The sequence below is a fragment of the Vibrio hepatarius genome (assembly GCF_001274785.1).
Lineage (GTDB): Bacteria > Pseudomonadota > Gammaproteobacteria > Enterobacterales > Vibrionaceae > Vibrio > Vibrio hepatarius.
This window is the reverse complement of the sequence record NZ_LHPI01000008.1, coordinates 114,071-292,816: the sequence shown is the minus strand read 5'-3', so window position 1 is coordinate 292,816 and position 178,746 is coordinate 114,071. Positions and strand designations below refer to the sequence as shown.

153 protein-coding genes, 3 tRNA genes, 1 rRNA gene, 2 other RNA genes and 1 other annotated feature are annotated in these 178,746 nt (G+C 47.2%); of the genes, 111 read left to right on the top strand and 48 right to left on the bottom strand.

Annotated elements, in window-relative coordinates; genetic code table 11:
* The first annotated feature begins 11 nt into the window (after positions 1–11).
* Both rrf and AKJ31_RS10750 read left to right on the top strand, forming a co-directional pair.
* A 5S ribosomal RNA gene (gene rrf / locus AKJ31_RS10755) occupies positions 12–127 on the top strand.
* Positions 128–159: 32 nt separating this feature from the next.
* Positions 160–236: transfer RNA gene (locus tag AKJ31_RS10750), tRNA-Asp, on the top strand.
* 302 nt (positions 237–538) lie between these two features.
* On the opposite strand, the gene AKJ31_RS10745 is transcribed toward AKJ31_RS10750, so the two are convergent.
* From AKJ31_RS10745 to AKJ31_RS10715, 7 genes are all read right to left on the bottom strand, one after another.
* The gene (locus AKJ31_RS10745) at positions 539–1,321 is read right to left on the bottom strand and encodes a DUF547 domain-containing protein (protein ID WP_053409092.1); all 783 of its coding nucleotides are present in this window, start codon (positions 1,319–1,321) and stop codon (positions 539–541) included.
* Positions 1,322–1,428: 107 nt separating this feature from the next.
* Positions 1,429–2,031 carry a 3-isopropylmalate dehydratase small subunit gene (leuD, locus tag AKJ31_RS10740; RefSeq protein ID WP_053409091.1) on the bottom strand — a complete coding sequence of 201 codons (603 nt, stop codon included), beginning with the start codon at positions 2,029–2,031 and terminating at the stop codon, positions 1,429–1,431.
* Positions 2,032–2,043: 12 nt separating this feature from the next.
* Positions 2,044–3,444 carry a 3-isopropylmalate dehydratase large subunit gene (gene leuC, locus AKJ31_RS10735; RefSeq protein ID WP_053409090.1) on the bottom strand — a complete coding sequence of 467 codons (1,401 nt, stop codon included), beginning with the start codon at positions 3,442–3,444 and terminating at the stop codon, positions 2,044–2,046.
* Between the two features lie 198 nt (positions 3,445–3,642).
* A complete protein-coding gene (leuB, locus tag AKJ31_RS10730) occupies positions 3,643–4,734 on the bottom strand; it encodes a 3-isopropylmalate dehydrogenase (RefSeq protein ID WP_053409089.1) in 1,092 nt (363 codons plus the stop codon).
* Positions 4,735–4,794: 60 nt separating this feature from the next.
* On the bottom strand, positions 4,795–6,342 hold the full coding sequence (gene leuA / locus AKJ31_RS10725; RefSeq protein WP_053409088.1) for a 2-isopropylmalate synthase: 1,548 nt from the start codon (positions 6,340–6,342) through the stop codon (positions 4,795–4,797).
* Between the two features lie 335 nt (positions 6,343–6,677).
* Positions 6,678–8,237, bottom strand: coding sequence for an ABC transporter transmembrane domain-containing protein (locus tag AKJ31_RS10720; RefSeq protein ID WP_053409087.1), 1,560 nt, complete (start codon positions 8,235–8,237; stop codon positions 6,678–6,680).
* The gene (locus AKJ31_RS10715) at positions 8,234–9,289 is read right to left on the bottom strand and encodes a P-loop NTPase family protein (protein ID WP_053409086.1); all 1,056 of its coding nucleotides are present in this window, start codon (positions 9,287–9,289) and stop codon (positions 8,234–8,236) included. The genes AKJ31_RS10720 and AKJ31_RS10715 overlap by 4 nt, the downstream gene beginning before the upstream one ends.
* A 147-nt stretch (positions 9,290–9,436) precedes the next feature.
* Here AKJ31_RS10715 and AKJ31_RS10710 point away from each other — a divergent pair, with 147 nt between their 5' ends.
* The 11 genes from AKJ31_RS10710 (at position 9,437) to ilvN (ending at position 21,535) form a co-directional block, all read left to right on the top strand.
* Positions 9,437–9,853 (top strand): hypothetical protein, encoded by a 417-nt coding sequence (locus AKJ31_RS10710; RefSeq protein WP_157052344.1) that lies wholly within the window; start codon positions 9,437–9,439, stop codon positions 9,851–9,853.
* Between the two features lie 18 nt (positions 9,854–9,871).
* The gene (locus AKJ31_RS10705) at positions 9,872–10,534 is read left to right on the top strand and encodes a response regulator transcription factor (protein ID WP_053409084.1); all 663 of its coding nucleotides are present in this window, start codon (positions 9,872–9,874) and stop codon (positions 10,532–10,534) included.
* The gene (locus AKJ31_RS10700; protein WP_053409083.1) at positions 10,521–11,897 is read left to right on the top strand and encodes an ATP-binding protein; all 1,377 of its coding nucleotides are present in this window, start codon (positions 10,521–10,523) and stop codon (positions 11,895–11,897) included. The genes AKJ31_RS10705 and AKJ31_RS10700 overlap by 14 nt, the downstream gene beginning before the upstream one ends.
* Positions 11,887–12,684, top strand: a complete 798-nt coding sequence (locus AKJ31_RS10695; RefSeq protein ID WP_053409082.1) for an SH3 domain-containing protein — start codon at positions 11,887–11,889, stop codon at positions 12,682–12,684. The genes AKJ31_RS10700 and AKJ31_RS10695 overlap by 11 nt, the downstream gene beginning before the upstream one ends.
* Before the next feature lie 105 nt (positions 12,685–12,789).
* Positions 12,790–13,830, top strand: coding sequence for a porin (locus AKJ31_RS10690; RefSeq protein ID WP_053409081.1), 1,041 nt, complete (start codon positions 12,790–12,792; stop codon positions 13,828–13,830).
* 156 nt (positions 13,831–13,986) lie between these two features.
* Entirely contained in the window at positions 13,987–14,517 is a 531-nt protein-coding gene (locus AKJ31_RS10685) for a phosphatase PAP2 family protein (RefSeq protein ID WP_053409080.1), read from the top strand.
* Between the two features lie 3 nt (positions 14,518–14,520).
* On the top strand, positions 14,521–15,567 hold the full coding sequence (locus tag AKJ31_RS10680) for an MJ1255/VC2487 family glycosyltransferase (protein ID WP_053409079.1): 1,047 nt from the start codon (positions 14,521–14,523) through the stop codon (positions 15,565–15,567).
* A gap of 382 nt (positions 15,568–15,949) precedes the next feature.
* Positions 15,950–16,909: a transcriptional regulator LeuO gene (leuO, locus tag AKJ31_RS10675; protein WP_053409078.1), complete on the top strand. Its 960-nt coding sequence runs from the start codon at positions 15,950–15,952 to the stop codon at positions 16,907–16,909.
* Positions 16,910–17,069: 160 nt separating this feature from the next.
* Positions 17,070–18,878 (top strand): AMP-dependent synthetase/ligase, encoded by a 1,809-nt coding sequence (locus tag AKJ31_RS10670; RefSeq protein WP_053409077.1) that lies wholly within the window; start codon positions 17,070–17,072, stop codon positions 18,876–18,878.
* Between the two features lie 436 nt (positions 18,879–19,314).
* Positions 19,315–21,039: an acetolactate synthase 3 large subunit gene (locus AKJ31_RS10665; RefSeq protein ID WP_053409076.1), complete on the top strand. Its 1,725-nt coding sequence runs from the start codon at positions 19,315–19,317 to the stop codon at positions 21,037–21,039.
* A gap of 1 nt (position 21,040) precedes the next feature.
* Positions 21,041–21,535, top strand: a complete 495-nt coding sequence (gene ilvN, locus AKJ31_RS10660; protein ID WP_053409075.1) for an acetolactate synthase small subunit — start codon at positions 21,041–21,043, stop codon at positions 21,533–21,535.
* A 71-nt stretch (positions 21,536–21,606) separates the two neighbouring features.
* On the opposite strand, the gene serA is transcribed toward ilvN, so the two are convergent.
* From serA to AKJ31_RS10640, 5 genes are all read right to left on the bottom strand, one after another.
* The gene (gene serA, locus AKJ31_RS10655) at positions 21,607–22,836 is read right to left on the bottom strand and encodes a phosphoglycerate dehydrogenase (RefSeq protein WP_053409074.1); all 1,230 of its coding nucleotides are present in this window, start codon (positions 22,834–22,836) and stop codon (positions 21,607–21,609) included.
* A 238-nt stretch (positions 22,837–23,074) separates the two neighbouring features.
* Complete coding sequence (gene rpiA, locus AKJ31_RS10650; RefSeq protein ID WP_053409073.1) at positions 23,075–23,731, bottom strand: ribose-5-phosphate isomerase RpiA; 657 nt, start codon at positions 23,729–23,731, stop codon at positions 23,075–23,077.
* Positions 23,732–23,793: 62 nt separating this feature from the next.
* Positions 23,794–24,381, bottom strand: coding sequence for a 5-formyltetrahydrofolate cyclo-ligase (locus AKJ31_RS10645; RefSeq protein WP_053409072.1), 588 nt, complete (start codon positions 24,379–24,381; stop codon positions 23,794–23,796).
* Positions 24,382–24,413: 32 nt separating this feature from the next.
* A non-coding RNA gene (gene ssrS / locus AKJ31_RS22580) (6S RNA) lies at positions 24,414–24,597 on the bottom strand.
* Positions 24,598–24,617: 20 nt separating this feature from the next.
* Positions 24,618–24,926 (bottom strand): cell division protein ZapA, encoded by a 309-nt coding sequence (locus AKJ31_RS10640; RefSeq protein WP_053409071.1) that lies wholly within the window; start codon positions 24,924–24,926, stop codon positions 24,618–24,620.
* Between the two features lie 226 nt (positions 24,927–25,152).
* On the opposite strand from AKJ31_RS10640, the gene AKJ31_RS10635 reads away from it, so the two are divergent.
* The 3 genes from AKJ31_RS10635 to AKJ31_RS10625 are packed head-to-tail and all read left to right on the top strand — an operon-like array spanning position 25,153 to position 28,172.
* Positions 25,153–25,728 carry a YecA/YgfB family protein gene (locus AKJ31_RS10635; protein ID WP_053409070.1) on the top strand — a complete coding sequence of 192 codons (576 nt, stop codon included), beginning with the start codon at positions 25,153–25,155 and terminating at the stop codon, positions 25,726–25,728.
* Positions 25,729–25,740: 12 nt separating this feature from the next.
* Positions 25,741–26,919 (top strand): 2-octaprenyl-6-methoxyphenyl hydroxylase, encoded by a 1,179-nt coding sequence (ubiH, locus tag AKJ31_RS10630; RefSeq protein ID WP_053409069.1) that lies wholly within the window; start codon positions 25,741–25,743, stop codon positions 26,917–26,919.
* Positions 26,920–26,945: 26 nt separating this feature from the next.
* The gene (locus tag AKJ31_RS10625; protein WP_053409068.1) at positions 26,946–28,172 is read left to right on the top strand and encodes an FAD-dependent 2-octaprenylphenol hydroxylase; all 1,227 of its coding nucleotides are present in this window, start codon (positions 26,946–26,948) and stop codon (positions 28,170–28,172) included.
* Positions 28,173–28,222: 50 nt separating this feature from the next.
* On the opposite strand, the gene AKJ31_RS10620 is transcribed toward AKJ31_RS10625, so the two are convergent.
* The 3 genes from AKJ31_RS10620 to ygfZ form a co-directional block, all read right to left on the bottom strand.
* Complete coding sequence (locus AKJ31_RS10620) at positions 28,223–28,429, bottom strand: DUF1107 domain-containing protein (RefSeq protein WP_053409067.1); 207 nt, start codon at positions 28,427–28,429, stop codon at positions 28,223–28,225.
* Between the two features lie 598 nt (positions 28,430–29,027).
* A complete protein-coding gene (locus tag AKJ31_RS10610; RefSeq protein ID WP_053409065.1) occupies positions 29,028–29,501 on the bottom strand; it encodes an aminoacyl-tRNA deacylase in 474 nt (157 codons plus the stop codon).
* Complete coding sequence (ygfZ, locus tag AKJ31_RS10605) at positions 29,494–30,459, bottom strand: tRNA-modifying protein YgfZ (protein WP_053409064.1); 966 nt, start codon at positions 30,457–30,459, stop codon at positions 29,494–29,496. The genes AKJ31_RS10610 and ygfZ overlap by 8 nt, the downstream gene beginning before the upstream one ends.
* Before the next feature lie 225 nt (positions 30,460–30,684).
* Between ygfZ and AKJ31_RS10600 the strand changes: the two genes are divergently transcribed.
* Both AKJ31_RS10600 and AKJ31_RS23600 read left to right on the top strand, forming a co-directional pair.
* Positions 30,685–30,945, top strand: a complete 261-nt coding sequence (locus AKJ31_RS10600) for an FAD assembly factor SdhE (RefSeq protein ID WP_053409063.1) — start codon at positions 30,685–30,687, stop codon at positions 30,943–30,945.
* Entirely contained in the window at positions 30,914–31,312 is a 399-nt protein-coding gene (locus AKJ31_RS23600; protein ID WP_425425087.1) for a protein YgfX, read from the top strand. The genes AKJ31_RS10600 and AKJ31_RS23600 overlap by 32 nt, the downstream gene beginning before the upstream one ends.
* A 15-nt stretch (positions 31,313–31,327) precedes the next feature.
* On the opposite strand, the gene nadB is transcribed toward AKJ31_RS23600, so the two are convergent.
* Positions 31,328–32,944 (bottom strand): L-aspartate oxidase, encoded by a 1,617-nt coding sequence (nadB, locus tag AKJ31_RS10595; RefSeq protein WP_053409062.1) that lies wholly within the window; start codon positions 32,942–32,944, stop codon positions 31,328–31,330.
* 404 nt (positions 32,945–33,348) lie between these two features.
* Between nadB and rpoE the strand changes: the two genes are divergently transcribed.
* From rpoE to AKJ31_RS10525, 14 genes are all read left to right on the top strand, one after another.
* On the top strand, positions 33,349–33,927 hold the full coding sequence (rpoE, locus tag AKJ31_RS10590) for an RNA polymerase sigma factor RpoE (protein WP_053409061.1): 579 nt from the start codon (positions 33,349–33,351) through the stop codon (positions 33,925–33,927).
* 26 nt (positions 33,928–33,953) lie between these two features.
* On the top strand, positions 33,954–34,589 hold the full coding sequence (locus tag AKJ31_RS10585; RefSeq protein WP_053409060.1) for a sigma-E factor negative regulatory protein: 636 nt from the start codon (positions 33,954–33,956) through the stop codon (positions 34,587–34,589).
* Positions 34,586–35,548 (top strand): sigma-E factor regulatory protein RseB, encoded by a 963-nt coding sequence (gene rseB / locus AKJ31_RS10580; RefSeq protein ID WP_053409059.1) that lies wholly within the window; start codon positions 34,586–34,588, stop codon positions 35,546–35,548. The genes AKJ31_RS10585 and rseB overlap by 4 nt, the downstream gene beginning before the upstream one ends.
* Positions 35,545–36,015: a SoxR reducing system RseC family protein gene (locus tag AKJ31_RS10575; RefSeq protein ID WP_053409058.1), complete on the top strand. Its 471-nt coding sequence runs from the start codon at positions 35,545–35,547 to the stop codon at positions 36,013–36,015. Before rseB ends, AKJ31_RS10575 begins: the two co-directional genes overlap by 4 nt.
* Positions 36,016–36,152: 137 nt before the next feature.
* Complete coding sequence (gene lepA / locus AKJ31_RS10570; protein WP_053409057.1) at positions 36,153–37,946, top strand: translation elongation factor 4; 1,794 nt, start codon at positions 36,153–36,155, stop codon at positions 37,944–37,946.
* A gap of 87 nt (positions 37,947–38,033) precedes the next feature.
* Positions 38,034–38,930, top strand: coding sequence for a signal peptidase I (gene lepB / locus AKJ31_RS10565; RefSeq protein ID WP_053409056.1), 897 nt, complete (start codon positions 38,034–38,036; stop codon positions 38,928–38,930).
* Positions 38,931–38,945: 15 nt separating this feature from the next.
* A complete protein-coding gene (gene rnc / locus AKJ31_RS10560) occupies positions 38,946–39,623 on the top strand; it encodes a ribonuclease III (protein WP_053409055.1) in 678 nt (225 codons plus the stop codon).
* On the top strand, positions 39,616–40,593 hold the full coding sequence (gene era / locus AKJ31_RS10555; RefSeq protein WP_053409054.1) for a GTPase Era: 978 nt from the start codon (positions 39,616–39,618) through the stop codon (positions 40,591–40,593). The genes rnc and era overlap by 8 nt, the downstream gene beginning before the upstream one ends.
* A gap of 85 nt (positions 40,594–40,678) precedes the next feature.
* Positions 40,679–41,404, top strand: coding sequence for a DNA repair protein RecO (gene recO, locus AKJ31_RS10550; protein WP_053409053.1), 726 nt, complete (start codon positions 40,679–40,681; stop codon positions 41,402–41,404).
* Complete coding sequence (gene pdxJ / locus AKJ31_RS10545) at positions 41,401–42,132, top strand: pyridoxine 5'-phosphate synthase (protein ID WP_053409052.1); 732 nt, start codon at positions 41,401–41,403, stop codon at positions 42,130–42,132. The genes recO and pdxJ overlap by 4 nt, the downstream gene beginning before the upstream one ends.
* Positions 42,133–42,134: 2 nt before the next feature.
* Complete coding sequence (gene acpS / locus AKJ31_RS10540) at positions 42,135–42,515, top strand: holo-ACP synthase (RefSeq protein ID WP_053409051.1); 381 nt, start codon at positions 42,135–42,137, stop codon at positions 42,513–42,515.
* A 139-nt stretch (positions 42,516–42,654) separates the two neighbouring features.
* Complete coding sequence (locus AKJ31_RS10535; protein ID WP_053409050.1) at positions 42,655–43,929, top strand: porin family protein; 1,275 nt, start codon at positions 42,655–42,657, stop codon at positions 43,927–43,929.
* A gap of 8 nt (positions 43,930–43,937) precedes the next feature.
* Positions 43,938–44,348 carry a type 2 periplasmic-binding domain-containing protein gene (locus tag AKJ31_RS10530; RefSeq protein ID WP_053409049.1) on the top strand — a complete coding sequence of 137 codons (411 nt, stop codon included), beginning with the start codon at positions 43,938–43,940 and terminating at the stop codon, positions 44,346–44,348.
* Positions 44,341–45,591 carry a GGDEF domain-containing protein gene (locus tag AKJ31_RS10525; protein WP_053409048.1) on the top strand — a complete coding sequence of 417 codons (1,251 nt, stop codon included), beginning with the start codon at positions 44,341–44,343 and terminating at the stop codon, positions 45,589–45,591. The genes AKJ31_RS10530 and AKJ31_RS10525 overlap by 8 nt, the downstream gene beginning before the upstream one ends.
* Before the next feature lie 40 nt (positions 45,592–45,631).
* On the opposite strand, the gene barA is transcribed toward AKJ31_RS10525, so the two are convergent.
* Positions 45,632–48,412: a two-component sensor histidine kinase BarA gene (gene barA / locus AKJ31_RS10520; RefSeq protein ID WP_053409047.1), complete on the bottom strand. Its 2,781-nt coding sequence runs from the start codon at positions 48,410–48,412 to the stop codon at positions 45,632–45,634.
* 163 nt (positions 48,413–48,575) lie between these two features.
* On the opposite strand from barA, the gene rlmD reads away from it, so the two are divergent.
* The 5 genes from rlmD (at position 48,576) to eno (ending at position 56,319) form a co-directional block, all read left to right on the top strand.
* A complete protein-coding gene (gene rlmD / locus AKJ31_RS10515) occupies positions 48,576–49,895 on the top strand; it encodes a 23S rRNA (uracil(1939)-C(5))-methyltransferase RlmD (protein ID WP_053409046.1) in 1,320 nt (439 codons plus the stop codon).
* Positions 49,896–49,966: 71 nt separating this feature from the next.
* Positions 49,967–52,186 carry a GTP diphosphokinase gene (gene relA / locus AKJ31_RS10510; RefSeq protein ID WP_053409045.1) on the top strand — a complete coding sequence of 740 codons (2,220 nt, stop codon included), beginning with the start codon at positions 49,967–49,969 and terminating at the stop codon, positions 52,184–52,186.
* Between the two features lie 105 nt (positions 52,187–52,291).
* Positions 52,292–53,083, top strand: a complete 792-nt coding sequence (gene mazG / locus AKJ31_RS10505) for a nucleoside triphosphate pyrophosphohydrolase (protein ID WP_053409044.1) — start codon at positions 52,292–52,294, stop codon at positions 53,081–53,083.
* Between the two features lie 218 nt (positions 53,084–53,301).
* Positions 53,302–54,942: a CTP synthase gene (locus AKJ31_RS10500; RefSeq protein WP_053409043.1), complete on the top strand. Its 1,641-nt coding sequence runs from the start codon at positions 53,302–53,304 to the stop codon at positions 54,940–54,942.
* Between the two features lie 78 nt (positions 54,943–55,020).
* Positions 55,021–56,319, top strand: coding sequence for a phosphopyruvate hydratase (gene eno, locus AKJ31_RS10495; RefSeq protein WP_053409042.1), 1,299 nt, complete (start codon positions 55,021–55,023; stop codon positions 56,317–56,319).
* A gap of 100 nt (positions 56,320–56,419) precedes the next feature.
* Here eno and AKJ31_RS10490 read toward each other — a convergent pair whose 3' ends face one another.
* Positions 56,420–57,634 (bottom strand): multifunctional CCA addition/repair protein, encoded by a 1,215-nt coding sequence (locus AKJ31_RS10490; RefSeq protein WP_053409041.1) that lies wholly within the window; start codon positions 57,632–57,634, stop codon positions 56,420–56,422.
* A gap of 89 nt (positions 57,635–57,723) precedes the next feature.
* Here AKJ31_RS10490 and AKJ31_RS10485 point away from each other — a divergent pair, with 89 nt between their 5' ends.
* On the top strand, positions 57,724–59,328 hold the full coding sequence (locus AKJ31_RS10485; protein ID WP_053409040.1) for an ExeA family protein: 1,605 nt from the start codon (positions 57,724–57,726) through the stop codon (positions 59,326–59,328).
* The gene (locus AKJ31_RS10480) at positions 59,328–60,065 is read left to right on the top strand and encodes a general secretion pathway protein GspB (RefSeq protein ID WP_053409039.1); all 738 of its coding nucleotides are present in this window, start codon (positions 59,328–59,330) and stop codon (positions 60,063–60,065) included. Before AKJ31_RS10485 ends, AKJ31_RS10480 begins: the two co-directional genes overlap by 1 nt.
* Positions 60,066–60,119: 54 nt before the next feature.
* Here the strand turns inward: AKJ31_RS10480 and AKJ31_RS10475 are convergent, their stop codons facing one another.
* The 3 genes from AKJ31_RS10475 to AKJ31_RS10465 form a co-directional block, all read right to left on the bottom strand.
* A complete protein-coding gene (locus AKJ31_RS10475; protein ID WP_053409038.1) occupies positions 60,120–60,731 on the bottom strand; it encodes a TIGR04211 family SH3 domain-containing protein in 612 nt (203 codons plus the stop codon).
* 155 nt (positions 60,732–60,886) lie between these two features.
* Positions 60,887–62,146, bottom strand: coding sequence for an inorganic phosphate transporter (locus AKJ31_RS10470; RefSeq protein ID WP_053409037.1), 1,260 nt, complete (start codon positions 62,144–62,146; stop codon positions 60,887–60,889).
* A 129-nt stretch (positions 62,147–62,275) separates the two neighbouring features.
* On the bottom strand, positions 62,276–62,956 hold the full coding sequence (locus AKJ31_RS10465) for a TIGR00153 family protein (RefSeq protein WP_053409036.1): 681 nt from the start codon (positions 62,954–62,956) through the stop codon (positions 62,276–62,278).
* Positions 62,957–63,161: 205 nt separating this feature from the next.
* Between AKJ31_RS10465 and AKJ31_RS10460 the strand changes: the two genes are divergently transcribed.
* The gene (locus tag AKJ31_RS10460) at positions 63,162–64,679 is read left to right on the top strand and encodes a CYTH and CHAD domain-containing protein (RefSeq protein WP_053409035.1); all 1,518 of its coding nucleotides are present in this window, start codon (positions 63,162–63,164) and stop codon (positions 64,677–64,679) included.
* Between the two features lie 34 nt (positions 64,680–64,713).
* On the opposite strand, the gene AKJ31_RS10455 is transcribed toward AKJ31_RS10460, so the two are convergent.
* Positions 64,714–65,478, bottom strand: a complete 765-nt coding sequence (locus AKJ31_RS10455; RefSeq protein ID WP_053409034.1) for a potassium channel family protein — start codon at positions 65,476–65,478, stop codon at positions 64,714–64,716.
* Between the two features lie 113 nt (positions 65,479–65,591).
* Here AKJ31_RS10455 and AKJ31_RS10450 point away from each other — a divergent pair, with 113 nt between their 5' ends.
* From AKJ31_RS10450 to hldE, 3 genes are all read left to right on the top strand, one after another.
* Positions 65,592–66,848, top strand: coding sequence for a methyl-accepting chemotaxis protein (locus AKJ31_RS10450; protein ID WP_053409033.1), 1,257 nt, complete (start codon positions 65,592–65,594; stop codon positions 66,846–66,848).
* Between the two features lie 131 nt (positions 66,849–66,979).
* On the top strand, positions 66,980–69,823 hold the full coding sequence (gene glnE, locus AKJ31_RS10445; protein ID WP_053409032.1) for a bifunctional [glutamate--ammonia ligase]-adenylyl-L-tyrosine phosphorylase/[glutamate--ammonia-ligase] adenylyltransferase: 2,844 nt from the start codon (positions 66,980–66,982) through the stop codon (positions 69,821–69,823).
* A 112-nt stretch (positions 69,824–69,935) separates the two neighbouring features.
* Positions 69,936–71,366 (top strand): bifunctional D-glycero-beta-D-manno-heptose-7-phosphate kinase/D-glycero-beta-D-manno-heptose 1-phosphate adenylyltransferase HldE, encoded by a 1,431-nt coding sequence (hldE, locus tag AKJ31_RS10440; RefSeq protein WP_053409031.1) that lies wholly within the window; start codon positions 69,936–69,938, stop codon positions 71,364–71,366.
* 113 nt (positions 71,367–71,479) lie between these two features.
* Here the strand turns inward: hldE and arcA are convergent, their stop codons facing one another.
* Positions 71,480–72,196 (bottom strand): two-component system response regulator ArcA, encoded by a 717-nt coding sequence (gene arcA / locus AKJ31_RS10435; protein ID WP_053409030.1) that lies wholly within the window; start codon positions 72,194–72,196, stop codon positions 71,480–71,482.
* A 323-nt stretch (positions 72,197–72,519) separates the two neighbouring features.
* On the opposite strand from arcA, the gene AKJ31_RS10430 reads away from it, so the two are divergent.
* Together AKJ31_RS10430 and AKJ31_RS10425 are read left to right on the top strand one after the other, a co-directional pair.
* Positions 72,520–72,909 (top strand): DUF3293 domain-containing protein, encoded by a 390-nt coding sequence (locus tag AKJ31_RS10430; protein WP_053409029.1) that lies wholly within the window; start codon positions 72,520–72,522, stop codon positions 72,907–72,909.
* Between the two features lie 30 nt (positions 72,910–72,939).
* Positions 72,940–73,425 (top strand): putative 4-hydroxy-4-methyl-2-oxoglutarate aldolase, encoded by a 486-nt coding sequence (locus AKJ31_RS10425; RefSeq protein ID WP_053409028.1) that lies wholly within the window; start codon positions 72,940–72,942, stop codon positions 73,423–73,425.
* On the opposite strand, the gene AKJ31_RS10420 is transcribed toward AKJ31_RS10425, so the two are convergent.
* Complete coding sequence (locus AKJ31_RS10420; RefSeq protein ID WP_053409027.1) at positions 73,422–73,883, bottom strand: hypothetical protein; 462 nt, start codon at positions 73,881–73,883, stop codon at positions 73,422–73,424. The genes AKJ31_RS10425 and AKJ31_RS10420 overlap by 4 nt on opposite strands.
* A 274-nt stretch (positions 73,884–74,157) precedes the next feature.
* Between AKJ31_RS10420 and thrL the strand changes: the two genes are divergently transcribed.
* The 4 genes from thrL (at position 74,158) to thrC (ending at position 79,033) form a co-directional block, all read left to right on the top strand.
* Entirely contained in the window at positions 74,158–74,235 is a 78-nt protein-coding gene (gene thrL, locus AKJ31_RS22985) for a thr operon leader peptide (RefSeq protein WP_072161303.1), read from the top strand.
* Positions 74,167–74,289, top strand: a sequence feature (Thr leader region). (Overlaps the previous gene by 69 nt.)
* 30 nt (positions 74,290–74,319) lie before the next feature.
* On the top strand, positions 74,320–76,779 hold the full coding sequence (gene thrA, locus AKJ31_RS10415; protein WP_053409026.1) for a bifunctional aspartate kinase/homoserine dehydrogenase I: 2,460 nt from the start codon (positions 74,320–74,322) through the stop codon (positions 76,777–76,779).
* A 17-nt stretch (positions 76,780–76,796) separates the two neighbouring features.
* On the top strand, positions 76,797–77,753 hold the full coding sequence (gene thrB, locus AKJ31_RS10410) for a homoserine kinase (protein ID WP_053409025.1): 957 nt from the start codon (positions 76,797–76,799) through the stop codon (positions 77,751–77,753).
* Entirely contained in the window at positions 77,750–79,033 is a 1,284-nt protein-coding gene (gene thrC, locus AKJ31_RS10405; protein ID WP_053409024.1) for a threonine synthase, read from the top strand. The genes thrB and thrC overlap by 4 nt, the downstream gene beginning before the upstream one ends.
* Positions 79,034–79,091: 58 nt before the next feature.
* Here thrC and AKJ31_RS10400 read toward each other — a convergent pair whose 3' ends face one another.
* The 4 genes from AKJ31_RS10400 to mtnN form a co-directional block, all read right to left on the bottom strand.
* Entirely contained in the window at positions 79,092–79,712 is a 621-nt protein-coding gene (locus tag AKJ31_RS10400; RefSeq protein ID WP_053409023.1) for a TRIC cation channel family protein, read from the bottom strand.
* Positions 79,713–79,778: 66 nt separating this feature from the next.
* Positions 79,779–80,603, bottom strand: a complete 825-nt coding sequence (gene btuF / locus AKJ31_RS10395) for a vitamin B12 ABC transporter substrate-binding protein BtuF (RefSeq protein WP_053409022.1) — start codon at positions 80,601–80,603, stop codon at positions 79,779–79,781.
* Positions 80,604–81,557, bottom strand: a complete 954-nt coding sequence (locus tag AKJ31_RS10390; protein WP_053409021.1) for a cobalamin biosynthesis family protein — start codon at positions 81,555–81,557, stop codon at positions 80,604–80,606.
* Between the two features lie 14 nt (positions 81,558–81,571).
* Entirely contained in the window at positions 81,572–82,267 is a 696-nt protein-coding gene (gene mtnN / locus AKJ31_RS10385; protein ID WP_053409020.1) for a 5'-methylthioadenosine/S-adenosylhomocysteine nucleosidase, read from the bottom strand.
* 185 nt (positions 82,268–82,452) lie between these two features.
* On the opposite strand from mtnN, the gene rpsO reads away from it, so the two are divergent.
* The 5 genes from rpsO (at position 82,453) to AKJ31_RS10360 (ending at position 88,082) form a co-directional block, all read left to right on the top strand.
* Complete coding sequence (gene rpsO, locus AKJ31_RS10380; RefSeq protein ID WP_005380094.1) at positions 82,453–82,722, top strand: 30S ribosomal protein S15; 270 nt, start codon at positions 82,453–82,455, stop codon at positions 82,720–82,722.
* A 295-nt stretch (positions 82,723–83,017) separates the two neighbouring features.
* Positions 83,018–85,150 (top strand): polyribonucleotide nucleotidyltransferase, encoded by a 2,133-nt coding sequence (gene pnp / locus AKJ31_RS10375; protein WP_053409019.1) that lies wholly within the window; start codon positions 83,018–83,020, stop codon positions 85,148–85,150.
* 129 nt (positions 85,151–85,279) lie between these two features.
* Positions 85,280–86,197, top strand: coding sequence for a lipoprotein NlpI (gene nlpI / locus AKJ31_RS10370; RefSeq protein ID WP_053409018.1), 918 nt, complete (start codon positions 85,280–85,282; stop codon positions 86,195–86,197).
* A gap of 94 nt (positions 86,198–86,291) precedes the next feature.
* Positions 86,292–86,705 carry a MarR family winged helix-turn-helix transcriptional regulator gene (locus AKJ31_RS10365; protein ID WP_053409017.1) on the top strand — a complete coding sequence of 138 codons (414 nt, stop codon included), beginning with the start codon at positions 86,292–86,294 and terminating at the stop codon, positions 86,703–86,705.
* A gap of 42 nt (positions 86,706–86,747) precedes the next feature.
* Complete coding sequence (locus tag AKJ31_RS10360) at positions 86,748–88,082, top strand: MATE family efflux transporter (protein ID WP_053409016.1); 1,335 nt, start codon at positions 86,748–86,750, stop codon at positions 88,080–88,082.
* Between the two features lie 42 nt (positions 88,083–88,124).
* Here the strand turns inward: AKJ31_RS10360 and AKJ31_RS10355 are convergent, their stop codons facing one another.
* From AKJ31_RS10355 to AKJ31_RS10345, 3 genes are all read right to left on the bottom strand, one after another.
* Complete coding sequence (locus AKJ31_RS10355; RefSeq protein ID WP_053409015.1) at positions 88,125–89,003, bottom strand: U32 family peptidase; 879 nt, start codon at positions 89,001–89,003, stop codon at positions 88,125–88,127.
* 20 nt (positions 89,004–89,023) lie between these two features.
* Positions 89,024–90,037 (bottom strand): ubiquinone anaerobic biosynthesis protein UbiU, encoded by a 1,014-nt coding sequence (ubiU, locus tag AKJ31_RS10350; RefSeq protein WP_053409014.1) that lies wholly within the window; start codon positions 90,035–90,037, stop codon positions 89,024–89,026.
* Positions 90,038–90,152: 115 nt separating this feature from the next.
* A complete protein-coding gene (locus tag AKJ31_RS10345) occupies positions 90,153–92,192 on the bottom strand; it encodes a putative bifunctional diguanylate cyclase/phosphodiesterase (RefSeq protein WP_053409013.1) in 2,040 nt (679 codons plus the stop codon).
* A gap of 197 nt (positions 92,193–92,389) precedes the next feature.
* On the opposite strand from AKJ31_RS10345, the gene ubiT reads away from it, so the two are divergent.
* The 10 genes from ubiT (at position 92,390) to truB (ending at position 100,614) form a co-directional block, all read left to right on the top strand.
* Positions 92,390–92,917: a ubiquinone anaerobic biosynthesis accessory factor UbiT gene (ubiT, locus tag AKJ31_RS10340; RefSeq protein WP_053409012.1), complete on the top strand. Its 528-nt coding sequence runs from the start codon at positions 92,390–92,392 to the stop codon at positions 92,915–92,917.
* The gene (locus AKJ31_RS10335) at positions 92,901–93,404 is read left to right on the top strand and encodes a GNAT family N-acetyltransferase (RefSeq protein WP_053409011.1); all 504 of its coding nucleotides are present in this window, start codon (positions 92,901–92,903) and stop codon (positions 93,402–93,404) included. Before ubiT ends, AKJ31_RS10335 begins: the two co-directional genes overlap by 17 nt.
* Before the next feature lie 273 nt (positions 93,405–93,677).
* Positions 93,678–94,010: a preprotein translocase subunit SecG gene (gene secG, locus AKJ31_RS10330; protein ID WP_053409010.1), complete on the top strand. Its 333-nt coding sequence runs from the start codon at positions 93,678–93,680 to the stop codon at positions 94,008–94,010.
* Positions 94,011–94,025: 15 nt separating this feature from the next.
* Positions 94,026–94,109, top strand: a tRNA-Leu gene (locus tag AKJ31_RS10325).
* Positions 94,110–94,167: 58 nt separating this feature from the next.
* Positions 94,168–94,244: transfer RNA gene (locus AKJ31_RS10320), tRNA-Met, on the top strand.
* A gap of 219 nt (positions 94,245–94,463) precedes the next feature.
* On the top strand, positions 94,464–94,919 hold the full coding sequence (rimP, locus tag AKJ31_RS10315) for a ribosome maturation factor RimP (RefSeq protein ID WP_053409009.1): 456 nt from the start codon (positions 94,464–94,466) through the stop codon (positions 94,917–94,919).
* Between the two features lie 24 nt (positions 94,920–94,943).
* Positions 94,944–96,431 carry a transcription termination factor NusA gene (gene nusA / locus AKJ31_RS10310; protein WP_053409008.1) on the top strand — a complete coding sequence of 496 codons (1,488 nt, stop codon included), beginning with the start codon at positions 94,944–94,946 and terminating at the stop codon, positions 96,429–96,431.
* A 23-nt stretch (positions 96,432–96,454) separates the two neighbouring features.
* Positions 96,455–99,166, top strand: a complete 2,712-nt coding sequence (infB, locus tag AKJ31_RS10305) for a translation initiation factor IF-2 (protein ID WP_053409007.1) — start codon at positions 96,455–96,457, stop codon at positions 99,164–99,166.
* A gap of 114 nt (positions 99,167–99,280) precedes the next feature.
* Positions 99,281–99,676: a 30S ribosome-binding factor RbfA gene (gene rbfA, locus AKJ31_RS10300; protein WP_053396652.1), complete on the top strand. Its 396-nt coding sequence runs from the start codon at positions 99,281–99,283 to the stop codon at positions 99,674–99,676.
* Positions 99,676–100,614 carry a tRNA pseudouridine(55) synthase TruB gene (gene truB / locus AKJ31_RS10295; RefSeq protein WP_053409006.1) on the top strand — a complete coding sequence of 313 codons (939 nt, stop codon included), beginning with the start codon at positions 99,676–99,678 and terminating at the stop codon, positions 100,612–100,614. Before rbfA ends, truB begins: the two co-directional genes overlap by 1 nt.
* A gap of 54 nt (positions 100,615–100,668) precedes the next feature.
* Here truB and AKJ31_RS10290 read toward each other — a convergent pair whose 3' ends face one another.
* The 5 genes from AKJ31_RS10290 to gltB (AKJ31_RS10270) all read right to left on the bottom strand — a co-directional run bounded on the left by AKJ31_RS10290 (position 100,669) and on the right by gltB (AKJ31_RS10270) (position 113,553).
* Positions 100,669–101,097, bottom strand: coding sequence for a DUF1499 domain-containing protein (locus AKJ31_RS10290; RefSeq protein WP_053409005.1), 429 nt, complete (start codon positions 101,095–101,097; stop codon positions 100,669–100,671).
* A 117-nt stretch (positions 101,098–101,214) separates the two neighbouring features.
* Entirely contained in the window at positions 101,215–102,627 is a 1,413-nt protein-coding gene (locus AKJ31_RS10285) for an FAD-dependent oxidoreductase (RefSeq protein WP_053409004.1), read from the bottom strand.
* Between the two features lie 20 nt (positions 102,628–102,647).
* Positions 102,648–107,111, bottom strand: coding sequence for a glutamate synthase large subunit (gltB, locus tag AKJ31_RS10280; RefSeq protein ID WP_053409003.1), 4,464 nt, complete (start codon positions 107,109–107,111; stop codon positions 102,648–102,650).
* A 431-nt stretch (positions 107,112–107,542) separates the two neighbouring features.
* Positions 107,543–109,012, bottom strand: coding sequence for a glutamate synthase subunit beta (locus AKJ31_RS10275; protein WP_053409002.1), 1,470 nt, complete (start codon positions 109,010–109,012; stop codon positions 107,543–107,545).
* Entirely contained in the window at positions 109,012–113,553 is a 4,542-nt protein-coding gene (gene gltB, locus AKJ31_RS10270) for a glutamate synthase large subunit (RefSeq protein ID WP_053409001.1), read from the bottom strand. The genes AKJ31_RS10275 and gltB (AKJ31_RS10270) overlap by 1 nt, the downstream gene beginning before the upstream one ends.
* Positions 113,554–114,085: 532 nt before the next feature.
* On the opposite strand from gltB (AKJ31_RS10270), the gene mnmL reads away from it, so the two are divergent.
* From mnmL to AKJ31_RS10255, 3 genes are all read left to right on the top strand, one after another.
* Positions 114,086–115,033, top strand: a complete 948-nt coding sequence (gene mnmL, locus AKJ31_RS10265) for a tRNA modification radical SAM protein MnmL/YtqA (RefSeq protein WP_053409000.1) — start codon at positions 114,086–114,088, stop codon at positions 115,031–115,033.
* Positions 115,034–115,328: 295 nt separating this feature from the next.
* Positions 115,329–117,671, top strand: coding sequence for an aerobic respiration two-component sensor histidine kinase ArcB (arcB, locus tag AKJ31_RS10260; RefSeq protein ID WP_053408999.1), 2,343 nt, complete (start codon positions 115,329–115,331; stop codon positions 117,669–117,671).
* Between the two features lie 5 nt (positions 117,672–117,676).
* Complete coding sequence (locus AKJ31_RS10255) at positions 117,677–118,123, top strand: hypothetical protein (RefSeq protein ID WP_053409100.1); 447 nt, start codon at positions 117,677–117,679, stop codon at positions 118,121–118,123.
* 74 nt (positions 118,124–118,197) lie between these two features.
* Here AKJ31_RS10255 and tolC read toward each other — a convergent pair whose 3' ends face one another.
* The gene (gene tolC / locus AKJ31_RS10250; protein WP_053408998.1) at positions 118,198–119,502 is read right to left on the bottom strand and encodes an outer membrane channel protein TolC; all 1,305 of its coding nucleotides are present in this window, start codon (positions 119,500–119,502) and stop codon (positions 118,198–118,200) included.
* 232 nt (positions 119,503–119,734) lie between these two features.
* Here tolC and nudF point away from each other — a divergent pair, with 232 nt between their 5' ends.
* From nudF to parC, 6 genes are all read left to right on the top strand, one after another.
* The gene (gene nudF / locus AKJ31_RS10245) at positions 119,735–120,364 is read left to right on the top strand and encodes an ADP-ribose diphosphatase (protein WP_053408997.1); all 630 of its coding nucleotides are present in this window, start codon (positions 119,735–119,737) and stop codon (positions 120,362–120,364) included.
* A complete protein-coding gene (locus tag AKJ31_RS10240; RefSeq protein ID WP_053408996.1) occupies positions 120,352–120,792 on the top strand; it encodes a DUF1249 family protein in 441 nt (146 codons plus the stop codon). The genes nudF and AKJ31_RS10240 overlap by 13 nt, the downstream gene beginning before the upstream one ends.
* A gap of 10 nt (positions 120,793–120,802) precedes the next feature.
* Positions 120,803–121,621, top strand: a complete 819-nt coding sequence (gene cpdA / locus AKJ31_RS10235; RefSeq protein WP_053408995.1) for a 3',5'-cyclic-AMP phosphodiesterase — start codon at positions 120,803–120,805, stop codon at positions 121,619–121,621.
* Positions 121,622–121,650: 29 nt separating this feature from the next.
* Positions 121,651–122,232, top strand: coding sequence for an esterase YqiA (gene yqiA / locus AKJ31_RS10230; RefSeq protein ID WP_053408994.1), 582 nt, complete (start codon positions 121,651–121,653; stop codon positions 122,230–122,232).
* A gap of 207 nt (positions 122,233–122,439) precedes the next feature.
* Complete coding sequence (parE, locus tag AKJ31_RS10225; protein ID WP_053408993.1) at positions 122,440–124,320, top strand: DNA topoisomerase IV subunit B; 1,881 nt, start codon at positions 122,440–122,442, stop codon at positions 124,318–124,320.
* A 3-nt stretch (positions 124,321–124,323) separates the two neighbouring features.
* Positions 124,324–126,597, top strand: coding sequence for a DNA topoisomerase IV subunit A (parC, locus tag AKJ31_RS10220; protein WP_053408992.1), 2,274 nt, complete (start codon positions 124,324–124,326; stop codon positions 126,595–126,597).
* A 58-nt stretch (positions 126,598–126,655) separates the two neighbouring features.
* On the opposite strand, the gene degS is transcribed toward parC, so the two are convergent.
* The 3 genes from degS to zapG form a co-directional block, all read right to left on the bottom strand.
* Positions 126,656–127,717 carry an outer membrane-stress sensor serine endopeptidase DegS gene (gene degS / locus AKJ31_RS10215; RefSeq protein ID WP_053408991.1) on the bottom strand — a complete coding sequence of 354 codons (1,062 nt, stop codon included), beginning with the start codon at positions 127,715–127,717 and terminating at the stop codon, positions 126,656–126,658.
* A 130-nt stretch (positions 127,718–127,847) separates the two neighbouring features.
* Positions 127,848–129,215: a DegQ family serine endoprotease gene (locus AKJ31_RS10210; RefSeq protein WP_053408990.1), complete on the bottom strand. Its 1,368-nt coding sequence runs from the start codon at positions 129,213–129,215 to the stop codon at positions 127,848–127,850.
* Between the two features lie 126 nt (positions 129,216–129,341).
* Positions 129,342–129,797 carry a Z-ring associated protein ZapG gene (zapG, locus tag AKJ31_RS10205; RefSeq protein ID WP_053408989.1) on the bottom strand — a complete coding sequence of 152 codons (456 nt, stop codon included), beginning with the start codon at positions 129,795–129,797 and terminating at the stop codon, positions 129,342–129,344.
* Between the two features lie 152 nt (positions 129,798–129,949).
* On the opposite strand from zapG, the gene zapE reads away from it, so the two are divergent.
* The 8 genes from zapE (at position 129,950) to sspB (ending at position 136,281) form a co-directional block, all read left to right on the top strand.
* A complete protein-coding gene (zapE, locus tag AKJ31_RS10200) occupies positions 129,950–131,062 on the top strand; it encodes a cell division protein ZapE (protein WP_053408988.1) in 1,113 nt (370 codons plus the stop codon).
* A gap of 245 nt (positions 131,063–131,307) precedes the next feature.
* The gene (rplM, locus tag AKJ31_RS10195) at positions 131,308–131,736 is read left to right on the top strand and encodes a 50S ribosomal protein L13 (protein WP_005372872.1); all 429 of its coding nucleotides are present in this window, start codon (positions 131,308–131,310) and stop codon (positions 131,734–131,736) included.
* Positions 131,737–131,751: 15 nt separating this feature from the next.
* Positions 131,752–132,144: a 30S ribosomal protein S9 gene (gene rpsI / locus AKJ31_RS10190; protein WP_005436094.1), complete on the top strand. Its 393-nt coding sequence runs from the start codon at positions 131,752–131,754 to the stop codon at positions 132,142–132,144.
* 331 nt (positions 132,145–132,475) lie between these two features.
* Positions 132,476–133,069: a ubiquinol-cytochrome c reductase iron-sulfur subunit gene (petA, locus tag AKJ31_RS10185; RefSeq protein ID WP_053408987.1), complete on the top strand. Its 594-nt coding sequence runs from the start codon at positions 132,476–132,478 to the stop codon at positions 133,067–133,069.
* Complete coding sequence (locus AKJ31_RS10180) at positions 133,069–134,334, top strand: cytochrome b (protein WP_053408986.1); 1,266 nt, start codon at positions 133,069–133,071, stop codon at positions 134,332–134,334. Before petA ends, AKJ31_RS10180 begins: the two co-directional genes overlap by 1 nt.
* Complete coding sequence (locus AKJ31_RS10175) at positions 134,331–135,068, top strand: cytochrome c1 (protein WP_053408985.1); 738 nt, start codon at positions 134,331–134,333, stop codon at positions 135,066–135,068. Before AKJ31_RS10180 ends, AKJ31_RS10175 begins: the two co-directional genes overlap by 4 nt.
* 97 nt (positions 135,069–135,165) lie before the next feature.
* Positions 135,166–135,801 carry a stringent starvation protein SspA gene (gene sspA, locus AKJ31_RS10170; RefSeq protein ID WP_053408984.1) on the top strand — a complete coding sequence of 212 codons (636 nt, stop codon included), beginning with the start codon at positions 135,166–135,168 and terminating at the stop codon, positions 135,799–135,801.
* 9 nt (positions 135,802–135,810) lie between these two features.
* Positions 135,811–136,281 carry a ClpXP protease specificity-enhancing factor gene (gene sspB, locus AKJ31_RS10165; RefSeq protein ID WP_053408983.1) on the top strand — a complete coding sequence of 157 codons (471 nt, stop codon included), beginning with the start codon at positions 135,811–135,813 and terminating at the stop codon, positions 136,279–136,281.
* Between the two features lie 45 nt (positions 136,282–136,326).
* Here sspB and AKJ31_RS10160 read toward each other — a convergent pair whose 3' ends face one another.
* From AKJ31_RS10160 to AKJ31_RS10145, 4 genes are read right to left on the bottom strand one after another with little or no spacing between them, the layout of a single operon-like run.
* Positions 136,327–136,905, bottom strand: coding sequence for a BON domain-containing protein (locus tag AKJ31_RS10160; protein ID WP_053409099.1), 579 nt, complete (start codon positions 136,903–136,905; stop codon positions 136,327–136,329).
* Positions 136,906–136,908: 3 nt separating this feature from the next.
* The gene (locus tag AKJ31_RS10155) at positions 136,909–137,499 is read right to left on the bottom strand and encodes a phosphoheptose isomerase (protein WP_053408982.1); all 591 of its coding nucleotides are present in this window, start codon (positions 137,497–137,499) and stop codon (positions 136,909–136,911) included.
* Positions 137,500–137,502: 3 nt separating this feature from the next.
* Complete coding sequence (locus AKJ31_RS10150) at positions 137,503–137,865, bottom strand: YraN family protein (RefSeq protein ID WP_053408981.1); 363 nt, start codon at positions 137,863–137,865, stop codon at positions 137,503–137,505.
* On the bottom strand, positions 137,855–139,669 hold the full coding sequence (locus AKJ31_RS10145) for a penicillin-binding protein activator (RefSeq protein WP_083439970.1): 1,815 nt from the start codon (positions 139,667–139,669) through the stop codon (positions 137,855–137,857). Before AKJ31_RS10145 ends, AKJ31_RS10150 begins: the two co-directional genes overlap by 11 nt.
* A 63-nt stretch (positions 139,670–139,732) precedes the next feature.
* Here AKJ31_RS10145 and rsmI point away from each other — a divergent pair, with 63 nt between their 5' ends.
* From rsmI to lpxC, 16 genes are all read left to right on the top strand, one after another.
* Positions 139,733–140,599 carry a 16S rRNA (cytidine(1402)-2'-O)-methyltransferase gene (gene rsmI, locus AKJ31_RS10140; RefSeq protein WP_053408979.1) on the top strand — a complete coding sequence of 289 codons (867 nt, stop codon included), beginning with the start codon at positions 139,733–139,735 and terminating at the stop codon, positions 140,597–140,599.
* Between the two features lie 121 nt (positions 140,600–140,720).
* Positions 140,721–141,150, top strand: an RNA gene (gene rnpB, locus AKJ31_RS10760) — RNase P RNA component class A.
* A gap of 180 nt (positions 141,151–141,330) precedes the next feature.
* Positions 141,331–142,281 (top strand): 16S rRNA (cytosine(1402)-N(4))-methyltransferase RsmH, encoded by a 951-nt coding sequence (gene rsmH / locus AKJ31_RS10135; protein ID WP_053408978.1) that lies wholly within the window; start codon positions 141,331–141,333, stop codon positions 142,279–142,281.
* A 6-nt stretch (positions 142,282–142,287) separates the two neighbouring features.
* Entirely contained in the window at positions 142,288–142,605 is a 318-nt protein-coding gene (gene ftsL / locus AKJ31_RS10130) for a cell division protein FtsL (RefSeq protein WP_053408977.1), read from the top strand.
* Positions 142,602–144,329, top strand: coding sequence for a penicillin-binding transpeptidase domain-containing protein (locus AKJ31_RS10125; protein ID WP_053408976.1), 1,728 nt, complete (start codon positions 142,602–142,604; stop codon positions 144,327–144,329). The genes ftsL and AKJ31_RS10125 overlap by 4 nt, the downstream gene beginning before the upstream one ends.
* A gap of 12 nt (positions 144,330–144,341) precedes the next feature.
* Positions 144,342–145,826 carry a UDP-N-acetylmuramoyl-L-alanyl-D-glutamate--2,6-diaminopimelate ligase gene (gene murE / locus AKJ31_RS10120; RefSeq protein ID WP_053408975.1) on the top strand — a complete coding sequence of 495 codons (1,485 nt, stop codon included), beginning with the start codon at positions 144,342–144,344 and terminating at the stop codon, positions 145,824–145,826.
* Positions 145,823–147,181: a UDP-N-acetylmuramoyl-tripeptide--D-alanyl-D-alanine ligase gene (locus AKJ31_RS10115; RefSeq protein WP_053408974.1), complete on the top strand. Its 1,359-nt coding sequence runs from the start codon at positions 145,823–145,825 to the stop codon at positions 147,179–147,181. The genes murE and AKJ31_RS10115 overlap by 4 nt, the downstream gene beginning before the upstream one ends.
* Entirely contained in the window at positions 147,178–148,260 is a 1,083-nt protein-coding gene (gene mraY / locus AKJ31_RS10110; protein ID WP_053408973.1) for a phospho-N-acetylmuramoyl-pentapeptide-transferase, read from the top strand. Before AKJ31_RS10115 ends, mraY begins: the two co-directional genes overlap by 4 nt.
* Before the next feature lie 21 nt (positions 148,261–148,281).
* Positions 148,282–149,601, top strand: a complete 1,320-nt coding sequence (gene murD, locus AKJ31_RS10105; protein ID WP_211263053.1) for a UDP-N-acetylmuramoyl-L-alanine--D-glutamate ligase — start codon at positions 148,282–148,284, stop codon at positions 149,599–149,601.
* 14 nt (positions 149,602–149,615) lie between these two features.
* Complete coding sequence (ftsW, locus tag AKJ31_RS10100; protein ID WP_053408971.1) at positions 149,616–150,815, top strand: cell division protein FtsW; 1,200 nt, start codon at positions 149,616–149,618, stop codon at positions 150,813–150,815.
* Positions 150,802–151,863 (top strand): undecaprenyldiphospho-muramoylpentapeptide beta-N-acetylglucosaminyltransferase, encoded by a 1,062-nt coding sequence (murG, locus tag AKJ31_RS10095; RefSeq protein ID WP_053409098.1) that lies wholly within the window; start codon positions 150,802–150,804, stop codon positions 151,861–151,863. The genes ftsW and murG overlap by 14 nt, the downstream gene beginning before the upstream one ends.
* A gap of 12 nt (positions 151,864–151,875) precedes the next feature.
* Positions 151,876–153,336 carry a UDP-N-acetylmuramate--L-alanine ligase gene (gene murC, locus AKJ31_RS10090; RefSeq protein WP_053408970.1) on the top strand — a complete coding sequence of 487 codons (1,461 nt, stop codon included), beginning with the start codon at positions 151,876–151,878 and terminating at the stop codon, positions 153,334–153,336.
* Between the two features lie 183 nt (positions 153,337–153,519).
* Entirely contained in the window at positions 153,520–154,302 is a 783-nt protein-coding gene (locus tag AKJ31_RS10085) for a cell division protein FtsQ/DivIB (RefSeq protein ID WP_053408969.1), read from the top strand.
* Positions 154,295–155,557 carry a cell division protein FtsA gene (gene ftsA, locus AKJ31_RS10080; RefSeq protein ID WP_053408968.1) on the top strand — a complete coding sequence of 421 codons (1,263 nt, stop codon included), beginning with the start codon at positions 154,295–154,297 and terminating at the stop codon, positions 155,555–155,557. Before AKJ31_RS10085 ends, ftsA begins: the two co-directional genes overlap by 8 nt.
* Positions 155,558–155,587: 30 nt before the next feature.
* On the top strand, positions 155,588–156,823 hold the full coding sequence (ftsZ, locus tag AKJ31_RS10075) for a cell division protein FtsZ (protein ID WP_053408967.1): 1,236 nt from the start codon (positions 155,588–155,590) through the stop codon (positions 156,821–156,823).
* 101 nt (positions 156,824–156,924) lie between these two features.
* Complete coding sequence (gene lpxC, locus AKJ31_RS10070) at positions 156,925–157,842, top strand: UDP-3-O-acyl-N-acetylglucosamine deacetylase (protein WP_053408966.1); 918 nt, start codon at positions 156,925–156,927, stop codon at positions 157,840–157,842.
* 64 nt (positions 157,843–157,906) lie between these two features.
* Here the strand turns inward: lpxC and AKJ31_RS10065 are convergent, their stop codons facing one another.
* A complete protein-coding gene (locus AKJ31_RS10065; protein ID WP_053408965.1) occupies positions 157,907–158,368 on the bottom strand; it encodes a DUF721 domain-containing protein in 462 nt (153 codons plus the stop codon).
* 320 nt (positions 158,369–158,688) lie between these two features.
* On the opposite strand from AKJ31_RS10065, the gene secA reads away from it, so the two are divergent.
* The 6 genes from secA (at position 158,689) to AKJ31_RS10035 (ending at position 168,733) form a co-directional block, all read left to right on the top strand.
* Positions 158,689–161,415 carry a preprotein translocase subunit SecA gene (gene secA, locus AKJ31_RS10060; protein WP_053408964.1) on the top strand — a complete coding sequence of 909 codons (2,727 nt, stop codon included), beginning with the start codon at positions 158,689–158,691 and terminating at the stop codon, positions 161,413–161,415.
* 168 nt (positions 161,416–161,583) lie between these two features.
* Positions 161,584–161,985, top strand: a complete 402-nt coding sequence (mutT, locus tag AKJ31_RS10055) for an 8-oxo-dGTP diphosphatase MutT (protein ID WP_053408963.1) — start codon at positions 161,584–161,586, stop codon at positions 161,983–161,985.
* 80 nt (positions 161,986–162,065) lie between these two features.
* Positions 162,066–162,875, top strand: a complete 810-nt coding sequence (gene dapB, locus AKJ31_RS10050; protein ID WP_053408962.1) for a 4-hydroxy-tetrahydrodipicolinate reductase — start codon at positions 162,066–162,068, stop codon at positions 162,873–162,875.
* Positions 162,876–163,358: 483 nt separating this feature from the next.
* Complete coding sequence (gene carA / locus AKJ31_RS10045; protein ID WP_053408961.1) at positions 163,359–164,498, top strand: glutamine-hydrolyzing carbamoyl-phosphate synthase small subunit; 1,140 nt, start codon at positions 163,359–163,361, stop codon at positions 164,496–164,498.
* Positions 164,499–164,514: 16 nt separating this feature from the next.
* Positions 164,515–167,745 (top strand): carbamoyl-phosphate synthase large subunit, encoded by a 3,231-nt coding sequence (gene carB, locus AKJ31_RS10040; RefSeq protein ID WP_053408960.1) that lies wholly within the window; start codon positions 164,515–164,517, stop codon positions 167,743–167,745.
* A 208-nt stretch (positions 167,746–167,953) separates the two neighbouring features.
* Positions 167,954–168,733, top strand: a complete 780-nt coding sequence (locus AKJ31_RS10035; RefSeq protein ID WP_053408959.1) for a TSUP family transporter — start codon at positions 167,954–167,956, stop codon at positions 168,731–168,733.
* Here AKJ31_RS10035 and AKJ31_RS10030 read toward each other — a convergent pair.
* Both AKJ31_RS10030 and grcA read right to left on the bottom strand, forming a co-directional pair.
* Positions 168,669–169,529 carry a LysR family transcriptional regulator gene (locus tag AKJ31_RS10030; RefSeq protein WP_053408958.1) on the bottom strand — a complete coding sequence of 287 codons (861 nt, stop codon included), beginning with the start codon at positions 169,527–169,529 and terminating at the stop codon, positions 168,669–168,671. The genes AKJ31_RS10035 and AKJ31_RS10030 overlap by 65 nt on opposite strands.
* A gap of 135 nt (positions 169,530–169,664) precedes the next feature.
* Positions 169,665–170,042 (bottom strand): autonomous glycyl radical cofactor GrcA, encoded by a 378-nt coding sequence (gene grcA, locus AKJ31_RS10025; RefSeq protein WP_053408957.1) that lies wholly within the window; start codon positions 170,040–170,042, stop codon positions 169,665–169,667.
* Positions 170,043–170,373: 331 nt separating this feature from the next.
* On the opposite strand from grcA, the gene nfo reads away from it, so the two are divergent.
* The 3 genes from nfo to AKJ31_RS10010 all read left to right on the top strand — a co-directional run bounded on the left by nfo (position 170,374) and on the right by AKJ31_RS10010 (position 172,858).
* Positions 170,374–171,258 carry a deoxyribonuclease IV gene (nfo, locus tag AKJ31_RS10020; protein ID WP_053409097.1) on the top strand — a complete coding sequence of 295 codons (885 nt, stop codon included), beginning with the start codon at positions 170,374–170,376 and terminating at the stop codon, positions 171,256–171,258.
* A gap of 267 nt (positions 171,259–171,525) precedes the next feature.
* A complete protein-coding gene (gene ung, locus AKJ31_RS10015; RefSeq protein WP_053408956.1) occupies positions 171,526–172,212 on the top strand; it encodes a uracil-DNA glycosylase in 687 nt (228 codons plus the stop codon).
* A gap of 94 nt (positions 172,213–172,306) precedes the next feature.
* On the top strand, positions 172,307–172,858 hold the full coding sequence (locus AKJ31_RS10010) for a hemerythrin domain-containing protein (protein WP_053408955.1): 552 nt from the start codon (positions 172,307–172,309) through the stop codon (positions 172,856–172,858).
* 58 nt (positions 172,859–172,916) lie between these two features.
* On the opposite strand, the gene AKJ31_RS10005 is transcribed toward AKJ31_RS10010, so the two are convergent.
* A complete protein-coding gene (locus AKJ31_RS10005; protein ID WP_053408954.1) occupies positions 172,917–173,099 on the bottom strand; it encodes a DUF3545 family protein in 183 nt (60 codons plus the stop codon).
* 710 nt (positions 173,100–173,809) lie between these two features.
* Between AKJ31_RS10005 and AKJ31_RS10000 the strand changes: the two genes are divergently transcribed.
* From AKJ31_RS10000 to AKJ31_RS09985, 5 genes are all read left to right on the top strand, one after another.
* On the top strand, positions 173,810–175,240 hold the full coding sequence (locus AKJ31_RS10000; protein WP_053408953.1) for an alanine/glycine:cation symporter family protein: 1,431 nt from the start codon (positions 173,810–173,812) through the stop codon (positions 175,238–175,240).
* Between the two features lie 100 nt (positions 175,241–175,340).
* Positions 175,341–176,114: a peroxide stress protein YaaA gene (yaaA, locus tag AKJ31_RS09995; RefSeq protein ID WP_053408952.1), complete on the top strand. Its 774-nt coding sequence runs from the start codon at positions 175,341–175,343 to the stop codon at positions 176,112–176,114.
* A gap of 15 nt (positions 176,115–176,129) precedes the next feature.
* Positions 176,130–176,270, top strand: coding sequence for a DUF5363 family protein (locus AKJ31_RS23230; protein WP_169780628.1), 141 nt, complete (start codon positions 176,130–176,132; stop codon positions 176,268–176,270).
* Positions 176,270–177,043 carry a TatD family hydrolase gene (locus tag AKJ31_RS09990; protein WP_053408951.1) on the top strand — a complete coding sequence of 258 codons (774 nt, stop codon included), beginning with the start codon at positions 176,270–176,272 and terminating at the stop codon, positions 177,041–177,043. Before AKJ31_RS23230 ends, AKJ31_RS09990 begins: the two co-directional genes overlap by 1 nt.
* A gap of 205 nt (positions 177,044–177,248) precedes the next feature.
* The gene (locus tag AKJ31_RS09985) at positions 177,249–178,511 is read left to right on the top strand and encodes a NupC/NupG family nucleoside CNT transporter (protein WP_053408950.1); all 1,263 of its coding nucleotides are present in this window, start codon (positions 177,249–177,251) and stop codon (positions 178,509–178,511) included.
* Positions 178,512–178,746 lie beyond the last annotated feature (235 nt).

Sequence of the window (178,746 nt, the reverse complement as noted above, 5' to 3'; positions counted from 1 at the left end):
AAAGAATTTTACTTGGCGACCATAGCGCTTTGGACCCACCTGATTCCATGCCGAACTCAGAAGTGAAACGAAGTAGCGCCGATGGTAGTGTGGGGCTTCCCCATGTGAGAGTAGGACATCGCCAGGCTTTAAATTTAGACTTAAATGTCTAACCAGTGCGGAGCGGTAGTTCAGTTGGTTAGAATACCGGCCTGTCACGCCGGGGGTCGCGGGTTCGAGTCCCGTCCGCTCCGCCATGTATTAGAAAGCCTAGTCGAAAGACTAGGCTTTTGTCGTTTATGGCGCGTTGTTTCTTTTTTGGGGAAATAGAGTCTCAGTTGTGTGTAACTCTAGTCTCTCTCCTCTTACACCTCTTATTCTAGACCTCAGTGGAAGCGCTGGGGTCTTTTTGTTTGTGTTGAGCATTTGGATATAGGATGGATATCTCCAAATGCTCAGTCATACCAGCTTATCGAATACATATAAAAAAGCCCAAGTCGAAAGACTTAGGCTTATGTCTGTTCTCTAGTGAGTTTCTTGGCGCTACTTTTAGGCTTGGCTATCTTTTCTCATTCAGCGTCCAATCGTAATCATACTCAAAGTCACCTTTGAGAGAACTTAGTTCAGGGCGGTATCGAGCTAGATGATTGATTAGATCGGATTGAGAACCGAAATCTGTCGCAAACCATTCGTAGATCGAAGATAAGCGAACTTGCTTACCTGTGACTTTTACGCCTTTATCACTATTGATGAATGATTTGGCGGCTTGTTCTAGTAATTGCTCGCTATTAGTAGCGGTGAAAGCCTGAGTTTGTAGATTTGGACAACCTAAACTTGCACAGTTCACTGCGTAATGGGTTCTTGGGTCTTGCCAAATCGGTCTTAAAATTCGGTGTTCAATATCGTTTAAGGTGAGCTTTTTATTGTTTATTACCACTACCTCTTCTTCCCACGGCCCAAAGCTAAATAGTCCACCAAGCTTGGTAATGGATTGGACTGGATACGCATCTAGGATCAAATCTACCGTGAGCGAGTTATATAGGTTAACCCAGTAAGCATACTGCTGAGCTTTGCTCAGTTTGAGTGGGTTGATGGAAGAGAGCTCTCGAATATAGTCCTTCAGGTTCTGTTTATCAGACGAAGATACACTGCGGTAGCGAAATAGCGTGTTTTCTCCCTCACTAACAAGGTATTTATCCAATATCGCTTGCCATTTTTGGTGATTGACCTTGATGACAGTACCCTCGTTAGAGGTATTCCAATATTGCCACAATTCGGACTTAGGGGCAGCGAATGTACTCAATGAGAATAAAGACAGGGTAAGTAGTAACAGTGCTTTCATTTTCGTAATATTCATAAGAGATAGGTGTAGATAAGACCGAATAAATCAAAGATTTGTTTCAAATAAAAAAGGCTGGCCTAAGCCAACCTTTCTCTGCATCAATTCGCTTACTGTAAGAAAGCAGGAATCTTACTTTCGAACTCTGCAATCTTGTCTTCATGCTGAAGTGTTAAGCCGATATTGTCTAAACCATTTAGCAAACAATGACGACGGAACTCATCGATTTCAAACGAGTACTCTTTCCCGTTTGCTCGCACTTTCATCGCTTCAAGGTCAACTTCAACCTGCGCACCTTCGTTTGCTTCAACAAACTGGAAGATCTCGTCAACTTCTTGCTCAGTTAAGCGTACTGGCACCATTTGGTTGTTGATTGAGTTGCCATAAAAAATGTCGGCAAAACTTGGCGCGATCATCGCTTTGATGCCGTAATCGGCCAAAGCCCATGGTGCGTGCTCGCGTGAAGAGCCACAACCAAAGTTTTCACGAGCGAGTAAAATAGACGCGCCTTTATAACGTGGGGCATTCAGGATAAAGTCTGGATTTGGTTGTTCGCCAGCATCATCTAGGAAACGCCAATCATGGAATAGGTGTTTACCAAAGCCAAGGCGAGAAACCTTTTGTAGAAATTGCTTTGGAATGATCGCATCGGTATCGACGTTTGCCGCGTCTAGAGGAACTACCAAGCCTGTGTGTTGTTTAAAACCTGACATGTTAGTTTCTCCTTAGTCCAACTCACGAATATCAACAAAGTGGCCAGCAATTGCAGCGGCGGCTGCCATCGCAGGGCTTACCAAGTGCGTACGGCCATCACGGCCTTGGCGTCCTTCAAAGTTACGGTTTGAAGTCGATGCACAGCGCTCTCCAGGACCTAAACGGTCATTGTTCATTGCCAAGCACATCGAACAGCCTGGTAGGCGCCACTCAAATCCCGCCTCTTTAAAGATAACGTCTAGGCCTTCCGCTTCCGCTTGCGCTTTAACTTGCTCAGAGCCCGGAACAATCAGAGCTTGAACATGAGCTGCTACTTTACGACCTTTAGCGACAGCTGCCGCAGCGCGCATGTCTTCAATACGCGAGTTAGTACACGAACCAACAAACACTTTGTCGACTGGGTAATCAGATAGAGATTTGCCTGCTTCTAGCCCCATGTAAGCTAGGGCTTTCTCAGCCGATGCTTTTTCGATTGGATCTGCAAAGCTCTCAGGAGAAGGGATGGGAGCATCTACTGAAATTACCTGACCCGGGTTAGTCCCCCAAGTGACTTGCGGTTTGATGTCCGCTGCGTTCAATGTCACAACCGCATCAAATTCAGCGTCATCGTCTGTTTTTAGTGTTTTCCAGTATTCAACAGCAGCATCAAAGTCCGCACCTTTTGGTGAGAACTTACGGTCTTTGATGTATTCGAATGTCGTTTCATCTGGTGCGATTAGACCAGCTTTAGCGCCTAGTTCGATCGCCATGTTACATACCGTCATACGACCTTCCATCGAAAGATCACGGATAGCTTCGCCGCAGAATTCAACCACGTAACCGGTACCGCCCGCAGCCGTAGTTTCACCGATGATGGCTAGTACGATGTCTTTTGCCGTGATTCCCGGAGCCACTTTGCCTTTGACTTCGATCTTCATGGTTTTCGCGCGAGCTTGTTTTAGCGTTTGAGTTGCCAATACGTGCTCAACTTCAGACGTACCGATACCGAAAGCTAATGAACCGAAAGCACCATGAGTCGCGGTGTGCGAATCACCACAAACGATAGTCATACCAGGAAGGGTAATTCCTAGTTCAGGACCCATAACGTGGACGATACCTTGGTATTTGTGGTTGATGTCGTAGAGAGTAACGCCAAATTCTTCACAGTTCTTAGACAGCGTCTCCATTTGGATACGCGCCATTTCACCAGAGGCATTAATATCTTTAGTGGTGGTCGATACGTTGTGGTCCATCGTGGCGAATGTCTTGCTCACCTGACGTACTTTACGGCCCTTTTCTCGCAGACCATCGAACGCCTGGGGAGAGGTCACTTCATGCACTAAGTGGCGGTCGATATATAAGATCGGGTTTTCCCCTTCGGCTGCTACGGCCACGTGTGCGTCGTAGACTTTTTCGTATAATGTTTTGCCCATTGCTCTTCCTCGTCGTCCTTGTCACTGCAGCTGCGTTTGCTTCTATCAATCAGCTTGGTCATTTAGCGCACTAAACTTCCAAGCCAGCTTGATATCGCTGCCTTGTTGCAGCACCAATGACTTAGAGGAAGTAACCTCTGTCATTGGGGTTGTATTTATAATGACGACTTTAATCTGTTGTGTTTGTGTATTCGGTAATTATGAGTTCAAGATGTACTCAGCGATCTTATCGCCCATTTCTGACGTCGATAGTGCTGGTTTGTCTCCGGCTAGATCAGCCGTCAACTCTCCAGCTGACAGCGCTTTTGATACCGCAGATTCGATATCTTGCGCAGCCGCTTCTTCGCCTAGGCTGTAACGTAGCATTAGTGCTGCCGATAGGATTTGTGCTACCGGGTTAGCGATGTTTTTACCAGCGATGTCTGGTGCACTGCCGCCTGCAGGTTCGTATAGACCGAACTTGCTTTCGTTAAGACTTGCGGAAGGTAGCATACCCATGGAGCCAGTGATCATGGCACACTCATCGGAAATGATGTCACCGAAGATGTTTGAACAAAGCATCACGTCAAACTGTGAAGGGTCTTTGATAAGCTGCATTGTCGCGTTATCGATGTACATATGAGATAGCTCGACATCTGGGTAATCTTTCGCGATCTCTTCAACCACTTCACGCCATAGAATTGAGCTTTGTAAAACGTTCGCTTTATCGATAGAGCATACTTTCTTGCTGCGAAGGCGCGCTGATTCAAAAGCGATTTTCGCGATGCGTTCGATTTCAAAACGGTGATAAACCTCAGTATCAAACGCCTTTTCGTTCGCGCCTTCGCCTTCACGACCTTTAGGTTGACCGAAGTAGATGCCACCGGTTAGTTCTCGAACCACGACGATATCGAAACCGCGCTGAGAAATATCTGCGCGTAGAGGAGAAAATGCTTCTAACCCAGTATGAATTTGAGCTGGGCGTAAGTTGCAGAACAGTTGGAAGTGTTTGCGTAATGGAAGTAGCGCACCACGTTCAGGTTGGTCATTCGGTGGTAGGTGTTCCCATTTTGGACCGCCAACTGAGCCGAATAGTACAGCGTCAGCTTCTTCACATGCTTTTACTGTACTTTCTGGCAACGGGCAACCATGGTTATCAATCGCGATACCACCGACATCGTGTTGCTCGCGCTCGAAAGAGATACCGTGTTTAGTTTGAATCGCATCCAGCACTTTATGTGCTTGTTCCATCACTTCTGGGCCAATGCCGTCACCTGGAAGAACGGCAATTTTATACGTTTTGTCTGTCATGTTTTCCTTCACTCTAATTATTTAGATTTCCAGGGACGACTCTCGTCCCTGGAGTCTGTCTTATACTGTTGCAACTTTCTTTTGTTTTATTTCTGCAATCTGGTCTGCACGATGGATGCTGTTGATTACGTGCAGTAGTGCCTGACCTGAAGCCTCGACGATATCGGTTGAAACACCGGTACCATGGTATTTGCGACCTTTGTAGTTCGCAATGATATCTGCTTGGCCAAGACCGTCTTCACCTTCACCTTTAGCGGTTAGGTCAAACTTGTCTAACACAATATCATAACCCGTTACACGATAGATACATTGGTACAACGCATCTACTGGACCATTACCGACGGCTGCTTCACATTTCTCTTCGTCACCACATTGGATCTTGATACTGGTCGTCGCCATAACGCTACCAGATTGAACGCTTAGGTAGTTCAATTTGTAGTAATCGTCTTCTTCACGAAGGTTAGAGAAGTGCATTAATGCTTCTAGGTCGTAGTCGAACACTTGTCCTTTACGGTCAGCCAGTTTCAAGAAGTCGGTGTACAGTGCATCTAAGTTGTACTCTTCTTCTTTGTAGCCCATCGAGTCCATGTGGCTCTTCACCGCTGCGCGACCCGAACGGCTCGTTAGGTTTAGCGCTTGGTTCTTTAGACCAATTGACTCAGGCGTCATGATTTCGTAAGTGCTCTTGTTCTTCAACATACCGTCTTGGTGAATACCTGAAGAGTGGCTGAATGCGTTCGCGCCGACGATCGCTTTATTGCTTTGGATCGGCATATTACATAGTTGGCTCACCAACTTACTGGTACGGTGGATCTCTTCGTGCTTTATGCCAGTATGTACGCCTAAGAACTCTTGGCGAGTCTTGATGATCATCGCGATCTCTTCTAGCGAACAGTTACCGGCGCGCTCACCGATACCGTTGATCGTGCCTTCGATCTGACGTGCACCCGCTTGAACGGCAGCGATCGAGTTGGCGACTGACATACCTAAGTCATCATGGCAGTGCACAGAAATGACCGCTTTATCGATGTTTGGTACTCGGTTAAACAGCGTTTGGATAATACCGCCAAATTCGCTTGGCACGGTGTAGCCAACGGTATCTGGAATGTTGACTGTGGTGGCACCCGCCTTAATCGCTGCTTCGACCATACGGCATAGATTGTCGATTGGCGTACGGCCAGCGTCTTCACACGAGAACTCAACATCGTCGGTATAGTTACGCGCATGTTTTACCGCGTTTACTGCCATTTCAACTACGTCGTCGTAGCTACGGCGCAGTTTATCTTTAACGTGGATAGTTGAGGTTGCTAAGAAGGTGTGAATACGGAATTGGTCAGCAACTTTTAACGCTTCAGCGGCAGCATCGATATCTTTCGCAACGGCACGCGAAAGGGCACAAACTCGGCTGTTTTTTATATTTTTAGCGATGGTTTGTACGGATTCGAAATCACCTGGAGAAGAGATAGGGAAACCTGCTTCGATAACATCAACGCCGAGCCTTTCAAGCGCATAGGCAATCTGCAGTTTCTCTTTAACTGTCAAGCTTGCTGACAACGCCTGTTCGCCATCACGCAATGTGGTGTCGAAAATAATGACCTGATCGTTCATGTGTGCTTCCTTATTTGATTTTGATGCAATCGGCATCAGTTAATCGTTTACTTCCGGTATTTAGATATAAAAAAACCCGCATCTGGATGCGGGTTTTAGCAATTCTTGTTGTGGTTATTTTTCTTCCACAGCCTACCCGCGCGATGATTTCACGATAAGGAGGAGGCTCAGCAGGATAGAAAAATTAATTGTCATTGTTATATAAACCTATCTAGGTGTTAAATAAACCACAAATTCGAGTTAACAAATTAGTACCGCACTCTCTGGGACACGTCAACCGTAAAAGTTGAAATCGGTTAATTTTTTTCCTAATAGGCAAAATGAATAAGTCACGCTTATCGCGATGAACTGCTTTCTTTTTCTTTTAAAACAATATGTTGTAATGGAACTTCTCGACTTAAACTTAAATGTCCAACCAGAAGTAGCGTAAAACCTTGCTCTCGCTGCCAGCTAAGTAGCTTGCCTACTAACTCAGGATTGGTGCAAATATCGGGATGTGACACGATTAGTAATCCGGGATCACGCAGCAGGGCTTTCACCAGTAACAGGTGCGCATAACACGATGGAGATAAGTTACGTCCCAGTTCACTTAATGTCTCGTCCAATATTCCGTCAGGCAATTCAAAGTGCATCAACAGCGTTTCTAGCTGTGAAGGGGAAGTAGAACGAGGTAAGTTAGCGCGTATCGTCCCTCGTAGCAGGCTGCTAGAACGGTCAACTGTAATCACGCTTTTATTCAGGCTGCGCTGCGAAAGCCATTCCAAGCGGCGACCGGAAATAGTGATGCGTCCGGACAGTGGCGTGTATTGCTTGGTTAAACACTCTACTAAGAGATGGGCGAGTCCATTGTCTTTAATCTTCACTATGCCGCCAGCTTCGATATGCTGCGTGAGTGGCTTCATTTCTGCATTCAGCTTTAATTGCTTAAAACTGAGTGAATGCGATAGATGGGCGACTAACCTAGTGGCTTTTTCTGCTGGCGGTGGTTGTGCGTTCTCCAATGCCAGTTCGAGCCTCGCTTTTGCAGCGTAGAAGGTGATCGCGTAGCGCCAGCTCACCGTTAGTTGAGTTAACGAGTAAAACAACAATCCCAGCGTTAAGGTTACCGCGGCGAGTTCACTTTTCTCTAAGGTTTGATTCCACAGGAAAAAGACCAACACGGTTAACGTCATCACTTGGGCAATCAGAGTACTGAACTTATTGATAGCCGCGTGATATATGGTTTGTTTGACCGAGCTAGACGCCAGTCTGTCACTGTGGCGGGCTAAGCGTCGGGTTTCTCTGTTCAGTTGATTAAATTGATTAATAGAACTGCTGGCGATGATGGTTTCACCAAGGAAACCACTTAACCGTCCTCGGTCTCGTCTGATCTCTAGTGCTATTTGGTACATCTTCGGCGTAAGCAAGCACATTGCCAGTAAGCAAAGGCTGCTCAGACCAACGGCAAACCAACCGAGTTGATGCCAGTGTACACATAAGAACACAGACAACCCCAGTGCCGAAAGCGAGTGTATCGTGAGCTTAGGGATGCCGATAGATGCCCAATTTTTGATCTGATTGCTGTCGGTGATTAGGCGGCTCATTACCACGCCAAGACGTTTTGGCGCAAGCTGAGATGGCGCGCCGACCAAACCTTGATATAACTGGCAGCGCACGGCTTTGACGTAGTTTTGTCCCAGTTTTTCGGCGCAATAACTCTCCACGACAGACAGTATAAAAACGCCCAGAGTAGTGGCAGCCAACGCGTATATCCAGATATTAAAGTCGCTGGACTGCCAGAGCGTTTTTAACAGCATGACGCTAAATACGCTGGCCAAGGCGATACTGACGCCGACGCCTATCAAGGCCATCAGCCAGTATCGACGAGTGCCAGCAAATATCGGGACTAATCTCATGCGATTGCGCTAAAAGTTTGAGTGGTCGCCAACAGTGATTTCGCTGTTTCTGGATTCGCCAAGTCTTCCAAATCAAGTACGTTGAGCTGCACTTCGTCGGCGGCTTCGCGCGCGGCAAGTGGTGAGCAACAAATGCGTCCACTGATCGCCGGTACGTGATAGCCTTCGCTCTTCAGCCACTCAGCTCCAGCCGTTGCGCCCAGAGATTCTCGAGCAGTGAATACCACGTTTTTAAACAACGCTTTGTACTCTTCATTTTGCAGCAGCGCTCGGGTTTCTTGTTGGTACACGCCATCGGCTATCTCAACCACAATCGCATTACAACCTTGGTTAACCAGAGTTTGCGATAGCTTTTTCACAATGCCCATCAATTCAAATTCTTCGACTTTGAATGAGGTTGGGAAACCTGCGTCGGTAAAGTCGACAGCGACTCTTGCGCCAGCGTCCTGCATTAACCACAGATCCCCACCTGCGCCCGTTCCTGTGACTTTCATCGCGCCGACTTGATAGCCCGCTTTGGTTAGGCCGTGAATAATGTGTGCGGCAGTGGTCGTTTTACCCGCATTCATTGAGGTGCCTACCACAGTAACATTTGGCACGTTTGGTACTGATAGTGCTGGTGGAACAGAGTAGTTAGCCAAGTTGATCACGCGGCCGTCTTTATCTGCAATTAAACCAATAGGCGTAATTTCAGTCGGAAACTCGATACGTTCGTGCCATGACAACGCGTGAGCGGCGATACCACCGGCTGCGACCATATGGCATGGCGATAGATCGCTTGGGATCACCGCTTCAAACTGATCTGGTGCGTAGCGGTTGCCGTAAGCGAGGATCACTTCGTCTCCCTCGAACAGTTGCGCTTTACGTCCATCGGTACGTTCGGTGCGAGTGTGGTGACCGAGTAGCGTGATTTTCGCCAAAATGAGGTCACCTGCTTTTGGTTGGTAGCTGAGATCTTCGATAATGCTTTCCATCGCGGTTTTAGCGACTCGACGAGTAACGAAAGATTGCTTAGCTGCCTGAAGACGTTGTTTAGAAGTAGTCATGTTCATGGTGTTTTCCTTTTTTATGTGTGGTTTGTTTGAACGATTCCATTCTATGAAGACTGTGCTGACGCAAAGCTGATACGCTTGGTAAGCTAACGGTAAGGTTTCCAATGCTATTTTTACCCTGAGTTTTTCTGCCCATAAGGTTTTCACTTGCGTCGAGTTTTATCTCTATTGTGTTTTTGTCTGTTCACTGTGCTGTCGGTTGTACCAAGCACAGCGCAGGCTAATTGCAGTGAAAAACCGTCCGCGTCTACGTTCTTTAAGTTCATGAAAGAAATAAAGAAAGAGACACACCGCCGAGGAGACACCTTGCTCAAAGCTTCTGCGATCAATAAAGAGTGCAAACCCGTGTTTGAACTCAAGATCCTCGAGGCAAGCGGCAGGGTTGCGATTCGGTATTACGACGCCCACACCTATGAAGAACTTTTCCGACCCAATCCGGTGCTTATTAGAGACGGGAGTGATCGTTCGGATTCAAGTTCAGGCAGTTCAGGTTCATCTGGCGGTCGCGGCTCGTCTGATAGAGATGATGACGACAATGACAACGACGATGATGATGACGATTAAGTAGCTGAGAGTTTAAGGATGAGAGCACTAGTAGTTGAAGATAACGTTCAAGCCGCAGAGCAAATTTCCCGTTCGCTAAGCAGCCACGGTTTTGCCGTTGACGTGACCCACGATGGAAATGACGCTTGGTTCCAAGGGGATACTGAAGATTATGATATCGCCATTTTGGATCTCGGCTTACCCGGCAAAGATGGATTAAGCGTGTTGACCGAATGGCGACGAGCAGGAAATAAAATGCCAGTCATTATTCTTACCGCTCGTGATACTTGGCGTGAAAAAGTCACCGGTTTACGTACTGGTGCGGATGACTACTTAGTCAAACCGTTTGAGATGGAAGAGTTGTTGGCGCGCGTTGAAGCCTTAGTGCGCCGCTCAAATGGGCATGCCAGTTCGGTAATTAAATGTGGCGCGCTAGAGTTGGATAGCACCGCGCAGCGGGTTGCGCTATCGGGTGTGCATTTGGATCTAACTTCACTGGAATATCGTTTGATCTCTTACCTAATGAATCATCAGGGCGAAGTGGTTTCGAAAGCAACACTCACCGAGCACCTTTACCAGATGGACTTTGAGCACAACTCGAATGTTATTGAAGTGCTGGTCAACCGCGTTCGGAAAAAAATGGGCACTCAGCATATTCAAACGCGCCGAGGACAAGGATATCAGTTGAATGAGTGCGACTAGATCGGATTCCAACAAAAAGCATTCTTTGCTCAGGCAGGTTATTCGTAGCGGTGTTGGCTGGTATTTAATCGCCATGCTCAACGTCGGTGCGCTGCTGATGTACATGTTTGAGCAGCATATTGAGCAGCGTTTTGACCAAGGGCTGAAGAACCAACTCTACGCGATGGTTGCTGCGGTAGAAGTAGATAGTGAGGGGAAGGCCACGATGGGTGCTTCTTCTGGCAACCCTGTGTTTAGCCAACCATTATCAGGTTGGTACTGGCAAGTGATTGACCATAACAATCAAGTGCTGTTCCAGTCGGACTCACTTTACAGTGAACAACCGGTGCCTTTGATTGAGCACGGGGAAGATTACCAGTTTCATCGTATTGAACTTATGGGCCCAGTACAGAAACTGCGTATGGGGATCCAAACGGTTGAATATCCGCAAGGCAACAAAGATTTGCAGTTTGTGGTGTCTGGGCCTATCGCCGACATTAATAAAGACGTGTATGCCTTCGGCCGTTTATTGTTTGCCGTCTTATCTATTTTAGCGGTGACGATCGCACTGTCGATTTGGGCGCAGATTCGTCAGGTGTTACGTCCGATCAAACAGCTCGAACAAGATATCGCCGCGATTCGTTGTGGTGAAAAGCAAGAGATCGACGCTGACTTGCCAAAAGAGATGCAAAACTTTGGTGATGAAATCAACTTGCTGCTTGCCCACAACAGCGCGATTTTAGAACGCTCACGTTTACAGGCAGCAAACTTAGCCCACGCGTTAAAAAATCCGATTTCGGTTCTCAGACATGAGTTAGAAAATATTGACCAGAACTCCGCACAGGTAATGACTGAGCAACTCAACCGCTTAACGCAAAACGCGCAGACGCATCTTGCTCGCGCCCGATTGGCGGGGTCGATGAACCAACTCGCAGCGCAAACCAACGTGTCAGAAAGCGTCAGCGACATTCTGTTTTCGATGGAGCTTCTCTATAAGCAAAAGCAGCTCGAATTGGGCTTTCGTTGTCACGCTGGGGTGTATTTCCGTGGAGATCAACACGATTTGGAAGAAGTACTCGGCAATTTGATAGATAACGCGTGTAAATGGGCGACCTCAAAAGTGCAGGTTAACGTCGCGGTAAATGGCAAGCGAATAATGATTGATGTTGAAGACGATGGTGTCGGTATCCCAGAAGAGAAACGTGACCATGTCTTTAAACCGGGACGTCGGTTAGATGAAACCACCGAGGGGTCCGGATTAGGATTAAATATCGTACAGGATATTGTTATGCTCTACGGCGGCGCCGTTGGAGTGTCGGCGTCTGAGTTAGGAGGCGCAAAAGTGTATTTGGAACTGCCGGGAGGAATGAGTGATGCAGTTTAAGAGTGGGGCTTTGCTATTAACCTGCCTTGCCTTAAGTGGATGTCAGTTGATACAAACGGGCTCTAAGTTTGAAAATCTGTCGAATGAAATCATGCTGTCTCACGCCAATAAGGTGCAGAGGATCAGCGATGATATCGATCTGTTCTTTAGCCAGACTGAGCGTGAGCGTCTGCTAAACCAGTTAACCAAAGGTCTAGAAAACGAACAAAGCATGCGTTTGTCTGGTATCGATAAACATACTTCGGCGCGATGGCAGATTGAATTACAACCAACAGAGTGGTTGGCAATTGAAATCCAAAGGCAAGCGACGGCAACGGTCGACGAGCAACAAGATTTTGAATTTATGGATGTTCCTTATCGAGCGAATACAACGCTAAACATCCGGCACCAACCGTCTTTGCAAGGCAACAAGATCGGTGTGTTGGAAAAAGGGGACGTATTTAATGTAATCGCAAAAGTCTCTGAGCAGCCTTGGTATTTGGTGACACAAAACGGGGTGATTAAAGGTTACGTGCACAAAGATTATGTCTCGTCGAATATCATTTATCGCGATGTGCTCTCTACTCAGCCAAATCCACTCACAACGCCCAATTACGTGGCTCAGCCACAACAAAGTAGCTTGCAGCCGAAAGTGAATAAAAAGATCACCGGGATATTTATTTGCCGTCAGTTCAGCTATCAGTTTTTTAAACAGGCTAACAACCAATCAGGCATGTACACCGCGTGCCGTAAGCAAAAAAACATTTGGTACATCGAGCCTGTCAACGCCCGCGCTAAGTACGGCTAAACGCTGTTCTTAAACTGACAGGAAGCTTACCGCCTCCCTCAGCTTCTTGTCAGTTAGCTTGTTTTATCTTGTGTCCACAACGTCAATAATCAGTTTGGATTCAATATGAAACGCACCTATATTCCGCTTTTACTTACTCCTTTAGTGCTTACTAGCCCGAGAGCTTTAGCTGACCTATCACTGTACCAAAATGAGCATGGTGAGCTTGAAGCCTACGGTAAGCTAAAAGCTGTCTTGCACTACCAACAGCATCGCAATCCCGCCTCTAACTTTGAAGATGATTCCAGCCGCGTCGGCTTAAAAGGCAACTATCAAATCTTAGATGACGCAGCATTATTTGGTTTGGTGGAAGTCGGCAGTCACTTCAATAAAGATAATCAAGATGATTTGTTTACACTGCGATTGGCTTACGCAGGAGTGGACAGTGATTATGGCCAGGTGGCTTGGGGTAAACAAGAAGCGCTGATACACAATCTGGATAACTACGACCTGAGTAATAAATTGGGTGGGGTTGCTCACTACACGCGTGATGAAATGAATAATAAACGCAATGAGAACACCTTGAGCTACCGTTTGGACTGGAATGAATTTCGTTTTGAAGCGCAAGCAAATGGTCGACGTGATTTAGACCGAAGTGTGCGCCTGCGTAGTGGTGGTGAGTCATTCAAAGTTAATGAAGACCAAATTGATAATGGGTTGGGCTTTGGTGTGCGCTATAAGTATCAACCGCAAGATATTCAAATTCGTGTTGCGTCACAGCTCACTCATTATCAACACGGTGCGGAAGCGTTTAGTGTCGCGGCTACCGTCGTGAAAAAAGGTCAGTTTGCCAGCGAACGCGATTGGCGAGTCGGCACGACCAGCGGTTACTACATGTTGGAGGATGAGCGAGATTCTGCATCAGCTTATACATTTGGACTTAGTGGTAAGGTTCAGCTTTGGCAGCAAGTTTCGGGCTATATGGTTGCAGAGACGATTCAAGGGCGTGGTGCGATAGACGAAGGTCGAGAAAACGCATTGACTGCTGGGGTAGAGTACAATTTAACTTCAGCCGCTAAACTCTATACCGAGGCTCAACAATCTTGGTTTGATAGCAATAAAGACGATCAACGCCAACTGGTTCTTGGTGGCATTTACAAGTTCTGATACTCGATTAAACCCTCATTAAAATGGCCTTTACTGGCCATTTTTCCGTTTTGGTGCGATGGATTCGATTGTCACGGTAATACCCATAAAGCTTAATGGATTTGTCATTGTTCTCTTATAACTTGATTGCAAAAGCGACCGAGTTGGGAGTTGGTAATGCGTACTATCGAACCTATCGCCAAATTGGATTTGGCATTTTCATTGTTCTGTTTACAGCATCGTTTTTCTTACCCGCTATCAAGATTGAGTAAAGCCATTTCACATACGGGCGATGGCCACTTATACGCGGTATTGGGCGGATTAGCGTGGTGGATGGACGGTGAACGTGGGCTAATGTTTTTGCTGGTGGGATTATTGGCATTCACGATTGAACTGCCACTCTACTGGATGGCTAAAAACGCGTTTAAACGCCGCCGACCTCAAGAATTGTCAGAACTAGTTACTTCGTTTATCACTCCTTCAGACCGCTACAGTTTACCGTCGGGACATACCGCGGCGGCATTTCTTATGGCGACGCTGCTGAGCTTTTTCTATCCGGAACTAGATACTTTTGCCTTCGTATGGGCCACGCTTATAGGAGCGTCTCGAATTTTACTCGGGGTGCACTTCTTAACAGACGTAGTACTTGGCGCCTTACTCGGTCTTGGTTGTGCGCAAATCGCCTTGACGATGTTGGCTGGAGCGTAATTGATGAAGATTTTCTACGGAGTTCAGGGTACGGGGAATGGACACATCGCACGTGCTAGAGCAATGTGCCATGCACTGAAGAGTCGCGGCATTCATGCTGACTTCCTGTTTTCAGGGCGAGATGAGAAGAAATACTTTTCAATGGAAGAGTTCGGCCAGTATCAAACACGCCGGGGATTGACGTTTGTCAGCCACAATGGACAAGTTAGCTATCTGAAAACGTGTTTGAACAATAACGTGCTCAACTTTTGGCAAGAAGTCTCCGAGTTGGACTTGAGCCAGTACGACTTGGTGCTTAATGACTTTGAACCTGTTTCTGCTTGGGCAGCGAAAAGACAAGGTATTCCGTCGATCAGCATCAGCCACCAAAATGCGTTTCGTTATTCTGTGCCACTTAAAGGTGCAAGCTGGCTGGATAAAAAAATCATCGAACACTTTGCTCCGGCGCAACATCGAATCGGTCTGCACTGGTATCACTTTGACCAACCTATCTTGCCACCGATTGTCCATACCCCGGACAAACACCTCGGCAACGAAGATTTCGTTTTGGTCTATCTGCCATTTGAAAACCTTAACGATATTTCAGAGTTGTTGTTTCGCTTTAGCAGTCAGCGCTTTGTTTGTTACCACCCAGAAATCATCGAAGATGACTTAGTGGAAAATGTACAGTTTTTACCGCTAAGCTTTGAAGGTTTCCAGTATCACCTTCACCGCTGTAGTGGGGTGATCGCCAATGGTGGTTTTGAACTGCCGTCGGAAGCGCTCACTCTAGGGAAGAAATTATTACTCAAACCGCTGTCAGGACAGTTTGAACAGTTAAGCAATGTGGCAACGCTCGAAGACCTTGGCTTAGCCACTTGTATGGATATGTTGGATGCATCGATTCTGCGTCACTGGTTGGATGAAGCGCAGGCAGAAAGCGTTAATTATCCGAATGTCGCTGAGGCGATAGTTGACTGGTTGCTACAGGGGAATTGGGGTAACCAAACCGAGCTTACAACCCGCTTGTGGGACAGAGTCGACTTCCCCAGTTATGTCACCAATATATGAGAATAAACTATCGTACTACGTCAAAATAATGATGAACAATTGACGAGACTTGTAGGTTGTCTGGAGAGTTATTTCTTACACCTATAAGAAAAGTCCTACTTATGTAAGTGGTTCGAACTATTCATAACTTCTTAATCGACTAAAAAAATCGTCTTTAGATCTTTTTATAATCTCTCTATATGGCTGATTTGTAAGATTATTCCTATAGTTCCTATAAAAAGTACTGATTATTTATCAATCGAGTTGCCTCTTATTGATTGATTCGCTGATAGTAATGGCTCGCCGTAAATCATCCGGCAAACAAATACTATCACTGCAGGTTTTCTAATCTTTGAAATTCCATGCATTTCAGCTTTGCTGAAACATTTAAGAGGCTTGATACATGAACGATAAAAAAGAGTCGATGAGCACGATTGCCAACTTTCGTATGGAAAGCATTCTGCGCGGCGTAGATTTAAATCTTTTGACTGTGTTCGATGCGGTAATGCAAGAACAAAACATTACACGTGCGGCACACAACTTAGGCATGTCTCAGCCAGCAGTAAGTAATGCCGTTGCGCGTTTAAAAGTGATGTTCAACGATGAACTCTTCATGCGCCAAGGACGTGGTATCCAACCGACTCAACGCGCTCGTCAGCTGTTTGGTCCTATTCGTCAAGCGTTGCAACTTATCCGCAATGAACTGCCGAGTTCAATCTTCTCTCCTGAATCTTCAAGCCGTCGCTTTAAGCTGGCAATTTGCAGCCCATGCGATATGCGTTTTGCTCCACAGATCATGTCGAGCATTCACGCTCAAGCGCCAAATGTTCAACTGCACTTAGACGCCGAGTTTGACCGTCAGTTGGCTGAACGTATGCGCTACCAAGAAGTGGATTTTGTTATCGATTACTCTCGCTTTGACGAGCAAGGTTTCTCTAGTACCGAAATCTTCCAAGATGAACTCGTCGTTGTAGCGGCGAAAACGCATCCTCGTATTCAAGGTGAAGTTACGCCTGAACGTCTACGTAACGAACGCCACGCGAAATTGTCTCGCGTTCACGGTCAGCGCAGTTTCTCAGAGCAAGCGTACCGCGATTTAGATGTACAGGCGTACTATGAAGGCGCAAGCCTTAGCAACTTGCTGTACGTTGTTGGTCAATCTGACTTAGTGACAATTGCACCGCGTTGGATGGTAGAAAATGCGGCAAACAAAGATCAACTTCAAGTGCTGAACTTCCCATTTGAAAACGGCAAAATCAGCGGCTATCTAAGCTGGCATGAATCGAATGAAAAAGACAAAGGTCACATCTGGTTGCGTGATTGCTTAATGGTAGTGTGTGGTGAAGTGGTTGCCACGGCATAACTAAGCTAAAAATATCGTAAAAAACCTTGAGTGACGCTACGCCATTCAAGGTTTTTTACTATTTAATTGATAAGTTTGATAAGCGTCAGTTGCCTTTTAGCATCTGAAATGTACACTTGTGCGCGCAAAAGCTTACAGGTGTAAGCTAAAGGTAGAAAAGATGACCAACTTAGATTTTCATATCGTTAAAAAAATACGTGAACAGATTGCTAAAGGCGGTGATCGTATTGCTCTTAAACATAAAGTGGGCAATATGTGGAACGGCATTACTTGGAAGCAGTTTGGTCAGCAAGTGGACGCTCTGTCACTTGCTTTACTGGCTCAAGGTCTACGAGTTCAGGATAAGATCGGGATTTTCTCAAACAATATGCCGCAGTGGACAGTAGCTGATTTTGCTGCGCTACAACTGCGTGCCGTAACGGTGCCTATCTATCCAACCAACACTGCAGCACAATCCGCCTACATCCTGCAAAACGCGGACGTTCGTGTGTTGTTTGTTGGTGAACAAGCTCAGCTTGATGCAGCCATCGCTATTTTTGACCAATGTGAACAACTTGAGTTGATCGTCGTTATGGACGCTGATGTTGACCTAGGCGATTACTCGTTTGTTGTCTCTTGGGAGCACTTCATCGCTCAGGGTGACAGCCAATACCAAACCGAACTCGAACAGCGTCTTGCTGATGCGAACTTCGATGACTTGCTGACGCTGATCTACACCTCAGGCACAACCGGTCAACCAAAAGGCGTGATGCTTGATTACACGAATATCGGCTCTCAATTAGAAGGGCATGACCAAAGACTGAGCCTGTCTCAAGACGACGTATCGTTGTGTTTCTTGCCACTTTCGCACGTATTCGAACGCGCTTGGACTTTCTACGTACTGTATAAAGGCGCAACCAACTGCTACCTACAAGACACCATGCAGGTGCGTGATGCTCTGGGCGAAGTTCGCCCGACGGTAATGTGTGCGGTGCCGCGTTTCTACGAGAAAATTTTCTCTGCCATCCATGAAAAAGTCGCCCGTGCGCCGCTGATGCGCAAAGTGATGTTTACTTGGGCGGTCAATATGGGCGCAAAAATGGCGGTATGCCATCAAGAAGGGCGTAAGCCTTCATTTGCGTTAAAAAAATCTTATCAGCTTGCGGATAAAATCGTGCTGTCTAAGCTGCGTGCGCTGCTTGGTGGTCGTATCAACTTTATGCCGTGCGGTGGGGCGAAACTCGACGAAACCATCGGTCGTTTCTTCCATGCTATCGGGATCAACGTCAAGCTGGGTTACGGCATGACAGAAACGACGGCGACGGTTTCTTGTTGGGACGATAAACGCTTTGATCCAGATTCAATTGGCATGTCAATGCCGGGCGCTCAAGTCAAAATTGGTGAGAACAACGAGATCCTAGTTCGTGGCCCGATGGTGATGCGCGGCTATTACAAAATGCCGGAAGAAACGGAAAAGACTTTCGACGAGCACGGTTTCCTAAAAACTGGTGATGCAGGCCATATCGATGAGCACGGCAACCTGTTTATTACCGACCGTATCAAAGAGCTGATGAAAACCTCGGGTGGTAAGTACATTGCACCACAAATGATCGAAGGTGCGATCGGTAAAGACCATTTCATCGAACAAATCGCGGTGATCGCCGATACGCGTAAGTTTGTCTCTGCTTTGATCGTGCCGTGTTTTGACAGCCTAGAAGAGTATGCGAAAGAGCTGAACATCAAATATCACGACCGGGTTGAGCTGATCAAACATCACCAAGTTGTCGAGATGTTGGAAAAGCGCGTGAATGACCTGCAAAAAGAGCTGGCGAAGTTTGAACAAGTGAAGCGCTTTAAATTGTTGCCAAAGGCTTTCTCGATGGATGAAGGCGAGTTAACGCCGACACAAAAACTACGCCGTAAGGTAATTAACGACAAATATCAGGACGAAATCGAAGAAATGTACACTGAGAAAGGTGATAAGAAGTAACTTTTCATTCGCTTAGATTTTCGATTGTTCAAAAATCCTCCTCTTTGTCTAATACCAAAGTTGGGGGATTTTTTTATTGTGCTAACAATACGTTACTTGGCTTAACTGACGATTAATTGAGCTGTTTTAATAAAATTATATTCTGAATTTACACTCAACTATTCCCACATGCACTAAATGTAAGTCTTTCTGTAGTCGTCATGTCTTACATTCTCGCCATACTTAGCATCTTGTTTAAATTGAGACGGAAATCTCATTAGACCGTCTGATAATAAAACGTTACATTGGTTTCGTTAACTTACTTTTTGTTACGACAAAGTAAGACATAGCCGAAAACTGGAAATATTTCGAATTAGGCTACGAATAAGCCCTAGACTATGTAAAACCAGACCAATGCGTTGACCTTACGAATTGGCACACTGGTAAGGAGAAAAATATGGCAGCAATGTTGTCCGGTGCAGAGATGGTAGTGCAATCTCTGATCGAAGAAGGCGTTGAACAGATCTTCGGATACCCAGGCGGTTCCGTTTTAGATATCTACGATGCGCTCCACGCAAAAACAGAAAACATCAAACACGTTCTCGTTCGACACGAGCAAGCTGCGACGCACATGGCAGACGGTTATGCGCGTGCAACAGGGAAGCCGGGTGTGGTGCTTGTCTGTTCTGGTCCTGGCGCGACCAATACCATCACAGGTATTGCTACTGCGTACATGGACTCCATTCCAATGATTGTTATTTCCGGCAACGTGCCTAACAACCTTATCGGTAATGATGCTTTCCAAGAGTGTGACATTGTGGGCGTATCTCGCCCTGTGGTGAAACACAGCTTCTTGGTGAAGAAAGCTGAAGATATTCCAGAAACCGTTAAAAAGGCGTTTTACATCGCGACGACTGGCCGACCAGGTCCAGTTGTGATTGACTTGCCTAAAGACGTAATGAATCCGCAGATCAAACTGCCGTACGAATACCCTGAAAGCATTTCAATGCGTTCTTACAAGCCAACCACGACAGGCCACAAAGGTCAGATCAAGAAAGGCTTGAAAGCGTTGCTTGAGGCGAAAAAGCCAGTGCTTTATGTCGGTGGTGGTGCTGTTATCTCTCAAGCGGACGAGTACTTGTTAAAGCTTGCGGAAGCACTCAATCTTCCGGTGGTGAGTACGCTGATGGGACTGGGCGCATTTCCAGGTACGCACAATAATTCACTCGGTATGCTTGGCATGCACGGTACTTATGAAGCCAATATGGCGATGCACAACGCTGATCTTATCTTTGGTGTTGGGGTACGTTTTGATGACCGTACAACCAACAACCTAGAAAAGTACTGTCCGAATGCGAAAGTGATGCATATCGACATCGATCCATCGTCGATCTCTAAGAACGTTAAAGCAGATCTGCCAATCGTAGGTTCTGCGGAAAAAGTATTAGAAAGCATGGTGACGCTGCTTGAAGAACAAGGCGCAGTCAACGACAGCGAAGCGCTAGAAAGCTGGTGGAAAGACATTCAAGTATGGCGTGACCGTCAGTGCTTGTCTTACGAAACATCACCTGAGCGCATCAAGCCTCAGCAGGTGATCGAAACGCTGCATAAACTCACTAATGGCGAAGCTTATGTTGCGTCAGATGTTGGTCAGCACCAAATGTTTGCCGCTCTATACTACCCATTCAGTAAATCTCGTCGCTGGATCAACTCTGGTGGTCTAGGCACGATGGGCTTTGGTTTACCTGCTGGGATGGGCGTTAAGTTCGCTAAACCGAATGAAGAAGTCGTGGTTGTGACCGGTGATGGTAGTATCCAGATGAATATTCAGGAGCTTTCGACTGCGATGCAGTACGATATTCCGGTGAAGATCATCAACCTAAACAACCGTTTTCTTGGCATGGTAAAACAATGGCAGGACATTATTTACCAAGGTCGCCATTCAAACTCATACATGAGTTCTGTTCCTGATTTTGCTGCAATCGCAGAAGCTTACGGACACGTCGGTATCCGCATTGAAACACCGGATCAATTAGAGTCAGGCCTTAAACAGGCATTGGACATGAAAGATCGCTTGGTGTTTGTGGATATTAACGTCGATGAAACTGAGCACGTTTACCCAATGCAAATCAAAGGCGAGGGTATGGACAAGATGTGGCTAAGCAAAACGGAGAGAACTTAATATGAGACACATTATTTCGCTACTAATGGAAAACCAGCCGGGTGCATTGTCTCGAGTTGTGGGTTTGTTCTCTCAACGTGGCTACAACATTGAATCTTTAACGGTATCCCCGACAGACGATGCAACTTTATCGCGCCTGAACCTAACGACCATTTCTGACAACATGCAGTTAGAGCAGATTCAGAAGCAGCTCAACAAGCTGATTGATATTCTGAAAGTTCAGGAAGTGACTGAGTTTGAACACATAGAGCGTGAGCTGATGATGGTGAAAGTCAAAGCGAGCGGTTTTGCCCGTGCGGAAGTGAAGCGTACCGCGGATATTTTCCGTGGTCAGATCGTTGATGTCACCGCGTCGCAGTACACGGTGCAGCTAGCGGGAACCAGTGAAAAACTCGACGCTTTCATCCAGGCGCTTTCGGAAGTGACAGAAGTCATTGAAGTGGCACGAAGCGGCGTAGTAGGTATTGCTCGTGGTGAGCGCGCGCTAAAACCTTAAGCGACTTTTCGTTATTCAGTCATAAAAAAACCACCGTCGAAACGGTGGTTTTTTTGATCTTGGCGCTGAGCTTAGTGAAGAATACGCGCACGTACCGTGCCTTCGATCTTCTTCAGTTTCTCTAATGCTTCTTCTGAACGCGCTGATTCTACGTCGATAACAACATAACCGATCTCTGCGTTGGTCTGTAGGTACTGACCAGCGATGTTGATCCCTTCTTCCGCAAAGATGGTGTTGATTTGCGTCAGGATACCAGGACGGTTTTTGTGAATGTGTAGTAGGCGAGAACAATCACGATGTTCAGGCAGTGAAACCTCTGGGAAGTTAACACTTGATAGCGTTGAACCGTTGTCTGAGTACTTAGCCAGTTTACCTGCAACTTCAACACCGATGTTTTCTTGCGCTTCCTGAGTTGAACCACCTACGTGTGGAGTAAGGATAACGTTGTCAAACTTAGTCAGCGGAGACTCAAACGGGTCGGCGTTGGTCTTAGGTTCAACTGGGAATACGTCGATTGCTGCACCTGCGATATGACCTGACTCTAGTGAGTGGCATAGTGCTTCGATGTCAACCACAGTACCACGCGCTGCGTTGATGAAGATTGAGCCCGGCTTCATGCGAGCAAACTCTTCTGCACCCATCATGTTCTTGGTTTCTGGTGTTTCTGGTACGTGAAGCGAAATTACGTCACACTTGTTCAGCAGTTCTGTCATGGTGTGCACTTGAGTTGCGTTACCTAGCGACAGCTTGTTTTCGATATCGTAGTAGTACACGCGCATACCTAAGTTTTCCGCGATGATACCAAGCTGAGTACCGATGTGACCGTAGCCGATAATACCTAGGCGTTTACCACGCGCTTCGTAAGAGTTGTCAGCACTCTTCTTCCAGATACCACGATGCGCAAGCGCATTTTTCTCAGGAATACCGCGCAGCAGCAATAGCACCTGACCAAGAACCAGCTCAGCAACACTACGCGTGTTGGAGAATGGGGCGTTAAACACTGGAATACCGCGTACCGCCGCAGCGCTAAGGTCTACCTGGTTCGTACCGATACAGAAACAACCAATAGCAACCAGCTTTTCAGCAGCATCGATCACTTCTTGGGATAGGTTTGTACGAGAACGAATACCGATAAAATGAGCGTCTTTGACGGCTTCAAGTAGCTCATCTTCAGGCAAGGAGCCTTTGTGATATTCAATATTGGTGTAACCTGCGGCCTGGAGTACTTCAACAGAAGATGGGTGAAGACCTTCTAGGAGGAGTATCTTAATTTTGTCTTTTTCCAGTGAAACTTTGGCCATTATCATCATCCTTAAAATGGGAAAGTGGGGCTTAACTGGCGCACATTGTAAATGGATAACATTTTTGTATGTATTGATGTTACGCAAACGTTTTCCTGAGCGTCTTCTGTAAACTAAGTTAACAAAAAAAAGACGTTTTGGGTAAGAAAATTACGTAATAAGCAATAATTTTTATAGCGGAAAAAGAAAATGGCACCGCGTGGTGCCATTTGTCGTCAAATAACTGGATTAGAAGCCATTAATCTTCGATTTTAGCGCCTTCCTGAGTGCCAGTAATCACTACGTCAGCTCCACGGTGAGCAAACAAACCAACCGTCACTACACCAGCAATCGCGTTGATTTTGTTTTCCATGTCTTTCGGGTTAGTGATTTGCATGTTGTGCACGTCTAGGATCACGTTGCCGTTATCTGTTACTACACCTTCACGGTATGCTGGGTCGCCGCCAAGTTTTACTAACTCACGCGCTACGTATGAGCGAGCCATAGGGATGACTTCGACAGGCAGTGGGAATGCGCCTAGTACGTCAACCGCTTTGGTGTCGTCGACGATACAGATGAATTTCTCAGAGATAGCTGCAACGATTTTCTCGCGGGTCAGTGCCGCGCCGCCGCCTTTGATCATCTCACGGTCAGCGTTGATTTCGTCAGCGCCGTCAACGTAGATGTCTAGTTTCGCCACGTCGTTACAGTCAAAAACTTCGATACCTAGACCTTTGAGTTTTTCAGTCGACGCTTCAGAGCTTGAAACCGCACCCTTAATGTCATCTTTGATAGTACCCAGTGCATCGATGAAGTGATTTACGGTAGAGCCAGTGCCAACACCTACAATGCTGTCTTTTTCTACATATTTAAGTGCTGCCCAGCCAGCTTCTTTCTTCATCTCATCTTGAGTCATGCCCATCTCCTAAAATGCGGTTAGATTAACGTTTGCGGCGCGATTATATGATCAATCACCGCTTATTCCCAATCCCAGATTCGGCTTGGTGTCACTATTTTAGGTAATGGTACATCCCAAGATTCGACCGGCAACTTTTCAACCTGTTGGCAGTCATGAGCCAGGCCAATCGGTTTCGGACCGCGACCGGTTTTAAACCATGGCTCTAAGGTTCGATCGTAGTAACCGCCACCCATACCAAGCCTGTGGCCAGTAGAATCAAAACCGACTAAAGGCGTACAAATCAGGTCGAGTTGCTGTATTGGTAGAATTTGGGTTTGGTCAAGCTTGGGCTCAGCGATGGAGTAGCGATTTAACACCATTGGCGTGTGTTGATCGTAGTGAAGAAACAGCAAGTGTCCCTTTGAAAACGGGTGAATGACCGGAAGGTAGGTGCGTTTTCCTTGACGCCATAACCACTCGATCAGAGGCGTAGTAATCAGCTCACCATCGGCGGACAAGTATAAGGCAATGTGCTGCGCGGTTTGAAACTCGCTAAGTTGTGCACATTGAGTGACAAGCTCCATACTGGCTTGAAACTGAACATCGCTGTGCAGTTGATTGCGTTTTTCACGGATGTGTTGGCGAAAATCTTGGCGAGAGAGAATCATAGAATATACCCATTGATGGTGGGGTATAGAGGGAATACCCCAGAGTGCCGTTGGAGATTATTGACCCTTGAACCAGCTGGTTCAAGGCGGATCAGCAGAGATAACCGTAGGCTTCTCGGTACGAGCCGAGCTTGCTCAATAGCTATCAAGTACTAACCCTTAGGTATTGCTTATCGGCTCAGGGACGTAATCCCCTCACGCACACTCCAGGGTAAATTCTTGTTTTGCTGTAAAAGTTATTGCTGTCCTGGCTTTACTTTACTGAGTGCATCACCTAGTGATGCGCTGAGCAGTTCCATTCGCTCAGTTAACGCGTTTTGTTGCTCTGCTTTTAAACTATCACGGCTCTCTAGCTCATGACAAAAGTTAAGTGCAACAAAAGTCAACAATTGTACTTCGTTGGTTATTTTCGTTTTTGCAGCTAAATCTTTTAAGCTCTCATCAAGGCGCTCAGCCGCACGCAACAGTGACTCTTCTTGTCCTGCTGGGCAGTTTACCCGTGTGGTTCTACCTAAAATTTCTACTTCAACCGCTTGATTACTCATATCGACTCTGTACGCGTTACTTGGGGCGACTCTGCAGTTCGTCGCCGAGGAGGAAACTATAGAAAAAGCACTGTTAAGATTCAAGCTTTTCACATTCAACTATACGGTAATAACACAGTAATTGGACAAATTGTGTAAAAGCTACCCATAATTGCCGAATCGCTCGTTTCCGCATTCCTTGGTAAGTGGTACGATTGACTTTATTTTGCAATTTTTAGGTCTCTCCATGAGCGAATCCCATCTACCTGACTACCTAACATTAGCGACAGAGCTGCAAAACGCGGGCATCGCGATGAACCCTGCTGAGCTGCATGGCTTGCTGACAGGCATGTTAAGCGGTGGCTTAAGTCTTACCGACAAGAGCTGGCAGCCGATGCTATTCGACTACACCAATGATGGTATGGGGTGGCCGATGCAATCACTCAAGCTTGCAGAAACAACATTGGATGCAACCGCGAAAGAACTCACGGGTTCAGGTATGGATGTGTCGATGTTACTACCTGATGAAGAGGCGAGTGCGAGCCTATTCGATATGGCAGATGGACTGGCTGAGTGGGTGAACCACTTTATCTCTGGTCTTGGTTTAGTTGGTGCGCAAGTGAAAGGGGCTTCAGCTGATGTAAAAGAAGCGCTTACTGACCTTGAGGAAATCTCAAAACTTGGCATTGACGAAGAGGATGACATGCAAGAGCAAGCGATCTTGCTTGAGCAAGTGATTGAACACGTTAAAGCGTGCGTGCTGACCATTCATGCAGAGTTTGGCCAAAAGCCAGTGCAAGAAAAGGCTCCGACTATCCACTAATTAGGTACTCTGATGAAGCAGTTTGATGTTGTGATTGCTGGTGGTGCGATGGCGGGAATGACGCTAGCACTGGCCATCAATAAACTGTCTGACAAGCCCCTTGCGATTGCGGTGGTGGAGCCCTTCAAGGTTGACCACAAAGCGCATCCCGGATTTGACTCGCGTTCTATCGCGCTTTCTCACGGCACGGTTAATATTCTGAAATCGTTGCAGCTATGGCAAGAGATAGCACAGGTCGCCACACCGATTAAACATATTCATGTTTCAGACCGTTCTCATGCAGGGATGACCGAAATTAGCACCGCAGAAGTCGGCGTTGACGCGCTCGGTTACGTGGTTGAGCTCGCCGATGTCGGTAATATTTATCATCACCTTGTTGAGCAAAACGACGATATCGAACTTTTGTGTCCGGCGTCGGTACAAGCGGTTGATCGCCAACAAGGGAGTGTCACCGTGACGCTTGATAGTGGCGAAACCTTACAAAGCAAACTACTGGTCGCCGCCGATGGAGCAATCTCCACCTGCTGCCAGCAAATTGGTTTGGACCTGCTTGAGCACGACTTTGAACAAGTCGCGCTCATCGCTAATATCACCACTCAACAAGCGCACCAAGGGCGAGCATTTGAACGCTTTACCGACTCTGGCCCTGTGGCTCTTTTGCCGATGAGTGAAGGGCGAATGTCGTTGGTGTGGTGTCTAAAACCGCAAGATGCTGAACACGTGATGGCGCTAGATGACGACGCGTTTCTTAATCGTCTACAAGATGCGTTTGGTTGGCGACTCGGTGCGTTAGAGAAAGTCGGGCAGCGTGCCAGTTACCCGCTGCTGCTTCGTTACCGCAAACAAAATACGTCTCACCGTTTTGCGATTGTTGGCAATGCGGCACAAACGCTCCACCCAATTGCGGGGCAGGGCTTCAACCTTGGGATTCGCGATGTCGCGACGCTGGCGGAAGAGATTGCGCAATCCACTCAAGACCCAGGTTCGTATGATGCATTAAGCCGTTTTAAACAGCGACGAGAATCCGACCGAGAAGCTACGATCGCTCTCACTTCGACTTTGGTTCACGTCTTCTCCAATGACTACCTGACGATGCGTATTGGACGTAACTTGGGTTTGGCGGCGATGGATAACTTACCGCTACTCAAAGCGCCGTTATTGGCAAGAACACTTGGTTTGGTTGCAAGATAGCAGTACATAAAAGGAAAAGAATTCAGATGATGCAAAGCGTAGACATTGCCATCGTTGGTGGCGGCATGGTTGGACTTGCTCTAGCTGCTGCGTTTAAAGACACTGACTTGCGTATCGCGGTTATCGAAAGCAATGAACCGGATAACCAACTCAATGATTTGCCCGATGTGCGAGTATCGGCGTTGAGCCGCTCAAGTGAGAACATCTTACGTAACCTTGGTGCTTGGCAAGGCATTCTGCAACGTCGTGCGGCACCATACTCTGCGATGGAAGTGTGGGAGCAAGATAGTTTCGCCCGTATTGAGTTTGATGCGGATAAGCTAGCACAGCCAGACTTAGGTCATATCGTTGAAAACCGAGTGATCCAACTTGCGTTGCTCGATCAGGTTAAGCAACAGTCCAATGTGACTTTGTTGATGCCAACCAAGTGCAACACGTTAGCCATTGGTGAAAGTGAAGCATGGTTGACTTTGGATAATGGTCAGGCGCTGACCGCCAAACTTGTCGTAGGTGCGGATGGGGCGAACTCTTGGGTTCGCAAACAGCAAGATATTCCCCTCACGCATTGGGACTACGGACACAGTGCCGTTGTGGCGAACATCAAAACGGCTGAACCGCATCAGAAAGTTGCGCGACAAGTGTTTACTCCACAAGGCCCGCTGGCGTTTCTTCCGCTTGGCGATAGCCACATGAGTTCGATTGTTTGGTCGACTGAACCGAATCGCGCAGATAAATTGGTGTCGATGTCGCCAAGCGAGTTTAATAAATCTCTAACGGCCGAGTTTGATGTCCGCCTCGGATTGTGTGAAGTGGTCGGTGAGCGCTTTGCGTTTCCACTGCGTATGCGTTACGCACGGGATTTTGCTGTTGAGCGAGTAGCTTTGGTTGGCGACGCAGCACACACCATCCACCCGTTGGCAGGGCAAGGAGTAAACCTAGGTCTGTTAGATGCAGCGAGCCTTGCGCAAGAGGTACTCTCGTTATGGCGGCTAGGGGAAGACATAGGTACTAAGCGTAACCTGCGCGGGTATGAACGCTGGCGCAAAGCGGAAGCTGCAAAAATGATCGCGGCGATGCAGGGGTTCAAAGACCTGTTTTCTGGTGATAATCCGGCGAAGAAGTTGGTTCGTGGTATCGGTATGACGTTAGTGAGCCAATTACCTGGTGCAAAAGACGAAATTATGAAACGTGCATTGGGTTTAAAAGGTGAGCTACCGGATTTAGCCAAAGGGCATAAAATTTCCGTCAGTTAAATGACAAAGGGTTGGCAATGCCAACCCTTTTTAATTCTTTCAACAGACTCTTAAGCGTACGCGCAGCGGAGTTTCATGATCTCCTGGTTCACTTCTTTTACCGCTCTGAAGTGCCTTGTCTCTGCTTTCTCAGGAAGTATCAGCTTCCCGTTATCGAATTCAAATTTACCAACGCCGTAAATATAAATTCTTCCTTTAAATAATCGACTTACATGTTTAGCAATCATACCTGGTGTATAGCGCTTAAACAGTCTCATACATCAATCCTTTTGGTTATCAAGCACTGCAGATTATATAAATATCCCTCCTGAAAATGTGTGATAGCAATGGAGGAATATGCAGTATTTTTGAATTAATTGGATATTTGTGTTGCTGTGGGCAAATATTCGGTTAAATATCCATTTTTATGTGATAACTACCTCAATTATGTTCTGAGGTTGAAACTTTGCCCGGATTCAACTCAGCGCATAGTAGGCCAGAACTATATGACAGTTTTAAGAATAGTAGACGAACTTCTGCCAGAAGGTGAAATGACAGAGAAAAGTTTAGGTAAAAAAAAGCCCGCTAATGGCGGGCGAATAGTCACAGATGCATTACACAAAAAGTGGATGTCCTGAAACAATCAGTGGATTCACTTTTATTGTTGGAGAAGGATTTGATGGGGTGTTACCCACCCAAGCAACAATGCTCTTTGCTTGAACTTTAACCAACGGGGCTAGCATAAAGTAAAAAACCACCTGTGACTATATATGCTTTTAAAATGAATAATAATTTATTTGTTATTGATGGTTTATTGTGATGAACTTCACTAAAGTATGCAAAAAAGTGATCTTTGTCGGGCGGGAAGTGGCTGTGCTATCGACATATATCAGCAAATATTGGATTGCATAGTCGAATCAAGTCGTCGCGATGTAACGCTATCCCTGCCATCACTGAGCCACTACTGATGGTGACTTCTTGCTCCAGTAGGATCTTGTGGTCAAAAATAACTGGCATGGGTGTTTTGAGTAATAGCGGGGTGACAGTGCCAATTTCATATCCGGTCAGATCGGGAACAAGACTCAAATCGACGCAGGTCATGCGTCGGCACTCCAACAGGGCGCGAACTTTCTTCGGATCGACCGATTGATCGCCCGGTGCGCAAGCAAGAGCGTATTGCTCGCCCATGTCGCGCAGTAGGATTGATTTGACCATTTGGCTGGTTCGAATACCGCGCTGTCTGGCGGCATCTTCTATCGTCGTCGCTGGTGTTTGGTGAGGCAGCAAGCGAAAGCTCACTTGCTGCTCAGTTAAATAGCGCGTGACTTTGGTGTCCAAATATTTACTCATCGTCAAGTGAGTATGGCAATGGCTCGATTTTCCATAGTGACTCAGGTGCGTCTTTTAAACGCAGTTGTGTATCGGCTTCAAGGTTGTTTGGCAGTACAACTAGGCCAATGCATTTTCCGTCACTGAATCGATAGCTGGTCAGCAATTGTCCTGCTCCACGCCAGTTTTCACCAACAGCACGCTCGAGTTCAGCGCCAGTTGCAGGTTGTTGCTCTGCGTTGCCTGAGACAATAAACATCGCACGCTTGTTCATACCTCGGTATTTTGCTCGTGCGACCGTCTCTTGGCCTGTGTAGCAACCCTTGGTAAAGCTAATTCCACCCAAAGCTTGAACGTTGAGAGCTTGTGGGATGTGTTCATTCTGCTGCTCTGCTGGTAATACTGGTAAGCCGTTTTCAATATCACAACGTGTCCACAGTGACTCGTCGATTAACTGCGCGCGAGTTTCAGTAACTAAGGTTGCTGCCGCTTGAGGGGTAAGCAGAAGTAACCAGCGAGAATCGTCGATCTTAACCGCCGTGCCGCCGTTAATCGCGCGTACGTCGCCTTGCGATTCAGAAAGTTGCTCAACCACTTGAGTTGCAGAAGAACCGATCAGACCGAGTGCAACATCGTCACTTTCGCTGATGTCTACTTTAGAAAACACCGCGTACTTTTTAATTTCAGCTAGCTCAACCGCGATCGCTGATTTCGGTTGGAACATGGCGTAGCCATCGTTGTGATGGAATAGGCGGAATACACTCCATACCTTACCTTTTGCATCGCAGTGTGCACCTAGTGTTGAACTGTCTTCAGCCAGTGATACAACATCACAGGTGACCTGTCCGCTCAGGTAAGACTTTTTATCATCGCCCACCATAGTAATCGCTCCCCATGATGTAAGGTGAGCAAGAGCAAGCTCAGGTAGAGCGTCTGTCGTTGAGAGAGAAAGGGGCGCAAACTTGTTTTGCCAATCCATGATAGTTACCTGCTAAATGTTCAATACCACTATGTTAAATCCGAACCGTGTTATGAAACAACCTTTGGAGTTGTAGGCATTTAGATTGTTTTTTCATAGCCAATTATAGGCACCAGCTCGCAACTCACTTGGTATTGCCCGGTTGTGTGACTGAGTTAGTAGTTGTATCGCGTTTTGCTTGTTACACTCGGGCGAAAACAACCGATAAGGTGAGGAAAAAATAGAATGTACACCGCGGAAGAAAAAGCGCGTATTAAATGGGCGTGTCGTCGAGGTATGCTAGAGCTCGATGTAGTGATCATGCCTTTTTTTGAAGAGTGTTTTGAATCGTTACAAGAAAATGAACAGCGTGATTTTGTCTCTTTGCTGGAATGTGATGACCCTGATTTGTTTACGTGGATCATGGGCCACGGCCGCAGCGAAAACCTAGGGCACGCTTCGATAGTCGATAAGATTGTTGCTCACAACCTCAGCAAAGTGCGTTAGGTTTTACTTAACGCCTTCGTATTTAGCAAAACAGGTCAATATTCATTGCGCAATATTGGCCTGTTTCTTCATTGTTCACTCCGACTTTCCGCTCGCGCCGTCTATTTGGCTGATTTATCTTGTCATCGATACCTTTGTTAAGCTTGGCTTGTGGGTGGTGCCGTTGGTTGGCGAATTAGAACTAAGCCAAGCGGGTCAAAGCCGTTGTAATGATGATGAATTTTCCGTTCGACGGACAATCCTATTACTCGACAAGGTTGGGATATTGTTTGTATTGAAGGATGGAAGGCGTCGTATGCTGTGGCGGGACAGCCTGAAAGAAGCAGACTACCGACATTTATTGGTGTGGTTAAAAAGGGAGCATTGAGCTCCCTTTTTTGGTCTATTTCAGTTTTTCTGGAACCAAGATGGTTGGTCCGCTGTTTTCCGCCAGTTCTGGGTAGTCGAGCGTGTAGTGCAGGCCACGGCTCTCTTTACGTTGCATCGCACAGCGCACCATCAACTCAGCGACTTGTAGCAAGTTGCGAAGCTCCAGAAGGTTGTTGGAGACGCGGAAATTGCTGTAGTACTCGTGCGTTTCTTGTTGTAGCAACTGGATACGGCGCAGCGCGCGCTCAAGGCGTTTGTCCGTGCGGACAATACCCATGTAATCCCACATAAACAGGCGCAGTTCGTGCCAGTTGTGCTGGATCACGACTTCTTCATCCGAGCAGCTTACTTGGCTTTCATCCCACGCGGGCAAGCTCGGTGGAAGCTCCGCATCGTTAAGTTTTTTGATGATGTCTTTAGACGCCGCCCAGGCGTAAACCACGCACTCTAGTAGCGAGTTTGATGCCATGCGGTTTGCACCGTGCAGACCGGTGTAACTCACTTCGCCAATCGCGTACAGCTGGGCTAAATCGGTTTGGCCTTGGAAGTCGACCATTACACCGCCACAGGTATAGTGCGCGGCAGGGACAATTGGGATCGGCTCTTTGGTCATATCGATACCAAGGTCGAGCAAACGCATGTTGATCGTCGGGAAGTGCTTTTCAATAAAGTCGGCTGGCTTGTGGCTGATATCTAGGTACATACAATCTGCACCCAAGCGTTTCATCTCAAAGTCAATCGCACGAGCAACCACATCGCGCGGTGCTAGTTCTTCGCGCTCGTCAAAGTCTGGCATAAAGCGACTGCCATCTGGGCGACGTAGATACGCGCCTTCACCACGCAGCGCTTCCGTTAATAGGAAGTTTCTTGCTTCTGGGTGGTACAAGCAGGTTGGGTGGAACTGGTTGAATTCCAAGTTTGCGACTCGGCAACCTGCGCGCCAGGCGATTGCGATACCGTCGCCAGAAGAAACATCTGGGTTTGAGGTGTACTGATAGACTTTCGACGCACCACCAGTAGCAAGGACAACGAACTTCGCGCGGACGGTTTCGACGTGCTCTTCGTTGCGGTTCCAGATGTAGGCACCGATGACTTTCTTGCTGTCACCACCGATCTTGTCTTCGGTGATTAAATCCAGTGCATTATGGCGCTCAAGTACCGTGATATTCGGGTGGTTGTGGGCGTTATCTTGCAGCGACGTTTGCATCGCCATGCCGGTTGCATCTGCGGCGTGAAGAATACGTCGGTGGCTGTGCCCGCCTTCGCGTGTTAAGTGATAACGCGGATGTTCATCGTCGTCGTCATCTTCTTCACGGTCAAATGGGACACCACCGTCAATCAGCCATTGCACGCACTTCTTGGCGTTTTTAGCGATAAATTCAACGGTCTCTTTCTCGCAGATCCCGCCGCCTGCGATTAAGGTATCTTGTACGTGCGATTCAATGCTGTCTGACTCGTCAAATACTGCTGCGATGCCGCCTTGAGCGTAATACGTCGCCCCTTCATTGCGAGGTCCTTTGCTCAATACAATGACTTTGCCGTGTTTTGCCACACGTAACGCCAACGATAGCCCTGCTGCGCCACTACCTACCACTAACACATCACATTGATGTTCACGGTTTGCGTTCATAAAACTTTTAAATTCCCGAGTTAAATTATCTCGAAGCACGGAATATACCCTTCGGACAGGGGGATTAGGTGCGTCGAACGAAGAGCGATCCCACTCTCACCAATCTACGTTTTACCACTGTCGCTACTGAAAACTTCAGAGGCAGCTCACTATAATAGCACTTGCTTATCTGCAATTCTTTGTAAATAGCATTGCTTTTGTTGACCTTCGTCCTCACAATTCGAATCAGAAGGTATTTAGCTCATCACTAACTAAAAATTAGTTTAGAGAAAGTTTGAACTATCTATATTTTGCTAGGTCACAATAGTGCTCAAGTAAGCAGTGGTGTCAATACTACATTTTGCATAATTAATGCTCATATCTGAGAAGATAGAGAGCTAAGAACGATAGGAGTACCCGCTCGAATGAACGAGCAGCTGACCGATCAAGTATTAATTGAGCGAGTTCAGAATGGAGATAAGCAAGCATTTAACTTACTGGTAATGCGATACCAAAACAAGGTTTGTAACCTTATCTCTCGCTACGTCAAAAACCCCGGCGATGTGCCAGACGTAGCACAAGAAGCATTTATTAAAGCGTATCGAGCGATTCCTGGTTTCCGAGGCGAAAGCGCCTTTTATACATGGTTATATCGTATCGCGGTTAATACTGCTAAGAACCACCTCGTGGCACAAGGTCGCAGACCACCAGGCCAAGATGTGGATACTGAAGAAGCTGAATATTACGAAACCGGTAGTGCATTAAAAGAAATTTCGAACCCTGAGAACTTAACGTTGTCCAATGAATTGAAACGAGTAGTTTTCAGTGCGATTGAAGCACTGCCTGAAGATTTGAAAACCGCAATGACGCTACGCGAACTGGATGGTTTGAGTTATGAAGAAATTGCGGCAGTAATGGATTGCCCTGTCGGAACGGTGCGTTCGCGCATCTTCCGCGCACGTGAAGCGGTTGAGAAAAAAATTCAACCTCTTTTGCAACGCTAATACCAGTGACATTTATGGTGAAAATAATGGCTGACAAAGAGAAACTTTCAGCGCTCATGGATGGAGAGTTGGTCGATAAGGTTCTGATTAACGAGTTAGAACGTGACCAAGATAGCCAGCAGATCTGGAAAAATTACCATTTAATTGGTGATGTGATGCGAGGCGAAGCACCGGAAAAACCGGAGTGGAATATCGCTGAAAGTGTAGCTTTAGCACTTGAAAATGAGCCTGCGCACTCAACATATAGCTCTCAGCGTTCTGTGATTGAGCTTGACGAGTTCAGAGGCAAAGAGTCACAACCGACTCCGGCTAAAGCTCGTCGACAGTTACCTGCGTGGTTGAATCAGTTTGGGCAAGTTGCGGTGGCAGCTTGTGTCTCGCTGGCGGTTATCCTAGGTGTGCAACAATACGGCGGCAGCGATCCAGCAGCCCCACAAGCAGACCAGCTTCCAGTTCTCCAAACGATTCCTTTTGCGGGTAGTGCGGAACCTGTAAGCCTGACGCGCGCGTCGGTTGAAGAACAGCAAAACCTGAACGCGTCTAGCATTCAAGAGCAGCGTCGTCGCATCAACGCTATGCTACAAGATTACGAATTGCAACTGCGCTTAAATAGCGAAAGCATTACTGACCATAGTGATGATTCAGAAACGGTAGTTGAATGAAAAAATTTCTGATCAGTGCGCTTACACTGTTCAGTTTGAATGCGGCACCAGCCTTTGCAGAACAACAAGCTCCTGCAGAGGCTTTGTTGCATCAAATGAATGAAGCAAGCCAGCACCTCAATTATGAGTTGTCATACATCCTTATCAAGAAAAACAGTATTGAGCCTTTGCTGTATCGCCATGCGCGAGATGGCGAACAACAGCTCGCGCATCTGGTGTATTTAAGCGGACCGATTCGTGAAGTGATTCGTCGCGGCGAAGAAGTCAGCTATATCGAACCAGGTGTTGAACCGTTTACGATTGAATCGGGCAGCATGGTTGCGCCCGTTATTCCATTTCTCAACACCAACGTGGATGACCTGAGCGAGTTCTATGACTTTATTCAGGTTGGTCGCGCTCGTGAGGCAGGTTCGGCTTGTCAGGTATTACGTGTGGTACCAAAAGATGGGCTGCGTTACTCGTACGTATTGTGGGTTGATGAAAAGAATAATCTACCGCTAAGAGCGGATCTGATTGACCGTGATGGTGAGATTCTTGAACAGTTTCGCGCGGTGTCTTACAGCGTGAGTGACCAGGTGGTGGATATTCTCAGTGCGCTTAATGAAGTCAAACTTCCAGAAGTACTCTCTTTACCGAAAGGTCAGGTCAAAGAGTCTTTTTGGCGCGTGAAATGGATTCCTGAAGGCTTTGAGCCCAAAGATTTGAACCGCTACCGAATGGCGAACACTGAGCGTATGGTCGAAAGCCAGATGTACAGCGATGGTCTATTTAGTTTCTCTGTCTATGTGGCTGACAGTGACAACTTGTCACTCAAAGGCCAATTGGTGAGACAAGGGCGACGTACGCTGCACAGCTTGGTGAACGGCAATCTCGAAGTGTCAGTAGTTGGTGATATTCCACCTGCAACCGCGAAGCGAATTGCGCAGTCAGTGGTGATTGCTCAGAGTAGTAGACCATGATGACCGCATTAGCGACCGTGTCTGCTGTAAAAGCCAATGCGACCGGTTACGAAGTCGAATTGAGCTGCGATCAACAAACCAGTTGCAGTAGCTGCTCGTCGCAAAAGAGCTGCGGTACGGGTGTCGTCTCCAAAGCTATTGGTAGAAAGTCGCTCCATTGGCATTTAGTTACCAAAAAAATCGTTAAAGAAGGTCAGGTGGTGGAAATCGGTCTGCCTGAAAAGAGCCTGCTACAGTCAGCGGCTATCGTGTACCTTATTCCACTGTTTGCGCTCATCGTTGGCGCTTTGTTTGGTCAGTGGCTATTGCTGCCGTGGCTTGGCGGCGGCGAAGGTGTGGTGATTCTTAGTTCTGCTATCTTTACCGGAGCGGGGATTTACTTAGCAAAAGCGATGGCAGCCAAACAGGAAAGTCTCTCCTCACAGCAGGTTACTTTGCTTAGGGTATTGGGAGAACCAATTAGCTAGTGCGAAGCGCCCAGAAATTGGGTAGAATCTGCCAACTTGATTGAAATGCCGTCAAACGACGGCATTTCTATACCCATATTGAATATATCTGTGGGTAGTATTGTCCCTATTAAAAATGAGTTTAGTCACCCCAAATCATGAAGCACATTCGTAACTTTTCGATTATCGCCCACATCGACCATGGTAAGTCGACCCTATCTGACCGTTTGATCCAAGTTTGCGGTGGTCTAAGCGACCGTGAAATGGCAGCGCAGGTTCTTGACTCTATGGATCTAGAGCGTGAACGTGGCATCACCATCAAATCTCAGAGTGTGACACTAAACTACACCGCAAAAGATGGTGAAACTTATCAGCTTAACTTCATCGACACCCCTGGACACGTTGACTTCGCGTACGAAGTGTCGCGTTCTCTAGCCGCTTGTGAAGGCGCGCTGCTGGTGGTTGATGCGGGTCAGGGCGTAGAAGCTCAAACACTAGCTAACTGCTATACGGCGATCGAAATGGATCTGGAAGTTGTGCCAATCCTGAACAAGATCGACTTACCTGCTGCTGACCCAGAGCGTGTCGCAGAAGAAATTGAAGAAATCGTCGGTATCGATGCGATGGAAGCAACCCGTTGTTCGGCGAAAACCGGCTTGGGTGTAGATGAAGTATTAGAAAATATCGTATCTGCGATTCCTGCACCGGAAGGTGATCCTGATGCACCACTACAGGCACTGATCATTGACTCGTGGTTTGACAACTACCTTGGCGTTGTCTCTCTGGTACGTATCAAAAACGGCGTACTGAAGAAAAACGACAAGATCAAAGTTATGAGCACAGGCCAAACTTGGGGTGTTGACCGTTTAGGTATCTTCACGCCGAAGCAAGTGGATACTGATGTGCTGCGTACTGGTGAAGTAGGTTGGGTGGTTTGTGGTATCAAAGACATCCTAGGCGCGCCAGTTGGTGATACGCTGACGCAAGCGAAAAACGGCAGTGACAAACCGCTACCGGGCTTTAAGAAAGTAAAACCTCAGGTTTACGCCGGTCTGTTCCCTGTTTCGTCTGACGACTACGAGAACTTCCGTGACGCACTAGGCAAACTGAGCTTGAACGATGCGTCGTTGTTCTACGAGCCAGAAAACTCTGCAGCCCTAGGCTTTGGTTTCCGTTGTGGTTTCCTTGGCATGCTGCACATGGAAATTATCCAAGAACGTTTAGAGCGTGAATACGACCTAGACCTAATTACCACAGCGCCAACGGTAGTTTACGAAGTTGAACAAACCGACGGAAAACTGTTGTATGTCGATAGCCCAGCGAAACTACCTGCGGTAAACGACATCGAAGAAATTCGCGAGCCGATCGCGCGTTGTAACATCCTAGTGCCGTCTGAATACCTAGGTAACGTTATCACGCTGTGTGTTGAAAAACGTGGTACTCAGGTGGATATGGTTTATCACGGTAACCAAGTTGCGGTGACTTACGATATTCCGATGGCAGAAGTGGTACTGGATTTCTTTGACCGTCTGAAGTCAACATCACGTGGTTATGCTTCTCTGGACTACAACTTCCAGCGCTTTGAAGCGTCGAACATGGTTCGCGTAGACGTGCTTCTGAACGGTGACACGGTTGACGCGCTAGCGATGATCACACACAAAGACCAGTCTCAGACTCGCGGTCGTCAGTTGGTTGAGAAGATGAAAGAGTTCATCCCTCGCCAAATGTTTGATATCGCGATTCAGGCTGCGATTGGTAACCACATCATCGCGCGTTCGACGGTAAAACAATTACGTAAGAACGTTATCGCCAAATGTTACGGTGGTGACGTGAGCCGTAAGAAGAAACTTCTGAAGAAACAGAAAGAAGGTAAGAAACGTATGAAGCAGATCGGTAACGTAGAGCTGCCTCAAGAAGCGTTCCTTGCAATTCTTCACGTAGGTAAAGATTAATTTGTTGAGTTTGGCTCAATAAGGTAACTAATTAAGTGAAAGGGTTTCGGCTCTTTCACTTTCGTATTTTTAAGATAAGGGAAGTCAATGGCGAACACATTTTCACTGATCCTCGTTATCGTAACTTTTGTTACGGGTATCGTTTGGGTTCTAGAGAAGTTGGTTTTTGCTAAGAAACGTCAGGCTCAAGTTGCCGACGTTGAAGCGCAAACCAATGGTCTTGATGTTGCCACTCTGAACAAAGTGAACAAGCAACCTTGGTGGGTAGAGAACAGCGTTTCTATTTTCCCAGTGATTGCAGCAGTGTTAGTGTTGCGCTCTTTTATCTACGAGCCGTTTCAGATCCCTTCAGGTTCTATGATGCCGACTCTATTAGTTGGGGATTTCATTCTGGTTGAAAAATACGCCTATGGCCTAAAAGATCCAGTATGGCGCACTCAACTGGTCGAAACGGGTAAACCTGAGCGTGGTGACATCGTGGTATTCAAGTACCCACCTCAGCCAAACATTGATTACATTAAACGTGTCGTAGGCCTGCCAGGCGATACGGTACGCTACAGCAGCAAGAAAGAAATCTGTATTCAGGCAGCGGGCGAGAGCAGTTGTAAGCCAGTTAAACTTTCTAATGTTGAAGAGAGCCAATTTATCCAAAATGGTATCCCACTGATTCAGTTGGACGAAAAGTTGGGTGAAGTTGGTCACCAAATCTTGGTCAACCCATTACGCCGCGACCGCGTGGAAGCTTATCAACCACGTAACGGGGTCAACGAATGGGTCGTACCTGAAGGTCAGTATTTTGTGATGGGTGATAACCGTGACAACAGTGCTGACAGCCGTTACTGGGGCTTTGTACCAGAGGCAAACTTGGTGGGTAAAGCAGTAGGAATCTGGATCAGCTTCGAATTTGAACGTGGCTCAGACAGTGCGCTACCGTCTTGGATTCCAACAGGTGTGCGCTTTAACCGCATTGGTGGTATTAACTAAACAAATCGAGAGAGCATGAATTCTCCTATCGAAAAACTAGAGAAAAAGCTCGGCTATCAGTTTAATGATGCTGAGCTTATCAACTTAGCGCTGACTCACCGCAGCGCTAACGGTAAACATAATGAGCGTCTTGAGTTTCTGGGCGATTCAATTTTAAGTTTTGTCATTGCTGACGATCTTTATCATCGTTTCCCTAAAGTGAATGAAGGGGACATGAGCCGCATGCGCGCAACATTGGTGCGTGGTAATACATTGGCGGAGCTAGGTCGAGAATTCGAACTAGGAGATCACTTAAAATTAGGTCCAGGTGAGTTGAAAAGTGGTGGTTTCCGCCGTGATTCTATTCTTGCCGACGCAGTTGAAGCGATCATTGGTGCTATCTACCTAGACAGCGACATTGAGGTTGTTCGTGGCATCATTCTTAGCTGGTATAAACAGCGTTTGGAAGCCATCAAGCCTGGCGTTTCTCAGAAAGACCCAAAAACTCGTCTTCAAGAGTTTTTGCAAGGTCGCAGAAAGCCGCTGCCTGTTTACACAGTGACTAATATTAAAGGTGAAGCACACAATCAGGAATTTACTGTAGCGTGTGAAGTTGCAGGTATTGGAGATCCTGTAATTGGTAAAGGCACCAGCCGCCGCAAGGCAGAACAAGCGGCTGCTGAATTAGCACTAGAGCAATTGACCAATGACTGATTCAACAGACAACAACGAATTTGATATCGATGCGTTCTTCTCATCGAGCAATGAGCCTGCTAGCACGCCTGAAAACCAGCACTGTGGTTTTGTGGCGATTGTTGGCCGACCAAACGTAGGTAAATCGACGCTGCTTAACCGCATCTTGGGGCAGAAGATTTCGATCACCTCACGTAAACCGCAGACCACGCGTCACCGTATCATGGGTGTTGACACCGAAGGTGATTACCAAGCGATTTACGTTGATACGCCGGGACTTCATATCGAAGAAAAGCGTGCGATTAACCGATTGATGAACCGTGCTGCGAACTCATCTCTAAGTGATGTGAACTTGGTGTTCTTCCTCGTTGACGGCACGCACTGGACCAAAGACGACGAGATGGTGCTGACGAAGCTTCAGAAGTCGAACTTCCCAGTGGTACTGTGTGTCAACAAAGTGGATAACGTCCAAGACCGTAATGAAGTCATGTTACACATGATGGATATGTCGAAGAAGATGGACTTTGTCGATGTCGTGCCTATTTCGGCGAAACACGGCAAGAACATCGACGTGCTGCGCAAGCACGTACGTGACCATTTGCCAAAAGCGACACACCACTTCCCAGAAGAGTACGTGACGGACCGCTCTCAGCGTTTCATGGCGTCAGAAATCGTACGTGAAAAACTGATGCGTTTTACGGGTGAAGAACTGCCTTACTCAGTAACGGTTGAGATCGAGCGTTTTGATTACAACCCAGAAACCGACGGTTTCCACATCAACGCATTGATCTTGGTTGAGCGCTCCGGTCAGAAGAAAATGGTGATCGGTAAAGGTGGCGAGAAGATCAAAACCATCGGTCGCGAAGCGCGTCTTGATATGGAAGAATTGTTTGGCCGTAAGGTTTACCTTGAAACTTGGGTTAAGGTGAAATCGGGCTGGGCTGACGACGAGCGTGCTCTTCGCTCTCTTGGCTACATTGACGATTTATAAGGAACGCGAGGCAGTTAGCTTCGCTCCGAATCACAACAAATAAGGAGCCGATGGGCTCCTTATTTTTTATCTATTGGCAGAGACTATGTCCTCAGAAGGCTTACAGCGCTGTTTTGTTTTACATCGTCGCCCTTATAGCGAATCGAGCTTGATCCTAGACGTTTTTAGCGAGGAGTACGGCCGGGTTACGCTGATGTCTAAAGGTGCACGAAGCAAGCGTTCCAACTTAAAAGGGGCGCTGCAGCCGTTTACGCCACTGTTGCTGAAATGGTCGGGCAACGGCTCAATGAAGACGCTACGACAAGCTGAACCTATCAGTCTTGGTTTGCCATTAAGTGGGATTAATCTCTACTCGGCGATGTATGTCAATGAATTGATTGGCCGAGTTCTGATGGCTGAAGTGCCAATGCCTGCACTGTTCCACGATTACCTGCACGCGCTAACGGAACTGGCGCAGTGTGATAATCCAGAGCCCGCTTTGCGACGCTTTGAACTCGCAATGTTGTCGGCAATGGGGTACGGCGTCGACTTTCTGCATTGTGCTGGTACTGGCGAGCCTATCGATCCAGAGATGACGTATCGTTATCGGGAACAAAAAGGCTTTATCGCGTCGGTGCGTCGAGATAACCTGACATTTGTTGGTAACGAACTGATTGCGATCAGCGAGCGTCGATTTACCACAAAAGAACAACTTAAAGCGGCAAAACGCTTTACACGCATAGCCTTAAAGCCGTATCTTGGCGGCAAACCATTAAAAAGCAGGGAACTGTTCCTATCGTTGGTTCCCCGAGCACGGAGTATTGGAAAATGAGCTCAATTTACCTAGGTGTTAACATCGACCATATTGCGACTTTACGTAACGCGCGTGGAACTAAGTACCCAGATCCGGTACACGCCGCTGAAATTGCAGAACGTGCCGGTGCAGATGGTATTACGATTCACCTACGTGAAGACCGTCGCCACATCCTAGACCGAGACGTCCGCATCCTACGTGAAACGCTACAAACGCGCATGAACCTAGAAATGGCAGTGACTGACGAGATGGTCGAGATCGCGCTGAAAACGCAGCCTGAGTACGTATGCTTGGTACCAGAGAAGCGTGAAGAACTAACAACTGAAGGTGGTTTGGACGTTGTTGGTCAGCTAGAGAAAGTAAAAGCAGCTACACAAAAACTGACTGCTGCTGGCATTAAAGTATCTCTGTTTATCGATGCAGACCGCGAGCAAATCGACGCAGCGAAAGCGTGTGGTGCGCCGTTTATCGAGCTGCACACAGGCCACTACGCCGATGCAGAAACCGAAGCGGAACAACAAAATGAGCTGAAGAAAATCTCTGCAGGCGCAAGCTACGCGGCAGATTTAGGTATCACGGTTAACGCTGGCCACGGTTTGACTTACCACAACGTAGCCGCTATCGCTGCTATCCCTGAAATTTACGAACTGAATATCGGTCACTCGATCATTGGTCGTGCGGTGTTTGATGGCCTGCACAAAGCGGTTGCTGATATGAAAGCACTGATGGTTGAAGCGCGTAAATAATTATGGCGATTGTCGGTTTAGGAACAGATATTGCTGAGATTGAGCGTGTCGAAAAAGCGCTCGCGCGAACTGGTGAGGCGTTTGCTCGTCGTATCCTGACCGAACTGGAATTTGAAAAATTTCAGAATCTGAAACAACAAGGGCGTTTCCTCGCGAAGCGCTTTGCCGCGAAAGAAGCTGCATCGAAAGCATTAGGTACGGGAATCGCGCTTGGTGTGACCTTTCATGATTTTAGTGTAACAAATGATGAACACGGTGCGCCGCAGTTGACCCTTGCCAATAGAGCGCTCGAAATTGCGCAAAGCAAGCAAATTCGGCATATGCACCTTTCGATATCCGATGAACGACATTACGCAGTAGCAACGGTAATTTTTGAAAAATAGCGACTTTTAGTCGCTTTTTTTATGCGTTGACCAATAATTTAATAACAACCACATTACACTTTTCTCATTATTGGTATACTTTGAAATAAAGCTTAAAAAACAATTAAAAAACTAATTCGTATTTGCTAAGGACCGCAGTATGTCTAAACACAATACGGTTATGCTTGCGCGCAGTGTTCTTTTTCTAGGGCTTGTAACATCCAGTAGTCATATTCACGCACTGGAGTGGTCTGCTTCCGGTTTTGGGACGCTGGGCTACACCTATGAAAACGAAGAAGATATAGCTTACCGAAGAGATATCACCCAATCCGTCGATATTGACGACAACGGCACGTTTTCTAGCGATTCCAATCTGGGATTGCAGCTTGATGGTGCTTTCAACAGGCAATGGTCGGTGACAGCTCAGCTGTTACTGGACAACAGTGTATCCCACGATCTAGATGCGTTGACCGAATTAGCTTTCGTCCGCTATGAACCCAATGAATATTGGAGCTTTCGTGCGGGTCGTATCGGCGTCAGTGCCTATGCCGCAGCAGACAGCCGCCAGATCGATTATGCCCATCTCTGGGTTCGCCCACCTCTAGAGCTATACGGCGGTATTCCGTTTAATAACCTAGACGGCCTTGGTATCAGTTACATTTCTAATAACCCAGACTTCAACTGGAGCGCGACGCTTGAGTATGGGCAAAACAGAGAAGACGGTGAACTAGCGGCATCGGACCAAGAGTACGAAACCAAGCTCGACAACATTCTGAGTCTTTCGTTGGAGCTGGACCAGGATGCTTGGCAGTGGCAGCTATCATATGCTCGAGTAGGAAACTTAACCGTTGACCACGGTGACTTCATCACTAATGTTCAGACTCAAGTGAAAGGAGTGGCCGATTTAGGTATTCCTGGGATCAGTAACGACGCACAACAAGTCTATGACTATTTTATGGTCAAAGACGAGCGGGTGAATTACTTGCAGGCAGCTATGACCTACTTTGACGGGGTTTGGAGCTTCCAGTCTGAGTTATTTAAAGTTTATGCGGACAAAGATTCTATCCCACAAGGTGAAGGTGGCTATGCGCTCTTGGGTAGAACATTTGGTTCGGTGACGCCTTACGCGATCTACGGACGAGTTAGACAATCTAATGACAGATACGAGTCCAGTAGCGATTGGAGTGCTTTGAATCCTGCATTAGGTCCCCTACAGGCTGGTGCGTTATTCGGGATTAACTCGGTTCGGATCGAACAACAAACCTACTCGCTGGGGGTTCGCTGGGATCTGCTACCCAACTTAGCGCTAAAAGCACAAGTCGATCATATCGATATTGAGCCATACGGTTACGGGTTGTGGGCGATGTCGACAGAAGGGATAGATAAAGGGCGTGATGTCCAAGTTTATACCCTAAATATGAACTTTATTTTTTAGGGGGCTGTATGAAATATTTTAGCTTCCTAATATTGTTTATCACCACGACGGCGTATGCCGACATTTATGTGGTTGTAAATGAAAAAAGCCCGATTCAGGTTTCTGCAGTGGACGAGATTGCAGACGTCTATTTAGGGCGAAGAAAGAGTGTTGGTGATACGTACATCGACCAAGTATTGGATCGTACTGGAGAAGATCGAAGACTGTTTTTCGAGAAAATCACTAATATGAGGATTAGCCAAGTCAACGCTTATTGGGCGAAACTTAAGTTTTCCGGCAGTATGCGTGCACCTGAAGAGGTGGATTCGAGACAAGAGTTGTTGGACAAACTTGCGAATAACCCACAAGCCATTGGCTATATGAGAGAAGCTCCACCAGAAGGCTCAGGACTTAGGGTTGCGTTACAAATAGATGAATAGACCGAATTCAAAGTCGCTATCAAATCGCCTGCTCAAAATCGTATCGATTCTGGCGATGATGTACTTAGTGTGCTTGCTCGTGATTATGGTTACGGTTGGTTTTGCTCAAGCTGATAAAAGTCACAAAGAACTTGAGCAAAAACTGGCGTTATCATTATCTAATACGGCAGCGATAGCGCTTTACGTCAATAACAAAGAGATTGCGGACGAAGTGATCTCTTCGTTGCTGCTACACGAAGAAATAGACGCGGTCCGTTTAGAAAGTGACGAAGGGGTATCGTTTTCATCCAATCACGTGGTCGATGCTGAAAGCAGCTTATGGGTTAATTCAAACCAGTACCGTTTATATTCTCCTACCGATGGTGAACCGTTAGGCACTTTGTATATCCATAACAACCACTCTGTGCTTCAACAGAAAGCCTTGTCTCAGGTATTTAGCCAAGTTGCGTTTGCCTTAGGGCAGTTTTTTGTCACAGTAATCGCGTTGGTATTGGTGTTTGAACGCATTATCGGTAAGCCACTGACCTCGCTATCAAACGCGCTCAACTCTGCTACGCCGGGCAGTACGGATTTGATTCCCATTGACAAGAAAAACCAGGAAAACGAGCTTGGAGTGGTGGTTAATAGTGTTAATACTTTCATTGAGAACTCACGCCATGCGATAGAACGTGAGCGTGGTTTGCGTTCGCAAATTGAACACTGGGAGCAGTACTATCGAAACCTTGCCGAGCAAGACACTTTGACTGGATTGAAAAACCGATTGGGCTGTGAGAAATACGTCGAACAAGTGGCATCTTCCAGTCGCTATATTGCGCTGTTACTGGTTGACCTTGACGGCTTTAAAGGTATCAATGATAGCTACGGTCACGCTGCGGGTGACTTTGTGCTGAAAGAGATCGCCAAGCGTTTTTCGACCTTACAGTTGGACAGTAATGTACCCGGTGTGGTTGGTCGTATCGGTGGTGATGAGTTTGTCATTTATCTCGCGCTGCAGAAAACCGATCAAGAGCTACTCGAAGACATCGCCTCTGACGCGGTGCGCTTGGCAAACCTTCCTTTTGCTTATCAATCTCATGTATTTAGCGTCGGTTGTAGTGTTGGTATTTCGGTTGGAAAAACCATCAGTATTGACGCCGAGAAATTGGTACATCAAGCCGACCAAGCAATGTACGCGGTGAAACAACTTAACAAAAACGACTACCAGTTTTATCAAGCCGAAGATAATGTCACCAATATTAAGTAGCAGAGCGTTTTAGCTCTGCCCTTATCTGGATAAGCGTTACCTACAAGTAGCGTTTGGCTGTGGCGATGACTTTGGTCATTTCATCTTGTAGCTCGAAAATCTCCGGTTCGATATCGTCGATGCTAGCGCCTGAACGCAGTGCTTGCTCTAAAGTCGCGCACAGTTGCTTCAGCGTGGGTACGCCACAGTATGAACTACTGCCGTGAAGCTTGTGGATCACTTGGATAAGGTCTTCACGAGGAAAGTCCTCTTGCTCCAGTGCTTGTTCAACGATCTCTTCTACTTCAGGGATAAAGTCGACCAACATCTGCAGCATATCTTTGGCAAGGTCGACTTTATTTGCCGACTGTTTCAGAGCCGCATCCCAGTCAATGCTGATATTTTGCGCCGTCGCTGGAGAGGAAGGCGCTGGCGTTTCTTGTTCAGGTTCGATATACGAAGGGGCGATCTTCTCAATTTTCTCTTCGTCGGTCAGTGGACTCCAGTGAACCAAAACCTGCTGCAACACGTGCTCTTCGATTGGTTTCGTTAGGTAATCGTCCATACCCGCGTTCAATAGTCGGTCGCGCTCACCGCTCATTGCGTGAGCCGTTACTGCGATGACGGGCGTCTTCGCGTTCAGTTCGGTTTTCTTGATCTCTTCACACGCGGTCACCCCGTCCATGTGTGGCATCTGGATATCCATCAAGATGATATCGAATGCCTGAACTTTGGCTTGTTTGACCGCATCGAGACCATTGGTGCTGGTAACCACTTTTTCCACCCGCTCTTGAAGTAGCGCACTGATCAGCTTCAGGTTGGCAGGGTTGTCGTCGACCGCCATAACGGTTAGTGGTAGCGTTTCACTCTGCTGCACCACGTTTGGTAGCGTCGGCAAGCTGTCTTGGTTGGCGGTTAACGTCTGCAACAAGCGCTTGCGAGAAAGTGGTTTCGTAATACAGTGAATTGGATATTTTTGAATGAGATGGTCAGAAAGCGCCAGCGTAGTACTTGGCGTACCGACCACGACATGCGGCGCGCAGCGCATGGCTTGCTCGACACGTTTTTCTACTTCTGCGGTTTCGTGTTCTTTGTTTGGAGCCAAGTTGAGCAACACGTAGTCGTAACTTTCTTCGTCATCAGGCAACGAAGAGCGATAGGTCACGATCAACCCTTCCTGAACTAAAATTTGCTGCATGACCGACGCGGCTTGCATGTTCGGCTCGACCAACAACAGGCTGCGCTGTTTCAGGCTTTCTGTATCAACTAGCTCACTGACAGGCATGTCGGTCGCGCTGAGGCGCAGTGTAAACCAGAAGGTGGAGCCTTGGTGCAGGCGGCTGGTTAGGCTGATTTCGCCGCCCATTTGACTGACCAGTTTCTGAGTAATAACCAAGCCTAGACCCGTACCACCATAGCGGCGCGAAATACTCGCATCAGCCTGACTGAATGCTTGGAACAACTGCGCTTGCTGGCGCTCAGAAATACCGATACCCGTATCACGTACCATAAATTGCAGTTCGACAGTATCTTCTTTTTGCGACCTTAGTTCGACGCTGATATCGATGTTGCCGTGCTCAGTAAATTTGATCGAGTTACCGACAAGGTTGGTCAGAACTTGCTGAATACGCAGTGAATCACCGACCAGACCTGGTGGGATCTTAGGATCGATCTTCAAGGTCAGTTCAAGGCCTTTTTCGTGAGCGCTGGTGGCCTGCAAGCTCACCACTTCTTCAAGCGACTCTTGGAAATCGAACGGAATGTTCTCTAGCGCCAGTTTACCCGCTTCCAGTTTAGAGAAATCAAGAATATCGTTGATGATGTTCAGTAAGTTCTTCGCCGATTTTTCAATGGTTTGTAGGTAATCGGTTTGGCTGTTGGTCAACTGAGTTTTGAGCATTTGACGGGTAAAGCCGATCACGCCGTTAAGTGGGGTGCGAAGCTCGTGTGACATGTTGGCAAGGAACTCTGATTTTACGCGCGCTGCTTCCTGAGCGCGTTTTTTCGCTATGTCGAGTTCCACGTTCTGGATTTCAAGCTGTTCAAGTGTCTCACGTAGATCTGATGTTGCTTGGTCGATGCTGTGCTGCATCTCGACGTGGTATTCAGACAGTGAAACCGCCATCGCGTTGATACCGTTTTTCAGCGAGTCCAGCTCTCCGTGCATTTTGCCTTCGATCCGCACATCAAGATGACCGCGGCGAATGCGGTCGACCATATTCTTCATGTGTGAAATTGGGCGTGTTACGTCGTACATTAATCGATAGGCAAACACCGCCGCCAAACCTAAGCCAACCAGTAGAACTAAAAACGCCGAGAATACTTCTTGGTATTGCTGTAAACGCAGTGATGACAGGTCAAGTTCTACCGCAACATAACCGAGTGCTGGCGTGTTTTCTTTACCGCGAGAGGTTGAAATTAGGCCTGATTCGGCCACAACAGGCGCACGCAAAATTAACGTATCGTCTTTGAGTGTTGAACTGACCAGTAGCGGAATTGGCTCGCTTTTTGGGAACGTCAACGATTCGAAATTGGGATGGAAGTTAGAGGTGACGAACAGCTCATGGTTGTAATCAAATACCGCGATACTGCGGACAAACTTGGAGTTTTTACGATGCGCGTAGCTGATGATGCGGCGCACCGATTCTCGACTATTCTTTTTAAGTCCATCTTCACTGGCGATGGCTAATGGCTCGATAATATTCAGGCCAGAATTGAATACTTGGGTTTCTAAGTCGTGGTAGCGGTTAAACGAGAAAAACGCGCTTAAAAGCAACCCGATAATTAATGTCGGCGCGAGAGTAAGAGTAATAACGCGGGCGCGTAAGCCATATCTTGTCATTATTGTCTAAACATCGTGGTGTGGATATGGGAAAATAGTCGCAATATAAGCTGAGACTGCCGAATCGATAAGCATAATCAACTCGGTCGACTCAGACAATGATTCAGGTACAAAAGGTAGAGCCTGAACCGCAATTTAGAGCATTAATAGATAGGCACAGAGCATGGCGCGTTTTTTCCAACCGAAGAAGAAAACTCAACTCAACACCAAACATCAGTCCGTACAGGTAGAAAAACTCGATCACCATGGTGCTGGTATCGCCTATCAGAACAAAAAACCGGTCTTTATCGAAGGCGCACTACCGGGAGAGCAAGTGCTGATTCAACTGACCGAATCGAAGAGTAAGTTCTCTCGCGCCAACTTAATCAAAATTCAGAAAGCAAGCACGCAACGTGTCGAGCCGTTTTGTCCGCATTATCAGCAGTGCGGTGGCTGTAATATGCAGCATTTGTCGATTGATGACCAACGTGAGTACAAACAGCATACGTTGAGCCAGTTGATGAAAAAGTTCTCTGGCCAAACTGCACAACTGGATGCGCCGATCACCGCTGATGAGCGCGGCTATCGACGTCGTGCACGCATCAGTTTGTTGCTCGACAAAAAGAGTCGCCAGTTGCAATTTGGTTTTCGTAAAAAGCACAGCAAAGAGATCGTCAACGTGACCCATTGTCCTGTGCTAGCGCCAGAGTTGGACGAGTTGTTACCGGAATTGCAGTCGTTGTTAGCTGGTTTTTCTCATCAAGACACCTTAGGGCATGTCGAACTGGTAAAGGCGGACAACACACGAATCATTGTGCTGCGTCATTCTAAAGCGCTAAAAGATGACGATAATAATGCCTTGGTTGAGTTCGCAAATCGACATCAAGCCAGCTTATATCTGATGCCACAGAATGACCAACTGAACCTTATTTGTGGTGATTCAGGCTATTACTTGGAAGCCGGGGTTGAAATTGCCTTTGAACCGAACAACTTTATTCAGGTGAACCAGCAAGTCAACGACAGCATGGTTAAGCAAGCGGTAGATTGGTTGGCGTTGTCTTCGCAGGACAGAGTACTGGATTTGTTCTGTGGTTTGGGCAACTTCAGCCTGCCGATCGCACAACAAGTCGCAAGCGTAGTAGGCGTTGAAGGTGTGGATGCGATGGTTGAGAAAGCAGCGGCAAACGCAGCGAGAAATGGCTTAAGCAATGCGCAGTTTTATCAGGCAAATCTAGAGCAGGACTTTTCTGGTCAGATTTGGGCAGGAGAGAAGTTTGATAAAGTATTGCTCGACCCGGCTAGGGCAGGGGCGAGCGGCATCGTAGATCAACTTTCTGCACTTGGGGCGGAGAGAGTCGTTTATGTTTCCTGTAATCCTGCTACTCTAGCCAGAGATTCACAAAGCTTGCTCAGCCAAGGATTTAAGCTAGAAAAATTAGGTATGTTGGATATGTTTCCGCACACCAGTCATCTTGAATCGATGGCACTTTTTGTAAAGGAGTAAACTTATTTCGCCTGTACGAGTCTTACAGGAAAATAAGTCGAAGATAAAAATAAAGAACTAGGACGAAAACGATGGTTGCGGTTAGAAGCGCACATTTGAACCAAGATGAACAGTTTGAGCTAGATAAGTGGATTGCCAGTTTAGGTCAGGATAAGCCAGTCGCGAAACGCCTGAAAGAGGTGTACGGCCACTGCGAAACCATTTTAAAAGATAACGAACAAGGTCCGCTTTTGTTATGGCGTGGCCGAGAAATGATCGAAATTCTCATCACGCTTTCGATGGACAAAGCAACCTTAGTTGCTGCAATGCTCTTCCCTTTGGTTTCTGCTGGAGCATACAAAAGAGAAGCATTAGAAGAAGATTTTGGTAAAGAGACCATCAAGTTGATTGATGGCGTTGAAGAAATGGCGGCGTTGGGGCAACTCAATGTGACCATGGAAGGCAGTGCAGCATCGGCACAGGTCGATAACGTACGCCGTATGTTGCTGGCGATGGTGGACGATTTCCGCTGCGTGATCATCAAACTTGCCGAACGCATCTCTAACCTGATTGAAGTGAAAAAAGCGCCGGACGAAGTGCGTCGTGCGGCGGCAAAAGAGTGTGCCAATATTTATGCGCCACTTGCCAACCGTTTGGGTATCGGTCAGTTGAAATGGGAAATCGAAGATTACGCTTTCCGTTATCAGCAGCCAGAGACTTACAAACAGATCGCTAAACAACTGTCTGAGCGACGCATCGTTCGCGAACAATACATCAAAGACTTTGTCGACGACTTGTCGAAAGAGATGCGCGAGTCTGGCATCAATGCAGAAGTCAGTGGTCGGCCAAAACACATCTACAGCATCTGGCGTAAGATGCAAAAGAAAGGTTTGGCGTTTGACGAACTGTTTGACGTTCGCGCGGTACGTATTATCGCCGACAAGCTGCAAGATTGTTACGCGGCGCTTGGTGCGGTGCATACCAAGTACAAACACCTCCCAAGTGAGTTCGACGATTACGTTGCGAACCCAAAACCGAACGGTTACCAATCAATTCATACTGTGATCCTTGGCCCTGAAGGCAAAACCATTGAAATCCAAATCCGTACCAAACAGATGCATGAGGATTCGGAGTTGGGTGTGGCAGCGCACTGGAAGTACAAAGAAGGTGGCGGCGGTCGCAGCGGTTACGATGAGAAAATTACCTGGCTACGTAAACTGCTTGATTGGCAGGAAGAGATGTCTGATTCAGGCGAAATGCTGGATGAAGTTCGTAGCCAAGTGTTTGATGACCGAGTTTACGCCTTTACTCCGCGTGGCGATGTTGTCGACTTGCCGATGGGCGCGACACCACTCGACTTTGCTTACCATATCCACTCAGAAGTCGGTCACCGTTGTATCGGTGCCAAAGTGGCGGGTCGTATCGTACCGTTTACCCATAAACTGCACATGGGTGACCAGGTGGAAATCATCACTTCGAAAGAACCAAACCCATCACGTGACTGGTTAAACCCATCGCTGGGCTTTGTTCATTCAGGCCGTGCACGCGCCAAGATTAACGCTTGGTTCCGTAAGCAGTCTCGAGAGAAGAACCTCGAAGCGGGGCGTGAGATTCTAGAAACCGAACTCGCCAAGATTGGTGCGACACTCAAGCACGCAGAGCAATACGCTCTGAAGCGTTTCAACGTGAACACTCCGGATGAGCTTTATGTCGGTGTTGGCAGCGGTGACTTGCGTATCAACCAGATCATTAACCACATCAACGCGCTGGTTAACAAGCCGACGGCGGAAGAAGAAGACCAGCAAGCGCTGGAAAAGCTTCAGGAAGCTGGACACAAAACACCAGCACAAAGTCGTCCGAAAAAAGACGCCGTGGTAGTGGAAGGGGTCGATAATCTGATGACTCACTTAGCGCGTTGTTGTCAGCCGATCCCAGGTGACGATATTTGTGGTTACATCACTCAAGGGCGTGGCATTTCGGTGCACCGTGCCGACTGTGAACAGCTAGACGAGCTTCGTCACCACGCACCGGAACGTATCATTGATACCGTTTGGGGCAGCGGCTTTGTGGGCTCTTACATCTTAACCGTTCGTGTTGAGGCTATGGAGCGTGGTGGTTTACTTAAAGACATCACTACCTTGTTTGCCAACGAGAAGATCAAAGTCACCAGCATGAAGAGCCGCATGGATTACCGTAAGCAGCTCTCTATCATGGACTTTGATTTAGAAGTCACCAACGTTGAAGTATTGAACCGTATCAATACGCGCGTTGAGCAGATTAAAGATGTTATTTCGGTGAAGCGTTTAGGCTAACGTCCTTGTTGCCATGTGAATATCGCAGTGACTGAGACCAAGAAACATTAAAAATACGAAAGGCGAGTGGTGATCTGCTCGCCTTTTTGCTTACAGGAAGAAAAGATGAGTCATCCAATTGAACAGTTAGAACAGATCATGGCTAAGCTGCGAGACCCACAAGGCGGATGCCCTTGGGATATCAAACAGACTTTCGACACCATTGTTCCGCATACGATTGAAGAAACCTATGAAGTGGTCGATGCGATTCAAAATCGAGACTGGCCAAATTTAAAAGAAGAATTAGGTGACTTACTGTTCCAGGTGATTTTTTATAGTCAGATGGCCAAGGAGCAAGGCTTGTTTGACTTTTCAGAGGTGGTTGAAACGGTCAACGAGAAACTCACCCGCCGTCATCCGCACGTTTTCTCTGATGTGAAGTTTGAGAGTGACGAGCAAATCAATGCCAACTGGGAAATGGAGAAAGCCAAAGAAAAGGCCGAGATAGGCAAAACAGAAGAAAGTATTCTAGACTCAATACCAAACTCTCTGCCTGCACTTTCTCGTGCCACAAAAATCCAGAAAAAGTGTGCCAAATATGGTTTTGATTGGGACTCTTTGGGGCCGGTGGTTGAAAAGGTTCAAGAAGAAGTTGAAGAAGTGATGGAAGAAGCGCTTCAGGTCAGTCCCGATGAACAAAAAGTCGAGTTGGAGTTGGGGGATTTATTGTTTGCTACTGTGAATCTGGCACGCCATCTGGGTAAAGACCCTGAGGTGGCATTAAGTAAAGCGAATATTAAGTTCTCGAATAGATTCAAACAAGTAGAGCATAAAGTTGCACAATCGGGTCGAGAGTTGACCGATTGTTCATTGCAACAACTCGATAAATATTGGGATGAAGTAAAACGCGAAGAGTAAAATTGCGGAATAAATATACAGAATGGCGTTTATGGGGCAAATGTGACCCAGAACATAAAAACACCGCCTGTTTTCTCTTTACGCACTTTGATTTGAAGCAAAAAATAAAAAAAGGCAGTGTGATAGATTTCACGTTGTGGCGGTTAGGGTCTTCTGGTATATTTATCTCCCGTCCAGAAGAATTCCATTTCCCTCATTCAACCAATTTCAGGTTAAACATGACGACAAATTACATTTTTGTTACTGGCGGGGTTGTATCCTCTCTAGGTAAAGGTATTGCAGCAGCATCTCTTGCAGCTATTCTAGAAGCTCGTGGTCTTAAAGTGACTATGATGAAGCTTGACCCTTACATCAACGTTGATCCAGGCACAATGAGCCCAACTCAGCACGGTGAAGTGTTCGTTACGGAAGATGGCGCAGAGACTGACCTAGACCTTGGTCACTATGAGCGTTTTATCCGTACCAAGATGACTAAGCGTAACAACTTTACTGCAGGTCGTGTTTACGCCGACGTACTTCGTAAAGAGCGTCGCGGTGATTACCTAGGTGCAACTATTCAGGTTATTCCTCATATTACTAACTCAATCAAAGACCGCGTAATCGCAGGCTCTGAAGGTCACGATGTGGCTATCGTTGAAGTTGGTGGTACGGTTGGTGATATCGAATCACTACCATTCATGGAAGCTATCCGTCAGCTAGCAGTGGAGCTTGGTCGTGAACGCGCAATGTTCATGCACCTAACTCTAGTTCCTTACCTAGCAGCTGCGGGTGAAGTGAAAACTAAGCCGACTCAGCACTCTGTAAAAGAGCTACTGTCTATCGGTATCCAGCCAGATATTCTAGTTTGTCGTAGCGATCGTATGATCCCAGCGAACGAGCGTAAGAAGATTGCTCTATTCTGTAACGTTCCAGAAAAAGCAGTTATCTCAATGAAGGACGTAGATTCAATCTACAAAATCCCTCAACTAGTTAAAGCTCAAGGTCTAGACGATCTTGTATGTTCACGCTTTGGTATCACAGCACCAGAAGCTGACCTGTCTGAATGGGAACAAGTTATCTACGAAGAAGCTAACCCAACAGGTGAAGTGACTATCGGTATGGTTGGTAAGTACATCGAGCTACCAGACGCATACAAGTCAGTGAACGAAGCACTTAAGCACGCAGGCCTTAAGAACCGTCTAAGCGTAAACATCAAGTACGTTGACTCTCAAGACGTAGAGTCAAAAGGTGACGAGATGTTTAAAGGTCTAGACGCAATCTTGGTTCCTGGTGGTTTCGGCGACCGTGGTATTGAAGGTAAGATTCTGGCGGCGAAATACGCACGTGAGAACAACATCCCTTACCTTGGTATCTGTCTAGGCATGCAAGTTGCCCTTATTGAATACGCGCGTAACGTTGCGGGTATGGAAGGTGCACATTCAACAGAATTTAACAAAGAGACCAAGTTCCCTGTAGTAGGCTTGATCACTGAATGGGTAGATGAGACAGGTAACGTGGAAGAGCGTACTGAGAAGTCTGACCTAGGTGGCACAATGCGTCTTGGTTCTCAGCTATGTCACCTTGAGAAAGGGACTAAAGCACGTGAACTGTACGGTAGCGCAACGATCCATGAGCGTCACCGTCACCGTTACGAAGTGAACAACGTACTTCGTCCGCAAATCGAAAAAGCAGGTCTTAAAGTGTCAGGCCTATCTGCGGACAAGAAGCTAGTGGAAATGATTGAAAACCCAGCTCACCCATGGTTTGTTGCGGCTCAGTTCCACCCTGAATTCACATCGACACCTCGCGATGGTCATCCATTGTTTGCAGGGTTCGTGAAGGCTGCGGGCCAGTACTCACGCGGCGAATTCGAGAAGTAAAAAGGATACGGGCAGTGGCGAGGGTTGTGCTGCTGCCTTTTAAATTTGACATTTATATTTGAACGAGAGGAAACATTAATGTCTAAGATCGTTAAAGTTCTAGGTCGTGAAATCATCGACTCACGTGGTAACCCAACTGTAGAAGCTGAAGTTCACCTAGAAGGCGGTTTCGTTGGTATGGCGGCAGCTCCATCTGGCGCTTCTACTGGTTCACGCGAAGCTCTTGAGCTACGTGACGGTGACAAAGCACGTTTCCTAGGTAAAGGTGTTCTTAAAGCTGTTGAAGCAGTAAATGGTCCAATCGCCGAAGCTCTAGTTGGTAAAGACGCTAAAGATCAAGCTGCAATCGACGCAGTAATGATCGAACTAGACGGCACTGAAAACAAATCTAAGTTCGGCGCTAACGCTATCCTAGCTGTTTCTCTAGCAAACGCTAAAGCTGCTGCTGCAGCGAAAGGCATGCCTCTATACGAGCACATCGCTGAGCTAAACGGCACTCCAGGTCAATTCTCTATGCCTCTACCAATGATGAACATCATCAACGGTGGTGAGCACGCAGACAACAACGTTGACATCCAAGAGTTCATGATCCAACCAGTTGGCGCTAAAACTCTTAAAGAAGGTCTACGTATCGGTGCAGAAGTATTCCACAACCTAGCTAAAGTTCTTAAAGCAAAAGGCATGAGCACTGCAGTTGGTGACGAAGGTGGTTTCGCTCCTAACCTAGAATCTAACGCTGCTGCACTAGCTGCAATCAAAGAAGCTGTAGAGCTTGCTGGTTACGAGCTAGGTAAAGACGTTACTCTAGCTATGGACTGTGCTGCATCTGAGTTCTACGACAAAGAAGCTGGTAACTACAACATGAAGGGCGAAGGCAAGATCTTCACTTCTGAAGAGTTCAACCACTACCTAGCTGGTCTAGTTGCTGAGTACCCAATCGTATCTATCGAAGACGGTCTAGACGAGTCAGACTGGGATGGCTTCAAGCACCAAACTGAACTTCTAGGCGACAAGATCCAACTTGTTGGTGACGACCTATTCGTTACAAACACTAAGATCCTAGCTGAAGGTATCGAGAAAGGCATCGCTAACTCTATCCTTATCAAGTTCAACCAAATCGGTTCTCTAACTGAGACTCTAGCTGCAATCAAGATGGCTAAAGATGCAGGTTACACAGCAGTAATCTCTCACCGTTCTGGCGAAACTGAAGATGCTACTATCGCTGACCTAGCGGTAGGTACAGCTGCAGGTCAAATCAAGACTGGTTCTATGAGCCGTTCTGACCGTGTTGCTAAGTACAACCAACTAATCCGTATCGAGGAAGCTCTAGGTGAGCGCGCTCCTTTCAACGGTCTTAAAGAAGTTAAAGGTCAATAATCTCCCTAGGTTTTAAACTTAGCGAATTATTAACTTAAGCTTTGAAAACACCTCGCTCAGGCGAGGTGTTTTTGTATGTGGGAGAAAGCACCAAGCGAGGCTATTTGGCTTCCGCTATCGCTTCTATCCGACGTTTTTCCATCTCTTCACGTATTGCCGCACCTTTGAAACCGTCTTGTATGATGGTTTGTACCTCGACCGATAACGCCGCTTGATATGCGCGCTCAAAGATCGTTTTTTGAGGGTACTCAATATCCTCATGCCCAGTACGACCACGACTATCGGCCATACAGCACAACAAGATGTCGTTTAACCGTTCTGGTTTACGCCAAACATCAAATTTGTTGAGGATCTTGAGTTTGGTTTCCGGCCGAAGTTCAGCGGCGCGGTGAATGTTAGAGTGCTGCTCACACACCATGAGTGCTAAATCACGGTACTCGTTAGGGACGCGTACACGTTCGCACAGCGCTTTAATCAGCTTCAGACCAGTATGACAATGCATCTTATGGCTTGGCCATTCGCTTTGAGGAGTGATGCCTTTGCCTAAGTCATGGACTTGAGCAGCAAAGCGAACGGTGGGTGAGTTACTTAACATCGCGGCTTGTTTGGCAACTAAAAGAGTGTGGAGGCCCGTATCGATTTCTGGATGCCATTTCTCTGGTTGAGGCACACCGAACAGTTGGTCAAGTTCAGGTAGCACGATTGCTAACGCGCCACATGCTCTGAGTACTTCAATGAATACTTGTGGGTCTGGCGTCGCGAGTGACTTATGCCACTCTTGCCAAACGCGCTGTGCGGTCAGATGCGCCAGTTCACCAGACTCAGCGATACTGCGCATCAACGCCATTGTTTCATCGGCAACGCGGAAACCAAGGTGAGAAAGTTTAGCCGCAAAGCGAGCGACACGTAGTACGCGCAGTGGATCTTCGACAAACGCCTCAGACACATGACGCAACATACGATCTTCCAGATCTTGTTGTCCGTGGTACGGATCGATGAGTGTGCCGTCAGGGTGCTGAGCGATCGCGTTGATAGTCAGGTCTCGACGTTGGAGGTCTTCTTCAAGCGTTACATCGGGAGCGAAATAACATTCAAAACCGGTGTAACCTGCGCCGACTTTGCGCTCTGTTCTTGCTAGCGCGTGTTCTTGTTTGGTTTCTGGATGGAGAAAAACCGGAAAGTCTTTACCCACCGCGACATAGCCTTGTTTGATCAGCTCGTCCGGAGTTGCGCCGACGACAACCCAATCTTTGTCATAAACTTCAATATTTAGCAGTTGATCGCGAACTGCGCCGCCAACGAGGTATCTCTGCACTTAACACGCTCTCATTTATCGCTTTAGAATTGGCTATTATTGTTGTTAATGGTACTTTCCTTATCAATAAATTCCCAGAGACGAAATGCATGTATAAGCAACATTTTGGATTCACAGAGCTGCCGTTTTCGATAGTACCTAACTCTCGTTTTCTCTATCAGAGTCCAAGACACAAAGAAGCGATCTTACGCCTTACCGCTGGGCTCGGTGAAGGTGGCGGTTTCGCGATGCTGACAGGGGAAGTCGGGACCGGGAAAACCACCGTCGCGCGCGCGATGTTGAACGCGTTGGACAACAATGTACATGCAGGGTTAATCCTCAATCCAACCTTTTCTAACTTAGAGTTGCTTGAGGCGATTTGTGATGAATTTGGCTTGGAGTATCAAGCAGACTCGTCGCTTAAACAGCTAAACCACGTCATCCATGAGTTTCTCCTGAGTAATCACGCTAATGGTATCCAGACCTTATTGGTGATTGATGAAGCGCAGCACTTGTCCGCTGAAGTGCTCGAGCAGTTAAGACTGCTGACTAATCTTGAAACTGAAAGCCAAAAGCTACTTAAGGTACTGCTGATAGGCCAACCCGAGCTGCAACACAAATTGAAAATGCCGCAACTGAGGCAGCTAGCGCAGCGAATTACAGGTCGTTATCATCTTCTGCCTCTCGAAGCCTCGGAAACGGCGAATTACATCCGATTCAGGCTCGAACTGGCTGGTGGAGATAAACAGTTGTTTAGCGCCAAAGCGTTGAAACTCATCGCTCAGCAAACTTCTGGAATCCCACGCTTAATCAACTTAGTGTGTGATGCCGCGCTCAAGCACGCTTATGGGCTGGGCGAGAATCCTCCTAACTTTTCCAGTGTTCAAGCGGCGTGTTATGAAGTGATGAGCTTTCAGGCGAACTTCCAACCCGCCAAGTCGCATAGTGCAAAGCCAGTATATCTCACATACGCCGCGGCGGCGGTCATCGGTGCGCTGCTTGCCGTGGGCAGCTATCTCTATACCCCAAGATTGATTGAACCCGCGATGGCGGAGTGGGGGGAGCTGAATTATCCTGCACAACCTGCGGAGGTTATCGAGAAAGAAGTCTTCCCTGAGTTTCTCACCCAGCAATTGTCTCTAGCCAGTGATTTCGAAGCGGGGGTTGGGGATTTGTATAAAGTTTGGGGATTTAAGCCTTCGATGCTCGATAAGCTCTGCTTACAGGAGAACGAAGGCGCATTTCGCTGTGAATCGTTGAGCGGTGATATTCAAACCTTGAGAGCTGCCAATACGCCAGTACTGCTGACTTTAGAGCATGAGGGTGTGATAAGCTTTGCGGTGTTGTACCGCCTCAACCATCAGGTTGCGCAGCTGTTGATTGGCGATAAGAATATTGAGTTGCCACTGGCGCGCCTTGACCAGCTTTGGAATGGGGAGTACCACCGAATCTGGCGCCGATACTGGCAACAGACTCTCAAAGTCGGTATGAGCGGAGAAACCATCGCTTTGTTAGACGACAGACTTTCCCAGGTTCTCGGCCAGCCTAATAGCAGCAACAACGTTTATGACCAAGCGCTGCAAGACAAAGTAAAAGCGTTTCAGCGTTGGCAAGGGTTAACGGTTGACGGGATTGCTGGGAAGAAAACCCTGCAACGCTTAGAAGAAGTAGCTCAAGTAGACGCGCCTACACTACAAATGGCGGAGGGAATCTAATGTCAAAAGTACTCAAAGCATTAGCGCACTCAGAGCAAAGCTATCAAGCCGCGTCGCTTTCTTCGCCTTACCCGGTTTCTCAGCAAGCGAATACGCAGCCTCGCGTCAGCAAATTCTCAATCATGTTGCTCATGTTTGCACCCGCAATAGTGGCGAGTGCGGTGAGCTCGTTCCAGATCTATCAATCTAAAATCGACGGTTGGAAAGCCAATCAGCAAGCGGAAACCATTACCGTTGATGTGCCCTTTGTTTACGATGTCAAAGCGTATCCGAGCTTTCGGTCGTTGCAAGCCACTTATGAGTTGGAAAGCGCTTTAAACGAAGAGCCGCCAGTGGTGGCTGCGTCAGAAACGCCAGTTACACCACAGCAACCGAACGCGCAAACTAGCAAAGAACCGTTGTTCAATGATATCGACTTGTCTCAACTCTCGCCTGAGCTCGCGTTACGTGTGGAGGCGGCGTTGGGAGTTGCAGATACGGTTGATGAAGGCAGCGCGTCAAACTTGTCTAATGATGCGGTTAAGTGGCGCGGTAAACTACCAGCGATGAACTTTGAAACCCACGTTTACTCCAGTAACCCTAATAAGCGCTGGGTGAAGGTCAACGGTAACGAATTTATTGAAGGCGATTGGATCACCGAACGTGTGCGCTTGGTGAAGATAGAGCAGCAGAGTTGCCAGATCAGTTTCAACGGCGAAACGATACAAGTTCCGGCTTTGTATGATTGGAAAGGTTAAACAGAAAATAAAAGGTCGCCAATTGGCGACCTTTTTAATATCGATGCGAGGAGTTTATGCCCAGCCGTTTGGAGAGCGGCGTCTACGCGGCACAATGTGCGGTAGGATAAGACCTAGTAGCAAGCCAATGCCTGCCACACCACCGCCGTACATGAAGTACTTCAACAGTAGGTCGTCTTTCTGCGTATCCAGTTTTGCACGTAGGTTACGAACCTCTGCTTGTGCCTCAGACAGCTTTTGGCTCATATCGCTGTAACCTTCTTCCATTTCTGAAATTTGACGGTTACGCGTCTCTAGAGAGTCGACTAGACCTGCTTTCTCTTGGTCAGAGATCGCGCGTGCATTGGCAAGTTTGTCTTTCGTTTCAGCCAGCTCTTTCTCAAGACGAGGGAAGCGCGTTGCCATGCTTTCTTGGCGTGTGACGAAGCGGCTTTCAACCCAGCCTTTACGGCCTCGCTCATCTTGAACTTGGCTGTAGCCAGTCTCTTTGTTGCTTGAAAGCAGTTTAACTTTATCACCAGCGTCAACGCTGCCGATAATACGATATTGAGCGCTAGGGCCAGAGTGCATGTAAGTAAATAACTTATCAGCGATGTAGCGGTCTTGAGCAAATGCAGCCGGGACGACAAACAATGAAGCCAAAACCAAGCAAACCAGTCTTTTCACGGTAAATCCTTTAACAGTTTTATTGTCTATATCTCGCTAACGCCAAATAGTAAGAATTTTCACGAGTCACTGCAACAAAGAAGGGAGGCAAAGCCTCCCTTTATGCGGTTTTGAGTCAATACTAACAGTGCTCTTACAAATTACTGACGTATTGATTAGGCGAATGACGCCTGAATTGCATAGAAGAATACCACCGCAAGTAGTGCACCAGCAGGTAGCGTTACTACCCAAGAGGCCACGATGTTACGTACTACGCCAAGGTTCAGTGCTGCGATACCACGTGCGAAACCAACACCTAATACAGCACCAACCAATGTTTGTGTGGTTGAAATTGGTAGACCAGTACCTGATGCCAATACCACAGTACATGCTGTTGCTAGCTGAGCGGCAAAACCACGGCTAGGCGTTAGTTCTGTAATACCAGTACCAACCGTTGCCATTACTTTATGACCAAGTGTCGCAAGACCTACCACGATACCAAAACCACCTAGCGGAAGAATCCACCACGCAATGGTACTTTTGGTTGTGATTTCACCCATATGCTCGACCGTTGATACTACCGCAGAAAGTGGACCAATCGCGTTTGCTACGTCGTTAGAGCCGTGGGCAAATGCCATCGCACACGCTGTGATAACCATCAATACGCTGAAGATACCTTCAACACCAGCAAAGCCATGGTCGTCTTCGCGGCTAGCGAATTTCTTCTGGATGTATAGGTAGCCACCCACCATTACGATGCCTGAAACCACTGCCGACCACATCCACGCTTCACCGTTACTTAGGTGAAGACCAACGTGTTTTAGGCCTTTCTTGATTGTTACTAGCGCGATAACCATAGTGGTGATGAACATGTACACAGGTACAAAACGTTTCGCGTTAATCAGTGGTTTTTCAGTATCAAAGATCAGTCGTTGTGCGCTGACAAAGATGACGTAAGCAAAGAAACCCGAGATAACTGGAGTAATGATCCAGCTACCAACGATGCCTTGAACTGAGGCCCAGTCTACCGCTTCAGTACCGACAGACACACACGCAAAACCGATGATCGCACCGATGATTGAGTGAGTCGTTGATACTGGCCAGCCCATGTAAGAGGCAAGCAATAGCCACGTACCCGCAGCAAGTAGAGCAGACATCATGCCGTAGACAAGAACGTCAGGTTGAGATGCAAATAGTGATGTTTCGATTACACCTTTACGGATAGTGTCGGTTACTTCACCGCCTGCAAGATATGCACCCGCAAATTCAAAAATCATCGCGATGATGATGGCTTGTTTTACGGTTAGCGCTTTAGAACCTACTGACGTACCCATCGCATTGGCAACGTCATTCGCGCCGATACCGATAGCCATCAAAAAGCCAAAAAGAGCTGCAACAATAATCAGGACAGTGCCGTAGTTCGCAAGGATATCCATCGTAATACCTAGTTGTTGATAACAAGCGGAGCAAATTAGGCACGAAAAAGCCCCTTCGGCGCTTGAGTTATTTATCGCCTAACAGGGGAGTGCAGTTAAAATGCTCTTCGTTATTTGGTTAACTTAAATTTATGAGCGAGACAACATTAGCTCTAGACGCGCACCAACACGTTGCGCCTGATCAGCAATGCCACCTACCCACTCTAAAATTTTGTAAAGGAACATGACATCGATAGGATTCATACCCTGTTCAATCGCCATAAGTTGTTGACGAAGTTGGATTTGCATCGCATCAGTGTCGTCCTCGATTACATCCAGTTGGTGGATCATCTCAGCCACAAGTGTTACTTCACGGCCTTTAAATCCAGTCTCCAGTAACTCATCGAGTTCATTGATAACTTTTTGCGCTTGGTTAGCGGCGTCAAGACAACGCTTAACGTAAGCGATAAAGTTTTCTTGAAGTGGTTCAGGAATGGTCAATTGACGGCCGTAGACACGACCAGCAATATCTTTTGCTAGGTTTGCCAGTTTGTCTTGCTGTGTCAGTAGCTCCAACATGTCGCTACGGTCTACAGGCATAAACAAACCGCGAGGAAGTTTAAGGCGAATTTCGCGCTTTAGAACGTCGGCTTCTTTCTCTAGATGAGAAATTTGCGCACGAATTTCAGATGCTTTTTCCCAATCACCCTTTGAACTGACTTCAAAGAAGTTGATTAAGTGAGAGCAACATTCGTTCACACACACAACGTGGCGTTGCAAAGGCTTTATAGGGGACTTTGCAAATAACCCCATAATTGTATTTACTGGCATGGTCATTCAACCTAATTAATATAACCTAAAAATAACATACACCAATCTATGGCGAAATGTTGAACGATGGCTATAAAGGCGCGCATGTTAACGCATTAAATCACTCATTAAAACTGTTTTAGATCATCATTCCAACGATATTTCTTTCTTGCCGTGTAGGAAAATTGGCAATATCCTGTTCCTATCTGCTTTGGAAGGTACAACTATGGAAACCGAGATAGAACTGAAGTTTTTTGTTTCTCCTGAATTTTCAGATATTTTAAGAGAGAAAATTGCTCAGGAAAAGGTACTTCAGCACAGTTGTCGTGAGTTAGGAAATACTTACTTCGATACTCCCGATAATTGGTTACGCCAGCACGACATTGGCTTGCGTATCCGCCGATTTGATGATGTTTACGTGCAAACAGTGAAAACAGCAGGACGTGTCGTTGCCGGACTTCATCAAAGACCAGAATACAACGCTGAGCATACTGGCAATGAGCCAGAACTCACACTTCACCCAACCGATATCTGGCCAAGTGGCAAAGATATCGAGACCCTGCAAAACGAGCTTACTCCTCTTTTCTCTACCAACTTCACCCGTGAACAATGGTTAATTGGCATGGCCGATGGCAGCCAAGTTGAAGTGGCGTTTGACCAAGGTAAGGTGATTGCCGGAGAAAAAGAAGACCCTATCTGCGAAGTGGAACTAGAACTGAAATCCGGTCAGACGGATGCTCTATTTACGCTCGCGCGCAGTTTTTCCGAGTATGGTGGTATGCGCCTTGGCAACTTGAGCAAAGCAGCCAAAGGTTATCGCCTTGCGATGGATTACCAAGGTGATGAAGTGCAAGAAATGACGCTGGTGGCCACCGATAAAAACGATACGGTGGAATCTTGCTTCATTAACTCGCTAGAGCACGCGTTGTCTCACTGGCATTACCATGAACAGATTTATGCAGAAAGAGAGTCGATTGACGCGCTGCATGAAATCAAAAACTCGGTCAGTTTTATTCGCCAAATCTTAACTGTCTACGGCTCGGTTGTGCCTCGTCGTGCAAGTGCTATCTTGCGACAAGAGCTGAAATGGCTAGAGCAAAGCTTGGAGTGGTTGAAACAATACGACTACATCGAAGATTTACTCGATGATAAAGGCCACGCGTTACGTAAACTGGATGCACGCAAATTCCTCATCGCTGAGCTGAAACAAGAGCAAGAGTCGCTACCGACACGAGAAGAACTGCTAGAGCAGATTCATTCTTCTCGCTACACCGGACTATTGTTGGATTTAAGTCGCTGGATTCTGACCCGTGGCTGGCAACCTTTCCTCGACGAAAAAGCGCGCGAGAAAATGGCGCTTAACATTGAACACTTCTCGATTGAGCAACTGGATAGAACGTGGGCGGAGCTGATGGAAGTTTTTCCACCAGAGCGCGCGTTAACTAGCCAAGATTATATCGATCAGCAATATCACCTGATGCGTAACCTGTATACCGGTGTGAGCTTTGCCAGTATCTTCGATGCGGATGAGCGAATGAGTTTCCGACTTCCTTGGAGCGACTTGCTGCATGGCATTGATGATTTGCTCAAGCTAAAAACACTGCATAAGCAAGTGGAAAAGCTACAAGGCGAAGAAAAAGAACAGCTCGAACGCTGGCTATCTCGTCAGGAGAGTTCAATCCTTCATGCGATGGAGCAAACCCGCGTGATATGTATTGAAGCTGAGCCTTATTGGCGAGACTAGAAAAAGTTAAAAAGGGAGCATCACGCTCCCTTTATTATTGCTTATTAGTTGGCTCAGATCGTTTTTCCAACTCATCCAAACGTTGCAGGATTAAGTCTTGCTTATCAAGTAGCTCACGGATCATGTGTTCTTTACGCTCAGAACGTTCATTTTGCTTCGAGGTCGGCGAGGTTAAAAAGGAAGTGACCAAACCGGAAATCATACCAAACACCCCCACACCACAGACGATCAGCGCCGCTGCCAAAATTTTACCGGCATCGGTCACTGGATAATGGTCGCCGTATCCGACAGTTGAAATCGTCACCAGTGCCCACCACAAGGCGTCAGCACCATTTTGAATATTGGCGTCGGGCGATTTGCTCTCGATAAACAACATCATGCTCGAGCCGAGGAAAAGCAGCATCACCAACAAGAAAATAATCGAAGCAAACGTCGCTTCTCGGCGGTTGTTGAGAAATTGACGATATAGATTTCGGCTCGAATGTATGCCAAACACAACACGCAATATTTGCACTAAACGGGCATAGCGCAGTGGTTCAATCATCGGGATACTGGCAATGAAGTCGATCCAATGTACTTTGAGAAATTGCACTCTGTCACCAGAACGAATGAGATCTATGCCCAGTTGTAGTATGAAAATACTACAGATTATAAAGTCCAAGCCGATAAAAACTTGACGAGTTTCTGGTCGTAATGGAAAAAACAACAAGCCTGAAATCACAAATAACGCCATAAATGACAGGATTAGTGACAGTACGCTCATCGGTTTGGTGTCGTCTTTGGTATCATCTTTTTTCATACGAGGCTCGAAATAAATAATAAATGCCGCTGAAACGGTAAGTAAGAGCGAATTCGTTGCGTATTTTTGAATCGGTTATTAACCAATATATAAGACTTAGTGGAGAACGAACAATGACCAAAATGGTATTTAAGCCATGGGAGCGCGTAATTACCGACATACGTTTGGTGCCCAAAATGGCGTTACTGATGGTGTTTAGTACCGTGCTGATCATTGCGAAACAGCTTTGGGATGCGAATACTTTTTACGACTCTCTGTTGTCAGTGACCGAAAGTGTCGAAGTGGCTCAGCAACACTACGACGCCTATTTAGTGCAAGTAGCGTGGCAGACCGGAGTTTTGATCGTCGTGTTTGTCACTTTGTTACTGTTTGCCGCACGCATCATGCTACGCCAGACCCAGTACCTGAACGACGCGATTAAACTGATGGCAGACAAAGACCTGTCGGTGCCGATCCACATGGATTGCAAAGACGAATACGGTGATGTCGCTCGTGAACTGGAAAAAACACGTAAGCAGTTGCAAGACATGATTAAGTTGCAGGTGAGTTCATCGCAAGAGCTTTCAGGCCTGACAGAAGTGATGACGTTAAGCATGTCAGAAACCAAAGAGTCTGCCCAAGAAGAGTTTAACGAAATCGACCAGCTTGCGACGGCAATGAGCGAAATGACGTCAACAGTCCAGACCGTCGCGGAACATGCGCAGCAAGCGTCTTCACTTACTGAAAACGCATCGGACCAAGCAGTGACTGGTCAGCGCTTTATTCAAGGTACGGTAACGAAAATCAGCGAGTTGTCTCAAGACATTTCTGCGTCGGCGCACGCTGTTAATCAAGTTGAAGAGAGCGTTGATTCGATCGGTAGCGTTGTTGGGACCATCCAAGGTATTTCTGAACAAACTAACTTGCTGGCATTGAATGCGGCGATTGAAGCGGCGCGTGCTGGTGAGGCAGGGCGAGGTTTTGCTGTGGTTGCAGATGAAGTTCGTAACCTCGCGCAACGTACCCAGCAAGCGACAGTCGAAATTCAAGACATGATTACGCAACTGCAATCGAGCGCTAACTCAGCGGTTGGTTTGATGGAAAAGAGTGTGGTTGAGGCTGCGGAAGGGGTAGAGCTAGTCACCAACGCAGGCAGTGAGTTGGATGGCATTGTTGAACAAGTGAAGCAAATCAACGATATGAACTTCCAGATTGCCACTGCCGCTGGTCAACAAAGCAGTGTTTCGGAAGAGATGAGCCAGAACCTCACCAACGTCCGTGAACTGGTGGAGGCGTCGGTGACGGTGGTGACAGAACTGCTTGAAACTTCAGAAATCATGCAACAGAACGCGGCTGAACTGGATAAGAAAATCACTTCGTTTAAAGTCTAATTCCAAGCGATATTCATGAATAAACGCCCACTATCATTCAGTGGGCGTTTTTTATTGCAGCAATTTTGATATAACTAGTCCATTAAAGCCTTATTGATATTGCGGCCAGTCTCTTTATACAAGGAAGATTCATGCTACTGCCAGAAAGCCTCGCCCCTATTTCTCAATCCGCTCTCGAATCCATTCGTCAATCAGCAGATGCACTCAAACATTGGCCTGAATCGCTGCTCACTCAGCTCGACTATGTCGCTGGCTTGAGTCAGTTTGTGGTCGATGTGCTTAATACCGATGAACATCTATTGCAAGTGTTACCAGAGATGTTGCAGGAAACATCGCGTCATAGCGCTTATCGAAAGCGTCTCGCCATCTTGTTGAGTGACTGCCACGATGAAATGTCGGGTCATCGCGTGCTCAGGCAGTTCCGTAATCGAGAAATGGTCTATATCGCTTGGCGTGACTTTACCGGCTCTTGGTCGCTTGAGGAGAGCCTAGAGCATCTGTCTCAACTGGCTGAAGCGATGATTTTTGAAACCTACCAGTGGCAATACAAAGCTTGTTGCGATCTATGGGGTACACCGTGTAACGATCAAGGTGATGCGCAGCCTATGCTGATCATCGGTATGGGCAAACTTGGTGGTGGTGAACTCAACTTTTCCTCTGACATCGACTTGATTTTCACCTACCCAGAAAACGGTGAGACCCAAGGTGCCAGACGCAGTATTGCTAACGCGCAGTTCTTTACCCGTTTAGGGCAAAGGATCATTAAAGCGCTCGACCAGCAGACGTATGATGGCTTCTGTTACCGCGTTGATATGCGCCTGCGCCCGTTTGGTGACAGTGGCCCACTGGTGATGAGTTACGCCGCACTGGAAGATTACTACCAAGAGCAGGGGCGTGACTGGGAGCGCTACGCAATGGTCAAAGCGCGCGTGATGGGCAGTGAAATGTACCCAGAATATCAAGAGTTGCGTCAGATGCTGCGACCATTTGTGTTCCGTCGCTACATTGACTTTAGTGCGATTCAATCACTACGCCGAATGAAATCGATGATCAGCAGCGAAGTGCGCCGTCGTGGCTTGGTCAATAACATCAAGCTTGGCGCAGGCGGTATCCGTGAAATCGAGTTTATCGCACAAGTGTTCCAGCTTATCCGCGGTGGCCGAGAGCCAGGGTTGCGTCACCGCAGTCTACTGTTGACTCTAGACGCGATTGAAGAACTCGATTTGCTTGAAGACGGCGGAACTCAACATTTGCGAGACGCTTACAAATTCTTGCGCCGCTTAGAGAATCTGCTACAAGCTATGGCTGACAAGCAAACCCAGACTCTGCCCGAGAGTAGCGTTGAACAACTGCAGTTGGCGACCGCGATGGGCTATCACGACTGGCAAGGCTTGTTAGCAGATGTACACACGCACATGGACGCGGTTCACCAAGTATTCAATGGCCTGATCGGTGATGACGAAGAAGAAAGTTCTGATGTCGCTAAGCACTTCCACGAGCTATGGGACATGGCGGAAAAACAAGATGTCATGGAGCACGTTCTAAGCGAAGATATTGGTGCCGAAGAGCCGCAAGTGATGGCCAATACGATCATTCAGTTCAAACATGATTTAGCGAAGAAAACCCTTGGTCCACGCGGACGTGAAGTATTGAATCGCCTGATGCCAAAAGTGTTTGCCGCGATTTACTCTCACCCGGATGCACAGTTTGGTCTGCCTCGAGTTCTTCATTTGCTACAAAAAATTGTTACCCGCACCACTTACTTAGAGCTGCTTGATGAGCACGCTGCGGCGTTGACCCAACTAGTCAGACTGTGTACCGCCAGTCCGATGATTTCCGAGCAGCTCGGGCGCTACCCAATCCTGCTTGATGAGCTAATTGACCCGCAGCAGCTCTACAATCCGATCCCGCTGGAAAGCTATCAAACCGAGCTGCGCGATTTCCTTGCCCGTATCCCTGAAGACGATATGGAGCAACAGATGGAAGCGCTGCGTCAGTTCAAGCAGATCTGTATCTTGCGTATTGCCGCCGCTGATATTGCGGGTGTGTTACCAGTAATGAAAGTGAGTGACCACTTAACCTATCTTGCCGAAGCGATTGTTGAATCGGTGGTCAATCAAGCTTGGCTACAGATGGCAGAAAAATACGGTGAACCTAACCATCTCAAAGACCGTGAAGGTAAAGGCTTTGCCGTGATTGGTTACGGTAAAGTTGGCGGTTGGGAGCTCGGGTATAACTCGGATCTGGATATCGTCTTTATGCACGATTGTCCGGTTAGCGCCTATACCGACGGTAAGAAAGAGATCGATGGGCGACAGTTCTATCTACGCTTGGCCCAGCGCATCATTCATATTTTCTCAACTCGCACCGCATCGGGCATCTTGTATGAAGTGGACACGCGCTTACGCCCATCCGGTGCATCAGGGTTGCTGGTGAGCCCAGCAGAAGCGTTTGATGAATATCAGCACACCGAAGCCTGGACATGGGAGCATCAAGCGCTGGTACGAGCGCGTATGATTTACGGCGACGAACCACTACAGCAGAGCTTCGCCCAAACCCGCCACAATGTCCTGACCTTAGAGCGCGATGAAAACAAGCTCAAGCAAGAGGTGGTCGATATGCGGATTAAGATGCGTGACCATTTAGGCGGCAAAAAAGCCGATCGCTTTATGCTAAAACAAGACCCTGGAGGGATCACGGATGTGGAGTTTTTAGCGCAGTATCTGGTGTTGCGATACAGCCACGAGAAGCCAAAGCTGACCCGTTGGAGTGACAATGTAAGGATCTTCGAGTCGATGATTGCACAAGGTGTGATGGACGAAGAACAAGCGATGGCGATTACGCACGCCTATACCGAAATGCGAGACCAAATACATCACAGAAACTTACTTAATCTTGATGCGGATGTCGCGCTGGATAAGTTTGTCGTCGAACGCGAACTAGTGAGTAAAATTTGGCAGCAATGGCTTGGATAAGTAAGAAATAGACATTCTGCGCGGTTTTATCACATAGCGCTGATAGTGAAGGGTTTAGGGCTCAAAAGTGCTGTGCTAAACTCAGCGCAGATTTAAATTGTGGAGATCGACGATGAAACCAATCCTACCGAACTACAAGGATTCAGGTGTATTGATCATTGGTGACGTAATGCTGGATCGTTACTGGTACGGACCAACAGGACGCATTTCACCAGAAGCGCCAGTGCCGGTAGTCAAAGTAGAAAACAACGAAGAGCGTCCGGGTGGAGCGGCAAACGTGGCGATGAACATCGCTTCTCTTGGCGGTAACGCGCATATCGTCGGTTTGACGGGCATCGATGAACCTGCGAAAGCCTTGAATGAAACGCTGACCTCTTTGAATGTAAAGTGTAATTTCGTGGGTTTGCACAACTACCCAACCATCACCAAGCTACGTGTGATGAGCCGTGGCCAGCAACTGATCCGTCTCGACTTTGAAGACAAGTTTGAGAACGTTGACCCAGACATGATCCTCGAGCGTATGGACCAGTCGCTGCCGAAAGTGAAAGCGGTGGTATTGTCAGACTACGACAAAGGCGCACTCGAGCATGTGCAATTGTTTATTAAGAGAGCGCGTGCGGCGAACGTACCTGTATTTATTGACCCGAAAGGTGCAGATTTCGAGCGCTACCGCGGCGCAACATTGTTGACGCCAAATATGGCTGAGTTTGAACTGGTGGTTGGCAAAGTAAAATCAGACCAAGAGCTGGTTGAGAAAGGCTTGAAGTTGATTGATGACTTTGACTTTGAAGCGCTGCTTGTTACGCGCAGTGAGCATGGTATGACGCTGCTTCGTCGTGGTCAGAAGCCATTCCACCTACCGACTCAAGCGAAAGAAGTTTACGACGTAACCGGTGCGGGTGACACCGTTATCTCGGTACTTGCAGCCTCTGTTGCTGCGGGCAAACCAATGGACGAAGCGTGTGCGCTGGCGAATGCTGCAGCTGGTGTCGTGGTTGGTAAACTGGGTACCTCGACTGTTTCGACAATCGAGCTGGCTGAAGCGGTACACGGCAGCCAAGACACAGACTTTGGTGTGATTGGTGAGAAAGAGCTCATCGACGCGGTGAAGAAAGCGCAAGCGAAAGGCGAGAAAGTGGTTATGACCAACGGTTGTTTCGACATTCTTCACGCAGGGCACGTGTCTTACCTCAATCATGCTGCGCAATTGGGTGACCGCCTAATCGTCGCGGTAAACACCGATGAGTCGGTGAAGCGCCTTAAAGGACCTGGTCGTCCAGTGAACCCAACCGATCGCCGTATGGCAGTGCTGGCGGGTCTTGGTGCGGTTGATTGGGTCGTACCGTTTGGTGAAGATACGCCTCAACGCTTGATTTCCGAGGTTTTGCCAGATCTATTGGTCAAAGGTGGCGATTATAAGCCGGAAGAGATTGCTGGTGGTAAAGAAGTGATTGCCAATGGCGGCGAGGTTAAAGTGCTGAACTTTGAAGACGGCTGCTCAACGACTGAAATCATTGATGCGATTAAAGGCGGTAAAGGTTAACCCTTTATTGTGTTGTAAGTAAAACGCCTGCTCGATAGCAGGCGTTTTTTATTTGAGAGCAATAAAAAAATGGAGCCTATCGGCTCCATTTTTAGAATCATCTTTAGAAGAAATTAGTCTTCTAGGTCGCCACAGAAACGGTAACCTTCACCGTGAATTGTCGCGATGATCTCAGGCGTACCAGATACTGACTCGAAGTGTTTACGAATACGACGAATCGTAACGTCAACAGTACGGTCGTGTGGCTTAAGCTCACGGCCAGTCATTTTCTTCAGTAGGTCAGCACGAGTCTGAATCTTGCCCGGGTTTTCACAGAAGTGAAGTAGAGCACGGAACTCAGAACGAGGAAGCTTGTAGCTATCACCGCTTGGGCTAACAAGAGAACGACTGTTGATATCTAGCACCCAACCGTTGAATTCGTACTTCTCAACGCTACGCTTCTCTTCCGTGACCGCACTAGCGTTCATTGAACGGCTTAGTAGGTTGCGAGCACGGATAGTCAGCTCACGAGGGTTGAATGGTTTTGTGATGTAATCATCAGCACCAATTTCAAGACCTAGGATCTTGTCAACTTCGTTATCACGGCCAGTTAAGAACATGAGCGCTACGTTTGCTTGTTCACGAAGCTCGCGAGCAAGTAGTAGGCCATTTTTACCTGGAAGGTTAATGTCCATAATGACCAAGTTAACTTGGTTATCGGACAGCACCTGGTGCATCTCTTCACCGTCACTGGCCTCAAAAACAGCGTATCCCTCTGCTTCAAAAATACTCTTAAGAGTGTTACGAGTTACTTGCTCATCTTCGACAATAAGAATGTGCGGGGTTTGCATTGGCGGTACCTAAACTTGTGAAAAAAATGTGCTAATGGAATAAATTTTAGGCAAAAACATAACACATAGGTAATGTGATGTTGATAATAAACCAAAGATCATAAAATTACACTTTCTTTGGTTGCCCGCCATCCTTGGATTTTTTGTTGCCTTTGAGGCACCCGTTCCTCAATTACTCCATCAGTCGTTGAGGCGGATTTTATAATGTTAACAGCATGCTAACAACGTAGAAGTGTTAATTCCAATCACTTTGTTGATTTATATCAAGAGTTAGAATGTAACAAATATTAATAGTAGCGGTTAAATGTAAAAGTATAGGTTATATGAAGATTGATGCGCAATTATGGGCGGCCTACGCCGATCCCTATTTTCGCTTTCAAAGCCCAGTAAAGTGTAGGTGTTTTGCCATTATTACCGCTTGGAACCCGGCGAGTGTTTGGCGGTCGAATGAAGAAAATAATCGAAATAATCGGCAGTTAAGACAAGATATCGACCATAATTACTATGTCGATGTTCTAGTGGGGGACGAGATATTTTCCTGGGCGGAAGAGAGTTTTGCCGTTGAAGTAAGCCTACAAAAGGCAGTCGAACTCGGACGCAAATTTGGTCAAAACGCGGTCTATTATGCTGAAAGTGAGGAACTGTTTTTGGTTTCTTGCGACGAAAATGAAACTAAATTAGCGCTTGGAAAATGGCAGTTGCGTTGTAGGTAAAGGATTAACTTGTTATCTCATGGAGGAAAAATGAAAGATATAACGCCAGATATTTGCGATAAGCACGAGGATAAAGTGACACTCTTGGCTTTGCCTCTGCAAAACTATGGACGTAAAAGTGCGTTTTATGGCGAGATAGTGACCATTCGTTGCTATCACGATAATTCAAAAGTACGCGAAATGCTTGGGCAAGACGGAACCGGTAAAGTTCTTGTGGTTGACGGTCATGGCTCTTGCCAAAAAGCGCTACTTGGCGACCAGTTGGCGATATTGGCTATCGATAACAATTGGGAAGGGGTAATTGTAAACGGCGCTATCCGTGATGCAGCGGCAATGGCAGAGATGGAATTAGGCGTAAAAGCGCTTGGCACCAATCCATTCAAAACACAAAAGCGTGGGGTAGGCGATGTCAACATCACTTTGACTATCCACAACCAAATGATTCAACCGGGTGATTATATCTACGCAGACTGGAACGGTGTGTTGATGTCGACAGAAAAGCTCGATTGGAATTAAAAACGAAAACCCAGTCCAAATTCCACTTCTTGTTGCCACTCTTGATAGTCGAGAGTGGCATGTAAGTCCAAATTCTCGGTTAATCTCACTCGGCTAGAGACTTCTGCCGAAATGACTTTCTCGCGTCGTTCATTGTCGGTTTCGTTGCTGTACGAATGCAAGGTACTGCTAAAGGAAATTCTCGGTGACGCTTGAAAGCTCACACCACTGAGAAAACCAGTTTCGTTTTCTTGCTCGTTGTTATTGAGTCGTGCCCCGACGTATAAATCCACATTGTGAAACAGATTATAAGAGTAGCCCCCGTCGACTTTCCAAGTATCGAAGTCGCGTTGGTCATTTTCGCTGGAAATAAATAGGCGGTGTGAAGAGTGAGTCTGTTGGGAAGGTAACGCAGGCAATTCGGCAGCACAAAGCGAACCAGTAAAAACTAGCGCGAACAGGCTTAGCATCCCTTTCATGTGCCGCTCCTTGTTATTATTTGTTTTCCCACTGCAGAACTAAGTAAAGCATAAAACTAATGTACTAGGAGTAATTTCTTAATTGAATTTAATGGGTGAATTTGTGCGGGTGCGATTCCAATACTTTGCTCAGTGTATACATGGATGTTGTTACGAAACTAAATGTGAATCACATATGGTAAGAAGGAAAAATAAAAACTTTTCGTTGACTCGTGGTCAGGAAATAAGGTAAACGTATGGGTAAGCAAACACATACACGCACATAAAGTAAATTATGAATAACCACAGCCTAGTAGTAATGACCACAACCATTATTATTACCGACATCGCATATGTTGGGGCAGGCTGCTAAGCGAAACAAATTCAAAGGAAGGCCTGTATCCAACAAGATACAGGCCTTTTTTTATGCCAATTTAAAAGACATTTGGAGGAAGGGATGCGAGTTTTAAAGTTTGGAGGATCATCATTAGCCGATGCTGATCGCTTTTTAAGAGCGGCGGATATCATTGCTAATAATGCTCAACAGGAAGAAGTGGCTGTCGTATTGTCAGCCCCAGGAAAAACAACAAATAAATTGGTGGCCGTGATCGAAGCGGCGCTAAAGACAGGTGATGCCGAACTCAAAATCGCTGAACTAGAAGATTCATTTCGCGACCTTTTTCAAGATATTAAGCAAGTCTTACCTAATATTGATGGTGCGGGCTACGACCATCAGGTGAAATCGTCACTCACTCAACTGCGTCAGTTTGTTCACGGCATCAACTTACTTGGTATGTGTCCAGATAACGTCAACGCACGTATTATCAGCAAGGGTGAACGCGTTTCTATTCAACTGATGAAAGCAGTATTGGAAGCGAAAGGTCAACCAGCGAGCTTGATTGACCCGGTGCAGTATCTATTTGCACGCGGTGACCATTTAGAAGCGATGGTCGATGTAGAAATCTCGACAGAGAACTTCCGCCAAAATCCACTTCCTCAAGACCACGTCAAGATCATGCCGGGCTTCACTGCAGGCAATGACAAAGGTGAGTTGGTTACCCTTGGACGTAACGGTTCTGATTATTCAGCCGCAGTATTAGCAGCGTGTTTACGTGCTGATTGCTGTGAAATCTGGACAGACGTAGACGGCGTTTACAACTGTGACCCTCGTTTGGTTGACGACGCACGTCTGCTGAAATCGCTTAGTTACCAAGAGGCAATGGAGCTTTCTTACTTCGGTGCTTCCGTTCTGCACCCGAAAACCATTGCTCCGATTGCCCAGTTCCACATTCCATGTCTGATCAAAAACAGCTTTAACCCACAAGGTGCGGGTACGCTGATTGGTCAGGATACGGGTGAAGACAACCTAGCGATCAAAGGCATCACTACCCTTAGCGACCTGACTATGGTGAACGTTTCTGGTCCGGGTATGAAAGGCATGGTCGGTATGGCAAGCCGCGTATTTGGCGCGATGTCATCGGCAGGCGTGTCGATTGTACTGATCACTCAGTCGTCGTCAGAGTACAGCATCAGTTTCTGTATCGAGTCTGAAGATAAAGCGCTGGCGCAAAAAGCGCTGAGCGATACGTTTGAACTTGAACTGAAAGATGGCCTGCTAGAGCCGGTCGACTTTATCGACAACGTAGCGATTGTAACGCTAGTTGGCGACGGTATGCGCACCTCTCGCGGCGTGGCGTCTCAGTTCTTCCTCTCTCTAGCAGAGGTGAATGTTAACATCGTCGCGATTGCCCAAGGTTCTTCCGAGCGCGCAATCTCAGCGGTAATCCCAGAAGATAAAATCTCTGAAGCGATCAAAGCGTGTCACGAGAACTTGTTTAACTCGAAACACTTCCTTGACGTATTCGTTGTTGGTGTCGGTGGCGTCGGCGGTGAGCTGGTGGACCAAATTGAACGTCAACAAGCGAAGCTGGCAGAGAAAGGCATCGTGCTGCGTGTGTGTGGTCTGGCGAACAGCAAAGGCCTATTGCTCGATAGCAAAGGCTTGCCGCTGGAACACTGGCGTGATCGCATGAAAGACGCCACAGAAGAGTTTAGCCTTGCGCGTCTGATCTCTTTGGTTCAGCGTAACCACATTATCAACCCAGTGCTGGTGGACTGTACTTCAAGCGAAGCGATCGCCAATCAGTACACCGATTTTCTTGCTGCGGGTTTCCACGTAGTAACGCCAAACAAGAAAGCCAACACTGCCAGCATGGCGTACTATCATCAGTTACGCGATGTTGCACGTAGCTCTCGTCGTAAACTTATGTATGAGACAACAGTAGGTGCAGGTCTTCCGGTGATCGAAAACCTACAGAACCTGATCTCAGCGGGTGATGAACTGGAACGCTTCAGCGGTATTCTTTCTGGCTCACTCTCTTACATCTTCGGCAAGCTAGACGAAGGTATGACGTTGAGTGAAGCCACCAACATCGCAAAAGAAAATGGCTTTACGGAACCTGACCCGCGTGACGACCTATCTGGTATGGACGTGGCTCGCAAGCTTCTGATTCTCGCGCGAGAAGCGGGCATGAACTTAGAGCTTGAAGACGTGATCGTTGACCAAGCATTGCCACCAGGTTTCGATGATTCTGGCAGCGTTGAAGAGTTTATGGAGCGTTTGCCACAAGCGGATGCGTACTTTAAAGAGCAATCTGCATTGGCCGCTGAAGAAGGTAAAGTACTGCGTTACGTTGGTGAGATCGCAGATGGTCAATGCCGAGTGAGCATTGCCGCTGTGGATGAAAACGATCCGATGTTTAAGATCAAGGATGGTGAGAACGCGTTGGCATTCTACAGCCGCTACTACCAGCCAATTCCACTAGTACTACGTGGTTACGGTGCGGGTACTGAAGTAACGGCGGCTGGGGTATTCTCAGATGTGATGCGTACATTAGGTTGGAAACTAGGGGTATAAACAAAATGAGTAGTGGTATGGATGTGGTGGTTTATGCCCCAGCGTCAATTGGTAATGTAAGTGTAGGTTTTGATGTATTGGGGGCGGCAGTGTCCCCAATCGACGGTACTTTATTGGGTGACCGTGTGCTGGTGAAATCTGGCAGTGAACCATTTAGCCTCAAAACCGCAGGACGCTTTGTGTCTAAATTGCCGGACAACCCAAAAGAAAACATCGTATACGATTGCTGGTTAGTGTTTGCCCGCGAGTTGGATAAAAAAGGCGTCGACTTGTTGCCGCTTGAAATGACACTAGAGAAAAACATGCCGATTGGCTCAGGTTTAGGCTCAAGTGCGTGTTCTATCGTTGCGGCTCTTGATGCTCTGAACCGTTTCCACGGTCAACCTCTCAATGAGACCGAACTGCTCGCGCTAATGGGCGAGATGGAAGGCAAAATCTCAGGGGGAGTGCACTACGATAACGTGGCACCGTGCTACTTAGGCGGTGTGCAGTTGATGTTGGAAGAACTGGGTATCATCAGCCAAGAAGTTCCGAGTTTTGACGACTGGTACTGGGTGATGGCGTATCCGGGCATTAAAGTTTCGACCGCAGAAGCGCGCGAGATCTTACCGTCTCAATACCGTCGCCAAGACATCATCGCTCATGGTCGTCACTTGGCGGGCTTTATCCACGCGTGTCACTCTGGTCAACCTGAGCTTGCAGCAAAAATGATCAAAGACGTGATCGCAGAACCATATCGTGAGAAACTGCTCCCTGGCTTCGCTGATGCACGTAAATATGCGGCAACAGCAGGCGCATTGGCAACCGGGATCTCAGGAAGTGGTCCTACGCTATTTAGCATTTGCAAAGAAAAAGATGTCGCTGAGCGAGTTGCTCGCTGGCTAGAACAAAATTACGTACAAAATGAACAAGGATTCGTCCATGTCTGTCGTTTAGACAAACAAGGCTCGATCGTGACAGGAAGTGAGCTATGAAGCTTTACAACATAAAAGAAAATGATGAACAAGTTTCCTTTGGCCAAGCCGTTCGCCAAGGGTTAGGCCGTAATCAAGGTCTATTTTTTCCATCGGAACTGCCTAAATTTGACGATATCGATGCGCTACTAGCAGAAGACTTTGTTTCTCGTAGCACCAAGATTTTATCTGCGTTGATTGGTGATGAGTTATCGCAAGACCAAGTGAACTCAATGGTTGATGCGGCGTTCCAATTCCCAGCTCCGATTAAATCAGTGAAAGATGGCGTGTACGCGCTAGAGCTGTTCCATGGTCCAACGCTTGCGTTTAAAGATTTTGGTGGCCGCTTTATGGCGCAATCGCTAGCAACGGTTTCCGATGGCGGTAAAATCACTATCCTAACAGCAACGTCAGGTGACACTGGTGCGGCCGTTGCACACGCTTTCTACGGTATGGAAGACATCAATGTGGTGATCCTATACCCGAAAGGTAAGATCAGCCCATTACAAGAAAAGCTGTTCTGTACGCTGGGTAAGAACATCCACACTGTAGCGATCAACGGTGACTTTGACGCGTGTCAGGCGCTGGTTAAACAAGCATTCGATGATGCGGCGCTGCGTGAAGAGATCGGTTTAAACTCGGCTAACTCGATCAACATCAGCCGTTTGATGGCACAAATCTGTTACTACTTTGAAGCGGCAGCGCAGATGAGTAAGCAAGAACGCGAAAACCTTGTTGTATCAGTACCAAGTGGTAACTTCGGTAACCTAACTGCGGGTCTACTTGCTAAAGCGCTTGGTCTACCCATCAAACGCTTTATCGCCGCGACTAACGCGAACGATACAGTGCCTCGCTACCTAGATACAGGTAAGTGGGAACCGAAGCCAACCGTCGCGACGACGTCTAACGCGATGGATGTGAGCCAACCAAACAACTGGCCGCGTATCGAAGAGCTGTGCCGCGTAAAAGAGTGGGGCTTGGAAACACTAGGTAAAGGTGCGGTTTCGGACCAGCAGAGCGCTGAATCAGTGAAGTCACTGTTTGACCAAGGTTACCTATGCGAACCGCACGGTGCGATCGCATACCGTGTGTTGGAAGAACAGCTTCAAGCAGGCGAGACTGGCCTGTTCCTATGTACCGCTCACCCGGCGAAATTCAAAGAAGTGGTTGACGATATCTTAGGTTCGGACATTGAACTGCCAGCACCGCTAGCGAAACATGCCGCGATGGAACTGCTGTCAGAAGATTTAGATAACGATTTCGACGCGCTAAAACAAGTGTTGCGTCGCGTACAGAAGTAATTGTTACTGATACCAAAAAAGGTCGCTTAGGCGACCTTTTTTATTGGCTTGATTTTGTTTAGCGGTTCAATGCAAAAGTAGGCAGAGATAAGTGCCAACGGATTGCGCCTAAGCGTATCAACAAGGTCGAAAATACCCCAGCCAAGAACGCCGTATCATTATCGTAACCCATCGCCAGTGCGGTCGTGTGGAAAACGCCGCCGATGATACAAGCCGTCGCGTAGACTTCGCTTCGCAGCACCATTGGCACTTCACGCGCTAAAACGTCGCGAATGATGCCACCACCACAACCAGTGATAACCCCCATGATGACCGCCACTAGCGCAGAATCTTGGAATAACATCGATTTTTCAACGCCGATACCGACAAACACTGCCAGTCCGATCGCATCGCAAACGGGTAGGATCCACCAACGTAGCCTTGTCGGGCGTCGGATGATGATCATCGTCGCAAGGCAGGTTAGTAATATGACCCATAAATAGTTGGTGTCGGTGATCCAAAATACCGGCGTTGCACCTAACGCCATGTCGCGAATGGTTCCGCCACCAATCGCAGTAACACTACCCAAAACGGCAACACCAAATGGATCCATCTTTAATCGCCCGGCCAATAACACGCCGGAAATAGCAAAAATTGCAGTACCAAAAAGGTCGATGCTATAGAGCAGCATTGAATCCATGTGGGTAAAATCTCATACAAAATAGGTAGTAGTAAAATGCCGACTGATATTCAGCTGGCAGGGTCATTAATTCACGTTTGTTCGCGCCGATTCCAGATAATCACACACCTGTTCTATCGCCTTTAGAGTGCGTGGTGTCGGGCGGTTAATCCAATCGGAGTTCAGTTGCCAAACGTGGTTGTTTTCGACCGCAGTCAACTGCGAACGCCACGCTTGCCACATGTTGCCATTTTTAATTGCATGCTCAGAGGTAAAGATAACGTCTGGGTTGTTCACGATGACCTGCTCTGAACTGACCTGCGGATAAGGCGCTGGGCTTTGCGCAAACACATTCACGCCGCCGCAAAACTCAAATACTTCGCTCGGCCACTTACCTTGCGCAACCGTAATAATTGGCTGTTCGCTCAGTTGGTAAAAATAGCGTACGGGCTGGTCAATGTGGTAGCGTTTTTTTAGCTCTTGGAGTGAATTTCGGTATTTTCTCGCCGCATTCTGACCAATTGATGGGTCGTCAGCGTATTGGCTTAGTTGCTCGATATTATGGGCAATGTCTTGCAAAGAAGACGTTTGAGAGTAGTAGATATTGAAACCGAACTGCTCAAGTTTCTCTAACTCTCGCATCGGATTTCCTGACGGCCAAGCGATGATCAGATCGGGTTGTAGCGCAATAATGCGTTCGATCTTTATGCCTTGGTAGTTGGCGACTTTTTCAATTTCCAGCGCTTCTGGCGGATAGTCGCTGCGTTCACTGACGGCGACAAGTTTATCGCCAAGACCTGCGGCAAACGCGATTTCGGTTGCGTGGGGCGCTAAGCTAACGATGCGTTCGACAGGCTTTGCACCGACAATACTTGGCATCAACAGTGCCAATAGGTAACACAGTGTTTTCATCTAGATTCCTTGATAAACCGCTGCCATGAGTGCGCTTTGGATCAGAATCCACGCCAACATGCGCCAAGCCAACAGTTTTTGTACTTGAGCCATATGCAGCGCAGACGGGGCAATGCGTCCACCAAGTTTGGCGCGTACTGATTTCTTACCGTCGTAAATCGCTGGGCCGCCCAACGATAGTTCCAGTTTTGCGCCAACCGATACCAACAGCCATGAAGGGCCAGGCAGAGGCCATGATGCTGCCTGTTGTTTAATTAGCGTCATCACAGCGCGAGATTTGTTGCCAATCGCCACCATCAAAGCCAATAGGCGTAATGGGATGAAATCGAGTAGCGCCACGATGCGAATAGCTGGAATGCCAAACGGTGAAAACTGAACCCGTGAAGGAGACCAAGCGCGAGCAAGCTCTACCGCCATTCGATAGACAAACGCGGCCACGCCACCACCAATCCCGTACCAAAACAATACGCCGAATACGTTTCGCCCGTAGGACATGATTAACGTCTCGGTTCCTGCCTTTCCTAACCCTAGTAGGGAAAGCGATTCCGTTGAGCGGTTGACCACAGGTTTCAGCAACATTTTGGCCTGCTCTTTATCTTCGCGAGCAAGCGCCGTAACAAATTGAGCACTGAATTTGTCGGTGTTACGCCAGTCGATGGCGAGGAGTAAAAACGCCAGTTCGAACAACTGTGGCTGCCAAACGAGAGGTTTAAGCGCGAAGATAACGGCTACCATTGGCACTATCATTAACAGCCAAGCTAACGAGCCGGAAAGGATGCTTTGTGAGTAGCTGTTATTAGTGTTGACTTTTTGTGCCAGTAGCTCAGCAAATTTATGCCATAAAATGGCGGGGTGTGCTTCGCGAGGGAAGGGGAGAATGAGATGGCATAATAAAGCGCTCCACATGACGAGGAGCGCTCCGTTTGAGTAGAGTAGATTGAACAAATCTTCCATGATGCACGTTCGTCTTACTTAAGTAACTCAACCATTTTGAAGACCATTTCTGACGAGCTTTTTGCTGCTAGAGGTAAGAACTCTTCAAAGCTCATTGGAGACTCTTTGTCTGCCACATCAGAGATTGCACGAACCACAACAAACGGTACGTTGAATTGGTGACACGTTTGCGCGATAGCTGATGCTTCCATTTCAACCGCGATAACTGAAGGGAAGTGAGTACGGATAAACGCTTGACGCTCAGCGGTGCAAACAAATGCATCACCGGTACAGATTAGGCCACGTACCGCGTGTTTATCTTCCATTTGCTCTAGTGCTTGCTCGGCAACGTTCATCAGTTTTTCGTCTGCTAGGAATGCGGCTGGTTGTTGCGCCATTTGACCCATTTCGTAGCCAAATGCGGTTACGTCGGCATCGTGGTGGCGAACTTCTGTTGAGATCACTACGTCGCCTAGGTTTAAGCTTGAATCGAAACCGCCTGCAGAGCCTGTGTTGATCACAACATCAGGTTGGTATTCATCAAGTAAGATAGTCGTACCAATCGCCGCTGCTACTTTACCAATACCCGATTGAAGCAGAACCACCTCTACGCCATTTAGTTGGCCAGCGAAGAAAGTACAGCCTGCTTTAGTCACGGTTTGGCAGTTTTCGATAGCTTGTTTAAGGATGGAAACTTCTTGTTCCATTGCACCAATGATGCCGATTTTCATAGTGAATCCTGTTTGTTCAATTAGGTATTTCGTTTAGGTCGCTAAGTGTACCAGAAAACACGCAAGTTCCTAGAAAATACCTATTGCTTAACCTCTGCTCATCCCATATAATCCGCGCTTCGCGTAGTGGCTGAATCAGAGATTGGCTGCTACAACTTTAAACTTACTCTTATTAGGAGAGAATTATGTCTCTGAATGCAGAAACTAAAGCAGCAATCGTTGCAGAATACGCACAAGGCGAAGGCGACACTGGTTCACCAGAAGTTCAAGTAGCTCTACTTACAGCTTCTATCAACCACCTACAAGGTCACTTCAAAGCACACAAAGGCGATCACCACAGCCGTCGTGGTCTTCTACGTATGGTTTCTCGTCGTCGTAAGCTTCTAGATTACCTAAAAGGTAAAAACCTAGCTCGCTACCAAGACCTAATCAAGCGTCTAGGCCTACGTCGCTAATAAGCGACTGCTTAGCAGTTTGTCAGAAAAGGGGCTTTGTGCCCCTTTTTTGTTGGCTAAATTTAGCCAAATGCCTTTCTTACCGTTATACTACGCACGGCTAAATCCCAAACATTGGGATTTTCATCAAAAAGCTCATTGCATTACAGTCAACCTCGTCGACCAAAAGGTCGCGGCTATTAAAAAGAAATTTCACTGAGTTTCTTTTCACTAGTCGCGATTCGTAATGCCTTGAGTGTTAATTAACACACTCTGAGTGCCGATATGTCGGTGTGCTCAGAAACAAGGAATAACAATGTTCGAAAAACCAGTTGTTAAAACGTTCCAGTACGGTAACCACACGGTTACTCTAGAAACTGGCGTTATCGCACGTCAAGCAACAGCAGCAGTTATGGTAACTATGGACGATACAGCAGTATTCGTTTCTGTAGTCGGTAAAAAAGAAGCAGTAGCGGGTCAAGATTTCTTCCCACTAACTGTAAACTACCAAGAGCGTACTTACGCTGCAGGTAAAATCCCTGGTGGCTTCTTCAAGCGTGAAGGTCGTCCATCTGAAGGTGAAACGCTAACCGCTCGCCTAATCGACCGTCCAATCCGTCCACTATTCCCGGATGCGTTTAAAAATGAAGTGCAAGTTATTGCAACGGTTGTATCTGTAAACCCTGACGTTCAACCAGATATCCCAACAATGATTGGTACATCTGCTGCGCTTGCTATCTCTGGTATCCCGTTCAACGGTCCTATCGGTGCAGCACGTGTTGGTCACATCGATGGTCAGCTAGTGCTTAACCCTAGCCAAACTGAGCTAAGCGCATCACGTCTAGACCTAGTAGTTGCAGGTACAGAATCTGCGGTACTAATGGTTGAGTCAGAAGCGGATAACCTAACTGAAGAAGAAATGCTAGCAGCAGTTGTGTTCGGTCACGATCAACAACAAGTTGTTATCAACGCAATCAACGAGTTCAAAGCTGAAGTGGCTACTCCAGCTTGGGATTGGGTTGCTCCTGAAGAGAACACTGCACTTAAAACTAAGATTGCTGACCTAGCTGAAGCTAAGCTTGTTGAGGCTTACCAAATCACTGAGAAGATGTCTCGTTACGATCGCATCCATGAGATTGCAGCAGAAGTAAACGAAGCGCTACTTGCTCAAGATCCTGAAGCGGATACGAAAGAAATCCACACTATCTTCCACGATCTAGAGAAGACAGTAGTACGTCGTAGCATCATCGCGGGTAACCCTCGTATCGATGGTCGTGAGAAAGACATGGTTCGCGCACTAGACGTACGTACTGGCGTTCTTCCACGTACTCACGGCAGCGCACTGTTCACTCGTGGTGAAACTCAGGCTCTAGTGACTGCAACTCTGGGTACTCAGCGTGATGCACAAATCATCGATGAGCTAACGGGTGAGCGTAAAGATCACTTCCTACTACACTACAACTTCCCTCCATACTGTGTGGGTGAGACTGGTTTTGTAGGTTCTCCTAAGCGTCGTGAAATCGGCCACGGTAAACTAGCGAAGCGTGGTATTGCTGCAGTAATGCCATCTCCAGAAGAATTCCCATACACAGTACGTGTTGTATCAGAAATCACTGAATCTAACGGTTCATCTTCAATGGCTTCTGTATGTGGTACGTCTCTAGCACTTATGGATGCTGGTGTGCCAATCAAGTCTTCTGTTGCGGGTATCGCAATGGGTCTTGTTAAAGAAGGCGATGATTTCGTTGTTCTTTCAGACATCCTTGGTGACGAAGACCACCTAGGCGACATGGACTTTAAAGTAGCGGGTACTAACGACGGTATCACTGCACTTCAGATGGACATCAAGATCGAAGGCATCACTAAAGAGATCATGCAAATTGCGCTTAACCAAGCTCAAGGCGCACGTAAGCACATCCTATCTGTAATGGATGAAGCAATCTCTGGCGCTCGTGATGACATTTCTGAGTTCGCTCCGCGTATTCACACCATGAAGATCAGCGCTGAGAAGATCAAAGACGTTATCGGTAAAGGTGGTGCAGTTATCCGTGCTCTAACTGAAGAGACGGGTACAACTATCGAAATCGAAGACGACGGTACAATCAAGATTGCTGCAACTGAAGGTGCAGCTGCGAAAGAAGCAATCCGTCGTATCGAAGAGATCACAGCAGAAGTTGAAGTAGGCCGTATCTACACAGGTAAAGTTGCTCGTCTAGCTGACTTTGGTGCGTTCGTTACTATTCTTCCAGGTAAAGATGGTCTGGTACACATCTCTCAAATCGCTGACAAGCGTGTAGAGAAAGTGTCTGACTACCTAGCTGAAGGTCAAGAAGTTCAAGTTAAAGTTCTTGAGATCGACCGTCAGGGCCGTGTTCGTCTAAGTATGAAAGAAGCGGTAGAGAAGACAGAAGAAGCAGCAGCTGAAGAAAAGCCTGCATCTGACGCATAATAGTTTAACCGTAAGCCCACTTTGTGGATTAGCTTATTAGGTTAAAAGCATGTATAAAGGGAGCCATAGGCTCCCTTTTTTTATATGCGGATGATGCTAAGCTAGACTTAGCAACAGGAGTATCGAACTGTGAAATGGTTTCAAACCGCGACGCTTAGTCTTGCTGTATTAGTGACCGCTGGCTGTGCCTCAAATTCTAATAACAATGCTGAATGGCTATACCCGCCGATGGCTGTGCCGTTGCAAGCGAGTGTTCAGCAAGAAGTGCAAATCGCCCGACTAGGGCAGTTATTACAACGTCCAGACCTCAAGAATGAGGTTCGTGCCAAGATGTTTTACGAACGTGGCAGCTACTATGATAGCGTTGGTCTGCGTGATTTGGCTCGTCTGGATTACAAGCAATCTTTAGCGATTAACCCACTTCAACCTGATCTCTACAACCTACTGGGTGTGCACTTTACTCAGGTAGGGGATTTCGACGCGGCGTATGATGCGTTTGGTTCCACTCTTGAGCTTGATCCGTCAAATTCCTACGCTGAACGCAACCGTGCAATTGCCTTGTACTATGGCGACCGTCTGCCTTTGGCGATGGAAGACATGCAAAAGCACTATGCGCAGGATCCCGAAGACCCATTCAGAGCACTGTGGTTGTATTTGATTGAATCAGAAGTTGATCCGATTAAAGCGCGCGAGCGTCTGGTGGCGAGCTATCAGCAACGCAATGAACAATGGGGCTGGGTATTAGTCGCGATCTCATTAGGTGAAGTGTCAGAAGCCAATGCGTTCAAAGCGATTCTACAAGGTACGCGAGATAACACCTTGTTGGCTCAAAGGTTGACGGAAGCCTACTTCTACTTGGGTAAGCGTTATCAGCGCGAAGGTGACTTTGCCAGCGCAATTTCACTCTACAAGTTAGCGATTTCTTTCAACGTTTATGAATACGTTGAACATCGATACGCATTTCTCGAACTCACGCGCATCTACAATCAAGTGCAAGAAGAGCAGCTCGCGAGAGCGAAGAGCCAACAACAGCAAGCCGCTAAGTAGCCAATTTGAAATGAACAAAGCCACCGCAACAAACGGTGGCTTTTTTAATATCTTGTCGCTAGAATAGTTAGCCTTGCTAACTAAGTTGATCATTATGAGTCTAGAAAACAGTTTGATCGAGCTAGAGCGTTTCTGCGCAAAAGCGTGGCGTGTCTATGCCAAGGAAGATCCCCTTTCGTCGTTGAGCTTCAATGAGTTCGACTATTTGCGTGTGATCCAAGATTTCTCTGATGGCATTCGCATTACCGACCTGGCGGAAGAGATGAAGGTAACCAAGCCATCGGCGTCTAACATGGTCGCTAGGCTGCAGAAGAAGGGCTTAGTTCAGCGGGTTTCATGTCCGGAAGATGGTCGCTCAAAGCGCGTTGTCCTGACAGAGAAAGTGATAAAGGATTTATCTTTAGAGCAAGAAGTTTACCGGAAGATTGCACAAGCCATGAATCGTAACTTGGGTGCGGAAGAAGCAAGGCAGCTTGTCTACTTATTGGAAAAGTCGTTAAACAACTAAAATTTATCCATTTAGTTAGCTTGGCTAACCTTTGGTGAGAGTATGCAAATATCCATATACAAGCAGTTTTGGCGTTATACCATTCCGACAGTTGCAGCGATGCTAGTCAACGGGTTGTACCAAGTCGTTGATGGTATTTTTATTGGCCGTTACGTCGGAGCGGATGGTCTGGCAGGTATCAACGTTGCGTGGCCAGTGATCGGTTCGATCCTTGGGATCGGTATGCTGGTGGGTGTCGGCACGGGCGCTTTGACGTCGATTCGTCAAGGTGAAAAAGACGCACTTGGTGCAAAACAGGTGTTGATGACAGGGTTGTTGTTACTGCTGCTAATCACACCGATTGTTGCGGTGACACTATGGCTGTTCGCCGAGAACTTCCTAATCTGGCAAGGTGCGCAGGGGCGTGTGTTTGACCTTGGCTTGCAGTACCTCGATATCCTGATTGCAGGGTGTGTGTTCACGCTGGGATCGATTGCGATGCCATTCCTACTGCGTAACGATGAAAGCCCGAAATTGGCCACTATGCTGATGATGGTCGGTGCGCTAATCAACATCGTTTTAGACTATGTGTTTATCGCGTTTCTGGATTGGGAATTGACTGGTGCTGCGATTGCGACGGCGATTGCGCAGATGACGGTGACCGCGCTTGGTATCGCGTACTTCTTCTCACCACGCGCTAATTTACGTCTTAAAATTGCTGATTTTGAGTTTCGCTTTACCGCGATTCCTCAGATCTTCACCATCGGTGTCTCAAGCTTTTTTATGTATGCTTATGGTTCGGCGATGGTGGCATTGCACAACGGCTTGTTTGCCGAATATGGCGATCAACTGATGATCGGTGCGTATGCGATCTTGGGGTATATCGTGACGGTTTATTACCTTGCGGCTGAAGGGATCGCGAATGGCATGCAGCCGTTGGCGAGCTATAACCACGGCGCGAAACACGTTGAGAATATTAAGAAGCTACTCAAAGTCGCAATGGTATCGTCAATTTCACTTGGTGTTATTTTTGTCGTGTTGCTGAACGTGTTTCCTTACCAGTTCGTCTCGGTGTTTAACTCCGAGAGCCACGAATTAGTCGACTACACAGTGACGGGGATTCAGTTGCATCTATTTGCGCTGGCGCTGGATGGCTTCTTAGTGGTAACAGCCGCGTATTACCAAGCGATCAATAGTGGTAGTAAGGCAATGTTTGTCACCATGGGCAATATGCTTATCCAGCTGCCGTTCTTGTACATCATGCCGAAACTGTATGGTGTCACTGGTATTTGGCTCGCTTATCCTTTGTCGAATATCGCGCTGAGTGTGGTGGTAGCGGTAATGCTTTATAACGATGTAAAGCGTTATCAGATGCGAACGGTACAAGCTGCAATATAAATAAAGTGGTATGAAAAAAGGGCTCTTTGGAGCCCTTTTTTGTTAGAGAGTTTTGACTTCCAAGCCCGCGAGCTGGTGCCAATAGCCGTTACATTGACGGTTAGCAATCGGTGCTGGGTGCGAGCCCGATTCGTTAGCACGAAACTTATCCAACTCAGAGAGCGTTTCTACACCTAACGGACTTAAGCGAACAACATCGACCAATCCTTTCATGCTTGGTAAGTCGTTGATTAGGTTATAGCAGTAACCAGATTGAGTCTGAATGCCGTTAAGGTTGAATACCTCTTGTCCTTCTTGGCTACTGACCTGAATTCCAGTCGGATACTTGATACAGCAAGTCTCGCAGTCGTCTTTTGCTTTGTTTTCGGCGCGAGCGGTAAAGCAGCGCGCAGAATAGGCAAGTGGTAAATAACCGTGACTAAACACCTCGACTTCAAACTTATTTCTAATACCGAGTTGTTCACATTGATTTAATACGTTGCTGAGCCACTCGCGTGACAACTCTACCGGCATACACCAGCGTGTCATGCCTTGTTTTAGGAACAAGTTTAGCGTGTGGGCGTTGTAGGTATTCACTGCAGGCCCGACAACAAACGGCACTTTCTTCTCTGCTGCTAGTTGAATCGCCGAGACGTCATTGGCTTCAATTGCGAAATCGCCATTATCGATGTATTTCTTCATCACGTTGACTTCGCTCGGCGCTTCAAGCAAAGCCATAGTAGAAAGCACCACTTGCTTACCTGTGCTGCTTAATTCTTTGGCAATATCAAACCAATGTGCTGGCTTCATTTCTCGGCGTTTGGAGCACACGCTCTCTCCGAGGTAAACGATATCTGCTGAGCTGCTGGCTGCTTGCTGGTAAAACGCTTCGACATCTTGCTTTGGCCAAAAATAGAGTAGTGGGCCTAGCGCGTATTTCATGTTGTTTTCCATTATTACCTCTACTGCCATTTGCGGTGGTAAGCACCGAGAGTGGTTTGAGTGCCCTCGGAGACGTTTGCTAGTGCGGCATCCCAAGCGGCTTCAACTTGATATGCTTCAGGATTCGCTTGGTAGCGGTCAATTGCGGCGCGCCAAGTACGAGTCACTTGTTCAACATAGGCAGGACTGCGTTGGCGACCTTCAATCTTGACCGATGCAACGTTGGCCGCAAACAGTTCTGGCAGCATCGAGAGGGTGTTCAAACTGGTGGGCTCTTCTAGCGCGTGGTAGCGTTTTTTCTCACCGTCCAATTCAGCGATAAAACGACCTTTACACAACGTCGGGTATCCAGCATTTTCACCGGCACTGTAGCGGTCGATCAGGATATCGTTGAGACGAGATTCTAAACCCTGATCGGTTTCTTGCCAGCGTACGTATTTGGCTGGCGAGCACGCGCCCACGGTGTTAGGGGATTCGCCCGTCATGTAAGACGATAGATAGCAACGCCCCTCTGACATGATGCACAGGCTACCAAAGGCAAAGACTTCAAGCTCGACATCGCTGGTGATATTGCGAGATAGCTGTTTAACCTGATGAATCGAAAGAACGCGCGGCAATACCACACGTTTTACGTTGAAGTTGTTCTTGTAGAACTCGATTGCAGGTACGTTGGTCGCGGAGGCTTGTACTGAAAGATGCAGCTCTAAATCTGGGTGTTTACGTGCGGCATAATCGAGTACCGCAATATCCGCGACGATCAGTGCATCCACTCCGTTATCCGCGGCTCTGTCTACCGCATCTGTCCAGCGCTCGAATCCATCTGGGTGGGCAAATGTGTTGAGCGCCACGTGGATTTTTTTGTTGTGGTCGTGAGTGTACTGCACCGCTTTTTCTAACTTTTTACCGGTGAAGTTTAACCCCGCAAAATGGCGTGCGTTGGTATCATCTTTAAATCCGATGTAGACCGCGTCAGCACCGCAATCAATGGCGGTTTTTAGTGCAGGTAAATTTCCTGCTGGGCATAGGAGTTCCATTGCTTTCTACCAGACTATCTCTTCAAAGTGCCCAGCATTTTATGAAGAATTATGAACGGCAAATTTGATGTAAGGCAGGTTTGAGTGAGTTTCTTGGCTAAATACTCAATTGGAGTTAGCTTTTATGGCGGCGGTTCTGGGCGAACAACTCTTCCACTTCTTGTTTCGGTTGAGGCCGATAGAAATGGAAACCCTGAATTGAATGGCAGTTGAGATTAGACAGCAGAGTGGCTTGCTGCTGAGTTTCGACACCTTCGGCGACGACAGTCAGGTTGAGTGATTTACCCAAGTTGATGATGTTTTCGATCACCGTGACCTGTTTCGGTAAGGTATCTAGGTCGCTAATAAACGCGCGGTCGATCTTAAGCTCGTCAATGGGGAAACGTGCTAAATAAGAGAGCGACGAATAGCCGGTACCAAAGTCATCGATCGAAAGTGAGAAACCTAACTTCTTGATCGCATTAAGCATTTGTATAGTATGCTCACTATCACTCATTACCGCACTTTCGGTCAGCTCGAAAGTAATGCAGCTAGAATCTAGTTCTGTGGTGCGGAGAAGTTTCTCCATATAATCGATCAGTTTCGGGTTGCCGAACTGCTCTGGCGACAGGTTGATCGCGACACGGCCCGGTAATATCCCTTGGATTTTCCAACGCTTAACCGTGTTGAATACTTCACGCATCACCACTCGGCCGAGGTGCTCGATCAATCCGGCTCGTTCTGCGACAGGAATAAATGCACTCGGGCTGATATAACCTTCCACCGGGTGTTTCCAGCGGATCAGTGCTTCAGCGCCATTGATGCTGAAGTCACGTGCGTTGACTTTAGGTTGATACCAAACTTCTAAACCGTTTTGCTGCAGCGCTTTTTGTAACTCGATCTCGAGCCATAAACGCATGCGCGCTTCTTTGTTCATTTGATCGTTGAACTTGATCAGGCGATTGCGACCTCGATCTTTGGCCTCGTACATCGCGGTGTCTGCATTCTGTAGCAAAATACGCGCGTCGTTGCCGTCGCCAGGGTAGGCGACACTACCAATCGAACAAGCAAGTCGCTTGCTGAAATGGTGTAGATCGAAAGGTTGGTTGATCAGCGAGATAATCCGTTCAGACAACATTTCAGCCATGCGGTTGTTATCTGGTTCTGGCAGGATGATGCCAAACTCATCGCCTCCTAAATGCCCTAGTACCGCCTTATTCGGTAAAAGGCGCTTAAGACGAGATGAGACTTCTTTAATTACTTTGTCACCAATATGATGACCGAGTGAGTCGTTGATGTTCTTGAAGTTATCGATATCCAGATAGAGCAGGATCAGCGGCGTTTCGTTGTGAATCAATTGCTCTAATCGCTTGGTGAAGCCAAACCGGTTGTACAAGCCGGTAAGCGAGTCGATATTGACGTCTTCATGCGATTTTTTCGACAAAATCTTTGGTGTATCTTCCGCGTCTTGAATCAATACCAATTGGGAGTTGCTGCCTAAAACAAGAGTGTTGTCGGCGTTTAGCAGCACTTTACGCTCAAAACCGCAGCGAGGCCCGGTGAGACAAGTTAACGGAGCTTCGCCCAATGTCTCGGCAAATGAGGTCGGGAAAACCGTTTTAGTCTTTTCATCAATGAATAGGCGCGAAAGGTTTTCACCTAATAAATCTTGAATCGAATCAAAGCCTAATAGACGGATTGCCGCAGGGTTGGATGAAATAATGCAGTCATCCTCGACCAATAGTAGGCCGTCAGGCAGCAGTGTTGTCAGTGTTGAGTATTTTCCTTCCGACTCTTCTAAAGAGCGGATCAGAATATGTTTTTCGGAAGTATCGATGGCGTGAAAAATGACGTGCTCGACGCGCCCATCATTTTCTATCGGTGACAAACTAAAGTGCAGACTGGTTTCGAGGTCGATTTCGCCTAGAGTGATTTCGGCTTCGAGAGTTTCACCACCAAACGCGCGATCATAATAAGGTTTGAGCAGGCCGTAAAACTGTTCGCCAAGGATTTGTGTATCACGCATGCCGATCAGCTCGTCGGCAGCCAAGCCTGAAATGTCGCAATAGCGCCCATTGACCAACGAATAATTATGCTGGCGATCCAGTATGGCAAAGAAAAATGGGCTGTTAGCCGTAATTTTTGTAAACCAGTGCTGTAGTTGTTGCGATAGCATTTAGGAGTTACCGATTTCCATAAGAGCAATGAAATCCATAAGTTTAAGGATTATCTCAACTTAACAATATAGCTGGCATTTATTAGTTATTAAAGACTTAGCCGGTTAACGTCGATTCTTTGATAAATGACAGGTATCGACCTGTGAACATCTACTATGATGCGTGATTACTATTAACAAAGTAACGGATAATTCGCGTGATTAACAAGATTCGCACTCAACTAGTTCAAAATGCCGCTTCAATTTTGCGATCTCCAGTCCACTTATTGCCTCAATCTGTACAAAAAAAAGCCTTGTTGGAAGGGCTCAAAATGGCCTTCAAAGAAGCGCTTGAAGACGGTGACTTCGAGTTCCTTGAAGGCAAGTGGCTAAAAGTGTCGGTGGTCGATATGCGCCTGGATTGGTATATCAGTTACGAAGATGAAAAGCTGATTGTGGCTGACCAAGTTCAACAAGAAGACGTCGCGTTTAGTGGTAACCTAAACGACTTGGTATTGATCGCTGGACGTAAAGAAGACCCAGATACGCTATTTTTCCAACGTCGTCTTTCTATTGAAGGAGACACAGAATTAGGTTTAGAAGTGAAGAACCTAATGGACAGTGTCGATCTTGAAGCAATGCCAAAGCCGTTACAAACTTTGTTAAATCAACTAGCCGACTTTGTATATAAAGGCTTACAATCGCCTTCCACACAAAGTGAGGTAGTAAATGCTTATTCGAACTGAAGCTCCGGCTGATATCCTTGCCGTTGACCAATTATTGAAATCTGCTTTTGAAACAGAAGCGGAAGCAAACTTAGTCATGAAACTAAGAGAAAACGGAAATCGCACACTATCGCTGGTTGCGGCCAATGATAACGGTGAAGTCGTAGGATACGCGCTGTTTAGCCCAGTTACACTTGATGGTCAAGATGACAGTTGGCAAGGTCTTGCGCCATTAGCGGTTAAAGAAGAGTACCGTCGCCAAGGCGTAGCGAAACTATTGGTAGAAGAAGCTTTTGCCTCGTTGAAAGAGTTAGGTTATCCAGCTTGTGTTGTGCTTGGCGATCCAAACTACTACGGCCGTTTCGGTTTTGTTGCAAGCGAAAAGCACAATATGCGTTGCCGATGGGAAGTACCTGCTGGCGCGTTTCAGGTGATTGCGTTGCGCGATGGTGAGTTTAGTGGCCGTAGCGGCTTAATTGAATATTGCCCTGAGTTTTCTGAACTTTAATAAAGTTCTCTATTCCGGTGCTGGGTGAGTAATCGCAGCGGCACCAAACACGACAAACTAGCCCTAGTGCGAGCCATAGACGGATAAAAGTAAGTTTTTGTCCTTTTTTTGACCGTTTGACGCTGTTAGTATGTTTTTTTAGTAATTATCTCTTGTCAGCGTTAGAGCGTTTCGCTAGTATTGCTCCGCCTTCGGAAAGGAGGTCGCTAGCCTTGTTCTGAAATGTCATTTCGAGCGGCGCTGGCTCAACAATTTGGAACATAGGTGGAAATAATGTTTACAGTTCTACTTGTGATTTACCTGTTGGCAGCGATTGGTGTAATCGGCCTCGTGTTGATTCAACAAGGTAAAGGCGCAGATATGGGAGCCTCATTCGGTGCAGGCGCATCAAACACAGTGTTTGGCGCAAGCGGCTCAGGAAACTTCCTAACCCGAATGACTGCAATTTTTGCAACAGCATTTTTTGTTATCAGCCTAGTACTAGGTAACATGTCAACTCATAAAACTGAATCTCAGTGGGTTGACCCGACTCAAGGTCAAGTTATCGAACAAGCTGATAGCGTGAGTGAAGTTCCAGCTCAAGAGAGCAGCGAAATTCCTCAATAAGCTAAAGATTTAGCTGCCGAGATGGTGAAATTGGTAGACACGCTAGCATGAGGTGCTAGTACCTTAGGTGTGAGGGTTCGAGTCCCTCTCTCGGCACCATTGATTTACAAACTTGTAAAACACCTTGTAGAGCGCGTATAATGCTCGGCAAGTCGGACGCGGGGTGGAGCAGCTTGGTAGCTCGTCGGGCTCATAACCCGAAGGTCGTCGGTTCAAATCCGGCCCCCGCAACCAATCTCCTTTTCTTTTATAGAAAAGTGGAAGTGGACAAGTTTGCACAGTGTTAGCACTGTGAGTTAAGTAACTTTAATACTTAACACATCAGGGTCCAGCAACAAAAAACCCCGACTTTCGGGGTTTTTTGTTATCTAAATTTCCTTACTGAGAAATTTAGAGAGTGCTTGGAATTTAAATTGGGCTCTGAGCCCTTTTTTTGTTTCTGGGGTGGTTTAAATGACTGGTTTAGAAAGACAACTTACTGAAATGCTTGAAGCTCCAGTAGCGGCATCAGGTTATGAGTTAGTTGGATTAGAATTTATTCGCGCAGGCGAACATTCAACGCTACGTATTTATATTGACCACGAAAATGGCATCACAGTCGATGACTGTGCAGAAGTTAGCCATCAGGTCAGTGCGGTTATGGACGTTGAAGATCCAATCACTGTGGCTTACAACCTAGAAGTGTCTTCTCCAGGTTTAGAAAGACCACTTTTCAAAGCTGCACATTATGAGCAATTCGTTGGTCATGAGGTAAACATCGTTTTGAAAATGGCTGTTGGTAACCGCCGCAAGTGGAAAGGTGTTATCCATTCTGTGGATGGTGAGACGGTCACTGTTACCGTTGATGGTAATGATGAAGAGTTTGCATTAAGCAACATTTCTAAAGCTAACCTGATCCCTAAATTTTAAGCAGAGTCTTAGAGGCTATTTAAAATGAGTAAAGAAATTTTAGCGGTAGCAGAAGCGGTATCGAATGAAAAAGCGGTACCTCGTGAGCGAATCTTTGAAGCACTAGAAATCGCACTAGCTACATCTACAAAGAAAAAGCACGAAATCGAAATCGATGTACGTGTAGAAATCGACCGCAAAACGGGTGAATTCGTAACTTACCGTCGTTGGTTGGTGGTAGAAGACGTTGAGCATCCAACTAAAGAGATTTCTCTTGATGCAGCACGTTACGACGACGACTCAATCGAGCTAGGTGATTACATTGAAGATGAAATCGAGTCTGTAACATTTGACCGTATTACGACGCAAACTGCGAAACAAGTAATCGTACAGAAAGTACGTGAAGCAGAGCGCGCGCAAATCGTAGAACAGTTCATCGATAACGAAGGTGAGCTAGTGACAGGTGTGGTTAAGAAAGTTAACCGTGACACTGTGGTACTAGACCTAGGCAACAACGCAGAAGCGGTAATCCTACGTGATGACCAACTTCCACGCGAAAACTTCCGCCCAGGCGACCGTGTACGTGGTCTTCTATACCGTGTAGCACCAGAAGCTCGTGGCTTCCAGCTATTCATTACTCGTTCTAAGCCTGAAATGCTTGCTGAACTGTTCCGCGTTGAAGTACCAGAAATCGCAGAAGAAATCATCGAACTGAAAGGTGCAGCACGCGATCCAGGTTCACGCGCTAAAATTGCAGTGAAGACTAATGACAAACGTATCGACCCTGTAGGTGCGTGTGTTGGTATGCGTGGTGCACGTGTACAAGCTGTATCGGGTGAACTAGGTGGCGAGCGTATCGATATCGTTCTTTGGGACGATAACCCAGCGCAATTCGTTATCAACGCAATGGCTCCTGCAGATGTGGCTTCAATCATCGTTGATGAAGACGCACACGCAATGGACATCGCAGTAGAAGCAGACAACCTAGCGCAAGCTATCGGTCGTAACGGTCAAAACGTTCGTCTAGCGTCTCAGCTAACAGGCTGGGAACTGAACGTAATGACAGTTGAAGATCTTCAGAAGAAACACGCTGAAGAATCTCAAGCTTCTATCGAAAACTTTATGAAGTACCTAGACATCGAAGAAGACTTTGCTCAACTGCTGGTTGAAGAAGGCTTCTCTACTCTAGAAGAAATTGCATACGTACCGGTTAACGAACTACTCGAAGTAGACGGTCTAGACGAAGACCTAGTTGAAGAACTACGTAACCGTGCAAAAGAAGCTCTAACTACAATTGCTCTTGCTAAAGAAGAGTCTTTTGAAGGTGTAGAGCCAGCTGAAGACCTACTTTCTCTTGAAGGTCTTGAGCGTGAGATGGCATTCAAACTTGCAGCGAAAGGTGTAGCAACCCTAGAAGATCTCGCTGACCAAGGTATTGATGACCTAGAAGGTATTGAAGGTCTAACCGAAGAACGTGCTGGCGAGCTAATCATGGCTGCTCGTAACATCTGTTGGTTCGGCGAAGACGCATAATTTTTCAGCAAGGAGGAAGCGGCATGACACAAATGACTGTTAAAGCATTGAGTGAAGAAATTGGTACACCAGTGGACCGCTTAGTAGAGCAACTTGCTGATGCTGGCATGAAGAAAGCGAGCAACGATCAGATTACTGAAGATGAGAAGCAACAGTTGCTGACTCACCTTAAGAAAGAGCACGGCGACACTTCTGGTGACGCTGCGCCAACTCGCTTGACTCTGCAACGTAAAACTCGCAGTACGCTAAGTGTAAATGCTGGTGGTGGCAAGAGTAAGAATGTTCAGGTTGAAGTGCGCAAGAAACGTACCTACGTGAAGCGCAGTGCAATCGAAGACGAAGCAAAACGTGAAGCTGAAGAAGCAGCGCAACGTGAAGCTGAAGAAGCAGCAAAACGTGAAGCCGAAGAAGCGGCAAAACGTGAAGCTGAAGAAGCAGCAAAACGTGCAGCTGAAGAAAAAGCGAAACGCGAAGCTGAAGAAAAGGCGAAACGCGAAGCTGAAGAGAAAGCGAAGCGTAACGCAACCGAGAAGGTGGAACGTAGTGCAGAAGATGTAAAACGTGAAGCTGAAGAAAAATCAAAGCAAGAAGCAGCGCGAAAAGAGGCCGACGAGCTTAAACGTCGTCAGGAAGAAGAAGCTAAACGTAAGGCTGAAGAGGAAAGTCAGCGCAAGCTTGAAGAAGCTCGCGAATTGGCTGAGAAGAATAAAGAGCGTTGGTCTGCTGCAGAAAAGAAAAAGGGTGATATGGAAGATACAGATTACCATGTAACGACTTCACAATATGCACGTGAGGCCGAAGATGAAGCAGATCGTCGTGAAGAAGGTGGTCGTCGCAAGAAGAAGAAGGCAGCTTCTACTAAGAGCAACGATCAAAACCGCGCTGGTCGTAACCCACGTGGCGGCAAAGCTCGCGGCAAAGGTAAACTAGCGAAGCCGACTTCAATGCAACAAGCATTCGATAAGACAGCGACTGTTGCTAAGTCTGATGTTGTTATCGGTGAAACCATTGTGGTTTCAGAGCTTGCTAGCAAAATGTCTGTTAAAGCAACAGAAGTGATCAAAGCGATGATGAAGATGGGCGCTATGGCGACTATCAACCAAGTGATCGACCAAGAAACTGCTCAGCTAATCGCTGAAGAGATGGGTCACAAGGTTATTCTTCGTAAAGAAAACGAGCTAGAAGAAGCGGTACTAAGCGATCGTGACAGCGACGCAGAAGCAACACCTCGTGCACCAGTTGTTACTATCATGGGTCACGTTGACCACGGTAAAACATCGACGCTTGACTACATCCGTCGTACACACGTTGCATCTGGCGAAGCGGGTGGTATTACACAGCACATCGGTGCTTACCACGTAGAAACTGACAACGGCATGATCACGTTCCTTGATACTCCTGGACACGCGGCATTTACTGCAATGCGTGCTCGTGGTGCTCAAGCGACCGATATCGTTGTACTTGTTGTAGCGGCAGACGATGGTGTAATGCCTCAAACAATCGAAGCTATCCAGCACGCGAAAGCGGCGGGCGTACCTCTGATTGTTGCTGTGAACAAGATCGATAAAGAAGATGCGAACCCAGACAACGTTAAGAACGAGCTAGCTCAATACGACGTTATTCCTGAGGAGTGGGGCGGTGAGAACATGTTTGTTCACATCTCTGCGAAACAGGGTACTAACATCGATGGTCTTCTAGAAGCTATTTTGCTTCAATCAGAAGTTCTAGAGCTGACTGCTGTTGCTGATGGCATGGCGTCTGGTGTGGTTGTTGAATCTCGTCTTGATAAAGGTCGCGGTCCAGTTGCTACAGTACTTGTTCAGTCAGGTACTCTGCGCAAGGGTGACATCGTACTTTGTGGTCAAGAATACGGCCGTGTTCGTGCAATGCGCGACGAACTAGGTCAAGAGATCACTGAAGCTGGTCCATCTATCCCAGTAGAGATCCTAGGTCTTTCTGGTGTGCCTTCTTCAGGTGACGAAGCGACAGTTGTACGTGATGAGCGTAAAGCGCGTGAAGTTGCAAACTACCGTGCAGGTAAGTTCCGTGAAGTTAAACTAGCTCGTCAGCAGAAATCTAAGCTAGAGAACATGTTCTCTAACATGGCTGCTGGTGAAGTTGCTGAACTAAACGTAGTACTGAAAGCTGACGTACAGGGTTCTGTGGAAGCAATCTCTGACTCACTACTGAAACTATCTACTGACGAAGTTAAAGTGAACATCGTTGGTTCTGGTGTTGGTGGTATCACAGAGACTGACGCAGTACTTGCTGAAGCGTCTAACGCAATCATCCTTGGCTTTAACGTTCGTGCTGATGCATCTGCTCGCCGCGCGATTGAAGCTGCAAGTGTTGATCTACGTTACTACTCAATCATCTACCAGCTAATCGACGAAGTGAAACAAGCGATGGGCGGTATGCTTGCTCCAGAATTCAAGCAAGAGATCATTGGTCTTGCTGAAGTTCGTGACGTATTTAAGTCACCGAAACTGGGTGCAATCGCAGGTTGTATGGTTACTGAAGGTCTGATTAAGCGTAACAACCCAATTCGCGTTCTACGTGATAACGTTGTTATCTACGAAGGTGAACTAGAGTCACTACGTCGCTTTAAAGATGACGTTCAAGAAGTTAAAAATGGTTACGAGTGTGGTATCGGCGTTAAGAACTACAACGACGTTCGCGTAGGCGACCAGATCGAAGTATTCGAAATCGTTGAAATCAAACGTACTCTAGACTAATTGACTAAAATTACTCACGATGTCTAATAAAGATTAAGTGGTAATTGGTTGTTGAATACACCATGGGGGGCTGGGTTGACCATCCCCCCATTCTTTCTATTTGTGAGAAAAGATATGTCAAAAGAATTTAGCCGCACGCAGCGCGTATCTCAGCAGCTGCAAAAAGAATTGGCGATGATCCTGCAACGTGAAGTGCGTGATTCTCGTCTCGGTATGGTAACGATCTCTGATGTTGAGGTTTCTCGTGACCTTGCTTACGCGAAAGTGTTCGTGACTTTCCTATGCGTTGGTGAGCAAACGCCAGAGTCTTGTCTGGAAGCATTGCGTGAGCACGAAGTCCACATCCGCATGATGTTGGGTAAGCGTATTCGTCTACGCCTGACGCCAGAAATTCGTTTCTACTACGACAACACTTTGGTTGAAGGTATGCGTATGTCTAACCTTGTGACTGAAGTTGTGCAGACAGATAAACAGAAGCAGAAAGATTCTGGCCGTGAGGACGAGGAATAATGGCTCGTCGTCGTAAAGGTCGTCCTATCGATGGTGTGATCCTGCTGGATAAACCTACCGGGATTTCGTCTAACGACGCACTGCAAAAAGTAAAGCGTATTTACTTTGCTGAAAAAGCAGGCCATACCGGCGCACTTGACCCGTTGGCGACGGGTATGTTGCCGATCTGTCTTGGTGAAGCGACCAAGTTCTCGCAGTTTTTGCTCGATTCAGACAAACGCTACCGAGTGATTGCTAAACTAGGCGAACGCACCAATACGTCAGACTCTGACGGTGAAGTGGTTGAGACACGTCCCGTTGATGTTGAACTGACGAAGCTGGAAGCGTGCATCGATAAGTTCCGTGGTGAATCGGACCAAATCCCATCGATGTTCTCGGCACTGAAATACCAAGGTAAGCCACTTTATGAGTATGCTCGTCAAGGTATCGAAGTACCGCGTGAATCGCGCAAAATCACCGTTTACGAAATCATACTGCATCGCTTCGAAGGCGATGAAGTCGAGATGGAAGTACACTGCTCAAAAGGTACTTACATTCGTACAATCGTCGACGATTTGGGTGAGATGCTGGGTTGTGGTGCTCACGTGACTATGCTGCGTCGCACTGCGGTTGCTAAGTACCCATACGAAAAGATGGTGACACTAGAGCAACTGAACGAGCTACTAGAGCAAGCGCATCGTGAAGAAAAAGCACCGCGTGAATTGCTCGACCCACTTCTGATGCCAATGGATACCGCGGTTGAAGATTTACCAGAAGTTAATCTGATACCTGATTTGGCGAACATGGTTCAACATGGGCAGCCGGTACAGGTATTCGGTGTACCGACAGAAGGCCCGGTTCGCCTGACGATGGGTGAAGAAAAGCTGTTTATCGGTGTGGGTGAGATGAACGATGACGGTAAGATTGCACCTAAACGTCTTGTCGTATTTCGTGATTAAATCTCGTTCGCTCAGAACAAAAAAACCGAAGCTTTGGCTTCGGTTTTTTTATGGCTATCGAATCAAGCCTTGTTCGTTCAGCAGTGCTCTTAGCTGTTCGGCGCGCTTTCGGTTGACGCCAAAGTCAGAGTAACCAACGCGAGACTCTGAACGGACGATTAACTGTCCATCGTGGATACGCAGCTCTAAGTCATCAACAAAACGCATGATTCTGGATGTGCATTCGATGCGCAAGTAACCGTCGTCCTTTACCGCAGTTTTGGCGCCGGGGAGTTGAAGTGCGGCCTGTTCTACTTTGTCGATATTGGCATCGAGAGTCAGGGTAAATGGAGCAAGGGCAAATTGTTCACGTTCGTCTTGTGTCGAGACACAGTTAGGTTTGTCGCCACATGGTGTCGTCGTGCGGTCGGTCATGGTCGATACTCCTTGGCTACAGGCGGCGAGTGCGAACAATGAAAGAGCGAGGAGAGCGGGTCGTTTCATCATTGATGTCCTTATTCTGGTTTAGCCTTATTATAGAGCGCAACGCTAAGAATAAATCAAATAAAAAGGCTGATGTATGCATATCAGCCTTTGTAACGTCTCGCTTATCTCAATGGTTTACACCTCAAGGTAATCCATAATACCTTCTGCCGCTTTTCGACCTTCGTCAATGGCGGTGACCACCAAATCTGAACCACGGACCGCATCACCACCGGCGAAGATTTTCGAGTTGCTGGTTTGATACATGAACTCTTGCTCAACAGGCGCTTTGATGCGTCCCCATTGGTCCAAATCGACGCCATACGGTTCTAACCACTCCATTTTGTGTGGTTGGAAGCCAAACGCCATGATAACCACGTCGGCGTCGAGTACATGCTCACTACCCGGAACAGGCTCTGGACGGCGACGACCTGCTTCATCAGGCTCACCAAGTGCGGTTTTCACGACTTTCACCCCAGACACTTGGCCTGAAGCGTTGACTTCGATACCCAGCGGTTGAAGGTTAAACATAAAGTTCACGCCTTCTTCTTTCGCGTTTTTCACCTCACGGCGAGAGCCTGGCATGTTGGCTTCGTCGCGACGGTAAGCACAGATAACGTTAGACGCCCCCTGTCGAACTGAAGTACGTACGCAGTCCATCGCGGTATCACCACCACCAAGCACGACGACTTTCTTTCCTGTCATGTCGATAAATGGCTGGTCGTCTTTGAGGTTCATCACCTTGTAGGTGTTGGAAATCAAGAAAGGCAGTGCATCGTAAACACCAGTCGCGTCTTCGTTTGGCAAACCTGCACGCATGTACTTGTAAGTGCCAACGCCCAAGAACACCGCATCGTACTCATCGATAAGATCCTGCATCTGCACGTCTTTACCAACTTCAACGTTCATGCGGAACTCGACACCCATCTCACTGAATACGCGGCGACGGTTTTCCATTACGCCTTTCTCAAGCTTGAAAGACGGGATACCAAACGTCAGCAGGCCACCGATCTCAGGGTAGCGGTCGAACACCACTGGTTTGACGCCGTTACGCACGAGAACATCCGCGGCGGCAAGACCTGCAGGGCCAGCACCGATGACCGCGACTTTCTTATCGGTCCATTCCACATTTGACATGTCTGGTTTCCAGCCCATTTCAAAAGCTTTATCTGTTATGTATTTTTCGATATTACCGATAGTTACCGCGCCAAAGTCGTCGTTCAGCGTACACGAACCTTCACACAGGCGGTCTTGCGGACACACTCGGCCACAAACTTCAGGTAAGCTGTTAGTTTGGTGAGAAAGCTCCACCGCTTCTAAAATACGTCCCTCATTGGCAAGTTTGAGCCATTGAGGAATGTAGTTGTGAACAGGGCATTTCCATTCACAGTAAGGGTTACCGCAATCCAAACAGCGATCCGCCTGAGCGGTCGCTTGTTGTTTGGTGAAAGGTTCATAGATTTCAACGAACTCGATCTTACGTACCTTAAGTGGCTTCTTCGCAGGATCTACGCGCTGTACATCGATAAATTGGTATACGTTCTGGCTCATGATTCAGACATCCTCCATGATTACTGTGCTTGAACGCGTAGTTCTGCTGCGCTACGACTTTGATGGCCCAACAGCGTGTTAAGATCCGCTGCTTGTGGTTTCACTAGGTAGAACTTTGGAATCCATTCATCAAAGTTCGCTAAGATATTCTCTGCGTAAGATGAGCCTGTCTCTTCAAGATGCTCGGCTATCAAACCACGCAGGTGTTCTTGGTGAATGTACAGCTCAGATAGCGAAATAGCTTCGACCGACTCATTGTTGACGCGACCAGTAAAGTCATCGTTCTTGTCCAGTACATAAGCGAAACCGCCCGTCATACCTGCGCCAAAGTTCACCCCTGTCGCACCAAGAATCGCAACAATACCGCCAGTCATGTATTCACATGCGTTATCGCCAGCACCCTCGATCACCGCGATAGTGCCAGAGTTACGTACGCCAAAACGTTCACCTGCGGTACCGGCTGCAAACAGTTTGCCGCCCGTTGCGCCGTACAAACAAGTGTTACCGATAATCGTTGCTTCATTACATTTGAACGCCGTACCAAGGTGAGGTTTGATAACAATCTTACCACCCGCCATACCTTTGCCGACGTAATCGTTCGCATCGCCTGTCAGGTACAGTTCTACACCACCCGCGTTCCACACACCGAATGATTGACCAGCGGTACCGTCAAGGTGGATCTTGATTGGTGAGGCAGCCATGCCTTGGTTGCCGTAGCGTTTAGCAATTTCACCAGATAGACGAGCGCCCACCGAGCGGTCTGTATTGATGACTTTGTAGAAGTAGCTTGCCGATTGTCCTGCTTCGACCGCTGCCAGCGCGTCTTCAACCATTTTCTGGTTTAGTTCCGCTTTATCAAACGGTTGGTTTGGTTCACTCCAAAATAGTGGATGACCTTCCGCTGATACCGGCGCTTCCAAAATATTGGATAGGTCGAGCTTCGACTGTTTCGCCGTCATACCCTGTACCGCTTCAAGTAAGTCGGTGCGACCAATTAGGTCGGTCAGCTTTTCTACGCCTAGTTCTGCGAGCAGTTCGCGGACTTCTTCTGCTAGACCAGTGAAGTAGTTGATCACCATTTCTGGTAAGCCTTTGAAGAACTCGTTACGCAGTGTTTCGTCTTGAGTCGCAACGCCCGTCGCACAGTTGTTAAGGTGGCAGATACGTAGGAATTTACATCCCATCGCCACCATAGGCGCTGTACCAAAACCGAAGCTTTCGGCACCCAAAATAGCTGCTTTCACCACGTCTAGGCCCGTTTTCAGACCGCCATCGACCTGAAGGCGAATCTTATGACGTAGACCATTGGCAACCAGTGCTTGTTGCGTTTCAGCCAAGCCGAGTTCCCACGGACAACCCGCGTATTTGACTGATGTCAGTGGGCTCGCTGCCGTACCGCCATCGTAACCAGAGATGGTAATTAAGTCGGCGTACGCCTTTGCGACACCCGTTGCAATCGTACCGACACCCGGTTCCGACACTAGCTTCACCGAGACGAGCGCTTGTGGGTTTACTTGCTTCAAATCGAAAATTAGCTGAGCTAAATCTTCAATCGAGTAAATGTCGTGGTGCGGAGGAGGGGAAATCAAGGTCACGCCCTGCACCGAGTAACGCAGTTTAGCGATCTCAGCAGTAACTTTATGACCTGGAAGCTGACCACCTTCGCCCGGTTTCGCACCTTGGGCGACTTTAATCTGCAGCACGTCGGCATTAGTTAAGTAATGAGGCGTCACACCGAAACGGCCAGAAGCGATCTGCTTAATACGTGAGTTGCGCTCGGTACCAAAGCGGCGTGGGTCTTCACCACCTTCACCAGAGTTGGAGTAGCCGCCTAAGCGGTTCATCGCCATTGCTAGCGCTTCGTGCGCTTCAGGGCTTAAAGCGCCGATTGACATTGCTGCTGAGTCAAAGCGTTTGAACAGGTCGCTTGCCGGCTCAATTTTTTCCAGTGGCAGTGGTTGGTCAGACTTTTTCAACTTCATCATATCGCGCAGCATCGCGATAGGGCGTTGGTTAACCTGTTTGGCAAAGCTCTTATAGTCTGAGCTTTCGCCCGATTTCACTGCTGTTTGTAGTGTGCCGACCACGTCTGGGTTGTAAGCATGATATTCGCCGCCGTGGACGTATTTCAGCAGGCCGCCGTGTTCAATCGCTTTACGTTTCGCCCACGCTTTGCGTGACAGGTTGAACAGGTCTTGTTGGAAATCTTCAAAACTTGCACCCTGGATACGAGTCGTGACACCAGCAAAACACAAATCGACCACATCTTGGCTAAGGCCAACCGCTTCAAACAATTGTGAGCAGCGGTAAGACGCCACGGTAGAAATACCCATTTTCGACATGATCTTGTACAGACCTTTGTTGATGCCGTATTGGTAGTTCTGCATCACGTCACGATAGCTCTTATCGAGCGCGCCGTCGTCGATGAGTTTACCTAGCGCTTCATACGCAAGGTATGGATACACCGCTGTCGCACCGAAGCCGAGTAATACGGCAAATTGGTGAGGATCACGCGCGGTGGCGGTTTCTACAATGATATTGGCATCACAACGCAAATTCTCTTCGATTAGACGTGTCTGCACTGCGCCGACTGCCATCGCTGCTGGGATAGGTAATTTGCCTTTAACTAGAGCGCGGTCAGAGAGCACGACTAAGACTGTCCCTTCGCGTACCACTTGGGTCGCTTGGTCACACAAGTCCGTAAGTGCTTGTTTGAGATCTTTCTCGCTTGGGTCGTAGTTAATGTCGAGAATAGTATTGCGATAGTGCGCATCCGCCAGTTCTAATAGCTGCTGCATATCAGAATAAAGCAGTACCGGAGAATCAAACGTCACACGATGCGCATGGCCATCGGTTTCACAGAAGACGTTCATCTCCTGACCGATGCTGGTCGCGAGTGACATCACGTGTTTTTCACGTAACGGGTCAATCGGCGGGTTTGTTACCTGAGCGAACTTCTGACGGAAGTAATCGGTCACCAGACGCTCTTTCGAAGACAGTACCGCCATCGGCGTATCGTCACCCATAGAGCCGACCGCTTCTTGACCCATATCACCGAGTACTCGCAGCACTTGGTCGACTTCTTCGTTAGTCATTGCAAACTGCTTCTGGTAAGTCTTGAGCAGGTCGCTATCAAAGTTTCGTTCACCAACTTGGTCTTCTGGCAACTCAGAGAATGGTGTCAGCTTGTGGACGTTGTTTTCCATCCACTCGCGATAAGGATGACGGCCTTTCAGGTCGTTATCGATTTCGCTTGATTGCCACAACTTGCCACGACGCGTATCGACAACCAGCAATTCGCCAGGACCCACTCGGCCTTTCTCGGCGACTTCATCAGGCGCGTAATCCCAAATACCGACTTCAGAAGCGAGTGTAATCAGCTTGTCCTTGGTGATCACATAGCGTGCTGGGCGAAGACCGTTACGGTCTAAGTTACACGCAGCGTAGCGACCATCAGAGAGGACAATCCCTGCTGGGCCATCCCACGGTTCCATGTGCTTCGAGTTAAAGTCATAGAAAGCACGCAAGTCGGCGTCCATGTCTGGGTGATTTTGCCACGCAGGCGGAACCAGCATACGCATCGCACGGAAGATATCCATGCCGCCAGCTAAGAACAAGTCGAGCATATTATCCAGACTCGACGAATCCGAGCCAGTCTCGTTCACAAATGGCGCGGCGGTTTGTAAGTCTGGCAACAGTGGCGAGGAAAACTTGTAGGCGCGAGCGCGCGCCCATTGGCGGTTACCTTCGATGGTATTGATTTCACCGTTGTGCGCTAAATAACGGAACGGTTGAGCCAATGGCCAACGAGGTTGAGTGTTGGTTGAAAAACGCTGGTGGAACAAACAGATAGCCGATTCCATGCGTAGGTCAGCAAGGTCTAAGTAGAAGCGCGGTAAGTCGGCTGGCATACATAGACCTTTATAGACCATCACTTGAGTCGAGAGGCTACAGATATAGAAATCGCTGTCGTCAGTGATTTGTTTTTCAATGCGTCGGCGTGCGATATACAAGCGACGTTCAATGTCTCGCTCACGCCATCCTGCGGGAGCGGAAATGAATACTTGCTGGATATTGGGTAAAGAGTTGAGTGCAATTGGGCCTAGCACTTCCGCGTTAGTTGGTACTTCTCGCCAACCTGCGATAGTCAGAGTTTCTTGAGCTAACTCTTTGTTAATAATATCTTTTGAAGATTGAGCCTTAACCGGATCTGGGCTAAAGAAAATCATACCTACGGCGTATTGTTTGCCTAGGTTGAAACCGTTTTCTTCCGCGATAAGGCGTAAATATGAGTCGGGCTTTTGTAGTAGTAGACCACAGCCATCACCGGTTTTACCGTCCGCGGCGATACCGCCACGGTGGGTCATGCGGTCAAGAGCCGAGATTGCGGTTCGAACCAGTTTATGGCTCGGTTCACCTTCCATGTGCGCAATCAAACCAAATCCACAGTTGTCTTTCTCAAGACTTGGATCATAAAGAGCCATTGCAATTCTCCCTTTGCTTCGCTGTCTTCCAGACAGAACTACCAACATCAAAAGGGTTGGTATGTATGACTAACTATGCTTTCAAATTGTTAAATTCTGCATAAGAATGCAAAAAATACTTTGTTATAGTTTTACAATAATCGACAAATTCATTTTCATCGACTTCACAACGTATAGCTTATTATGAAAAAGGTCAAGTTTTTGGTGGATAATCACGTAAGTATCGGATTTACCACGTAATACCCTAGAAAACTTTTTATATATCAGCGAGATAGATTTTTTATTGTTACATTTTTGCAACAAATGGATGTTGGGACAATAAAAAAGACCAGCACATTGTGCTGGTCAAATAAAAAAGTTTGGAAGGAATGATTACTTATGTTGATTCAGCCAGAACCATTCAAGGTTTGCTGGTTCTGGCTGAGATCGTGTTAAGCCGAAAGCATTAAAGAATCTGCTTTGGCCTCTAGGTTAGTGTTACCCATTAAGTACTGATCGACAGCGCGAGCACACTCACGGCCTTCATTGATACAACGCACGACCAAAGATTGACCAGTACGCATATCGCCAGCGGCAAACACGCCTGCTTGGTTGGTTTGGAAGTCTTGAGTGGCAACGTTGCCGCGCTCATCCAAAGCAATATCCAATTGTGCCAGTACACCAGTTGGCTCTGGGTGTAGGAAGCCCATTGCAAGGAAAGCCATGTCACATGGGATCACGCGCTCACTGCCTTCCACTTCTTTGAAGTTTGGACGCTCGCCAGGCTTCGCCTCTTCCCAAACGATATCCGCAATACGCAGGCCAGTCACTTCGCCTTTGTCATTACCGATAAACTCTTTGGTTAGGATGTTCCAATGACGATCGACCCCTTCTTCATGAGACGTCGAGGTACGCAGGATCATCGGGTATTGCGGCCAAGGCATATTGGCTGGACGCTTCTCTGGTGGGATCGGCATGATCTCTACCTGTGTGACACTCGCCGCACCGTGGCGATTTGATGTACCGACACAGTCAGAGCCTGTATCACCACCACCGATGACGACAACATGTTTGCCCGCTGCGTGAATTTCTTCACCTTTCAGATCCATGTTGTTTGCGCGGCGGTTGTTCTGAGCAAGGAATTGCATCGCAAAATAAACGCCATTCAGCTCACGACCAGGGACTGGTAGGTCGCGAGGTACGGTTGAACCACCGGTCAGCAACACAACATCGAACTCTTGACGCAGTTGTTGTGCGTTCACGTCAACACCGATGTGCTGGTTTACTTTGAATTCAACGCCTGCTTCCGCCATTAGGTTAATTTTGCGGTCGATAACTTCCATACTCAATTTGAAATCAGGAATACCGAAACGTAGTAGACCACCGACTTTTTCGTCACGCTCAAATACGGTTACGTGGTGTCCCGCGCTGTTTAGCTGCTCTGCCGCTGCTAGGCCAGCAGGGCCACTACCGATAATCGCGACGGTTTTACCCGTACGAGTGCGTGGCGTTTTTGGCTTCGCGTAACCTTCACGGTAAGCGGTCTCAACGATGGTTTTCTCGATATTACAAATCGTGATTGGGTCTTGGTTGATGCCCAAAACACACGCGCTTTCACACGGAGCAGGGCACACGCGACCAGTAAACTCAGGGAAGTTGTTGGTGGTACTCAGAATGTTCCACGCTTCTTCCCAGCTATCGCGGTACACAGCATCGTTAAACTCTGGAATGATGTTGCCGATTGGACAGCCGTTATGACAAAACGGCACGCCACAATCCATACAACGCGAAGCTTGTGTATTGATCTTGTCACCAAACTCTTCGTTAAGAACGAACTCTTTGTTGTTCTTAATACGTTCAGCAGGGTCGATCTTTTGTGGTAATTCACGACCGTGCTCTAAAAATCCAGTAGGCTTACCCATTACACTGCCTCCGCTTCTTGTTGTTGTGCTGCTTCTGCCTTGCGTTTTTGAAGCACTGCTTTGTAGTCACGTGGCATGACTTTCACCAAGCTTTGCAAGCTCTCTTCAAAGTTAGCAAGGAACGATTGAGCAACTTCACTTCCTGTGAATTCGACATGCTTGGTCAGCATATCAAGTAGTAGTTCTTTGTCTTCCTGTTCGATTGGGTCTAGGTCAACCAACTCGGCGTTTAGCTTGGATTCAAAATCACCCGACTTATCCCAAACGTATGCGACACCGCCACTCATACCCGCGGCGAAGTTACGCCCGGTTGAGCCAAGGATCACAGCCACACCGCCAGTCATGTATTCACAGCCGTGGTCACCGATACCTTCAACAACAACCTTCGCACCAGAGTTACGAACACAGAAACGCTCACCCGCCATACCACGGATGTATGACTCACCTGAAGTCGCGCCGTAGAAACACACGTTACCAACCACGATGTTGTCTTCTGCGACGATGCTTGAATTTGAATCTGGGTACAGCACTAAGGTGCCGCCTGACAGGCCTTTACCCCAGTAATCGTTCGCATCGCCTTCGACTTCAAACTTGACGCCTTTCGCTAGGAAAGCACCGAAAGATTGACCAGCAGATCCGGTGAACTTGACGTTCATTGGCTTAGGTAGACCTTGGTCTTTGTACACTTTCGAAATTTCGTTCGATAGCATAGTACCTGCAGAGCGGTCAGTGTTGATGATCGGGAACGCTGCGTTGACTGCTTCACCTTTCTCAAGTGCTGGAATCGCCGCTTGAATCAACTGGCGGTCTAGTACTTGTTCTAGGTTGTGGTTTTGTTGAGTCTGGTTGTACACACCGTCTAGCTCGCGAGCTTGCTCAACGTGTAGAACTGGAGTCAGGTCAAGGTTCTTGTATTTCCAGTGGCTGATGTCTTGGCGAACTTTCAGTTTCTGACCCTGACCAACCATTTCGTCGATAGTGCGGAAACCCAGCTCAGCCATGATTTCACGCAGGCCTTCAGCCATGTATTGGAAGAAGGTCACGACGTCTTCTACGCGGCCATCAAAACGCTCACGTAATGTCTTGTTTTGGGTTGCGATACCAACTGGGCAGGTGTTCTTATGACACTTACGCATCATGATACAACCTTCAACCACTAAGGCTGCGGTTGCGACGCCCCATTCTTCCGCACCTAATAGTGTTGCAACGGCTAAGTCGCGCGGAGTCTTCATCTGACCATCAGCTTGAACCACGATACGGTTACGTAGACCGTTCTTGAGTAGCGTTTGGTGAGTTTCTGCCAGACCCAGCTCCCACGGAAGACCAGTATGGCGGATTGAAGACATTGGCGATGCACCTGTACCGCCGTCGAAACCTGCGATAAGCACTACATCTGCTTTTGCTTTTGCTACGCCCGATGCGATAGTTCCGACACCCGCTTCGGATACCAGTTTCACGTTAACGCGGCCTGCGCGGTTAGCGTTCTTCAAATCGTAGATCAGCTGAGCCAAATCTTCGATTGAGTAGATATCGTGGTGTGGTGGTGGAGAAATAAGACCGACACCCGGAGTCGAGTGACGCGTTGCACCGATCCAGTCATCCACTTTATCACCCGGTAGCTGACCGCCTTCACCTGGTTTCGCGCCTTGAGCCATCTTAATTTGTAGCTCGTCAGCGTTGGTTAGGTAGTAAGAGGTAACGCCAAAACGACCTGAAGCTACCTGTTTAATCGCTGAGCGTTCCCAATCGCCGTTTTCTTTACGTTCGAAACGCATTGGGTCTTCGCCACCTTCACCTGAGTTCGACTTCGCGCCTAAGCGGTTCATCGCCACAGCTAGGGTAGAGTGCGCTTCGTATGAGATAGAACCGAATGACATTGCGCCAGTCGCAAAACGTTTAACGATGCTCTCGATTGGTTCGACTTCAGACAACGGAACACTACCCGCTGGATTTTTCACAAACTCAAGCTGGCTACGTAGTGTGACTGCTTTGTCTCCTTGCTTATCTACTGCATCAGCGTATTGCTTAAACTGAGAGTAATCTTTGTTGCGAGTCGATTGTTGTAGCAGAGAAATCGTTTCTGGGTTGAACAAGTGACGTTCGCCACGTTGTTTCCACTGATAAACACCGCCCACATCAAGAATCTGTACTGGGATTTCACGTGTTGGGTAACCCACACGGTGACGGATTAACACTTCTTTGGCGATGTCGTCTAGCGTTAGACCTTGGATACGCGAAACCGTACCGGTGAAGTATTTCTCAACCACAGATTTGCTGATACCCAATGCTTCAAAGATCTGCGCACCGTGGTAAGACTGGAGTGTAGAGATGCCCATCTTCGAGAAGATCTTCAACAGACCGCCGTTGATCGCTTTGCGGTAGTTGTTGAATAGATCACGAGGGTCGGCGTCTGAATCCAGTTTTTTCTTGCGCTGTAGGTCGATGATGGTTTCGATCACCATGTACGGGTTAACTGCGTTTGCACCGTAGCCAACGAGCGTTGCGAAGTGGTGGGTTTCACGCGCATCACCGGTTTCCACCACGATGCCACATTTCGCACGTAGACCTTTACGGATCAAGTGGTGGTGAACCGCGCCAACAGCCAGCATGGCTGGAATCGCTGCATGGTTTGAGTTCACGGCACGGTCGGTCAATACGATGATTGAGTAGCCGTCAACCACTGCATCTTCTGCGTATTGGCAAATACGTTTTAGAGCGCGCTCGAGTTTGCCTTCGTCTTCGCTCGCTTGGAATACGATATCAAGCGTTTTCGCTTGTAAGTGCTCGTTATCGATGGCACGCAGTTTCTCTAGCTCAGAGTTTGAGATGACTGGTGATTCCAACTCTACCTTACGACAGTGAATTGGTGATTCTGCTAGCAGGTTCTGATCTTTACCGATGTAAGTGTTCAGTGACATGACCATGCGCTCGCGAATCGGGTCGATCGGCGGGTTGGTTACCTGAGCAAATAGCTGCTTAAAGTAGTTTGAAAGGTGTTGAGATTGGTGTGAAAGCACTGCCAACGGCCAGTCTGCACCCATCGCGGATAAAGGCTCTTTACCTTCGTTGGCCATCGGTACGATGATCTCGTTAACTTCTTCAGACGTGATACCAAACGCTTGCTGGCGGTGAAGCACACGCTCTGGGTTTGGCTGGCTGTGCACGCTGTCTGCGGCAGGCAGCTTATTCAGGCTGAGTAGGTTTTCTTCCACCCATTTTTCGTATGGTTGAGCCGTCGCGATGCTGTCTTTCACTTCTTCATCAGAGATGATTCGACCTTGCTCTAGGTCAGCGACGAAGATACGACCTGGCTGCAGACGACCACGGAATTCAACGTTTTCTGGTGCAATTTCAACAACACCTGACTCTGACGCCATTACTAGGAAATCGTCTTTGGTCACTGTGTAGCGTGAAGGGCGCAGGCCGTTACGGTCAAGTGTTGCACCAACTTGAACACCATCGGTGAAACAAACAGAAGCCGGGCCATCCCATGGTTCCATGATGTTCGCGTGGTATTGGTAGAACGCGCGACGTTTTGGATCCATGTTCTTATTTTCTTGCCATGCTTCAGGAATCATCATCATCAATGCATGTGGCAGTGTACGGCCAGAAAGAACAAGTAGTTCTAGCGCCATATCGAAGTTCGATGAATCTGAGCTGCCTTCCTGACAAATTGGCAACAACATATCGATCTCTGCTTGAGTAAACAGATCCGATTGAATGATCGCTTCGCGTGCTTTCATCCAGTTCAAGTTACCGCGCACGGTGTTGATCTCACCGTTGTGGGCAATGTAACGGAAAGGCTGCGCCAAACGCCATTTAGGGAATGTATTGGTAGAGAAACGAGAGTGTACAAGAGCGAGCGCTGTCACCATCGTCGGGTTTTGTAAGTCTAGGAAGTATTGCGGTACTTGCTCTGTGGTTAGCTGGCCTTTGTAAACCAGCGTCTTGTAAGACATTGAGTTGATGTAAAAGTCATCGCCAATGTTAGACACGCTTTCTAGACAAACACGTACCGTGTAGTTACGTAGTACGTATAGCTTACGCTCGAGTTCTTCAGGTGTTGTGCTTGGACCACCAGAGACAAATACGTGCTCAAACTGAGGTTCAGTGCTTAACGGGTCAGCACCGATCATTGAATTGTCTGTTGGCAGTACACGGTAACCGAGTACTTCTAGGTCAAGACGTTTTGCGTTGCGTTCTAGAATGTCACGGCATTGCGCGCGTTTGTGTTCGTCTTTCGGGAACAACACCACGCCGACACCGTATTTTTCGAAAGAAGGCAGTTTAATACCAAGTTTAACCGCTTCTTCCAAAAGAAATTCGTGAGGTTTTTGTAGCAAGATACCTGCGCCGTCACCACTACATGGGTCACAGCCTTGACCGCCGCGGTGTTCCATACGCGCTAGCATGTCGAGTGCTTGGGTTACTACTTCGTGAGATTTACGGTTTTTTAGGTGAGCAACAAAACCGATACCACAAGCGTCGTGCTCCAGCTCAGGAGTATAAAGACCTTGGGCTTTTTGCTCTCTATCTACCATAGATACATCCTTCCAGTTCAGTAGGCGTGAAAGTGCGAGTCGAAACTGACTTTACGACCTGTCCTTTATTTTTATGATTCGAAGCCTTCCTAGGTTGGAGGCTTTGAGTCCATTCCGCTTCTCGCAGGAAAAATATTGCGAGATAAACAATCCTTGGTGATATCCGTTTTTTAAGTATCACTATCCAGTGATTTATATAGGTGGGAGGGGAATATCACCGAAGTTTTAGTTATTGATTGTGTAATAAAAAACACAAAAATTACTAAAAACTGAAAGTATCCTACAATTTTGTCCACTTCTAATGCAATCAAAAATCGTCTTGTCGCCCACTTTTTTGGGGTTATTATTTTGATAATATGTTTAACTTTTGCGTAACATTTGCCTTATTAGCCAGTTTTATGAATGTTTATTGACTTCGCTTAACTCTTGTCCTGTTTGAAATCGCTAAATTTCACCCTCGAATATTTTCAGAATTGTAATTTAATTACATTAATCGCAATGATATTCATTCTCGTCTTATTTAGGGTTATATATGCAGTTACATGAGTTGGTTAATACCATCGGACAGGATCTACAACGACGTTATGGCGAAAAGGTACACAAGCTCACGCTACACGGTGGATTCAGTTGCCCTAACCGAGATGGCACGATAGGCCGAGGAGGGTGCACCTTCTGCAACGTAGCGTCGTTTGCTGACGAACAGGCTCAAATCAAAAGTATTGAATCACAACTCAAAGATCGTGCGGGCGAAGTGAGCCGAGCGAAAAAGTATTTGGCTTATTTTCAGGCGTATACCAGTACTTATGCCGAAGTACAGGTATTGAAAAGTATGTATGAACAAGCGTTGCAAGCGGCGGATATTGTTGGGTTATGTGTTGGGACTCGTCCAGATTGTGTCCCCGACGCGGTGCTGGAATTGTTGTCTGAATACGTAAACCAAGGCTACGAGATTTGGCTCGAACTTGGCTTGCAAACCGCCAATAATCAAACTCTTAAACGCATTAACCGTGGCCACGATTTTGAGTGCTACGCTGAAATTACCCAGCGGGCGCGGGCTTTGGGAATCAAAGTTTGTACTCATCTTATTGTCGGCTTACCGAGAGAGCGACGTGAAGATAATATCGAGACAATGCGCCGGGTACTGGAAGTAGGGACTGACGGCATTAAACTGCATGGTTTGCATATTGTTGAAGGCAGTACGATGGCAAAAGCGTGGAAAGCGGGCAAACTTCAAGCGCCTGAACTAGAAGAATATGTCTCCATTGCCAGTGAGCTGATCCGCATGACGCCGCCTCATGTAGTATTCCACCGCGTTTCTTCAGCGGCGAGAAGACCGACGTTGCTTGCGCCACTGTGGTGTGAAAACCGTTGGCTTGCGATGACCGAAATTGGTCGCGCGTTGAATCAAGACGGTGCGCAAGGCTCGCTGATCGGTCAGCCTTATAGTTACGTTAAACCAGAGCTCAAGCCAAACTCATAACTTCATTTCCGCATTTCAAAGTAATAGAAAGTAGTGAGCGTCACTGCTTTTTACTCTCAACCCTTCTTGCGTCACACATCAGGCATTTAGCCCTTTGACGGCACAGTATTCTTTTAGCCGTTGCGGGGTAAAACGGGTAAAATTGAACTAACCGCTTAAAACGATACGTGAACTTTGTCGCTTGATATTAGAATGGTGACAGAAACCTTTAGGCCGCATTTATGAATTCTCATTGCTTAAAGAGTCGAACCCGTTCATGTGACGTTTTGCCTGATTTACCTGCACGGAGCGCTGAATGAAGCCAATAAAAAATCTCGCCCAATATTATGTAGACCTTCTCGTTAAGCTCGGCATCTTACGTTTTTCCATCTTGCTTGCGTTGGCTTTAGTTGCGTTGGCGGTAGTGGTGCAAGTCGGTGTGACTTTAGTGCTGACTGGTCACGTTGATGACATCGACATCGTTCGCTCGGTGTTCTTTGGTCTGCTTATTACGCCTTGGGCGGTGTACTTCTTATCTGTGGTTGTTGACCAACTGGAAGAGTCTCGCCAACGTCTCTCTAAACTGGTTTCGAAACTCAAAGATATGCGTTCCCGTGACCAAGAACTCAACCAAAAGCTGCAGCAGAATATTGCTAAGTTAAATCAAGAAATTGAAGAACGGATTAAAGCCGAGGAAGCGCGTGAAGAAGCGATGAAAGACCTAGAAAACGAGGTGTATCAACGTGAGCGAACGCAGGTGGAATTGGCAGAGCGAACTGCACTGTTGCGTTCGTTTATCGATGCCTCACCTGACTTGATCTATTACCGCAATGCGGACGGCGTATTCTCTGGCTGTAACCGTGCAATGGAAGAGCTGACTGGTAAAAAAGAGAACCAATTGGTTGGTTTGACACCATGGGATGTCTACAGCAAAGAAGTAGCGCAGCAGATCGTCGATACCGACCAGAAAGTGTTTGCTGACAATCAGGCGATCACTTATGAACAATGGCTTGAGTACCCAGACGGGCATCGCAACTACTTTGAACTGCGTAAAGTACCGTTTTACAGCAAAGATGGTCGCCACCTTGGCTTGGTTGGTTTTGGTCGAGACATCACCGAGCGTAAACGCCATGAAGAGTCACTAGAGAAAGCCAGCCGCGATAAAACCACATTTATATCGACCATCAGTCACGAGCTGCGTACGCCGCTCAATGGGATTGTTGGCTTAAGTCGCATGCTACTCGATACTCAATTAAATGAAGAGCAGCGTCATCACATGCAGACCATCAATGTCAGCGCGATCACGCTTGGTAATATCTTTAACGACATCATCGATATGGACAAGTTTGATCGTCGTAAGCTTGAGCTATACCCATCGACGCTTAACTTTGAGCAGTTTGTCGCTGAGATGGAGAGTATCTCTGCACTGATGGCGTCGCAAAAAGGACTGCGTTTTGATTTAGAGCGTTTGAGTGACCTACCTTCAGCGATTGAAGTCGATGCGACTCGACTACGCCAAGTACTGTGGAATCTCGTCAGCAACGCGATGAAGTTTACCAAAGAAGGCGGTGTTGTAATGACGGTCAGCGCTGAGGTGCAAGACGGTTACGCTGACATCACCATGGAAGTCGAAGACAGCGGCATCGGCATTCCAGAGTCCGAACTGGATAAGATTTTCGCCATGTACTACCAGGTTAAATCGGGCAAAGACAACCTCCACGCGGTGGGCACCGGTATCGGCTTGGCAGTTTCTAAGCAGTTAATCAACATGATGGATGGCGATATCAGCGTAACCAGTGAAGAAGGTTTTGGCAGTACCTTTACGGTTTCTATCCACGTCCCATTGGCTGAGGAAGAGGAGCCGCAAGCAGTAGCGCCCGAGCAGCAGCAAGAACTCAATATCTTTATGGTCGAAGATATCGAACTTAACATCACAGTCGCCCGTTCGTTGCTAGAAAGTATGGGTCACGAAGTGAGTGTCGCCATGACGGGGGAAGAGGCGTTGGAGATGTTTGATCCAGAGATTTACGATCTGGTGTTCCTCGACATTCAACTGCCTGACATGACCGGGTTCGACGTCGCGGAGTATTTCCGTAAAACCTACAAAGACCTTCCTCCGCTGGTGGCGTTAACGGCGAATGTACTGAAGAACAAATCGGAATACCTTGAAAAAGGGATGGACGATGCGATCAGCAAACCGCTGTCAGTCAAAGACGTGCAAGACGTGATCGCGAAATTTACTCAACGTGAGCAAGTTACGCTTGAACAAGTGGTGACGCCAGAACCAGAACAGGTTGACGATAGCGATCAGGTTACCCGTCTGCTGGATCTCGATATGCTTGAATCTTATGTTGATATTGTCGGCTCACAACCTGTGTTAGACAGCATTACCATGTTTGAAGATATGATGCCTGATTACATCGAAGTGCTTGACTCCAATATGACCGCGAAGCATCAAGATGGCATAGTTTCAGAAGCGCATAAGATCAAAGGTGCGGCGGGTTCAATTGGTCTTAAGCGGATTCAGAGCGTTGCACAAAAAGCGCAATCTCCAGATCTTCCTGCTTGGTGGGAGAACATCGACGATTGGGTGGAAGAAATCAAAAACGAGTACCAACATGATATTCAGGTGCTCAAACAATGGTTGGCGAAGAAGTGAAGAAAATGAACAAAGTAGCGGCGTGGGTGTTAAGCGGAGCATTGCTTGGTGGCTGCACCAGTCAATCTATTACTTGGCAAGAAACAAATCAGGTCGAGTTTGCTCAGTCGACGGTTGAGTTGCAAAGCCACCTATGGCTCAACATGATGCCTACGATCGGTGAAGTGCAAGACAGTACGCTTCATGGCGCTCTGTATTTGGAGTCAGATACGATCCTGCCTGCGGAACTGAATGTCGAGCGTGTGTCGATTAGACAAGGTGATCAGAGTTGGGATATTGAAGGTGATTTACTTGAACTGAGAACCCACAATCAGAATAAATGGGAAGTGGCGTTTATCTGGGAGTTGCAGCTTGACCCAGAACAGACGGTGGATGTCGCGCTTGAACTCAATGTTGACCAGCAAGTTGAATGGTTGGTTGAAAAGAGCGTTAAAATTCAAAAGGTTTACTAGCGGCGGTAAACTCAAACTCTCGACAATAAAAAAGGCTTGCCATATGACAAGCCTTTTTAGTGTGTTGCGTTTACTTATTTCGCCGACTTCAGACCTGAGTCGATGTCTAAGATGTCTTGCTCACTCAGTGTACCAACCGCTTGACGCAGTTGCAGTACGCTTAGGATGTAATCGTAACGCGCGTTAGACAGGCTCTTGTTCGCATCGTATAGACGGCGAGTCGAGTCCAATACGTCAACGATAGTACGCGTACCCACATCAAAACCTGCTTCAGTTGCTTCAAGCGCTGATTTTGCTGAAACCACTGTTTGCTCGTACGCGCGTAGTGCGCCGATAGAAGCAGAGATATTGTTGTTAAATGCGCGAACGTCACGAACGACACTACGGTAAGAGGCTTCTAGATCTTGGCTAGCCGCAACGTAGTTGTATTCCGCTTGTTTGGTTAGCGAGGTTGTATTACCACCAGTGTATAGTGGCACCGCTAAGTTAACACCCACACTGAAATCAGACGCGTCATAAGTGGCAGTGTTGTCGTTGCTTTCGTCAGTGTAGTTGTAACCACCATCCAAAGTTAGGGATGGCAGGTGACCAGAACTTGCAAGAGAAATTTGGTCTTTCGCTACATCTTGAGCGATACGAGCTGACAACAAGTTAAGGTTTTTTTGTTGCGCTTCTTCAATCAGTTGGTTGATCGGCGTTGATGGTTTGCTCGCAGAGAAACGACGAGTATCCAAAACGTCTAGATCTGAATGTTCTTGGCCAGTAATTTCACGTAGACCTTCGTAGCTGTTGTTCAGGTCATTGCGCGCTAGTACTTCATCGGCCAGTACCGCATCGTACTGCGCTTGTGCATCGTGTACGTCAGTGATCGCTGATAGGCCCACTTCAAAGCGTTGTTTTGTTTGCTCTAGCTGACGGCCAACCGCCGCTTTCTCTGCTTGAACGAAAACTAAGTTATCTTGAGCGCGAAGTACTTCGAAGTACGCTTGTGATACGCGTAAGATCAGTGCTTGTTGAATCGCAGCGTAAGACGCATCTGATTGACGTGCACTTTTCTCTGCTACGTCTAGCGTTACCCAGCTTGAACGTTGGTAAAGTTCTTGAGAGAAGTTAATACCAGCAGTAAATTTGTCACTATCACGAGTATCTTCGTCACTGCGGTTGATGTTGTAACCAGCATTTAGCGTAATTTGAGGCAGCAATGTTGAGCGGCTAGAGGTCACTGCTTCAAATGCAGCATCACGCTGCGCAGCTGCGCTTAGTAATGTTGGATCATTTTCTTTCGCTTGATTGTAAATGTCTGCCAATGTATCAGCGTAAGCAGTAGCGCTTAGACTGCCTAACGCGGCACTAACAAATAGTGGAAGCAGTTTCTTCATAGGTATTTTTTCCTGCCAAATATAAAAATGGTGACTATTCCAGAGTTTAACTCAAAGTGATGTTAATTCATGCAAAACTTTGCAACTTTTTACACTTAACTGCCCGAGTGTGCAATAAAATAATTAATCAATTTAACTCAGATTATAAAAATTATATAAAAAGTTGAGCCATGTCCTTGGAACAACCGCTTTTGTCTGAGTAAACTATAAGATTCACTCAGCGAGGTGCCAAATGCAACATCCTGACCAACAACAACGCGAGTTTACGCCTGAAGATGTTGAAGTTCTCTCAAAAGAGACACTCTTCAAAGGGTTCTTTAGTATGGTGAAGTACCGTTTCAGACATAAATTGTTTGAAGGAGGCTGGAGCCAAACTATCGAACGAGAAATGTTCGAGCGCGGCCATGCGGCTGCCATGCTTCCTTATGACCCTGAGACTGATCAAGTGGTCATTATTGAGCAGATTCGAGTTGGTGCACTTGAGCACGAGCATCCGTGGCAGTTGGAAATTGTCGCTGGAATTATCGACCGCGACGAGTCTGCCGAGCAAGTGGTCCGTCGTGAAGCCGTTGAAGAAGCAGGCATTGAGGTGTCGTTACTTGAAAAGGTGACTTCTTATTACCCTTCTTCAGGCGGCTGTTCAGAAATGCTCGACGTGTACGTAGGTAAAGTGGATGCGTCAACCGCACAGGGTGTTCATGGTTTAGACTATGAAGGTGAAGATATTCGAGTCCATGTGGTTAGCCGAGAACAGGCTTACCAATGGGTTGTGAACGGTAAGTTTGAAAATGGAGCGTCGATCATTGCTCTACAATGGTTGCAGCTCAACTATCAGCGTTTAAGAAGCGAATGGCAAAAGTAGCAGAAAGAAAACCGTATCATGTTGATTTAGCTGAACTGATGCGAACGTACGAAACCAATTATGCAAAATTGAACGCTCTCATTCCGAATAATGCGAGCGTCGGAGACGTACGTTGCTACCAAGCTGCGAGTATGACTTACCAAATTCAAGTGGGCGAAGTCACAAAGTACACAACTTTGGTCGATATCTGTCAAAGCGATGACGTTCCGGTATTTCCATTGCCAAAAATGTCTGTCAGGCTCTACCACGATGCTCGCGTAGCAGAGGTCTGTGAATGCGCTCACTTGAAACGCATTAACGCGCGTTACGACTACCCGAATGACAAGATGGTTCAACAAGATGAAAAAGCACAACTGAACCGTTTTTTGGGCGATTGGTTAACGTTTTGTTTACGGCATGGTATCAGCCGAACGCCGATCAATATTTAGGTTTGTAATTTTGAAAGTAACTTCAAGCTCTTCAGACGGCAGTATTAAGCTGCTCCAAATTACAGATACTCACCTGTTTGAAGCAACAGATGGTAGCTTGTTGAGCGTTAATACCGGTGACAGTTTTAACGCAGTGGTTAATGCGATTCTTGAGCAGCAGTGTGAATATGACGCTGTGCTGGCGACTGGTGATATTTCACAAGACCACAGTGCCGTGTCCTATCAGCGATTTGAGCGTGGTATCGCACCATTAGAGAAACACTGTTTTTGGCTACCGGGCAATCACGATTTTAAACCGAACATGACTTCGGTGCTCCCGTCTCAACAGATTCAACACATTGAGCATGTATTGTTGGGTGAACACTGGCAAATGATCCTGCTGGATTCTCAAGTCGTCGGAGTGCCACACGGGCGATTAAGCGATCAACAGTTAGCGCTGTTGGAAGACAAACTTTCGCAATACGCTGACCGCCACACGTTGATTTTACTCCATCATCATCCAATCTTGGTGGGCAGTGCTTGGCTTGACCAACACACTTTAAAAGACGCTCAAGACTTTTGGAACGTGGTAGACAAACACGACAACGTTAACGCGATACTATGTGGGCACGTGCATCAAGATATGAACGTGATGCACAATAACGTTCGAGTCATGGCAACACCGTCAACGTGTGTGCAGTTTAAGCCTAACTCAGACGATTTCGCCCTAGACACACGCTCTCCAGGTTGGCGCGAGCTAGAGCTCAAGAGAGATGGTCAGGTCGAAACCTTGGTGAAGCGCTTACCTCAAGGTAGTTTCCAGCCTGATTTTAATTCTGCGGGATACTAACCGACAACGTCGTCAAAACTAGGAACATTATGAAACCTTCATTACTTCTTTATATTCATGGTTTTAACAGCTCACCATTTTCACACAAAGCGAATGTGATGAAAGCGTATTGTGAGCAGCACAGGCCAGATATCAAAGTTGTGGTTCCTAAGTTGCCGTGTTTTCCGCAGTTAGCAGCGCAGCACTTAGCTGATATCGTTGCTCAGTACAAAGACGATTTTCAAATTGGGCTCGTTGGCAGTTCACTCGGCGGCTATATGTCTATGTGGCTCAACCAGCAGTTCGGTTTTAAAGCGGTGGTAGTAAACCCAGCAGTCAAGCCATACGAACTATTGGCGGATTTTCTGGGTGAGCAAACCAACCCATACACAAACGAAACATACATTCTTGAATCTAAACACATTGATGAGTTAAAGGCACTCGATACGCCTAATATCAACAATGTTGCTGACTTCTGGCTACTGCAACAAGAAGGCGATGAAGTACTCGATTATCGTCAGGCGGTGGCAAAATTTTCTGGCGCAAAACAGACGGTCGAGCAGGGTGGTAACCACAGTTTTATCGACTTTGAACGCTATCCTCAGCAGATCATAGAATTCCTTGAGCTTTAACCCTCATTGAGGGAAGAGTCATAAATTTACCTGATACTTGCGTATCTCGCTTGACATGATCAGGTCTCTTCCAAGAGTATGTTTCACCTATACTTGTGCGGCTTTAGTTGGTCATAGATTGATCATTTTTGGCACTTTTAATCATTACTAAGCCTCATTGACTGCCCGCCAAGTCATCTTTTTATTCTTTATAACGATATCCGTATTATGACTGAACAATATAATGCGAAAGACCTCTCGGTTCTTGAAGGTCTCGACCCAGTACGACATCGTCCTGGCATGTATACCGAAACAGAGCGACCAAACCACTTAGCGCAAGAAGTTATTGATAACTCGGTGGATGAGGCACTCGCAGGGCATGCTAAGAAGATTAAGGTTATTCTTCACGCTGACCAATCATTGGAAGTAATCGATGATGGTCGAGGTATGCCGGTTGATATTCACCCAGAGAAAGGTATTTCCGGTGTTGAACTTATTATGACCAAGCTTCACGCTGGTGGTAAGTTCTCCAACGACAACTACAAATTCTCTGGCGGTTTGCACGGTGTTGGTATTTCGGTAGTAAACGCGCTCTCCAAACGTGTCGAAGTGACTGTAAAACGTGAAGGTCAGGTGCATGAAATCGCTTTTGAAAATGGCGTGACAGTCAGTGATTTAAAAGTCACTGGTACATGTGGGCATAGAAACACTGGTACCGCAGTGCACTTCTGGCCAGACAGCAAATACTTCGACAGCGCAAAATTCTCCGCAATTCGTTTGGTAAACAACCTACGTGCGAAAGCCGTACTGTGTCCAGGTCTTGAGATCACGTTTAGTGACAAGGTCAATAACGAAGAGCACAAATGGTATTACGAAGACGGCCTGAAAGACTACCTAGCGGAAGGTGTGAAAGGTTATCCGGTCTTGCCAGAAGAGCCATACATTGGCGAGTTTGTCGCTGATACAGAAATGGCAAACTGGGCGGTGATCTGGCAGCCAGAAGGCGGTGATATGATCACCGAAAGTTACGTCAACTTGGTACCCACCAAACAAGGTGGTACGCACGTAAATGGTTTACGCCAAGGCTTGCTTGATGCTATGCGTGAGTTCTGTGAGTTCCGTAACTTGCTGCCACGTGGCGTTAAGTTGACAGGCGACGATATCTTCGACCGCTGTTCATACGTGTTATCGGTGAAGATGCAAGACCCGCAGTTTGCTGGTCAAACCAAAGAGCGTCTTTCATCTCGCCAAACTGCGGCGTTTGTTTCCGGTGTGGTCAAAGATGCTTTCAGCTTGTGGTTGAACGAAAAACCTCAGCTAGCGGAGCAGTTAGCCGAAGTCTGCATTGCGAACGCCCATCGCCGCATGCGTGCGAGCAAAAAGGTTGTACGTAAGAAAGTGGCGTCAGGTCCGGCATTACCGGGCAAACTGACTGACTGCTCAGTTCAAGACCTTAACCGCACTGAAATCTTCTTTGTCGAGGGTGACTCGGCGGGTGGTAGTGCAAAACAGGCGCGTGACCGTGAGTTCCAAGCGGTGATGCCGCTACGCGGTAAGATTCTGAATACTTGGGAAGTCTCGGCTGACCAAGTGCTTGCGTCTCAAGAAGTTCATGATATTTCTGTTGCGTTGGGTATCGATCCAGATAGCGATAACCTTGAAAGCCTGCGTTATGGCAAAATTTGTATCCTTGCCGATGCGGACTCAGATGGTCTGCACATCGCAACGCTATTGTGTGCTCTGTTTACTCGCCACTTTAAGGCGTTGGTGGAAGCAGGCCATATCTACGTTGCGATGCCTCCTCTGTATCGAATTGACTGTGGTAAAGAAGTTTTCTACGCGTTAGACGACGATGAGAAAGAAGGCATCTTAGAGCGTCTTTCGAAGAAGAAAGCCAAAATCAACGTGCAGCGATTCAAAGGTCTGGGTGAGATGAACCCACTGCAGTTGCGCGAAACCACCATGGATCCCAATACCCGTCGTCTGGTGCAGTTGACCATCGACGACAACGAGTCGACCATGGAAATGATGGACATGCTGCTCGGTAAGAAACGTGCGGATGACCGTCGTAGCTGGCTACAACGCAACGGCGATATGGCAGAGGTTTAACGAATGTCTACAGAAATTACCTACGATGGCGTTGAACAGTTGCCAATGCGCAAGTTCACTGAAGACGCTTATCTGAACTACTCAATGTACGTCATTATGGACCGTGCGTTGCCGTACATCGGTGACGGTTTAAAGCCGGTTCAACGACGTATCATTTACGCAATGTCGGAGCTTGGTCTTTCGGCGGCGGCAAAATACAAAAAATCGGCACGTACCGTTGGTGACGTGTTGGGTAAATACCACCCGCACGGTGACTCTGCGTGTTACGAAGCTATGGTATTGATGGCTCAGCCGTTCTCTTACCGTTACCCGCTGGTGGATGGTCAAGGTAACTGGGGTGCGCCAGATGACCCGAAATCATTCGCTGCGATGCGTTATACCGAAGCGAAACTGTCTAAGTTTGCTGAAGTTCTCTTAGGTGAATTAGGTCAGGGCACGGTTGAATGGCAACCAAACTTTGACGGCACGATGAAAGAGCCGCAAATGCTGCCAGCTCGTCTGCCGCATATCCTACTTAATGGTGTAACGGGTATCGCGGTTGGTATGGCGACAGATATTCCGCCACACAATGTTCGCGAAGTCGCTGAGGCTGCGATTCATCTGATCGATAGTCCAAAAGCAGAACTGGCGGATGTGATGAACTTTGTCAAAGGTCCGGATTATCCGACTGAAGCTGAGATCATTTCGCCAAAAGCCGATTTGGAAAAAATCTACCGCACTGGTCGTGGCAGCATCAAGATGCGCGCAGTTTGGCACAAAGAAGGTTCAGACGTGGTGATTACCGCGCTACCTCACCAAGTTTCAGGTGCGAAGCTACTTGAGCAAATCGCTAACCAGATGCGTGCGAAGAAGTTGCCAATGGTTGATGACTTACGTGATGAGTCAGACCACGAAAACCCGACTCGTATCGTTATCGTACCGCGCTCAAACCGCGTCGATTGCGATCAGTTGATGAACCACTTGTTTGCATCAACCGATTTAGAAAAGAACTACCGTGTTAACCTGAACATGATTGGCTTGGACAATCGTCCCCAGGTTAAAGGCTTAGTTCAGATCTTATCTGAATGGATTGAGTTCCGCCGCACTACGGTACGCCGTCGTTTGCAACACCGTCTAGACAAAGTGCTAGCGCGCTTGCACGTGTTAGAAGGTTTGTTGGTTGCTTACCTCAACCTTGATGAAGTCATCGAAATCATCCGTACCGAAGATGACCCGAAAGCGGTGCTTATGGCACGTTTTGGCATCACGGAGATTCAAGCTGACGCGATTCTGGACACCAAACTTCGTCATCTTGCCAAACTGGAAGAGATGAAGATCCGCGGTGAGCAAGAAGAATTGGAAAAAGAACGCGAGAAGCTAGAGCAGCTATTGGGTTCTGAGCGTCGTCTTAACACGCTACTGAAAAAAGAAATCAAAGCGGATGCTGAGAAGTATGGTGATGACCGTCGTTCACCTCTGATTGAACGTGCAGAAGCCAAAGCACTGACCGAGCGTGACCTGGTGCCTAGTGAACCTATTACGGTTGTGTTGTCTGAAAAAGGCTGGATTCGTCATGCGAAAGGCCACGATGTTGACGCAGAAGGCTTGAGCTACAAGTCAGGCGATAAATTCCTCGCATCGGCTCGAGGTAAGAGCAACCAGCAAGCGGTATTCTTTGGCAGTGATGGCCGCAGTTACTCACTCGAATCTCACTCGTTACCATCGGCTCGTAGCCAAGGTGAGCCGATTACCGGTCGTCTGAATATCACTGCGGGTAGTAATATTCGCCAAGTGATCATGGGCGAAGATGATCAGCTTTGGTTAGTCGGTTCGGATGCGGGTTATGGTTTCGTATGTAAAGGCAGTGATTTGTTGTCGAAAAACCGCAGCGGTAAAGCGTTAGTGACGCTACCTGCGAACTCTGAAGTGATGACGCCAAATGCGATTTCAGACCTAGATTCGGATGAAATTGTCGCGATTACCAACCAAGGTCGAATGCTGTTGTTCCCAATTAAAGATCTGCCGCAACTAGCGAAAGGTAAGGGTAACAAGATTATCAACATTCCAGCGGCGAAGGCGAAAGATCGAGAAGAAATTCTTTCTCACCTGATTTCAGTGCCGAAAGACGCGACGCTGACCTTGTATGCTGGTAAGCGTAAACTTGGCCTCAAACCAAGTGATCTTGATAACTTCCGTGGCGAACGTGGTCGTCGAGGTGGTTTACTCCCTCGTGGCTTGCAAAGAGTGACGAAGATAGAAGTCGAAGCTTCAAACAGTGAGCCTTCCGGCGACGAGTAAAACAAAAAAATCCCATGCACTGCATGGGATTTTTTTATCGCTAGTATTTGAGCTTTACCTAGTTGGTGTCTTCCGCCACGGTGACACTAAGCGTCATTTCTTCACCTTTACGCAGGATTAAGATATCGACTTTAGAGCCGGGTCTTAGCTCGGTGACTATATCCAGCACGCTTTGGCGACCATTCACTTTCTCTCCATCGATCTTCAAGATGATGTCTTGAGCTTCAAAGCCAGCGTCAGCGGCAGGGCCGTTAGGGTCAACGCCTAAAACGACGATACCACCAAGGTGATCGTTACCGAGCAAGCGTGACGTTACCGAGTTGATATCACGTCCATCGATACCGATGTAACCGCGAATCACACGTCCGTCAGCAATGATCTTTTGCATAATCTTGTTGGCTAGTTGGTATGGAATGGCGAAAGAGATCCCGTAAGTTTCCAACTCTGTTGCCTGTTGGAAAGAGGCGGTATTGATTCCGACGAGCTCACCGCGAGTATTTACCAAAGCGCCCCCCGAGTTACCTTCGTTGATCGCCGCATCTGTCTGAATAAACGCTTGGCGTCCATCAGCACTAATTGAAGAGCGTCCGGTGGCAGAGATAATGCCGAAAGTGGTGGTCTGTCCGAGGTTGTACGGGTTCCCAATCGCCAACACAATATCGCCCACTTTGGGCGCGTAATTTGGATTGGTTGGAATTACCGGTAAGTTAGTAACTTCGATACGCAGCACGGCAATATCGGTTCGGCGGTCCTTACCGACTAACTGAGCCGCTGCAACGCGTCCGTCTTGAAGAGCAACCACGATCTGGTCGGCTTGGGCAACCACGTGGTAGTTAGTAATGATGTAGCCTTTTTCGCTGACAATTACGCCAGAACCAAGGCCTTGTGTCAGCAGCTTTGAGCGGTCATTCTCGGTGTATTTACGGCTGTAGATGTTAACCACGGCTGGCGCTGCGTTGCGTACCGCGTGATTAAACGAGATTTGGTCACGACTGCTAATTTCTGTGTCATCAGAAGTCGAGGGAGGAAAAATATTGCTCCTCAGTGAGGGGACGGCAAGCAGTAGAAGCACTGCCGTGGCTAATCCTAAACCCGCAGAGCGCAATAAAAATTGCAGCATATTTTCCTCATTAAGAATCGTCTGTTATTAAGTTATCGAAGAATATCACTAGTTTAGTTAATAATAAAAGGACAGCTGGATTTCCAGCTGTCCTTTCAGTCACAGGTCTTATTTTTCTATCCGAACTTTTTTAACGAATAACCAAATACAGCGTTCTGTCACCACGTTGAATGTTCAGTGCGAGTACGCCAGTTTGCTTCTCAATCGCTTTACGGAACTGAGCCAAGTTCTTCACTCGCTGACGGTTGACGCCAATGATGATGTCACCTTGTTCCAATTGATACGCAGCAGCATTTGAACCTTTCTCGACAGCAGCGACTTTGACGCCTTGAACCGAATCTTTCGGTGTAGTGTTGGTTAACTCAGCACCCGATAAGCCTTCATGAAGCTTTTCCGCTGAGGCTTTCATGTTCTGTTGCTCACCAAGCGTCACGTCGAAGTTTTTCTTCTTACCGTCGCGAATCACGCCAAGTGTGATCTCTTTACCCGCACCAAGTGTTGCCACTTTAGCTCGTAGTTCGCTGAACGAGTGAATATCTTTGCCGTTAACTGAGACGATGACATCACCTGCTTCTAGACCAGCTTTATCTGCGGCACTATCAGGAACCACTTGGCTGACAAAAGCACCTTTGCTTGATTCATAACCCAGCGCATCCGCTAACTCAGAGGTAATTTCGCCGCCTTGTACACCTAGCATACCGCGCTTCACTTCACCGAACTCTAGAATTTGCGCGGTGAGGTTGGTCATCATATTTGATGGAATCGCAAAGCCGATACCGACGTTGCCGCCATTCGGACCAAGAATCGCGGTGTTAATACCGATCAACTCACCATTGAGGTTAACCAGTGCGCCGCCCGAGTTACCGCTATTGATTGCCGCGTCGGTTTGGATGAAGTTCTCAAAATTTTCGATGTTGAGACCGCTTCGGCCTAGCGCAGAAACTATCCCTGAAGTAACGGTTTGTCCTAGACCAAACGGGTTACCGATCGCGACAGAGAAATCACCCACACGCAGTTTGTCTGAATCTGCAATCTTAATTTCAGTCAGGTTTTTCGCTTTTTCGAGTTTCAGCAAAGCGACGTCTGACATTTGGTCGCCACCAACCAGTTCCGCGTTGTATTCACGGCCATCATGCAGCTTCACGCGAATTTTTTCCGCACCGTTGATTACGTGATAGTTGGTAACGATATGACCTTTCTTCGCGTCGATAATGACACCAGAGCCTAAACCGCGGAATGGGCGCTCTTGCAATTGCTCTGTTGGAAAGTCTGGACCGAAGAAAAAGCGAAACTGGTCCGGGATTTGGCGTTTAGATACCTGAGTACCTTCGACAGAAATGCTTACAACCGCCGGAGTGACTTTTTCAAGCATTGGCGCAAGGCTTGGAAGCTGTTCTCCACCAACAGTTAAAGGTAGTGCCGCAGTGGCGGGTAATGGCGTGATGATTGAACTTAAGCTTAAGGATAGGACAGTTAAAGCAAGCAAAGGTTTTTTCATCTGATAACTCCTATTAAGTTAAGGCCTTTGAAATTAATATTTGTATAAAAAATATTAATTCAAGGGACACCTGTGGGAGTTAAGACTCAAAAACCTTTACAAAGTTCACCGTGATGATGGTGTTAATTAAGAAGCTCTAGCAGTAACCACTTGGTCTGAATCAAGAATTTCTTTCTTTTGTTCTTTTAAAAGACCCGTCGCGCCGGATGCGTAATCTTTTGGTGCTTGATCGATAGACTCGTCGCTTCCGGCTTCAATTACTGTTTCTGATTTGGACTGGTCCGTTACTTTTTTCACAAACGGGTTATCTTGATCAGGGATGTTAGGCAGTAATTCTGAAGACGTCTTTGTCATGTGTTGGTAGAGCTTAGTGTACTCTCGACCAAGAGAATCAAGCATCTCAGCGGTTTGCGCGAAGTGGTCCGCCAAATCTTGCTTCTGTTGTTCCAATTCGAATTTTGCTGTGTCTAATTCTTTTTGGACGCTCTTTTGCTTTTTGTAATCAGGAGTTGTCAAACGAGAAATGATAACGCCCAACAGCGTGCCGACAAGCAAACCCACGATGGCATAAATCCAAGGCATAATAGCTCCTTATTGTTGTTATTTAACATGTTTTTCACTGTTAAGTTACACATGTTCTGATGACATGGTACTATGAGTGATTCAGCCAATAAAGAAAAATGCATGTGCTCTACATAGCAGTTTCAACTCTTCCTCTATAGGTATATGAAGTGATGACTCCCCTACAAATCTATCAAAATGACATAAAAGAGCATGGATTCCAGCAAGATAGCGCTCAACTACAAGCGGTCACTGCTCTCGATAACTTATACCATCAGTTTATTCAGTACATCGAAACTCCGGCAGTGGAAAAAAGCACTGGCTGGAAAAGCTGGTTCAGTAAAAAGAGTCAAGTTGAGGCTCCCGACGTACCCAAAGGTTTGTATTTTTGGGGCGGAGTAGGGCGCGGGAAAACGTATTTGATGGATACGTTTTTCAATGCATTACCGACGCAAAAGAAAATGCGCGTTCACTTTCACCGTTTTATGTATCGTGTCCACGATGAGCTGAATTCTCTCGGCGACGTCAATGATCCGCTTGAGCTGGTTGCGGATACCTTTAAGGCGGAAGCGGAGATCATCTGCTTTGACGAGTTCTTTGTTTCCGATATTACCGACGCGATGATCTTAGGAACCTTATTCCAAGCGTTGTTTAAACGTGGTGTTGTTCTAGTGGCGACCTCGAATATCCCGCCGGAAGACTTGTACCGCAATGGATTACAGCGTGTGCGCTTTTTGCCAGCAATTGAGTTGATTCAGCGTAATTGCCTAGTGCTTAACGTCGACAGTGGAATCGACTACCGTCTGCGCACGCTTGAACAAGCGGAAATTTATCACTATCCGTTAGATGAACAAGCGAGCAAAAACTTACACCAGTACTTTGAGCAATTGGTTGGTGAAGGCAAGCGTGGTGAAAAACAGATTGAGATTAATCATCGCCAAATCGAAGTCAATGAAACGGCTGAAGGGGTGCTGCACGCGAGCTTTGCCCAGCTTTGCCAGTCTGCTCGTAGTCAAAACGACTATATTGAACTATCAAAAATCTATCACACGGTGTTACTCGCCGATGTAAAACAGATGGACCGCATGATTGATGACGCCGCACGTCGCTTTATCGCATTGGTAGACGAGTTCTATGAGCGTCACGTTAAGTTGATTATTTCCGCAGAAGTGGCGTTGGAAGAGCTTTATACCGGCGGGCAATTGGAATTTGAGTTTAAACGATGTCAGTCGCGTTTGATCGAAATGCAAAGCCATGATTACTTAGCTAAGGAGCATTTGGCTTAAGCTAGATTCCATCTGGATTATCAGGCAAAAAAAAATGAATTTTTTTGCCAAAAAGAGGTGATTTTTTCAACTGACTTCTCTATAATCCTGCGACCCACCGTTACTGCAGACCTTGATTATCGAAGGTATTTCGACATAACGGGTCGAGAGTGCCAACCACTCGAAGGGGTGTTGACTGGACTCTTAGTCAGTGGGAGCGAAAGCTCCTTAAGTGTAAATTTAAATATTAACGGGTTATTGTTAGCATGAAAACTTTCGTTGCTAAACCAGAAACTGTAAAACGCGACTGGTACGTTGTAGACGCTGAAGGTAAAACTCTTGGTCGTCTAGCAAGTGAAATTGCATCTCGCCTACGTGGCAAACACAAAGCTGAATACACTCCTCACGTTGACACTGGTGATTACATCATCGTTATCAACGCTGAGAAAGTTGCTGTAACTGGCAACAAAGCTAAGAACAAAGTGTACTACCGTCACTCTGAGTTCCCAGGCGGCCTAAAATCAATCACTTTTGAAAAGCTGATCGATCGTAAGCCTGAAATGGCGCTTGAGCTAGCGGTTAAAGGTATGCTACCACGTGGTCCTCTAGGCCGTGCTATGTACCGTAAGCTAAAAGTTTACGCTGGCGCTGAGCACAACCATGTTGCTCAACAACCACAAGTACTAGACATCTAATCGGGGATTTCGAAAATGGCAGAGAATCAATACTACGGCACTGGCCGTCGCAAAAGCTCAGCTGCACGTGTTTTCATTAAACCAGGCAGCGGCAACATCGTAATCAACAAGCGTAGTCTTGATGAGTACTTCGGTCGTCCAACTTCTCGTATGGTTGTTAAACAACCTCTAGAGCTAGTTGAACTAACTGAGAAACTAGACCTATACGTTACTGTTAAAGGTGGCGGTATTTCAGGTCAAGCAGGTGCTATCCGTCACGGTATCACTCGCGCTCTAATGGAATACGATGAGTCTCTACGTCCTACTCTACGTGCAGCAGGTTACGTTACTCGTGACGCTCGTTGCGTTGAACGTAAGAAAGTTGGTCTACGTAAAGCACGTCGTCGTCCACAGTTCTCTAAGCGTTAATTTCCTCTTTCTGGAAATTCCGCTATTCCGGTTTTTTACTGGAAATTGTGGTTCAAAGCTCGGCTTCATGCCGGGCTTTTTGTTTTTCTACGCAAAAAAAATCCTTTCTTGTTCTCGTTTTCTCGAACGTTTCCATTACTTATGCCCCTTTTGTGACCTCATAGGCGATTTACCTCACAAATGTTACAAAAAGGTAGCTTTATCTTGTCAAAAAGTAGGGTTTTATTTATCATTTGCCATCAAATAAATACAACTAAATTCGTATTTTGTTAGCCATGCTCTTTAAGCGGAATAACAAAAATCCAAAAGGAGCAAATGGGAGAATGTTTGGATGAGCAATGCGCCTTTAAATAACGGTCGCAGACGTTTCTTAACTGCTACAACTGCTGTTGTGGGTGGTCTTGGAGCTGCTGCTGTCGCCGTGCCTTTTATTAAATCTTGGAACCCAAGTGAAAAAGCAAAAGCTGCAGGTGCCCCTGTTGAAGTTGATATCAGTAAACTTGAAGAAGGGCAGATGGTTCGTGTTGAGTGGCGTGGTAAGCCTGTATGGGTTGTCCGTCGCGCGCAGTCAGTTGTGGATGCACTAAAACAAATCGACGGTCAGCTACGTGACCCAGATTCTGGTGAAGCACAACAACCAGCTTACGCTACAAATGCTTACCGTTCGATTAAGCCTGAATACTTCGTCGCGGTTGGTATCTGTACTCACCTTGGCTGTTCACCGACCTATTTACCTGACAGTTTTAGTGAACAAGTTCAGGGTGTTAAATCAGGTTTCTTCTGCCCTTGTCACGGTTCTAAGTTCGATATGGCTGGCCGTGTATTCCAGGGTGTACCGGCTCCATTAAACCTAGTCGTTCCAAAGCACATGTATCTGAGTGATACCAAGATCATCGTTGGTATTGACGAAGAAGGGGAGGCATAATGCAAGCTCTACTTGATTGGGTAGAAAAACGCATACCCGCAATGAATGCGTACAAAAAGCACCTTTCTGAGTACCCGATGCCAAAGAACTTTAACTTCTGGTATCTGTTTGGCTCGCTAGCGATGCTTGTGTTGGTTAACCAAATCCTAACGGGTATTTGGCTAACGATGAACTACGTGCCGTCTGGTGACGGTGCATTCGCATCTATCGAATACATCATGCGTGATGTTGAGTACGGTTGGCTACTTCGCTATATGCACTCAACTGGCGCTTCTGCATTCTTCGTTGTTGTTTACCTGCACATGTTCCGTGGTCTAATCTACGGTTCATACCAGAAGCCTCGTGAGCTACTGTGGATCTTCGGTATGCTGATCTTCTTGGTGCTGATGGCTGAAGCTTTCATGGGTTACTTACTACCATGGGGTCAGATGTCTTACTGGGGTGCTCAGGTAATCATTTCTCTATTCGGTGCTATTCCAGTTATCGGTGATGACCTAACACTATGGATTCGTGGTGACTACGTAATCTCTGGTGCAACGCTGAACCGTTTCTTCGCACTGCACGTAATCGCGTTACCAATCGTTCTTCTGCTGCTTATCGTTTTGCACGTATTGGCACTGCACGAAGTGGGTTCAAACAACCCAGACGGTATCGAAACGAAGCTACCGAAAGGTTCGATGGGCGACGACTACAAGACTCAGTTCAAGTTCCACGACTACTACACTAAGAAGTACGACATCATCGACTCAATTCCTTTCCACCCTTACGGTACAGTGAAGGACATGGTAGGTGTAGCCGGATTCTTGTTCTTGTTCTGTTACGTGCTGTTCTTTAACCCAGAGATGGGCGGCTACTTCCTTGAGCCACCTAACTTTGAAGCAGCTAACCCACTGAAAACACCTGAGCACATTGCTCCTGTATGGTACTTTACGCCGTTCTACGCGATTCTACGTGCGGTTCCAGACAAGCTACTAGGTGTTATCGCTATGGGTGCATCGATTGTGGTTCTGTTTGTACTGCCTTGGCTTGACCGTTGTAAGGTACGTTCTTACCGTTACCGCAGTAAGTTCCATTTATTTAATATCATCCAATTTACGATCAGCTTTATTGCGCTAGGTATCTTAGGTGCGCTTCCAGCGACGCCAACTTACACGCTACTAGCTCAGATCTTCAGCTTAGCCTACTTCATGTTCTTCGTGCTGCTGTACTTCTACAGTAAGAACGAAGCGACTAAGCCACTACCAGAAAGGGTGACATTCAAATGAAAAAATGGATTGTAATTTTATTTGCAATGCTGCCTTCTCTGGCGATGGCAGCAGGTGCTAACGTTCCACTAGATAAAGCAAACAATGACTTATCGGATCAGGCGTCTCTTCAGAATGGTGCAAAACTGTTCATGAACTACTGTTTCGGTTGTCACTCTGCTCAATATCAACGTTACGAGCGCGTTGCTCGTGACATTGGTATCCCAGTTGAGCTGATGAAAGAAAATCTAATTTTCGACCCAGAAGCAAAAGTGGGTGACTTGATGGAAAACGCGATTCCTGAAACGTCAGCAGCGAAATGGTTTGGTGCTCCACCGCCAGATCTAACTCTGGTTGCTCGTGTTCGTGGTGCGGATTGGCTATACACTTACCTGCGTTCTTTCTACGCAGATCCAACGCGTCCGTTTGGCGTAAACAACATCGTCTTCCCAAGTGTTGGTATGCCACACGTATTGGAAGAGCTACAAGGTATTCCTCAGCCTATCTTTGAAACCAAAATGGTTAACGGCGAAGAGCACCAAGTTGTTGTTGGTGTTGAATCAGACGGTACTGGTGAGCTAAATACTGAAGAGTATGACAACGCTGTACGCGATTTGGTGAACTTCCTAGAGTACTCAGGTGACCCTGTGAAACTTGAGCGTCACGCTTTAGGTTGGTGGGTAATGGGTTTCCTAATTATCTTCACTATCGTTGTGGTACTGCTGAAGAAAGAGTATTGGCGTGATGTGCACTAATTGTGCTATTATGCCGTGCTAATTCCAAATTTTTTAACTATACAATGGAGGCCTAGCCTCCATTGTTTTTATCGTTGTAAGTGTGCTGGAGGGCTCCATGGCTGTAGCTGCCAATAAACGTTCTGTGATGACTCTATTTTCAAGTGCATCTGATATGTATAGCCATCAGGTACGTATTGTTCTGGCTGAGAAAGGTGTAAGTGTTGAAGTAGAGCTTGTTGATGAAGCAAATCTACCTGCTGAGCTTATTGAACTTAACCCATACAAAACAGTACCTACTCTAGTTGATCGAGAGCTAGCGCTTTATGACTCAAAGATCATTATGGAATACCTAGATGAGCGTTTCCCTCATCCACCTTTGATGCCTGTTTACCCGGTTGCACGTGGTAACAGCCGTCTGATGATTTACCGTATCGAGAGAAACTGGTACACATTGGCTGAGAAAGTCGTAAAGGGTACAGCTGAAGAAGCGGAATCTGCACGTAACAAACTACGTAACGATCTGTTGACTCTAGCGCCAGTGTTTGCTGAATACGAATACTTCATGAGTGAAGAATTCAGCTTGATTGATTGTTACCTAGCTCCACTATTGTGGCGTCTACCTCAACTAGGTATCGAGCTTACTGGTCCTGGCTCTAAAGAGCTAAAAGTGTACATGAACCGAGTATTCGAGCGTGATTCATTCCTTGCTTCTCTAACAGAAGCTGAACGTGAAATGCGTCTGTCTCGTTAATCAAGGCTAATGGATATTGCGAATATGACACCACGCCGTCCGTATATGCTTCGTGCATATTATGATTGGCTGGTGGACAATGATTTAACGCCGCATTTGGTTGTTGCGGCGATGCTTCCAGGAGTACGAGTTCCGGAAGAGTTTATTCAAGATGGGCAAATCATTTTGAATATCGCTCCGCGAGCAGTCGGTAACTTGGAACTTGGCAATGAAGCGATCACATTTAATGCTCGCTTCGGTGGCCGACCACATTCAGTGATTGTGCCACTTTATGCCGTACAAGCGATTTATGCTCGTGAAAATGGTGCAGGAACCATGTTTGAGCCTGAAGAAGGTTACATGGACGAGTTTGATGAAGGGTTTATTGAGGAAGAAGAAACAGCCTCTTTAGCCGAAGCAAGCGCTGAACACAGTGATGCGGATTCTGATAGCAAACCACCAAGACCTAAAGGTCGTCCAAGCTTACGAGTCGTGAAATAAAAAAAGCAGCGTTTACCGCTGCTTTTTTCTTACTTGAAACTTTATTTAAGGCCGCTCATCGCCATATTGAAACGCCTTGATTACCTGCTTCACTCCAGAGATGTTTCGTGCCACTTCAGCGGCGATATCTGCGTGCTCTCGAGACACATAGCCTAGCAAGTAAACTTCGTTATCTTCGGTAATCACTGAGACTTTTACGCCGTTAAGTTCAGACTTCGCCAATAGGGCCGATTTCACTTTGGTCGTGATCCAACTGTCGTGACTGATGTTACCCATCGACAATGGTCGCTTAACCTTGAGTTGGTTGTAAACTGTAGAGACACCTTTAACCTGACGAGCTTTTTCTCCAAATTGAGTCTTGAGGTCTTCAGTTGCGGCTTGACCGATGAGAATCACGGTTCCGTTGTAAGAGCTGGCCGTAACACGGGTGTCGGTACGGAACGGAGGCTTATTCGCCAACCCCATAATTTCCAATTCGAGGTTACTGTCATTCCAAATTTCTTTGGTGGTTCTAGGGTCCGTGACGATATTCGCTGTCGTCGCTGCGCCCGCAACAAACAAGCCTGCACAACCAGTGACAGACAGGGCGAAAAAGCTCAGGACTATGGCTCTCAGTAGCGTCATCATTTACTCTTCGTGGGTTGGGAATAGCACTTGGTCAATAAGATCGCACAAGCAGTGAAGTGTCACCATATGCACTTCATGAATTCTTGCGGTTCTGTGAGACGGGATGCGAATTTCAACATCATTCTCACCCAATAACCCTGCCATCTCGCCGCCGTCTTTGCCGGTCAGTGCGATGATGGTCATGTCGCGAGTGACCGCTGCTTCCATCGCTTTAATCACGTTTTTGCTGTTACCGCTGGTTGAAATGGCGAGTAGAATATCGCCAGTCTGACCAAATGCACGAACTTGTTTGGAAAAGATTTCTTCATAATGGTAGTCGTTCGCGACCGCAGTCAGAGTGGTGTTGTCGGCGGTTAGTGCCATTGCTGGCAAGCTAGGGCGTTCGGTTTCAAAGCGGTTGAGTAAGCAAGAGACAAACTGCTGAGCATTCGACGAGGAGCCCCCGTTACCGCAGCAGAGAATTTTATTGCCGTTGAGCAAGCTCACGACCATCGCCTGTGCTGCATGGGTGATAGCATCTGGCAGTGCTTCCGCTGCTGCTATTTGGATCTGAATACTTTCTTTGAAACTGTCTTTAATGCTATCGAGCATCGATTATCCTTGAGTTATTGCGTTTTTAATCCACTCTACTTGCTGTCCTTGGCGATGGATAGCGACGACGTCAAAGCGGATATCTGTTGAATAGATGGACTTGCCTTGCTTCATCAGCCAAATATTGGCGGCTTTATAAAGCTTTTGAGCTTTGTGGTGGGTGACCGTTTCGGCTGCATGGCCATAGGTTTGACTATTTCGGTAACGAACTTCGACAAACACTGTGGTTGGGCCATCGCGCATTATCAGGTCTAACTCTCCACTTTTGGTGTGAAAGTTTCGCTCAATTAACACGAGGCCGCAAGCAGAGAGATGTTTTTCTGCTGCGGCTTCGTAATGTTGGCCTTTGGCGCGTCTATTGAACATAACCGTGTTCGGCCCAACTGATCTCACGTTGAACGACACAGTTTTCGTCAATGGATAAAATACCTGTGTTACCGTCAATTGTGTAGCTTGGTACGACTTTCATCTGTGGTAGGTGCTCTGTCAGACGATACGCGTCCATACCAAGTGCTTGCAGTCTCATCTCAGCGTAAGAGCCTTTTGGCCACAACTCTTCCATTTGCGCTTTTAACGCCGCATCTGGATGGATAAGCAATGGGATGTCGCTGTAGGTTACGCCTGTTAAGTCTTCATATTGATGACGACTGGTGTTACTGCGCGAGTTTGAGAACAGCTTCGGCGGCATTGTATCTGGGTTAATGGCGACTTCGATAAACGGCTTGATCAGAGTCAGATCTGCGTTGCTGGCAACAATGTAAACCGCGTCAATATCGCGTCGGCTTCTAGGCTGACTCTCAAGCGGTGCGCGCAGCAGTGAGTTCATTTGCGCGATATTTTGCTGGCTCTCTTGCAAGCCAAAGACTTTATTGATGTTACGTTGCAGTTGGCGCTTGTCACCAAACAGGTTAACTGCCACTTTGTTTGAACTGTGTTTTGTCCACTCTTGTTCAAATGCTTCAACCACACGTTCACCAAGGCGGCCTTGTGGAGCAAGAATCAGTGGGTACTGGTATCCTTCCGCCGCTAAGTGTTTAGCCGCTTGTGTGACTTCCTGCTCTGGAGAGAGAGCAAGGTAGCAAGTGCTGACGTTAGGTTCGATTTCCTCTGGAATGTTCAGCGCTAGCATAGGAACAGGTTGTGCAAAGTTCTCTTCTGCTTTTTGCAGCTTCTCAATGTTGTCTTTGATCAGCGGACCTACGATAAAGTCGATATTCTTTTCAATCAATTGCTGTTCAAGCTGAGGAATTGTAATCGCGTTGGTATCTATCACAGTCAGTGTTGCGTTTTCATCACGCTCTTTATCGTTCATCAGTTCCAGCATGAAACCATCGCGAATCAACTGTGCTTGCTTAGCAAACTTGCCCGACAACGGTAGTAATAGAGCGGTGTTAACCGGTTTTACCATTTCTAGCGAAAGGATGTCGCTGATCGCTTGAGGTGTATATTTCGCCGCTGGGTGCGTTGGATTTGCCGCTAGCCAGTTTTCAAACGTTGCTTGCAGTTGAGACAACGAGTGAGAGTATTTTTTGCTATACGTTGCGAGTTGCACCCAACCTGCGAGCACCGCGTCAGAGGTTTGTGTACTCAATGACTCCAGTTGCGCTGCAGAGTATTGCGTCAGGTTGTTCCAGATGCTGTTCGAGATAAACTGCTGCTCTGACTGCGCTGTAAACTGGCTTTCGAACGTCAATTCACGCGCCGCTTCGTAGAAGTTACCTTGAGCGGTGTACAGAGATGCACGGAGCTGATGGTATTCTTTCCACTGTTGTTGTGGCAATTGCCACTCGGGACGGAAGTTCAGCAGCTCGAGTGCGTCATCTTGTTTGTCCTGCTTAATCAACAGCTCTGCGCGCGTCAGTTGCCACTCTGCTTGTTGAGTTTCGGTTAGAGATTGGCGAGCAAGGCGTTTCACCAATAATTCTGCTTGCGTAACGTCACCCGCTTCAACAGACGCTTTTAACGCCATGATCAACCAGTCGTTTTGTTGACTTCCTGTCGTGCTGTCGGCACGCATCAGGTAAGTTTGCGTCGGTTGATTCGGAGCGAGAGTAATATCAACTCGCTGGCTGGTTGATGGTGACGTTGAACACGCTGTCAATGCAACAGCAAGGGCTACAGGAGAGAGTAAGCGTGTTACACTGAGTCGCTTATGGTTTTTCATGGCCATGAGTTCTTACTTAATTCCGTATAAAATTGTGTCTATATTAATCGTTGAAGTGATGGTAAACAAATGACAGATAACAAAACCTTACCAACAGAGATCCCAACTCTCTACATTGTGCCAACTCCAATCGGCAATTTAGGCGATATCACTCAACGAGCATTGGACGTGTTATCTAACGTTGATCTAATTGCAGCTGAAGATACTCGTCATACAGGTAAGCTACTATCTCACTTCGGTATTCAAACTAAAACCTTTGCGCTCCATGATCATAACGAGCAGCAAAAAGCGCAAGTATTAGTTGAGAAACTTAAAGCAGGAAACTCGATTGCACTGGTTTCTGACGCGGGTACCCCACTCATTAGTGACCCAGGATACCATCTTGTGACGCAGTGTCGTCAGGCGGGCGTTAAAGTTGTGCCACTTCCTGGCGCGTGTGCTGTCGTTACTGCATTGAGCGCGTCTGGATTGCCGTCGGATCGCTTTAGCTTTGAAGGCTTTTTGCCAGCGAAAAGCAAAGGTCGCAAAGACAAGTTCCTAGAAATCGCCAAAGCAGAGCGCACCTGTATCTTTTATGAATCGCCACATCGCATTTTAGACTCTTTGGCGGATATGCTTGAGATCCTCGGCCCAGATCGCGAAGTTGTGTTGGCGCGTGAACTGACCAAGACTTTTGAGACTATCCAAGGTATGCCGTTAGGAGAGCTGGTTGAATGGGTAAGTTCCGATGAAAACCAACAGAAAGGTGAGATGGCGTTACTGATCCACGGCTACCGCGCCAACAATGACGACAACGCTTTGCCAGATGAAGTCACACGTACCTTGTCGATCATGACCAAAGAGCTGCCGCTGAAAAAAGCCGCCGCGCTCACCGCTGAAATCTACAATCTAAAGAAAAATGCGCTGTACAAGTGGGGATTAGAAAACCTAGATTAAAACGCGCTTAACCTCATAATGTGGCTTGGGGTGGATAAAAAAACGCCATTTGAAGCGTTTGTTTCATCATATCTGTGATCTCGCTAGACACACCCCACCAATCTCTATACAATCCGCCCTCGGAGTTGACTGGGTAGTCGCTGCTTTGTTGATGTCCTTCGGGAGACTGACGTTGAGGTCCTTTGGGAGACTGACGTTGACGTCCTTCGGGAGACTGACAAAGGGGAGGAAAGTCCGGGCTCCATAGAGCAGGGTGCCAGGTAACGCCTGGGGGGCGCAAGCCTACGACAAGTGCAGCAGAGAGAAGACCGCCGATGGCCCGTAAGGGATCAGGTAAGGGTGAAAGGGTGCGGTAAGAGCGCACCGGACGACTGGCAACAGTTCGTTGCAGGGTAAACTCCACCCGGAGCAAGACCAAATAGGCCTCCACATTGCGTTGCTCGCGTAAGGAGGCGGGTAGGTTGCTTGAGCCAGTGAGCGATTGCTGGCCTAGACGAATGGCTACCGCCGCGCAAGCGGAACAGAACCCGGCTTACACGTCGGCTCCACCTATTCGAAACCCATCGTAACTTCACCGTTATGATGGGTTTTTTGCTTTTAATTGACCAAATTTAATTTACAAGCATTAAACTTAGCGCAAAATCACGTGTTGCTGTCGTATTCAGGTGGCGATAACCTTTCAAATGGGTACACTGATGAGTCCGGCTACGTGACGCTGAAACGAGATTACTATGACCGAAGCATTTAAACACATTTCTGTATTACTTCATGAATCAATCGATGGGCTGGCGATTAAACCAGATGGTACGTATATCGATGGTACATTCGGTCGTGGTGGTCATAGTCGTCAGATACTATCCAAGCTTGGTGAAAATGGTCGTTTATTCAGTATCGACCGTGACCCGCAAGCGATTGAAGAAGCTAAAAAAATCGATGACCCGCGTTTTACCATTATTCACGGTCCTTTCTCTGGTATGGCGGAATACGCGCAAGAGTACGATCTAGTCGGTAAGGTTGACGGAGTTCTTCTCGATTTGGGCGTTTCTTCGCCTCAGTTGGACGACGCCGAGCGAGGCTTTAGTTTTATGAAAGACGGTCCGCTGGATATGCGTATGGACCCGACATCAGGTATCCCAGTGTCACAGTGGTTGATGGAAGCGGATCTTGATGACATTACTTGGGTGATTCGTGAGTTCGGTGAAGACAAACACGCTCGCCGTATCGCTAAAGCTATCGTGGCGTATCGTGAAAACGAAGAAAATGAACCACTGACGCGTACAGGTCAATTGGCAAAACTGATCTCAGACGCAGCGCCGAAAAGCTTCAAAGAGAAAAAACATCCGGCGACTCGTTCTTTTCAGGCTTTTCGTATTTACATCAACAGTGAGTTGGAAGAAATTGACACCGCACTGAAGGGCGCGGCGAGTATTCTTGCTCCTCAAGGTCGACTGTCAGTGATCAGTTTCCACTCGTTGGAAGATCGCATGGTTAAACGCTTTATTCGCAAAGAGAGCAAAGGCCCAGAAGTGCCACACGGAATCCCTCTGACCGAAGAACAAATCAAAGCGCTGGGTAGCGCGAATTTGAAAGCGGTAGGCAAAGCGATCAAACCGTCAAAACAAGAAATTGAAATCAATACTCGTTCCCGCAGTTCAGTATTACGTATCGCAGAAAAACTCTAATCGCCAATGAGTAAGCAGACCCACAACTTAGCCAAATTGATAGCGCTTGACCTACTGACAGTGGGACGAGTTCCTCTTGTCATATTGGTTTTGATCTTTGCCAGCGCAATGGGCGTGGTGTTTACCACTCACCATACGCGCCAGGCGATCACTGAAAAAGACCAAGCGCTTGTTGAGCGCGAACGTTTGGATAGCGAGTGGCGAAACTTACTACTGGAAGAAACGGCGCTGGCGGAACATAGCCGCGTTCAGTCTGTTGCAAAAGACGAGCTGGAAATGAAGCGTCCGGAATCAGATAAAGAAGTTATTATTCATCTCCCATGAGCACAAAAAAAGTCACACCAGTAAAGAAACAGGAAGCAGAACAACCAGTAACGTTGATTCGTTGGCGTTTTTATTTGGTGTTGTTCTTTGTTTTTTGTGCTTTTGCCGCCTTAGTTGGTCGTATCGGTTACATCCAAATTGTCGAACCCGATAATCTCATCAAGCAAGGTGATCTGCGCTCTGTTAGAGCGAAAACCCTGCATTCTGCACGAGGTATTATCTCTGACCGCAATGGTGAGCCACTTGCGGTTAGTGTCCCTGTCGAAGCCGTATGGGCTGACCCTGTGACCATCTTTAAAGAAGGTGGCCTGCGTGATATCGACCGTTGGCACGCGCTCGCGGATGTATTAGGTCTAAAACGTGACGACCTGATCAACAAGATTAACGACAATAAATCCCGTCGCTTTATTTATCTTCAGCGCCAAGTCAGCCCGGCTATGGCTCATTACATTCGTGAGTTACGACTGTCAGGTATTGGCTTAAAAGCCGAGTCTCGTCGTTACTACCCAGCAGGTGAGGTTAGTGCTCACTTAGTCGGTGTGACCGGTATTGATGGTCATGGTCTGGAAGGTGTTGAGCGCAGCTACGACAAATGGCTTACTGGTGAAGCGGGCAAGCGCATTATCCGTAAAGACCGCTATGGCCGCGTCGTTGAAAATATCTCGCTAGAAGAGCGCGAAGAAGGCAAGCCGCTGCAATTAACCATCGATCAACGTATCCAAGCGATCGCTTATCGAGCGATTAAGCAGGCCGTGGCCGATTACCGCGCGACCTCTGGCTCGGTAGTGATTCTTGATGTGAAGACCGGTGAAGTATTGGCAATGGTTAATGCTCCGTCTTACAACCCGAATAACCGCTCGGATCTACAATCGGCGAAAATGCGTAACCGCGTTATCACCGACGCGTTTGAACCAGGCTCGACAATTAAACCGTTTGTGGTACTCGCCGCGCTGGAGAACGGAGTCGCGAACGATAAAACCATTATCGATACCGGCCGCGGGATCATGCAGATCGGTGGTAGCCGCGTACGTGATACTTCGAAAGTAGGTAAAGCCGACCTTACAACCATTTTGAAAAAATCGAGTAACATCGGTGTGGCGAAGCTGGCTCTTGATATGCCGTTAGAAGCGCTACTGGGAATGTACAGTTCGGTCGGTTTTGGTCAGGTTTCTGGTTTGAACCTCGTTGGTGAGACTCAAGGTATTTTCCCTAACCGCCGTCGTTGGTCGAAGTTCGAGATCGCGACGCTCTCGTTTGGTTATGGTCTAACCATTACTCCTCTGCAACTTGCGCATGCTTATGCCACGCTGGGTAACTTAGGCAAGTACCAGCCAGTTCATATTATTGAAAACAATCAGCAAGACTTCTCAAAACAAGTTATTGATCGTGAGAACGCACGTAAAGTTCTTGCTATGCTTGAGACGGTTACGCAACCGGGCGGTACAGCGACAAAAGCTGCGGTTCCGGGATATCGCGTGGCGGCAAAAACAGGTACATCACGTAAAGCGATCGCTGGTGGCTATGGCGATGAATATTTCGCTTACACCGCGGGTATCGCTCCAGCAAGTGACCCAAGAGTGGCTTTGGTGGTGGTAGTCAATGAACCGCAAGGTGATAACTACTACGGCGGTTCGGTTGCGGGGCCTGTGTTCTCAGAAATTTTAAAAGGCACGCTGCAAATACTCAATGTGGCGCCTGACGAAAACAGATTTAAAGATAATTAATTGAGAGACTCTATGTCTAAACAACTCACACTCTCGACATTACTCGAACCGTGGGCGGAACTTCCGACAACGCCTGCCGATGAAGTGATGGTTTCTCATTTGGAATTAGATAGCCGAAAGGTGACTCAAGGCACAACGTTTGTTGCGATTAAAGGTCACGCGGTAGATGGCCGTGATTATATTGCTTCTGCTATCGAGCGTGGTGCTAATGCGGTGATCGCCCAAGCGAGCGATACCCACTGCCATGCTCATGTTGAGACCCAAGGTAATGTTCCCGTTGTTTACATTGAAGAGCTAGATAAAGAGCTGTCTGCGCTGGCCGCACGTTTGTATCCTCTTGAGAGAATGCAATTGATCGGTGTAACAGGTACCAATGGCAAAACCACCATTACTCAACTCATCGCCCAGTGGCTTGATCTCGTTAAGCAACGTGCCGCTGTGTTGGGGACGACGGGGAACGGTTTCTTAGACGCATTGCAACCTGCGGCGAATACAACTGGCAGCGCAATTGAAATTCAGCACACGTTGGCCGAGTTAGAGGCGCAAGGTGCGCAATACACCGCGATGGAGATTTCTTCGCATGGGTTAGTGCAAGGAAGGGTTAAGACACTGCCATTTAAAGCCGGCGTATTCACCAACCTCAGCCGAGATCACCTCGACTACCACGGCACGATGGAAGAGTACGAACGCGCTAAGCTGTCACTGTTCACTCAGCACCTTTGTGAAACTCCGGTGATCAATATCGACGACCCAGTCGGTGCAAAATGGGCACAACAGCTAGACAATGCGTTGGCAGTCTCTCTTAAGCCAACCCAGGCGAAAAACGCGGTTTACGCTAAACATGTCGAGTACTCAGAAGAGGGGATCTCTCTTGCGTTCACGGGGAGCTTTGGTGACGGTGAATTTACCGTACCACTAATCGGTGAGTTCAACGCAAATAACGTATTGGTTGCGTTCGCTACACTACTCGCGCTAGGTTTTGACAAGCAACAACTGATTGAGTCAGCAAGCCAGTTGAAACCGGTTCTTGGCCGCATGGAACTGTTCCAACGCGAAGGTAAAGCCAAAATTGTCGTCGATTATGCTCACACACCTGACGCACTAGAAAAAGCCTTGCTAGCACTGCGTGTGCATTGTACTGGCAAGTTGTGGGCAATTTTTGGTTGCGGCGGGGACCGAGATACAGGTAAGCGCCCAATGATGGCGAGTATCGGTGAACGGTTAGCCGACAAAGTGATTCTGACGGACGATAACCCGCGTAGCGAGTCTCCTCAGTTGATCGTCCAAGATATGCTTGCGGGTATGGACCAGCCGAGCGCAGCAATTGTCGAACACGAGCGTTTTAAAGCGCTGCAACATGCGTTGAACAACAGCAGTGAAAACGACATTATTTTGCTCGCAGGTAAAGGACACGAAGATTATCAAGTGCTGGCGACAGAAACGGTACACTACTCAGATCGAGAGTCTGCAATGCAACTATTGGAGCTGAGCCAATGATCACCTTGATGCTTTCTCAGTTAGTTGACGTACTCGATGCGCAGCTGATTGGCGATGATGTTGCGATTGATAAAGTTTCAACCGATACCAGAACCATTGAGTCTGGCTCACTGTTTGTTGCATTAGTCGGTGAACGTTTTGACGCCCACGATTTTGCCGATAAAGCGGTTGAGGCGGGCGCTAGCGCACTATTAGTCAGCAAAGCGATTGACGCCAATACGCCTCAGTTGCTGGTGAAAGATACCAAGGTTGCGCTGGGATTGCTGGGACAGTTTGTTCATCAAGTCTGCCAGACACCAACTGTCGCCATTACCGGGAGCTGCGGCAAAACCACCGTGAAAGAAATGGTTGCGAGTATCATGACGCAAAAAGGTCAGGTACTGTTTACCGCGGGTAACTTCAATAACGATATTGGCGTGCCGCTGACCTTGCTCCGCTCGACTCCAGAAGACGACTTTGCGGTGATCGAACTAGGTGCGAATCACATTGGTGAAATCGCTTATACCACGCAATTGGTCAAACCGGACGTAGCTTTGGTCAACAACGTTGCAGCCGCGCACTTAGAAGGTTTTGGCTCGATAGATGGCGTTAAGCAAGCGAAGGGCGAAATATACCAAGGATTAAAACCGGGCTCAGTAGCGGTGGTTAACTTGGACAGCAACGGCGGGGACTACTGGCAACAAGTACTGGCTGATAAACAGGTCAAAACTTTTTCGGTGAACTCAAACCAAGCGGACTTTTCTGCTCGCGAGATTCAGTTGAACGAGCATGGTGAGGCTTCGTTTGTACTAGTGACCCAAGATAACGAGTTCGCCGTTAAGTTAGGCATTATCGGTGTGCACAATGTTTCTAATGCACTGGCGGCAACGGCGCTAGCGTTAGAGCTGGGTGCGACCACAGAGATGATTCAACTTGGACTAGCTAACTTAGCCAAAGTAAAAGGCCGGGTAGAAACGGTCGCCCTAAGTGAAAATATCAAATTGATAGATGATAGTTATAACGCCAGCGTGCCAGCAATGAAAGCCGCCGCAGACCTATTGAACGGTTTCAAAGGCGTTCGTTGGTTAATTTTAGGTAATATGGCTGAGTTGGGCGATGAAAGTCTTGCACTTCACCGCCAAGTCGGGGAACATGCTGCCCCATTCAATTTTGAACACGTGCTTACCTATGGTGCTGATGCGAAAGCGATCAGTGACGTATGCGAGGGTAAGCATTTCGATACTCATGACAGTATGATTGAGTTTGTTAAGCAGCAATTGACTCAGCACCAAGAGCCTCAAACGCTTCTGGTCAAAGGCGCCAACAGTGCGGGTATGAGCAAGATCGTTGCTGCTTTAAAGGAGATATATTCATGATCATTTGGCTTGCAGAGCTGCTACAGCCATATTTTTCATTCTTCCGTTTGTTCGAGTACCTGTCATTTCGAGCGATTGTCAGTGTCTTAACTGCTCTAGGTATCTCGTTATGGATGGGGCCGATTATGATCCGCCGCCTGCAGATGCTGCAGATTGGTCAGGTAGTTCGTAACGAAGGCCCAGAATCTCACTTTAGCAAACGTGGTACGCCAACCATGGGCGGGATTATGATCCTGACCGCGATTGTGACAACGGTGTTGCTTTGGACGGATTTGTCTAACCCATACGTATGGGCGGTACTGACCGTTCTTGTCGGTTACGGCGCAGTCGGTTTTGTCGATGACTATCGTAAAGTGGTACGCAAAAATACCGATGGTTTGATCGCACGCTGGAAGTATTTCTGGCAATCGGCGATCGCACTAGTCGTGGCGTTTGCTCTATATGCACATGGTAAAGATACCGCTGCAACGCAGTTAGTGGTGCCGTTTTTTAAAGACATCATGCCGCAACTTGGTTTGATGTACATTGTACTGACTTACTTTGTTATCGTCGGTACCAGCAACGCGGTTAACTTAACCGATGGCCTAGACGGTTTGGCCATCATGCCTACTGTGTTGGTTTCAGCGGGTTTTGCCGCGATCGCATGGGCGACGGGTAACGTTAACTTTGCAAATTACCTACACATTCCGTATGTACCGCAAGCATCAGAGCTTGTGGTGGTGTGTACGGCAATCGTTGGTGCCGGTTTAGGCTTCCTCTGGTTTAACACTTACCCAGCTCAAGTGTTTATGGGCGATGTTGGCTCGTTGGCACTCGGCGGTGCGCTCGGTACGATTGCAGTATTGGTTCGTCAGGAATTTGTTTTGGTGATCATGGGCGGCGTGTTCGTGATGGAAACACTGTCGGTGATTTTACAGGTGGGTTCGTACAAGTTGCGTGGACAACGCATTTTCCGCATGGCACCGATTCACCATCACTATGAACTGAAAGGTTGGCCAGAACCACGTGTTATCGTGCGTTTTTGGATCATTTCCATCGTTCTTGTTCTGATCGGTTTAGCGACGCTAAAAGTACGTTAAGGATACAGTTATTTTATGACCATGAATCGTTGGCAAGATATTCATAGTGTCGTCGTAGTAGGGCTCGGTATTACCGGGCTCTCTGTCGTTAAATACCTTGCGAAATTGCCTCAAGATTTAACGATCAAAGTTATCGACACTCGCGCGAATCCACCAGGTAAAGATGAATTACCGGAAGGGGTAGAACTGCACTCTGGCAGCTGGAATCTCGATTGGTTACTCGCCGCCGATCTGGTTGTCACTAACCCAGGTATCGCGCTTGCTACCCCTGAAATTCAGCAAGTGTTGCGCGCAGATATTCCCGTTGTCGGTGATATCGAACTGTTTGCTTGGCAAGTCGATAAACCCGTTATCGCTATTACGGGATCAAACGGTAAGAGTACGGTTACCGACTTGACGGGTGTGGTCGCAAAAGCGTCTGGACTGAAAGTTGGTGTAGGCGGCAATATCGGTGTGCCAGCGCTGGATTTACTTGATCAAGATGCCGACCTTTACGTGCTCGAATTGTCGAGCTTTCAACTAGAAACCACTTCGTCGCTTAAACTGACCGCAGCCGCTTTTCTCAACCTATCTGAAGACCACATGGACCGCTACGACGGCATGGAGGATTATCGCCAAGCCAAATTGCGTATTTTCCAACACGCGGATTCATGCGTGGTTAACGCTGATGATAAAGCGACTTACCCTGACCAGATTAGCGGTAAGTTAGTCGAGTTTAGCCTCTCTTCAGATACGCGGTTTAGTCTCAAGTTAAAACAAGACCGGGAGTTCATCTGTCGTGATGGCGAAGCCATTCTTGCCTGTGATGAGTTGGCGATGGTTGGTCGACACAATATCGCGAATGTGTTGGTTGTGCTGGCATTACTGTCTGAAGCCGGGATCGATTTTACTCAGGGTTTAGATGCACTTAAGTCTTACAGCGGTCTGACACACCGGTGTCAGGTTGTTGCTGATAATCGTGGGGTAAAGTGGGTCAACGACTCCAAAGCTACCAATGTTGCGAGTACACTCGCGGCGTTATCTGGCATTTCGCTGCAGGGCAAACTCTATTTACTGGTGGGCGGAGTGGGTAAAGGCGCAGACTTTTCTGAGTTGTCCCCCGTATTTGCCAAGTTGAACTTACAGCTGTGCTGTTTTGGTGAGGATGCCGAGCAGTTTATGCTACTACACAGCAGTGCGAAACGTTTTGATACCATGAGTGAGATCATCGAATGGTTGGCGCCGCAATTGGAAAATGGCGATATGGTGTTACTGTCTCCTGCTTGTGCGAGCTTTGACCAGTTTAGCAACTTTATGGCTCGTGGCGACGCATTTACTGAACTCGCGAAGGTTTACGCTTAATCTAATCGGAAACTATGTACTTACAGAACCTATTTGACAGCGTAAAACGTTGGGTAACCACACCTTCACCGAGTGCGCTCTATGACAGACAACTCGTATGGATTTCACTAGGCCTGATGCTGATGGGACTAGTGATGGTGACGTCTGCATCGTTTCCGATCAGTTCTCGTTTAACCGACCAGCCGTTTCACTTTATGTTTCGCCACGCGGTGTTCTTAATTCTCGCGATTGGCGTCTCGTCATTAGTACTACAAATCCCGCTTAGGCGTTGGTTCCAATACAGCATGTGGCTGCTGCTGATCTCTGTGGGTTTACTGTTCATCGTGTTGGTGGCTGGTAAATCGGTGAACGGTGCATCACGGTGGATTCCGTTGGGACTGTTCAACTTGCAGCCAGCCGAGGTGGCAAAGCTATCGCTGTTTATCTTTATGTCCGGTTATTTGGTGCGTAAAAGTGAAGAAGTGAGGTCGAGTTTCTTTGGTGGCTTTATTAAACCAATCATTGTATTCGCAACCCTAGCACTCTTGCTCTTACTGCAACCGGACTTAGGTACTGTGGTCGTGATGCTGGTGACGCTCTTTGGTATGTTATTTATCGCCGGTGCTAAGTTGACCCAATTCCTAGCCTTAATGGTGGTGGGCTTAAGCGCAGTATCGGCGCTTATCTATTTTGAACCCTACCGTTGGCGTCGTGTTACTTCCTTTCTTGACCCTTGGGACGACCCGTTTGGTAGCGGCTACCAGTTGACTCAGTCACTGATGGCGTTTGGTCGCGGCGAGTGGTTCGGTCAGGGGTTAGGTAACTCGATTCAAAAACTCGAATACTTACCAGAAGCACACACCGATTTCGTTTTTGCAGTACTGGCTGAAGAACTCGGTTTTGTTGGCGTGGTATTGGCGCTGGTATTAATTTTTAGTCTGGTGATTAAAGCCATTTTGATCGGTAGGAAGGCGTTTGAACACGACCAATTATTTGGTGGTTACCTCGCGTTCGGTATCGGTATCTGGTTCGCATTTCAGACTTTGGTCAACGTTGGTGCGGCGTCTGGTATGGTGCCAACCAAAGGTCTGACATTGCCACTGATCAGTTACGGTGGTTCCAGTTTAATCATCATGTCTGTCGCGGTATCGATATTATTGCGCATAGACCATGAATGCCGACTCCAAGACGAAGGCGTCGAACAAGAACAGAAAGATGCAGATGAAAACAAATAAAAGATTGATGGTTATGGCGGGTGGAACGGGGGGACACGTTTTCCCAGGACTTGCCGTGGCCAAGAAACTTCAGCAGCAAGGTTGGCAAATCCGTTGGTTAGGAACCGCAGATCGAATGGAAGCCGATTTGGTGCCGAAGCACGGTATTGAGATCGACTTTATCAAAGTAAAAGGTCTTCGAGGTCAAGGTTTTGCACGTCTAATTAAGGCACCATTTCAAATCGTCAACGCCATCATGCAGGCGCGAGCGCATATGAAACGCTGGAAGCCAGATGCGGTATTAGGCATGGGTGGTTATGTTAGTGGACCGGGTGGAATTGCGGCGTGGAGTCTTGGTATCCCGGTGGTGCTGCACGAGCAAAATGCGGTTGCTGGCCTAACTAATCAGTGGTTATCTAAGATCGCCAAGAAAGTGTTTCAAGCTTTCCCTGGTGCTTTTCCAACTGCAGAGGTGGTTGGTAACCCAGTGCGTGAAGACGTGGTCGCGATTGCAGCTCCAGAACAGCGCTTAGCTGACCGAGATGATAAGATTCGTATTCTGGTGATGGGCGGCAGTCAGGGGGCACAAATCCTCAATCGTACTTTGCCAGAAGTCATGGCTAAGTTAGGTGATGGGTATGAAATCCGTCACCAAGCAGGTAAAAATAATCAGCAAGAAGTCGCGCAAGCATACGCAGATGCAAACGTAACTAACGCTGAAACAATGGAATTTATTGATGATGTTGCTGCGGCTTATCAGTGGGCTGACCTACTAGTATGTCGCTCGGGTGCTTTAACGGTGTCCGAGGTGTCTGCGGCTGGCGTAGGCGCTATCTTTATTCCATTTATGCACAAAGACAGACAGCAAGCGCTTAATGCGGACCATCTGGTTGATTGCGGTGCCGCGCAAATGATCGAACAACCAGAGCTGACTGCAGAAAAGCTAGCAACGGCCATTCAGGCACTAGACCGTCCGGCGTTAATGACGATGGCGAGCAAAGCTCGTCAAGCGGCTAAACTCGACGCGGATCAAGTTGTTGCCGATGCGATTATCGAGCTTACAAAATAACGAGAAACATTAATGACTGTTCAACATACACAAGATTTGGCTCAAATTAGAGCGATGGTGCCGGAAATGCGCCGTGTTAAATGCATTCACTTTATCGGCATCGGTGGCGCGGGTATGAGCGGTATCGCCGAAGTCCTGCTAAACGAAGGCTACCAAATCACGGGCTCTGATATTGCTGAAAACCCAGTGACTCAACGCTTAGTTGAAAAGGGCGCAACAGTTTACATCGGCCACCAAGAGCAAAACGTCGCGCAAGCGAGCGTTGTTGTTGTCTCAACAGCGATCAATGAAAACAACCCTGAGATTAAAGCGGCGCGCGCAGCAAGAACGCCGGTTGTTCGACGCGCAGAAATGCTCGCGGAACTGATGCGATTCCGTCACGGTATTGCCGTTGCAGGTACGCACGGTAAAACCACCACAACCGCATTGGTCACACAAATTTATTCAGAAGCTGGTCTTGATCCAACGTTTGTTAACGGTGGCTTGGTGAAGAGCGCAGGCACGAATGCTCGTTTGGGCTCTAGCCGTATTTTGATTGCTGAAGCAGACGAAAGCGATGCGTCTTTCCTTCATCTTCAGCCTATGGTGAGCATTGTTACCAACATCGAAGCGGACCATATGGACACCTATGGCGGAGACTTCGAGACGCTCAAACAAACTTTCATCGATTTCCTACATAACCTGCCGTTTTACGGTCAGGCGATCATGTGTGTCGACGATCCTGTGGTACGTGAACTGATTCCACAAGTCAGCCGTCAGGTTATTACCTACGGTTTTTCTGAAGATGCAGACGTTCGTATTACAAATTACCGCCAAGAAGGCCAACAAGGTAAATTTACTGTTATTCGTAAAGACAAAGCTGACCTCGATATCACATTGAATATCCCGGGTCGTCACAATGCGTTGAATGCTTCTGCGGCGATTGCTGTTGCGACTGAAGATGATATTTCTGACGAAGCGATTCTACGTGCTATGGCGGGTACTCAAGGTACAGGTCGCCGTTTTGACCACCTTGGTGAGTTTGATACGGGTAACGGCCAAGTGATGTTAGTGGATGATTACGGTCACCACCCAACAGAAGTCGACGTGACTATTCAAGCTGCGCGCAATGGTTGGGCGGACAAGCGTTTGGTGATGATTTTCCAACCTCACCGATACAGCCGTACTCGTGATTTGTATGATGACTTTGCCAATGTACTGGACCAAGTCGACGTGCTTATCATGTTGGATGTCTACGCGGCGGGTGAAAAAGCAATTCCGGGAGCTGATGGTCGAGCACTATGTCGCACTATCCGCGGACGCGGTAAATTGGACCCAATCTTTGTTCCTGATAGCAAGTCATTACCGTCTGTTCTCGCAAATGTTTTACAAGATGGTGATCTTGTACTTACACAAGGTGCTGGCGATGTTGGTAAAGTGGCAAAACAGCTGGCGGCTTTTGAGTTAAATATCGATAAGATGCGCAAGGCGTAACTCAAAGTCAGGATTTTGGGAAATTAACACACTTATTGCATACTAAGTGCGGATTTCTCAATTTCTGTGTTTGATACTTTCGATCTCACCAGTATAATCCGGAGGTTAAAGTCAATGCTTTTCCTCCGATACGAGTGTGAGATTAGAGATAGGTTTACGAGCTAATGGCAAGGAAAATGGACTTTGATTAAAAGTGCTTTTAATGAAGGCCCTCGTTTTACTTCTAATCCACTAGTAAGAGAGCATGCTGTCGGAGGCTGCTTTTTGCTGGTGGTTTTGTTGTTGATAGGCTCACTCCTACACTCAACAATTTCATGGATGTGGGATGATCAACGTCTCCCACTGTCCAAAATCGTACTTCAGGGTGATTTGCACTACGTGTCAGCTAATGATGTTCAGAGCGCGTTTGCACGTTTAGAGCACGTTGGCACTTTTATGTCGCAAGACGTGAGCGTATTGCAAAAAGTAGCCGAGTCGATCCCTTGGGTGGCGCATGCGTCCATTCGCAAGCAATGGCCAGACACCGTTAAAGTTTTTTTGACCGAGCATCAAGCGGAAGCCATCTGGAATGGTAATGCTTTGCTGAACGCTACGGGCGAGATATTTAATGGCGATATCGGTGAATTGGAAGAAGAGCATGTCAAATTGTACGGGCCAGACGGGACAACCCAAGAAGTTCTGACGGTTTGGCGTGACTTGGAGCACAAATTTGAGGCGATAGGCTTATCGATCTCCTCATTAGTGCTCAATGATAGACGTGCTTGGCAAATTATCCTGGATAACGGCATTCGCCTTGAGTTAGGCAAAGAATCATTAGAGGAGCGTATCGAACGCTTCTTTGCTTTATATAAGAATTTAGGTAGTACCACCGAGCGGGTGAGTTACATCGACCTCAGGTATGATACGGGAGCCTCAATAGGATGGTTTCCTCAACAAGAGTTAGAACAAGAGAACACAGATGACTAAGACCGCTGATGACAACATTATTGTTGGTCTTGATATAGGCACTGCGACCGTATCGGCTCTAGTAGGCGAAGTTTTGCCTGATGGTCAAATCAATATTATTGGTGCCGGTAGCAGCCCATCTCGCGGGATGGATAAAGGTGGCGTGAACGACCTAGAGTCGGTGGTAAAGTCCGTTCAACGAGCGGTGGACCAAGCGGAGTTGATGGCGGAATGCCAAATCAGCAACGTGTATATTTCCATTTCTGGTCGCCATATTGCGAGCCGAATTGAAAAAGGTATGGGAACCATTTCTGACGAGGAAGTTTCTCAAGAAGATATGGACCGTGCGATTCATACTGCGAAGTCAATTAAAATAGGTGACGAGCAGCGCATTTTGCACGTTATTCCCCAGGAATTTACCATTGATTACCAGGAAGGTATCAAAAATCCACTAGGTTTATCAGGTGTACGTATGGAAGTTAGCGTGCACCTTATCTCTTGCCACAATGATATGGCGAGAAACATCATAAAAGCCGTAGAGCGTTGTGGGCTTAAGGTTGAACATTTGGTTTACTCTGGCTTAGCCGCTAGTAACGCAGTGATTACTGAAGATGAACGTGAGCTAGGTGTATGTGTGGTCGATATCGGTGCTGGTACGATGGATGTGTCCATTTGGACTGGTGGCGCACTTCGTCACACAGAAGTGTTCTCTTATGCTGGTAATGCAGTAACCAGCGATATCGCATTTGCTTTTGGTACGCCAGTTAGTGACGCGGAAGAGATTAAAGTAAAATATGGCTGCGCTCTTAGTGAGCTAGTCAGCAAGGACGATACGGTTAACGTCCCAAGTGTTGGTGGGCGACCATCGAGAAGCTTACAAAGACAGACATTGTCTGAAGTGATTGAGCCTCGTTATACTGAGCTTATGGGGTTAGTTAACCAAACTATCGATACTGTTCAAGAGAAGCTACGTGATGAGGGTATCAAGCATCATTTAGCGGCTGGTGTTGTTCTCACTGGTGGTGCAGCACAAATTGAAGGTTTGGTAGAGTGTGCGGAACGCGTTTTCCGCAACCAAGTTAGAGTCGGCAAGCCACTAGAGGTTAGCGGCTTAACAGATTACGTAAAAGAGCCGTATCATTCTACGGCAGTTGGTTTACTCCATTACGCACGTGATAGCCAAATTAACGAAGAAACGGAATACAACGAGCCAACTCGTTCTTCAGTGACTAGTTTATTTGGGCGCTTGCGCAATTGGATACAGAAAGAGTTTTAACCTGAGCAGCAGGAAAAACGGAGATAACACATGTTTGAACCGATGATGGAAATGTCTGACGATGCGGTAATCAAAGTCGTTGGAGTTGGTGGCGGTGGCGGCAACGCCGTTGAACACATGGTGCGTGAATCCATCGAAGGTGTGGAATTCATCAGCATTAACACTGATGCGCAAGCACTTCGTAAAACAAGCGTAAACAGTGTGATTCAAATTGGTGGTGATATCACTAAAGGTCTTGGTGCTGGCGCGAATCCTCAAGTAGGACGTGACGCTGCTCTCGAAAACCGCGATCAAATTAAAGAAGAGCTAAACGGCGCCGATATGGTGTTTATCGCAGCTGGTATGGGCGGCGGTACAGGTACTGGTGCTGCTCCTGTGATTGCAGAAGTAGCAAAAGAGCTGGGCATTCTTACTGTCGCTGTAGTGACGAAGCCATTTAGCTTTGAAGGTAAAAAACGTTTAGCTTTCGCTGAGCAAGGTATTGAAGAGCTGTCTAAGCACGTTGACTCTTTGATTACCATTCCAAACGAAAAGCTACTCAAAGTACTTGGCCGCGGCATCACTTTACTAGAAGCTTTTGCAAGCGCGAACGATGTACTTAAAAATGCAGTTCAAGGTATTGCCGAGCTAATCACTCGCCCAGGCATGATCAACGTCGACTTTGCGGACGTAAGAACCGTGATGTCAGAAATGGGTCACGCGATGATGGGTAGTGGCGTAGCGAAAGGCGAAGACCGAGCTGAAGAAGCGGCAGAAATGGCAATTTCTAGCCCACTGCTAGAAGATATTGATCTAGCGGGTGCTCGCGGTGTGCTTGTTAACATTACTGCTGGTTTAGATATGCGTCTGGATGAATTCGAAACTGTAGGTAATACAGTGAAAGCATTCGCGTCTGACAATGCAACAGTGGTAATTGGTACTTCTCTAGACCCAGATATGGCGGATGAAATTCGCGTAACAGTTGTAGCAACTGGTATCGGTAACGAGAAAAAGCCTGATATTACATTGGTAGCGGGTGGTAAAGCGAAGGTTGCTCCTGTCGCTCAGCCACAGACTCAACCACAAGCAGCGCCAGCTCCTCAAGTTAGCGTAAACAAAGTGGAAGAGAAACCGGCACCAACTTTGCATGAGAAACCTCAACCGGCAACTCAGCAAACGACGACAACACCGACAAGCTCGGGAGCAGGTCAAAGCGCGGCTCCTAAAGCAGACAAAGAAAGCGGCTACTTAGATATCCCTGCATTCTTACGTCGTCAGGCTGATTAATTAAAAAGCACACAATTTGACACTGTTCAAAATTGTGGTAGGATTCACAGTCGATATTGCATATCGACTGTGATTTGTAGCAATTTACTGAGGCAAAGTAGATGATCAGACAACGTACTCTGAAAGAAATGGTGAAAACAACTGGTGTGGGTCTCCACTCTGGTCGTAAAGTCACGCTTACTCTTCGCCCGGCTGCTGCAAATACTGGAGTTATCTATCGTCGTACCGATATGAACCCACCAGTAGATTTTCCTGCAGACGCTTTATCTGTTCGCGATACTATGCTGTGTACAGCACTAGTAAATGACGAAGGTATTCGTATCTCAACGGTTGAGCACCTTAATGCTGCGCTTGCGGGTATGGGTATCGACAACATCATTGTTGAAGTCGATGCACCTGAAATCCCAATTATGGACGGCAGTGCTAGTCCATTTGTATTCCTGCTGCAACAAGCGGGCATTGAAGAACAAAATGCGCTTAAGCGTTTCATCCGTATTAAGAAACCAGTTCGCTTCGAAGATGGCGATAAGTGGGCAGAGCTTGTGCCTTACAACGGTTTCCGTATGGATTTTGAGATCGAATTTAACCACCCAGCGATCGAATCAGACGAGCAGCACCTTGTGTTTGATTTCTCTTCACAAGGTTTTGTGAAAGAAATTTCACGTGCACGTACGTTTGGTTTTATGCGTGATATCGAGCACTTACAGTCACAGAACCTTGTTCTAGGCGGTAGCTTTGATAACGCAATCGTACTGGATGACTACCGTATCCTGAATGAAGAAGGTCTTCGTTTCGAAAACGAATTCGTGACTCACAAAGTATTGGATGCAATTGGTGACCTTTACATGTGTGGTCACCCAATTATCGGTGAATTCCGCGCATTCAAGTCTGGTCACGGCCTGAACAACCAGCTACTTCGTGCCGTTCTTGCGGATCAAGAAGCTTGGGAATGGGTAACATTCGAAGAAGACGCGCCTTCACCAGTCGCATTCGCTGAACCAAATATGGTTATCGCGTAAAAATAAGATTATTAAAAAGCCAGACGTAAAGTCTGGCTTTTTTGTATCTGCAGTTTCTAAGCAATCAGCTTTGCGTTTTTTTCGCCAACTTAGCCAAGCTCTCAAGGCGAGCTTTAACTTTGGGCGATGCACCACTAGCGATCATATTGAGGTATTGTGCTGCATTTTCAGAAATTGGATCACGTGGTTTTCGCTCAGCGGGATCGTTGGCTTGTTTATTACGATATAAGTCTGGGTTGATTTGCACCGTAATTGCCATCAAACGAGCAAAACCTCGCGAGCGAAGTTGGTTAAGGATCGACAGACGTTCATAATCAAGTTTCATTTTGATCCCAGCACTGGCAACTTCAATCACCAGCTGACCGTCACGAACGTTTGCCACCCGGCAATGATCTTCCGTACCTCGCGGTAATATCGCTTTTAGCTCCTTATTGATCAACATGATCTCTTCGGCATGCTTCTGTAACTGAGAAAAGCGTGATTCCGCGATGATTTCATCCCCAAGGGTAGGGCGGTGATCTCTCATAGTGAGCCTCGAATCAAATATATAGCTCTATTCTAGTCAATGAGATGGTGGGAAGATAGAGCGCGTGACGAATAAACTTCCAGCATATAAGGACAAAAAATTAAGAGTGCTTCAAACAAATAAGGATGTTATTGGTTGTTAGCGGTAAAATCCCATAAACTAAGCGCCTCAAATAAAGAGATAAGCCTTGAAATTGACAGTTCTCATCACAATATCTGAGGAAAGTGATTTATCTCAGTATTCTTAGTTCAAAACTGTTAGAGACTGAAGGCATTAAAAGTAGATCGGGCCCGATCTAAGTAAAGAGAGATTCATAGCAAATGATAACTAAGCTACTGACAAAAGTAATTGGCAGTCGCAACGATAGAACACTGCGTCGCCTTAGAAAAATAGTAAAAGAGATTAATAACTACGAGCCAACATTTGAAGCACTTTCAGATGAAGAATTGAAAGCAAAAACTGTTGAGTTTCGTCAACGCCTTGAACAAGGTGAGTCGTTAGATAGCTTACTTCCTGAAGCGTTTGCAACAGTTCGCGAAGCTTCAAAACGTGTTTACGGCATGCGTCATTTCGACGTTCAGCTTATCGGTGGTATGGTCCTTAACGCTGGTCAAATTGCAGAGATGCGTACTGGTGAAGGTAAAACCCTAACCGCAACACTTCCGGCATACCTAAATGCGCTACCAGGTAAAGGTGTACATGTTGTTACCGTCAACGACTACCTAGCCAAGCGTGACGCAGAAACTAACCGCCCACTGTTTGAATTCCTAGGCATGACGGTTGGTGTTAACGTACCAAACATGCCGCCACACGAGAAAAAAGCGGCTTACCAAGCTGACATCTTGTACGGAACAAACAACGAATTCGGTTTTGACTACCTACGCGATAACATGGCTTTCCGTGCGGAAGACCGTGTTCAACGAGACCGTTTCTTCGCGGTTGTGGATGAGGTGGACTCAATCCTTATCGATGAAGCACGTACACCGTTGATTATCTCTGGTCCAGCAGAAGATAGTTCAGACCTATACATTCGTATCAATACTCTAATCCCACATCTTCAACAGCAAGACAAAGAAGACTCAGAAGAATACCGTGGTGACGGCCACTACACAGTGGATGAGAAGTCTAAACAAGTTCACCTGACAGAAACGGGTCAGGAGTTTGTTGAAGAGTTGATGACTAAAAATGGATTGATGGAAGAAGGCGATACCCTTTACTCGCCTGCGAACATCAGCCTATTGCACCATGTTAACGCAGCGCTTCGTGCTCACGTGTTGTTTGAGAAAAACGTTGACTATATCGTGACTGACGAAGGCGAAGTGGTCATCGTTGACGAACATACTGGTCGTACTATGCCTGGTCGTCGTTGGTCTGAAGGTCTTCACCAAGCGATTGAAGCGAAAGAAGGCGTTAAGATTCAAAACGAAAACCAGACACTGGCATCGATTACGTTCCAGAACTACTTCCGTCTATACGAAAAGCTGTCAGGTATGACAGGTACAGCGGATACTGAAGCGTTTGAATTCCAATCGATCTACGGTTTGGAAACGGTGGTTATTCCAACCAACAAACCAATGATCCGTAACGATATGCCTGACGTGGTGTACCGCACAGAAGTTGAGAAATTCAACGCGATCATCGAAGACATTAAAGAGCGTGTGGCAAAAGGTCAGCCGTCGCTGGTGGGTACTGTTTCGATTGAAAAATCAGAGCTGTTGTCTAATGCGCTGAAGAAAGCCAAGATTAAGCACAATGTTCTCAACGCGAAATTCCACGAGAAGGAAGCAGAAATTGTAGCTCAAGCGGGTATGCCTGGTGCGGTGACTATCGCAACCAACATGGCTGGTCGTGGTACTGATATTGTATTGGGCGGTAGTTGGCAGGCGAAAATTGAAGCACTAGAAAACCCAACTCAAGAACAGATCGACGCGATTAAAGCCGAATGGAAGATTATCCACGATCAAGTGCTTGAAGCGGGCGGTCTACACATCATCGGTACTGAGCGTCATGAATCTCGTCGTATCGATAACCAGCTACGTGGTCGTTCTGGTCGTCAAGGTGACGCGGGTTCTTCACGCTTCTACCTATCGATGGAAGATTCACTTCTGCGCATCTTCACTTCAGACCGTATGGCAAGCTTGATCCAAAGCGGTATGGAAGAAGGCGAAGCGATCGAGTCTAAGATGTTGTCTCGTTCAATCGAAAAAGCACAGCGTAAAGTCGAAGGCCGCAACTTCGATATCCGTAAACAGCTGCTTGAGTACGATGACGTAGCCAACGATCAACGTAAAGTTGTTTATGAACTGCGTGATGAGCTTATGGTTGCTGATGACATCAGTGAGATGATTGAGCAAAACCGCGATGACGTACTGAACGCAGTGATCGATGAATACATCCCACCACAATCGCTCGAAGATATGTGGGACATCGAAGGTCTAGAAGATCGTCTGAAGAAAGACTTCGATCTAGACGCACCGATCAAACAGTGGTTAGCTGAAGACGACAAACTTTACGAAGAAGCACTTCGTGAGAAGATTGTTGCGACTTCAGTTGAAGTATACAAAGAGAAAGAAACCGTTGTTGGTGAGCAAGTTCTGCGTAACTTCGAAAAATCGGTGATGTTGCAAACGCTAGATACGCTTTGGAAAGAGCACTTAGCGGCAATGGACCACTTGCGTCAGGGTATCCACCTACGTGGCTACGCGCAGAAGAACCCGAAACAAGAGTACAAACGTGAGTCGTTTGAACTGTTTGAAGGTCTACTAGAAGCGCTCAAGTCAGACGTGATCACCATTCTTTCAAAAGTACGAGTTCAACAACAAGAAGAAGTTGAACGTATGGAAGAACAACGTCGCGCGCAAGCAGAAGAAGCCGCACGCCGAGCGCAAGCTCAACACGCGTCAGCGGAAAACCAACTATCAGATGGCGAAGAAGAGCAAGGTGTTCATCAGCCAGTGGTTCGCGACGAGCGTAAAGTGGGTCGCAATGAGCCTTGCCCATGCGGTAGTGGTAAAAAATATAAACAGTGTCATGGCAAAATTGCCTGATGCGTCGTTGTAACAGCCGATGACTGTGTCGGTGGCACTCATTTACTGACGTAAACTCCGTGCCACCTCCTTGTTATCGACCACTACAACTTAGCCTCATATTGTAGAGAGATTAAAGAGTCGCTTATGCGGCTCTTTTTTTAAGCCGAGATTGATTAAGGAAGTAAGATGAAACGTATTCATATCGTAGCGGCGATTATTTTTAATCAAGATAAGTCCGAGATCTTTATTACCAAACGCCCAGACGATAAGCATAAAGGCGGCTTTTGGGAGTTTCCGGGTGGCAAAGTTGAGCCAGGAGAAACCATTGAACAAGCGATGGTTCGTGAACTGGAAGAAGAGATCGGTATTACTGCAACGGAACAAAGTCTGTTTGAACACCTTGAATACGACTACCCAGATAAATCACTAAAGTTTGATTTTATCTGTGTAACGCAATTTGAAAACCAGCCTTATGGTAAAGAAGGTCAACAAGGTTTGTGGGTTAAAATCGCTGATTTAGAAAACTATGCTTTTCCCGAAGCCAACGTACCAATTCTAGAAAGAGTGATGAAAGAATTTTCTTGCTAGCCACAGCTCAGGAATATTGTTAGTTTAAATTAATTGGCTTAGGGTATCAGCCCTGAATATTAGAATAATGGAGAAGTGCAATGGTACGTATTGCAATCGCAGGAGCAGCGGGCCGCATGGGCCGCAATCTGGTTAAAGCAACTTTTTTGAATAAACAAGCACAAGTAGGTGCAGGTTCAGAACGACCAGAATCATCGTTAGTTGGTGTTGATGTCGGTGAGCTGTGCGGTGAAGGCAAGTTTGATATCGCGTTGACGGATGATTTAGCCAAAGATATCGAGCAATTTGATGTCATCATCGATTTCACGGCGCCAGCAAGTACATTAGCCAACCTAGAGTTGTGTAAACAACACGGCAAGAGCATCGTGATTGGCACTACTGGCTTTACCGATCAAGAACGCGAATTGATCGACGATATTGCTCAGCAAGTACCAGTCGTAATGGCGCCAAACTATTCCGTTGGTGTGAATTTGGTTTTCAAGCTGCTAGAAAAAGCGGCTAAAGTGATGGGTGACTACTGCGATATCGAAATCGTTGAAGCGCACCACCGCCACAAAGTAGACGCTCCTTCTGGTACGGCTATCGGTATGGGGGAAGCGATTGCTGGCGCGATGGGCAACCAACTGAATGATGTCGCGGTATACGCTCGAGAAGGTATTACTGGCGAACGCACCAAAGATGAGATTGGTTTTGCAACCATTCGTGCTGGCGATATTGTCGGCGAGCATACCGCAATGTTTGCCGATATTGGTGAGCGCGTAGAGATCACCCATAAAGCTACTGATCGTATGACGTTTGCTAACGGCGCAGTAAAAGCCGCGGTGTGGCTGAATGACAAACCCGCTGGCTTCTATACCATGACCGATGTGTTAGGGTTGAACGATTTATAGAAATACATAATTATGCGCTGGGCTTGCCCGGCGCTTTTTGTATCTGGTAACGTTAATCTCAGATTAGTATGACAACTGTGGCGAAAATACTATTATTTAAAATGTTGTTTTTGGCTGTTTGGATCTGTTTTTATGGGTTTAGTGTCAAAACAGTATGTTGATGTTGGTTGTGTAACGTTTGCTTTTTCTTGTTGCTTAAAAGTGTGATTTGGATCTTTATTTTATTGTGCTGTTTCACTTAGTTTTCATTTTGACTAGCAAATGAGCGGATTAAACTTAGTATTTTGGGCGTCTAAATTAGTTTTTAGTGCTAACTGGGTTAAATGCTAAATTTATTTTTATCTCGCTGTTGACACATCTCACACGCATCTTTAGAATACCGCCAATTTGTCTGTAATACCTATTTACGCTTACTTATAGCGCTATGGAAGGCAAATCTGCACTTAAATTTATTATATTTGCATTTTTATTCTGGAGGTTGTCTTGAGTAAATCAGCACTGTTAGTCCTAGAAGATGGGACAGTGTTCCGCGGTGTTTCCATTGGAGCAGATGGCACATCCGTCGGTGAAGTCGTTTTTAATACCTCGATGACGGGGTACCAAGAAATCCTCACTGATCCTTCCTATTCACAACAGATTGTCACACTAACTTATCCTCACATTGGCAATACCGGAACCAATTCCGAAGACGAAGAATCTTCTTCAATTCATGCACAAGGCCTTGTGATTCGCGATCTTCCTCTTATCGCTTCTAACTTCCGCAACGAACAATCCCTTTCTGATTACCTAAAGTCGCAAAACATCGTTGGCATCGCTGACATTGATACTCGTAAGTTGACCCGAATCCTTCGTGAGAAAGGCGCGCAAAACGGTTGTATCGTGGCTGGTGATAACCTAGATGAAGCGCTTGCACTAGCAAAAGCGCAAGAATTCCCTGGCTTGAAAGGTATGGACCTTGCGAAAGAAGTTACAACAAAAGAAGCGTATCAATGGAAACAAGGTTCGTGGACGCTCGAGGGTGGCCTTCCAGAAGCGAAAGCTGACGGCGAATTGCCATACCACGTTGTGGCTTACGACTTCGGTGCAAAACGCAACATCCTACGAATGTTGGTTGACCGCGGCTGCCGCCTAACGGTTGTTCCTGCTGAAACGTCAGCGGAAGAAGTGTTGGCACTAAACCCTGATGGCGTGTTCCTATCGAACGGCCCTGGTGACCCAGAGCCTTGTACTTACGCGATTGAAGCGACCAAAGTGTTCCTAGAGAAAGGCCTGCCAATTTTTGGTATCTGTCTAGGTCACCAAATTCTGGCGCTAGCGTCGGGTGCGCAAACGGTGAAAATGAAGTTTGGTCACCACGGTGCAAACCACCCAGTAAAAGATTTAGAACGTAACGTTGTGATGATCACTTCGCAAAACCACGGTTTTGCGGCAGATGAAGCAACATTACCGGAAAACTTACGTGCGACTCACGTATCACTATTTGATGGATCTCTGCAAGGTATTCACCGCACAGACAAGCCAGCATTTAGTTTCCAAGGTCACCCAGAAGCGAGCCCAGGTCCACACGACGCGGCACCGCTATTTGACCACTTTATCGAACTCATCAAAAAACACAGCGCTTAATTCGGAGTAGTAGATAATGCCAAAACGTACTGACATTCAAAGTATTCTAATTCTTGGTGCTGGTCCGATTGTTATCGGTCAGGCATGTGAGTTTGACTACTCTGGCGCACAAGCGTGTAAAGCTCTTCGTGAAGAAGGCTACCGAGTTATCCTAGTTAACTCTAACCCTGCAACCATTATGACTGACCCTGAAATGGCCGATGCGACATACATCGAGCCAATCCAGTGGGAAGTTGTTCGCAAGATCATCGAGAAAGAACGCCCAGACGCGGTACTGCCAACTATGGGTGGTCAGACTGCGCTTAACTGTGCGCTAGATCTAGAGAAGCACGGCGTACTTGAAGAGTTCGGCGTAGAGATGATTGGTGCAACGGCTGACGCGATTGATAAAGCAGAAGACCGTTCTCGCTTTGATAAAGCGATGAAGTCTATCGGCCTTGAGTGTCCTCGTGCTGATACCGCGAAGACGATGGAAGAAGCTTACAAAGTTTTAGACATGGTTGGCTTCCCTTGTATCATCCGTCCATCGTTCACCATGGGTGGTACGGGTGGCGGTATCGCGTACAACAAAGAAGAGTTCGAAGAAATCTGTCGTCGTGGTCTGGACTTATCTCCGACCAACGAACTGCTTATCGATGAATCGCTAATCGGTTGGAAAGAGTACGAAATGGAAGTGGTTCGCGACAAAGCGGACAACTGTATCATCGTATGTTCAATCGAGAACTTCGACCCAATGGGCATCCACACGGGTGACTCAATCACAGTTGCACCTGCGCAAACACTGACTGACAAAGAATACCAGCTAATGCGTAACGCATCGCTAGCGGTTCTACGTGAAATCGGTGTTGAGACGGGTGGTTCTAACGTACAGTTTGGTATCAACCCGAAAGATGGCCGTATGGTTATCATCGAGATGAACCCACGTGTATCTCGCTCGTCTGCTCTAGCATCAAAAGCAACGGGTTTCCCAATCGCGAAGATTGCAGCGAAACTGGCGGTTGGTTTTACTCTGGATGAGTTACAAAACGACATCACAGGTGGCGCAACGCCAGCATCATTCGAACCAACTATCGACTACGTTGTGACTAAGATTCCTCGTTTTAACTTCGAGAAATTTGCGGGTGCAAACGACCGTCTGACAACACAGATGAAGTCGGTAGGTGAGGTGATGGCGATTGGTCGTAACCAGCAAGAATCTCTTCACAAAGCACTGCGTGGCCTAGAAGTTGGCGCAACTGGCTTTGATGAAATGGTTGACCTAGAAGCACCAGATGCACTCACTACGATTCGCCACGAGCTAAAAGAAGCGGGCGCAGAGCGTATTTGGTACATCGCAGACGCATTCCGTGCTGGCATGTCAGTGGACGGTGTATTCAACCTAACGCAAATCGACCGTTGGTTCCTAGTTCAAATCGAAGAGCTAGTGAAACTGGAAGAGCAAGTGAAAGCGGGTGGTTTTGCGGGTCTGACTCAAGACGTGCTTCGCCAGATGAAGCGTAAAGGTTTCTCTGACGCTCGTCTGTCTAAACTACTTGGTGTTGCTGAAAGCGAAATTCGTCGTCTACGTGACCAATACGACATCCACCCAGTTTACAAACGTGTGGATACGTGTGCGGCTGAGTTCTCTTCTGACACGGCTTACATGTACTCATCTTACGATGAAGAGTGTGAAGCAAACCCAACAGACAAAGACAAGATCATGGTACTGGGCGGCGGTCCAAACCGTATCGGCCAAGGTATTGAATTCGACTACTGTTGTGTACACGCATCACTAGCACTGCGCGAAGACGGTTACGAAACCATTATGGTGAACTGTAACCCAGAAACGGTATCGACTGACTACGATACGTCTGACCGCCTGTACTTCGAACCAGTCACGCTGGAAGACGTACTGTCTATCGCTCGCGTTGAAAAGCCAAAAGGTGTGATTGTTCAGTACGGTGGTCAAACGCCACTTAAACTGGCTCGCGCACTAGAAGCAGCTGGCGTGCCAATCATTGGTACAAGCCCTGATGCAATTGACCGCGCGGAAGACCGTGAGCGTTTCCAAGCAGCTGTTGAGCGTCTAGGTCTTCTACAGCCACAAAACGCAACGGTAACGGCGATGGAGCAAGCGGTTGAGAAGTCGAAAGAAATTGGCTTCCCATTGGTTGTTCGTCCATCTTACGTACTGGGTGGTCGTGCGATGGAAATCGTATACGACGAGCAAGACTTACGTCGCTACTTCAACGAAGCAGTCAGCGTATCGAACGAGTCACCAGTACTACTAGACCGTTTCCTAGATGATGCGACAGAAGTTGATATCGATGCTATTTGTGACGGCGAGCGCGTGGTTATCGGCGGTATCATGGAGCACATCGAACAAGCGGGCGTTCACTCAGGTGACTCAGCATGTTCACTTCCTGCTTACACGCTAAGTCAGGAAATCCAAGATAAGATGCGTGAGCAAGTAGAGAAGCTAGCGTTCGAACTCGGTGTACGTGGTCTGATGAACACGCAGTTTGCGGTAAAAGACAACGAAGTGTATCTAATCGAAGTGAACCCGCGTGCTGCACGTACTGTTCCATTCGTATCAAAAGCAACCGGTGCACCACTAGCGAAAATCGCGGCACGTGTCATGGCAGGTCAGTCTCTGGAATCACAAGGTTTCACTAAAGAGATTATTCCTCCTTACTACTCAGTGAAAGAAGTAGTGCTCCCATTCAACAAGTTCCCTGGTGTTGACCCACTATTGGGCCCAGAAATGCGCTCAACTGGTGAAGTTATGGGTGTGGGTACGACGTTTGCTGAAGCATACGCGAAAGCGGAACTTGGTTGTGGTGCGATTTACCCTGAAGGTGGTCGTGCGCTACTGTCAGTTCGCGAAGGCGACAAAGAGCGCGTGGTTGATCTAGCGTCTAAGCTAGTGAAGCTGGGCTATCAGTTGGATGCGACGCACGGTACAGCGGTTATTCTAGGTGAAGCGGGCATCAACCCTCGTCTAGTCAACAAAGTACACGAAGGCCGTCCTCACATTCTTGACCGTATCAAGAACAATGAGTATACCTACATCGTTAACACGGCAGCAGGTCGTCAAGCGATTGAAGACTCGAAAGTGCTACGTCGCGGTGCGTTGGCTGAGAAAGTGAACTACACCACAACGTTAAACGCAGCGTTTGCAACGTGTATGTCTCACGCAGCAGATGCAAAAGCGTCAGTAACTTCGGTACAAGAGCTGCACGCGAAAGTGAAAGCAAGCTTAGCGTAACGAATAACAAATCGGTAAACCTCAGGTTTACCTGACAACCTCATTGCCCGCTCTATTGAGCGGGCTTTTTTGTCTCTGCTTATTAGCTGACTTCGAATGCAGACATATTGTTGAATTTTGGGAATGGGTTGTAATCGAAGCTTTCGTTAACTCAATTATTTGCGTGGTGGTAACGTATAACCATCGAATTGTAAGTGTTTGAAATACCATGGAACTATCTTTTGAGCTTCTTAGCATACTGTTTATTGTCGCCTCTGCGGCGGGATTTATTGACGCCATGGCTGGTGGTGGCGGCTTATTAACGCTGCCCGCGTTACTTGCAGCGGGCGTGCCACCGACTCAGGCGTTGGCGACCAATAAACTGCAAAGCTCATTCGGCAGCTTTTCTGCCAGCTGGTACTTTATCCGCAACGGCATCGTCAGCCTGAAAGAGATGCGCTTAGCGATCGCTTGTACTTTCGTTGGCTCAGCAGTGGGCGCAGAAGCGGTGCAGCACATTGATGCCGGTATTCTCACCAGCTTGATCCCAATTTTATTGATCGCTATTTCTGTTTACTTTCTATTGATGCCGAAAACGACTCAGACAGAGGGTAAAACAAAAATGCCAGAAGCGCTGTTCGCGTTCTCTGTCGGGGGCGGGATCGGCTTTTATGATGGCTTCTTTGGTCCTGGTACGGGGTCAATTTTTACGGTCTGTTTTGTCGCGCTGGGTCATTTCGGTTTGGTCGAAGCGACGGCACGGACTAAGGTGCTCAACTTTACTTCTAATATCGCTGCATTGTTGTTCTTCGTACTGGCGGGGTTGCCGATTTGGGAATTGGGCCTAGTGATGGCTGTGGGTGGTTTTATCGGTGCTAGGCTTGGCGCTAAAGTAGTCGTGACCAAAGGGCAGAAGTGGATTCGCCCTTTGGTGATTACGATGTCTATGCTAATGGCTCTGAAGCTACTTTGGGAACAGCATCAACAATGGATTCTATCAGTGTTTTGATTCGGTCGTTGCGGTAGCCCGACGGTCGCAAGCAGATATGAATCGGACGATAGAGCGGTTTGAGCTGCTCAAAATGATGACAGTATTTAGCGTCGATTTTTAGCGTTTTGATCACCGAGAGGGGCACTAGCGCAGGAGCGATGCCCGACAATGCTAACTGAGCGGCCGCCGAGTAAGAATCCATCTCCATTATCGGTTGCATGCTTAGCTTGTTGAGAATTGCCAGCTGATAGGTGTTGGCTGGATTATTGAGGTCATTGGTTATGATGGTACTGGGCAGTTCGGTGAGCGGTTGATTGTAAACAATGCTGAAAGGCTCATCCAATAAATGGAACGTCATCAAGTTGTGATGATTCGGTAAGTAACCCGCACAAATACCAAGTTGCGCTTTGCCGGACTGCACGTGTTCAACAATTCGTGGTGTGTGGTTGGTAGTGATGACAAGGTATGGATCTTGTCGATAATGTTGGCCTAGCACGCCTGCCAAATAACCTGCGACGAGTGTCTCGGAGCAATCGAGTTTAATGATGCTGCTTTCTACGACCGATTGTTGCTCGTAGATGAGCCCACGAAGTTCATTGAAAGTCGGCCCGATACTCTCAATCAGGTTAATCGCTTCTTGGGTCAGCTGTACATTTCGTCCTTCCGGAACGATCAGTTTCTTACCTAAGCGTTTTTCTAAGTTCGCAATCCGTTTACTGACCGCTGATTGGCTGATGTAAAGCAGACTGCCCGTACGGCTCATGGTTTTTGCTTTACTTAATACCAATAGGGTCTCAATGCCTTCCAATAGCATAATAAACCAATGAATATGAGGAATAGATGACTTAATTTAACGGATTTGTTGTCGTTATGCACCAAGGTCTATTTGAGTAGAAACAAAAAAGCGGCGCTGTTAGAGCGCCGCTTTTGTTAGAATCGAGCTTAAAGCTTATAGAGTCTCAGTAAAAGTACGAGCAATTACGTCACGTTGTTGCTCTGGAGTTAGCGAGTTAAAGCGAACTGCGTAACCAGATACACGAATAGTTAGCTGCGGGTATTTTTCTGGGTTTGCTACAGCGTCTTCAAGTGTTTCACGTTTTAAAACGTTAACGTTTAAGTGTTGACCACCTTCGATACGTGGTGCAGTTTCGATAGCCACTTCGCGGCTTTCGTATTCACCTAGGTCGTTGATTGTAACTACTTGGTCTGCTTCGTAACCTGCTGTAGCTGCAACACAACGTGCTTCGTTCTTTTCGCTATCAAGTAGCCAAATAGAGTTTAACAGTTGGTCATTTGCTGCTTTAGTAATTTGAATACCTTGGATCATCACTGTCTCCTAGTCCACAACTGTGGTGTTATTGGTGTTAACTTTCGAATTTCGTCGAGCTGAGTATTATATAGCGAATAACCATTGTTGTTATATTGATTTAAGTCAAATAACAACGGAAAACATTAATTTTGTGGTGGTTATTTTGTTGAGTTAAATCAATAAAAGCTTTAAAAACAGGCTTTTTACAGTTTGTTTGACAATATAGAGTTTTGTTTAAAAATCCATTTTGTTGTAATTTTACTACAAAATGTGGTTATTACGGGAATCGGAAAAGATAACTCTCTGAAATTCGGTTCGTATGCTGAAAGTGTAAAGTGATTAAATGACAATGTTAAAAAAGTCGTCTGGAAGTAAGTTCATCGGCGCGCATGTATCCGCCGCTGGTGGTGTTGATCAAGCTCCATTACGAGCAAAAGAGATCGGAGCGAACGCGTTTGCTCTATTTACTAAAAACCAGCGCCAATGGGCAGCCAAACCATTAGAAGAGAAAACGATTCGCGCGTTTAAAGCCAATTGTCAGATGCTGGGCTATCAGTCACAGCATATTCTTCCCCATGACTCTTACTTGATTAATTTAGGGGCGCCTGAAGAAGAAAAACTCAATAAATCGAGAGAAGCGTTTATTGACGAAATGCAGCGCTGTCAGCAGCTTGGCTTGTCTCTACTTAACTTTCACCCAGGCAGTCATTTAAAGAAGATCTCTGAACAAGAGTGTTTGAGTAAAATTGCCGAGTCGATCAACTTAGCGCATCAAGCCGTGCCAGATGTGATTGCCGTGATTGAAAATACCGCCGGTCAAGGGACAAATTTAGGTTGGAAGTTCGAGCACTTGGCCGAGATCATTGAACAAGTTGAGGATAAAGAGCGTGTGGGCGTGTGCCTAGATACCTGCCATACGTTCGCAGCGGGATATGATTTACGTTCGTTTGATGCGTGTGAGGAGACATTCGCGGAGTTTGAACGTGTGGTCGGTATGCACTATCTCAGAGCAATGCACATTAATGACTCAAAATCTTTACTTGGCAGTAAGGTCGATAGGCACCATGCTTTAGGGAAAGGTGAGATAGGGTGGGATTGCTTTGAGTACATCGCTAAAGATGCTCGTTTTGATGGTATCCCACTGATCTTAGAAACAATTGAGCCTGATATCTGGAAAGATGAGATTGCTCAGTTACGTCGCTTCCATCTTGAGTCAACCACACAGAGCGCGTAGTAACAAAAGTGGCATTAATCTTCCATATAGTAGTTTGCAGGACAACTAATAGAGGATGCCACTATGTCTTTTTCACCAAAATCGATGACATCAAGAACAATGGCGGCTAAGTTTACCCGCTTACCGGTTCCTAATCGCCATATCGCTGGACAAGGCCATCACCGAGCGCCACAAAAACATTAATGACAATCAGGGCTTTGTTCTATCGGGGCTTTTTTGCGACAATCAGTTTTGCAAATATGACCTATATAATAGAAGGAACAGAGCATGAACCCGTCACTGACTTGGCATGATGTTATCGGTGCAGAGAAACAGCAGGACTATTTCCAGCAAACACTGAACTTCGTAGCGGCAGAGCGTGCTGCGGGTAAAGTGGTTTTTCCGCCAGCAGAAGATGTGTTTAACGCATTTCGCGCTACCGAGTTTAGTGATGTAAAGGTCGTGATTCTAGGGCAAGACCCATACCACGGGCCTAATCAAGCGCACGGTTTGTGTTTCTCTGTTCTACCTGGGATTAAAACACCTCCGTCACTGGTCAACATGTACAAAGAGCTTGCGCAGGATATTGAAGGGTTCCAGATCCCGCCCCACGGCTATTTGCAAAGTTGGGCAGAGCAGGGCGTGTTGTTGCTCAATACGGTTTTGACGGTTGAACAAGGCAAAGCGCATTCGCATTCCAAAACGGGGTGGGAGACCTTCACCGACAGAGTAATTGAAGCGGTCAACCAGCATCAGAGTGGCGTGGTCTTCCTGCTTTGGGGCTCTCATGCGCAAAAGAAAGGCCGCTTTATCGACCGCAATAAGCATCACGTGCTAAGCGCACCGCACCCGTCGCCGCTATCTGCGCACCGAGGTTTCCTTGGGTGTCGACACTTTTCCCAAACCAACCAGTTGTTAATCAACCAAGGCAAGACGGCGATTGACTGGCGCTTACCTTTTGATCTAACTCAGTAAAATACCAATAGCTGGCTAATTTTCGAGCAGTATCAAAGCTAACATAGATATTCTCATATACACTTGTTAAAGATAGGTGTTAAGGAGAAACGCTATGATGATTGAAAGGATAAGACGTGAGCACGGCTACATGGTGCGTTTGCTGGCCGTGTTGAAACAGAAAATTGCTATGCTGGAACAAGAGCAACAAATTAACTACTCGTTGCTGCGTGAAATAGTGACTTATCTAGCGGATCACTCAGAGCGGGTACACCACCCTAAAGAAGATATCATTTACCAATATTACTTGGATAAATTTGGCCAGCAGCAAGATATAGAAAACCTAGAGTTGGAACATAAGACGCTGTCGACTCAAACTCATGCGTTTTTAGATACGGTGGATATGATTCTTAATGATGCCATAGTGCCGCAAGATATCTTTATCAGCCAGTTGAAAGAGTTTGTTTATTCGCAGCGACGCCACCTCGAAATGGAAGAGCAGTCGATCTTACCGCTGATTACACGCAGCTTTACGGTCAAAGATTGGCAAGCGGTGGAAGATATGTGGAGCGTTAACGAAGACGATCCGGTGTTTGGTGACACAATCGCTGAGCAATACCAGCAGCTGGCGAAGCGAGTCAGACAAGACGCACAAGAATGCGTTTAATGGTTTGGGCTGTTTAGCTAATAAAAAAAGAGGCGTTATGCCTCTTTTTTTAATCCGTTTAAAAGTCTATTTGTTCCAGTTCTTCGAATCCGATATCCATCTCTTTCAGCTCGCGTTGGAGGCGTTGTCTATCTTTTATTGCCTCGATTTCTCGCCACTTACGTTTCACTGGTTTCGAGCGTGTGGCACGAGACCGTGGCATGCCCATTTCCATAATTTCTTCAAAGTTTAAGCCGTCCATAAGCTACCTCGTTTTTTAATTATTACTCTTTGAAGCGGTATTGCTTAAATACCATTCTCCATGCAGCGTATCTTTGATTCGTTTCTCATTTGTTACGATTTCATGAAAGTTTTCTGGATATTTAATCCGTAGTTCACACATTTTTGTCGTTTTAATTGCTGTTTTTTTGTACGAACGAGCTCACGGTAACGATTAAATTTACCTAATCGGTTTGTTAATCAGGTGTGTGTAAATTCATCAGACCAGTAGTCTATGCAATAAGTTGTTACACTCGTGGGGAAACAACACCCTTAACGAGGGTTTGCTTAGCGATTGGTGGAGCGCGAACGCTTGGCGCGTCAGGTGTTTAGAGTACTAATCAGAATGATGTTCTTTATTTTATATAATGATTGGTATTGTTGTTAATTTTTAATGTTAATGTTCCAGGTTTGTGCTTTTGTTGTTCGGAGTTGTGTTAATTAATGGTGATTTTATAGTGAAAAATAACACTGAAAAGCAAATGGTTGCATATTGATTTTTGCCTTGCTTGGCTGCATTATCCGCCCGTCAAAAATACGCTGATACGTAAAACGGAAGCATGAGGCTCTTTTTACATATCTTAGTTGCACAAAAATTAAACTTAAAAATACTAAGCATCATTGACACTTAGTTTGCAACTGGATGGATGGCTGGGAAGCAGAGATCAGCGAACACTCAAATATGAGGATCTTATGACAGACTTAATCAATTTAATGAACGACCTACTCTGGGGTTCTGTTCTTGTTTATCTTTTAGTCGGTGTCGGTATTTACTTCACAGTAAGACTTGGATTTATCCAATTCCGTCATTTCGGCCACATGTTTTCTGTTCTAAAAAATAGCCGTAAAGCAGACAGTGCTGGTATCTCTTCTTTCCAAGCTCTTTGTACTAGTCTTGCTGCTCGTGTTGGTACAGGTAACATGGCAGGTGTTGCGGTTGCTTTAACCGCTGGTGGCCCTGGTGCGATTTTCTGGATGTGGCTGATCGCCATGCTAGGTATGGCGACGTCGTTCGCTGAGAGCACTCTGGCACAGTTATACAAAACCAAAGATGATGACGGTAACTACCGTGGCGGCCCAGCTTACTACATGGAAAAAGGTCTGGGTATGCGCTGGATGGGTGTGCTGTTCTCAGTATTCCTAATTATCGCATTTGGTTTGGTATTTAACGCAGTACAAGCTAACTCAATCGCTGGTGCAATGAACACCGCATTCGGTTGGGATAAAATGTACGTAGGTATCACAGTGGTTCTATTGTCTGCTGTGGTTATCTTCGGTGGTATTAAGCGTATCGCTCGCGTAGCAGAGATGATCGTTCCAGCGATGGCTTTGGCGTACCTTGCGTTGGCACTGTTTGTGATGTTTATGAACATCGAGAAACTGCCAGCAGTACTAAGCCTAATCTTCAAGAGCGCGTTCGGCCTGCAAGAAGCAGCTGCGGGTGGTCTAGGTTACGCAATCGCGCAAGCGATGATCAACGGTATCAAGCGCGGTCTGTTCTCGAACGAAGCGGGTATGGGTTCTGCGCCAAACGCGGCAGCATCGGCAACTCCGTATCCGCCGCACCCTGCGTCACAAGGTTACGTGCAAATGCTGGGCGTTTTCACCGATACCATCGTAATCTGTTCAGCGACGGTGGCGATCATCCTGATGTCAGGTGAGTACGTACCACACGGTGAAGTAACTGGTATCGAATTGACGCAAAGCGCGTTGAGCTCACAAGTCGGTGATTGGGGTAGTGTGTTTGTTGCGGTAGCGATTTTCTTCTTCGCGTTTACTTCAATCATTGCCAACTACTCGTACGCAGAAACCAACCTTATCTTCCTAGAGCATAACCACAAAGCGGGTATCAGCGTATTCCGTCTAGTTGTTCTGGCTATGGTGATGTTTGGTTCGGTTGCAGCGCTACCGATTGTTTGGGCACTTGCTGACGTATCGATGGGTCTGATGGCGATCGTTAACTTAGTCGCGATTATTCTACTGTCGGGTATCGTGATTAAACTGGCGAAAGACTACAACCAGCAGCTACAAGCAGGCAAAGTACCAACATTTGATTCAAATGATTTCCCTGAGCTTAAATCTCAGCTTGAAGATGGCATCTGGGATAACACCGAGAAGAAATAATAGCCGTTAGCTATTAATACGATTCAAAAAGCCGTGCAGACATTGCGCGGCTTTTTTTGTACCCTAGAGTCAGTAAAAATAGAAAGATAAGAGTAAAGTCATGTTAATTGTAGTTTCTCCAGCAAAGACCTTAGATTACGAATCTCCTCTGGCGACGGAAAAATACACTCAACCTGAACTTGTTGAGTATTCAAAGCAGTTGATCGACGTTTGTCGTAAGTTGACGCCTGCTGACGTGGCAAGTTTGATGAAAGTTAGCGACAAGATAGCTGACCTCAACGTAGGTCGTTTCCAGGAGTGGAGCGAAACTTTCACGACGGACAACTCGCGTCAGGCAATCTTCGCATTCAAAGGAGATGTCTATACTGGGCTAGACGCAGAAACACTCTCAGAAGAAGATTTCGACTACGCACAAAAGCATCTACGTATGTTGTCTGGGCTGTACGGTTTGCTGAAGCCACTTGATTTGATGCAACCATACCGATTGGAAATGGGCACCAAACTAGCGAATGAGAAAGGCACCAACTTGTACCAGTTCTGGGGTAATGTGATTACTGATAAACTCAATCAAGCGATCGCAGAACAAGGTGATAATGTACTGATTAACTTAGCGTCGAACGAGTACTTTAAAGCGGTGAAACCAAAAGCGCTCGACGCTCAGGTGATTACGCCGGTATTTAAAGACTGCAAGAAAGGCCAATACAAGGTGATCAGCTTCTACGCTAAGAAGGCGCGTGGCATGATGGCGCGTTACATCATTGAAAATCGTATTTCTAGCGTTGCGGATTTGACCAAGTTCGATACCGCGGGCTATTACTTTGTAGAACAAGAGTCGACACCAACAGAGTTGGTCTTCAAACGAGAAGAGCAATAATCAGGGAGGTAGGTCATGATCGCTTGGTTTAAACGCTTAATCGCGAAGTACGATGCTTGGTGTCTGTCCATGGGGCTAACACCTGAGAACAAACGAAGTTGTGTTCCCTACCGCAAAGACCCGACCCATGAAACCTCGAAAAAGGCGCAGCAGTAATGCGCCTTTTTGATACCCATTGCCATTTTGACTTCGAGCCATTTTCTACCAACTTTCCTTACCACATAGCACAAGCAAAAGCGCAAGGAGTTGAGCGATTTCTAATCCCTGCGATTGGGCCAAGTAACTGGCAAACACTACTCGAACTGTCACATCGCTACAGCGAAATCTATTTTGCTTTGGGGTTTCATCCTTACTTTCTTGATGGCAATAGTCCGGCTCATTTACGTGCATTGGAACGTTTGCTTGGCGAACATCATGCACGTTGTGTCGCAGTTGGGGAATGTGGCCTAGATGGAATGGTTGCGGTGGACAAGGATTTACAAGAGCAAATGTTTATCGCACAAATCGAACTGGCGAAAACGTTCCAAAAGCCCTTGATACTTCACAGCAGAAAAACACATAACCGCTTAATCCAGTTACTTAAGCAGCATAAGTTTACTGACCGCGGCGTGATCCACGGTTTCGCCGGAAGCTACCAGCAAGCGATGCAATATGTCGATCTTGGATTCTGCATTGGTGTTGGTGGCGTGATTACCTATCCGCGAGCAAACAAAACTCGGCAAGCGATTGCAAAATTACCACTGGATAGTTTGATCTTAGAGACAGATTCACCAGATATGCCACTAAATGGTTATCAAGGTAAAAATAATCACCCTAAACTACTAAGTGAAGTCTTAGCGTCTTTGGCTGAATTGAAAGAAGACTCTAGGCAAACGATTGCCCGAAAGCTCTGGGAAAATAGCAGTTCACTGTTCGGTATCTGTGAATAAAATCCAAAGAAATTTGGCATATTTTGATTGCATATACAGTAAAAGGAGATCTGACTCACGTTGTCGAGTGAATCCATGATGAATCTTATCAGAAACTGTGAACGCGGCATTACTTTCTCAATGGACGGATGAGTATAATTGCGCCTGCTTTTGAGCTCCATTTTTGTAACACGCCAACAAATAACATATAAGGAAGTCATAAACTATGAGCCTGTTTATGAGCCTAGTCGGTATGGCAGTATTGCTAGGAATTGCATTACTACTGTCTGATAACCGCAAAGCTATCAATCTAAGAACTGTGGGTGGCGCTTTCGCTATTCAATTCATCATCGGTGGTTTCGTTCTTTACGTACCATGGGGTCGTGACCTTCTAGCTGGTTTCTCAGCGGGTGTACAGAACGTTATCGACTACGGTAAAGACGGTACTGGTTTCCTATTCGGTAGCCTAGTTAACTTCTCAGTTGACGGTATCGGTTTCATTTTCGCGTTCCAAGTACTTCCAACGCTAATCTTCTTCTCATCGCTAATTTCTGTGCTTTACTACGTAGGCGTTATGCAATGGGTTATCAAGATTCTTGGTGGTGGTCTACAAAAAGCACTAGGTACTTCACGTGCCGAGTCTATGTCTGCAGCAGCTAACATTTTCGTAGGTCAAACAGAAGCACCTCTAGTGGTTCGTCCGTTTGTTCCTAAGATGACTCAGTCTGAGCTATTTGCAGTAATGTGTGGTGGTCTAGCGTCTGTTGCTGGTGGTGTACTAGCAGGCTACGCGTCAATGGGTGTTCCACTAGAATACCTAGTTGCAGCATCATTCATGGCGGCTCCAGGTGGTCTACTATTCGCTAAGATCATCAAGCCAGAAACTGACACTCCAGATGAAGATCTAGGTGCTGATATCGACGGTGGCGACGACAAGCCTGCTAACGTTATCGATGCAGCAGCTGGCGGTGCATCTGTTGGTCTACAACTTGCTCTAAACGTTGGTGCAATGCTACTCGCGTTCATCGGTCTAATCGCGCTAATCAACGGTATCCTAGGTGGCGTTGGCGGTTGGTTCGGTATGCCTGAGCTAACTCTAGAAATCATTCTAGGCTACCTATTCTCTCCTCTAGCATTCCTAATCGGTGTGCCATGGGAAGAAGCAACACTCGCTGGCTCGTTCATCGGTCAGAAACTGGTTGTTAACGAATTCGTAGCTTACCTAAACTTTGTACCTTACGTTGGTGAAAACGCTCAAATTGTTGCGGCAACAGGTGCAGTAATGTCTGAGAAGACAGCAGCAATCATCTCGTTCGCTCTATGTGGTTTCGCAAACCTTTCTTCTATCGCGATTCTACTAGGTGGTCTAGGTGGTCTAGCGCCAAACCGTCGTCACGACATCGCTCGTATGGGTGTTAAAGCGGTTTGTGCTGGTACGCTATCTAACCTAATGGCGGCGACAATCGCTGGCTTCTTCCTATCTTTCTAATTACGTAGTTAAGAGAAAGAATATATAGACGCCGTTTTACAAAGCCCCGTAGTCACACGTTGTGTGCTACGGGGCTTTTTCGTTTTCTGCATATTTAGCGCGATAGCTACGTTAACGTCGGTTTCTCACCCCAGTCACTTAGCGAGCTAAGCTCCCGGGGATTCGAATCCTTGTTGCCTTGCTCTCACACTAACTATTTTGAAAACGGAGATGACTTGGCTTTGATTTAGTTAAG

Coding starts and splice junctions, on each gene's coding strand:
- petA (WP_053408987.1), top strand. CDS start 132,476: ATGAGCAATGCGCCTTTAAATAACGGTCGCAGACGTTTCTTAACTGCT.
- thrA (WP_053409026.1), top strand. CDS start 74,320: ATGCGAGTTTTAAAGTTTGGAGGATCATCATTAGCCGATGCTGATCGC.
- leuD (WP_053409091.1), bottom strand. CDS start 2,031: ATGTCAGGTTTTAAACAACACACAGGCTTGGTAGTTCCTCTAGACGCG.
- lepA (WP_053409057.1), top strand. CDS start 36,153: ATGAAGCACATTCGTAACTTTTCGATTATCGCCCACATCGACCATGGT.
- AKJ31_RS10160 (WP_053409099.1), bottom strand. CDS start 136,905: ATGACGCTACTGAGAGCCATAGTCCTGAGCTTTTTCGCCCTGTCTGTC.
- AKJ31_RS10745 (WP_053409092.1), bottom strand. CDS start 1,321: ATGAAAGCACTGTTACTACTTACCCTGTCTTTATTCTCATTGAGTACA.
- mazG (WP_053409044.1), top strand. CDS start 52,292: ATGAGTCATCCAATTGAACAGTTAGAACAGATCATGGCTAAGCTGCGA.
- AKJ31_RS10210 (WP_053408990.1), bottom strand. CDS start 129,215: ATGAAAAAACCTTTGCTTGCTTTAACTGTCCTATCCTTAAGCTTAAGT.
- AKJ31_RS10450 (WP_053409033.1), top strand. CDS start 65,592: ATGACCAAAATGGTATTTAAGCCATGGGAGCGCGTAATTACCGACATA.
- AKJ31_RS10480 (WP_053409039.1), top strand. CDS start 59,328: ATGTCAAAAGTACTCAAAGCATTAGCGCACTCAGAGCAAAGCTATCAA.
- rimP (WP_053409009.1), top strand. CDS start 94,464: ATGACTGGTTTAGAAAGACAACTTACTGAAATGCTTGAAGCTCCAGTA.
- ung (WP_053408956.1), top strand. CDS start 171,526: ATGAACCCGTCACTGACTTGGCATGATGTTATCGGTGCAGAGAAACAG.
- arcB (WP_053408999.1), top strand. CDS start 115,329: ATGAAGCCAATAAAAAATCTCGCCCAATATTATGTAGACCTTCTCGTT.
- rseB (WP_053409059.1), top strand. CDS start 34,586: ATGAAAAAATTTCTGATCAGTGCGCTTACACTGTTCAGTTTGAATGCG.
- rsmI (WP_053408979.1), top strand. CDS start 139,733: ATGACAGATAACAAAACCTTACCAACAGAGATCCCAACTCTCTACATT.
- rplM (WP_005372872.1), top strand. CDS start 131,308: ATGAAAACTTTCGTTGCTAAACCAGAAACTGTAAAACGCGACTGGTAC.
- AKJ31_RS10610 (WP_053409065.1), bottom strand. CDS start 29,501: ATGAGTAAATATTTGGACACCAAAGTCACGCGCTATTTAACTGAGCAG.
- AKJ31_RS10125 (WP_053408976.1), top strand. CDS start 142,602: ATGAGCACAAAAAAAGTCACACCAGTAAAGAAACAGGAAGCAGAACAA.
- barA (WP_053409047.1), bottom strand. CDS start 48,412: ATGACAAGATATGGCTTACGCGCCCGCGTTATTACTCTTACTCTCGCG.
- AKJ31_RS10010 (WP_053408955.1), top strand. CDS start 172,307: ATGATGATTGAAAGGATAAGACGTGAGCACGGCTACATGGTGCGTTTG.
- AKJ31_RS10575 (WP_053409058.1), top strand. CDS start 35,545: ATGATGACCGCATTAGCGACCGTGTCTGCTGTAAAAGCCAATGCGACC.
- degS (WP_053408991.1), bottom strand. CDS start 127,717: ATGCTGCAATTTTTATTGCGCTCTGCGGGTTTAGGATTAGCCACGGCA.
- AKJ31_RS10360 (WP_053409016.1), top strand. CDS start 86,748: ATGCAAATATCCATATACAAGCAGTTTTGGCGTTATACCATTCCGACA.
- recO (WP_053409053.1), top strand. CDS start 40,679: ATGTCCTCAGAAGGCTTACAGCGCTGTTTTGTTTTACATCGTCGCCCT.
- AKJ31_RS10030 (WP_053408958.1), bottom strand. CDS start 169,529: ATGCTATTGGAAGGCATTGAGACCCTATTGGTATTAAGTAAAGCAAAA.
- relA (WP_053409045.1), top strand. CDS start 49,967: ATGGTTGCGGTTAGAAGCGCACATTTGAACCAAGATGAACAGTTTGAG.
- AKJ31_RS10600 (WP_053409063.1), top strand. CDS start 30,685: ATGTACACCGCGGAAGAAAAAGCGCGTATTAAATGGGCGTGTCGTCGA.
- AKJ31_RS10665 (WP_053409076.1), top strand. CDS start 19,315: ATGGCAGCAATGTTGTCCGGTGCAGAGATGGTAGTGCAATCTCTGATC.
- mnmL (WP_053409000.1), top strand. CDS start 114,086: ATGCAGTTACATGAGTTGGTTAATACCATCGGACAGGATCTACAACGA.
- AKJ31_RS10005 (WP_053408954.1), bottom strand. CDS start 173,099: ATGGACGGCTTAAACTTTGAAGAAATTATGGAAATGGGCATGCCACGG.
- mtnN (WP_053409020.1), bottom strand. CDS start 82,267: ATGAAAATCGGCATCATTGGTGCAATGGAACAAGAAGTTTCCATCCTT.
- AKJ31_RS10285 (WP_053409004.1), bottom strand. CDS start 102,627: ATGAGCCAGAACGTATACCAATTTATCGATGTACAGCGCGTAGATCCT.
- AKJ31_RS10705 (WP_053409084.1), top strand. CDS start 9,872: ATGAGAGCACTAGTAGTTGAAGATAACGTTCAAGCCGCAGAGCAAATT.
- AKJ31_RS10620 (WP_053409067.1), bottom strand. CDS start 28,429: ATGAGACTGTTTAAGCGCTATACACCAGGTATGATTGCTAAACATGTA.
- AKJ31_RS10275 (WP_053409002.1), bottom strand. CDS start 109,012: ATGGGTAAGCCTACTGGATTTTTAGAGCACGGTCGTGAATTACCACAA.
- carB (WP_053408960.1), top strand. CDS start 164,515: ATGCCAAAACGTACTGACATTCAAAGTATTCTAATTCTTGGTGCTGGT.
- AKJ31_RS10065 (WP_053408965.1), bottom strand. CDS start 158,368: ATGAGAGATCACCGCCCTACCCTTGGGGATGAAATCATCGCGGAATCA.
- nusA (WP_053409008.1), top strand. CDS start 94,944: ATGAGTAAAGAAATTTTAGCGGTAGCAGAAGCGGTATCGAATGAAAAA.
- AKJ31_RS10355 (WP_053409015.1), bottom strand. CDS start 89,003: ATGAAATACGCGCTAGGCCCACTACTCTATTTTTGGCCAAAGCAAGAT.
- AKJ31_RS10670 (WP_053409077.1), top strand. CDS start 17,070: ATGACCAACTTAGATTTTCATATCGTTAAAAAAATACGTGAACAGATT.
- secG (WP_053409010.1), top strand. CDS start 93,678: ATGTTTACAGTTCTACTTGTGATTTACCTGTTGGCAGCGATTGGTGTA.
- leuA (WP_053409088.1), bottom strand. CDS start 6,342: ATGAACGATCAGGTCATTATTTTCGACACCACATTGCGTGATGGCGAA.
- AKJ31_RS10390 (WP_053409021.1), bottom strand. CDS start 81,557: ATGGAAGATTTGTTCAATCTACTCTACTCAAACGGAGCGCTCCTCGTC.
- mutT (WP_053408963.1), top strand. CDS start 161,584: ATGAAACGTATTCATATCGTAGCGGCGATTATTTTTAATCAAGATAAG.
- ygfZ (WP_053409064.1), bottom strand. CDS start 30,459: ATGGATTGGCAAAACAAGTTTGCGCCCCTTTCTCTCTCAACGACAGAC.
- AKJ31_RS10150 (WP_053408981.1), bottom strand. CDS start 137,865: ATGTTCAATAGACGCGCCAAAGGCCAACATTACGAAGCCGCAGCAGAA.
- nfo (WP_053409097.1), top strand. CDS start 170,374: ATGTTAAAAAAGTCGTCTGGAAGTAAGTTCATCGGCGCGCATGTATCC.
- pdxJ (WP_053409052.1), top strand. CDS start 41,401: ATGAGCTCAATTTACCTAGGTGTTAACATCGACCATATTGCGACTTTA.
- acpS (WP_053409051.1), top strand. CDS start 42,135: ATGGCGATTGTCGGTTTAGGAACAGATATTGCTGAGATTGAGCGTGTC.
- AKJ31_RS10535 (WP_053409050.1), top strand. CDS start 42,655: ATGTCTAAACACAATACGGTTATGCTTGCGCGCAGTGTTCTTTTTCTA.
- AKJ31_RS10175 (WP_053408985.1), top strand. CDS start 134,331: ATGAAAAAATGGATTGTAATTTTATTTGCAATGCTGCCTTCTCTGGCG.
- ubiU (WP_053409014.1), bottom strand. CDS start 90,037: ATGGAACTCCTATGCCCAGCAGGAAATTTACCTGCACTAAAAACCGCC.
- AKJ31_RS10635 (WP_053409070.1), top strand. CDS start 25,153: ATGAGCGAATCCCATCTACCTGACTACCTAACATTAGCGACAGAGCTG.
- AKJ31_RS10625 (WP_053409068.1), top strand. CDS start 26,946: ATGATGCAAAGCGTAGACATTGCCATCGTTGGTGGCGGCATGGTTGGA.
- thrC (WP_053409024.1), top strand. CDS start 77,750: ATGAAGCTTTACAACATAAAAGAAAATGATGAACAAGTTTCCTTTGGC.
- arcA (WP_053409030.1), bottom strand. CDS start 72,196: ATGCAAACCCCGCACATTCTTATTGTCGAAGATGAGCAAGTAACTCGT.
- secA (WP_053408964.1), top strand. CDS start 158,689: ATGATAACTAAGCTACTGACAAAAGTAATTGGCAGTCGCAACGATAGA.
- era (WP_053409054.1), top strand. CDS start 39,616: ATGACTGATTCAACAGACAACAACGAATTTGATATCGATGCGTTCTTC.
- AKJ31_RS10430 (WP_053409029.1), top strand. CDS start 72,520: ATGAAGATTGATGCGCAATTATGGGCGGCCTACGCCGATCCCTATTTT.
- rpoE (WP_053409061.1), top strand. CDS start 33,349: ATGAACGAGCAGCTGACCGATCAAGTATTAATTGAGCGAGTTCAGAAT.
- AKJ31_RS10470 (WP_053409037.1), bottom strand. CDS start 62,146: ATGGATATCCTTGCGAACTACGGCACTGTCCTGATTATTGTTGCAGCT.
- AKJ31_RS10465 (WP_053409036.1), bottom strand. CDS start 62,956: ATGCCAGTAAATACAATTATGGGGTTATTTGCAAAGTCCCCTATAAAG.
- zapE (WP_053408988.1), top strand. CDS start 129,950: ATGACTCCCCTACAAATCTATCAAAATGACATAAAAGAGCATGGATTC.
- AKJ31_RS10345 (WP_053409013.1), bottom strand. CDS start 92,192: ATGCTATCGCAACAACTACAGCACTGGTTTACAAAAATTACGGCTAAC.
- AKJ31_RS10425 (WP_053409028.1), top strand. CDS start 72,940: ATGAAAGATATAACGCCAGATATTTGCGATAAGCACGAGGATAAAGTG.
- parE (WP_053408993.1), top strand. CDS start 122,440: ATGACTGAACAATATAATGCGAAAGACCTCTCGGTTCTTGAAGGTCTC.
- AKJ31_RS10400 (WP_053409023.1), bottom strand. CDS start 79,712: ATGGATTCAATGCTGCTCTATAGCATCGACCTTTTTGGTACTGCAATT.
- AKJ31_RS10700 (WP_053409083.1), top strand. CDS start 10,521: ATGAGTGCGACTAGATCGGATTCCAACAAAAAGCATTCTTTGCTCAGG.
- murD (WP_211263053.1), top strand. CDS start 148,282: ATGAATCGTTGGCAAGATATTCATAGTGTCGTCGTAGTAGGGCTCGGT.
- rlmD (WP_053409046.1), top strand. CDS start 48,576: ATGGCGCGTTTTTTCCAACCGAAGAAGAAAACTCAACTCAACACCAAA.
- ftsZ (WP_053408967.1), top strand. CDS start 155,588: ATGTTTGAACCGATGATGGAAATGTCTGACGATGCGGTAATCAAAGTC.
- tolC (WP_053408998.1), bottom strand. CDS start 119,502: ATGAAGAAACTGCTTCCACTATTTGTTAGTGCCGCGTTAGGCAGTCTA.
- ftsL (WP_053408977.1), top strand. CDS start 142,288: ATGAGTAAGCAGACCCACAACTTAGCCAAATTGATAGCGCTTGACCTA.
- AKJ31_RS10155 (WP_053408982.1), bottom strand. CDS start 137,499: ATGCTCGATAGCATTAAAGACAGTTTCAAAGAAAGTATTCAGATCCAA.
- gltB (WP_053409001.1), bottom strand. CDS start 113,553: ATGGTAGATAGAGAGCAAAAAGCCCAAGGTCTTTATACTCCTGAGCTG.
- AKJ31_RS09985 (WP_053408950.1), top strand. CDS start 177,249: ATGAGCCTGTTTATGAGCCTAGTCGGTATGGCAGTATTGCTAGGAATT.
- hldE (WP_053409031.1), top strand. CDS start 69,936: ATGAAACCAATCCTACCGAACTACAAGGATTCAGGTGTATTGATCATT.
- leuB (WP_053409089.1), bottom strand. CDS start 4,734: ATGACAGACAAAACGTATAAAATTGCCGTTCTTCCAGGTGACGGCATT.
- AKJ31_RS10485 (WP_053409040.1), top strand. CDS start 57,724: ATGTATAAGCAACATTTTGGATTCACAGAGCTGCCGTTTTCGATAGTA.
- AKJ31_RS10290 (WP_053409005.1), bottom strand. CDS start 101,097: ATGAAACGACCCGCTCTCCTCGCTCTTTCATTGTTCGCACTCGCCGCC.
- yaaA (WP_053408952.1), top strand. CDS start 175,341: ATGTTAATTGTAGTTTCTCCAGCAAAGACCTTAGATTACGAATCTCCT.
- btuF (WP_053409022.1), bottom strand. CDS start 80,603: ATGAAAACACTGTGTTACCTATTGGCACTGTTGATGCCAAGTATTGTC.
- murG (WP_053409098.1), top strand. CDS start 150,802: ATGAAAACAAATAAAAGATTGATGGTTATGGCGGGTGGAACGGGGGGA.
- eno (WP_053409042.1), top strand. CDS start 55,021: ATGTCTAAGATCGTTAAAGTTCTAGGTCGTGAAATCATCGACTCACGT.
- AKJ31_RS10455 (WP_053409034.1), bottom strand. CDS start 65,478: ATGAAAAAAGATGATACCAAAGACGACACCAAACCGATGAGCGTACTG.
- AKJ31_RS10180 (WP_053408986.1), top strand. CDS start 133,069: ATGCAAGCTCTACTTGATTGGGTAGAAAAACGCATACCCGCAATGAAT.
- AKJ31_RS10645 (WP_053409072.1), bottom strand. CDS start 24,381: ATGATTCTCTCTCGCCAAGATTTTCGCCAACACATCCGTGAAAAACGC.
- AKJ31_RS10695 (WP_053409082.1), top strand. CDS start 11,887: ATGCAGTTTAAGAGTGGGGCTTTGCTATTAACCTGCCTTGCCTTAAGT.
- mraY (WP_053408973.1), top strand. CDS start 147,178: ATGATCATTTGGCTTGCAGAGCTGCTACAGCCATATTTTTCATTCTTC.
- yqiA (WP_053408994.1), top strand. CDS start 121,651: ATGAAACCTTCATTACTTCTTTATATTCATGGTTTTAACAGCTCACCA.
- AKJ31_RS10365 (WP_053409017.1), top strand. CDS start 86,292: ATGAGTCTAGAAAACAGTTTGATCGAGCTAGAGCGTTTCTGCGCAAAA.
- rbfA (WP_053396652.1), top strand. CDS start 99,281: ATGTCAAAAGAATTTAGCCGCACGCAGCGCGTATCTCAGCAGCTGCAA.
- AKJ31_RS10420 (WP_053409027.1), bottom strand. CDS start 73,883: ATGAAAGGGATGCTAAGCCTGTTCGCGCTAGTTTTTACTGGTTCGCTT.
- AKJ31_RS10640 (WP_053409071.1), bottom strand. CDS start 24,926: ATGAGTAATCAAGCGGTTGAAGTAGAAATTTTAGGTAGAACCACACGG.
- rpsO (WP_005380094.1), top strand. CDS start 82,453: ATGTCTCTGAATGCAGAAACTAAAGCAGCAATCGTTGCAGAATACGCA.
- ftsW (WP_053408971.1), top strand. CDS start 149,616: ATGTACTTACAGAACCTATTTGACAGCGTAAAACGTTGGGTAACCACA.
- AKJ31_RS10720 (WP_053409087.1), bottom strand. CDS start 8,237: ATGAGATTAGTCCCGATATTTGCTGGCACTCGTCGATACTGGCTGATG.
- lepB (WP_053409056.1), top strand. CDS start 38,034: ATGGCGAACACATTTTCACTGATCCTCGTTATCGTAACTTTTGTTACG.
- leuO (WP_053409078.1), top strand. CDS start 15,950: ATGAACGATAAAAAAGAGTCGATGAGCACGATTGCCAACTTTCGTATG.
- AKJ31_RS10115 (WP_053408974.1), top strand. CDS start 145,823: ATGATCACCTTGATGCTTTCTCAGTTAGTTGACGTACTCGATGCGCAG.
- ilvN (WP_053409075.1), top strand. CDS start 21,041: ATGAGACACATTATTTCGCTACTAATGGAAAACCAGCCGGGTGCATTG.
- AKJ31_RS10500 (WP_053409043.1), top strand. CDS start 53,302: ATGACGACAAATTACATTTTTGTTACTGGCGGGGTTGTATCCTCTCTA.
- rpsI (WP_005436094.1), top strand. CDS start 131,752: ATGGCAGAGAATCAATACTACGGCACTGGCCGTCGCAAAAGCTCAGCT.
- murC (WP_053408970.1), top strand. CDS start 151,876: ATGACTGTTCAACATACACAAGATTTGGCTCAAATTAGAGCGATGGTG.
- AKJ31_RS10685 (WP_053409080.1), top strand. CDS start 13,987: ATGCGTACTATCGAACCTATCGCCAAATTGGATTTGGCATTTTCATTG.
- AKJ31_RS10460 (WP_053409035.1), top strand. CDS start 63,162: ATGGAAACCGAGATAGAACTGAAGTTTTTTGTTTCTCCTGAATTTTCA.
- AKJ31_RS10585 (WP_053409060.1), top strand. CDS start 33,954: ATGGCTGACAAAGAGAAACTTTCAGCGCTCATGGATGGAGAGTTGGTC.
- glnE (WP_053409032.1), top strand. CDS start 66,980: ATGCTACTGCCAGAAAGCCTCGCCCCTATTTCTCAATCCGCTCTCGAA.
- AKJ31_RS10035 (WP_053408959.1), top strand. CDS start 167,954: ATGGAACTATCTTTTGAGCTTCTTAGCATACTGTTTATTGTCGCCTCT.
- leuC (WP_053409090.1), bottom strand. CDS start 3,444: ATGGGCAAAACATTATACGAAAAAGTCTACGACGCACACGTGGCCGTA.
- AKJ31_RS10530 (WP_053409049.1), top strand. CDS start 43,938: ATGAAATATTTTAGCTTCCTAATATTGTTTATCACCACGACGGCGTAT.
- sspA (WP_053408984.1), top strand. CDS start 135,166: ATGGCTGTAGCTGCCAATAAACGTTCTGTGATGACTCTATTTTCAAGT.
- thrB (WP_053409025.1), top strand. CDS start 76,797: ATGGATGTGGTGGTTTATGCCCCAGCGTCAATTGGTAATGTAAGTGTA.
- truB (WP_053409006.1), top strand. CDS start 99,676: ATGGCTCGTCGTCGTAAAGGTCGTCCTATCGATGGTGTGATCCTGCTG.
- thrL (WP_072161303.1), top strand. CDS start 74,158: ATGAATAACCACAGCCTAGTAGTAATGACCACAACCATTATTATTACC.
- serA (WP_053409074.1), bottom strand. CDS start 22,836: ATGGCCAAAGTTTCACTGGAAAAAGACAAAATTAAGATACTCCTCCTA.
- gltB (WP_053409003.1), bottom strand. CDS start 107,111: ATGGCTCTTTATGATCCAAGTCTTGAGAAAGACAACTGTGGATTTGGT.
- AKJ31_RS10690 (WP_053409081.1), top strand. CDS start 12,790: ATGAAACGCACCTATATTCCGCTTTTACTTACTCCTTTAGTGCTTACT.
- AKJ31_RS10715 (WP_053409086.1), bottom strand. CDS start 9,289: ATGAACATGACTACTTCTAAACAACGTCTTCAGGCAGCTAAGCAATCT.
- AKJ31_RS09990 (WP_053408951.1), top strand. CDS start 176,270: ATGCGCCTTTTTGATACCCATTGCCATTTTGACTTCGAGCCATTTTCT.
- AKJ31_RS23230 (WP_169780628.1), top strand. CDS start 176,130: ATGATCGCTTGGTTTAAACGCTTAATCGCGAAGTACGATGCTTGGTGT.
- grcA (WP_053408957.1), bottom strand. CDS start 170,042: ATGATCCAAGGTATTCAAATTACTAAAGCAGCAAATGACCAACTGTTA.
- AKJ31_RS10000 (WP_053408953.1), top strand. CDS start 173,810: ATGACAGACTTAATCAATTTAATGAACGACCTACTCTGGGGTTCTGTT.
- murE (WP_053408975.1), top strand. CDS start 144,342: ATGTCTAAACAACTCACACTCTCGACATTACTCGAACCGTGGGCGGAA.
- AKJ31_RS10335 (WP_053409011.1), top strand. CDS start 92,901: ATGCTTATTCGAACTGAAGCTCCGGCTGATATCCTTGCCGTTGACCAA.
- rnc (WP_053409055.1), top strand. CDS start 38,946: ATGAATTCTCCTATCGAAAAACTAGAGAAAAAGCTCGGCTATCAGTTT.
- zapG (WP_053408989.1), bottom strand. CDS start 129,797: ATGCCTTGGATTTATGCCATCGTGGGTTTGCTTGTCGGCACGCTGTTG.
- nudF (WP_053408997.1), top strand. CDS start 119,735: ATGCAACATCCTGACCAACAACAACGCGAGTTTACGCCTGAAGATGTT.
- AKJ31_RS10525 (WP_053409048.1), top strand. CDS start 44,341: ATGAATAGACCGAATTCAAAGTCGCTATCAAATCGCCTGCTCAAAATC.
- sspB (WP_053408983.1), top strand. CDS start 135,811: ATGGATATTGCGAATATGACACCACGCCGTCCGTATATGCTTCGTGCA.
- lpxC (WP_053408966.1), top strand. CDS start 156,925: ATGATCAGACAACGTACTCTGAAAGAAATGGTGAAAACAACTGGTGTG.
- ubiH (WP_053409069.1), top strand. CDS start 25,741: ATGAAGCAGTTTGATGTTGTGATTGCTGGTGGTGCGATGGCGGGAATG.
- AKJ31_RS10680 (WP_053409079.1), top strand. CDS start 14,521: ATGAAGATTTTCTACGGAGTTCAGGGTACGGGGAATGGACACATCGCA.
- nadB (WP_053409062.1), bottom strand. CDS start 32,944: ATGAACGCAAACCGTGAACATCAATGTGATGTGTTAGTGGTAGGTAGT.
- ftsA (WP_053408968.1), top strand. CDS start 154,295: ATGACTAAGACCGCTGATGACAACATTATTGTTGGTCTTGATATAGGC.
- parC (WP_053408992.1), top strand. CDS start 124,324: ATGTCTACAGAAATTACCTACGATGGCGTTGAACAGTTGCCAATGCGC.
- rpiA (WP_053409073.1), bottom strand. CDS start 23,731: ATGACTCAAGATGAGATGAAGAAAGAAGCTGGCTGGGCAGCACTTAAA.
- infB (WP_053409007.1), top strand. CDS start 96,455: ATGACACAAATGACTGTTAAAGCATTGAGTGAAGAAATTGGTACACCA.
- dapB (WP_053408962.1), top strand. CDS start 162,066: ATGGTACGTATTGCAATCGCAGGAGCAGCGGGCCGCATGGGCCGCAAT.
- rsmH (WP_053408978.1), top strand. CDS start 141,331: ATGACCGAAGCATTTAAACACATTTCTGTATTACTTCATGAATCAATC.
- pnp (WP_053409019.1), top strand. CDS start 83,018: ATGTTCGAAAAACCAGTTGTTAAAACGTTCCAGTACGGTAACCACACG.
- AKJ31_RS10145 (WP_083439970.1), bottom strand. CDS start 139,669: ATGGCCATGAAAAACCATAAGCGACTCAGTGTAACACGCTTACTCTCT.
- AKJ31_RS10255 (WP_053409100.1), top strand. CDS start 117,677: ATGAACAAAGTAGCGGCGTGGGTGTTAAGCGGAGCATTGCTTGGTGGC.
- AKJ31_RS10240 (WP_053408996.1), top strand. CDS start 120,352: ATGGCAAAAGTAGCAGAAAGAAAACCGTATCATGTTGATTTAGCTGAA.